Annotated in this window: 234 protein-coding genes and 2 pseudogenes (2 of these 236 only partly in view); 121 read left to right on the forward strand and 115 right to left on the reverse strand. The window is 64.1% G+C overall.

Annotated elements, in window-relative coordinates; genetic code table 11:
• Positions 1-458: the end of an amidase gene (locus XH85_RS26205; RefSeq protein WP_128934111.1), read on the forward strand. 1,039 nt of this gene lie to the left of the window's left edge; 458 of the gene's 1,497 nt are visible here — the last part of the coding sequence; its start codon lies off the left edge, out of view; the stop codon is at positions 456-458.
• A gap of 42 nt (positions 459-500) precedes the next feature.
• The gene (locus XH85_RS26210) at positions 501-1,733 is read left to right on the forward strand and encodes an NAD(P)/FAD-dependent oxidoreductase (RefSeq protein ID WP_128934112.1); all 1,233 of its coding nucleotides are present in this window, start codon (positions 501-503) and stop codon (positions 1,731-1,733) included.
• 122 nt (positions 1,734-1,855) lie between these two features.
• Here the strand turns inward: XH85_RS26210 and XH85_RS26215 are convergent, their stop codons facing one another.
• The 3 genes from XH85_RS26215 to XH85_RS26225 form a co-directional block, all read right to left on the reverse strand.
• Positions 1,856-3,190: a dicarboxylate/amino acid:cation symporter gene (locus tag XH85_RS26215; protein WP_128934113.1), complete on the reverse strand. Its 1,335-nt coding sequence runs from the start codon at positions 3,188-3,190 to the stop codon at positions 1,856-1,858.
• Positions 3,191-3,274: 84 nt separating this feature from the next.
• A complete protein-coding gene (locus XH85_RS26220; protein WP_128937427.1) occupies positions 3,275-3,832 on the reverse strand; it encodes a biotin transporter BioY in 558 nt (185 codons plus the stop codon).
• 90 nt (positions 3,833-3,922) lie between these two features.
• Positions 3,923-5,110: a pyridoxal phosphate-dependent aminotransferase gene (locus XH85_RS26225; protein WP_128934114.1), complete on the reverse strand. Its 1,188-nt coding sequence runs from the start codon at positions 5,108-5,110 to the stop codon at positions 3,923-3,925.
• A gap of 192 nt (positions 5,111-5,302) precedes the next feature.
• On the opposite strand from XH85_RS26225, the gene XH85_RS26230 reads away from it, so the two are divergent.
• From XH85_RS26230 to aat, 10 genes are all read left to right on the forward strand, one after another.
• The gene (locus tag XH85_RS26230) at positions 5,303-6,703 is read left to right on the forward strand and encodes a M48 family metalloprotease (protein ID WP_128937428.1); all 1,401 of its coding nucleotides are present in this window, start codon (positions 5,303-5,305) and stop codon (positions 6,701-6,703) included.
• Between the two features lie 95 nt (positions 6,704-6,798).
• Complete coding sequence (locus XH85_RS26235; protein ID WP_128934115.1) at positions 6,799-7,566, forward strand: DsbA family protein; 768 nt, start codon at positions 6,799-6,801, stop codon at positions 7,564-7,566.
• Positions 7,567-7,780: 214 nt separating this feature from the next.
• Positions 7,781-8,584 carry a DUF1236 domain-containing protein gene (locus XH85_RS26240; protein WP_128934116.1) on the forward strand — a complete coding sequence of 268 codons (804 nt, stop codon included), beginning with the start codon at positions 7,781-7,783 and terminating at the stop codon, positions 8,582-8,584.
• Between the two features lie 227 nt (positions 8,585-8,811).
• Positions 8,812-9,279, forward strand: coding sequence for a type II 3-dehydroquinate dehydratase (aroQ, locus tag XH85_RS26245; RefSeq protein WP_128934117.1), 468 nt, complete (start codon positions 8,812-8,814; stop codon positions 9,277-9,279).
• A 35-nt stretch (positions 9,280-9,314) separates the two neighbouring features.
• Entirely contained in the window at positions 9,315-9,809 is a 495-nt protein-coding gene (accB, locus tag XH85_RS26250; RefSeq protein ID WP_091888034.1) for an acetyl-CoA carboxylase biotin carboxyl carrier protein, read from the forward strand.
• 62 nt (positions 9,810-9,871) lie between these two features.
• The gene (gene accC, locus XH85_RS26255; protein WP_091888036.1) at positions 9,872-11,230 is read left to right on the forward strand and encodes an acetyl-CoA carboxylase biotin carboxylase subunit; all 1,359 of its coding nucleotides are present in this window, start codon (positions 9,872-9,874) and stop codon (positions 11,228-11,230) included.
• A 106-nt stretch (positions 11,231-11,336) separates the two neighbouring features.
• Entirely contained in the window at positions 11,337-12,863 is a 1,527-nt protein-coding gene (locus XH85_RS26260; protein ID WP_128934118.1) for a sensor histidine kinase, read from the forward strand.
• Positions 12,860-13,300 (forward strand): response regulator, encoded by a 441-nt coding sequence (locus tag XH85_RS26265; RefSeq protein ID WP_091888040.1) that lies wholly within the window; start codon positions 12,860-12,862, stop codon positions 13,298-13,300. The genes XH85_RS26260 and XH85_RS26265 overlap by 4 nt, the downstream gene beginning before the upstream one ends.
• On the forward strand, positions 13,297-14,400 hold the full coding sequence (locus XH85_RS26270; RefSeq protein ID WP_128934119.1) for a sensor histidine kinase: 1,104 nt from the start codon (positions 13,297-13,299) through the stop codon (positions 14,398-14,400). The genes XH85_RS26265 and XH85_RS26270 overlap by 4 nt, the downstream gene beginning before the upstream one ends.
• A 62-nt stretch (positions 14,401-14,462) precedes the next feature.
• Positions 14,463-15,143, forward strand: coding sequence for a leucyl/phenylalanyl-tRNA--protein transferase (gene aat, locus XH85_RS26275; protein WP_128934120.1), 681 nt, complete (start codon positions 14,463-14,465; stop codon positions 15,141-15,143).
• A gap of 13 nt (positions 15,144-15,156) precedes the next feature.
• Here the strand turns inward: aat and XH85_RS26280 are convergent, their stop codons facing one another.
• Entirely contained in the window at positions 15,157-16,185 is a 1,029-nt protein-coding gene (locus XH85_RS26280; protein WP_164940402.1) for a DUF2155 domain-containing protein, read from the reverse strand.
• Between the two features lie 208 nt (positions 16,186-16,393).
• Between XH85_RS26280 and XH85_RS26285 the strand changes: the two genes are divergently transcribed.
• A complete protein-coding gene (locus tag XH85_RS26285) occupies positions 16,394-17,341 on the forward strand; it encodes an alpha/beta hydrolase (protein ID WP_128934122.1) in 948 nt (315 codons plus the stop codon).
• A gap of 11 nt (positions 17,342-17,352) precedes the next feature.
• Positions 17,353-18,360, forward strand: a complete 1,008-nt coding sequence (locus tag XH85_RS26290; RefSeq protein WP_164940405.1) for a Na+-dependent transporter — start codon at positions 17,353-17,355, stop codon at positions 18,358-18,360.
• 605 nt (positions 18,361-18,965) lie between these two features.
• Here XH85_RS26290 and XH85_RS26295 read toward each other — a convergent pair.
• The gene (locus XH85_RS26295) at positions 18,966-19,904 is read right to left on the reverse strand and encodes a GlxA family transcriptional regulator (RefSeq protein ID WP_128934124.1); all 939 of its coding nucleotides are present in this window, start codon (positions 19,902-19,904) and stop codon (positions 18,966-18,968) included.
• 92 nt (positions 19,905-19,996) lie between these two features.
• On the opposite strand from XH85_RS26295, the gene XH85_RS26300 reads away from it, so the two are divergent.
• Complete coding sequence (locus XH85_RS26300) at positions 19,997-20,683, forward strand: DJ-1/PfpI family protein (protein ID WP_128934125.1); 687 nt, start codon at positions 19,997-19,999, stop codon at positions 20,681-20,683.
• A gap of 82 nt (positions 20,684-20,765) precedes the next feature.
• The gene (locus tag XH85_RS26305) at positions 20,766-21,485 is read left to right on the forward strand and encodes a DUF899 family protein (protein WP_091888168.1); all 720 of its coding nucleotides are present in this window, start codon (positions 20,766-20,768) and stop codon (positions 21,483-21,485) included.
• 348 nt (positions 21,486-21,833) lie between these two features.
• Here XH85_RS26305 and XH85_RS26310 read toward each other — a convergent pair whose 3' ends face one another.
• Positions 21,834-22,244: an NADH:ubiquinone oxidoreductase subunit NDUFA12 gene (locus tag XH85_RS26310; RefSeq protein WP_128934126.1), complete on the reverse strand. Its 411-nt coding sequence runs from the start codon at positions 22,242-22,244 to the stop codon at positions 21,834-21,836.
• Positions 22,245-22,489: 245 nt separating this feature from the next.
• Between XH85_RS26310 and XH85_RS26315 the strand changes: the two genes are divergently transcribed.
• The 3 genes from XH85_RS26315 to XH85_RS26325 all read left to right on the forward strand — a co-directional run bounded on the left by XH85_RS26315 (position 22,490) and on the right by XH85_RS26325 (position 26,075).
• Positions 22,490-23,158, forward strand: a complete 669-nt coding sequence (locus tag XH85_RS26315; RefSeq protein ID WP_128934127.1) for a BA14K family protein — start codon at positions 22,490-22,492, stop codon at positions 23,156-23,158.
• A 242-nt stretch (positions 23,159-23,400) separates the two neighbouring features.
• Complete coding sequence (locus XH85_RS26320) at positions 23,401-23,823, forward strand: response regulator (RefSeq protein ID WP_091888060.1); 423 nt, start codon at positions 23,401-23,403, stop codon at positions 23,821-23,823.
• Positions 23,820-26,075, forward strand: coding sequence for a CHASE3 domain-containing protein (locus XH85_RS26325; RefSeq protein ID WP_128934128.1), 2,256 nt, complete (start codon positions 23,820-23,822; stop codon positions 26,073-26,075). Before XH85_RS26320 ends, XH85_RS26325 begins: the two co-directional genes overlap by 4 nt.
• On the opposite strand, the gene XH85_RS26330 is transcribed toward XH85_RS26325, so the two are convergent.
• The gene (locus XH85_RS26330) at positions 26,072-26,968 is read right to left on the reverse strand and encodes a DMT family transporter (protein WP_128934129.1); all 897 of its coding nucleotides are present in this window, start codon (positions 26,966-26,968) and stop codon (positions 26,072-26,074) included. The genes XH85_RS26325 and XH85_RS26330 overlap by 4 nt on opposite strands.
• Positions 26,969-27,764: 796 nt before the next feature.
• Between XH85_RS26330 and XH85_RS26340 the strand changes: the two genes are divergently transcribed.
• From XH85_RS26340 to XH85_RS26355, 4 genes are all read left to right on the forward strand, one after another.
• Complete coding sequence (locus XH85_RS26340; protein ID WP_128934130.1) at positions 27,765-31,535, forward strand: vitamin B12-dependent ribonucleotide reductase; 3,771 nt, start codon at positions 27,765-27,767, stop codon at positions 31,533-31,535.
• Between the two features lie 115 nt (positions 31,536-31,650).
• Positions 31,651-32,220 (forward strand): hypothetical protein, encoded by a 570-nt coding sequence (locus XH85_RS26345; RefSeq protein WP_128934131.1) that lies wholly within the window; start codon positions 31,651-31,653, stop codon positions 32,218-32,220.
• A gap of 133 nt (positions 32,221-32,353) precedes the next feature.
• The gene (locus XH85_RS26350) at positions 32,354-33,130 is read left to right on the forward strand and encodes a phasin family protein (RefSeq protein ID WP_245473560.1); all 777 of its coding nucleotides are present in this window, start codon (positions 32,354-32,356) and stop codon (positions 33,128-33,130) included.
• 246 nt (positions 33,131-33,376) lie between these two features.
• A complete protein-coding gene (locus XH85_RS26355) occupies positions 33,377-34,390 on the forward strand; it encodes a hypothetical protein (protein WP_128934132.1) in 1,014 nt (337 codons plus the stop codon).
• Positions 34,391-34,524: 134 nt separating this feature from the next.
• On the opposite strand, the gene XH85_RS26360 is transcribed toward XH85_RS26355, so the two are convergent.
• Together XH85_RS26360 and XH85_RS26365 are read right to left on the reverse strand one after the other, a co-directional pair.
• Positions 34,525-35,199, reverse strand: a complete 675-nt coding sequence (locus tag XH85_RS26360) for a hypothetical protein (RefSeq protein WP_128934133.1) — start codon at positions 35,197-35,199, stop codon at positions 34,525-34,527.
• Between the two features lie 2 nt (positions 35,200-35,201).
• On the reverse strand, positions 35,202-36,242 hold the full coding sequence (locus tag XH85_RS26365) for an acyl-CoA desaturase (protein WP_128934134.1): 1,041 nt from the start codon (positions 36,240-36,242) through the stop codon (positions 35,202-35,204).
• Positions 36,243-36,449: 207 nt separating this feature from the next.
• Here XH85_RS26365 and XH85_RS26370 point away from each other — a divergent pair, with 207 nt between their 5' ends.
• Positions 36,450-37,247, forward strand: coding sequence for a transglycosylase SLT domain-containing protein (locus tag XH85_RS26370; RefSeq protein WP_128934135.1), 798 nt, complete (start codon positions 36,450-36,452; stop codon positions 37,245-37,247).
• A 270-nt stretch (positions 37,248-37,517) separates the two neighbouring features.
• Here the strand turns inward: XH85_RS26370 and XH85_RS26375 are convergent, their stop codons facing one another.
• The 5 genes from XH85_RS26375 to XH85_RS26395 form a co-directional block, all read right to left on the reverse strand.
• Positions 37,518-38,024 (reverse strand): hypothetical protein, encoded by a 507-nt coding sequence (locus XH85_RS26375; protein WP_128934136.1) that lies wholly within the window; start codon positions 38,022-38,024, stop codon positions 37,518-37,520.
• A 383-nt stretch (positions 38,025-38,407) separates the two neighbouring features.
• Complete coding sequence (locus XH85_RS26380) at positions 38,408-38,689, reverse strand: hypothetical protein (protein WP_128934137.1); 282 nt, start codon at positions 38,687-38,689, stop codon at positions 38,408-38,410.
• A 254-nt stretch (positions 38,690-38,943) separates the two neighbouring features.
• A complete protein-coding gene (locus XH85_RS26385; RefSeq protein ID WP_128934138.1) occupies positions 38,944-39,594 on the reverse strand; it encodes a cell envelope biogenesis protein TolA in 651 nt (216 codons plus the stop codon).
• Positions 39,595-39,971: 377 nt separating this feature from the next.
• On the reverse strand, positions 39,972-40,373 hold the full coding sequence (locus XH85_RS26390) for a VOC family protein (protein WP_128934139.1): 402 nt from the start codon (positions 40,371-40,373) through the stop codon (positions 39,972-39,974).
• 120 nt (positions 40,374-40,493) lie between these two features.
• The gene (locus tag XH85_RS26395; protein WP_128934140.1) at positions 40,494-41,900 is read right to left on the reverse strand and encodes an adenylate/guanylate cyclase domain-containing protein; all 1,407 of its coding nucleotides are present in this window, start codon (positions 41,898-41,900) and stop codon (positions 40,494-40,496) included.
• Positions 41,901-42,112: 212 nt separating this feature from the next.
• Here XH85_RS26395 and XH85_RS26400 point away from each other — a divergent pair, with 212 nt between their 5' ends.
• Positions 42,113-42,463: a zinc ribbon domain-containing protein YjdM gene (locus XH85_RS26400; RefSeq protein ID WP_091888087.1), complete on the forward strand. Its 351-nt coding sequence runs from the start codon at positions 42,113-42,115 to the stop codon at positions 42,461-42,463.
• 8 nt (positions 42,464-42,471) lie between these two features.
• Here the strand turns inward: XH85_RS26400 and XH85_RS26405 are convergent, their stop codons facing one another.
• The 5 genes and pseudogenes from XH85_RS26405 to XH85_RS26420 form a co-directional block, all read right to left on the reverse strand.
• The gene (locus XH85_RS26405) at positions 42,472-43,392 is read right to left on the reverse strand and encodes a DMT family transporter (RefSeq protein WP_128934141.1); all 921 of its coding nucleotides are present in this window, start codon (positions 43,390-43,392) and stop codon (positions 42,472-42,474) included.
• Positions 43,393-43,502: 110 nt separating this feature from the next.
• A complete protein-coding gene (locus XH85_RS45380) occupies positions 43,503-43,661 on the reverse strand; it encodes a hypothetical protein (protein WP_164940403.1) in 159 nt (52 codons plus the stop codon).
• A gap of 36 nt (positions 43,662-43,697) precedes the next feature.
• On the reverse strand, positions 43,698-43,952 hold the full coding sequence (locus XH85_RS26410) for a hypothetical protein (RefSeq protein WP_128934142.1): 255 nt from the start codon (positions 43,950-43,952) through the stop codon (positions 43,698-43,700).
• A gap of 170 nt (positions 43,953-44,122) precedes the next feature.
• A complete protein-coding gene (locus tag XH85_RS26415; protein ID WP_091888093.1) occupies positions 44,123-44,329 on the reverse strand; it encodes a hypothetical protein in 207 nt (68 codons plus the stop codon).
• Positions 44,330-44,436: 107 nt separating this feature from the next.
• A pseudogene (locus XH85_RS26420) lies at positions 44,437-44,586 on the reverse strand (Flp family type IVb pilin); the annotation flags it as partial.
• 358 nt (positions 44,587-44,944) lie between these two features.
• On the opposite strand from XH85_RS26420, the gene XH85_RS26425 reads away from it, so the two are divergent.
• Positions 44,945-46,255, forward strand: coding sequence for a hypothetical protein (locus tag XH85_RS26425; protein ID WP_128934143.1), 1,311 nt, complete (start codon positions 44,945-44,947; stop codon positions 46,253-46,255).
• A gap of 5 nt (positions 46,256-46,260) precedes the next feature.
• On the opposite strand, the gene pdxY is transcribed toward XH85_RS26425, so the two are convergent.
• The 3 genes from pdxY to XH85_RS26440 form a co-directional block, all read right to left on the reverse strand.
• Positions 46,261-47,079 carry a pyridoxal kinase gene (pdxY, locus tag XH85_RS26430; RefSeq protein WP_128934144.1) on the reverse strand — a complete coding sequence of 273 codons (819 nt, stop codon included), beginning with the start codon at positions 47,077-47,079 and terminating at the stop codon, positions 46,261-46,263.
• Positions 47,080-47,095: 16 nt separating this feature from the next.
• Complete coding sequence (locus XH85_RS26435) at positions 47,096-47,761, reverse strand: FMN-binding negative transcriptional regulator (protein ID WP_128934145.1); 666 nt, start codon at positions 47,759-47,761, stop codon at positions 47,096-47,098.
• Positions 47,762-47,864: 103 nt separating this feature from the next.
• Positions 47,865-48,497 (reverse strand): TetR/AcrR family transcriptional regulator, encoded by a 633-nt coding sequence (locus tag XH85_RS26440; RefSeq protein WP_128934146.1) that lies wholly within the window; start codon positions 48,495-48,497, stop codon positions 47,865-47,867.
• Between the two features lie 97 nt (positions 48,498-48,594).
• Here XH85_RS26440 and XH85_RS26445 point away from each other — a divergent pair, with 97 nt between their 5' ends.
• The 3 genes from XH85_RS26445 to XH85_RS26455 all read left to right on the forward strand — a co-directional run bounded on the left by XH85_RS26445 (position 48,595) and on the right by XH85_RS26455 (position 50,393).
• Positions 48,595-49,260, forward strand: a complete 666-nt coding sequence (locus XH85_RS26445; protein WP_128934147.1) for an O-methyltransferase — start codon at positions 48,595-48,597, stop codon at positions 49,258-49,260.
• A gap of 219 nt (positions 49,261-49,479) precedes the next feature.
• Positions 49,480-49,824, forward strand: coding sequence for a DMT family transporter (locus XH85_RS26450; protein ID WP_128934148.1), 345 nt, complete (start codon positions 49,480-49,482; stop codon positions 49,822-49,824).
• Positions 49,824-50,393: a TetR/AcrR family transcriptional regulator gene (locus XH85_RS26455; protein WP_128934149.1), complete on the forward strand. Its 570-nt coding sequence runs from the start codon at positions 49,824-49,826 to the stop codon at positions 50,391-50,393. Before XH85_RS26450 ends, XH85_RS26455 begins: the two co-directional genes overlap by 1 nt.
• 19 nt (positions 50,394-50,412) lie before the next feature.
• Here the strand turns inward: XH85_RS26455 and XH85_RS26460 are convergent, their stop codons facing one another.
• The 5 genes from XH85_RS26460 to XH85_RS26480 form a co-directional block, all read right to left on the reverse strand.
• The gene (locus tag XH85_RS26460; RefSeq protein ID WP_128934150.1) at positions 50,413-50,727 is read right to left on the reverse strand and encodes a hypothetical protein; all 315 of its coding nucleotides are present in this window, start codon (positions 50,725-50,727) and stop codon (positions 50,413-50,415) included.
• A gap of 67 nt (positions 50,728-50,794) precedes the next feature.
• The gene (locus tag XH85_RS45965; RefSeq protein ID WP_128944298.1) at positions 50,795-50,974 is read right to left on the reverse strand and encodes a hypothetical protein; all 180 of its coding nucleotides are present in this window, start codon (positions 50,972-50,974) and stop codon (positions 50,795-50,797) included.
• A gap of 291 nt (positions 50,975-51,265) precedes the next feature.
• Positions 51,266-51,544, reverse strand: coding sequence for a hypothetical protein (locus XH85_RS26470; RefSeq protein WP_164935072.1), 279 nt, complete (start codon positions 51,542-51,544; stop codon positions 51,266-51,268).
• 163 nt (positions 51,545-51,707) lie between these two features.
• Positions 51,708-52,679 carry an SH3 domain-containing protein gene (locus XH85_RS26475; protein ID WP_128934153.1) on the reverse strand — a complete coding sequence of 324 codons (972 nt, stop codon included), beginning with the start codon at positions 52,677-52,679 and terminating at the stop codon, positions 51,708-51,710.
• Between the two features lie 154 nt (positions 52,680-52,833).
• The gene (locus XH85_RS26480) at positions 52,834-54,756 is read right to left on the reverse strand and encodes an FAD-binding monooxygenase (RefSeq protein WP_164940465.1); all 1,923 of its coding nucleotides are present in this window, start codon (positions 54,754-54,756) and stop codon (positions 52,834-52,836) included.
• Between the two features lie 102 nt (positions 54,757-54,858).
• Here XH85_RS26480 and XH85_RS26485 point away from each other — a divergent pair, with 102 nt between their 5' ends.
• Together XH85_RS26485 and XH85_RS26490 are read left to right on the forward strand one after the other, a co-directional pair.
• Positions 54,859-55,323, forward strand: a complete 465-nt coding sequence (locus XH85_RS26485; protein ID WP_128934155.1) for a MarR family winged helix-turn-helix transcriptional regulator — start codon at positions 54,859-54,861, stop codon at positions 55,321-55,323.
• A gap of 123 nt (positions 55,324-55,446) precedes the next feature.
• Entirely contained in the window at positions 55,447-55,881 is a 435-nt protein-coding gene (locus XH85_RS26490; protein ID WP_128934156.1) for a COG4315 family predicted lipoprotein, read from the forward strand.
• A gap of 84 nt (positions 55,882-55,965) precedes the next feature.
• On the opposite strand, the gene XH85_RS26495 is transcribed toward XH85_RS26490, so the two are convergent.
• Positions 55,966-56,562: a L,D-transpeptidase gene (locus XH85_RS26495; protein WP_164939878.1), complete on the reverse strand. Its 597-nt coding sequence runs from the start codon at positions 56,560-56,562 to the stop codon at positions 55,966-55,968.
• 337 nt (positions 56,563-56,899) lie between these two features.
• On the opposite strand from XH85_RS26495, the gene XH85_RS26500 reads away from it, so the two are divergent.
• A complete protein-coding gene (locus tag XH85_RS26500) occupies positions 56,900-57,913 on the forward strand; it encodes a hypothetical protein (protein WP_128934158.1) in 1,014 nt (337 codons plus the stop codon).
• A gap of 389 nt (positions 57,914-58,302) precedes the next feature.
• Entirely contained in the window at positions 58,303-58,533 is a 231-nt protein-coding gene (locus XH85_RS26505; RefSeq protein ID WP_091888123.1) for a DUF6894 family protein, read from the forward strand.
• A 1-nt stretch (position 58,534) separates the two neighbouring features.
• Here XH85_RS26505 and XH85_RS26510 read toward each other — a convergent pair whose 3' ends face one another.
• Positions 58,535-59,317 (reverse strand): SDR family NAD(P)-dependent oxidoreductase, encoded by a 783-nt coding sequence (locus XH85_RS26510; protein ID WP_128934159.1) that lies wholly within the window; start codon positions 59,315-59,317, stop codon positions 58,535-58,537.
• Positions 59,318-59,444: 127 nt separating this feature from the next.
• Here XH85_RS26510 and XH85_RS26515 point away from each other — a divergent pair, with 127 nt between their 5' ends.
• Together XH85_RS26515 and XH85_RS26520 are read left to right on the forward strand one after the other, a co-directional pair.
• Complete coding sequence (locus XH85_RS26515) at positions 59,445-59,837, forward strand: hypothetical protein (protein ID WP_128934160.1); 393 nt, start codon at positions 59,445-59,447, stop codon at positions 59,835-59,837.
• A 110-nt stretch (positions 59,838-59,947) separates the two neighbouring features.
• Positions 59,948-60,196 carry a hypothetical protein gene (locus XH85_RS26520; protein ID WP_128934161.1) on the forward strand — a complete coding sequence of 83 codons (249 nt, stop codon included), beginning with the start codon at positions 59,948-59,950 and terminating at the stop codon, positions 60,194-60,196.
• 22 nt (positions 60,197-60,218) lie between these two features.
• On the opposite strand, the gene XH85_RS26525 is transcribed toward XH85_RS26520, so the two are convergent.
• From XH85_RS26525 to XH85_RS26545, 5 genes are all read right to left on the reverse strand, one after another.
• Positions 60,219-60,404 (reverse strand): hypothetical protein, encoded by a 186-nt coding sequence (locus XH85_RS26525; protein WP_027572193.1) that lies wholly within the window; start codon positions 60,402-60,404, stop codon positions 60,219-60,221.
• A gap of 174 nt (positions 60,405-60,578) precedes the next feature.
• Positions 60,579-60,860 (reverse strand): cell division topological specificity factor MinE, encoded by a 282-nt coding sequence (minE, locus tag XH85_RS26530; protein ID WP_091888131.1) that lies wholly within the window; start codon positions 60,858-60,860, stop codon positions 60,579-60,581.
• The gene (minD, locus tag XH85_RS26535; protein WP_018644673.1) at positions 60,857-61,672 is read right to left on the reverse strand and encodes a septum site-determining protein MinD; all 816 of its coding nucleotides are present in this window, start codon (positions 61,670-61,672) and stop codon (positions 60,857-60,859) included. Before minD ends, minE begins: the two co-directional genes overlap by 4 nt.
• A 21-nt stretch (positions 61,673-61,693) precedes the next feature.
• Entirely contained in the window at positions 61,694-62,389 is a 696-nt protein-coding gene (minC, locus tag XH85_RS26540) for a septum site-determining protein MinC (RefSeq protein WP_128934162.1), read from the reverse strand.
• Between the two features lie 324 nt (positions 62,390-62,713).
• The gene (locus tag XH85_RS26545; RefSeq protein WP_128934163.1) at positions 62,714-63,730 is read right to left on the reverse strand and encodes an ABC transporter substrate-binding protein; all 1,017 of its coding nucleotides are present in this window, start codon (positions 63,728-63,730) and stop codon (positions 62,714-62,716) included.
• Between the two features lie 101 nt (positions 63,731-63,831).
• On the opposite strand from XH85_RS26545, the gene XH85_RS26550 reads away from it, so the two are divergent.
• The 6 genes from XH85_RS26550 to XH85_RS26575 all read left to right on the forward strand — a co-directional run bounded on the left by XH85_RS26550 (position 63,832) and on the right by XH85_RS26575 (position 69,023).
• Positions 63,832-64,479 (forward strand): TetR/AcrR family transcriptional regulator, encoded by a 648-nt coding sequence (locus tag XH85_RS26550; RefSeq protein WP_128934164.1) that lies wholly within the window; start codon positions 63,832-63,834, stop codon positions 64,477-64,479.
• 81 nt (positions 64,480-64,560) lie between these two features.
• Positions 64,561-65,328, forward strand: a complete 768-nt coding sequence (locus XH85_RS26555; RefSeq protein WP_128934165.1) for an ABC transporter permease — start codon at positions 64,561-64,563, stop codon at positions 65,326-65,328.
• Between the two features lie 17 nt (positions 65,329-65,345).
• The gene (locus tag XH85_RS26560) at positions 65,346-66,383 is read left to right on the forward strand and encodes an NAD-dependent epimerase/dehydratase family protein (RefSeq protein WP_128934166.1); all 1,038 of its coding nucleotides are present in this window, start codon (positions 65,346-65,348) and stop codon (positions 66,381-66,383) included.
• On the forward strand, positions 66,370-67,191 hold the full coding sequence (locus tag XH85_RS26565; protein ID WP_128934167.1) for a GNAT family N-acetyltransferase: 822 nt from the start codon (positions 66,370-66,372) through the stop codon (positions 67,189-67,191). Before XH85_RS26560 ends, XH85_RS26565 begins: the two co-directional genes overlap by 14 nt.
• Positions 67,192-67,197: 6 nt before the next feature.
• Complete coding sequence (locus tag XH85_RS26570; RefSeq protein WP_128934168.1) at positions 67,198-68,253, forward strand: dihydrodipicolinate synthase family protein; 1,056 nt, start codon at positions 67,198-67,200, stop codon at positions 68,251-68,253.
• On the forward strand, positions 68,241-69,023 hold the full coding sequence (locus tag XH85_RS26575) for an ABC transporter ATP-binding protein (protein ID WP_128934169.1): 783 nt from the start codon (positions 68,241-68,243) through the stop codon (positions 69,021-69,023). Before XH85_RS26570 ends, XH85_RS26575 begins: the two co-directional genes overlap by 13 nt.
• A gap of 144 nt (positions 69,024-69,167) precedes the next feature.
• Here the strand turns inward: XH85_RS26575 and XH85_RS26585 are convergent, their stop codons facing one another.
• From XH85_RS26585 to XH85_RS26595, 3 genes are all read right to left on the reverse strand, one after another.
• Positions 69,168-70,256 carry a TRAP transporter substrate-binding protein gene (locus tag XH85_RS26585; RefSeq protein WP_128934170.1) on the reverse strand — a complete coding sequence of 363 codons (1,089 nt, stop codon included), beginning with the start codon at positions 70,254-70,256 and terminating at the stop codon, positions 69,168-69,170.
• A 200-nt stretch (positions 70,257-70,456) separates the two neighbouring features.
• Entirely contained in the window at positions 70,457-70,714 is a 258-nt protein-coding gene (locus tag XH85_RS26590; protein WP_018322933.1) for a hypothetical protein, read from the reverse strand.
• A 66-nt stretch (positions 70,715-70,780) separates the two neighbouring features.
• Positions 70,781-71,731 carry a DUF2778 domain-containing protein gene (locus XH85_RS26595; RefSeq protein WP_128937430.1) on the reverse strand — a complete coding sequence of 317 codons (951 nt, stop codon included), beginning with the start codon at positions 71,729-71,731 and terminating at the stop codon, positions 70,781-70,783.
• A gap of 202 nt (positions 71,732-71,933) precedes the next feature.
• On the opposite strand from XH85_RS26595, the gene XH85_RS26600 reads away from it, so the two are divergent.
• Both XH85_RS26600 and XH85_RS26605 read left to right on the forward strand, forming a co-directional pair.
• Positions 71,934-72,374 (forward strand): DUF1810 domain-containing protein, encoded by a 441-nt coding sequence (locus XH85_RS26600; RefSeq protein ID WP_128934171.1) that lies wholly within the window; start codon positions 71,934-71,936, stop codon positions 72,372-72,374.
• An 81-nt stretch (positions 72,375-72,455) separates the two neighbouring features.
• Positions 72,456-74,537 (forward strand): methyl-accepting chemotaxis protein, encoded by a 2,082-nt coding sequence (locus XH85_RS26605; protein ID WP_128934172.1) that lies wholly within the window; start codon positions 72,456-72,458, stop codon positions 74,535-74,537.
• 6 nt (positions 74,538-74,543) lie between these two features.
• On the opposite strand, the gene XH85_RS26610 is transcribed toward XH85_RS26605, so the two are convergent.
• Together XH85_RS26610 and XH85_RS26615 are read right to left on the reverse strand one after the other, a co-directional pair.
• Positions 74,544-75,134, reverse strand: a complete 591-nt coding sequence (locus tag XH85_RS26610) for an NADPH-dependent FMN reductase (protein ID WP_128934173.1) — start codon at positions 75,132-75,134, stop codon at positions 74,544-74,546.
• 50 nt (positions 75,135-75,184) lie between these two features.
• On the reverse strand, positions 75,185-76,132 hold the full coding sequence (locus XH85_RS26615; protein ID WP_128934174.1) for an AraC family transcriptional regulator: 948 nt from the start codon (positions 76,130-76,132) through the stop codon (positions 75,185-75,187).
• Positions 76,133-76,434: 302 nt separating this feature from the next.
• Here XH85_RS26615 and XH85_RS26620 point away from each other — a divergent pair, with 302 nt between their 5' ends.
• The 3 genes from XH85_RS26620 to XH85_RS26630 are packed head-to-tail and all read left to right on the forward strand — an operon-like array spanning position 76,435 to position 79,054.
• Positions 76,435-77,559, forward strand: a complete 1,125-nt coding sequence (locus XH85_RS26620; RefSeq protein ID WP_128934175.1) for a DUF2336 domain-containing protein — start codon at positions 76,435-76,437, stop codon at positions 77,557-77,559.
• Positions 77,556-77,888, forward strand: a complete 333-nt coding sequence (locus XH85_RS26625) for a PilZ domain-containing protein (RefSeq protein ID WP_128934176.1) — start codon at positions 77,556-77,558, stop codon at positions 77,886-77,888. Before XH85_RS26620 ends, XH85_RS26625 begins: the two co-directional genes overlap by 4 nt.
• A gap of 50 nt (positions 77,889-77,938) precedes the next feature.
• A complete protein-coding gene (locus tag XH85_RS26630) occupies positions 77,939-79,054 on the forward strand; it encodes an HD-GYP domain-containing protein (RefSeq protein WP_128934177.1) in 1,116 nt (371 codons plus the stop codon).
• A 25-nt stretch (positions 79,055-79,079) separates the two neighbouring features.
• Here XH85_RS26630 and XH85_RS26635 read toward each other — a convergent pair whose 3' ends face one another.
• Positions 79,080-79,283 (reverse strand): hypothetical protein, encoded by a 204-nt coding sequence (locus XH85_RS26635; protein WP_128934178.1) that lies wholly within the window; start codon positions 79,281-79,283, stop codon positions 79,080-79,082.
• A 133-nt stretch (positions 79,284-79,416) separates the two neighbouring features.
• Positions 79,417-80,094 carry a nitroreductase gene (locus XH85_RS26640; protein ID WP_128934179.1) on the reverse strand — a complete coding sequence of 226 codons (678 nt, stop codon included), beginning with the start codon at positions 80,092-80,094 and terminating at the stop codon, positions 79,417-79,419.
• A gap of 115 nt (positions 80,095-80,209) precedes the next feature.
• On the opposite strand from XH85_RS26640, the gene XH85_RS26645 reads away from it, so the two are divergent.
• On the forward strand, positions 80,210-81,172 hold the full coding sequence (locus XH85_RS26645; RefSeq protein WP_128934180.1) for an alpha/beta hydrolase: 963 nt from the start codon (positions 80,210-80,212) through the stop codon (positions 81,170-81,172).
• A 5-nt stretch (positions 81,173-81,177) separates the two neighbouring features.
• Here the strand turns inward: XH85_RS26645 and XH85_RS26650 are convergent, their stop codons facing one another.
• The gene (locus XH85_RS26650) at positions 81,178-81,642 is read right to left on the reverse strand and encodes a cupin domain-containing protein (protein ID WP_128934181.1); all 465 of its coding nucleotides are present in this window, start codon (positions 81,640-81,642) and stop codon (positions 81,178-81,180) included.
• 205 nt (positions 81,643-81,847) lie between these two features.
• Here XH85_RS26650 and XH85_RS26655 point away from each other — a divergent pair, with 205 nt between their 5' ends.
• The gene (locus XH85_RS26655; protein ID WP_128934182.1) at positions 81,848-82,096 is read left to right on the forward strand and encodes a hypothetical protein; all 249 of its coding nucleotides are present in this window, start codon (positions 81,848-81,850) and stop codon (positions 82,094-82,096) included.
• 176 nt (positions 82,097-82,272) lie between these two features.
• Here the strand turns inward: XH85_RS26655 and XH85_RS26660 are convergent, their stop codons facing one another.
• Positions 82,273-83,148 (reverse strand): MBL fold metallo-hydrolase, encoded by an 876-nt coding sequence (locus XH85_RS26660; RefSeq protein ID WP_128934183.1) that lies wholly within the window; start codon positions 83,146-83,148, stop codon positions 82,273-82,275.
• Positions 83,149-83,304: 156 nt separating this feature from the next.
• Here XH85_RS26660 and XH85_RS26665 point away from each other — a divergent pair, with 156 nt between their 5' ends.
• On the forward strand, positions 83,305-83,877 hold the full coding sequence (locus XH85_RS26665; protein WP_164940464.1) for an Imm21 family immunity protein: 573 nt from the start codon (positions 83,305-83,307) through the stop codon (positions 83,875-83,877).
• Between the two features lie 71 nt (positions 83,878-83,948).
• Here XH85_RS26665 and XH85_RS26670 read toward each other — a convergent pair whose 3' ends face one another.
• Positions 83,949-85,571, reverse strand: a complete 1,623-nt coding sequence (locus XH85_RS26670) for an ABC-F family ATP-binding cassette domain-containing protein (protein WP_128934185.1) — start codon at positions 85,569-85,571, stop codon at positions 83,949-83,951.
• Between the two features lie 931 nt (positions 85,572-86,502).
• On the opposite strand from XH85_RS26670, the gene XH85_RS26675 reads away from it, so the two are divergent.
• Positions 86,503-87,027 (forward strand): DUF992 domain-containing protein, encoded by a 525-nt coding sequence (locus tag XH85_RS26675; protein ID WP_128934186.1) that lies wholly within the window; start codon positions 86,503-86,505, stop codon positions 87,025-87,027.
• Positions 87,028-87,262: 235 nt separating this feature from the next.
• Positions 87,263-87,859 (forward strand): phasin family protein, encoded by a 597-nt coding sequence (locus XH85_RS26680; RefSeq protein ID WP_128934187.1) that lies wholly within the window; start codon positions 87,263-87,265, stop codon positions 87,857-87,859.
• A 158-nt stretch (positions 87,860-88,017) separates the two neighbouring features.
• On the opposite strand, the gene XH85_RS26685 is transcribed toward XH85_RS26680, so the two are convergent.
• Entirely contained in the window at positions 88,018-88,248 is a 231-nt protein-coding gene (locus XH85_RS26685) for a hypothetical protein (protein ID WP_128934188.1), read from the reverse strand.
• A 285-nt stretch (positions 88,249-88,533) separates the two neighbouring features.
• Entirely contained in the window at positions 88,534-88,938 is a 405-nt protein-coding gene (locus XH85_RS26690; protein ID WP_128934189.1) for a VOC family protein, read from the reverse strand.
• Between the two features lie 147 nt (positions 88,939-89,085).
• Here XH85_RS26690 and XH85_RS26695 point away from each other — a divergent pair, with 147 nt between their 5' ends.
• Positions 89,086-91,050 carry an adenylate/guanylate cyclase domain-containing protein gene (locus XH85_RS26695; RefSeq protein WP_245473798.1) on the forward strand — a complete coding sequence of 655 codons (1,965 nt, stop codon included), beginning with the start codon at positions 89,086-89,088 and terminating at the stop codon, positions 91,048-91,050.
• A 110-nt stretch (positions 91,051-91,160) separates the two neighbouring features.
• On the opposite strand, the gene XH85_RS26700 is transcribed toward XH85_RS26695, so the two are convergent.
• From XH85_RS26700 to XH85_RS26715, 4 genes are all read right to left on the reverse strand, one after another.
• Positions 91,161-91,946 (reverse strand): hypothetical protein, encoded by a 786-nt coding sequence (locus XH85_RS26700; RefSeq protein ID WP_206734874.1) that lies wholly within the window; start codon positions 91,944-91,946, stop codon positions 91,161-91,163.
• Positions 91,947-92,629: 683 nt separating this feature from the next.
• Positions 92,630-92,833: a GDCCVxC domain-containing (seleno)protein gene (locus XH85_RS46875; protein WP_128934191.1), complete on the reverse strand. Its 204-nt coding sequence runs from the start codon at positions 92,831-92,833 to the stop codon at positions 92,630-92,632.
• A 14-nt stretch (positions 92,834-92,847) separates the two neighbouring features.
• A complete protein-coding gene (locus tag XH85_RS26710; RefSeq protein ID WP_338025554.1) occupies positions 92,848-93,567 on the reverse strand; it encodes a nucleoside phosphorylase in 720 nt (239 codons plus the stop codon).
• Positions 93,568-93,708: 141 nt separating this feature from the next.
• Positions 93,709-94,377, reverse strand: coding sequence for an ArsR/SmtB family transcription factor (locus tag XH85_RS26715; protein WP_128934193.1), 669 nt, complete (start codon positions 94,375-94,377; stop codon positions 93,709-93,711).
• 73 nt (positions 94,378-94,450) lie between these two features.
• On the opposite strand from XH85_RS26715, the gene XH85_RS26720 reads away from it, so the two are divergent.
• From XH85_RS26720 to XH85_RS45385, 3 genes are read left to right on the forward strand one after another with little or no spacing between them, the layout of a single operon-like run.
• Complete coding sequence (locus XH85_RS26720) at positions 94,451-95,191, forward strand: MBL fold metallo-hydrolase (protein WP_128934194.1); 741 nt, start codon at positions 94,451-94,453, stop codon at positions 95,189-95,191.
• A 4-nt stretch (positions 95,192-95,195) separates the two neighbouring features.
• Positions 95,196-96,455 carry an MFS transporter gene (locus tag XH85_RS26725; RefSeq protein WP_128934195.1) on the forward strand — a complete coding sequence of 420 codons (1,260 nt, stop codon included), beginning with the start codon at positions 95,196-95,198 and terminating at the stop codon, positions 96,453-96,455.
• Positions 96,452-96,832, forward strand: coding sequence for a GFA family protein (locus tag XH85_RS45385; RefSeq protein WP_164940463.1), 381 nt, complete (start codon positions 96,452-96,454; stop codon positions 96,830-96,832). The genes XH85_RS26725 and XH85_RS45385 overlap by 4 nt, the downstream gene beginning before the upstream one ends.
• 391 nt (positions 96,833-97,223) lie before the next feature.
• On the opposite strand, the gene XH85_RS26735 is transcribed toward XH85_RS45385, so the two are convergent.
• Together XH85_RS26735 and XH85_RS26740 are read right to left on the reverse strand one after the other, a co-directional pair.
• Positions 97,224-99,011, reverse strand: a complete 1,788-nt coding sequence (locus tag XH85_RS26735; RefSeq protein ID WP_128934197.1) for a vanadium-dependent haloperoxidase — start codon at positions 99,009-99,011, stop codon at positions 97,224-97,226.
• 282 nt (positions 99,012-99,293) lie between these two features.
• Positions 99,294-99,830, reverse strand: coding sequence for a peroxiredoxin-like family protein (locus XH85_RS26740; protein ID WP_128934198.1), 537 nt, complete (start codon positions 99,828-99,830; stop codon positions 99,294-99,296).
• A 109-nt stretch (positions 99,831-99,939) separates the two neighbouring features.
• Between XH85_RS26740 and XH85_RS26745 the strand changes: the two genes are divergently transcribed.
• The gene (locus XH85_RS26745; RefSeq protein ID WP_245473593.1) at positions 99,940-100,719 is read left to right on the forward strand and encodes a helix-turn-helix transcriptional regulator; all 780 of its coding nucleotides are present in this window, start codon (positions 99,940-99,942) and stop codon (positions 100,717-100,719) included.
• A 27-nt stretch (positions 100,720-100,746) separates the two neighbouring features.
• On the opposite strand, the gene XH85_RS26750 is transcribed toward XH85_RS26745, so the two are convergent.
• From XH85_RS26750 to XH85_RS45390, 8 genes are all read right to left on the reverse strand, one after another.
• Positions 100,747-101,037 (reverse strand): YciI family protein, encoded by a 291-nt coding sequence (locus XH85_RS26750; RefSeq protein WP_128934199.1) that lies wholly within the window; start codon positions 101,035-101,037, stop codon positions 100,747-100,749.
• Positions 101,038-101,353: 316 nt separating this feature from the next.
• Positions 101,354-102,058, reverse strand: a complete 705-nt coding sequence (locus XH85_RS26755; protein WP_128934200.1) for a hypothetical protein — start codon at positions 102,056-102,058, stop codon at positions 101,354-101,356.
• Positions 102,059-102,315: 257 nt separating this feature from the next.
• Positions 102,316-102,465 carry a hypothetical protein gene (locus XH85_RS26760; RefSeq protein ID WP_007609497.1) on the reverse strand — a complete coding sequence of 50 codons (150 nt, stop codon included), beginning with the start codon at positions 102,463-102,465 and terminating at the stop codon, positions 102,316-102,318.
• Between the two features lie 65 nt (positions 102,466-102,530).
• Complete coding sequence (locus XH85_RS26765; protein WP_164940851.1) at positions 102,531-103,352, reverse strand: tetratricopeptide repeat protein; 822 nt, start codon at positions 103,350-103,352, stop codon at positions 102,531-102,533.
• A gap of 32 nt (positions 103,353-103,384) precedes the next feature.
• Complete coding sequence (locus XH85_RS26770; protein ID WP_164940461.1) at positions 103,385-104,068, reverse strand: substrate-binding domain-containing protein; 684 nt, start codon at positions 104,066-104,068, stop codon at positions 103,385-103,387.
• A gap of 18 nt (positions 104,069-104,086) precedes the next feature.
• A complete protein-coding gene (locus XH85_RS26775; protein WP_128937433.1) occupies positions 104,087-104,788 on the reverse strand; it encodes a GrlR family regulatory protein in 702 nt (233 codons plus the stop codon).
• Positions 104,789-104,985: 197 nt separating this feature from the next.
• On the reverse strand, positions 104,986-106,020 hold the full coding sequence (locus XH85_RS26780) for a glutamine synthetase beta-grasp domain-containing protein (protein ID WP_128934202.1): 1,035 nt from the start codon (positions 106,018-106,020) through the stop codon (positions 104,986-104,988).
• 180 nt (positions 106,021-106,200) lie between these two features.
• Positions 106,201-106,533 (reverse strand): hypothetical protein, encoded by a 333-nt coding sequence (locus XH85_RS45390; RefSeq protein WP_164940460.1) that lies wholly within the window; start codon positions 106,531-106,533, stop codon positions 106,201-106,203.
• 26 nt (positions 106,534-106,559) lie between these two features.
• Here XH85_RS45390 and XH85_RS26790 point away from each other — a divergent pair, with 26 nt between their 5' ends.
• A complete protein-coding gene (locus XH85_RS26790; protein ID WP_128934203.1) occupies positions 106,560-106,763 on the forward strand; it encodes a DUF2735 domain-containing protein in 204 nt (67 codons plus the stop codon).
• Positions 106,764-106,872: 109 nt separating this feature from the next.
• Here XH85_RS26790 and XH85_RS26795 read toward each other — a convergent pair whose 3' ends face one another.
• Complete coding sequence (locus tag XH85_RS26795; protein ID WP_128934204.1) at positions 106,873-107,184, reverse strand: MliC family protein; 312 nt, start codon at positions 107,182-107,184, stop codon at positions 106,873-106,875.
• A gap of 70 nt (positions 107,185-107,254) precedes the next feature.
• On the opposite strand from XH85_RS26795, the gene XH85_RS26800 reads away from it, so the two are divergent.
• Positions 107,255-107,998 (forward strand): tyrosine-protein phosphatase, encoded by a 744-nt coding sequence (locus XH85_RS26800; RefSeq protein WP_128934205.1) that lies wholly within the window; start codon positions 107,255-107,257, stop codon positions 107,996-107,998.
• Positions 107,999-108,013: 15 nt separating this feature from the next.
• Here the strand turns inward: XH85_RS26800 and XH85_RS26805 are convergent, their stop codons facing one another.
• Positions 108,014-108,733, reverse strand: a complete 720-nt coding sequence (locus tag XH85_RS26805; RefSeq protein ID WP_128934206.1) for an SGNH/GDSL hydrolase family protein — start codon at positions 108,731-108,733, stop codon at positions 108,014-108,016.
• 119 nt (positions 108,734-108,852) lie between these two features.
• Between XH85_RS26805 and XH85_RS26810 the strand changes: the two genes are divergently transcribed.
• The 3 genes from XH85_RS26810 to XH85_RS26820 all read left to right on the forward strand — a co-directional run bounded on the left by XH85_RS26810 (position 108,853) and on the right by XH85_RS26820 (position 110,733).
• On the forward strand, positions 108,853-109,533 hold the full coding sequence (locus XH85_RS26810; protein WP_128934207.1) for an SDR family oxidoreductase: 681 nt from the start codon (positions 108,853-108,855) through the stop codon (positions 109,531-109,533).
• Between the two features lie 112 nt (positions 109,534-109,645).
• Positions 109,646-110,332, forward strand: a complete 687-nt coding sequence (locus XH85_RS26815) for a DUF2161 domain-containing phosphodiesterase (RefSeq protein WP_128934208.1) — start codon at positions 109,646-109,648, stop codon at positions 110,330-110,332.
• A 95-nt stretch (positions 110,333-110,427) separates the two neighbouring features.
• Positions 110,428-110,733, forward strand: coding sequence for a hypothetical protein (locus XH85_RS26820; RefSeq protein WP_015686575.1), 306 nt, complete (start codon positions 110,428-110,430; stop codon positions 110,731-110,733).
• 61 nt (positions 110,734-110,794) lie between these two features.
• Here the strand turns inward: XH85_RS26820 and XH85_RS26825 are convergent, their stop codons facing one another.
• Both XH85_RS26825 and XH85_RS26830 read right to left on the reverse strand, forming a co-directional pair.
• Entirely contained in the window at positions 110,795-111,400 is a 606-nt protein-coding gene (locus tag XH85_RS26825; protein WP_128934209.1) for a GNAT family N-acetyltransferase, read from the reverse strand.
• Positions 111,401-111,551: 151 nt separating this feature from the next.
• The gene (locus XH85_RS26830; RefSeq protein ID WP_128934210.1) at positions 111,552-111,953 is read right to left on the reverse strand and encodes a PaaI family thioesterase; all 402 of its coding nucleotides are present in this window, start codon (positions 111,951-111,953) and stop codon (positions 111,552-111,554) included.
• Positions 111,954-112,071: 118 nt separating this feature from the next.
• Between XH85_RS26830 and XH85_RS26835 the strand changes: the two genes are divergently transcribed.
• On the forward strand, positions 112,072-112,860 hold the full coding sequence (locus XH85_RS26835) for a cobalamin-binding protein (RefSeq protein WP_128934211.1): 789 nt from the start codon (positions 112,072-112,074) through the stop codon (positions 112,858-112,860).
• 163 nt (positions 112,861-113,023) lie between these two features.
• Here the strand turns inward: XH85_RS26835 and kynU are convergent, their stop codons facing one another.
• From kynU to XH85_RS26850, 3 genes are read right to left on the reverse strand one after another with little or no spacing between them, the layout of a single operon-like run.
• Positions 113,024-114,226, reverse strand: a complete 1,203-nt coding sequence (gene kynU / locus XH85_RS26840; protein WP_128934212.1) for a kynureninase — start codon at positions 114,224-114,226, stop codon at positions 113,024-113,026.
• A gap of 8 nt (positions 114,227-114,234) precedes the next feature.
• Positions 114,235-115,074, reverse strand: coding sequence for a tryptophan 2,3-dioxygenase (gene kynA / locus XH85_RS26845; RefSeq protein ID WP_128934213.1), 840 nt, complete (start codon positions 115,072-115,074; stop codon positions 114,235-114,237).
• Between the two features lie 35 nt (positions 115,075-115,109).
• On the reverse strand, positions 115,110-115,919 hold the full coding sequence (locus XH85_RS26850; RefSeq protein ID WP_128934214.1) for an alpha/beta hydrolase: 810 nt from the start codon (positions 115,917-115,919) through the stop codon (positions 115,110-115,112).
• A gap of 435 nt (positions 115,920-116,354) precedes the next feature.
• On the opposite strand from XH85_RS26850, the gene XH85_RS26855 reads away from it, so the two are divergent.
• Complete coding sequence (locus tag XH85_RS26855) at positions 116,355-117,308, forward strand: IS110 family RNA-guided transposase (RefSeq protein WP_128930305.1); 954 nt, start codon at positions 116,355-116,357, stop codon at positions 117,306-117,308.
• A gap of 132 nt (positions 117,309-117,440) precedes the next feature.
• Here the strand turns inward: XH85_RS26855 and XH85_RS26860 are convergent, their stop codons facing one another.
• The gene (locus tag XH85_RS26860) at positions 117,441-118,718 is read right to left on the reverse strand and encodes an ArgE/DapE family deacylase (RefSeq protein WP_128934215.1); all 1,278 of its coding nucleotides are present in this window, start codon (positions 118,716-118,718) and stop codon (positions 117,441-117,443) included.
• 54 nt (positions 118,719-118,772) lie between these two features.
• Positions 118,773-119,498, reverse strand: a complete 726-nt coding sequence (locus XH85_RS26865; RefSeq protein WP_128934216.1) for a pyridoxamine 5'-phosphate oxidase family protein — start codon at positions 119,496-119,498, stop codon at positions 118,773-118,775.
• A 73-nt stretch (positions 119,499-119,571) separates the two neighbouring features.
• On the opposite strand from XH85_RS26865, the gene pdxR reads away from it, so the two are divergent.
• Positions 119,572-121,038, forward strand: coding sequence for a MocR-like pyridoxine biosynthesis transcription factor PdxR (gene pdxR, locus XH85_RS26870; RefSeq protein ID WP_128934217.1), 1,467 nt, complete (start codon positions 119,572-119,574; stop codon positions 121,036-121,038).
• A 67-nt stretch (positions 121,039-121,105) separates the two neighbouring features.
• A complete protein-coding gene (locus tag XH85_RS26875; protein ID WP_128934218.1) occupies positions 121,106-121,351 on the forward strand; it encodes a DUF6719 family protein in 246 nt (81 codons plus the stop codon).
• Between the two features lie 4 nt (positions 121,352-121,355).
• Here the strand turns inward: XH85_RS26875 and XH85_RS26880 are convergent, their stop codons facing one another.
• The 3 genes from XH85_RS26880 to XH85_RS26890 form a co-directional block, all read right to left on the reverse strand.
• Entirely contained in the window at positions 121,356-121,727 is a 372-nt protein-coding gene (locus XH85_RS26880; RefSeq protein WP_128934219.1) for a hypothetical protein, read from the reverse strand.
• Positions 121,724-122,182, reverse strand: a complete 459-nt coding sequence (locus tag XH85_RS45395; protein ID WP_164940435.1) for a hypothetical protein — start codon at positions 122,180-122,182, stop codon at positions 121,724-121,726. Before XH85_RS45395 ends, XH85_RS26880 begins: the two co-directional genes overlap by 4 nt.
• 309 nt (positions 122,183-122,491) lie before the next feature.
• Complete coding sequence (locus XH85_RS26890) at positions 122,492-123,040, reverse strand: CreA family protein (RefSeq protein WP_128934221.1); 549 nt, start codon at positions 123,038-123,040, stop codon at positions 122,492-122,494.
• Positions 123,041-123,248: 208 nt separating this feature from the next.
• Between XH85_RS26890 and XH85_RS26895 the strand changes: the two genes are divergently transcribed.
• The 4 genes from XH85_RS26895 (at position 123,249) to XH85_RS26910 (ending at position 127,232) form a co-directional block, all read left to right on the forward strand.
• Positions 123,249-124,838 (forward strand): L,D-transpeptidase, encoded by a 1,590-nt coding sequence (locus XH85_RS26895; protein ID WP_164940436.1) that lies wholly within the window; start codon positions 123,249-123,251, stop codon positions 124,836-124,838.
• Positions 124,839-124,929: 91 nt separating this feature from the next.
• A complete protein-coding gene (locus XH85_RS26900; RefSeq protein WP_128934223.1) occupies positions 124,930-125,499 on the forward strand; it encodes a glutathione peroxidase in 570 nt (189 codons plus the stop codon).
• Positions 125,500-125,662: 163 nt separating this feature from the next.
• The gene (locus XH85_RS26905) at positions 125,663-126,673 is read left to right on the forward strand and encodes a polysaccharide deacetylase family protein (protein ID WP_128934224.1); all 1,011 of its coding nucleotides are present in this window, start codon (positions 125,663-125,665) and stop codon (positions 126,671-126,673) included.
• Positions 126,674-126,680: 7 nt separating this feature from the next.
• Positions 126,681-127,232 carry a dihydrofolate reductase family protein gene (locus XH85_RS26910; RefSeq protein WP_164935067.1) on the forward strand — a complete coding sequence of 184 codons (552 nt, stop codon included), beginning with the start codon at positions 126,681-126,683 and terminating at the stop codon, positions 127,230-127,232.
• Between the two features lie 2 nt (positions 127,233-127,234).
• Here XH85_RS26910 and XH85_RS26915 read toward each other — a convergent pair whose 3' ends face one another.
• On the reverse strand, positions 127,235-127,687 hold the full coding sequence (locus tag XH85_RS26915; RefSeq protein WP_128934225.1) for a DoxX family protein: 453 nt from the start codon (positions 127,685-127,687) through the stop codon (positions 127,235-127,237).
• Between the two features lie 301 nt (positions 127,688-127,988).
• Positions 127,989-130,301: an NADP-dependent malic enzyme gene (locus tag XH85_RS26920; RefSeq protein WP_128934226.1), complete on the reverse strand. Its 2,313-nt coding sequence runs from the start codon at positions 130,299-130,301 to the stop codon at positions 127,989-127,991.
• A gap of 247 nt (positions 130,302-130,548) precedes the next feature.
• Here XH85_RS26920 and XH85_RS26925 point away from each other — a divergent pair, with 247 nt between their 5' ends.
• On the forward strand, positions 130,549-132,642 hold the full coding sequence (locus XH85_RS26925; RefSeq protein ID WP_245473575.1) for a hypothetical protein: 2,094 nt from the start codon (positions 130,549-130,551) through the stop codon (positions 132,640-132,642).
• A gap of 120 nt (positions 132,643-132,762) precedes the next feature.
• Here the strand turns inward: XH85_RS26925 and aspS are convergent, their stop codons facing one another.
• Positions 132,763-134,535, reverse strand: a complete 1,773-nt coding sequence (gene aspS / locus XH85_RS26930; RefSeq protein WP_128934227.1) for an aspartate--tRNA ligase — start codon at positions 134,533-134,535, stop codon at positions 132,763-132,765.
• 188 nt (positions 134,536-134,723) lie between these two features.
• On the opposite strand from aspS, the gene XH85_RS26935 reads away from it, so the two are divergent.
• The 6 genes from XH85_RS26935 (at position 134,724) to rnd (ending at position 142,065) form a co-directional block, all read left to right on the forward strand.
• Positions 134,724-136,202 (forward strand): protein adenylyltransferase SelO, encoded by a 1,479-nt coding sequence (locus XH85_RS26935; protein WP_128934228.1) that lies wholly within the window; start codon positions 134,724-134,726, stop codon positions 136,200-136,202.
• Positions 136,203-136,488: 286 nt separating this feature from the next.
• Positions 136,489-137,337 carry a phosphodiesterase gene (locus XH85_RS26940; RefSeq protein WP_128934229.1) on the forward strand — a complete coding sequence of 283 codons (849 nt, stop codon included), beginning with the start codon at positions 136,489-136,491 and terminating at the stop codon, positions 137,335-137,337.
• 1 nt (position 137,338) lies between these two features.
• Positions 137,339-138,289, forward strand: coding sequence for a carbohydrate ABC transporter permease (locus XH85_RS26945; protein WP_164940437.1), 951 nt, complete (start codon positions 137,339-137,341; stop codon positions 138,287-138,289).
• On the forward strand, positions 138,286-139,155 hold the full coding sequence (locus tag XH85_RS26950; RefSeq protein ID WP_128934231.1) for a carbohydrate ABC transporter permease: 870 nt from the start codon (positions 138,286-138,288) through the stop codon (positions 139,153-139,155). Before XH85_RS26945 ends, XH85_RS26950 begins: the two co-directional genes overlap by 4 nt.
• Positions 139,156-139,166: 11 nt before the next feature.
• Complete coding sequence (locus XH85_RS26955) at positions 139,167-140,501, forward strand: ABC transporter substrate-binding protein (protein WP_128934232.1); 1,335 nt, start codon at positions 139,167-139,169, stop codon at positions 140,499-140,501.
• A 415-nt stretch (positions 140,502-140,916) separates the two neighbouring features.
• Entirely contained in the window at positions 140,917-142,065 is a 1,149-nt protein-coding gene (gene rnd / locus XH85_RS26960; RefSeq protein ID WP_091892896.1) for a ribonuclease D, read from the forward strand.
• A 214-nt stretch (positions 142,066-142,279) separates the two neighbouring features.
• On the opposite strand, the gene XH85_RS26970 is transcribed toward rnd, so the two are convergent.
• From XH85_RS26970 to XH85_RS26985, 5 genes are all read right to left on the reverse strand, one after another.
• Positions 142,280-143,662, reverse strand: a complete 1,383-nt coding sequence (locus XH85_RS26970; RefSeq protein WP_128934233.1) for an aspartate aminotransferase family protein — start codon at positions 143,660-143,662, stop codon at positions 142,280-142,282.
• A 165-nt stretch (positions 143,663-143,827) separates the two neighbouring features.
• On the reverse strand, positions 143,828-143,995 hold the full coding sequence (locus tag XH85_RS45400) for a hypothetical protein (RefSeq protein ID WP_164940438.1): 168 nt from the start codon (positions 143,993-143,995) through the stop codon (positions 143,828-143,830).
• Between the two features lie 32 nt (positions 143,996-144,027).
• Positions 144,028-144,591, reverse strand: a complete 564-nt coding sequence (locus XH85_RS26975; RefSeq protein ID WP_128934234.1) for an isochorismatase family protein — start codon at positions 144,589-144,591, stop codon at positions 144,028-144,030.
• A gap of 25 nt (positions 144,592-144,616) precedes the next feature.
• On the reverse strand, positions 144,617-145,237 hold the full coding sequence (locus XH85_RS26980) for a GNAT family N-acetyltransferase (protein ID WP_128934235.1): 621 nt from the start codon (positions 145,235-145,237) through the stop codon (positions 144,617-144,619).
• Positions 145,224-145,835, reverse strand: coding sequence for a hypothetical protein (locus XH85_RS26985; protein ID WP_128934236.1), 612 nt, complete (start codon positions 145,833-145,835; stop codon positions 145,224-145,226). The genes XH85_RS26980 and XH85_RS26985 overlap by 14 nt, the downstream gene beginning before the upstream one ends.
• A 77-nt stretch (positions 145,836-145,912) precedes the next feature.
• On the opposite strand from XH85_RS26985, the gene XH85_RS26990 reads away from it, so the two are divergent.
• The gene (locus tag XH85_RS26990) at positions 145,913-146,953 is read left to right on the forward strand and encodes a LysR family transcriptional regulator (protein ID WP_128934237.1); all 1,041 of its coding nucleotides are present in this window, start codon (positions 145,913-145,915) and stop codon (positions 146,951-146,953) included.
• Positions 146,954-146,961: 8 nt separating this feature from the next.
• Here XH85_RS26990 and XH85_RS26995 read toward each other — a convergent pair whose 3' ends face one another.
• Positions 146,962-148,140, reverse strand: a complete 1,179-nt coding sequence (locus XH85_RS26995; RefSeq protein WP_164940439.1) for an autotransporter outer membrane beta-barrel domain-containing protein — start codon at positions 148,138-148,140, stop codon at positions 146,962-146,964.
• A gap of 380 nt (positions 148,141-148,520) precedes the next feature.
• On the opposite strand from XH85_RS26995, the gene XH85_RS27005 reads away from it, so the two are divergent.
• Positions 148,521-148,727, forward strand: a complete 207-nt coding sequence (locus XH85_RS27005; RefSeq protein WP_008551638.1) for a cold-shock protein — start codon at positions 148,521-148,523, stop codon at positions 148,725-148,727.
• Between the two features lie 88 nt (positions 148,728-148,815).
• On the opposite strand, the gene purN is transcribed toward XH85_RS27005, so the two are convergent.
• Together purN and purM are read right to left on the reverse strand one after the other, a co-directional pair.
• Positions 148,816-149,469 (reverse strand): phosphoribosylglycinamide formyltransferase, encoded by a 654-nt coding sequence (gene purN, locus XH85_RS27010; RefSeq protein WP_164939733.1) that lies wholly within the window; start codon positions 149,467-149,469, stop codon positions 148,816-148,818.
• Positions 149,469-150,542, reverse strand: coding sequence for a phosphoribosylformylglycinamidine cyclo-ligase (gene purM / locus XH85_RS27015; protein WP_128934240.1), 1,074 nt, complete (start codon positions 150,540-150,542; stop codon positions 149,469-149,471). Before purM ends, purN begins: the two co-directional genes overlap by 1 nt.
• Positions 150,543-150,696: 154 nt before the next feature.
• Between purM and XH85_RS27020 the strand changes: the two genes are divergently transcribed.
• The 4 genes from XH85_RS27020 to ppx all read left to right on the forward strand — a co-directional run bounded on the left by XH85_RS27020 (position 150,697) and on the right by ppx (position 155,866).
• Positions 150,697-151,239, forward strand: coding sequence for a CDP-alcohol phosphatidyltransferase family protein (locus XH85_RS27020; protein ID WP_128934241.1), 543 nt, complete (start codon positions 150,697-150,699; stop codon positions 151,237-151,239).
• A 93-nt stretch (positions 151,240-151,332) separates the two neighbouring features.
• Entirely contained in the window at positions 151,333-152,010 is a 678-nt protein-coding gene (locus XH85_RS27025; RefSeq protein ID WP_128934242.1) for a P-loop NTPase family protein, read from the forward strand.
• A 145-nt stretch (positions 152,011-152,155) separates the two neighbouring features.
• Positions 152,156-154,348 carry an RNA degradosome polyphosphate kinase gene (locus XH85_RS27030; protein WP_164939732.1) on the forward strand — a complete coding sequence of 731 codons (2,193 nt, stop codon included), beginning with the start codon at positions 152,156-152,158 and terminating at the stop codon, positions 154,346-154,348.
• Between the two features lie 15 nt (positions 154,349-154,363).
• A complete protein-coding gene (gene ppx / locus XH85_RS27035; protein WP_128934243.1) occupies positions 154,364-155,866 on the forward strand; it encodes an exopolyphosphatase in 1,503 nt (500 codons plus the stop codon).
• On the opposite strand, the gene XH85_RS27040 is transcribed toward ppx, so the two are convergent.
• The 4 genes from XH85_RS27040 to ndk form a co-directional block, all read right to left on the reverse strand.
• A complete protein-coding gene (locus XH85_RS27040) occupies positions 155,835-156,929 on the reverse strand; it encodes a PepSY-associated TM helix domain-containing protein (protein ID WP_245473799.1) in 1,095 nt (364 codons plus the stop codon). The genes ppx and XH85_RS27040 overlap by 32 nt on opposite strands.
• Before the next feature lie 210 nt (positions 156,930-157,139).
• Positions 157,140-159,413: a TonB-dependent receptor gene (locus tag XH85_RS27045; protein WP_420837853.1), complete on the reverse strand. Its 2,274-nt coding sequence runs from the start codon at positions 159,411-159,413 to the stop codon at positions 157,140-157,142.
• A 424-nt stretch (positions 159,414-159,837) separates the two neighbouring features.
• Positions 159,838-160,698: a TerC family protein gene (locus tag XH85_RS27050; protein WP_091892872.1), complete on the reverse strand. Its 861-nt coding sequence runs from the start codon at positions 160,696-160,698 to the stop codon at positions 159,838-159,840.
• A gap of 44 nt (positions 160,699-160,742) precedes the next feature.
• On the reverse strand, positions 160,743-161,165 hold the full coding sequence (ndk, locus tag XH85_RS27055) for a nucleoside-diphosphate kinase (RefSeq protein ID WP_128934245.1): 423 nt from the start codon (positions 161,163-161,165) through the stop codon (positions 160,743-160,745).
• Positions 161,166-161,476: 311 nt separating this feature from the next.
• On the opposite strand from ndk, the gene XH85_RS27060 reads away from it, so the two are divergent.
• The 3 genes from XH85_RS27060 to XH85_RS27065 all read left to right on the forward strand — a co-directional run bounded on the left by XH85_RS27060 (position 161,477) and on the right by XH85_RS27065 (position 164,099).
• Positions 161,477-161,734, forward strand: coding sequence for a sulfur globule protein precursor (locus XH85_RS27060; protein ID WP_091893003.1), 258 nt, complete (start codon positions 161,477-161,479; stop codon positions 161,732-161,734).
• Positions 161,735-161,955: 221 nt separating this feature from the next.
• Positions 161,956-162,129: a hypothetical protein gene (locus XH85_RS45405; RefSeq protein WP_164939730.1), complete on the forward strand. Its 174-nt coding sequence runs from the start codon at positions 161,956-161,958 to the stop codon at positions 162,127-162,129.
• Positions 162,130-162,239: 110 nt separating this feature from the next.
• Positions 162,240-164,099, forward strand: a complete 1,860-nt coding sequence (locus XH85_RS27065; protein ID WP_128934246.1) for an ABC-F family ATP-binding cassette domain-containing protein — start codon at positions 162,240-162,242, stop codon at positions 164,097-164,099.
• A 308-nt stretch (positions 164,100-164,407) separates the two neighbouring features.
• Here XH85_RS27065 and XH85_RS27070 read toward each other — a convergent pair whose 3' ends face one another.
• The 4 genes from XH85_RS27070 to leuC all read right to left on the reverse strand — a co-directional run bounded on the left by XH85_RS27070 (position 164,408) and on the right by leuC (position 168,912).
• Positions 164,408-165,298, reverse strand: coding sequence for an alpha/beta fold hydrolase (locus XH85_RS27070; protein WP_245473800.1), 891 nt, complete (start codon positions 165,296-165,298; stop codon positions 164,408-164,410).
• 195 nt (positions 165,299-165,493) lie between these two features.
• Positions 165,494-166,816, reverse strand: a complete 1,323-nt coding sequence (locus XH85_RS27075; RefSeq protein ID WP_245473577.1) for a 2-hydroxycarboxylate transporter family protein — start codon at positions 166,814-166,816, stop codon at positions 165,494-165,496.
• A 66-nt stretch (positions 166,817-166,882) separates the two neighbouring features.
• Positions 166,883-167,491, reverse strand: a complete 609-nt coding sequence (gene leuD / locus XH85_RS27080; RefSeq protein WP_128934247.1) for a 3-isopropylmalate dehydratase small subunit — start codon at positions 167,489-167,491, stop codon at positions 166,883-166,885.
• Positions 167,488-168,912: a 3-isopropylmalate dehydratase large subunit gene (gene leuC / locus XH85_RS27085; RefSeq protein ID WP_128934248.1), complete on the reverse strand. Its 1,425-nt coding sequence runs from the start codon at positions 168,910-168,912 to the stop codon at positions 167,488-167,490. Before leuC ends, leuD begins: the two co-directional genes overlap by 4 nt.
• A gap of 126 nt (positions 168,913-169,038) precedes the next feature.
• On the opposite strand from leuC, the gene XH85_RS27090 reads away from it, so the two are divergent.
• On the forward strand, positions 169,039-169,959 hold the full coding sequence (locus XH85_RS27090) for a LysR family transcriptional regulator (protein WP_128934249.1): 921 nt from the start codon (positions 169,039-169,041) through the stop codon (positions 169,957-169,959).
• A 211-nt stretch (positions 169,960-170,170) separates the two neighbouring features.
• Here XH85_RS27090 and XH85_RS27095 read toward each other — a convergent pair whose 3' ends face one another.
• From XH85_RS27095 to XH85_RS27105, 3 genes are all read right to left on the reverse strand, one after another.
• Positions 170,171-170,662, reverse strand: a complete 492-nt coding sequence (locus XH85_RS27095) for a hypothetical protein (RefSeq protein ID WP_164935075.1) — start codon at positions 170,660-170,662, stop codon at positions 170,171-170,173.
• 164 nt (positions 170,663-170,826) lie between these two features.
• On the reverse strand, positions 170,827-171,279 hold the full coding sequence (locus XH85_RS27100; protein ID WP_128934251.1) for a DNA polymerase III subunit chi: 453 nt from the start codon (positions 171,277-171,279) through the stop codon (positions 170,827-170,829).
• Positions 171,276-172,775 (reverse strand): leucyl aminopeptidase, encoded by a 1,500-nt coding sequence (locus XH85_RS27105; RefSeq protein ID WP_128934252.1) that lies wholly within the window; start codon positions 172,773-172,775, stop codon positions 171,276-171,278. The genes XH85_RS27100 and XH85_RS27105 overlap by 4 nt, the downstream gene beginning before the upstream one ends.
• A gap of 337 nt (positions 172,776-173,112) precedes the next feature.
• Between XH85_RS27105 and lptF the strand changes: the two genes are divergently transcribed.
• The 10 genes from lptF to XH85_RS27155 all read left to right on the forward strand — a co-directional run bounded on the left by lptF (position 173,113) and on the right by XH85_RS27155 (position 182,884).
• Positions 173,113-174,282 carry an LPS export ABC transporter permease LptF gene (gene lptF, locus XH85_RS27110; protein ID WP_128934253.1) on the forward strand — a complete coding sequence of 390 codons (1,170 nt, stop codon included), beginning with the start codon at positions 173,113-173,115 and terminating at the stop codon, positions 174,280-174,282.
• Positions 174,279-175,376, forward strand: a complete 1,098-nt coding sequence (gene lptG / locus XH85_RS27115) for an LPS export ABC transporter permease LptG (RefSeq protein ID WP_128934254.1) — start codon at positions 174,279-174,281, stop codon at positions 175,374-175,376. Before lptF ends, lptG begins: the two co-directional genes overlap by 4 nt.
• Positions 175,376-177,862, forward strand: coding sequence for an LPS-assembly protein LptD (locus XH85_RS27120; protein ID WP_164940440.1), 2,487 nt, complete (start codon positions 175,376-175,378; stop codon positions 177,860-177,862). Before lptG ends, XH85_RS27120 begins: the two co-directional genes overlap by 1 nt.
• Before the next feature lie 68 nt (positions 177,863-177,930).
• On the forward strand, positions 177,931-178,857 hold the full coding sequence (locus XH85_RS27125) for a SurA N-terminal domain-containing protein (RefSeq protein WP_164940441.1): 927 nt from the start codon (positions 177,931-177,933) through the stop codon (positions 178,855-178,857).
• Positions 178,857-179,885: a 4-hydroxythreonine-4-phosphate dehydrogenase PdxA gene (gene pdxA / locus XH85_RS27130; RefSeq protein WP_128934257.1), complete on the forward strand. Its 1,029-nt coding sequence runs from the start codon at positions 178,857-178,859 to the stop codon at positions 179,883-179,885. The genes XH85_RS27125 and pdxA overlap by 1 nt, the downstream gene beginning before the upstream one ends.
• A complete protein-coding gene (gene rsmA / locus XH85_RS27135; protein WP_128934258.1) occupies positions 179,885-180,742 on the forward strand; it encodes a 16S rRNA (adenine(1518)-N(6)/adenine(1519)-N(6))-dimethyltransferase RsmA in 858 nt (285 codons plus the stop codon). The genes pdxA and rsmA overlap by 1 nt, the downstream gene beginning before the upstream one ends.
• A gap of 72 nt (positions 180,743-180,814) precedes the next feature.
• On the forward strand, positions 180,815-181,873 hold the full coding sequence (locus tag XH85_RS27140) for an alcohol dehydrogenase (RefSeq protein ID WP_128934259.1): 1,059 nt from the start codon (positions 180,815-180,817) through the stop codon (positions 181,871-181,873).
• Positions 181,874-182,028: 155 nt separating this feature from the next.
• Complete coding sequence (locus tag XH85_RS27145) at positions 182,029-182,265, forward strand: hypothetical protein (RefSeq protein ID WP_128934260.1); 237 nt, start codon at positions 182,029-182,031, stop codon at positions 182,263-182,265.
• 235 nt (positions 182,266-182,500) lie between these two features.
• Positions 182,501-182,692: a hypothetical protein gene (locus XH85_RS27150; RefSeq protein WP_128934261.1), complete on the forward strand. Its 192-nt coding sequence runs from the start codon at positions 182,501-182,503 to the stop codon at positions 182,690-182,692.
• 3 nt (positions 182,693-182,695) lie between these two features.
• Positions 182,696-182,884, forward strand: coding sequence for a hypothetical protein (locus XH85_RS27155; RefSeq protein ID WP_091892838.1), 189 nt, complete (start codon positions 182,696-182,698; stop codon positions 182,882-182,884).
• Between the two features lie 55 nt (positions 182,885-182,939).
• Here XH85_RS27155 and XH85_RS27160 read toward each other — a convergent pair whose 3' ends face one another.
• The gene (locus XH85_RS27160) at positions 182,940-183,167 is read right to left on the reverse strand and encodes a hypothetical protein (protein ID WP_128934262.1); all 228 of its coding nucleotides are present in this window, start codon (positions 183,165-183,167) and stop codon (positions 182,940-182,942) included.
• A gap of 85 nt (positions 183,168-183,252) precedes the next feature.
• Positions 183,253-183,984, reverse strand: coding sequence for a Crp/Fnr family transcriptional regulator (locus XH85_RS27165; RefSeq protein ID WP_128934263.1), 732 nt, complete (start codon positions 183,982-183,984; stop codon positions 183,253-183,255).
• A 158-nt stretch (positions 183,985-184,142) separates the two neighbouring features.
• On the opposite strand from XH85_RS27165, the gene XH85_RS27170 reads away from it, so the two are divergent.
• Positions 184,143-184,376: a hypothetical protein gene (locus XH85_RS27170; RefSeq protein WP_128934264.1), complete on the forward strand. Its 234-nt coding sequence runs from the start codon at positions 184,143-184,145 to the stop codon at positions 184,374-184,376.
• Between the two features lie 67 nt (positions 184,377-184,443).
• Entirely contained in the window at positions 184,444-184,578 is a 135-nt protein-coding gene (locus XH85_RS47445) for a hypothetical protein (protein ID WP_276484491.1), read from the forward strand.
• Between the two features lie 150 nt (positions 184,579-184,728).
• On the opposite strand, the gene XH85_RS27175 is transcribed toward XH85_RS47445, so the two are convergent.
• Both XH85_RS27175 and XH85_RS27180 read right to left on the reverse strand, forming a co-directional pair.
• Positions 184,729-185,700, reverse strand: coding sequence for an ABC transporter substrate-binding protein (locus tag XH85_RS27175; RefSeq protein WP_164940442.1), 972 nt, complete (start codon positions 185,698-185,700; stop codon positions 184,729-184,731).
• A gap of 195 nt (positions 185,701-185,895) precedes the next feature.
• Positions 185,896-187,334 (reverse strand): annotated as a pseudogene (locus XH85_RS27180) (IS1182 family transposase).
• Positions 187,335-187,656: 322 nt separating this feature from the next.
• Between XH85_RS27180 and XH85_RS27185 the strand changes: the two are divergent.
• Positions 187,657-188,262, forward strand: a complete 606-nt coding sequence (locus XH85_RS27185; protein WP_128934266.1) for a YdeI/OmpD-associated family protein — start codon at positions 187,657-187,659, stop codon at positions 188,260-188,262.
• Between the two features lie 422 nt (positions 188,263-188,684).
• Here the strand turns inward: XH85_RS27185 and XH85_RS27190 are convergent, their stop codons facing one another.
• Both XH85_RS27190 and XH85_RS27195 read right to left on the reverse strand, forming a co-directional pair.
• On the reverse strand, positions 188,685-189,659 hold the full coding sequence (locus XH85_RS27190; protein ID WP_164940271.1) for an ABC transporter substrate-binding protein: 975 nt from the start codon (positions 189,657-189,659) through the stop codon (positions 188,685-188,687).
• A 157-nt stretch (positions 189,660-189,816) separates the two neighbouring features.
• Entirely contained in the window at positions 189,817-190,221 is a 405-nt protein-coding gene (locus XH85_RS27195; RefSeq protein ID WP_128934268.1) for an MAPEG family protein, read from the reverse strand.
• A 264-nt stretch (positions 190,222-190,485) separates the two neighbouring features.
• Between XH85_RS27195 and XH85_RS27200 the strand changes: the two genes are divergently transcribed.
• The 4 genes from XH85_RS27200 to XH85_RS27215 all read left to right on the forward strand — a co-directional run bounded on the left by XH85_RS27200 (position 190,486) and on the right by XH85_RS27215 (position 196,022).
• Complete coding sequence (locus XH85_RS27200) at positions 190,486-191,871, forward strand: FAD-binding oxidoreductase (protein WP_128934269.1); 1,386 nt, start codon at positions 190,486-190,488, stop codon at positions 191,869-191,871.
• 895 nt (positions 191,872-192,766) lie between these two features.
• Positions 192,767-194,116 carry a caspase family protein gene (locus tag XH85_RS27205; protein ID WP_128934270.1) on the forward strand — a complete coding sequence of 450 codons (1,350 nt, stop codon included), beginning with the start codon at positions 192,767-192,769 and terminating at the stop codon, positions 194,114-194,116.
• A 17-nt stretch (positions 194,117-194,133) separates the two neighbouring features.
• Positions 194,134-194,646: a hypothetical protein gene (locus tag XH85_RS27210; RefSeq protein WP_420837854.1), complete on the forward strand. Its 513-nt coding sequence runs from the start codon at positions 194,134-194,136 to the stop codon at positions 194,644-194,646.
• A gap of 152 nt (positions 194,647-194,798) precedes the next feature.
• Positions 194,799-196,022 carry a hypothetical protein gene (locus XH85_RS27215; protein WP_164940272.1) on the forward strand — a complete coding sequence of 408 codons (1,224 nt, stop codon included), beginning with the start codon at positions 194,799-194,801 and terminating at the stop codon, positions 196,020-196,022.
• Here the strand turns inward: XH85_RS27215 and gmk are convergent.
• The 9 genes from gmk to XH85_RS27260 all read right to left on the reverse strand — a co-directional run bounded on the left by gmk (position 195,955) and on the right by XH85_RS27260 (position 204,562).
• Entirely contained in the window at positions 195,955-196,614 is a 660-nt protein-coding gene (gmk, locus tag XH85_RS27220) for a guanylate kinase (RefSeq protein WP_091895057.1), read from the reverse strand. The genes XH85_RS27215 and gmk overlap by 68 nt on opposite strands.
• 3 nt (positions 196,615-196,617) lie before the next feature.
• Positions 196,618-197,505, reverse strand: a complete 888-nt coding sequence (locus XH85_RS27225) for a YicC/YloC family endoribonuclease (RefSeq protein WP_128934272.1) — start codon at positions 197,503-197,505, stop codon at positions 196,618-196,620.
• Positions 197,506-197,620: 115 nt separating this feature from the next.
• Positions 197,621-198,892: an endolytic transglycosylase MltG gene (gene mltG, locus XH85_RS27230; RefSeq protein WP_128934273.1), complete on the reverse strand. Its 1,272-nt coding sequence runs from the start codon at positions 198,890-198,892 to the stop codon at positions 197,621-197,623.
• A gap of 125 nt (positions 198,893-199,017) precedes the next feature.
• Positions 199,018-200,283: a beta-ketoacyl-ACP synthase II gene (gene fabF, locus XH85_RS27235; RefSeq protein ID WP_091895053.1), complete on the reverse strand. Its 1,266-nt coding sequence runs from the start codon at positions 200,281-200,283 to the stop codon at positions 199,018-199,020.
• Positions 200,284-200,391: 108 nt separating this feature from the next.
• A complete protein-coding gene (locus XH85_RS27240; protein ID WP_008551805.1) occupies positions 200,392-200,631 on the reverse strand; it encodes an acyl carrier protein in 240 nt (79 codons plus the stop codon).
• 313 nt (positions 200,632-200,944) lie between these two features.
• Entirely contained in the window at positions 200,945-201,682 is a 738-nt protein-coding gene (gene fabG / locus XH85_RS27245; RefSeq protein ID WP_091895051.1) for a 3-oxoacyl-[acyl-carrier-protein] reductase, read from the reverse strand.
• Between the two features lie 11 nt (positions 201,683-201,693).
• Entirely contained in the window at positions 201,694-202,653 is a 960-nt protein-coding gene (gene fabD / locus XH85_RS27250) for an ACP S-malonyltransferase (protein ID WP_128934274.1), read from the reverse strand.
• Positions 202,654-202,825: 172 nt separating this feature from the next.
• Complete coding sequence (locus XH85_RS27255) at positions 202,826-203,851, reverse strand: fatty acid desaturase family protein (RefSeq protein WP_128934275.1); 1,026 nt, start codon at positions 203,849-203,851, stop codon at positions 202,826-202,828.
• 3 nt (positions 203,852-203,854) lie between these two features.
• Positions 203,855-204,562, reverse strand: a complete 708-nt coding sequence (locus XH85_RS27260; protein WP_128934276.1) for a TetR/AcrR family transcriptional regulator C-terminal domain-containing protein — start codon at positions 204,560-204,562, stop codon at positions 203,855-203,857.
• A 336-nt stretch (positions 204,563-204,898) separates the two neighbouring features.
• Here XH85_RS27260 and rpsF point away from each other — a divergent pair, with 336 nt between their 5' ends.
• The 4 genes from rpsF (at position 204,899) to rplI (ending at position 207,378) form a co-directional block, all read left to right on the forward strand.
• Positions 204,899-205,369, forward strand: coding sequence for a 30S ribosomal protein S6 (rpsF, locus tag XH85_RS27265; RefSeq protein WP_128934277.1), 471 nt, complete (start codon positions 204,899-204,901; stop codon positions 205,367-205,369).
• A gap of 5 nt (positions 205,370-205,374) precedes the next feature.
• Entirely contained in the window at positions 205,375-205,614 is a 240-nt protein-coding gene (gene rpsR, locus XH85_RS27270) for a 30S ribosomal protein S18 (protein WP_007592020.1), read from the forward strand.
• Positions 205,615-205,749: 135 nt separating this feature from the next.
• Positions 205,750-206,730 (forward strand): YybS family protein, encoded by a 981-nt coding sequence (locus XH85_RS27275; protein WP_128934278.1) that lies wholly within the window; start codon positions 205,750-205,752, stop codon positions 206,728-206,730.
• Between the two features lie 48 nt (positions 206,731-206,778).
• Entirely contained in the window at positions 206,779-207,378 is a 600-nt protein-coding gene (gene rplI, locus XH85_RS27280; protein ID WP_128934279.1) for a 50S ribosomal protein L9, read from the forward strand.
• Between the two features lie 124 nt (positions 207,379-207,502).
• Here the strand turns inward: rplI and XH85_RS27285 are convergent, their stop codons facing one another.
• From XH85_RS27285 to XH85_RS27295, 3 genes are all read right to left on the reverse strand, one after another.
• A complete protein-coding gene (locus XH85_RS27285; protein ID WP_128934280.1) occupies positions 207,503-207,970 on the reverse strand; it encodes a PaaI family thioesterase in 468 nt (155 codons plus the stop codon).
• An 11-nt stretch (positions 207,971-207,981) separates the two neighbouring features.
• Positions 207,982-208,578 (reverse strand): TetR/AcrR family transcriptional regulator, encoded by a 597-nt coding sequence (locus XH85_RS27290; RefSeq protein WP_128934281.1) that lies wholly within the window; start codon positions 208,576-208,578, stop codon positions 207,982-207,984.
• Between the two features lie 109 nt (positions 208,579-208,687).
• Positions 208,688-209,677, reverse strand: coding sequence for a hypothetical protein (locus XH85_RS27295; protein ID WP_128934282.1), 990 nt, complete (start codon positions 209,675-209,677; stop codon positions 208,688-208,690).
• 280 nt (positions 209,678-209,957) lie between these two features.
• On the opposite strand from XH85_RS27295, the gene XH85_RS27300 reads away from it, so the two are divergent.
• Entirely contained in the window at positions 209,958-211,208 is a 1,251-nt protein-coding gene (locus XH85_RS27300; protein ID WP_164940273.1) for an SAM-dependent methyltransferase, read from the forward strand.
• A 105-nt stretch (positions 211,209-211,313) separates the two neighbouring features.
• Here the strand turns inward: XH85_RS27300 and XH85_RS27305 are convergent, their stop codons facing one another.
• Positions 211,314-211,520 (reverse strand): transcriptional regulator, encoded by a 207-nt coding sequence (locus XH85_RS27305; RefSeq protein ID WP_128934284.1) that lies wholly within the window; start codon positions 211,518-211,520, stop codon positions 211,314-211,316.
• Between the two features lie 550 nt (positions 211,521-212,070).
• On the opposite strand from XH85_RS27305, the gene XH85_RS27310 reads away from it, so the two are divergent.
• Both XH85_RS27310 and alr read left to right on the forward strand, forming a co-directional pair.
• Positions 212,071-213,576: a replicative DNA helicase gene (locus tag XH85_RS27310; RefSeq protein WP_091895028.1), complete on the forward strand. Its 1,506-nt coding sequence runs from the start codon at positions 212,071-212,073 to the stop codon at positions 213,574-213,576.
• Positions 213,577-213,648: 72 nt separating this feature from the next.
• Positions 213,649-214,911: an alanine racemase gene (alr, locus tag XH85_RS27315; protein WP_420837916.1), complete on the forward strand. Its 1,263-nt coding sequence runs from the start codon at positions 213,649-213,651 to the stop codon at positions 214,909-214,911.
• Between the two features lie 159 nt (positions 214,912-215,070).
• Here alr and XH85_RS27320 read toward each other — a convergent pair whose 3' ends face one another.
• Positions 215,071-215,289 (reverse strand): cysteine rich repeat-containing protein, encoded by a 219-nt coding sequence (locus XH85_RS27320; protein ID WP_128934286.1) that lies wholly within the window; start codon positions 215,287-215,289, stop codon positions 215,071-215,073.
• Between the two features lie 39 nt (positions 215,290-215,328).
• On the opposite strand from XH85_RS27320, the gene XH85_RS27325 reads away from it, so the two are divergent.
• A complete protein-coding gene (locus tag XH85_RS27325) occupies positions 215,329-216,099 on the forward strand; it encodes an exodeoxyribonuclease III (protein WP_128934287.1) in 771 nt (256 codons plus the stop codon).
• Positions 216,100-216,223: 124 nt separating this feature from the next.
• On the opposite strand, the gene XH85_RS27330 is transcribed toward XH85_RS27325, so the two are convergent.
• Positions 216,224-216,592: a GFA family protein gene (locus XH85_RS27330; protein ID WP_128934288.1), complete on the reverse strand. Its 369-nt coding sequence runs from the start codon at positions 216,590-216,592 to the stop codon at positions 216,224-216,226.
• 526 nt (positions 216,593-217,118) lie between these two features.
• On the opposite strand from XH85_RS27330, the gene XH85_RS27335 reads away from it, so the two are divergent.
• From XH85_RS27335 to radA, 10 genes are all read left to right on the forward strand, one after another.
• The gene (locus XH85_RS27335; protein WP_128934289.1) at positions 217,119-217,859 is read left to right on the forward strand and encodes a FadR/GntR family transcriptional regulator; all 741 of its coding nucleotides are present in this window, start codon (positions 217,119-217,121) and stop codon (positions 217,857-217,859) included.
• Between the two features lie 32 nt (positions 217,860-217,891).
• Positions 217,892-218,812, forward strand: a complete 921-nt coding sequence (locus XH85_RS27340) for an NAD(P)-dependent oxidoreductase (RefSeq protein WP_338025672.1) — start codon at positions 217,892-217,894, stop codon at positions 218,810-218,812.
• 10 nt (positions 218,813-218,822) lie between these two features.
• Entirely contained in the window at positions 218,823-219,506 is a 684-nt protein-coding gene (locus XH85_RS27345) for an amino acid ABC transporter permease (protein ID WP_128934291.1), read from the forward strand.
• A 7-nt stretch (positions 219,507-219,513) separates the two neighbouring features.
• Positions 219,514-220,182 carry an amino acid ABC transporter permease gene (locus XH85_RS27350; RefSeq protein ID WP_164940274.1) on the forward strand — a complete coding sequence of 223 codons (669 nt, stop codon included), beginning with the start codon at positions 219,514-219,516 and terminating at the stop codon, positions 220,180-220,182.
• Between the two features lies 1 nt (position 220,183).
• Positions 220,184-220,942, forward strand: coding sequence for an amino acid ABC transporter ATP-binding protein (locus XH85_RS27355; protein ID WP_128934293.1), 759 nt, complete (start codon positions 220,184-220,186; stop codon positions 220,940-220,942).
• 19 nt (positions 220,943-220,961) lie between these two features.
• Positions 220,962-221,756, forward strand: coding sequence for a transporter substrate-binding domain-containing protein (locus XH85_RS27360; RefSeq protein ID WP_128934294.1), 795 nt, complete (start codon positions 220,962-220,964; stop codon positions 221,754-221,756).
• Positions 221,757-221,822: 66 nt separating this feature from the next.
• Positions 221,823-222,269 carry a ribose 5-phosphate isomerase B gene (gene rpiB, locus XH85_RS27365; protein ID WP_128934295.1) on the forward strand — a complete coding sequence of 149 codons (447 nt, stop codon included), beginning with the start codon at positions 221,823-221,825 and terminating at the stop codon, positions 222,267-222,269.
• Positions 222,270-222,279: 10 nt separating this feature from the next.
• Positions 222,280-223,197 carry a ribokinase gene (locus XH85_RS27370; RefSeq protein ID WP_128934296.1) on the forward strand — a complete coding sequence of 306 codons (918 nt, stop codon included), beginning with the start codon at positions 222,280-222,282 and terminating at the stop codon, positions 223,195-223,197.
• A gap of 57 nt (positions 223,198-223,254) precedes the next feature.
• A complete protein-coding gene (locus XH85_RS27375; protein ID WP_128934297.1) occupies positions 223,255-223,983 on the forward strand; it encodes a sulfite exporter TauE/SafE family protein in 729 nt (242 codons plus the stop codon).
• 19 nt (positions 223,984-224,002) lie between these two features.
• Positions 224,003-224,758 carry the 5' portion of a DNA repair protein RadA gene (gene radA / locus XH85_RS27380; protein ID WP_128934298.1) on the forward strand. It continues 690 nt past the right edge of the window, so only the first 756 of its 1,446 coding nucleotides appear in the window; it begins with the start codon at positions 224,003-224,005; its stop codon lies beyond the right edge, outside the window.

Raw genomic sequence — 224,758 nt, forward strand, 5'->3', positions numbered from 1 at the left:
TCGAGGAAGGACTCGGCTACACGCTCGAAGACCATGCGCGCGCCGCAACGACACAGACGCGGATCTATCGCGCCTATCAGAGCTTCTTCGAAGCGACCGACGTGCTGATCAGCCCGACCATCACCCTGAGTCCGCGGCCGTGGTCGGAACTCTACCCCGCCGAGATCGACGGCACGCCGACAAAATCCTACTTCCACTGGCTCGCGCTCGCTTATGCCGTCACGCTTCCCGGCCATCCCGCCATCAGTATTCCGCTCGGCCTCGATGAAGCCGGCCTGCCCTTCGGCCTCCAGATCGTCGGCCCGCGCGGTGGCGATGCCGTCGTGCTCTCGGTCGCCGCGAGCATCGAAGCGGCGTTCGCGGATGATGCGCAATTGTGCCGGCCGGTCCCCGATCTGGCGCGGCTCGCCGCGGCGCCGCCGCTGTCGGCCGCACCAGGCTTCCTCGCCTGGGAATGACCCGACCTCGCCCACAACCAGCCTGACAGGAGAATTCTGCCAATGCAAAGCGCGATCGTTCTCGGCGGCGGCATGATCGGCGTCAGCGCGGCGCTGCACCTGCGGCAACGCGGCTGGTCCGTCACGCTGGTCGACCGCAGGGAGCCGGGCCGCGAGACCAGCTACGGCAATGCCGGGATGATCCAGGCGGAAGCGGTCCGCCCCTATCCGATGCCACGCGACCTCGCCACGCTGCTGAAGATCGCGACCGGCCGCACCAACGACGTGCGCTACAGCCTGTCGTCGCTGCATCTCCATATCGAGCCCCTGCTCCGCTATTGGTGGCATTCGGCGCCGAAGCGGCATCGCGAGGCGATCGAGGCCTGGGCACGGCTGATCGCCTATGCGACGGCGGAGCACGACATCCTCATTCGCGAAGCCCATGCCGACAATCTCATCCGCCGCGCCGGCTATCGCATGCTGCATCGCGATCCTGCGTCATTCGATCTCGCGATCAAGACCGCGGAGGAAGACCAGCGCGAATTCGGCGTGAATTTCCGCGTGCTCTCCGGCAGCGAGCTTGCCAAGGCCGAGCCGATCCTGCGCGACGATCTCCCCGGCGCGATCCATTGGCTCGACACCTGGACCGTGTCCGATCCAGGCGCCCTCGTCACGGCCTATGCCGAGCTGTTCGAGCGCCTCGGCGGCACCATTGTTCTCGGTGATGCCCAGAGCCTGCGGCAGACCGCGACCGGCTGGTCGGTCGATACGGACCAGGGACGTCTCGACGCTCCCCACGCGGTCGTGACGCTCGGGCCGTGGTCGCCCGATCTGTTGCACAAGTTCGGCTACCGCATTCCGCTGGTACGCAAGCGCGGCTACCACATGCACTACAGCGGCGGCGCTTCGCTCGACCTCCCCCTCGTCGACAAGGGCGGCGGATACGCCATGGGCCCGATGGCCAAGGGCATCCGCATCACCACCGGCGCGGAATTGACCGGCATGGACGCGCTCGCAACGCCGGTGCAGCTCGCCAGCGCCGAGGCCTCCGCACGCGAGCTGATCGATCTCGGCAAGCGGGTCGAGCCGGATCCGTGGTTCGGCACGAGGCCCTGCACGCCCGACATGCTTCCGGTGCTCGGGCAAGCTCCGCGACATCCGGGCCTTTGGATGAATTTCGGTCACGGCCACCAGGGTTTTACGCTGGGGCCTGCGACCGGCCGCCTGCTCGCCGAAATCATGAGCGATGAGACGCCGGCGATCGATCCGGCGCCCTACCGGCCGGAGCGATTTTAGCGGTCGACGTTCCGATCTGAGCACGACGCGCGCCTTGAGCGGATGGTCGCCGAAAGAAAAAGGGCTGGTCGAGTATCTCGACCAGCCCTATCAGTTCGAAGCCTGACGGTGCGTCGCGCCGATCAGTCCGTCGTGATCGCCGTCTCCATGTCGGTCGGATCGATCTGCTTGGAGAGGTTGGCGTTAAGCTTGTCGCGGTCGAGCTCGCGCTCCCACCAGGCGACGATCACGCAGGCGACGCCGTTGCCGCACAGGTTGGTCAGCGCGCGGCATTCGCTCATGAACTTGTCGATGCCGAGCACGATCGCCATGCCCGGCACGAGACGCGGATCGACCACGGCGAGCGTTGCCGCCAGCGTGATGAAGCCGGCACCGGTGATGCCGGAGGCGCCCTTCGAGGTCAGCATCGCCACGACCAGGATCGTGAGCTGCTGGCTGAAGGAGAGATCGTAACCGAGTGCCTGCGCAATGAAGAGTGTCGCCAGCGTCATGTAGATGTTGGTGCCGTCGAGGTTGAACGAGTAACCCGTGGGCACGACGAGACCGACCACCGACTTGGAACAGCCGAGCCGCTCCAGCTTTTCCATCAAGGATGGCAGCGCGCTTTCCGACGACGAAGTGCCGAGCACGATCAGCAGCTCATCCTTGATGTAGGCCAGGAACTTGAAGATCGAGAACCCCGCCACGCGCGCGATGATGCCGAGCACGACGAACACGAACAGCGCCGCGGTGACGTAGAACGTGGCGATCAGCCCGACCAGGTTGAGGATCGCGCCGGTGCCGAACTTGCCGATCGTATAGGCCATCGCGCCGAACGCGCCGATCGGTGCTGCACGCATAACGATGGAGATGACGCCGAACACGGCATGCGCGGCATCGTCGATGAAGCTGCGGATGGTGTGGCCGCGCTCGCCGAGGCTCATGATCGCAAAGCCGAACAGCACCGAGAATAGCAACACCTGGAGGATCTCGCCTTGCGCGAAGGCGCCGACCACGGTGTCCGGAATGATGTGCAGCACGAAGTCGACCGACTTCTGACCGGCAGCCTGCTTGGCGTAATTTGCGACGGCCGCCTCGCTTGCCGCGCCACTGCCGAAGCCCGCGCCGGGCTTGACCAAGTTGCCGATGATGAGTCCAATCACCAGCGCGAAGGTCGAGACGACCTCGAAATAGACCAGCGCCTTGACGCCGATGCGGCCGACCTTCTTGGCGTCCTGGATATGGGCGATGCCCGAGACGACGGTGCAGAAGATGATCGGCGCGATCACCATCTTGATCAGCTTGATGAAGCCGTCGCCGAGCGCCTTGATCCACTCATTGGTGGCGAGCTGTGGCCACAGCCAGCCGACGATGGCGCCGAGCACGATGGCAATCAGGACCTGGACGTAGAGAATTTTGTACCACGGCTTGGCGGCGGGCGGCGCGACCGGCGCTTCCGCCATCGTTGTCGTCGTCATCGTTTCACTCCCCCTCAAACTATCGGGCCAGCCAAGATCAACTTGGCCGGCCCTGTCAATTGGAACTGCTCGTTACTGCGCGTTTTACCCGCGGCGATCGACGATCCGGCGCGCTGCCGGCATCAACGCGGCGCCGAGCGCGTTCTTGACCAGCGAAGCCGCAATAAACGGCACAATGCCGACCTGCCAGGCCTTCGCTGCGCCGAGGCCAAGGCCAAAGGCCAACCAGCCAAACCCGGCAGCGAGAATGACGATATGGCCAACGGCCATGGCCGCAAATAGCAGCACCACGTTGCGATCCCAGCCGCGCTCGGCGAGCCAGCCGGTCGCGAAGGCGGCGGCAATGAAACCGAACAGATAGCCTGCAGTCGGACCAATTAGCGGTGCAATGCCGCCCAACGGACCGGCAAACACCGGCAGGCCGAGCGCGCCCTCGGCGAGGTAGGCGATCATGGTTGCGCTGCCAAGGCGCCAGCCATAGGCAGCGCCGATCATCAGCACCACAAGCGTTTGCAACGTCATGGGCACATAGGGCAGCGGCAGGCTGACCTTGGCTGATAGCGCCATCAACGCGGTGCCGAGCGCAATCAGCACGAAGGCGCGCACTGCGCCGACGGTTTCGCCCGGCCGGGTCGGCCACATCAATGTGGCGAGAGGAGAATGCGACGTGACGACGGGCGCGGCAGATCGGTCAGACAAGATGAACTCCGGAAGTGGATCGAAAACTGGCGGCTATTTAAGCCAGTCAGCGATCCGGTCAACTGCCTCGCGCATCTCCTCGGGCGAACGTGCATAGGAAAAACGAACGAACGAGCGTCCATGGATGGGATCGAAATCGAGGCCGGGCGTAGCCGCAACATGAGCCTGTTCCAGCATCTGCTTGGCGAACTCGAAACTGTCGGAGGTGAAGTCCGAGACGTCGGCATAAAGATAGAAGGCGCCGTCGGCGGGCAGGAACCTGGTCAGGCCGGCCTTGGGAAGTCCCTCGATCAGAATGCGCCGGTTTTCCTGGTAGCCGTGCTTGATCTCCTCCATCTCGGCCGCGCCGTCGAAGGCGGCCTCGGCCGCGATCTGCGACAGCGCCGGCACCGAGATCGAGAGGTTCTGCTGCAGCCGCTCGATCGGCCGCACCAGGATCTCAGGCACGACCATCCAGCCGACGCGCCAGCCCGTCATGCAAAAATACTTCGAGAACGAGTTGATCACGAGTGTCTGGTCCGACAGCGCCGCCGCCGTCACCGCCGGAAACGCATAATCCAGCCCGTGATAGATCTCGTCGGAAATGAAGCGGATACCTGCGTCCTGCGCGGCCGCGATCAGGCCAGTGAGCGCCTCGCGGGACATCATGGTCCCCGTCGGATTGGCGGGGCTGCCGACCAACACTCCCTTCAGCGGCGCCTTGCGATGGGCAGCAAGCAACGCCTCGCCGGTGAGCGCGTGGCGCGTCTCGTTCGTGGTCTCGATCAGCACCGGCTCGCAGCCGAGCGCGCTGAGGATATGACGGTATGGTGGATAGCCCGGCACGGTCACCGCGACGCGATCGCCGGGCTCGAACATCGACAGGAAGGCCAGGATAAATCCGCCGGAGGAGCCGGTCGTCACCACGATCCGCTCGGGGCTGACGTCACAGCCATAGACATCGCGATAATGCCGCGCGATGCGCTCGCGCAGCGAGGGGATGCCGAGCGCAGAGGTATAATCGATCCGCCCCGCCTCGAGCGCAGCATGGGCGGCTGCGATCGCGGTGCTGGGCGCGCCGGCCGCGGGCTGGCCGACCTCCATATGGATGACATGGCCGCCGGCGGCCTCGATTCGGGCCGCCGCGGCCATGACGTCCATCACCATGAACGGGGGAACATCGCTGCGGCGGGAGGGCTCGAGCCACTGTCCCAACCGGTTCCTCAATGTCGCATCGTGCATCGATTTCTGCTATTCGCTGGCAGACCGGTCCGTCCGGTCCGGAACACGGGGGCGCTTGCGCCCCAGACTAGCCGCATTGTACGGCTCATAAGGGGTAAGGCTTACAAGGGCATATCGCGTATCCGGTCCGCCGCCAATCGCCAAAACCAATCACGAAACTGCTTGACCAAGACGTTTGACCCAGACCGCTTGATGTTGCTCCAGATCGCATTGCGCAAGAAGGCTTCCGCCCTCACCGCCCTCGTTACGGCCACGGCGATCGCGCTGACGCCGTTCTCGGCTGCGCGCGCGCAGGCCAAGGGGCCGCCGGTCCTGCGCGACACCGAAACCGAGCAGCTTCTGCGCGAATATACCCGTCCGATCCTGCGCGTCGCCGGTCTGGAGAAGCAGAACATCCAGATGGTGATCATCAACGACGGCTCGTTCAACGCGTTCGTCGCGGACGGCCGCCGCATCTTCGTCAATTGGGGCGCGATCCTCCAATCGGAGACGCCGAACCAGATTATCGGCGTGCTCGCGCACGAAACCGGGCATCTGGCGGGCGGTCATCTGTCCAAGCTGCGCGAGCAGCTCGCCACGGCCCAGACCCAGATGATCATCGCGATGCTGCTCGGCGCCGGCGCAATCGCCGCGGGCAGCACCCAGCGCAGCAGCGCCGGCAATAACGGCCTTGCCAATGCAGGAGCGGCCGCCATCGCCGCTCCGCAGGAGATGATCCGCCGCACGCTGTTGTCCTACCAGCGCCAGCAGGAGGAGAACGCCGACCGTGCCGGCGTGAAATTCCTGACCGCGACGGGGCAGTCGCCGAAGGGGATGTACGAGACCTTCAAGCGCTTCACCAGCGAGAGCCTGTTCGCCGCGCGCGGCGCCGATCCCTATCTCCAGTCGCATCCGATGCCGGCCGAGCGCGTCGCCGCGCTGCAGGAATTCGCAAGCTCCAGCCCCTATTGGGACAAAAAGGACGATCCCGCGCTCCAGCTCCGCCATGACATGGTGCGCGCCAAGATCTCCGCGTTCATGGAGCGGCCGGAGACGGTGTACCGCCGCTATCCCCAGACCAACGACAGCTTGCCGGCGCGCTATGCCCGCGCCATCAGCACCTATCTGCATGGGGATTTGCGCAGCGCGCTCTCCCAGATCGACGCGCTGATCCAGGTCCAGCCGAACAACCCGTACTTCTACGAGGTGCGCGGCCAGGCCTTGCTGGAGAGCGGCAAACCTGCCGAGGCGATCGCGCCCCTGCGCAAGGCTGTCGCACTTTCGAACAATGCCCCCCTCATCGAGATGTTACTTGGGCAGGCTCTGGTTGGAACCGATAATAAGGCCTACACCGACGACGCCGTTCGGATTCTCCGCGCCGCGGTGGCACGGGAGCCCGAGGCCGCTCTCGGCTATACCCAGCTCGCGATGGCCTATGGCCGGAAGGGAGACTATGCCGAGGCGGATCTCGCGTCGGCGCAAGCCGCCTACTTGCGCGGCGACAACAAGACCGCCCGCGAGCTCGCCACGCGCGCGAAAACACGTTTCGCCGTTGGCACGCCCGGATGGGTCAAGGCCGACGACATCGTGGCGGCCAAGCCGCCGCGCAACTGACGCAACGCAAACGACGCCCGACACCACGACGTCACGACATCGAGCTTTCGCCGCGACGTTTTACCGAAACCTGCTTTGGATAAGAGGATTTGACCATGCCTTCGCTGCGCCTGCTTGCTCCCGCGCTGTTTGCGCTCGCCATGTTCAGCGCAGCCGCGCCCGTGTTGGCCGAGAGCTTCTCCGATAGTCAGCGCACCGACATCGAGGCGATCATCAAGAACTATCTCGTCAGCCATCCCGAGGTGCTCGAGGAGGCCATGACCGAGCTCAGCAAGCGTCAGGCCGCGGCCGAAACCCAGAAGCACGAGGCCAGCATCGCGCAAAATGCCGACGCGATCTTCAACTCGCCGCGCCAGGTCGTGCTCGGCAACAAGGACGGCGATGTCACCTTCGTCGAGTTCTTCGACTACAATTGCGGCTACTGCAAACGCGCCATGGGCGACATGCTCGATCTCATGAAGAGTGATCCGAAGCTGAAGGTCGTGCTGAAGGAATTTCCCGTGCTGAGCCAGGGCTCGGTCGAGGCGGCCCAGGTCGCCGTGGCCGTGCGCATGCAGGATCCCTCCGGCAAGAAATATCTCGACTTCCACCAGAGACTGCTCGGCGGTCGTGGCGCAGCGGACAAGGCGCGCGCGATTCAAGCCGCCAAGGAGGCTGGTCTCGACACCGCTAGAATCGAGAAGGACATCACCAGCCCCGAAGTGCGCGCCACCATCGAGGAGAACTTCAAGCTCGCCGAAGCGATGGGCATGAACGGCACGCCGAGTTACGTGATCGGCAAGCAGATCGTGATCGGCGCCGTCGGCGTCGAAGGCCTCAGGGAAAAGATCGGCATCGCCCGCTGCGGCAAAGCGACCTGCTGATCCCACATTTTGCGATACTGAAAACGCGAAAAAGGCCGGCAGGAAAGCCGGCCTTTTTCTTGTGCCAAATCTTGGCGCGGCCTCTGCAAAATCATTCATCCGGCGTTCAACAAACAAAGCTCGTCGGAACCTCCTGGATTTCGGAACGACCGCGCTCTCCTTTCGTTGTCGGCGCGGGCAATGACGCAAAGAAAGCACGTGAGGAGAGGTTCAAATGACTAATCGCTTTTTGGTCTCGGTTGCAGCCTTGGCGCTGATCGCCGGCACCGGTTTCGCCAATGCGCAAGGAACTGGAACCAAAGACTACGGGAGTGGCCAGCAGACCCAGCACAGCACGCAGCCTTCTGGCGAGCGCAGCGGCTCCATGGGCAAGCAAGAGTCCATGGACAAGCAAGATAAGCATGAGAAGGGAACGGTCGGTCAGGCCGGCGGCATGAAGGATCAGAAGGATCAGCCGAGCGCTCATGACAAGTCGACTCAGTCCGACAAGATGAACAAGGACCAGCCGGGTGCGACGCGTGAGAAGTCAACGCAGTCGGAGAAGTCGTCGACGGTCGGCCAGAGCCCGCGGAGCGACGAGAAGTCCAAGGGTGGCATGAGCAAGGAAACCGAGACCAAGGGCAGCAAGGACATGAAGACCCAAGGTCAGGAAGACCGCAGCGGTATGAATGCGCCTGGCCACCAGGGTTCCCAAACCCAGACCCAGACCCAGACCGGGACCGAGCGGTCGCAGACGACGACCGGCCAGGCTGGCGCGGCCGCCAAGCTCTCGACCGAGCAGCGCACGCAGATCACCTCAGTGATCCGCGAGGAGAAGGTGGCGCCCGTGACCAATGTGAACTTCAACATTTCGGTCGGCACCCGCATCCCGCGTGAGGGCATTACGCTCCACGCCCTGCCGTCGAAGGTCGTGACGATCTATCCGGAGTGGCGGACCTACAAGTTCGTCCTGATCCGCAACGAAATCGTGATCATCGATCCGGATACCTATGAGATCGTGGCGATCCTGAACGCCTAAGGCCGGATCACGGCAACCTCAGGGAGCGGGCAGCGATGCCCGCTCCTTTACGTTTGCCGGCAGCCATGCTTTGGACCGGTTAACAAGCAATTTCCGCAGCTTCCACACAGGTTTTTGCGCACTGGATGAGGTCCTTGAAGCCACCCGGGAGGCCCTTCAAGGCTTCCCCTCACGCGCTTTGTTACCTATAACCCCCGCCACGCCGAAGCACCTCTTCCGGGATTGGAATGGCTGAACCTGCAACCGACACGATCCTCGTCCTGAACGGGCCGAACCTCAACATGCTGGGGACGCGCGAGCCCGAAAAGTATGGCCAAGCGACGCTGGCCGACGTCGAGGCGCTGTGCCGGGAGACGGCGGCGGCCTTCGGCCTCAAGGCCGACTGCCGGCAGTCTAACCGCGAAGGCGAGCTGATCGACTTCGTCCACGAGGCACACGCCCGCAAGATGAGGGGTATCATCATCAATGCCGGCGGCTACTCCCACACCTCGATCGCGCTGCACGACGCGCTGCTCGCGGTGCAGATCCCGACGGTCGAAGTGCACGTGACCAACATCCACGCCCGCGAGAGCTTCCGTCATCACTCCTACACCGCGCGCGCAGCCTTCGCCTCGCTGTGCGGTTTCGGCATCGAGGGCTACCGCCTCGCCATCCAGGGCCTTGCCGCCAAGCTCGGCATCAAGCCTAAAGCCTGACGCCCCCTTCCAACAGAACATTCGGATCAAACAACATGGCGCGCCAGCCAGACGACAAAGCAGCCGCAAAGTTTTCCAGCGAGGATTCCGCGCTCGTCCGCGAGCTGGCCTTGCTGCTCGATGAGACCAGCCTCACCGAGATCGAGATCGAACGTGCGGGCCTGCGCCTACGCGTCGCCCGCAACGTCAGCGTTGCCGCGACCATGCCGATGCCGGTGGCAGCCGCTCCCGCCGCCCTGCCGGCGGCCGCAGCCGCGGTCGCGCCGGCAACTGCTGCGGCCGACCTGTCGAAACATCCCGGCGCCGTGACCTCGCCGATGGTCGGTACCGCCTATTGGGCGCCGGAGCCCGGCGCAAAGCCGTTCATCGACGTCGGCACCAAGGTCTCGGTCGGCCAGACGTTGCTGATCATCGAAGCCATGAAGACGATGAACCAGATTCCGTCGCCGCGCGCCGGCACGGTTACGCAGATCCTGGTCGAGGATGGCCAGCCGGTCGAGTACGGCGAGCCGCTCGTTATCATTGAGTAACGGCCCCCGGCGGCCAACCGCCCTCACCGCTTCCCGCGCGCTATTCGTCCCTTAAGGGCACCATGTTCGACAAGATCCTCATAGCCAATCGCGGCGAGATCGCTCTTCGCATCCTCAGGGCCTGCAAGGAGCTCGGGATTGCGACCGTGGCCGTGCACTCCACCGCCGACGCCGACGCCATGCATGTGCGCCTGTCGGACGAGAGCGTTTGCATCGGGCCGCCACCTTCGAAGGACAGTTATCTCAACGTCCCCGCGCTGCTCGCCGCCTGCGAGATCACCGGCGCGGATGCGGTGCATCCCGGCTATGGCTTCCTGTCCGAGAACGCACGCTTTGCGGAAATCCTCGCAGAGCACAATCTGCATTTCATCGGCCCGAAGGCCGAGCACATCCGCCTGATGGGCGACAAGATCGAGGCCAAGAAGACCGCCAAGCGCCTCGGCATCCCCGTGGTGCCCGGCTCCGACGGCGCCGTCGGTCCCGATGACGATGCGATGGCGATCGCCAAGAAGATCGGCTTCCCCGTGCTGGTGAAGGCTGCGGCCGGCGGTGGCGGCCGTGGAATGAAGGTCGCCCACAGCGAGGCCGACCTCCAGGTGGCGCTGTCGACCGCGGCCAACGAGGCCAAGTCCGCCTTTGGCGATGCGTCCGTCTACCTCGAAAAATACCTCCAGAAGCCGCGCCACATCGAGATCCAGATCCTTGGCGACGGCCGTGGCGGCGCCATCCATCTCGGCGAACGCGACTGCTCGCTGCAACGCCGCCACCAGAAGGTCTGGGAAGAAGGCCCCTCGCCCGTCCTCGCCGCGGCTGCGCGCGCCAAGATCGGTGAGACGTGCGCCAAGGCAATGCGCGAGATGAAATATCTCGGCGTCGGCACCATCGAATTCCTGTTCGAGGACGGCGAGTTCTACTTCATCGAGATGAACACCCGCATCCAGGTCGAGCATCCCGTCACCGAGAGCATCACCGACATCGATCTCGTGCTGGAGCAGATTCGCATCGCCGCCGGCGGCGATCTGCCGGCCAGGCAGGACGAAGTCCAGGTCATCGGCCACGCGATCGAGTGCCGCATCAATGCCGAGAATCCGCAAACCTTCCGCCCCTCGCCCGGCCGGATCCTGCAATACCACTCGCCCGGCGGCCTCGGCGTCCGCATCGATTCCGCCGTCTATCAGGGCTACACGATCCCGCCCTATTACGATTCCCTGGTCGGCAAGCTGATCGTGCATGGCAAGACCCGCGCCGAATGCCTGATGCGGCTGCGCCGGGCGCTGGACGAGATGGTGGTCGAGGGCATCGAGACCACGCTGCCGCTGTTCCGCGCGCTGGTGCGCGAAGCCGACATCATCAACGGCGACTATCACATCCACTGGCTGGAACAGTATTTGGCCGGCCAGGCGGAACCCGCCCCGCGATAATCTTCCTCCTCGTGGAACCCTTTGTCCCCAATTGCGTTCTGTAGCGTTGGGGCCAGTTCCGAGGGGGGCGCTTTTGAACTCCACTGAAATAGACAGGTGAACCGTCGTGAAGGCTGAAGGCCATCGACGGCTCGCATTCTGGCAAATCCTGCTGTTCTCGGCGGGCCTTTTGGTGCTGACCGTGATCAGCGCCGGCTCGGTCTACCTCGTCAACAAGGCGCGGGGAGACAGCAAATGGGTGGTCCACACCATCGAGGCGGAGAACCAGATCAACGCGTTGCTGCTCGAGGTCCGGCGCGCCGAAAGCGCCCTGCGCGGCTACCTCCTGACGCTGGGACCCGAATTCCAGACAGATTACGAAAGGTCCGTTGCGGCGATCATTCCCGCGCTCGACAGGGTCACGCGCCTGACCCGCGACAACCCCGCGCAGCGTGAGAACATCGAGAAGCTGAGCGCGGCGATTGAGACTCGTCTGGGCCAATTCGCGCGCGAAATCGCTGCCATCAGGCAAGGCCAGCCGGACATGGCGACGGCACTGTCACGGGAGGCGGCGGCCCAGGGCGCCACCACCACGATCGGCAATGTGGCGGAGGCAATGATCGGCGAAGAGGAGCGACTGTTCCGGCTCCGGTCGGCGAATGCCGACAGCAGCCAGACCCTCGCTGCATCGATGACCGGCATCGGCTCCGGCCTCGTCGTGCTACTGGCGCTGATCTCGATCTGGCTGGTGCGGCGCTCGGCGCGCGCCCGCGACGAGGCCGAAGCGCGCCTGCGCGATGCCAACGTCAATCTGGAGACCGTCGTCGATGAACGCACGGCTGACTTGCGCGAAGCCAACGACGAGATCCAGCGCTTTGCCTATATCGTGAGCCACGATCTGCGCTCGCCGCTCGTCAACATCATGGGCTTCACCAGCGAACTCGAGGAGCTCGGCGGCGACGTCTTCCGCCGCATCGGCAGCCTCACCCATGTCCCGGCCGACGGACCGCCACTGGCGCCCGGCGCCCCCGGCGAGATCGTGCTCGAAGGCGCTGACAAGCAGCTCTCGGATGACTTCTCCGAAGCGCTCGGCTTCATCAAGACGTCGATCGCCAAGATGGATCGGCTGATCTCCGCCATCCTCAACCTCACCCGCGAGGGCCGCCGTGAATTCCAGCCAGTGAAGATCGACACAAGCGAGCTGATCGGAGCCATCGTGTCGACGCTGGCGCACCAGGCCGCCGAAGCGCAGGCCGAGATTCACGTCGAGCCCCTGCCCAACCTTATCAGCGACCGCCTCGCGCTCGAGCAGATCTTCTCCAACCTGATCGACAACGCGATCAAATACCTGAAGAGCGGCGTGCCCGGCGAGATCAGAATCCGCGGGCGCACCAAGCTCGGCTATGCCATCTTCGAGATCAGCGACAACGGCCGCGGCATCGATCCGAAGGATCACCAGCGGATATTCGACCTGTTCCGCCGCGCGGGAACCCAGGACAAGCCCGGCCAGGGCATCGGTCTTGCGCATGTACGTGCACTTGTGCGTCGCCTCGGCGGCACCATGTCGGTATCATCGGAACTGAACGCGGGCAGCACCTTCACGATCACGCTGCCGATCGCCTGGAACGTGAGTAACCGGAAGGCAGATCGATGACCAAGCCTGTGACCATCATCATGATCGAGGACGACGAGGGCCACGCCCGCCTGATCGAGCGCAACATCCGAAGGTCCGGCGTCAACAACGAGATCGTCTCCTTTGCCAACGGCACGGACGCGATGAAGCACCTGTTCGGTGCCGACGGCAGCGGGCTCGTGCAGAAGGGCAATGCGCTGCTGATCCTGCTCGATCTCAACCTCCCCGACATGACCGGGATCGACATCCTGAAGCAGATCAAGGAGAACAAATATCTGAAGGCTTCGCCCGTGGTGGTGCTGACCACCACCGACGACTCCCAGGAAATCAAGCGCTGCTACGAGCTCGGCTGCAACGTCTACATCACCAAGCCCGTCAACTACGAGAATTTCGCCAATGCCATCCGGCAGCTCGGCCTGTTCTTCTCGGTCATCCAGGTCCCGCCCGCCGCCTCATGAACCAGCACACGCCAACACTGCTCTACATCGACGACGACGAGGCGCTGTCGCGCCTGGTCGATCGCGGCCTGACGCGACGCGGCTACAGGGTCATTCATGCCGCGAGCGGCGAGGAAGGCCTCGAGCGGATCCGCCGCGCGGGCGCCGAGGGTGGCATCGATGTCGTCGCACTCGATCAGTACATGCCGGGCCTCGACGGGCTGGAGACGCTCGAGCAGATCATGGCGATCCCGGACGCGCCGCCGGTCGTGTTCGTAACCGCGTCCCAGGACTCCAGCATCGCGGTCACCGCGCTGAAGGCCGGGGCGGCCGACTATCTGGTCAAGGACGTCCAGGGCGACTTCATCCCCCTCCTCCACGTCGCCGCCGACGGCGCGCTGCGCCAGGCCGAGTTGCAGAGGGCGCGCGAGGAAGCCGAAGCCGAGATCCACGCCTCGCGCGACCGCTACGCCGCGCTCGCCGCCGAACGCGAGCTGCTGCTGCGCGAGGTCAACCACCGCGTCGGCAATTCGCTCCAGATCATCGCTTCGCTGCTGCATCTTCAGGCGAGCTCCGCCGCGCAGGAGGAGGTGAAGGCGGCGCTGACCAATGCCATGGGCCGCGTCGCCGCGGTCGCGCAGGTGCACCGCCGTCTCTATACCTCGCAGGACCTGAAGAGCGTGGTCCTGAACCAGTATCTGGACTCGCTGCTGGAGGATCTCAGGCGCTCGGCCGAAGGCAACCGGATGTCGCGCCTGACGCTGGAGGCCGAGCCGATCGAGATCGATCCGGACCGTGCGGTCGCCGTCGGCATCATCGTCAACGAGCTGGTGATGAACGCGGTGAAATACGCCTATCCCGACGGCGCCGGTCCGATCCATGTCGAGCTGATCTCGCAGGGCGAGGATCTCCTGCTGTCGATCACCGACAACGGCGTCGGAGACAACGTCAAGGCCGATCCGCGCTCCACCGGCATGGGCCAGCGCATCGTCGCGGCCATGGCGTCCAAGCTCGACGCGTCCGTCGAGCGCGACCCCGCCCATAGTGGAACCCGCATCGTGCTCAGGTTCCGCCGCGCGCCTCCGGCCCCCGGCAAGACCAACGCCGCCGCCGCGAGCTGACAGGCGCGAGGCTTTGTGCCACCCATCGCAACCGCATTGCGATCCTGCTATTGTCGCGCGCCATGACGTCTCGCGACTCTGCCTCTTCTGAAATCACGCCGGCCGTGTTGCTGCGTGCCTATGCCTGCGGCATCTTTCCGATGGCGGAAAGCGCCGACGATCCGACCCTGTTCTGGGTCGAGCCGGAGCTGCGCGGCGTCATCCCGCTGGACGGATTCCGCGTGGCCTCGCGGCTCGCACGCACGGTGCGTTCGGATGCGTTTCGCGTCACCGTCAACACCGCGTTCAAGGCGACGATCGCCGGCTGCGCGGCGCCGCAAGCCGGGCGCGAGGATACCTGGATCAACAAGCGCATCCGCGACCTCTATGGCGGGCTGCACGAGCTCGGCCATTGCCACAGCGTCGAGGCCTGGCAGGGTGACGACCTCGTCGGCGGGCTGTACGGCGTCAGCTTGGGGCGCGCCTTCTTCGGCGAAAGCATGTTCCACACCGCACGCGATGCCTCGAAGGTCGCGCTGGTGCACCTGGTCGCGCGGCTCATCCAAGGCGGCTTCGAGCTGCTCGACACGCAATATGTCACCGAGCATTTGAAGAGCTTCGGCGCGGTCGAGATCTCGCGGCGGCGCTACACCGCGCTGCTCGACAAGGCGCTCGCGGGCGAGCCCGGCGATTTCCTGAGGCTCTCTGCCGGTGAGGCGATTCCGGGCGCGCGCGCGCTCGAGATCATCTCTTCGCGACAATGATCGATAGCCGGACTTAGCGGCCGAACCCGGGGATACCGAACAAACCAGGCCGCTGCTCTGGTGGCGGAGGCGGCGGCGGAGCCTGTTGCTGCTGCTGGATTGGTGGCAGAGGCTGCGGCGGACGCTGCTGCACCTGCTTGGGCGCGGCCTTCTTCTGCGCAGGCGGCGGTGGCGGGGCCGGCTTGGCCGCGGGGTCCGGCGCGGCGGTGGCAATGGTCTGCTGCGGCTCTTTGCAGTCGGTGAGCCAGATATCGTAGATCGGATGCTCGACGCCGTGCAGGCCGGGGCTTGCGGCATACATCCAGCCCGAAAAGATGCGCTTCACCTCGCCCTGCAAGGTGATCTCGTCGACCTCGACGAAGGCGTCGGTATTGGTGGCCTCCGTTGCCGGCCGCGTATAGCAGGCGTCGGTCTTGACCCGCAGCGCGCCGAACTGAACGGTCTCGCCGATCTCCTCGTCGAAATTGATGATGCGTCCGGTGATCTTGTCGAGGCCGGAGAAGGTCGCCTTCTTGTTCACGATCTTCTGGGCCGGCGGTTCGGTCACGACCTCGTCGCCCGGCTGGAGGCTCGCCGGCGTCTGCGGGACCGTGCTAGGTGCGCCCTTCTGCTGGGGCTGGCGCTGACCGGGCGCGCCTTGCGGACTGGGCGGAGCGATCGCCGCGGAGGGCGGCTGGTTTGGCGGCGCGACGCTGGAGCCCGGCGGTGGCGCCAGGGGCTGGGTCTCGACCGGCCCGGGCATCACATTGCCCTGCCGGCCCGGAGGCGGCGGCATCGGGCGCGAGGGCAGCACCCGGCCCTGCGGCGGCAGCTCCGGCACCTCTTCGTCGTCGTCGGGAATCTGCTGCGGCTGCGGCTGGCCGCGCGGAATGTTGCCGGGCGGCCGCAGCGGCGGCGGATCGGAGAAGATCGTGCCGATCTGCGCCTGGGCCGGCGTCACAGCCGTGAGCGCGGTGGCGGCCAGCAGCGCCGCAAGGCCTGTCAGGGAAAGGGTTTTGAACATCTCGCGCGGCTTCAACAGCGAATCGGGCTTGTTGGACATTTTACAGGGGATACCGCCGCTCGCAGGCCCTCCGGTTAACACGGCGAATACGGCGGGGGAAGGGCGGCATCCCTGCCCCGCCCGGCGCCGACTGGCCAGACCGGCTCCCGGATGGGATAGTCGCAAAGACCCTTTCCCGGGGCCGCGGCGGGCTTCGCCCCCCGAAACGACGGTCCAACCATAACTGGAAACCCTGAGGCCGCCCCCCATGCCCGTCGTGCTCGATCCCGATGCAGCTGCCGTCTACAAGGCGTTCCAGGAGGCCGGCCGGCCCGCCTACGAGACCCTGACTGCACCGGAGGCGCGCGCCTATTATTCGCAGGCGCGCTTTGCCACCAACCCCGAGCCGCCGAAGCTTGCCCGCGTCACACAGCTCGCGATCCCGGCGCCGCATGGCGTGATCCCTGCCCGCCTCTACGTTCCGAAGGAACCGCGCCGGCACGACGGCCTGTCGCCGGCGCTGGTGTTCTTCCACGGCGGCGGCTGGGTGATCGGCGATCTCGACTCCCATGACGTCGTCTGCCGCCAGCTCGCGGTCGAAGGCGCGCTGATCGTGATCTCGGTCGACTATCGCCTTGCGCCCGAGCACAAGTTTCCCGCCGCCGTCGAGGACGCCATCGCCGCGACCAAATGGGTCGCCGCGACTGCGCACGAGCTCTGCATCGACGCCTCGCGCCTCTCGATCGGCGGCGACAGCGCCGGCGGCAATCTCACCGCGGTCGTGGCGCTCGCCGCGCGCGATGGCGACGGTCCCGCGATCGCGGGCCAGGTCCTGATCTATCCGGCCACAGATTTCGCGATGACGCACAGCTCTCACAGCGAGCCCGAGACCAGCGTGCTGCTGACCCATTCGGTGATCCGCTGGTTCCGCGACCACTATCTCAATGGCGCGACTGACATCCACGACTGGCGCGCCTCGCCCGCGCGCGCTGCGAGCCTCATTGGCCTGCCGCCGGCCTATGTGCTGACCGCCGGCGCCGATCCTCTCCGCGACGAAGGCGACGAATATGCCGAGCGTCTGAAGCAGGCCGGTGTGCCCGTGACTACCAAGCACTATCCCGGTCAGTTCCACGGCTTCTTCACGATGGGAAAATTGTTGCGAGAGGCCAACGTCGCCGTGCGCGAGATCGGCGCGTGGCTGAAGGCGCTGGGCTGACGCCGTTCCGCATGCCTTCCGTTCCTCAAACCGTCTTCGCCCTTCCCCTGCGCGGGCTGACATGGCTCGGTGGTCAGGGCACGCGCGCGGTGGCGGCCATCGCGTTCATCGCGGTCGCGGTGCCGCCCCTTGGTGCGCTGCTGCGTCCCTATGTCACCGAGGCGATCTTCCTTCTGCTCTGCATCTCCTTCATGCGGGTCGAACTCGTCGCGCTGTACGGACATCTGCGCCGGCCGGCGCTGGTCGCGGCCGCCACGGCCTGGACCACGATCGGCGTGCCGCTGATCGTCGCCCTCGCCGCCTACGCGACCGGGCTCACCACGAGCTCACCCGGCTTGGCTCTCGCGCTGATGCTCCAGGGCATGGCCTCGCCGATGATGGCCGCGCCGGCCCTTGCCGCGCTGATGGGCCTCGATGCCACCTTGGTGCTGGTCACGCTGGTGACCTCGACCGCGCTCGTGCCTTTCACCGCCTCGCTGTTCGCGAGCCTCTTTCTCGGCGGCATGCTCAGCATCTCGCCGCTGACGCTCGGCCTGAAGCTGCTCGGCATCCTCGCCGCATCGCTGCTGGCCGCGACGATCATCCGCCGCCTGTTCGGCACCGCAGCGATTCAGCGTCACAAGCGGCCGATCGACGGCATCAACATCGTCATCCTCCTGGTGTTCGCCTCCGCGGTGATGGGCGACGTCGCCAGCGACCTCATCACCGATCCCCTGTTCACGATCGCCGTCGCGCTGCTGGCCTTTGCGGTCTATTTCACCCTGCTCGCCGTGACGACGCTGATCTTCCGCCGCGTCGGCATCGAGCGCGCCTTCGCGATCGGCCTGATGGTGTCACAGCGCAATCTGGGCCTGATGCTGGCGGCAACCGCCGGTGCGCTGCCGGCGACGACCTGGCTCTATTTTGCGCTGACGCAATTTCCGATTCACCTTGCGCCGTACCTGCTGATGCCGATCGCCCGACGCTTGACCGCGCGCGCAGAGACGTCGAGCGGGGCGGCGGCAAACAGCACGACCTAAGCAGTACTCATAATCCAGGATGTCTGCTTTCGAGCGTCATCGAACGGGCGGTTCCAACTCGGAATGTCGCCGATGGAACCCGAAGAGTCATGCGGCATTCAGACACAATGCCGGTTAACTTTGGTTATCTTTTTAATTTTAAATGGTAGATAAAATATTATATCTTTAATTCGCAGGCTGCTTGGCGGGGCGCAACCTAAGCGCAACCTTAGGAGAGGAGAGTATCCCATGAAGATCCCTTGGGGCGTTCTTTCCGCAGCAGCATTTGCGTTCACTCTGGCGATGACGATCGTGCCATCTGCCTCAGCTTGCAACGGCAATGGGAATTGTCCCAGTGCGCCCGGCCAGAATAAGCCGGCCCATGTCAGTGGAGCCGCCGGACCGATTGCAGGTGCCGGCCTGCCTATGCTCGCGATCGGATACGGCGTGTACTGGCTGGTAAGACGGCGGCGGACTCGCTAGTTGCGCAGTCATCGCGATCGCTCATATTCGAGCTGATCTGATCGTCAGCTTCCGGACCCAAGGCGGACATTCGCCTTTGCCTCGTTGACATCCGCTTTTGTGGCAAAGCGGACCTAGCCATCCCGCACAAACGAGCGCACGCCCTAGCCTGCCCGCGCCGCGCGACGCAGGGCCTGCGGCGGTTGGCCGAAGGCGCGGATGAAGGCGCGCCGCATTCGCTCGGGGTCGCCGAATCCGGTCGTTTCTGCAACGAGCTCGATCGCCTCGCGCGAGGACTGCACGCGCTCCCGCGCGACCTCGAGCCGCAACCGCTCGATCGCCTTCGACGGCGTCGTGCCGGTCTCGGCGGCAAAGGCGCGGGCGAAATGTCGTGCGCTCATGCCGGCGCGATCAGCGAGATCCTCCACCGTCAGCGGCGCGTCGAGATTTTCGCGCGCCCAGGACAACAGCGCGCCGAAGCGCCCGTTCGGCGTCTTCAGCTCCAGCAGCGAGGAGAATTGCGACTGGCCGCCGCTGCGGCGGTGATAGAGCACGAGGTGCCGCGCGGTCTGTTGCGCGATCTCCTCGCCATGGTCCTCGGTGACCATCGCGAGCGCGAGATCGATGCCCGCGGAGATTCCCGCCGAGGTCCAGACATTGCCGTCGCGGGTGAAAATCTGGTCCGGCTCGAACTTCACCTTGGGATAGCGCGCGACGAAATCGCGCGTCCGCCCCCAATGGGTGGTGGCGCGGCGGCCGTCGAGCAGTCCCGCTTCGGCGAGCACATAGGCGCCCGAGCAGACACTCGCGACCCGCACGCCACGCTTTGCCAGGCGCTGCACGAAGGCGCGCGTGATCTCGCAGCGCGCGGCATCCGCAACGCCCGCGCCGCCGGCCACGACCAGCGTCGTGATCGCGTTCGCCGACTTGAAATCCCGCGCCATCATCTCGACGCCCGACGAGCTGCGCACGAGTCCCGCCGTCGCCGCCAGCACGCGAATGCCAGGCGCCTTGCCGGTGCAGCGCGCGGCGACCTCGAATGCCGAGATCGGGCCCGCCGCATCGAGCAGCTGGAAATCCGGGAAGATCAGGATGCCGATCATGGTCATGTCCGAAAGTGAGGGAATTACGCCATTTTGGACAGAAGGGCATCATGCCATCCTGCCGGCGTCAAGCTCATTTTTCGGAGGCTCCCATGTCGTTACCGCTTCAGATCGGACTGCTGGTGTTTCCGCGTGTCACCCAGCTCGACTTCACCGGCCCGCTGCAGGTGTTCGCCGCCGTCCCCGGCGCCAAGCTGCATTTGATCTGGAAACGGATCGAGCCGGTGCCGAGCGATTCCGCACTCATCGTGACGCCGACCACGACATTCGCCGATTGCCCGCAACTCGACGTGATCTGCGTACCCGGCGGCCGCGGCACCGACGATCTGCTCAATGACGAGGAGGTGCTCGAATTCCTGCGCCGGCAGGCAGAAGGCGCCAAATACGTCACCTCGGTCTGCACGGGATCGCTGGCGCTCGGCGCCGCCGGCCTGTTGAAGGGCTACCGCGCCGCCACCCATTGGAGCGCGATGGAGCTGCTCGGCCGGTTCGGCGCCACGCCCATCAAGACGCGCGTCTGCGTCGATCGCAATCGCGTGACGGGCGGCGGTGTCACGGCAGGAATCGATTTCGCGCTGACGCTGGTGTCGATCCTGATCGACCGCACCACGGCGGAGGCGATCCAGCTCGGGCTCGAATACAACCCGGCGCCGCCGTTCAATGCGGGCTCGCCCGACACCGCGCCCGCCGAGGTCCTTGCTCGCGTCAACGAGCGCATCGCGCCGAACCAGGTCCGCCGTATCGAGGCCGTCGAACGCGCGGCGGCGCGGGTGATGTAGACGTTCCGCCTTCGGTGGTGGAACTGAGTTTTTAGGGGAGGAGTTAGACCCGCACGAAACTCACGGCATCCGGAGCGTAATCATGGAGCATCTCCACTACCCCAATGAAAGCACTGAGTATCGTGCCGCGCGAAATGCGCTGCTGGATGAGGAGATTGCCCTCCGAGCTCAGATTGAGGCCGTTGCCGCCAGGCGTCGAGCGCTACCGCTCGGCGGCGAGGTGCTCCAAGATTACGTCTTCGAACGCATCGGCAAAACGAGCATGCCAGAACAGGTCAGGATGTCGGAGCTGTTCGGCCCTCATGAAACGCTGGTTCTGTACAGCTTCATGTATGGGCCGGAGCGCGAGCTGCCCTGCCCCGGCTGCACCCATTTGCTTGACGGGCTCGACGGCGCCGCACGGCATGTCGGCGAGCGTGCGGCGCTTCACATCGTTGCGAAATCGCCGATCGCGCGTCTCGCAGCCTGGGCCCACGAACGAGGTTGGGAACATCTGTCGCTGCTGTCCACGGCCGGCAACACCTTTGATGCGGACTACTTCGGCGACACCTCGAAGTTCTCTAAGGGTATGCGCGCGCAGCACCACGTTCCCGACGGGCAGAATTGGGACGAGACGATCTTCAACGTCTTCAGGAAGGCGAATGGCAAGATCAGGCACTTCTGGGGCTCGGAGATGAGTTTCGCGCCGCCCGCGCCGAAGCAGCATCATCGCGCCGGTGATCTGGTCGATCCGCTCTGGGGCCTGCTCGACATGACGCCTGAAGGCCGCGGCGACTTCTTCCCGAAGGTGCGCTACGACTGAGGCGCACAAACCGGCTGACGAAGTGCCTCAAAGAAAAAGGCCGCTCGGTTTCCCAAGCGGCCTTTCCTGTCTTACGGCGGCTGCACATTCCATCGGGCGATTTCGGAACTTCCAGACCGGGGGCCTATCTCCCGATCGAGTCCTTACTCGGCGGCCGCTGCATCTCGGGACAGTCGCGAACTGTTGCCCGAACCGAACGCGATGGTCTCCCATCTCCGTAAGATGGGACCATTGAGCCGCATCGCTGGCGTGAGCACAACGCCGGCGCATGCGGCATCCCCGCTGTTCCCGTTGTCCACAGCGGTTGCGAGGCGGATGCGTGTGCATCCAGTGGCGAGTGGACAGACCTCAGTTAGCAGGGGTCCAGGGCTGATAGTCGCCGGTCGCCTTCGGCCGCCGGCCGCTGGCGAGCGTCGAGCCCGAGGGACGGTAGGCCTTCGCCGTGCCGGTGAGATTCGGCTGGTGCGGCTTTTCCCACTCGCGCGGCTGGTAGTTGGCCTCGGTCGGCGGCACATCGACGACGTGATGAATCCAGCCGTGCCAGGACGGCGGGATGCGACTCGCCTCGGCATAGCCGTTATAGACCACCCAGCGCCGCTCGAAGCCGAGCGTCGGATCGATGGCCCCGCCGCGGGTCCGATAATAGAGATTGCCCTGCTCGTCCTGGCCGACCAGCTCCCCGTATCGCTTGGTCCAAAGTTGCGTGCCAAACGTCTGGCCATTCCACCAGGTGAAGAACTTGAGGAAGAATTGTTTCATGCGGCAAGGGCCCTGCTTCGTCGGGTCCTGATGCCATCCGGGCGCAGAAATGTCCAGTTCGGCAGGGACAGCCGTGCTCTCCGCAAATGAGGGGGCCCCCGGCACGGGCCTGCCGCAAATCGGACGCGATCTGTTCATCCCGGGTACAGCGCTCAGGTGAGACGCTTCCTGCACGCATGCAAACCGGCGTGATCCAGGAACCACTGCCATTTCGCAGGGTTGGCTTCCGGGAAAGGAGCTCGATCATGAAAAGTCTGAAAGTTTTGAGTGCCGCCGCGGCCATGGCGCTGGTTCTTCCGCTGGCGAGCCCGAGCTTTGCTCAGAATCGTCCTACCGTGGGCGGTGGCGGCCATGTCGGCGGCGGTGGAGGCGGAGGCGGCGCACGCATGGGTGGCGGTGGCGGCGGCAGTTTTGCGGCTGGCCCCGCGGCGCGTCCAAGCGGTGGCAGTTTCGCAGCTGGCCCCGCGGCACGTCCAAGCAGTGGCAGTTTCGCGGCCGGCACCGCGGTACGTCCAAGCGGCGGGAGTTTCGCGGCCGGCACGGTGAGCCGACCCGCGATCTCGCCGACCTTCAGCGGCACCCGCAGCGTCGCAACCGCCCCGTCCGGCACCTGGAGCGGCGGTACTTGGAGCGGCGGCTGGCGCCATCATCATCGCGGTGGCTTCTGGCCCGGCTTCGCGGCAGGCGCCGCGATCGGCGGCCTCGGCTCGTACGCCTATTACGGCGGCGGCTATGGCTATTACGACGACCCCTACTACTACGGCGACAGCTACTATTATGATGAGCCGTCAGTGGCGGTTGTGCCGGACAGCGGCGGCGACTCCGCGGCCTATTGCGCGCAGCGCTACAGATCGTACGACCCGGCTTCGGGCACCTACCTCGGCTATGACGGCCTGCGTCATCCCTGCCCCTAAGCCGATCGATGACATTTGAAGCAAAGGCGTCGCAGCGATGCGGCGCCTTTCGCGTGTCGATCGACCCTCACGGCTTTGCGGAAACGTTACTCGCCGAGTGTGACGCCCCCTATGCGACGACGCAGGCGGACCTTTATGCACTGCGCCGTGCATATCTACGTTGACCCAATCCAAAATTGACCCGACCCACGATTCGCGGATATCACAAACCTCAGTGGGGACTTCGATTACTGGGAAGTGTCATGCCGCGTATTCTCGTGGTTGATGACGATCCGATGGTCGGCGCGACCATCGAGGTCCTCCTCCAACGTCAGGGCTTCGACGTCACGTTGACCGACGGCGGAGAAGCGGGATTGGCTGCGCTCGAAACACAGACTTTCGACGTGATGCTGGTCGACATCTTCATGCCGCACATGCGCGGCTTCGAGTCCATCCGCATCTTTCACGAGCGGGCGCCCGCCACGCCGCTGATCGCGATGTCCGGCTACGCCTTCGCCTCGTCCGCCTCGCCTTCCCCCGACTTTCTCCGCATGGCGCTGGAGCTCGGCGCGACCCGCTGCCTGCGCAAGCCGTTCACGCCGGACGCGCTGCTGACCACGATCCGGGAATGCCTCACCGGCGCGGGCGGGAGCGCACAGCCGAAGGACAAGAAAGAAGCCCCTTGATCCCAACGCAGCGCGTCATTCTCGGTGCTGGACTTGCCATCCTCCTGATCATTACGGCAGCCTCGATCGCCCTCGACGTCAAGTCGCGGTCCGATGCGGCATGGGTCAATCACACCGTCCAGGTGCAGAAGAAGATCTCCGATCTGCGCGTGCTGATGCGCCGCGCCGAGAGCGCAGCGCGCGGCTACGAGCTCTATCGCAGCCCGGGCTTCAACGACGAGTTTCAGGCGGTACGTGCCCAGATCGCGCCGGCCCTCGCCGACCTCAAGCGCGACGTGCGCGATAGTCAGGATCAGGTGGCGCTATTGGAGGGCACCGAGCCGCTGGCGCTGCGCCGGGTCGAGATCGCCGCCGCAGCGATGCGCCTGCGTGCCGAGAACGATCAGGCCGGCATTGCCGCGCTCAACAGCAAGGCCGAGGGTCGCGGCCTCATGGATACGGTGATGGGCAATCTCGACCATTTGAGCGCCCAGGAAGAGCGCCTGCTCGCAGCGCGCTCCCAGGACTCGCGCCGCACCGGGACCGTGCTGCTCGGCATCGACGTTGCAGGCGCCGTGCTGATCCTGCTCCTGGTCGCGCTGGTGATGCGCGAGAGCCAGCGCGCCACGGTACAGCTCCAGAGCACGCTGACAGAGACCACGGCCGCCAAGGAGGCACTCGAGGCGGCGGTGGCCGAGCGCACCGAGCATCTTGTCGCAGCCCATGACGAGCTGCGCCTGTCGGTCAACGTGCTCCAGAGCACCTTTCGCAGCATGGCGGAAGCGGTGCTGGTCATCGACACCGAGGGTGCCGTCCTGCTGTCCAATCCGGCCGCCGAGCGCATCTTGTTACATCGCGCTGGCATGAATTTGCGCAATCTGCGCGCGCTGTCCGACGTCTATCACGGCGACGGTGTCACGCCGCTGAAGGCCGACGAACTGCCGTCGACACGCGTGCTGCGCGGCGAGCACTTCGAAGAGCTGGAGATGATCGTCCGGCCGCACAGCGGCAATCCTCCCCGCCATCTCATGATCAGCGGCCGGCCGATGCTGGACGGGCAAGGCAATATCTCGGGTGCGGTGCTGGTCTATCATGATGCCACCACCTCGCGCGAAACCGAGCGGCAGCTGTACCAGTCGCAGAAGCTGGATGCGATCGGCAAGCTGACCGGCGGCGTCGCGCACGACTTCAACAACATGCTGACCGTGATCTCCGGCAACACCGAGACGCTGGTGGAGAGCCTGAACGGCCAGCCCGAGCTCCAGCGCACGGCACGACTGATCGACGATGCCGCCGAGCGCTGCGCCGAGCTGATCCAGCATTTGCTGGCGTTCGCGCGCAGGCAGCCGCTCCAGCCGCGCAACGTCGAGATCAGCACTGCGGTCGCGGACATCGCAAAACTGCTTCGCCCTACCCTCGGCGAGCAGATCCAGATCGAGACCGTGCTGGAACAGGGGCCGATGACGACGCACATCGATCCGTCCCGGCTCACCAATGCCGTGCTCAACATGGCGATCAACGCCCGCGACGCCATGCCGAACGGCGGCAAGCTACTGTTCGAGGCCCACCGGGTCGTGCTCGACGAGGCCTATGCGCAGAACAATCCGGACGTGCGGCCTGGTCCTTACGTGATGCTCGCCGTCAGCGATACCGGCACGGGCATGCCGGCCGAAGTCCAGCAGAAGGCGTTCGAGCCGTTCTTCACCACCAAGGAGGTCGGCAAGGGCTCGGGCCTCGGCCTGTCCATGGTCTATGGCTTCGTCAAGCAGTCCGGCGGCCACATCAAGATCTACAGCGAGGAAGGCCACGGCACCACGATCAAGCTCTATCTGCCGCCGGGCGAAGGCACGGCGGACATGGCCGCTCCCGTCGCGCCGCAGGCCGAAGGCGGCGCCGAGACCATTTTCGTGGTCGAGGACGACACGCTGGTGCGCAACTTCGTCACCGCGCAGCTCCAGAGCCTCGGCTACAAGACGGTGGCCGCGCCCGACAGCCGGGCCGCGCTGCAATTGATCGAGGCCGGCCAGCCGTTCGATCTGCTCTTCACCGACATCGTCATTCCCGGCGGCATGAGCGGCCGCGAGCTCGCCGAGGAGGTGGCCAAGCGCCGGCCGGGCCTGAAGGTGCTCTATACCTCCGGCTACACCGACAACGCCATCGTCCACCACGGCAAGCTCGACGACGGCGTGATGCTGCTGACCAAACCCTACCGCCGCAACCAGCTCGCCGAGATGATCAGAAAGGCGCTGAACGGCGGGGTGGCGGCGAGCTAGCGCGTCGCCAGGACAACGGCTCCAAGCGTGAAGATCAGCGCCGCGATCTGCCCTGCCCCGAGCGGCTCGCCGAGCGCGATCGCCGAGGTGACGACGCCGATGACAGGCACCGCCATGGTGCCGATCGCGGCGACCGAGGCCGGCAGGCGCGCCAGCGCGGCGAACCAGCTGACATAGGCGATACAGAACTGCCCGACGACCGAATAGACCAGCAGCCACCAGCCGACCGGCGTCACCTGCGAAAGATGCGTGGTCTCGACCAAGAGGCCGATGATCGAGATCGGCAGGCAGCCGATCCCGATCTGCCAGGCCGCGGCCGTGATCGGCGGCAGGTGGATCGGGTACTTCTTCGAGAAAACCGTGCCGACGGCAAAGCCGAGCGCGCCGCACAGCGCCATGATGATGCCCGGCAGCTTTTCTGCGCTGGCAGCAATGCCGTTACCGCCCATGATCGAGGCAAGGCCGGCAAAGGCCATCACCAGCCCCAGCGTGCGCAAGACCGTGGGCCGCTCACCCAGCAGCGGCCAGGCGATGATCGAGGCCCAGACCGGCATGGTGTAGGCGATCAGCGCCGCCTCGCTCGCCGGCAGCCAGAGCAGCGCCAGGCCCATCAGCACCATCCAGCCGGTGACGTTGAGCACGGCGGCGGTCAGCAGGCGCGGCCAGATCGCGCCCTCAACCTGCAAGCTCTGCCGGCGCATCACCGCCAGCAGCGCCAGCAGCACCGCGCCGAGCACGCCGGTCACCCCGCGTAGCGTCAGCGGCGGCAGCTCGGCGAGCAGGAATTTCGTCACCGGCCAGTTGAAGCCCCAGCCGATCGAGGTGATCGCGAGGAACATCAGGCCGGCCGGGGCGATGCGCGGTCGCTGCACCGGCCTCGTCGAATCATGCATGGGGGCATTCCGGCAAAATCGGGCTCAGCTTGGCGCGGATTCGCCGCGCAAACCACCACCTGGGCCGGCATGCCTGCCCTCACCTTCCGTAGGGCTACGTGAGTCCCGCTGACGCAATCCCATCGCCCAAAAATATAGCTGCCCTGTGAACAGCGGGATGAAGGGTTGCGAACAGCACAGCATGCAAATTTTTTCGGTTGGGAATCCCTGAGGACTCACTGATACTTGGCTCCACAACAGGCGCGGCCGAGACCCCTGTTATCCCCGACAATCCACCATATTTAGTATTTGATTCAGGAACTCGCACTAGTTCTTGACGGGCGCAACGGAGAGTCCTAGCTTTCGGACCGTTCGGCGCGAGTGAGTTTGCGTCCCGCCGGCACTCCCCCAAAGGGTCTCGCAAATCTCAGCTCCGCCGGCCAGCCAAAGGCAGCGGGATGAGGGCTTGTCTGCCCTCGGATAGCGGACTTTTCGGGCGCCAGAACGGGCCGGCAACAGGCTCGGAAGGCAGACTTCACGGTGGTGCGAAGTAGCACCTGCGTGAAGTGAGAGAAGTAGAGGCGGTGTGGGCGTTGAACGCATGTCGGGCGCATCCCCTTGGGGGCGGATGGGTCTGGGCATGCCGGCGGATGTGAGGTGCGTGCACCGAACAATCGCGCCGGGAGAACAAGGGCCGGGTCCACCGGCTGAACTGCGATGCCCAGAGGCCGAACGGCCAACAGGACTCGCGAAGCGAAATGTGACCGGGACGCCTGAACGGAGGCGGTTCGGTCAAAGATAAGGACGGGGCAAGACCATGCGGATTGAGCGGCGCCACACCACGGTAGGACAGTCACCTTATGCGGGAATCGATTTCCGGCTGACCACGTCGGAGATTCGCAATCCCGACGGCTCGGTCGTGTTCAAGCTCGACAATGTCGAGGTGCCGACCGAATGGTCGCAGGTCGCCTCCGACGTGCTGGCCCAGAAATACTTCCGCAAGGCCGGCGTCGCCGCGCGCCTGAAGAAGGTCGAGGAGGAATCCGTCCCCTCGTTCCTGTGGCGTTCCGTGCCCGACACCGAGGCGCTTTCCGCCCTGCCCGAGAAAGAGCGCTATGTCAGCGAGCTCAGCGCCAAGCAGGTGTTCGACCGCCTCGCCGGCTGCTGGACCTATTGGGGCTGGAAGGGCGGCTATTTCTCCACGGATGAAGACGCCCAGGCCTTCTACGACGAGCTCCGCTACATGCTCGCCATGCAGATGGTCGCGCCGAACTCGCCGCAATGGTTCAACACCGGCCTGCACTGGGCCTATGGCATCGACGGCCCCGGCCAGGGCCATTATTACGTCGACCCCTTCACCGGCAAGCTGACCAAGTCCAAGTCGGCCTATGAGCATCCGCAGCCGCATGCCTGCTTCATCCAGGGCGTCGGTGACGATCTCGTCAACGAGGGCGGCATCATGGACCTCTGGGTCCGCGAAGCCCGCCTGTTCAAATACGGCTCCGGCACCGGCTCCAACTTCTCACGTCTGCGCGGCGAAGGCGAAAAGCTCTCCGGCGGCGGTCGCTCGAGCGGCCTGATGAGCTTCCTCAAGATCGGCGACCGCGCGGCCGGCGCCATCAAGAGCGGCGGCACCACGCGCCGCGCGGCCAAGATGGTCGTCGTCGACGTCGATCACCCCGACATCGAGACCTATATCGACTGGAAGGTGAAGGAGGAGCAGAAGGTCGCCGCCCTCGTCACCGGATCCAAGATCAACCAGAAGCACCTCAAGGCGGTGCTGAAGGCCTGCGTCAACTGCGAAGGCTCGGGCGACGATTGCTTCGATCCCGAGAAGAACCCGGCGCTCCGCCGCGAGATCAAGCTCGCCCGGCGCAGCCTCGTGCCCGACAATTACATCAAGCGCGTCATCCAGTTCGCCAAGCAGGGCTACAAGGACATCCAGTTCGAGACCTACGACACCGACTGGGATAGCGAAGCCTATCTCACGGTTTCGGGCCAGAACTCCAACAACTCGGTCTCGCTGAAGGACGATTTCCTGCGCGCCGTGGAAACGGACGGTGACTGGAATCTCAACGCCCGCACCTCCAAGAAGGTGACGAAGACGCTGAAGGCGCGCGACCTCTGGGAGAAGATCGGCTACGCCGCCTGGGCCTCGGCCGACCCGGGCCTGCACTTCAATACCACGATGAACGACTGGCACACCTGCAAGGCGTCCGGCGACATCCGCGCGTCCAATCCGTGTTCGGAATACATGTTCCTGGACGACACGGCGTGCAACCTCGCTTCCGCCAATCTGCTGACGTTCTATAACACCACGACCAAGCTGTTCGACGTCGCGGGCTATGAGCATCTCTGCCGGCTCTGGACCCTCGTGCTCGAAATCTCGGTGATGATGGCGCAGTTTCCGTCGAAGGCGATCGCCGAGCTCTCCTACGAGTTCCGCACGCTCGGCCTCGGCTACGCCAATATCGGCGGCCTCTTGATGACCATGGGCCTACCCTATGACTCAAAGGAAGGCCGTGCGCTCTGCGGCGCGCTGACCGCCGTGATGACCGGCATCACCTACAAGACCTCGGCCGAGATCGCGGCCGAGCTCGGCACCTTCCCGGGCTACAAGAAGAACGCCGCGCACATGCTGCGCGTGATCCGCAACCACCGCCGCGCCGCGCATGGCGAGGCCTCCGGCTACGAGGCGCTCTCGGTCAACCCGGTGCCGCTCGATCACGCCTCCTGCCCGCAACAAGACCTGGTCGCGCATGCCAAGGCGGCCTGGGATGCGGCGCTCGCGCTCGGCGAGCAGCACGGCTATCGCAATGCTCAGACCACTGTCATCGCGCCCACCGGCACGATCGGCCTAGTCATGGATTGCGACACCACCGGCATCGAGCCCGACTTCGCCCTGGTGAAGTTCAAGAAGCTCGCCGGCGGCGGCTACTTCAAGATCATCAACCGCGCGGTCCCCGCAGCGCTGCGCGCGCTCGGCTATCGCGAGAGCGAGATCGCGGAGATCGAGGCCTATGCCGTCGGCCACGGCTCGCTCTCCAATGCGCCGGGCATCAACGCCTCGACCCTCAAGGCGAAGGGCTTCACCGATGAAGCCATCGCCAAGGTCGAAAAAGCGCTGCCGACCGCCTTCGACATCAAGTTCGCCTTCAACAAGTGGACCTTTGGCGAAGACTTCATCCGCGACCAGCTCGGCATTGGCGCTGAAGCCATTGCCGCGCCGGGCTTCGACCTGCTCCAGGCCGTCGGCTTCACCAAGCGCGAGATCGAGGCGGCCAACGTCCACATCTGCGGCGCGATGACGGTGGAAGGCGCCCCGCACCTCAAGGCCGAGCACTATCCGGTGTTCGACTGCGCCAACCCCTGCGGCAAGGTCGGCAAGCGCTACCTGTCGGTCGAGAGCCACATCCGCATGATGGCGGCAGCGCAGCCCTTCATCTCGGGCGCGATCTCCAAGACCATCAACATGCCGAACGACGCCACGGTGGAGGACTGCAAGTCCGCCTACATGCTGTCATGGAAGCTCGCGCTGAAGGCCAACGCGCTCTACCGCGACGGCTCCAAGCTCAGCCAGCCGCTCAACTCGCAGCTCATCAGCGACGATGAGGACGAGGACGAGGCGGTCGAGCAGCTCTACGAGAAGCCGATGGCCGCACGCGCGACCCAGGTCTCGGAGAAGATCGTCGAGAAGCTGGTCGAGCGCATCATCGTGATGCGCGAGCGCGAGAAGATGCCGGATCGCCGCAAGGGCTACACCCAGAAGGCGGTGGTCGGCGGCCACAAAGTCTATCTTCGCACCGGCGAGTATGACGACGGCCGTCTCGGTGAGATCTTCATCGACATGCACAAGGAAGGCGCGGCGCTCCGCTCCTTCATCAACAACTTCGCCATCGCGGTGTCGCTCGGCCTGCAATACGGCGTGCCGCTGGACGAATATGTCGACGCCTTCACCTTCACCCGCTTCGAGCCGGCGGGCCCCGTGCAGGGCAACGACAGCATCAAGTACGCGACCTCGATCCTCGACTACGTCTTCCGCGAGCTGGCGGTGAGCTACCTCTCCCGCTTCGACCTCGCCCACGTCGATCCCAACGAGACGGGTTTTGACGCGCTCGGCAAGGGCGTCGAGGAAGGCAAGGAGCCGGACGAGGACGGCGGCCACCACGCGACAAAACTGGTCTCGCGCGGCCTCACCCGCTCGCGCACCGACAACCTGTTCGTGATGCGCGGCGGCTCGACCGCGGTCTCGCAAGGCAACGACAGCGCTCCCGCCGGCGGCAGCAAGGTCACCGCCCTGGCCTCGCACGGCACGTCAGCCCGTGTCGGCGACGCCCTCGAAGGCGCCGTCGCCCTGAAGCAGGAAGCCAGCCACGACCTCTCCCCGACGGAGAAGCTCGAGCAGCTGCAGTGGAGCAAGGCCGGCACCGCCGCAACCGCCGCCCCCTCTAAGGCCGAGCGCCGCGCCGAAGCGAAAGCCAAGGGCTACGAGGGCGAGATGTGCTCAGAGTGCGGCAACTTCACGCTGGTGCGGAATGGGACCTGCATGAAGTGCGATACGTGCGGAAGCACCACGGGGTGTTCGTGAGCACCACGTTATAGTCACAACCTGACGAGACCCGCTGATCGACTCAGCGGGTCTTTTGCGATTGGTTCCTAGGGAACGTTCAGTTGCAAAGGTGCCTGTCGCGGGTGAGCAAACGATGAAGTTTCGACTTTTATACGAAGGTCCGATCGCACCAAGGCAACGGGCTAGCCTTGTCGACATCCATTCGATCCGGACCGCTCTCGCTCCTCAAATTCGCGAGCTGTGGCAGCACTCACCTCTGAGAAGTGACGCAGAAAAGATGCTAAAGGAACAATATGACATTCCAGCAAGTCAAATCGGTATCCTAGAAACGCGCGGCACGACCGTCTTTGCACCTCTGGTTTCGAAGCGCCTAGATTTGATGTGCGAACTCGACATTGTTTTTTTGCGCAGGCAAGCGCCGGGTCAATTGATCGGCGAAGGCGGGGATATTGATAATCGGATCAAGACCCTTCTCGATGCGTTGTCGATGCCGCCGCCAGCGCAACAAAAGCACTTCGAAAATGCAGTTTCGAGCGACCCGATCCACTGCTTGCTGCAGGACGATTCCCTGGTCACCAAGTTATCTGTAGAAACAGATCGCCTCCTGAGGCCCGCCGAGAACGAACACGATCTAGTAGCAATCATCGGAGCTAAGATTTCCGCAAGCCGCTTGACTTTCATAAATATCGGTATCGTGAACTAAGAGTGTCGGGCCCGCAGGATAGGTTGAAAATTCCTACAAGATTATTTCGGATGAGGCTGCGCTAAGGCTCGAAAACTTAGCTCGTAGGATGGATTGAACACTTGCGAAACCCAGCATTCGATGGTGGCAATCGATGGGTTTCGCCGCTCTTCTAAGGCGGCATCAAAGGCCGCAATCCCGCAGGTGTCTGGATCGGCGACTTTTTGCCGGATGCATCGAAGGCGCAACGGCAAAATCTCACCACATAGCCGCCACGCAAGCGACAGCCCACTATCGCGATTTGAGCGCAAACGCGGCGGAGGCTCGCGGCTTCAGCGATATTCAGGAGCCATTTGCAATGTTGAGTGCGGTAGAAAACAAGCCAACGGGAAAATCCGGCCGGCGTGGCGGGAAGAAGAAGGCCAGGCAACGGTCCGGGGCCGACGAGCAACAAGCAACTGCAGCGCATCAATTGCCGGATGCCTCGGCGGGGATCAGCCAAGAGAACAGGCAACAGAACAGGCAAGAGACCAAGCAAGAGGTAGAGGCGAGCCGACAGAGCAGTGCGGAGGTACCCCCGGCTGCCGCCTTGCCGTCCGGGATGGAGATCGTTGCCAGCGCGCCCGTCGCACCGGTGGAACCCTCCCAGGCCAGCCCGCAGGCGATTGCCGATGCCTATAGCGGCTACATCAGGACCTCCGTTGAGCACGCCTGGGCCTTCCTGGGAAAGCTCGCGACAGCGCGCTCACCCGTCGAGGCCTTCGAGCTTCAGATGGAGTACGCGAAACAGGCGTGTGAATCGTTCGTCGCCGAGTCCCAGAAGATCGCCGGGTTGCATGAACAAATGACCATACAAAGGGTCATGCATTTTGAGGGGTTCGTGGCCAGGCTCACCCAGACGACGCTCGAAATCCGCGCGACGCGTCACTAACGACAGCTGCGTATTTCGACGGTGCGGGGACAGGATGCCCGTACGATGGGTACGTTGATCGGCTTCGCTCCGCTCGATTCATACTGCGAACTGCGCTTTGCGCAGTCGCGGTACTAGCCCCTACGCGCTCACGCCCGCCCCACTCCCGCGCCCGCCATAATTTTTCCTTTGCACATGCGTTGTGTTGGACAGCGGCGAGACCTATCCTTCCAGTGATCGGACTGCCTCCCATTGACGCCCGACCGGATGGAGAGCGCATCGGTGCCTGAAACGAACGACCCCAACCCTGATAGCGACAAGCCTGATACCGCCAAGCCGGATGCGCCCAAGCCTGACACTGCCAAGCCGGATGAGGCGCGCGCCGATGGCGGGCTGACGCGGGCCTACGACCGGATCAAGAGCGCAGAGGAAGAACTGGCGCGACTGGACCGGCTGGTTTCCGGAATGGAACGCGACAGCGAAGGCCAGCGGACCTCGCACGCAAGCGCCAGTGCGACGGCAGCCGCAACTTCCGGAAACAAGGCGCCGACGCCGGATGCCAAAGTTCCGAATGCCGCGGTTCGCGATCCAGGCTTGAAGGGAGACCGGACCATGGTGCGCGCTTTGGTCGGCCTCGTGCTGGCGATCGGCCTGCTCGGTGCCGCCTTCGCTTCGCAATATCGCGATGAGGCCAAATCGATCAGCCAGTCGATCATGGCACGATGGGCTCCGGCGGCCGCTAGCCCGCCCCCGCAAGCGTCCGCGGTGGAAAGTCCGGCGCAGCCGCCGACCGTGCAACTGGCTGCTGCTGATGAGCCGAGCCCGGTGCCCGCGCCGCCGGTCGCCAAGGACACGGAAAGCGCCGCAAAGCCTGCCGCCGCAACGCCAGCGCCCGACCCGTCATCGTCTGATCTCGCGCAATCGCTCAAGGCCATCACGAGCGAGCTTGCGAGCATCAACGGCAAGCTCGAGCAACTGAAAAGCCGCAACGACCAGACCCTGCGTGAGCAGGCCGACACCATTCAACAGCTCAAGGCGGCGCAGGAGAAGGATGCGGCGGACAATGCGCGCCTTGCCGCACAGGTCCAGGCGCTGCAAACGCAACTCACCGCTTCATCCGCGTCTGCAGCCACCAAGCCCGTCGCGCGGAGCGTGATGAACAACGATGCGCATGCCCGGCCGCACGTACCAGCGGCCGAACCCCGACGGCCCAGACCGCCGCGAGGCCCCTGGATGCCTCCGCCCTATATGGCCGACCCTTACGGCTATCCGGATTGGTGAACCCGCAAGGCGCGGGCTTGTTTCCCGAAGGCGCGATTGGATTTGAAGCCCGTAAGCGGGTAGATGCCTTGCGAAACCCATCATTCGATGATCGACGTTGATGGGTTTCGCTAGAGCACACCCCATCTTACGAGCTACCGAAGCATTCGAAGCGGCTCGAACGACGTACTCAGGCTGACGAACACAGGCTCGGGAGTCAAACTGGTGACACCAATTCTGAGTTCGGGAAAGTAAATGTGAAACATGCGATCGGTCTGGCCACTCGTGACATCCGTGAACTTGACCTCGCCGCGGTACACGGCAAGCGCACACGATCCGATCGTCGTTTCCCCGGCCGAAACGAACGTGTAGTCGACGCCCTGCTCGACCTGCCGCGCCGTGCCGTTCCGATACTTGAAGGTCCAGGAGACCTTGTATGATACGCTGTGCCGGTGATCGTTGTCCTCGATCACGATGCCGGAGTACCTGTGCTGCGCTTCCTGATCCGGTACCTTGTCCACCGTGGATGTCAGGGAGGATGCGATTCCGAATCCGTTGATGGTTTCCGCCTTGCTGATGTTGATGCCATGCGGTGTGGTCTGCCGTGTCCAGAGCACCGCCGTTTTCCCGGCTTCCCTGTAGACCTGATAGGCCTGCTCAAATCTGTCGAACCTGACGACGAGCTCAACCGGGACTGTCGTAGACTTGATCTTGCTGCAGTCCATCGACTGCGCAAGGACCACCGTCGGGACCCCGAACAGCACCAGAGCGACAACGTTTACGGCAAGTCGCAAACGAGCTCCGCTTCGGTTTCCGGGAATAGCGCGCAAGTCTACCTTCCAGCCGAGCGAAGGTCTTCTGCGACGCCGTCGAATGCGTTCTGACTCGCGACGGCCCCACCCTGCTGCGCATCTGGCACTGCAGATCGCCGACGCGCGCCGACCCCGAAAATGTCGTGCACCAGCCCAAGCTTCCCCAGCCCCAGGATGATCAGGCCGTTGATGTCGATCTCGTACCAGGCGTGCGAGAGGTAGGCGTCACGCGGAAACCGATGATGGTTGTTGTGCAGCCCTTCACCAAAGGTGAGGATCGTGGTCACGAATTCGTTGGTCGTGCCATCATTGGTTTCGAAACGGCGGTAGCCGTAGCGGCCGTCGCTGTGGCAGACCGAGTTCACCAGCGAGGTGGCCATGGTCATGATGTAGCTGCGGAACAGGCCCGAGAACAACACGCAGCCGATCATGCTGTGCACGCCGCCGAACGCGTAGCCGATGGCGCCGGGAATGATCACCGCCGACAGCGCGTACCAGTACCAGCGAGTCCTCGTGAAGAACATGGCGATCGGGTCGGCCAGAATATCCCTGGCGTAGTATGCGCCATCGGTGGTGGCCTGGTCCCACACCCAGCCGCCTTGCGCATGCGACATCCCCTTGAGGAAGCTCGCATAGCGGTTGCCGAAGCCGTCATAGTAAGGGCTGTGGACGTCGCCGGGCTTGTCGGAGTGAAGATGGTGCCGGCGGTGGTTGCTCACCCACTTCAGGATCGAGCCCTGCACCGCCAGCGTGGCGATCGCGGCGAGGATCGTCCGCATCACCGGACCGCAGCGAAAGCTCCGGTGCACGAAGTAGCGATGCATGAAGCCGATCCCGACCGTGGTCAGCAAGAACATGCCGACGAACACCGAAACCTCGACCCAGCCGATGCCTTGCCAAAATGCCCAGACCAGCGCCGCGATCGAACCACCGATCATGAAGCCGAACGCGATGTAGGAATCGAGAAACTTGGCGTCGACCAACGGGCCTTCGACAACCACTCCCGGTGGCATTTTCGGGTCCGCACCTGCCTCCGGCACCACGCCCTCGATTACGGTCATTTTTTCAGCCGATCCATTTACGCAAAATTAACTGTTCTGCAGCGCAACGTACAACCGGGGGTTATTTCTCGCAAGGATTGGAACGGCCGTAGCAGCACGGAGCCGGGACCTGAAAAGGCGCGGTCGCGTGAAATGAAGCGAGATTTTAGGGCGGGCGGACAGCGTTAACTAAGTCCACAGGCTCCGCAATTTACGCCCACAGCGCACATGCCAAGGACAAGCAGCAGCCTCCTCCCTCGCCTTCGTCGCGTCCGGCGGGCCGCCCGGTGGGCGCGGAAGAATTTCGCGCGCGCACCGCGGATGGTTCGGATCGCAGGCGGCGTGGCGATGCTGCTTGCAGCCATCGCGCTTCTGAACATCGTCGCTCAAATGGTCCGCAAGCCGACCGAGCTGTTCTTCCTTGTTGGCCATTCCCTCGACAAGGAGCCAGCGGAGACTTGGGCGAGATACGGGCCGCTGTTCCGCAGGCATTCCACTGCTGCGATCACGCCGGAATTGCTGGCCGCGCTGGCACAGGTCGAGAGTTCAGGCAACCCGGTGGCACGCACCTATTGGCGCTGGCGATGGAGCTTCAATCCGCTTTCGATCTACCGGCCTTCTTCCAGCGCCGTCGGTCTTTTCCAGATGACCGACCCCGCTTACGCCGAGGCCGCGCGGTCCTGTGTTCGTGGCAACGCGGTCACGGAGACCGGTTGCGGGTTCACCAGTCTCTATATCCGCACGATCCCGAGCCATGCCGTCGAGCTGGCATCGGTCTATCTGGACCGCCAGGTGGCCGACGTTCTCGCCCGCACCGGCGATGTGAAGGCAAGCCCGCAGCAGAGGCAGGATCTGGCCGCCTTCATCCATCTCTGCGGCGCAGGCCCCGCCACAGCCTACGCACGCCGCAAGTTTCAAATGCTCGCCGGCGAGCGCTGCGGCGATCATCTGGTTGCGGCCTACGTTGCCAGGGTCAACGCGATCAAACGGCAGTTTCAGCGCCTTGCGGCGGATGACGGCGATTAGCGGCGCGCGTAGCCCGGATGGAGCGAAGCGAAATCCGGGGGGTCTTGCTCCAAGCTGCACTGGTCCCGGATTGCGCTCCGCTCCATCCGGGCTACGGGCGCTTGCCGTGAGCGACGGCGATTAGATGATGCGTTTCGCAAGACCGTAGGATGGGCGGAGCGACTTGTCCGCCGTAGCTCGACGAGCGGAAGCGATACCAACGACGCTGGCGCGCGACGACGGGTTTCGAAAGAGCTCAACCCATCCTACGAACTACGCTCTATGCCCGCCTCACCGTATCTCGCTCATCGTCACCTGGGCGGCGATCCCGCCCAGCTCGGGCTCTTGCGGCTCAAGCTCCTCATCGGAAGATGGACCGACCGAGACTTCGACCATTCTGCGCTTGACCTGTTCGCATGTCTTGCGGACGTCTTCGGTGAACAGCGCGCATTCTTCGATGCGCTTGAAGATCTTCCGACCCTCTTCACGATACCCCGCCGCCGTTTCTCGCATGAAGGCGATCGCATCATGGACCTGGGCTGTCAGCGCCTCGCATTTTTGCGCAGCGTCGATCAACTCGGTGCCCATGGCCTCGATTTCTTTCGCAGCGGACTCATAGTCGCGAATGACCGCCTCTGCGCTCAGCGCGCCGACGCGCGTCACGCCCGCGGTGTGCTCGACGTAATCAGGCAGAGCAATGGAAGTAATAGAGCTTCCCGAGCGTACCGACGATATGTCCGCCTCGAGTTGGACCAGGTTAACGCCGTCCCGTCTGCGCAATTGTTCAACACTTGCCATGATTGATCCTCTCAATACGCGCCCGTACCCCTTAACAGTATTGGGTGTATTACGGGGATAAATGCCATTCTACCCCGATGTGTCCTTGACAGTCTCAGGTTTGCCATTTTTTCCTAGCCGCTGACGTCGCACGCAGCGATGTTGGACTTGGATGCGTTCAACCTCTCCGGATGGCCAGAATGGGAGGTGCGCAAGGGCTTGAGCTGTCGAGCGAAAATGAGCGCTTACGATCGGTGCAGGCGCGTAGCGAGCGTAGCCCGGATGGAGCGAAGCGAAATCCGGGGTCTTGCCTCAAGCTGCGCCAGTCATCCGGGCTACAGGCGCCAGTCAATTCTGCGTCCGTCGCTGGCCGAACTCCACATGCCGCAGAACGTGATGGTTGTTCACCACCAGTATGGCCACCGCCACCCTTCATAGCGAACCCACGACGAGACCAGCGGCGGACCGTAGGGATCGACCCGGTCGTCTTCAGGACGATAACGATATCGTGGAACGATATAATAATCCCACGGCGTTGGCCTGAGCACGGGCGCCGTGACGATAAGTCTCTGCTGGGGTTCGCGAACGACTTGCACCTTGCGCGCCCGGGCTTCAGCCCCTGACATCCCAAGGCTGCTCAGCACCAGGGCCGTTCCGAGCGCACACGCGATGGTCATTTTCTTCATGCGTTGGCCTCCTTCCCATAAGAGTGCTCAAGGACGCAAAGCAAGGCAAGCCAATTCGCGCGCGACTTTGCTGGAATGACCGATGGCGGCTCGCAACTCTCCACCGTCATTGCGAGGAGCCCTTGCGACGAAGCAATCCAGACCGTCTCGGCGGAGGAACTCCGGATTGCTTCGCTGCTCTCGCAATGACGAAGAACGCAATGACGGAGAACGCAGCGAGCGTAGAGCATAGTCCGCTGCCCGCACCAAACCGCCTACTCCCGCGCCCGACGCAGCGCTTCCTCCAGCTTCCTCCTCTGCTTGTCCCCACGGCCCTGCTCCGCCTCGGCGCGTTCATCGATCGCAGTTCGTTCTGCCTCGATCTCCTCCGCCCGCGCCTCGTGCTCGCGCTTCGCCTTGTCGAGTGTCGCCTGCGCAATCGCGACCGCCTTCTCCCGCTGCGCGCGCTCCTTGGCGCGAGCAGCCTCTTCCTTGCGGCGCTCGGCTTCGCGCCGCCGCTCTTCTCTCTCGAAAGCCGCGGCGGCCTGGCGGGCTTGTCGATCGTCGATCTTGCGGGACGGCTTCTTTGCGGTCTTCTCCGCGCGCTTGCTCGGCTTGGGCTTACGTTTGGGCTTGGCCTTGCCTTCGTCGGCAAGGTCGGTCGGCAGCTCGGCGCTTTCAGTGAACGGGCCGTTCGAGCCGACCGGACGCCTGAGCACGACGCCGGGGCTTGCCATGGTCGCCGCAACGATATCGGGATCGTCAGTCTCCTTGGCGACGCCCTGATGGAACAGATTGGAGCTGGCGCCCCAGGCCTCCAGCGCCGCCTTCATCGAGGGCGCGGCGACCGCCTGGTCGTAGAATCCGAGCGAGGTCTGGTAGGTCTTCAGTTTTCTTTTCGCTTTGATTTTCGGTTCTCTTGGCATGTCGCCCCGCGGCCCGGCGACGCATCGGCTCCCCATCGCACCGGCGCCATCCTGGCATAGTGCCCCTGTTTTGCCCGACGAGTCAAACTCTATTTCGGGATCACCGAAATCGGCCCGCGTCTGCGTGTCCCCCGCCTTGCCCGACGGGTCACATCATTTCGGGCGCGCAGAAGTGTGAAATCTCAAGGTGTTCCCTACTGTGCATGGGGTTGTTTTCGCACTTTTTGTTTTTATGGGCACTCCCGTCCTTCCACCGTCAGTGCGAGCGTAGCGAAGCAATCCAGGGTCGTTCTGCGGAGGCAGTCTGGATTGCTTCGTCGCACCAGCGCAAAATTGCTACGCAATTTTGTCGCGGGCTCCTCGCAATGACGGTGTCGCTACGCACCGAGCAACGCGTTATAGCCCTGCGCGCTGAACGCCAGCAGACAGAACCCGTGCCCGAACGGATCGGCCAGCATGGCGATCCGCCCATACGGCGCATCGCTTGCGGGGACCTCCAGGACGGCGCCGGCCCGCAGCGCGCGTTCGACGGCGGCATCGACATCATCGACGACGACGTCGATATGCACCGGCGTCCAGTGCCGCGCGTAGCGGCGGCGATCGCCGCCGGCGCCCATCGTGCCGGCCTGCTTGGTGAGCAGATACACCGGCGCCGGCCAGCCCAAGAGCTCGACGAAATCGGCGCCGAAACGGCGGCCGACCGTCAGGTCGAACGCGGCGGTGTAGAAGGTCGTCGCTCGCGCGACGTCGGGAACGTCGATGTTGAGGAGGAAGGTCATGGCGCGAAATGTAGCCCGGATGGAGCGTCAGCGTAATCCGGGATGGCACCGCACCTCCCGCCTCGGATTTCGCTGACGCTCCATCCGGGCTACGCAAGCCTCACGGGATCTACGCAAGCCTCACGGGATCTCGTACACCGACACCTTGTCCGCGATCCCGCTCAGCGCGACGCTGCGGCGGGTCGGGTTGAGGCCGCCGGCGTTCAGCACCGAGCGCGTCTCGGCGTTGTCGACCACCGCCTCCGTCACCACGATCGCGCGCGAGGCCGCCAAGCCCTGGACGCGGGAGGCGATGTTCACGGTCTGGCCGAAATAGTCCTGCTGGCCGTTGAGGGTGACGGCGAGGCACGAGCCCTCGTGGATGCCCATCTTGAGCAAGAGGCCTTGGTGCTGGCGCTGGGCGCCGAGCTCGCTCATGGCCTCGCGCATGCGGATCGCGGCCGCAATGGCGCGGTCGGGCGTCTCGAAGGTCGCCATCACGGCATCGCCGATGGTCTTGACCACGGCGCCCTGCTCGGAGGCGATGATCTCCTGCAGCAGGCGGAAATGCTCGTTGACGAGATCGAAGGCGACGAGGTCGCCGACATGCTCGTAGAGCCCGGTGGAGTCTTTCAGGTCCGAGAACAGGAAGGTCAGGCTGAGGATCTTGAGGCGCTGGCCGATCGCGAGCGTATCGGTGCGGTAGAGATCGCGAAAGGTCTGGTTGGTGAGAAGGCGCTTTGCGGTGAGGCTCGGCTTGCGCCGGGTCAGGAGGTCATCGAGCCGCTGGTTCATCACCCACACCGCGGGCAGCACGCGGCCGTCGGTGCGGTTCTCGAGCGTCAGCCGCAGCGGTCCCGGGCGCAGGCTTACGGCGTCGACTGGAACCTCGGACTTGTTGAAGATCAGCGACAGCGTTTGGCGCTCGGCCGTCTCCTCGCCCTTCACCTCGATGTATTGTGCCGTATGCGTCACGGGATCGAACACGATCAGCATGCCCGGCTGCACCTGCAGGGAGAGAATGGCGCGCTCGCCCGGCGGCAGGTCGACGGATTCCAGCGTCAGTTCGCGAAGCAAGCCGTCGAGGTCGGGCGGAAGCTCGATCGCCGAGCTCCAGAACACCTGACGGTAATATTCTGCGAGCGGCAGCTCGTCGGCATTATGCGCGGCGATCCTGCGCACGCGCGGGCTGACCGCGAAGGTCACCTCGACCAGATTGTCGAGCGTCGTCTCGTAGCCGGCGGCGCAGAAGGCGCAATGATATTGCGGGCTGTTGACCGTCTTCAGGCTCTTGTTGGCCGAGAGCACGCCGGCGCAGCTCGGGCACATCACGTTCCAGGTCATCTCGAGGATGCCGAGCCCGACCGCATGCAGCAGCCCCGCGATCACCTGCTCCTCGCCGAGTTTGGCCGTCCTTGCCAGATGCAGCGCGTTGATCTTGCACAGGGCATGGTCCGGCCCCTCCCGCACCATGCGCTCGAGCATGTCGACGACGGGCGCATCGGCCGACTGGCGCAGGACACCGAACAGGGTTTCGATCTCGCTCATGCCGTGACGCTACATGGAAGGGGGTGACGCGGACATCCGCTTTCCGATCAGCTATGCCTGGTGAGGCAAAGCACAAGCCATAGCCGTCAATTGCTGCGTCACGATGATGGGAGCTTGCCGGGCCGCAGCAGAGGCCGGATTTTCCTTGATTTCCGCGTCCCCGCCCCTACGGTGCGCCCGCCCACGGGGGCCGAACAGGGGATGAATCGACGATGGACGATGCCGTGAAATGTCCGAGCTGCAACTCCGAGCACGCCTATCAGGACCGCGGTCTCTGGGTCTGCCCGGAATGCGGCCATGAATGGAGCGGCACGGCCGATGCGGCCGCGGAAGCCGCGCCCGAGGCAGGCGTGCGCGATGCCAACGGCAATGTGCTGGCTGACGGCGACAGCGTCATCGTGATCAAGGACCTCAAGATCAAGGGCTCCTCGTCGGTCGTCAAAGGCGGAACCAAGGTCCGCAACATCCGCCTCCAGGACGCCAGCGACGGCCACAACATCGCCTGCAAGATCGATGGCATCGGCGCGATGAATTTGAAATCGGAGTTCGTGCGGAAGGCGTAAGTTCGCGCCTAACTTTGCCGCTGCGCCAGGTAAAAGCCGCACAGCACCGTCACCAGGCCCGCGGCCTGGAGTGCCGTCGGCGGCTCCCCGAGCAAGAGCCAGCCGACCAGGAGCGTCAGCGCCGGCACGATCGCGGGGAATACCGCGGCCCGAGCGACGCCGAGACGCTGGACGGAGACCGCGTAGAGATAGAGCGCGGCGGGACCGGCGAGCACGCCCTGCGCCAGCGCCTGAATCGCGTTCTCGGTAATGCCGATTGCGGCGATGCGGGCAAGCCCGCCGGTCGCGAGATAGATCGGCAAGAGCAGCAGCGACAGCACGTTGATGACGAGCGCGGCCGACACGGCGGAGACGCGCCAGTGCCGCAGCAGCGCGCCGAAGCCCGCGAACATGAATCCGGTAAGCACGAAGATCAGATCGCCCTGCACGCCGTCGGCGCCGATATGCCCGATCGATTCCGCGCCGATCACGCCGAGGCCGCCGACGATGACGAGAGCGCCGGCAAGCCGCGAGGCGGAGATCTTCTCCTTCAGGAACAATGCGGCGAGCAGCAGGCCGCCAAGCGTCGCGCTGGAGGGCTGGATCACGCTGCCATGGCCGAGCGGCACGAACAGGAAACCGGTGTAGGAGATCAGCGCCATCACCGGGCCGCCCAGCACCATCAGCGCAAGGCCCCTGCCCCAGCCGATGCCGCAAAGATCGGAGATGCCGGCGCGGAAGACCAAAGGCAGGAACGCGATCCCTGACCAGACATAGCGATGCACGAGCAGATCGACCGGCGTGAAGCCAAGTTTGAGGCCGTGCCGCGTGCCGACGAAGCCAAGCGCCCAGAATAGCGCTGCGGCCAGCCCGCAGACGACGCCGAGCAGCGCCGGCGCCGCGTCGTTCTTCTGAATGAGAGCGTCAGCGCCGCTCGTCCGCTGATCCATGGGGGAAGCCTTATGTCAGCGGGCCAATCCGCTCAACCCATGTGGTTGCAGGGCAAGCAACTGTTAAAAGGATTGGGCTCGTTATGAACGAGCACACATAACCGGCGCCTTCACGCGAACTTGTTCGCGGCCGGATTCTCGATCAGCGCGTCGTGGCGCAATTTTCTCGTCCGCGCGATGATCGCGGCACGAGAAGAGATCGCAGCAGCCCCTGCGCGCAGCGCGTGCGGGCGATCGTTCATGATCGCATGTGGCGGCGGGTCGCGCACACGGCGAGACCCGCCTGCCCTTCATGCGATGTCAGCTCAGCGGGCTGCGCCCGTCGTGACGTCCGCGGTCTTGACCTTGCGCGAGCTGAGCACCTTCATCTGGTGCGCCGAAGCAACCGTCGTGGGCGCCGCGACCTGCTGCTCGACATGGCCGGCCCCGAGCACGCCAACCTGGACGGGGGAGACCGGAAATCCGTTGGCCTCATAGGTCGGCAGCTCAGCGGCGAAAGCCGAAGTAGCGCCCGCGATCGTCAGGACGGCGGCGGCGATCGTCAAAGTCTTCTTGTTCATTGGTGGTGCTCCTGATGGAAGATTCGGAGCACATTTAAGCGCGTTTTGCTGCATTGCGACATGCGCTGTTGCATTGCAACATCGCATGTAGCGCATGGCGATATGTTTAACGCGTACAAAGCCTTGGCCGAATCATGCCGGCCGCGACATAGCGCTTTTATGGGCGGTGGTCAGCCACCGAGCACGTTGCCCCAGCCGTCGAAGAGGTAGGCCTTCCAGGCCACGGTTCCATCCTCGCGCGGCCGGCTGGACTGCCGGTAGTCATCGGCCTGATCGGCGGTCCAGGTGATGATCGTGTCGGACAGACGATCATGCAGGATGGCGGGCTCGGTGGGATCGAAGGCGTCCATGGGACGAAGCGAGGAATGCGTGCTCATGGGCCGATCAACGCACGGCGCTGCGCAAAGTTGCCGCGAGGCGTCAGGCAAGACACCTTGTCACAAGACACCTTGTCAACAGCCCATCGCGAAAGCCTTGTTATCGCCTATTTCAGCGCGGTCGCGAGCGACTGCAGTTTTGCGACGAGATTGGTGCCGAGCGCGTAGATGATCTCGATGATCGCGAGTGCGATGCCGGCTGCGATCAGACCGTATTCGATCGCAGTGGCGCCGGATTCATCGGCGACGAATTCGGCTCATTTGCATTTCGACTTCACGGATGCGTCCTTTCCATTCTACCGGACGTTGCCGGCGGGCGAGTAGTATCATCGTAGCAATCCACGATTGAGTAAATTCGGATCGCTCAATTTGACGACAAAATGGGCTTGCCCGCGCAGTCGCACATGGAACGCCACGGAACCCGCGTTGCAACTTCGCAACACCCCTTCGAAAAGCCTGTTTTCGTTCAATTACGCCATTGCGCCGCCACACCGTCTTCCGAACAATCGACGCGCTGCGTGCCTTTCCGTGCAAGTCTGTTCGCATCAAGACTGTTTGCATCACCGACTGTTCGAACAAAACGGGTTCGAACAGAACCGTTTGGAGGCAGGGATCATGAATGATCGGCGGTCTCTTCTGGTGGCGGTCTCATGTCCCTCGGCCGTTCTCGCCAGCTGGCTCGTGCTCTCCCTGTCTGCCTACGCGCCGGCCCTCATCGAGCATAGCGGCGCCAATGCGGCTGCTGTCTCGCGTGCGAAGGATCTCGATCGCCTCGACCTCGCCGACGTCCCACGCGCTGCGACCATCGAGGACGGCGTCGCCTTGACCGCCGAGATCGCTGCTGCGGCGGCGAGCCTGCCAACCGTTGAAACGGCAGCCGCGCCGGAGGTGCCCGTCCCCGCCGTCCAGCTCGCGTTGGCAGATCCCGCGCTAATATTGCCGGCGGAGCAGCCCGCGCCTCAGATTTCACCTGAACCGACCCCCGGCGTCAGCGAGGCTGCTAGCGTCAGCGAGGATCCGCCTGCGCCAACGCCAGAGCCGGTCAAACTCGCATCCGCCGATCCCACCGAGATCGTGGCCACGGACGCATTGTCCCCAACGGCGATCGCGAGCGGACCCGCCCCGGCCGCAAGCAAGGCGCCGCCCGCGGACACCATCGCCGTGCTCGACGAATGCTTCGTCGTGGACGCCTGCATCGACCGCTATCTCTGGGCGCTCTACCAGCGCACGCCCAAGGAGGATTCGATCAAGGTCGAGGAACGCCGCCCCGTCACCGTCAAGCGCAAGGGCAAGACCGTGACTGTGATGCGCAGCTTCACCAAGCTGGTCGACGAGGATTTCGGCTGGAAGGATCCGAAAGCGGCCGACCACGCCGGCATGTCGATGATGGATTACGTCATCGGCGGCATGGACAAGAGCTTCAAGCGAAAACTGTTTCGCACGCTGCTCGCAGCCGAGGCCGCCGGCCTCTCGCCGGGCATCACCAGCGCGTTCCGCGACGACTATCGCCAGTCGATCGCAAGCGGCCTGAAGGCCGCCTCCGACCGCTCCTATCACGGCGGCAGCACCCGCGGCGGCTACGGCCACGGCATGGCGGCGGACATCGTAAGTACCCAGGGCAGCAACCGCGCGCAGCGCTGGGTCTCGACCGAAATCCTGTGGAAGTGGGTCGACGCCAACGGCAAAGCGTTCGGTATCGGCCGGCCCTATCTCGGCCGCGATCCGCCGCATGTCGGCCCGATCGACGGCCAGGAATACATCTCGCGCCGGGGCACGGCGGACCGCAAGGAAGCTGCCAACGCGAAGCCCAGGAAGGTACGCGCTGCGGCCCATGCAAAGCCGCCCAAAGCACAGGCCGCTCGCGAGCAGAGGGGCCCGGCAAAGTCGCAGAAGGCGGCGCAATCGGCAGGCAAGCGCGCGACCTGAAGCCGTTACGGCTCGCGGCCCGGCGGCGGTAGCGGCACGAGACGCATCTCGGCTGTGCCCGCCTTCTGCGTGCGCACCAGCACCGCGAAGGTGGTCTCCACCGCGCGCCGCACCGCCACCTCGGTCGCCTCGCCCTTAGCCAGATGCGCCGCGATCAGACCGGTGAGGAGGTCGCCGGTGCCAAAGGGACGGATCGGCAGAAGCGGCGTCGCAAAGCGCGACAACCGGCCGTCGGCGCAGAGGATCGTCTCCAACTGTCCTTCGGGCGTGTCCGCGAGCGTGCAGCCGGTGGCGACGACGTCGATGCGGCCCTGTCCCACGAGCGCCCCGCACGCCGCACGTAGGTCCTGCGCATCGGCAATCGTGAGGCCCGCAAGCAGCTCGAGCTCGAACCGGTTTGGCGTGGTCAGCTTCGCGGCCGGCAGCAGCCGATGCCGGAGCACGTCCAGGATTCCCTCGGCGACATAGACGCGGCCGTCGTCCCCGATCACGGGATCGCAGAGATAGACGAGCTTCGGATTGCTGACCAAGGCCCGCTCGACGAAGTCGGCAACGACGGCGGCATTGCCGGGCGAGCCGAGATAGCCGGTGACGAGCACGGCCGCCTCGTCGACGAGATCGCGCTCTTCAACACCCCTGAGGAGATCGGCGACCAGCTCAGTCTCCAGCACCCGCCCGCGCAGACTCGGATAGCGCGGATGGTTCGACAGCAGCGTCGTCGGCACCGCCGCGACATCCGCACCCTCCGCCTGCACGGCATAGGCAGCCGCGCTGTTGCCGACATGGCCGTGGACCACCTGGCTTTGAATGGAGATGACGAGCATGAAGGAAGTCCGTAAGTCAAAGATCAGACGAGGCAAGGTTTGACGGGATCTCGTACTTGAGCTCCGGTCGCAGCGATTGCATCCTGCGCGCCAGCCGCCGGTGCCCTGTCTCCTCCGACCGCGCCAATCGATCCGCGACCGCGACATGGTCCGCATCGCTCTTGTGCTGATTGAGCTTGGCCTGCCCCTCGACCTGATCCACCACGAGATCGATGACGCGGATCGCAGCCAGCATGCTCTCGCGCTTGCCTGGCTCCATCTGCGCGAGATCCCAAGGCTGCTTAGGCAACCGCGCCTCGGAGACGGCAAGCAGCGCATCGCCATGTCGGCGATTTTCGTCCAGCCCGCGCAGATGCGCCACGCCCGATAGGTGCACCGCCTCGTAGAGCCAGGTCGAGACGTTGTCGCGGGAGGCATACCAGTCGTTGGAGACGTAGGCATCGTCGCCAGCAACAATCAGCAGGAATCGCCTGATGCCGTCGGCGAGCGGCACGAGCGGATTTTTGGCGGTCAAATGGATCTGCACGATGGCGCGCCCGCCGCGCTCGCCCAACACGAACGGCACGTGCGAGGCCCGCGGCCCGCGCTCGTCCGCCGCCACGATCACGCCGAAGCCGCGTCGCCCGGCAAATTCCAGCGCGCGCTGCTCCTCGATGCGGAACTGGGGACGGAGGACATGCATGGCGCGGCGCTCGATGATTGGATGAAGGACAATACGAGGCTAACCCATGATGCGGCGAATTCCGAAGAACAATCGGCGCGCAAACGCCGATGTCAGCAATGCCTCAGCGCCGCGCCAGCCTTCTAAGATAAGAGCAGAACATGTCGGCCATGGCATCGGCATAGCCTGCGATCTCCGCCTCGCTCCGCGTCTCTTCCGAAAAACTCTTGCCGACCTCGCTGAGCGTCGTCGTAATCAGCTCGCCGGCGAGGCTGCGCGTCGTATCCGAGGCCTTGGGCAGCGCCTCCCGCATGAAGGAAGCGACGATGCCCTCGCCGGCTGCCCGTGCCTCATGCGCCTCGGGCGCGTCGCGATAGAGCGGTGCGGCATCACTGAGCGCGATGCGGATCGCAGCCTCCTCGCACTCGGAGCGAATGAAGGCATGGACCAATGCGCGTAGCCGCGCCGGCGGCGGCCTCGCCCGGTCCGCGAGGATGCCGGCGAGCATCTCGCTGGTGCGTCGCCACTCGTCGCTCTGGAGGCGGAACAGGATCGCCGCCTTGTTCGGAAAATATTGATAGAGCGATCCGACGCTCACTCCGGCCCGCTCCGCCACCCGCGCCGTCGTGAAACGCTGCGCCCCCTCCTTCGCCAGAACCTGAACAGCGGCATCCAGGATGGCCGCCACGAGCTCGGTGGAGCGGGCCTGTTGAGGCTGTTTTCGCGAGGAAATTGAACGGCTTCGACGGTCGGCCATGGCGCCTGCGAGCAATGCGAATAGGAAATGCGACGAATTAGTCGTATTTCGATCTCCGCGCAAGCACGCGCTTCGCCGCGAACTCTGGAGACACCAAATGACCACCCCAACCATCACATTGCTTGCGCCGCTGCTGGATCGACTGTTCAACGAGGCCGAAGCAGCAAGCGGCGCAACGCTGGACGCCGTCGCCGATTTGTCCGATGCCGACCGGGCGCGGATGTTGCGGAGCAAGACCGCCTACCGCGATCTCTATGGGCGCCTGAAGGACGCCCCGCTCGCAGTCTCCCGCGAGACTGGTTTGCTGCTCTACATGCTGGCGCGCAGCTCCCGCGCCAAGGCAATCGTCGAGTTCGGCACCTCGTTCGGCATCTCGACCCTGCACCTTGCCGCAGCTCTGCGCGACAATGGCGGCGGCCGCCTCATCACCAGCGAGTTCGAGCCGTCCAAGGCGGCACGGGCGCGGGACAACCTCTCGGCCGGCGGAGTGATCGATCTCGTCGAAATCCGCGAGGGCGATGCGCTGAAGACGCTCAGTACCGATCTGCCTGATACGATCGACCTCGTGCTGCTCGACGGTGCCAAGGCGCTCTACTCCGATATCCTGGATCTGCTCGAAGGCCATCTCAGGCCGGGCGCGATCATCGTCGCCGACAACGCCGACGACAGCCCCGACTATCTGGCGCGCGTACGTGCGCCCGGAAGCGGCTATATGTCGACGGCCTTTGCCGAAGACGTCGAGCTCTCGATGCGGATCGACTAAGGCCCCATCGAACCGCCAACCCCAGGCCGCCGCACGATGTATCGCGCGGCGGCTTCGTGTTGTCAGCGACCTGTCTTGGAAACTCCGGTCTTGGTGCGTTCCGCATCTGTCGCAGCCCCGTCACTCACACGTGATACCTGCTCCTGGCAAAAGCCATGTTCCCGCGGCTAAACATACCTACCGCGCGGTATCTTTTCGCGCGCTTACGTTCGAGCTCTCATGACATCCGCCTTCAATGCTTACGCCGCGCTTGCCCTCGCCATCGTCTTCGAGGTCACCGCCTCCGCCTTCCTGCAGCAATCGGCGCAGTTCACCCGGCCATGGCCAACGCTGGCGATGGTGCTGTTCTACGTCGCCTCGTTCTATGCGCTGTCGGTCGCGATCCGCGTCATTCCCCTCAGCATCGCCTATGCGATCTGGGGCGGGATCGGCATCATCCTGACCGCCACGGTCTCCTTCGTGCTGTTCCGTCAGATGCTGGACGCCGCCGGCTTCGTCGGCATTACGCTGATCGTGTCCGGGGTCATGATCATCAACCTGTTCTCGGAGACCACGGTGCATTGATGCCGGAAAGCCGCTACGCCCGCGCCAAGCAGCCCGAGCAGGTGCGGCGCGCCCTGCTCGACCACGCTGCTGCCATTGCCATGGACCATGGCGTCTCCGGCGTCACGGTGCAGGCGGTCGCTGCCGCGGCCGGCGTCACCAAGGGCGGGCTGTTTCATCATTTCGGCAGCAAGCAGGCGCTGATCGAGGGCCTGTTCGCCGATCTCCTCGCCCGCGTCGATGCCGAGATCGACAGCGCCATCGAGTCGGATCCCAAGCCGCGCGGCAGCTTCACGCGCGCCTATGTGAATGCGGTGTTCACCGGCAAGGCCTTCGGCTTCGCAACGCCCTGGGCGGCGCTGAGCATGGTCGTCGTCACAGATCCATCGCTGCGCCGGCTCTGGAATGACTGGATCAAGGCCCGGCTGAAGCGCCATCGCGCCACCGATAGCGCGCCCGATCTTCACGTCGTCCGCCTCGCCGCCGACGGCGCCTGGCTGTCCTATGTTACGACAGGACAGACACGCATGAGCGCCGACCTGCGCGCCGTGCACGACCGCCTGATCGCTCAGACCTATCGACGCGCTTAGCCGGGATTCGGGGCGACAGCTATTGGCCCTGCACCGCTTTGGGCGGACGTGGCGATGATCGCGGCGGTTTTGCGCCGGGCTTGGCCGCAGCACGCGGCGGCTCATCGACCGACTCCAGATAGGCGGCAAGCGCCTTGGCGGAATCGGAACTGGTCGCGTAGTGGTCCTTCAGGAACCAGGTCAGCGTCAGGCTGAAGCGTCCCTTGGCAAGGCCCCGAGGGGTGCGGTGACAGGTCGCGCAACCGTCGGCAAAGAGCTTTGCGGGCGACTTGCCGGCGTCGAGATTCTGCGCGGCGGCAACCGTCGCCGTCAGGACGGCAGCAAGAGTCGTCAAGGGCGCGATCAAGCCGCGCCCCGGTCGAAACAGCGAAATCAATGTTGTCCCCTAGCCCGTCTTGCGGTTACGCCGCCAATAGCTGATCGAATTCGGGCGGCGCGTAGGCCTTGCCATCCTGATCAGTGATGACGACCTGCCATCCCTCACTGGCCCACACCCTTGCCTTGGCCACGATGAGCAACCGGCTCTCGCGGGCGAAACTGTACTTCTCGTTGTCGCGTTCTGCGACCATTTTGTAGGCCAATGCAAATCCCCTGGCGTTGCCTGCACCCGCTCCTCTCGTGGCAGCGGGCTTTGGCGGCAATTCGCCAGGAGCGTGGCAATTTGGTGCCATCCGCAGGCAGCACTGTGCCGGGCACGCTTCCAGCCGGGTAACCGGATGAGCGCGCGCCGCGTCCGGGACGCGATCCTGCTTGTCGCGGGCTTGCTTGCCGCCAGGCGCGGAGCGCCGCAGGCGCGTCGACATATCGTGCTGAATCAGCCGCCGGCCCCGTCACGACTGTCACGGAAACCGATCGCGCCTGTCCGAGCCCCGCTAGTGGACGCGGATCACGTGCGGCCGGCCGAGATTGATCAGTCCCTGCACCGCCGAGAGGCGATCGTCGAGGGCTGCGATGGTGAGCTGCAGATTGTTGCGGCGCTCGTCGAGCATGCCTATCTCGGCGCCGGTAAGCTTTGCGTTCGCCCGTTCCTTGTGGATCGCTTCGAGCGATTTGCGCAATCCGGCAATCAGGCCGGACAGCTGCTTGGCCTCCTTGGTCATCGACCGCTTCGCGACATTTTGGCGGCGCGCCTCCGCCTGGCTCTGTCTCATCGTCATCCTCCCGTGCCCCGCTGCCCCGAGTGGATGCTTACAGCTTTCGGTAGAGATATTACGATCGATGAAATCTGCCGGTGAAGAACTGACTTAAATTGTAAGGGCCTTGCGATGGCCAAAGAAAAAGCCCGGCGCTGCGGCCGGGCTTTTTTTGGCAACCCTAGTGCTTTTGATGGCCGCCGCCGGGACCGCCGGCCGGCGCATTGCCGCCGCGCGGCGCCGCATTGATGTGCGGAGCGCCGCCGCCGCCAGGGTGCGACATTGCGGGCGCAGCCGCTCGCGGCGCCGGCGTCTGCGCACGGGCATTCATCGGCGAACCGTGGCTGACGTGCGGCTGGGCGACGTGCGGCGTCGCGGGCCGGGCTGCAGGCGCGGCCGCGCGCGGCGCTTCATGGGCGCGCGTCATCGGCTGCGCGCGAACGGCGGCACGGCTCGCAGCACGGTCGTGCATCATGCGCGCCTGCGCCTCGCGCGCACTGCGGCTCTGCACGGCGGCTCGCTCATTCGCGATGCGCTCACTCCGCGCGGCGCGGGTGCGGTCGATCGTAACCACGGCGTTGCGCTTGGCGATGGCGGCGTTGGGCCGCGCGACCGCGGTATCCGGTCCGGTGACCGCGACATTGCCCCTGGCACGCACGCCGCTGCGCTCAAGTGCGACCGCCGCGTCATGCGTCGCCGCACGACCGATGCGGGCCGCACGTGGATCAAGCGTCATCCGCGTCGCGAAGCGCTGATGCGAAGTCCAGTAACTATTCCAATAGGCATGGCGACGGTACCAGGGACGTCCCGCATAGTAGCTCGACCAGTACGAGGTCAGCACGAACGGGACGACGGGCACGTCGATCTCGTCGACATAGTCAGGGAGATAGACGTAGTGGTTGCGATAGAGATATTCGAGATATTGCGACGATACCCAGCCGCGATCGTCGGAGAAGCTCACATCGCACCAGGCATTGCCGCGCAGGCAACCATGGATGTTGACGCGGGCGCCGCCGGGGATGCGGTCAACCAGGGGAAAGCCCGTGCCCGGCCCGGCGCGCAGACCGGTCGAGACGGTGACGATGCCCGGCGCGGCCAGCGCGGCCGTCGGGACGAGCAGCAATGCGGCAAGTAAAACGCTTTTGAGTCTCATGGCGTGTTCCTCCTCTGCCAGTCGGAACGCGCAAGCAGAACGGGCGTTCCGCGTATGGCGGTCGCATCCGTCGAAAGATCGAGATGCACACCGCGCGCGGTTCAATATTCATTCGCCGTTCATCGGCACAGCGCCCGGTCGCGCTGCCAGGCCGTCAATTCGCTGGCAACATGACGGCGTCAAAGTACGACGCAAGCGCAGCAAAGCCGTCGAGCGGCAGCACGTTCGCGACATACTGGTCCGGCCGCACCACGACCATGCAACCCGCCTTCCGGTCGATGCCGCGCATAGCGAAGACGTCGTGCCCGCTCTTGAGGTCGGGACAAAACATCTTCTCGTAATCGATCAAGCCGTAGCGGCCTTTGCGCGGCAGCAGCAGCGACGGCATCGCCTCGACGGCAAGCTCGCGATGATCCTGCTGGAAGACCGCGCGCAGGTCGATCACGCTGTCGATGTCAGCGCCCGCGGGCGTGTATCGCCTGATCGGCGACTCCCTAGCTTCGGTGAGGAAATTGCACAGCGCGCGAATGGCCGAGCCGCCGGCGGCGGGATCTTCCGCAGGCGAAAACGCATAGATGCGGAAGCGGCCGTCGGCCTGCGCCGCATGGCCGAGATGCACCGGCTTGGCGTCCGCCAGCCGGATCACCGGCGCAGAGTGGAAGCGCTTGCCGATGACGAGACCTTGCGCAAGATGCTGATGCGCGGCCGTGCCGGTGAGAAGCGACGGACGGTAATGCGTCGCGGTCCCTGCCGTGTAACGGCCGTGCCGGACGAAATAGTCCTGCGTCTTCGCCGCATCGGCACCGCCGGCCTTCGCGGCGGAAGCGAGTATCCCCGCCCATTCACGATCGAAGTCGATCAGCTCCTTGGCAACCGCCTGGCGTTCGGCCGAATAGGAATGCAGCAGGCTTGGGGCGCACTGCCCGCGCAGGACGGCGGCAAGCTTCCAACCGAGATTGAAGGCATCCTGCATCGAGACGTTCATGCCCTGCCCCGCCTTCGGGCTGTGGGTATGGCAGGCATCGCCGGCGATGAAGATGCGTGGCAGGCGGGCGGCGACGTCGGCTTCCGGCACGTCGTCGAACTTGTCGGTGAGGCGCTGACCGATCTCGTAGACCGACCACCAGGCGATCTCCTTCACCTCGAGCGTATGCGGCTTCAAAATCCGCTGCGCCTTGGCGATCACGTCATCGGCGGTGATGTTGCGATTGGCGACGCGCTCGCCGATGTCGAGCTTTGCGAGCTCGACATAGAGGCGGACCATGTAACCGCCCTCGCGCGGGATGATCAGCAGGCTGCCGTCCTTCGCCGATTGGATCAGGGCCTTGAAGCGGATATCCGGGAAGTTTGTCACCGCCAGCACGTCCATCACGCCCCAGGCGTGATTGGCGGAATCACCGTGCAGCTCACGTCCGATCGCCTTGCGCACCGTGCTGCGCGCACCGTCGCAGCCAACGACATAGCGCGCCTTGATCGTTTCGACCTTACCCTCGTTTCCGGCATCGACGCGCTCGAGGCGCACCGTCACGGCATGATCGCCGGCACCAGCGGCCGGATCGACATCGAGATCGAGCACGCGCCGGCTGTAATACGGCTCGAGCTTGGCCGGCGATTTCCGCATCACGTCGAGAAAGCCGTCATGGATGCGGGCCTGGTTGAGGATGACATGCGGGAATTCCGAAAGCCCGTCCTCGACGTCCTGCACCCGGCCGCTGCGGACGATGGTCTCTGGCTGCCGCTCGTCCGGCTTCCAGAACGTCGTCTCGTTGACCCAATAGGCCTCCTTCAGCACACGCTCGCTGAAGCCAAAGGCATGAAACATCTCCATGGTGCGGCAGGCGATGCCGTCGGCCTGGCCGACCAGCAGGCGGCCCGGCTTCTGCTCGACGATGCAGGTCTTGATATCAGGGAATTGCGCGAGCTGGGCGGCCAGCGTCAGGCCGGCGGGCCCGCAGCCGACGATGAGGACATCGACCTCTTCGGGCACGGCGCCCGCTGCACCCGAGGCCTGAACGCGCTCGACGGGATCCGCAATCTCAGGATCGCCCGGCTGAAATCCATTCAGATGGAATTGCATGAGCACCCCTCCCGCCAAATTTCTGTTTGGATATTGCTCAGTATGCTGACTATCAGTATACTTGTCAATGATCCGCATCGTCCCTGCCGAACGGAGACCTCGGTGAAAGACAACAACGACATGCCGGGGCATCTGGCGCGCCGGTTCCAGCAGATCGCGGTCGCGGTATTCCTGGCTGAAGTCGGAGATGCCGGCTTCGATCTTACGCCGGTACAATATGCCGCGCTGGCGACCATCAAGGCCAATCCGGGGCTCGACCAGGTGACGCTCGCAGGATTGATCGCCTACGACCGCACCACCATCACCGGCGTGATCGATCGACTGGTGCAAAAGGGCCTCGTCGAGCGCCGCGCCTCCAGCCGCGACCGCCGCGCGCGCGAGCTCGAGATCACCGATGAAGGCAGGCGCACGCTGCGCAAGATCACGCCCGCCGTCGAATCTGCGCAGCGCGTCATGCTGCGCGGCCTCAGCACGAAGGAAGGCGAGGAGCTGATGCGGCTGTTGCGCAAGGCGATTGCCGCCGGCAACGAGCTCAGCCGCGCGCCGCTGCGCGATGTACAGACATAATTAGGCCCGTCGTTTTGTACGTAATTGTCGCAGCGCCGCGAAACCTGGAACTAACGTTCGGCTGTTACGGTCGGCCCGTTCGGCGCTTAACGCGCGATTAACTTTGCGGGTCGGGAGTTTCGGATGTTCAGGTGCATTGTTGCGGCCGCGGCGATCGCGCTCTCGACCGGTCATGCGCTCGCGAATGGCCATGGCGGCGGCGACTCCCCGCCCCCGCCGAAACCCGAGGCAACGACCGCACCGGCGAAGGTGGTCCTGACCAAGCAGGGTCCCAAGCTCGTCGACCTCAAGGGCATGACGCTCTACTATTACGAGCGCGACACCACCGGCAAGACGTCGAACTGCAACGGCAAGTGCACCGAGAGCTGGGTTCCGCTCGCCGCGACGACCGACGCCAAAGCCGTCGGCGATTTCACCGTGATCAACCGCAACGACGGCAGCAAGATGTGGGCATACCGCTATCGCCCGCTCTACACCTCGCCCGCCGACAAGGCGCCGGGTGATGCCAACGGCAATGCCACGACTCTGCAATGGCGGATCGCCAGGCCGGGCGATTAGGACGAGATCGGCCCGCGTGCGTGAGAACCAGATGTGCTTCCGGTGCCGCAGGTGTCGGACACATCACGCCCGAGTGAGCTTTCCTCACCCGCGCCAGAACGCGCCGGTCACGGCCTGCGCGTTTTGCCCAGGCGGCAGCACCACCACGGTCGAGCCCAGCTTCACACGGTCATAGAGATCGATGACGTCCTCGTTGCGCATCCGGATGCAGCCCGACGAGATCGCCTGCCCGATATATTCGGGCTGGTTGGTGCCGTGGATGCGATAAAGCGTGTCCTTGTTGCCGGCATAGAGATAAATCCCCCGCGCGCCCAGCGGATTGGCGGGGCCGCCGGGAACGCGTGCCGGATACGGCCCGAGCCGCGCCTGGATGTCCGCTGTCGGAATCCAGTCCGGCCATTCCGCCAAGCGGCCCACCCGCGCGACGCCTGAGAACGCCATGGCTTCCTCGCCGACCGCGACGCCGTAGCGGATCGCCTTGCCCTCGGGCAGCACGAAATACAGGTAGCGCGCGTCGGTATCGACCAGAATGGTACCGGGCTGCTCCTTGCGATGGTAATCGACGATGTGGCGTAGATACTGCTCAGGTACGTTGGCCTTTGCGTAAGGCGTGTGCGCGAGCAACTGTCGGTCGCGAGCCGTCATGCTCGCATCCGTCGATGGCGAAAGCGTCGTCTGCATGCAGCCGCCGAGCGGCAACAAGGCGACGACGAACAAACAGAGAAGAGATCTTGGCACCACCGGCCCCCCGATAGCGCCCCCAGCCCCGCCAGATGCTGCCCAAATCGTGCTGAAAACAAGGCAAACCGGAACACGTGCGCGTGTTCGACAAAACGGGTTCCATCACCACAAACGGCAGAGGAGCGTCGCATCATCTCCATCTCCTCGCCTTGCTTTGGTCAAACCCGGCTGGACTCGTGCGTCCCAGGGATTTGGGATGGGCCCCACCTCAACAGATCGGCTCCGCGCCAATGCGGAGGACCAAAACTTAAACATCTGGGCTTCAAAAGGAGCTGCGATGCTCGCGACGCTCAACAGCAAGCAAATCGTCGATGAGATCGTGAAGGACACGGTCAAGGACAACGACCCGCACGACGCGGTTCAGATTTCTCCCGAGATCGTGCTGGTCTCGCGCCCGGGGAGCGCGGCGCCAGCGCTGGCGCCAGAGGTCGCACCCCGTCCGGAGCCGAGGTTCGCTCCGAATCCCGCGCGTGCGCCGGAGCCCACGATCAACGTCGTCTACGGCAAGCCCGCTGCGGCACCTTCGGTCGACACGGCGGTCCGTGTGACGGCCAGCGATGGTCCGGGCCATCGCAAGCGATCCGCGGTCGGCAAGTGGCTGCGCGGTGCGTTCGTCACGTTCCTGTTCGCGGGCGGCAGCGCGGCTGCCGCGATTGCCTGGGAGAAGCACGGCGATACCGCGAAGCAAATGCTCGCCGAATGGACGCCGGTAGTGACGTCGTTGCTACCTTCGATCTCGCTGATGTCTTCGACGTCGCAGACGACGCCCGTCGCGGCAGCGGAAGCCGCCCCGCCCGCAGCACCAGCGGCAAACGAATCAACGGCCGATCAACCCGCGACGCCGCCTCCGACCCAGCTTGCCGCCGCGCCCGCAACGGCGCAGCCGGACACCGCGCAAACGTTGCAGTCGATGACGAACGATCTCGCCGCGATGGCGCAGCAGATCGAGCAGCTCAAGGCCAACATCGCCGAGCTGAAGGCCGGACAGGAGCAGATGGCGCGCGAGATGGCGAGGCCGCCTGCGCCGAGGCCAGTGGCTGTCGAGACCAAGCCGGTCGATCCGCGCCCACGCGCCTCTGCGCTTCCGCCGCGGCCTGCGCCGCCGGTTCGCAAGCCCAAGCCGGCTGTCACGCAGACCTACATGCCGGCCTATACCCCAGCGCCGCTTGCACCACCTCCGCCGCCATCGCAGGCTGTCGCAGTCCCGCCGTCAGCTGCTCCGGCTGCGACGACGCAAGCCGTTGCCGATGACGATGGACCAGTCGTGCGTCCGCCGATGCCGCTGCGCTAACGCAGCGCGAGGCGACACCACAGCGTCGCAACGTCGTACGCTGTCCGAGTCGATGTGATGCGTTGAGTCCGGGCGATTACGGGAAGCGACGCTTCGATCGTCTTCCGCTCAAGAGAAAAGGCCGTCGGGATTTATGCCGGCGACCTTCTCTTGCAACTGCCGGTTCCCGGAGCCCGGTTCTGTTGCGATTCCATGCTTCATGGTCGCGCCGCATATTTAATAAAATCTTAATGAGCTCGCATGCTGCACATCATTTCTGCGCCATAAGCACAGAGATTGCGCGGCCGGATCATTCGATAAATATCGACTCGTGATACCATCCCGGATGTGTCGAGATTTCCATTGAAGACTTGTTTTTCAAACTTGGGTCATCACACCGGGGAAGTCGGATGCCATACTACTCCTTCGATCTTGTGGTTGGTGAAGAGTTCAGGAACCAGGGCGGAATCATCCTCGAAGACATCGAGGTCGCCTCCGATCGCGCCGATCAATTGGCATGCGAGCTGTCGCAGGTGAAGCCGGAGCTCCAGCAGAAGGGTTGCTCGGTGCGCGTCACCGATCGCGATCACAACGAGGTCTATCGCACGCCGCTCGATCCCGTGCCGGCCTGGCAACGCTAAGCTAATCTAGCACCGGCGGTTCGAACCAGTTCGTCAGCGACAATCCGCCGTCGACGACGAAGGCTGCGCCAGTGACATAAGCGGAGAGCTTGTTCGACAAGACGGTGAGCGCCATCGGCGCGAGATCATCGGCCTCGCCGAGACGCCCGAGCGGAATGTGCCGCGCCAGCGAGGCATCCGCGACGAACCCGCCGGCTGCGATCGCGCCGGGCACCAGCGCGTTGACCCGGATGTCGTGCTGGCCGAACGTCTTGGCGAGCTCCTTCACCAGTATCGCCATTGCCGCCTTCGCCGTCGAATAGTGCGGCAGGTTGCGCGGCGTGCCGGCATGCAGCGAGGTGAGAAACAGGAACGAACCCGGCCGCTTCGCCGCAATCAGCCGCTTCGCGATCTCGCGCGCCAGGTGAAAGCCGGCATCGAGATTGACGGCATGCATATCCTGCCAGGTCTTGCGATCGACCGCGAGCGCATGATCCGCCTCTCGCCGCGGCGGAGACGCGCTGTGGACGAAATGCGTGACGTCCCCGAGCGCCCCCTGTGCGGCGGCCAGCAGCTCATCGCAGGCTTCGAGCCTGGCGAGATCGCCGATCCAGGGCACCGCCAGCTCGGGCCTCCTGCTCGCGCCGATCGCGACCTCCACCCGCTCGGCACTGATATCGGCGAAGACGGTCCGCACGCCCTCGCCAACCAGGGCCTGCGCGATCGCGCGGCCGATGCCGTTGCCTGCGCCGGTGACGAGTGCGGTGTCGCGTGCGGGATCAAATGGCGTGCTGAACAGGCTCATGTCGCGCTCCGAGGCCGGAAAGCGCCAGGTTAGCGCACCGCACGGAGGGACGACAATTGCACTCCGGTCCCATTGCAGAGCGGCGCGCCGGACGCTAGCCTCTCAAAAAACGGAGGAGATACCAAGGATGCGCACTGGTTTTCTGATGACGGGCCTGTTGCTGCTGGCTGCACCGGCCCACGCGGCCGACGCGCCGCCGCGGTCGACCTATGTGACGATGGTGTTGCAGGCCTTCGCCGCCAAGGTCGAATGTCCGGGCACGGACCTCGTCTATCAGGACCTCGTGCAGAAGGCGCAGCAGATGCACCTTCCCGACGGCACCACCGAGAAGGTGCGTAAGGCGATCGCCTGGATGCACACCGGGGGCAAGATGGGCGAGAAGCAGGACGACGATTTGATGGCCGAGGTCGCAGTTGCGACCCAGGCGACCGATATGGACCAGCGCCGGCTCGGAATGCAAGGCTGGTGCGAGGCCCAGAAGACCAACCTCGCCGGATTGATCCGCAGCAAGGGCGGCTAGCAGGCGGCCGTTGCAGCGTTAAGCACGCTGCGACGAACCGCTGCTTCGGCTAACAATCGTCACAATCCTCCACACCATGCCGCTCTTCGAATTCGAACCGGAGAGCCCTCATGCGGAGTATCCATTTCGTTTTCGCCGGCGCAATTGCGGCCGCCGCGGTGCTGACCGCGCCCGCCCTGGCGAAGAATTCCGACGCCCAGAAAGGCGAGGAAAAATCCACCTCGTCGTCATGCAGTGCCTATCAGCAGGCGCCGGACGGATCGTGGGAACCCCTTCCCTGCAAGGAGACGGGCGAGCGCGCGCAGCCCCAGACACAGCATCGCACTCCGCAGCGAGGCGCTGACCGCGAGGAGCGTTGAGCGCGCCCAGGCCCTACGACTGTCAGCTCTGGTGCGGACCGCGCATGATCTTCATGGCGTCGACAATGTGACGCCATTCCTTGGCCTCCTCGGCCTCGCCGCGGCCCTCGCAGGCTTGCGCCTGCTCGGCGGCCTTCGCAATCGCAGCGAATCCGTGCTGTTCCAGCATCTGCCGCGCGACGGTGTGGACCTGGACCTCGGACATCATGGGCGCTCTCCCGGTGGACGGAAACCGCGGTGCATCGCTCCCGCGAGTCTCTCACAACGATTGAGCCCGGGGCCTCGTTCCGTGCCGCCACCTGAGCGCACGACAAAGGCGGCCCGCCATGCCCGGCGGACCGCCTTCTCACCCACCCCAATTTGGACGCGTCGGCCGTGTCCCCTACGCGACCGCCACGCGCTTGCGCTCGATATCGTTGGGCACCTCGATATCGACTTCCAGGGTCGATACCTCGTCGCCGCGCTCGAGCCGGACGATGACCTTGGTCGGGTCCAGCGTGACATGCTTGGACACGACGGCGAGAATTTCCTCACGCAGCACACCGAGCAGATCAGGCTGGCCACGCATTCCGCGTTCATGGGCAAGCAGGATCTGCAACCGTTCGCGAGCGACGGGTGCAGTGGCTTTCTTGCCGCGGAGAAGTCGAAGCAGACCCATGCTCATGCAGCCCTCCGTCGCAGCAGGCGGTCCATCAGACCTCTGCGCTCGGCGGGAACGTGCATCGTCACGTTCTCGCCGCAGAGGCGCTTGGCCGCGTCCATATAGGCTCGCGCCGGCGCTCCATCCGCGTTCGACAGCGTCACCGGCGTGCCGACGTTGGAGGCCTTCAACACGTCCTGGCTCTCGGGGATGATGCCGAGCAAGGGTGTTGCGAGGATTTCGAGGATATCGTCGATGGTCAGCATCTCGCCGCGCGCGGCGCGGGAGGGATCGTAGCGCGTGATGAGAATGTGCTTCTCGACCCGCTCGCCCTTCTCGGCCCGCACCGTCTTGGAATCGAGCATGCCGATGATGCGATCGCTATCGCGCACCGACGAGACTTCCGGATTGGTCACGATCACGGCCTCGTCCGCGAAGCGCATCGCCATGGAGGCGCCGCGCTCGATGCCGGCCGGGCTGTCGCAGATCACCCAGTCGAAGCGGCTGCGCAGATCGGCGATGACCTTGCCCACGCCCTCCTCCGTCAGCGCGTCCTTGTCGCGGGTTTGGGAAGCCGGCAGCAGCCAGAGATTCTCCAGCCGCTTATCCTTGATCAGCGCCTGCGGCAGCTTGGCCACCCCCTGCACCACGTTGATGAGGTCGAACACGACGCGGCGCTCGGCGCCCATGACGAGGTCGAGATTGCGCAGGCCGACGTCGAAATCGACCACGACGACCTTGTCGCCGCGTTGCGCGAGCGCAGCCCCCAACGCGGCGGTCGTCGTGGTCTTGCCGACCCCGCCCTTGCCTGATGTCACGACCAGTACCTTACTCATCTGAAATGTCTCCTTTGCTGGTCAGTTCAGTGCTGTAATTCGCATGGTATTCCCCTGCAGCCAGGCCTGCGCCGGCTTGCCGCGCAAGGCGGCGTCGATGTCGTCGGCAGTCTGATAAAATCCATCGATTGCAAGCAGTTCGGCCTCGATCTTCTGACAATAGATGCGCGCGCTGGTGTGACCGTTCACGCCCGCCATGGCGCGGCCGCGCAGCGCGCCGTAGACGTGGATGGAGCCCCCGGCGACCACCTCGGCACCGGAGCCGACCGAGCCGAGAATGGTGACGTCGCCTTCGGGGAAGATCACGGTCTGGCCCGAGCGCACCGGGTTTTCGAGCAGCAGCGAGGTCGGCTTGGCTGTGACTTTGTCAGCCTTCTTGGGCGCGCTCGGCTCGACCACGCAGCTGCGCCCGCCCGAGAGCAGCGGCGGCATGGATGGCGTCAGCCGGCCCTCCTCCACGCCCTCAATGCCGAGCACGCGGATGTTGCGGTCCTGCAGGCTGGTCAGCAGATGGGTGATGCCGGCTTGGCTGAGGTCGACCGAGGACAGGTCGATCACCACGGGCCGGCCGGCAAAGAAGCCCGGCGAGCGCGCAATCGTGGCATCGATCTCCTGGAGCCAGTCCTGGATCGGGACCGTCGGCACGAACACGAAGGCCACATAGGAGCGCCCGCGCAGGCGCACCATCTGGCGTTGGACTTTTGCTGCAGCCTCCATAGCGGCCGACTCGTTCCCCGTTATTGAATGGTTAACGATGCGGCGGATATGGTTAACGGCGAGTTAATTTCTCTCGGGTCATGTGGAAGGGCGCGGCATCGGGCGGATGCGGATGCGCTCGCCCCAACAGCGCTGTCATGCCCCGGCTTGCCGCCTTCGCTAAAGCTTCGGCGGCCGAGCACCCCCGTGGCCCCGGCGTAGCCTTGGCGGAGCCGGGACCGGGGCATCCAGTACGCCGCAGCTTCTCGGCTCTAATTCAGACGTCTCTGGAATACTGGATCGCCCGCCTACGCGGGCGATGACAGAGAGTATGGGGCAAGCCCCCTACTTCTTCACCTTGCTCGCATCCATCTTGATGCTCGGATCCAGCATCTTGGTCGTGAACGCCGTCGTCACGTCGAACGGCTTCTCCATGCCGAGATAGGTCTGGACCAGCTCGTAGTCCTTCTTCATCCGCTCGCCGTCGATCCAGCCGAGCGCCTTCGTCGTCGTGAACTCGTCGGTCATCAGGAACTTGATGCGTTCCCACTGGCGCTCCTGGTTCTCCTTGTCGAGACCGGAGACCTGATCGAGCAGCGCTTTCAGGCACGGCGTGACGTCGGCGACGCAGGCCGCAAAGGCCTTCTGCGTGACGCGCACGAACGCTTCGACCACCTTCGGATTCTTCTGGAGATAGGCGCCGTTGACGATCAGCGAATTGCCGTAGGGGTTGAGCCCGATGTCCTTCCAGTTGACGTAGCCGAGATCGGGCCCGAACTCGATCACCTTCAGATCATGCTCGTTGTAGAAGTCGCTGATGATGTCGACGGTGTGGCTCTTCAGCGCCGCGATCTTCGCGGTCGGCCCGACATTGACGAAGCCGACGGAGTCGGGCGCAAGGCCTGCGGCCTTGGCGAAGGCCGGCCACATCACGCGCGAGGCATCGCCTGGCGGATTGCCGATCTTGTGCCCGGCGAAATCCTTCACCCCGTTCACGCCGTAGCTTTTCAGCCAGTAGAAGGTCTGGCCGGTATTGGCGTAGACGCTCATCACCGCAACGGCGTCGGCGCCCTTGCTCTTGGCCACCAGCATGGTGGCGAGATCGGCGACGCCGAACGGCGAGCCGCCGGAGCCGACCTTGGCGGCGGAGACACCGGAGCCCTTGCCGGTCTCGATCGTCAGGTCGATCCCGGCCTTCTCGTACCAGCCTTGCGCCTTGGCGTAATAATAGGGCGAGTGATCGGCCGTCGGCGTCCAGTTCAGGATCAGATTGACCGCCTCGCCCGCGCTCGCGGACACCGCCGACACACCGAGCATCAGGGCCAACACCAGGGCAGAGCCCGCCGCCTGCAAATGCTTCATCGCACCTCTCCTCATTGCCGCGACCCCGGCTTGTCGCTCTCCCCATGTGAGGATACCAATGCAACAAGCCCGCCCTCAACTTGTCAACTGTTTGGTTGGAAATGCCCGCAAAACGATCTGGCGACACCGTGCCGCAGCGCCGCGATCCCGTCGCCACCCGCAACAAGCTGCTGACGGCGGCGCGCCTGGAATTCGCCCGGCACGGCTTTGCGGGGGCCCGCGTCGACGAGATCGCCGAGCGTGCCGGCGTCAACAAGCAGCTCGTCTATCACTACTTCGGCGACAAGGACGCGCTCTACCTCGCCGTGCTCGAATGGGTCTATGAGGACATTCGCGAGCAGGAGCGCAGGCTCAATCTCGAAGGCCTGCCGCCGGAAAAGGCGATCCGCAGGCTGATCGAAGCCTCATTCGACCACCTCGCGGCAAACCCTGATTTCATCGTGCTCTTGAACGACGAGAACCGCGGCGGCGCCCGCCACGTCCGCGGCTCGAGGCGGTTGGAAGCGATGCATTCCCCGCTGGTGAGAAGCGTCTCCCACATCCTCAACGAGGGGGTGCGCGCGGGCGTGTTCCGCAAGGGGATCGATCCCGTCCAGCTCTACATCTCGATCGCGGGCCTCAGCTATTTCTTCTTCTCCAACACGCCGACGCTGTCGGCGATCTTCGGCAAGGACCTTTCGAGCCGCGCCCAGCGCCGCGCCCGCCGCAGGCACGTCGCCGATCTGGTGCTGCAGTCGCTCCGGCCATAATCAACCAACTGGTTGAAACTTCCCTGAAGGCCGGTTAGGCTCGTCGCAGCGGCAGGTGACCGCGGCAACAGGGAGCAACCGGTGAGAGACGCGGCCCGCACCTCGCGCAGCTTTGCGATCATCCTGATCGTGCATCTCGCCGTGCTCGTGCTCTGGCAGGTCATGGTCGATGCTTTCCACGTGCCGAAATTCATCCTGCCCTCGCCGCTTGCCACCGTGCAGACGCTGGGAACCGCAGGCTATGCCTGGGGCGCCAACACGCTGGTGACCGCCATCGAGATCCTCGGCGGCTTCGCACTCGGCGCCTTCGTCGGCGTCGCGCTTGCGGTGATCTTCAGCTGGGCGCCGTTGCTCAGTCTCGTGCTGCTGCCGCTGTTCGTGACGCTGAACATGATCCCGAAGGTCGCGCTCGGCCCGCTCGTCATCGTCTGGTTCTCCTACGGCATCGTGCCGAACATCCTGATCGCCTTCAGCATCTGCTTCTTTCCGATCCTGCTCACCACCGCGCGCGGCCTGCGCGAGGTCGAGCCTGACCTGCTCGATCTCGTCAAATCGCTGCGCGGCTCGCGCTGGACGCTGTTCCGCAAGATCCAGCTGCCGGGATCGCTGCCTTACATCTTTTCCGGCATGAAGGTCGGCGCCATACTTGCGGTCGCCGGCGCCATCGTCGGCGAGTTCATCGCCTCGGAGCGCGGGCTCGGCTACCTCATGATCCAGGTGCAGTCCTCGCTCGATACGCCGGCGATGGTGATGGCGGTCGTGCTGCTGACGCTGCTCGGGGTCGCTCTGTACGGCCTGGTGCTCGCCCTCGAACGCATGTTCGTGGTCGGCGACGCCAGGCAGAACTAAGACCAAGGACCAAATCCATGCTGCTCACCCGCCAGACGCTGCCGAAGACCATTCCGGATGTCGCTGCGCTCGACGAGCTCCTGTGCCGGCCGACGCAGGCGCTGATCGACGACCTCGCCAAGGTTGAGGGCGACATCATGATCCTCGGAGTCGCCGGCAAGATGGGGCCAACGCTGGCGGGGCTCGCGAAAGCCGCCGTGCCGGACCGCCGCGTCATTGGCGTCGCGCGCTTCAGCGATGCCAGCGTCAAAGACTGGCTGCATGCGCGCGGCGTCGAGACCGTCAATTGCGATCTGATGGACGAGAGCGCAATTCAAACGCTGCCGAAGGCGCCCAACATCGTCTTCATGGCCGGCCGCAAATTCGGTGCCGAGGGCGATCTGTCGCTGACCTGGGCGATGAACGCGCATGTGCCGGCCCTGGTCGCGCAGGCCTTCCCCTCGTCCCGCATCGTGGCGTTCTCGACCGGCTGCATCTATCCCTTCGTACCCATCGACGGCAAAGGCTCGACCGAGGACATGGCGCCGAACCCGCCCGGGGAATACGCGCAATCCTGCGTCGGCCGTGAGCGCATGTTCGAGTATTTTTCGCGCAAGTTCGGAACACCGGGCCGCCTGTTCCGGCTCAATTACGCGATCGACATGCGCTATGGTGTGCTGCACGATATCGCCACGAAGGTGCTCACGGGCACGCCGATCGACGTCAGCCTGGGCCATGTCAACTTCATCTGGCAGGGCGATGCGTCCTCCCAGGCGCTGCGCTGCCTTGCCCATTGCACGACGCCGACCTCTCCGATCAATGTCAGTGGCCACGAGATTCTGGCGGTGCGCGATCTCGCGCAAAAATTCGGCGCAAGGTTCGGCCGCGCGCCGGTGCTGACAGGCAAGGAAGAGCCGACGGCATGGCTGACCGACACGTCGAAGGCAGTCGAGCTGTTCGGCTTGCCCGTCGTCGACACCGAGCAGTTGATCGCCTGGACCGCGGATTGGGTCTCCCGCGCAATGCCGAGTCTCGGGAAGCCCACCAAATACGAGGTGCGCGATGGACGCTACTGATGGCCCGCCCATCATCAAGCTCGGCGTCGAGGACGCGATCGCCGGGCTGGCGCTGTCGACGGAAGCGCACTGGAACCAGACCGAAGAGGACTGGCGCGTTTTCCTGCGCGACGGCGTCGTGTTCGGCATCCGCGACGGCGCGCGACTGGTGGCGACCGCAGCACTGCTGCCCTATTCCGGCAACAACGCCTGGATCAGCATGGTGCTGGTGTCGGCAACGCATCGCCGCCGCGGCCTTGCAACACGCCTCGTCGATGCCTGCCTGGAAACAGCGCGCAGGAATGGCCTGACGAGCTGGCTCGATGCGACGCCCGACGGCGCCAATGTCTACGGGCCGCTCGGGTTCACACCGACCCTGCAGTTGCGCCGGCTGAAGCTGAAGAAATCTGCGCAGGCGTCCGCGCCGGTACCATCCGCCGCAACGCTCGAGGCGCTTTGTGCCCGGGACCGGCGCGCCACAGGGTTCGACCGGACCGCTCTGCTGACCGCCTTTGCACAGCGCTCGGGGTCACGCATCGTCACTGCAAACGGATGCATCGCGTTGGTCCGCGACGGCAGAACCGCGCGCCATATCGGCCCCTTGTTCGCAAATCATGCAGCCGAAGCGCTGGCTCTCATTCACGCGATCGCGGGGTCCGAGGACCGGCCGCTCCTGCTCGACGCCATCGCCTCGCAGGGCGCACTCCTGGAGGGATTGATCGCCTCGGGCTGGACCATCGAGCGGCCCTTCCAGCGCATGCGGTTCGGCCCCGCCACCATTGCCGCTGAGGAAATGCCATTCGCCGTCGCCGGCCCTGAATTCGGATAGGACATCATGCACCACAGCCAGATCAACAGCGACATCCGCAAGCTGATCGCCGAGGGCACAGTGCTGCCGGCACATCCCCTCGCCCTCACTGCCGAGCGCCAGCTTGACAAGACGCATCAGCGCGCGCTGACGCGCTATTACATCGATGCCGGCTCAGGCGGCCTTGCCGTCGGTGTGCACACGACGCAGTTCGCGATCCGCGACGTCGGCCTCTACCGTCCCGTGCTCGAGCTCGCTGCCGAGACCGCCGCGAGCTGGACCAAGCGTCCATTGGCGATGGTCGCAGGCCTTGCCGGCCCAACCAGCCAGGCCACCGCTGAGGCCCGCACTGCACGCGACATCGGCTATCACGCCGGCCTGCTCAGCCTCGCCGCGATGAGGAACGCCTCCGAGGACGAGATCATCGCGCATTGCACCGCGATCGCCGCCGAGATTCCACTGGTCGGCTTCTACCTCCAGCCGGCCGTGGGCGGCGTCATTCTGTCGAGCCGGTTCTGGCAGCGCTTCGCTTCGATCGACAACGTCATCGCGATCAAGATCGCGCCGTTCAACCGCTACAGGACTCTCGACGTGCTCCGCGGTGTCGCGGCCGCCGGCGCGCTCGACCGCGTCGCGCTCTACACCGGCAATGACGATCATATCCTGCTCGACTTGATGCTGCCGTTCGACCTGCGCGACAACGGCGTCACCACACGCACCTATTTCAAAGGCGGCCTGCTCGGCCATTGGTCGGTGTGGACGGCGAGCGCCATCAAACAGTTCGAGCGCTGCAAGGCCGCGCGGCACAAGGACAGCGTTCCGGCTGACCTGCTCGCACTCGATGCTCGCGTCACCGACTGCAACAGCGCCTTCTTCGACGTCGCCAATAATTTTCACGGCTGCATCGCGGGCTGCCACGAGGTGCTGCGACGCCAGGGCCTGATGAAAGGTTTGTGGTGCCTCGATCCGAACGAGGGCCTCAGCCCCGGCCAGAAGCAGGAGATCGATCGCGTCACTCGCGAGCACGCCGATCTCAGCGACGATGCCTTCGTCGCCGCCAACCTGAACAAATGGCTGGCATGACCGAAGAACCCTTCATCAGCCTGCAAGGCGTCCGGAAAGTCTACCGCAGCGGCGGTGCCGAATTCCTGGCGGTTTCCGACGTCACCATGGACGTGCAGGAAGGTGAGCTCGTCTCGCTGGTCGGCCCGTCCGGCTGCGGCAAGACCACGGTGATGAAGATTTTGGCCGGCCTGCACGGCGCCGACGGCGGCACCGTGAGAATAGGCAATGCCAAGAGCCCGTTCGATCCGACCCGCGACATCGGCATGGTGTTCCAGCAGGCGCTGCTCTTGAAGTGGCGCACTATCCTGGACAACGTGCTCTTGCCGGCCGAGATCGTCGGCCTGCCGATGAGAGCCGCGCGCGAGCGGGCGCGCGACCTGCTCAATCTGGTCGGGCTGGCCGGCTACGAGCAGAAATATCCGCAGCAGCTCTCCGGCGGCATGCAGCAGCGCACCGCGATCGCGCGCGCCTTCATCCACGATCCGAAGCTGATCCTGATGGACGAGCCGTTCGGCGCGCTGGATGCGCTGACACGCGAGCAGATGAATCTGGAGATGCTGCGGATCTGGCGCGAGAGCGGCAAGACCATCATCTTCGTCACCCATTCGATCCAGGAGGCCGTCTTCCTGTCCTCGCATTGCGCCGTGCTGACCGCGGGACCTGCGAAGATGGCCGATTATTTTGCGATCGACCTGCCCTTCCCGCGCGATCTTCCGCTGAAGACCACGGATGCGTTCGGTGCGTATGCGCGGCGGATCTATGCGAAGCTGGGTCTGGGGGCGGTGTAGACCGCTTGCTCAGGTCCCGTAGGGTGGGCAAAGCGAAGCGTGCCCACCAGGGCCAGCCGAGCAAGTCGTGGTGGGCACGGCGCAAGTGCGCCTTTGCCCACTCTACGGGAGCGCGGCGCAATCGCGGCACCGCGCCCCTCAAGCTCAGGTCTTGCGCGTCTTGCTGAGCAGATAATTGTCGTAGAAGTTCTCCGCGATCTGCGTGTAGAACAGCAGCTCCTTCATATAGGCGTCGTGGCTGTCCTTGGTCCGCTTGAACAGGTCGCTCTTGGCGGCGAGCTCGTTCAAATGGTCCTGGGTCGCGTTGTAGCAGGCTTCCAGCACCGGCTGCGGGAACGCCTTCAGCTCCGCGCCATTGGCGATCAGGCGCTTGAGCGCCGCCGGATTCACGCTGTCATATTTCTCGAGCATCCAGGCGCCGGCCGCCGATGCGGCCTGGTTGACGATCGCCTGGTATTGCTTGGGCAGCGAGGCCCATTTCTCGTCGTTGACGACCATGTGCAGCATGGCACCGCCTTCCCACCAGCCCGGGAAATAATAGTATTTGGCGACCTTCTGAAAACCGAGCTTCTCGTCGTCATAGGGACCGACGAATTCCGCGGCATCGATCGTGCCCTTCTCGAGGGCGGGATACACATCGCCACCGGCGATCTGCTGCGGCACGACGCCAAGCCGCGCCAGCACATGGCCGCCCATGCCGGCGATGCGGAATTTGAGGCCTTTGAGGTCGTCGACGGTCTTGATCTCCTTGCGGAACCAGCCGCCCATCTGGGTGCCGGAATTGCCGCAGAGGATGGCGTGCGCCTTGAAAGGCTTGAGCGCTTCGTTGGTGAGGCCGGCGCCGCCGCCGAAGTGCCACCACGACTCCTGATGGCGATGGTTCATGCCGAAGGGTGCGCCAGTGGCATAGGCCAGCGCGGGCTCCTTGCCGATGTAGAAATAGAGCGGCGTCTGCGCCATCTCCACGGAAGCAGTACTGACGGCATCGAGCGCCTGCAGGCCGGGCACGAGCTCGCCGGCGGCGAAGGTCTGGATCTGGAATTTGTTGTCGGTGGCTTCCGCAACGTATTTCGCAAACGTCTGCGCCGTACCGTAGATGGTGTCGAGCGATTTGGGGAAGCTCGAGGTCAGACGCCATTTGATCTCGGGCGCGCCTTGCGCGATCGCAGGGGCCGCAACCAGCGTCGTCGCGCCCGCGACCGCGCCGCCCTTGAGGAATGTACGGCGTTTCATGATGGGGTCTCTCCCTTGAAGTCAGTTTTCAAACATTGGCTGCGGTCTTCGCGGACCGTTTGCCCGTTCCGATGGCGGAGTTCAAGCTGGGACAGAAAAGGTCGGTAGCCCGGATGGAGCGCAGCGCAATCCGGGAGGGTGCCACTGACGCGCACGACCCCGGATTACGCTTTCGCTCCATCCGGGCTACGAAGCTGTCGCTAGAGCAGCTTCGCGCTGACGAACAGCGCACGCACGGCGTTGGTTGCCTGCACTGCCAGCATGGCGTTACCGGCAGCGCCCTCCAGCGCCTCAACGGCGTCCTCATGCAGGGAGCGGAATTCCATCCATTCCACCGACTTGAAGTTGGTCAGGAACTGATAGGCTTGGCCGACGGTCGCAATCGCCAGCGTGTCACCGTTCAGCTTGATCTTGAACGTCGTGCGCAGCGGGGTCTCGGAACTTGATGGATCACTCATGGGCTGCTTCTGGACGAGGACGATTTAACGAAGGGGAAACGGCAGCCCCGCCGCGGCAGGCAAATATCAGGAATCGGTGCTCGCGCGCTGCGAGGCGGTCGCAGACCCGCGCAGATTCGGCACCACGACCAGACGGTTGAACTCGCCATTGTCGTAGGCCTTGATGAAACGGTCATAGTCCTTGATCGAGACGCAGCCGTTGGAATCGCCGCGCGGTCCGAGCATGTAATTGTGGGTGAGCAGGCCGACGCGGCCGAGCGCGCTGGTGCCTTCGACCGGAGTCATGCGCAGCGCCCGGACGCCGTGGAACAGCTTTTCGCGCGGCTTCAGATCGTAGGTCGCCGGCGGCGTCGCACCGACCATCCGCCGGTCGACATGGTCGGGATTGTCCATCATCGGGCCGAAGCCGGAATGGGCCTCGAGCGCCACGCCGCCAGGCAGGTAAACCGCCTTGGCCGAGATGTCATAGACCGCCGTCCGCGAATCGTAGCCGAGGGCCGCAAGATCGGGCGCCTTGTTGAACAATCCGCTGTCGGGCGTCAGCGAGGCCAGCTTGATCTTGTCGGTGAATTTTTCGAAGAAATTGCGGTTATCGACCCGGGGGCTGGTATCGGCATACGCTTGGCTGGATGCGATCTGGGAGGCGAGATCGGCCTGGACCGGGCGCGAGCGCGGCATCGGGACGGCGTCGGCGCGCTGCGAGGGCCTCGCCTCCTCGGCCGGGGGCTGGTCGTCCTCGGTCAAGGTCGAGCGCCAGTCATCGCCCTGCAGCTTCTCGGCAAGCATGGCCTTGGCATCGCGAAGCTTGAGCTGGACCGCGTTCAGGGCGGAGCGCTCCAGCGTCCGCAGGCCGAGTTCGCGGGCCGGCGGATTGCCGGAGGCCGAAGCGAAACGATCCTCGAATGAAGGGGCATTGGCCGGCGGCAACGCGGCGGAGACCAGCGGAGTCGAATCGCCCATATCCGCAACCCACGCGGCAGCGCCCAGCGCCAGCGCGATCGCTGCCAGCGACAGCAAAGTCTTTTCGGCTCGCCCGACACGGCGGCGCGACAACAGCCTCTCGGCATGTGCTGCGTCGGAAACCATCAGATCCCCAAATCGACCCCCGGGGGCGCCCAACCCCCACCCGGAGACTCTATACCAGCTACCACATTGGGAGCCAAAAGTTAGGCATAATCGCGGCCGGCAAGGGGTCCGGTGAGGCTTCCTGAGGTATCCAATGACCGATCCGTTCGATCTCAACCGCTTTGTCCAGGCCCAGGACCCGGTCTATCGCGACGTCCAGGGCGAGCTGGCCCGGGGCCGGAAGCAGACTCACTGGATGTGGTTCATCTTCCCGCAGGTCGCAGGCCTCGGCTTCAGCGCCATGTCGCAGCGCTACGCCATCGGCTCCCGTGCGGAGGCCGAGGCCTACCTCGCCCATCCCGTCCTCAGGGCGCGCCTGATCGAATGCACGAGGCTCGTGCTCGCCGTTCAGGGACGGACCATCAACGCAATCCTCGGCGCGCCGGATGATGCGAAATTCCGCTCGTCGATGACGCTGTTCGGTGCGGTGTCCCGTGAGCCCGTCTTCGATCAGGCGATCGCCCGATATTTCGCAGGCGAACGCGACGGCGCCACGCTGGAGATCCTCGCCAAGCTCGACCGGGCGTCCGGCTGAGTTGCGCGTAAACCCGGGATTAACATCGCCTGCCTATCTTTCGTGCACAATAATTCTCCCGCGCCAATTGCCCGACAGATCATGAAAATCGGTACGCTCCTGACCACCGCCATCGTCTCGCTCTCGACCGTCGGCGGCGGCCTCGCCGTCTACGTTGCCGTGACGAAATATCAGACGATGGAGCGGATCAGCGAGGCGCAAGGCCGCCTGGCGATCGTCCGCGCTGCCAGCGACATCCCGCGCTATCTCAATCCCGAGCGCGGCTTTTCCACCAACATCCTGTACGGCCCCGCCACGATCGATCCTGCGCTGCTCGCCGAGCAGGAGAAGCTGCGCAAGCAGACCGACGGAGCCCGCGACAGGATGAACGCGCTGCGCAAGGAGCTGCCCGGCTCCTTCGACGACGGCAGCACCATCGGCAGCAACATCGACGGCATCAATGCGAAATTCACCGCGCTACGCGAGGCCATCGACAAGGCGCTCGCGGGGCCTGCGGAGGCGCGCAAGGACGCCGCTAAGAAGATCGTCGCCGACAATGCCGTGCTCAACAGCGGCGTGACCGCGCTGCTCAACGAGCAGGTCCGCCGCATGGCGATTCTCAACGGCGACGCCTACCGGCAGGCCAGCTACGCCAACATCGCGATGACGCTGCGCGACGTCGGCGGCTTCAATTCCAGCCTGCACAAGAATCTCGTTGGCGGCAAGCAGCCGGCGACCGACGCCGAGAAGGCCGAGATCAGCCGCTCGCAGGGCCGCAACGATCAGATCGTGATGGCGCTGCAGGAATTGCGCGGCAATCCGGCGACTCCGGCCAACGTCGCCGCTGCGCTGGAGAAGTTCAACGCGGTCTATGTCGAGGAGTTCGGCCGCGAGCTCAAGCTGGTGAAGGACGGCGCGGTCAGCGGCAAGTACGAGCACGACATGGACACCTATTACGCTGCCACGCAGCGCGGCCTCGGCACCATCATCGGCGTCCGCGACGCCTTCTACGACAACGCCGAAGAGATCCTCGCCGGCGCGTCTTCGGGCGCGCGCACCAGCTTCACCATCGCGCTTGCAGGCCTTGCCGCCGTGCTGATCGCGAGCGCCGGCCTCATCGTGACCGTGCGCCGCCGCGTCTGCGCGCCGATTGTCAGCCTGACCACGCGGATGTCGCGGCTCGCCGACGGCGAAGTTGCGGAAAGCATCCCCGGCGCCGAGCGCTCCGACGAGATCGGGGCGATGGCCGCAGCCGTCCAGGTGTTCAAGGACAACATGATCCGGGCCGACCGGCTTGCGGCCGAGAAGCAGGCCGAGAACGACGGCAAGATGCGCCGCGCCCAGGCGCTCGACGACCTCACCCGCGCCTTCGAGGCCAAGATTACCGAGCTCGTCGGCGGCCTCTCGCGGGCCTCCTCCACGATGGAGACCACCGCGCAGTCGATGACGTCGACGGCGGCCCAGACCAACAGCCAGGCCGCCATCGTCGCCGCCGCCTCCGAACAGACCTCGACCAATGTGCAGACGGTTGCCAGCGCCACCGAGGAGCTGACCTCCTCGATCTCGGAGATCGGCCGTCAGGTCGCGCAATCCACCGAGATTGCCGCCCGCGCCGTCGACAATGCTCGCCGCACCGGCGATACCGCGCGCGCGCTCGCAGAGGGCGCGCAGAAGATCGGCGACGTCGTCACGCTGATCCAGAGCATCGCCGAGCAGACCAACCTGCTCGCACTGAACGCGACCATCGAGGCCGCCCGTGCAGGCGATGCCGGCCGCGGCTTTGCGGTGGTTGCTTCCGAAGTGAAGTCACTGGCCGGCCAGACCGCCAAGGCCACGACTGAAATTTCCGAGCAGATCACGGCGATCCAGTCCGCGAGCGACCAGACCGTGGCCGCGATCCGCAACGTCGCCGACGTCATCGCCGAGATCGACCAGATCGGCACCGCGATCGCGGCTGCGATCGAGGAACAGGGCTCGGCGACCAAGGAGATTGCCCGCAGCGTCCAGGAGGCCGCGCGCGGCACCCAGGAGGTCAACAGCAACATCTCCGGCGTGCAGCGCGCCGCCGACGACACGGGAGCCGCCGCCAGGGAGGTGCTGGGCGCCGCCGAGCAGCTCTCGACCCAGTCGCGCGATCTCGCCGGCCAGTTCGACCGCTTCCTCGGCGAGGTCAGGGCGGCGTAAAGAGGCTCAATAAGGCGGCGCCTTGCGCGCGCGCTGTGCTTTCGCCGCCTCGATCCACCACGCCAGATCGTCGGCAAAGCGCGGGAACGAGCGCTCGATCGCCTTGCCGCCCTCGCCGATCGGCTCGCCGTCGGCTGACAGCGTCTGCGCGATCGGGCCGACACCGATGGTGCTCGACACCACGACCATGCCCATTTCCGACAGCGTGCCGTGCCAAGCCGTCGCGGCGCGCGCGCCGGACAGACGGCCAGCGGAATAACTCGCGATCGCGGCCGGACGCCAGAACCATTCTTCGAGGAAATGGTCGGTCAGGTTCTTCAGGCCGGGCTGGATGCCCCAATTGTACTCGCCAGTGACAAAGACAAATCCGTCGGCGCCGCGGATCTGTCCGGCCAGCTTCTCGAGCGCCTCGGGCGCCGAGCCCTTGGGATATTCCTTGTACATGCGGTCGAGCATCGGCAGGCCGATTGCCTTGGCGTCGATGAATTCGACGTCCTCGCCGCGGCTGCGCAGACGATTGATGACGAAATTCGCAAGGCGGATGCCCATGCGGTCGGAACGGTAGGAACCGTAAAGGACGAGAATGCGATTGCTCATGGTCGAACGGTAGCACGAAACCGGCGTTCGGCCCTACTCGATTTGTCAAACTATCGCCCGCGTCCGCGCTCCAGCGTTTGCGATGGCGTCTCGCCGAACTGGTCACGGTAGCTTCGGGAAAAATCGCTGAGATGCCAGAAGCCGAAGGCGAGCGCCACGGCCTTGACGCTGTCCGCCCCGGCGAGCAGCCGCCGTCGCACCAGCCACAGCCGGCGCAGCCGCAAATAGCGGTGCAGGCTCATGCCGCGATAGCGCCTGACCACGTCATGCATGGTGCGGACGGACAGGCCGAGCTTGCGCGCAATCTCCTCGCTGTAGATCGGCTGTGAGAGATCGTCGGACAGCAGCGCGCGGATATCCTGGAACATCTTGAAGTGCCGCTCGTCATTTGGCAGCGCGGTCCATCGCGCGCGGACCACACTCTCGAATGCGCCGTCAACGGCCGCAAGCAGGGATTCTTTCATTGCGGCTGCCTTGAGCGGCACGTCTGATGCCTCGATGGGCTCTGACGCCGCAACCAACACCTCGCGAACCACGCTGCGCAATCGGGCGAGGCTCGCGGCGCTCGTTTCGAAAATCTGGAAGCTCAGGGTTACTCGTGGCCAGCCGCGGCCCGTCACCTCCGGCCTGAACATCACCGAGGCAATTTGCCGCTGCACCTCCTCGATGCTCGTGTAGGCGGCTCCGCCGCTGCCAATGACGACGACTGGGCGCGCGCGCTGCGCGCCATTGAATCGAATAGGGACATCGAGGTCGTCCATCGTGAACCCGATCGCCGTGCAACTCTCGACGAGTTGTCCGTCAACCACGCGCGGAAATGCGCGCGTCAAATTTACGTCGCAACCGGGCAGCGACAAAATGGTCTGCTCAGCAGAAATCCTTCGTACGAAAGGCGTGAACTCGAAATCCAGGCCTCGTATGGCGTTCCGAAATTCGTCGACGTCTGAAAAGCGAAATATCTTTGGTGCCAACCTTGGCACGTCATCGATGCTGTTCATGGCAATATGGAATGCAACGTCGCAACCGACGCACATCCGGCAACTGTGCCGGTTCGCTTCTCCCTTTGATTCGCCGTTGGACCTGATGAGTAAAGCCTAACGGGTCCTGTTCAGTTGAGAAGAGTCCAAGTGAAAGGACAAGTCGAAGGCGTCAAGTCTTGCCAAATTTCGATAGCATTTTCCCGGAATTGCGGCGGTGCATTAATACCCCGACATTTAATTTCTAAAATCAAAAATTAAGAATTTTGAGGCGCAATAACGCTCGTTAAATCATCAAAGTTATTTCGATTCAGGCTCCTGCCATGATGGCAAATTCGCCTGCTGATATTTTGGTCGAGTTGGAAGATGCGGTCGCCTCCTGTCCGCTGGACCGCTGCGCTCGGATCCTTGCGGGCATTGTGCAATTGCTCACCGGCAGTCGCCACCGGCGTCAGGAGCTGCTTGCCAATGTGGTCGACGGCGTTTTGCTGCGCTTGACGGATCGCGTCGACACCAGTGCGCTAATTCAGCTCAGCACCGCGCTTGCCGAACTCAATGTGGCCCCGCCGAAGACCTTACTGCGTCTTGCCGCACACCACGATCCGGAGGTGGCGTGCCCCATCCTGCTCAAATCGCAAACGCTCTCCAGGGTCGATCTCGAGACGATCGCGGCCTCGGGCGGCGAACGGCAACAATGCGCCATCGCTAGCCGCGAGCGCATCGAGCCGCCGCTGACCGAGGCGCTGATCAAGGGCGGCGGCCGCGCCGTCCACCTTGCGTTGATCGGTAATCCCGGGGCCAAGCTCTCGGAGGCCGCCTATTCCACGCTGATCGCCCGAGCCGGGCAGGACGACGAGATCACGAAGGCGCTCGCGCTCAGGCCAGATACGCCCGAGCTCATCGTGCGGAAACTGCTGTCCGCCTCCAACGGCCAGGAAAGGCCGGCGAAGCTCAACGCCTCGTCAACGCCGCCGCACAACGCGACATCGAGCGCAACTAGCATCTTGGCACCGCCCAAGCTGCCCTGCCAGGCGGCCTATGCGAGCGCGAGGCCGGAGATCGTCGCCCTCAACCGCGTCGGCAAGCTCAACGATTCCACCGTCAACCGCTTCGCGATCCGCGGCGAGACCGCCAATCTGTTCACGGCACTGTCGGTGCTCTCGGGGGCGCCGCTCGACATCATCGAGCACGTCATGGCCGATGAGGATTGCGAAGGTCTGGTCATGGCCTGCCGTGCTTCGCGGCTGAATTGGCAGACCACGCTGGCCATCCTGAGCAACCGCAGTGGTCGACGGCTTTCCTTTGCCGAGCGCGAACGCGCGCAACGGATCTTCGACACGCTGCTTCTGTCGACCAGCCAATGGACGGTGCGCTGGGGGGAAATCACCGCAAACGCCAAGACAAACGATAGGGCACATCGCAGCGCAAGATTGGGGGACAAGCAATGAGATTCGATGGCCGCAAGGCGGGGCGCGTTCGGATGGATCACCGGCAGCCCGTCAACCTGATGGGCTCAGACGGCACTTGGCGGCGCAGCTGTGTTCTGCTCGACGTATCGCAGACAGGTGCGAAGGTCGAGGTCGAGGGTACGCTGGACGTGCTCCAGGCCAAGGAATTCTTCATGGTGCTGTCATCGATGGGGCTCGCCTTTCGGCGCTGCGAGTTGGTCTGGATCGATGGCACCACCGCCGGGCTCCACTTCGTCACCGCAGGCGGCAAGAAGAAGCCGGCGAGCGCGCCGGCAACCGCTACGCGGAATTCCGCCGAAAGCAAATAAGCCGAGAATTCATCCCGCACATTGGACCCCACGACATCGAAGGTCAAACCGTGCTGAACCCGCGAACCACGCTCAGGCCGCTCGATCGTGACATCCGGGATACCGAGGCAGCCCGTCCCTTCGTGCATGTGCTGGCCGACACGTCCGACAAGCTGGCGCGTGTCTGCTCGATTCTCGAGGAGCGTTTCGCCGTCGCGGGCGAACGGCTCGACGCCGAGGCCAAGCTGTCGCAGGTTCCATTCGCCATCGTCATCCGCGCAGAGCTTCGCGACCTCGACAACATCGCGGCCATCAAGAAACGGGCCGGCAAATTGGCCAAAGCGAAGAAGCGGATCTTCCTCATCGAGGACACGTCTCACGTCGGCGTTTCGCAAGCCTATGCGCTTGGAGCGACGCTCGTCCTGCCCGGCACGATCAGCCGGGCCAAATTGCTGTTGGCGCTGGCTGATCCGGCCGATCCGTCCTCTGCCTCGTCAGGCGAGACTGCACAGTTTGACGACGCAGTTGAGATCGGGGCAACCGCGTTCGCCTCGATGTTCACGGCGGTCACCCTCGACCAACCGCTCGACGTGGACGGCACCAAGGAAGCCGGCCGCCAGATTGCCGATCGCATCACTGAGCATGGTCTGTCGGAATGGCTCACGACAGTGCGGCGCCATCACGAAGGAACCTATCAGCACTGCCTGATCGTGACCGGAGTCGCCATCGACTTCGGCCTGAGCCTCGGCGTCGGAAGAGCCGATCTGGAGCGCCTCTACTCGGCGGCCATGTTCCACGACATCGGCAAGGCGCAGATCCCGCTCGCCATCCTCGACAAACCGGGTCGTCTCGATTCCGAGGAGCGCGCCCTGATGGAGACCCACCCTGCCGCTGGCTACGAGTTTCTGAAGGGGCACGCCGAGATTTCGCCGGAGATCCTCGATGCCGTGCGTCATCATCACGAATATCTCGACGGGAGCGGGTATCCGGATGCCCTCTGCGCCGAAACCATTGGCGACATCGTGCGAATTCTCACGATTTCCGACATCTTCGCAGCGCTCATCGAGCACCGGCATTACAAGCCAACCATGCCGCGCGTGGAAGCCTACGACATACTGCGCGGGATGGCCGGAAAGCTGGAAAAGGCGCTGGTAACCGCGTTCAAGCCGGTCGCGCTCACGAGGTGAGCGCGTCGACGGCGCCGCGAACCGGCTAGTGCGTCGCGCGATATTTGGCGCGGTGCGGAATAGAACGGCAGGCCAGCCCGTCAGCCAGCAGCTTCATGTCCTCGTGCTTGCCGCTGCGGATCAGCCGGCCGAACTCTTCGGGTGTGAAAGGAAGACTTGGATCATCATCGATCGGGCGCCGCACTCGCGGACCGAAGAACCATCGAACCAGGCTAGCCAGCCGCCGCATCTCAATTCCCTCGCGCCAGCAACAAACCTCTCAGCCTGCATATTGTTCCTCCCGCCCCTTCGAGATTGCAAGAGCTTGCCAGCGACTCCGCACCAAAAAAAATTTCGCCAGAGAACAATCTCCTCTTCTCGTGCTAATCGGCAAAACCCACGTACCGCACGAACTCCTCGTTTAGTTCGCGGTCCGAGCGAACGGCATTCGCGGCAAAGCCGTCGTCGGGATAGCCCATCGCGACGCAGGTCATGATCACCTCGTCCTGCGGAATCTTCGCGACCTCGCGCACGATGTCGGAGCGCATGATGCCTTGTCCGTTGATCACCGAACCGAGGCCGCGATCCCACGCCGCGAGCACGATGCCGTAGCAGAGCGCGCCGAGATCGAAATGGCAGACCGCGCCGGGATCGAGCACGCGGTCGTAGGTCAAGACCAGCGAGACCGGCGCGTCGAACTGGCGGAAGCCGCGCAGCACCCAGTCCTGGCGCATCGGCTTGTCGTCGCGTGCGATCCCCATCGCGCCGAACAGCTTCTTGGCGATGTCGACCTGCCGCGTGCGATGCACGCCCTGGTACTCGCCATGGCTGACGATGTCGCGCTTGACCTTGGCGCCGGCGATCATCTCCTCCATGTTGCGGCGGCGCACCTCTTCCAGCGGGCTGCCGGTGAGCACGTGGACATGCCAGGGCTGGGTGTTCATCGACGACGGCGCGCGCTTGGCGCTCTCGATGATCGCCTCGATCACCGCGCGCGGCATCGGCTCGTTCCTGAAGCCGCGCACGCTGCGGCGCGATTGGACCAGCGTTTCGAATTCCACCTCAAGACCTCCCTGCCCATTTCGTCCGGCTTCGCGGCAGGGCGCCGGTTGCCGATGCGGCGCGCAAAATCTATGCTAACCCGCAAGCAAGACCAAGAACCCTGGAGGACCTGTCATGGCCGCGCCGCTCGATCCCGTGATCGCCGAGATCATTCCGCTCATGCCGATGCGCGATCCCGCGGTCATGACGCCACAGAGCGCCCGTGATTCCTTGCGCGCACTGGCTGCCTCGCGCGCGGCCATCCCGCCACCGCCCGTCGACAGCGTACAGGATATCAAGGTGAAAGGTGGCGCCGGCCCGCTCGATGCACGCGTCTACCGGGTCGGCACCACGCCCGCGCCGACCGTGGTGTTCTTCCATGGCGGCGGCTGGGTCGCGGGCGATCTCGAGACTCACGACCGGCAGGCGCGCAACCTCGCGATCGAGACCGGCGCGGTCGTCGTCTCCGTCGACTATCGCCGCCCGCCCGAGACGCGCTTTCCCGGCGCCTTCGAGGACGCCTTTGCCGCGGTGAGTGACATCTTCAACCGCGTCGCGGAATTTGGCGGCGATGCAAAGCGCTTCGGCGTTGCCGGCGACAGCGCCGGCGGCAATCTCGCGGCGACCACCGCGATCGCGTGCCGTGACGCCGGCATCAAGCTCGCCGCGCAATTGCTGGTCTATCCCGTGACCGACGTCCTCGGCAGCTATGCGGATGCGCGCGAGAACGCGCGCTATCCCTCGCGCGCCGAGAATGCCGACGGCTACTTCCTCTCCCGCGCCGTGATGGAATGGTTTTGCGGCCACTATCTCGCCGATGCCGGCCATGCGTCGGACTGGCGAGTCTCACCACTGCGCGCGGCATCCCTCGCCGGCGTCGCGCCGGCGGTCGTGACCACCGCCTGGTTCGATCCGCTGCGCGACGAAGGCGCGGCCTACGCGCGGGCACTGGAGGCCGCCGGCGTGCGCGTCAAGCACCATGAAGGCCCCGGCCTGATCCACGGCTATTTCGGCATGGGCGACGCCTCGGACGTCGCGCGCGCCGAGGCGCAGCGCGCACGCGCCGACTTCAAGGCGCTGCTGGCGCGGGGCGTATGAGATCGCTAAATGCTCCGCGCCCGCTGCGCGTCGGTGTGCCCCCAAGTCTTGTCCCAATCCTGACCGGCGGCATCGACGACACGGCCGTCGGCTTCGAAGAACTTGTTCGGCACCTGGAAGATCGCCAGGATCAAGGCCCCGTCCGGGCACCAGGCGGCGTGCCGGCTGCCCGCCTCGCGCCAGATGAATTCCCCGGCCTTGCAGGCGATCCCCTTGGCCGGCCCTTCCTTGTCGACGAGCGCGCCCTCAATGACGTAGCTCTGCTCGATGCCGACATGCTCGTGATCGGGCAGCACCGATCCCGGCGCAAAGCGCATCAAGGCGGTCATCAGACCGCTGCTGCGATCGAACAGCAGTGTCTTGGCCTCGCAACCTGGAAACCGCGTCTTTTGCCAGTCCATCTCTTGCGGCTGAACCAGGTGAGAATGCCGGTCGGCGGCTTCCTGGTCTATCGGGATCACGGCGTCCATCACGATGCTCCCTCTCTATCTCAACCGTCCGAAGCTAGCAGGATCGCCCGGCCTGGTCAGCGAGCAGTGCAATAAGTGGGGGGCGTTTGCCGATCGCGCCCGAAAAATCGGCAGGCCGAACTGACTACGCCCGCTCAATCCTGCTTGATTGCGCCACGATTCCCGGCTCCAATCCTCCTGCCATTTCTGGTTTAGGGAGACACCCATGATGAAGCGGATTTTCCTGGCGGCGATCGTTGCCACCTTTGCAGCGGGCTCGGCCTTCGCGCAAGAAACGTGCGAGAGCAAAGCGATCGGCAAGGACGGCAAGCCCCTGGCCGGTGCCGCCAAGACCTCGTTCCTGAAGAAGTGCAAGGCCGACGCCTGCGCGCCCAAGGCCGTCGGCTCCGACGGCAAGCCGCTCGCCGGCGCCGCCAAGAACAGCTTTATGAAGAAGTGCGAGACCAGCGCGTAGTGGCGCGTACTGCAAGAAGCTCGTGCTCCGGACGCAGCGCAGCGCTCTCAGCGATGCGCTGCAGAGCCGGGGCCCATGTTTCCAAAAGCAGTCCGAGAGATGGGTCCCGGCTGAGCGGCGCGTCACTGCGTGCCGCACCGCGTCCGGGACATGAGCCTCGCGACTAGTTCGCTGCCTCACTCCCGCTTGAACTTGTAATCAAACGCCCCATCCAGCGGCTTGATCAGTCCGGCCGTCGGCGCCGGAAAATGCACCGGCAGGATCAACGTGTCGGTGTCCGCAACCGAAGCGAAGAACTTTCGCCGCGACACCGCCGATTGCTTCGGATCCCAATCCGGCTTCGCCGACCATTCCGGTTCGCGGCACTGGATCTGATGATGCACGAGATCGCCCGCGACCACCGCGCGCTGGCCCTTCGAGACAATGTTCACGCAGCAATGGCACGGCGAATGCCCCGGCGTCGGCGTCAGCGTCACGGTGTCGTCGAGCGCGTAGTCGTCATCGACCAATAGCGCCTGTCCCGCTTCGACGATCGGCAGGCAATTGTCGCGAAACACGGTGCCGGGCGGGTTGTTTCCCTTGGAGTGCTCGGCCTCCCAGGCCGCGTACTCGCGCTTGTGGAAGACGTACTTCGCGTTCGGGAACGTCAGCACCCAGCGCCCGTCGCGCAAGGTGGTATTCCAGCCGGTGTGGTCGATATGCAGATGCGTGCAGAACACGTAGTTGATCTGCTCGAAGCCGATGCCGAGCGCGAACAATTCGTTGCGCCAGCGCTCCTTGCCGGGAAAATCGAACGGCGGCGGATGGCCCTTGTCCTCGCCGGTACAGGTGTCGACCAAAATCGTGTAGCGCGGCGTGCGGACCACGAAGGTCTGGTAGGTGATCACCATCATGCCGCGCGCGGCGTCGAACACCTCCGGCTCCATCGTCGGCAGATGACGGGCGAACACGCCCTCGTCATAGGCTGGGAAAAAGTCCTGCGGCCGCCGCCACGGCCCTTCCCGCTCGATCACCGCATCGATGGTGATATCGCCGATCCGCAGTTGCTTCATGGTTCTTCGCTCGCTTTTTCGAGCAAGCCTAGCAACTGGCATCAACAGGTCAAGGCGCCGATCATGTCCGCTCAGGTCCAAATAGCAGCACTCTGATGGACCTCCGCGAACATCCGCGTCGGGCCAACAGAAGAAATTTCGGCTATGACTAGACGTATGATGCGAACGCGCACCTGGATAGCGACAAGCGGCGGTCCTCACCTGCTGATTGCCGATGAACAACTCCCGCATTGGCGGGGGATCGAGCGATGGCGCGATCATAACGACCCAGCAGATCAAAGTGACTATGCCCGCGCGTGCAGAGTAACGACTTGGCTGGGATCGCTCGCCTGTCAGCAGGGTAGCGCTGTTGTGTTATCGGGCGATGCCGGCGACATAGCATGGTATCCGAATCGTCAAGGTGGCGGCTTTCTCGTGCAATGGCTTGGCGTTGATGACGAACGACTGATCGAGCCCGCTTTGTACGCGCCGCAACTGCGGGACCGCCTGGAGAGTTCAAGCGCTGAAAGGCTTGAATTTGAGACCGGTGCGTCCGGTACAATGTGGCTCATAGATGCATCGGATCAAGGCTACGATCTACGCAACAGCCATCAGGCTCTGGCCCTGCTACCAGGCAACTACCTTGCGAAGGCTGCCTCCTACGGCTCTCCCGGGCTGGCGATGGTCGTTCGGGAAATCTGTTGGATCAGCCCACCGGTCAACGAAGCCGCGTTGGGTCAGGAGCGGTGATGCTCTCGTTGATCGGGAGACTTCCGCTTAAAGATGAGCAGCCGATCTGTGCGCCTTTATGAGGACCTGCCCTAGCTCCGCAACCCCGGCGCCTCCTGCCCCGTGCGCGCGACATACTCCGTGTAGCCGCCGCCATATTGGTGGATGCCCTCCGGCGTCAGCTCCAGCACGCGGTTCGACAGCGTCGCCAAGAAATGCCGGTCATGCGAGACGAACAGCATGGTGCCCTCGAAATCCGACAGCGCCGTGATCAGCATCTCCTTGGTGGCGAGGTCGAGATGGTTGGTCGGCTCGTCCAGCACCAAAAAGTTCGGCGGATCGAACAGCATCTTGGCCATCACCAGACGCGCCTTCTCGCCGCCCGACAGCACCCGGCAGCGCTTCTCGACGTCGTCGCCGGAGAAGCCGAAGCAGCCGGCGAGCGCACGCAAGGAGCCCTGCCCCGCGGTCGGAAACGCGTCTTCCAGCGACTGGAACACGGTGCGTTCGCCGTCGAGCAAATCCATCGCGTGCTGGGCGAAATAGCCCATCTTGACGCTGCCCCCGAGCGCCACCGTGCCCTCGTCCGGCTCGCTCGCACCGGCAATGAGCTTGAGCAAGGTCGATTTGCCGGCGCCGTTGATGCCCATCACGCACCAGCGCTCGCGGCGGCGGATCATGAAATCGAGGCCGTCATAGATGCGCTTATTGCCGTAGCCCTTGTGGACATTCTTCAGCGCGACGACATCCTCGCCCGAGCGCGGCGCCGGCGGGAAGTCGAACGCGACGCTCTGGCGGCGGCGCGGCGGCTCGACCCGCTCGATCTTGTCGAGCTTCTTGACCCGGCTCTGCACCTGGGCCGCATGCGAGGCGCGCGCCTTGAAGCGCTCGATGAACTTGATCTCCTTGGCGAGCATGGCCTGCTGGCGCTCGAACTGGGCCTGCTGCTGCTTCTCGTTCTGCGCCCGCTGCTGCTCGTAGAATTCGTAGTCGCCGGTGTAGGTGGTGAGCGAGCCGCTATCGATCTCGATCACTTTGGAGATCACGCGGTTGATGAACTCGCGGTCGTGCGAGGTCATCAGCAGCGTGCCTTCGTAATCGTGCAGGAATTTTTCCAGCCAGATCAGGCTTTCGAGATCGAGATGGTTGCTCGGCTCGTCGAGCAGCATCACGTCGGGGCGCATCAGGAGGATGCGGGCCAGCGCCACGCGCATCTTCCAGCCGCCGGACAGCTTGCCGACGTCGCCGTCCATCATCTCCTGGCTGAAGCCGAGGCCTGACAGCGCTTCGCGCGCACGGCCGTCGAGCGCGTAGCCGTCGAGTTCCTCGAATCGATGCTGCACCTCGCCGTAGCGGGCGATGATCTCGTCCATCGCGTCGGCCTTGTCGGGATCGGCCATCGCGGCCTCGAGCTCGCGCAGCTCGGCCGCGACCTCGCTGACAGGACCTGCGCCATTCATCACCTCGGCCACGGCGCTGCGGCCGCTCATCTCGCCGACGTCCTGGTTGAAATAGCCGATCGTGATGCCGCGATCGGTCGAGACCTGGCCCTCGTCGGGCAGTTCCTCGCCGGCAATCATCCGGAACAATGTGGTCTTGCCGGCGCCGTTCGGACCGACAAGGCCGATCTTCTCACCCTTGTTGAGGGCCGCGGAGGCTTCGATGAACAGGATCTGGTGGCCGGCTTGCTTGCTGACGTTGTCGAGGCGGATCATGGGGTCATTTGGGGGGATTTTTGCGTTGCAGCGTCATAGGCTATGCGAGCCGTCAGGGGAAGCCCGGCGGGGCCCGGATTCAGTCCTACCGGATGCCAATTCGGTCGTTTCACCCCGCAGCTTAGGGCTCGTGGACCTCGGCGGTCTGCATCATTGCGATCTCATGGTTGGGAGCGGAGGTGATCAGCTCGCCTAGCGCGTCGATTGTGCGGAGATGCGCAATCGGTGCGCAGCACGGCCGAGCACCGAAGCATTCGAAACTAATGCGAAGCCAAAAGCGAAATTCATTTCACTCAGGCGCGCCGCCGGAACCTAATTAACTGCCAACAAACGACAAATTTAGTTATTTCCGATAATCATGGTGACTCCATCATAAAATACAAAAATATGTTGGGGAAAACATGGGAGGTTTGGAATGGAAGCTGCCCGCCGCTTTCGCGCAATGGCGTCACTTTGCCGGCAGACCGCCGCGCTTCATCCTGACAGAAGCTGGAAACTGCTCGCAGAGGCAGAGTACTGGGAGCATCTGGCGACTGCAGCTTTAGCCCACTGACTTCGGCCTAGCGAATATTCACTTCCTTGGTCTTTTCGTCGACTTCTTGGTTCAAATCATATTCTGAGGCAGCGATGTCCAGTACTGGTCAGGTTTATACTTGCGCTGTCCTGCGCGAACGTGTGCAAGCGATTGTGGTGGGGCTTCGAGAAGTGGAGACGCTTCGAAGCAGGCTCCGAAACGCAGAAGCGAGAACAATCGGCCGAAGACGGCGTGCCAAAGTGGGCCGCAGAGCAAGAGCCGTTTGAGGGCGCCCGGTCACCTAAATATCGACCCGCATTGGGCTCACTCGCACGTCTTCGACGTGTGCCATCAAGGGAACATCGCGAGCTCAGCGCGCATTGAAGGACCATCAGAATACGTTCGATGGAGGCCCTCATGATTGGGACAACGCGGAACGAAACAAGGCTGACCAATTTGGCGACAGCGTGCGCGGCCCTGGCTCTCGTGCTCGCCACGGTTCCGGCAACGGCGCAGGAGACCGGACGACCGAGAGTCGGCACGCTCACGTGCAACATATCGCCCGGAGTCGGCATGATCGTTGCTGGACAACGGCAGTTGAGCTGCATCTATGCATCGGCGAGAGGCAGGGCGCGCGAGGCTTACGAAGGCACCGTCAGCACGCTTGGTCTCGATATAGGAGCCACGTCCGGCGGTCAGCTCGTTTGGGCCGTTTATGCTCCGACCGCGGTTCGCCACGCCGCGTTGGCCGGAACCTATGCCGGCGCGACCGCCGGCGGCACAGTTGGTGCCGGAGTTGGCGCCAACCTCCTGGTGGGCGGCTCGGATCGCACGATCGCCTTGCAGCCGGTATCCGTCCAGGCGCAAACAGGTATGAACATCGCAGCAGGCATATCGAGAATGGAATTGCGGCCGGCCGCTGCGCCTTTGCGCCGCAGGTGACCGCCGTCGCCGGCGGATTGAAGTAGAAATGGCGCTTGTCGGTGAGTCCGGGTCCGCAGTGGCCACCGGTGCCCTCAGGAAAGTTGAACCGCTCGCTCCTGCGCGCAATGGAGGATTGATTAAAATTCGCTCGCCCCGGAACGGTCCAGAAATGCCAACGTTTGCTCGCGTAGGATCGCACCTGTGACGGAGGGCATAGGATCCGACCTCACCAACAACAACGATGGAGCAACTAATGGCCAATCCACGCCAGGAGGAAAAGTCTACCCAAAGCCCTGAGGACACAATCCGCCGCGCCGCCGAGAGGACCGCGGAGCAGACCAGACGGATCGGCCTAGCTACCGCTGAGGCCGGCGAAGAGGTCGCCCAAGCCAGCAGCCATCTACTGCAACAAAATGCCGAGATGCTGCAAAACACTTGGCGCTTCGGCGTCGACATGGCCACCGCGATGATGGGCCGCTCGACTGATCAGCTTGGTCGCACGTTCGGTTTGACGGGCAATGAAGCGCAGCGGGCAACGGAACGCTCGGTCCGCAACGCCGAAGCCATCATGTACTCTACGACCGCAGTCGCCAAAGGAATGAATGGCGTGTCACGCGAGTACTTTGATTTCGTTCGACAGCAGATCGATCGGACCATGGATCGCATGAACGAACTCTGGCGCTGCCGAACTCCTCACGATTTGGCGGCCGTGCAGACTGATCTGATGCGCGACACGATCAGTAGCGCCTTGGACACCAGCCGCCGGATGGCGGACATGTCTCTGAAGGTGGCTGACGATGCCGGAAACCATATAACCCAGAGTATCGAACGCATGCGGCACGCAGCCTAGCGCGCTGGCATAATCATGGCGTACGTGCGCGGCTGAACCTCAGCCGCTCACCGCGCCGCTAAACCTGACGGCCTTGTTCTCTCGCAGAGCTGAGGGCCGAAACAATGAGGGCCCCGACGTATTGGACGCGTCGGGGCCCAAACCGTTACTCACTGCGGTCAGTCGCAGATGCGGCGGCGAACCACAATATCCTCACCGAACCGGTTGATCCGGTGTTCGACGATGGTGCGGCAACCGCCGTAGTATTCGTTACCGTAGTCACGGTAGTATCGGTCCGGGCCGACATAGACGCCGCCGGGACCGATGCCAAACTCAACAGCGTTTGCTGTTGTTACCGCTCCCGCAGCTAGAGCAGCCACTGCGGCGAGCGCGAGGATCGTTCGCTTCATTTGGCACTCCTCTCGCAAGTGACGGAGCATTGGGCCAACGATCGGGCCGGAGATTGGTTTCGTGACAATGAGCGGGGACCAATCGAGAAAATCGTCGTTCCACTATGAACAGCGCGTTCACGAAGGAACGCAGGATCAACGTAGAAGCAAATCTGGTCCGCCATGTCTCAACGAACGGACCTCCGTTAGACGACGGGTTGCTTCGCTGATGGACCAAACCCGCGTGGCCTTTGTGCCACGGCTGGGGGCGATGCACGCCGACAACATGTGCGATCGCCTCCCCCATCAGGACCGGACCGGCTGCCCGATTCCAAGAAGATTGCCTTCGCTGTCGCGGAACCACGCGCCTCGCTCACCGATACCCTTGCTGGCGTAATTCCCGGCTATCTCGGCGATCCCCTCAACGGTCTTCAGACCGGGCAGGTCATATTCCTCGAACTTGACTCCCCGCGCGCGAAGCTCGCACACCGTTGCCTCGATATCCTCAACTTCCCAGCCCATCTGCGTGTGCGTGCCGGATTGCACTCCGGCCGAGACGAATATCGCAAACTCGCCACTTGCGCAGATGTAGCGCAGTCCACCTTCGCGTTGTTCGACAGGGTCGAGCCCGAGTTTTTCGGAATAGAACGCCCGCGCCCGATCTAGGTCCTTGGCTGGAAGACGGGTGGCCACCTTCGCGTTCGCTAGCATTCTTCTCTCCCTCTGAGTTTAATAAGAGTTGGGCGCGTCGCATCCTCGGTCAAGCCAAAGTCCGCTCAGGGTCCAATCGGCGACATAGAGGCGTCCACTGAACAATCGGTCAGAGCAGCTAACGTTTTAACGATGGGACCGCTCAGGGTGGACATCGCACGGTTGGCACTGTCACGCATCCGTCGTAAAAATGAGCGGGTTGGAGAGCCGGCCATGGTGCAGGAGCGGCCAGCCCGGATCGCGCGCAGGCTGTCGGCGATATTGGCCGCTGACGTGGCCGGCTATTCGCGGCTCATGCACAATGACGAAGAGGCAACGCATGCCAAACTGACTGCGCTTTTGACGGACGCAGTCGCCCCGGCAGTTGCCGAACACGGTGGCCGCATCGTCAAGAACACCGGCGATGGCTTCTTGGCGGAATTTCCGAGCGCGGTCGAAGCGGTTCGAGCTGCGGTACAATTTCAGACCCGTGTCAAGGAACTGACAATCGATGATCCAGAAGCCAAGCGCATAGTCTTCCGCGTGGGAATTAATATCGGCGATGTGATTGTCGAGCCGAATGACATCTTTGGCGATGGCGTGAATGTTGCGGCGCGGCTTGAAGGCATCGCGAAGGCCGGGGGCATCTGCATATCTTCGGCCGCCTACGATCAAATCCGTGGCAAGGTCGGGGTCGAGTTCGCCGATCTGGGCGAGCAGAACCTCAAAAATATCGCTCTCCCAGTCCGAGTCTATGCTTCGCAGCTCTCCGATACGCTGCCGGTCATTTCGGGCTTTCCGTTTGTCCAGTGGCCTGCGCATAGCCGGCGAGCTCGGATGGGTCTTACAATGGCGCTTCTCCTGCTCATGGCTGGCGGCGGTCTTGGTTACTGGTACATGCGATGGAATGAGCCACAATTGGTGAAGCATCGTCTATCGATTGTCGTGCTGCCATTCACGAATTTGAGCAACGAACCCGAGCAGGAGTACTTTGCGGAAGGTGTTGCTGATGATCTAAGCTCCGATCTCTCGCGGATCGAGGACAGCTTCGTGATCGCGCCGAGTACAGCCCGTGCCTATAAGAACGTTGACCCAAAGCGCGTTCGCCGCGAACTCGGCGTCCGTTATATCCTCGACGGTAGCTTGCGCCGAACGGAGTCGATTGTCCGGATCAACGCCCGGCTGATCGATACGCGAACCGGCGCCCAGATCTGGTCGGAGAGCGTCGACGGTGAGTGGTCCAAATCGTTGCAGCTTCAGGATGTCATCACGGGTGGATTGGCGCGGCGGCTTGATCTCGAGTTGACTGACCACGAAAGCCGCGACGCGGAGGTTGCGCGGCCCAACAATCCCGACGCGGTCGATCTTACAATGCAGGGCCTGGCCGTGCTCAATCGTCCCTATTCGCGCGAACAGGTAGCCGAGTCGGGTGCCCTCTTCGAGCGCGCACTGCAGATCGATCCCGGCTACCCTAAGGCCCTCGTGGGGTTGGCAGATACTTTGGCAATACAAGTCAATTATCGTTGGACCGATGCACCCGCCGATAAGTTACGGCGCGCTGAGAAAACGGTGGATCAGGTTCTGTCCCAGTTTCCCAGCGACGCAATGGCACATTTTGTAAAGGGCGAGATCCAACGCGCCAAGGGCAGGAATCTCGACGCTGCTGTCAGCGAGTATATGGCGGCAATCGGGATAAATCCTAGTCTAGCCCCGGCTCATGGCGCGCTGGGCGCTGCCAAGATACGTGTTGGCCGATCTGCGGAGGCGTTCGCCCCTCTCCAAATGGCCATCCAGCTCAGCCCCCGCGATCCGCTCCTAAGCACGTGGTACTTCTATGCCTGTCATGCGCACAGCCATCTCGCCCAATATGATGAAGCGATAGACTGGTGCAGCCGCTCCATTACAGTGAATCCCTTTTGGATTGCCTATGCAGATCTCGCCGCCGCCAACGCATGGACGGGACATGAGCCCGAAGCTCTTGCCGCCATCGGCGAGCTTCGTCGGCTCAGGCCCGATTACACTGTTGCCCTTTGGTTGCAGGATGGGTCTGCGTGGTCCGATAACGTCGTTTTCCTTGCCGAATTTCAGCGCATCGCTGAGGGTCTGCGTAAGGCGGGCCTTCCTGAACGGTGAACGAGCAAATGACCGAGCCGATCCTCACCCTCGCGGCGTGCCGGATAAGAGCTCGCCGGATCTCGCTCAGGCATATTAGAAGCGGCCCGGAAGCCTGATCCGGGTCCGGACTACCAATTACCCTGAAGTCCAGAATGCCGTTCCGTCCACGGGGGCGGAAGTGCGGCTGCCTTCTCAAGTTCGTTGTTGGGTGCAGGTTCGTTGGATCGCGCGAAAACAAAACGGGACGTGGCGGCACTTTCCGCTTCGTCCCTCCCGTCTTGGCCGATCAGGATCAATCCAGCTCCGCCATTCGCGACGTTCAGAATAGTCGGTTCGCCGCCCCACGTCTTGATTGGCTTCATTGCGATGGTGAGAAATTCGCCCATAGGCTGGTCCAGATACTGAATCCGCAATTGCGGACCGACCTCTGCGTCGGCGAGCCTAAAGCCGATCTGCATGGCGCGCGCGTAAATAGCAGCCAAAGTCACGGTATCCGTCTTGAACCCAAGCTCGGCTACTCGCACAACGACAAGCTTCACTTCGGCTGTCTTAGAAGCAACGGTGAAGGTCGGTCGAGCGAGGATTTCGGCAGCCGTGCCACCGACACCGCACCGCATGGCGTCCAGCACGTTACGCAGCGCAACAGAATTGGCAAAGGTGCCGATCCTAATTGTCTTCCACGTCGGAACATCGCGCGCGGACTTGAGCTGTTGGAGCGCATAGGATGGACGCGGCTTGTGCGCCTTCATCTCGTTTTGCAGGACATCGCGAGCTGCACATTGAGCCCACGCATCCTCTGCCAATGAAACGATGCAAGTGGCGCACACTATCGAAGCGATCAGGTGACGACGGTTGCGCCCTGCAGAACGCTGATTGACCGCGCCGCGATCGGCTCGACTTTCCAGAATGGACATGTCGAAAATCGATTTGTTGGTTACGCCTGACCTAAAATGCCCGCCTCCGAGTCAAGGGGAATGTCGGAGGGTAACGTGTCTAGAAACATTGCCCGGCCGACTTTGAAATGGGTCCGGAGGCGGGGCACCAGCTGAAGTATTCCAATTACAAATGGCAGGCGGCAGTCCGTAAGCCTGATCGCGCCCGCACCATCATACCAACGAGGAATGATGTCGTTCAACGATAGCACCGTCATTCCCTTGGTTCAATTCTGATTCAAGGGCACGCTGGCCATCCAGACTTGTTCGACGGCTTTGGGGCAAAGCGTCACTCGGACGATTGGCCGGCCGCTTCCGCTCGATCCCGATGGGCCGACAATTTGACGCTACGCTTGGAGTTCGTATTCGGGCCACAACCTGACCCTGCGCTATTCGATCACTTCGTCGGCCCGTCGAGCATTATGACGGCTTAAGGCCAGGGGCAAACGTGGTGATTTTGACCGGCACTGGGCTATAATCCCCACAGTCAGCTTATGCCGTCCTTTTCGTCAGCCCGTGCGTAGAGGATTTGATCAATGACCAACGGATAGGCGGCACTTTCTGCTTCGTCCCTCCCGTCTTGGCCGATCAGGATCAATCCAGCTACGCCATTCGCGACCGCGCCGCAATCGGTGATCGTCTCGCGATCCGGACAGGCGAATAGTCTACGAACAGCACACCCCGCTCGTTTGAATCGGGGGGCATGGAACGGTCCCGTAGGAACAGAAGACGCAGCAGTCGCCCGACTTGGGCTTTAGCCGTAGGCCGCACCTCCTGCAGTCGTAAAAGAACTGGCAGGCATCCGTCGGCATGGTCTCGATCTGTTGATGGCCACACGCCGGACACGTGAGGGTCGACTCTAGCTGCATTTGTTGCCTGCGGTTCAAGCGTTGTCCGAGATCCTCGCGTCATTCTGCCAGCCGCGCGCCGCAGCGGCAACGACGGCAAGCGTGGCCTTGGCGCCGTCGGCCTCGCCCTTCTCGAAGTCGCCCTCGGTCTGCGCCATCGAGTTCGTGACGTGGGCGAAGCAGACGATCGAGTTGCCGCTCGTCGTGCCGAAGGCGTAGAGCGCCGCAGCTTCCATCTCCACGGCGAGCGTCCCCAGCTCGCGCGCTCGCGAGATCGCCGCTTCGGTCTCGCGATAGGGAGCATCCGTCGTCCAGGTCGAACCGCGATGCAGTTTCTCCGGCAGCGATCGGCCCGCCCGCTCGACGCGATCCAGAAGCGACATGTCGGGTGCTGCCGCGAAAGTCGAGCCAGCCAGGTAGTGATAACTCGTCCCCTCGTCGCGCAGCGCGCGGTCGATCAGGACGAAATAGGGAGTAGGTCCGATGGGATTGATCTGGCCTGCCGAGGTGACGCTGACGAGCAGTCGGCAGTTCGACGCGAAGAGCTGCTCGGCGACCAGGACGGCGAAGGGTGCCCCGACCGCGCAGCCGACGATCCCGACCTCGCCGATGTCGTCGAGATCGAAGGCAAGAAGCTCGGTGTGGTAGCAGGCCCAACCTTTATGGATGCGGCCGACGCCGGTCCGCTTGAGGTGACGGACGACGTCACCATCCGGATCGAGCACGCAGATTTCGGGCACAGCTACGAGCGGCAACTGTCTCTGCCGGCGCGCCTCCCTCAACAGGGATTCAGGCCGGAACACCGAGGGCGCCTTGTGATCCTTTACGCCAACGATCGGCCACGCGGGTTCCGTGCGATGAGGCTTATCATCCATGATGCACCTGATCGACCTGTTTCAAGCAACGGATTCGACCGGCAGGCCGGCGGCCTTCCACTCCGGGTAACCGTCCTCAAGGCGGCGAATGCGATAGCCGCGCGCCCGCAGTGCCGCCACGGCTTCGAACGAAAGAACGCAATAGGGCCCGCGACAATACGCAATCACTTCACGGCCTTGCGGCAACTCGCCCAAACGTCTTTCCAGTTCAGCCAGAGGAATGTTGAGCGCCCCCGGCAGATGGCCCAGCGCGAACTCATCCTCGGGCCGCACATCGAGCAACGTAACCAGATCGTCTCGCAATCGCGCGACCAGGTCGTCGCGCGAGACGGGCTCAAGCGCATCACGGGCTTGGAAGTAATCGGTCACAACACGACCGATCTCGGCGACATTCCGTTCACCGACCCGACCCAGCGCCTTGATCAGCGTCACTACTTCGGCATCGCCAGCAAGGCGATAGAGAATGTGCTTGCCACGACGCTCCGTTTCGACGAGGCGCGCGCGCCTCAGTATCTGCAGATGCCGCGACGTGTTGGCGAATGTCAGATGTGCCCGAGCCGACAGCTCCTCGACGGTGCGTATCCCCTGCGCAAGGTGCTCCAGCAGCTCAAGCCGGTGAGCATGGCCGAGCGCCTGCGCCACCTCGGCAAGGTTTTCATAGATCTCCTGTTTCGGTCCTGAGCTTGACACGGCGGTCCTTCAATATATCATTCAGCAGATTGATTGAATGTATCTAGCGTTTCTCTCGAGGGAGTGCAAGTCCATGATTCTCCGCCAGTTCTTGCATAGCGATCCAGTCGGTATCTCCTACCTTTTCGGCTGCGGCGGCAAAGCTGCCGGCGCGGTCGTTGATCCGGTCGGCGATATTCAGCCCTACCTGCAGGCGGCCGACAATACCGGCATGCGGATCCATTTCGTCATAGACACTCATGTCCATGCCGATCACCTGTCAGTGGGCCGGGCGCTCGCCGCCGCAGCGGGAGCTGAGTACGTGCTCTCGACGGAGGCTGGTGTATCGTTTCCCTACAAGGGTGTGCACGACGGCGACGTTCTTCCCCTCGGCAACGTGTCGGCGACGGTGATGCACACGCCGGGTCACACGCCCGAGCACATCTGCATCCTTGTTACAGACCAAACACGCGCCAACGAACCCTGGTTCGTCTTCACCGGTCACACGCTCATGGTCGGCGATCTCGGCCGCACCGAACTTGCCGTGAGCGCGGAGGAAGGCGCCAGGCAACTGTTCCGAAGCGTGAGTCGGCTGAAGGAGCTTCCTGACTACGTCGAGGTGCTGCCGGGCGCCTATGCGGGCTCGGTTTGCGGTCGGCGCCTGAGCGGCAAGCCATCCTCCGCGATCGGCTTCGAGAAGCGGCACAATCAGGCGTTTACGATCGAGGACGAAGCCGAGTTTGTTCGGTTCATGGTCGCCGAGATTCCGCCGGCGCCGCCAGAGGCCGCGCGGATCAGGGCTGCAAACTCAGGCATGGCGGCGGCCGCGGCCTGAACTAATGACCGAAGCTGTAACTGGCCCACAGATTGCCTCGTCTGTCCAACTGGGGCTGAAAGAGAACTGGCCGCAGTTCGCATTGCTCGTCCTGATCAACGCCTTCGTCGGCGGGATGGTCGGGATCGAGCGCACGGTCGTGCCGTTGATCGGCTCCGAGGAATTCAGGATCAGTTCGACGACGCTCGTCGTTTCCTTCATCGTCAGCTTCGGCGTCGTGAAGGCTTGCGCCAATCTGATCTCCGGCCAGCTCGCCGACGCCTCGGGACGCAAACGTGTTCTGATCCTCGGCTGGCTCGTCGGCCTGCCGGTGCCGCTCATGATCATGTGGGCGCCGAGCTGGGGATGGGTCATCGCAGCAAACGCCCTTCTCGGCATCAACCAGGGTCTTGCCTGGTCGATGACGGTAATCATGAAAATCGATCTCGTCGGACCGAAGTCGCGGGGACTTGCCGTGGGCCTGAACGAGTTCGCCGGTTATCTCGCGGTAGGCGTGACCGCTTTCCTCACTGGATATCTTGCCTCGAAATACGGACTGCGGCCGGCACCGATCTACCTCGGCGTTGCCTATGCGATCCTAGGCACAGTGCTCTCGATCCTGCTGGTGCGCGACACACGCGAGCACGTTCGGCTGGAGACCGCAGCGCATGCGCGTCAAGCGCCCCCGATCAGCTTCAGGGAGATATTCGTCCTCACGTCGTTCGGAGATCGCAATCTATTCGCCGCGTCGCAGGCTGGGCTCGTCAACAATCTGAATGATGGAATGAGCTGGGGCATCTTTCCGCTGTTCTTCGCCTCGTTCGGCCTCCCCGTCGACCGGATCGGCATACTGAAGGCCGTCTATCCGGCCACTTGGGGCATCCTGCAGATCGCCACGGGCCCTCTTTCTGATCGGTGGGGCCGCAAGGGCTTGATCGTGGCCGGCATGTGGGTCCAGGCCGCGGGTCTATTCCTGAGCGCTGCAACAAGCCATTTCGAATGGTGGCTGGTCGGCAGCCTGCTTCTCGGACTTGGTACGGCCATGGTGTACCCGAGCCTGATCGCTGCCGTGTCCGACGCTTCGCATCCCAGCTGGCGCGCACGCTCACTCAGCGTCTATCGCTTCTGGCGCGATCTCGGTTACGCGATCGGGGCGCTATCGGCCGGCATCATCGCCGACCTGTTCGGCATGGCCTGGGCGATCGGAGCGATCGGCGCGCTCACTTTCGTCTCGGGGGCGATAGTATTCGTCGCTATGGAGGTCAGGCCCGGAGCACGAACGTGAGCGAAACCTTTTCAGGACGTTGCGGGGCGGTGCGTTTCGAGGCGCGAGGCCGGCCGAAGGGAATCTTCTGGTGTCACTGCGATAGCTGCCGCCGCCATTCCGGCGCGCCCGTTAGCGTGTTCGTCGGGTTCGAGAACGACTCTGTCACGGTGACCGAAGGCGCCATCACCACGTTTAAATCATCGCCGGGAACGACGCGCGGTTTCTGTGCCCGCTGCGGCTCGACGCTGACCTGCGCTACCGTGCACTTTCCGACGGAGACGCACTATCACGTCGGTGCCTTCGACCGGGCGGCGGAGCTCCAGCCGAGCAAGCATTTTTTCGCCAACGAGCAATTGCCCTGGCTGAAGCTTAGCCACAACGAGCAAGGTAAATGACTGCGACGATGCGGCCGATCTATCCGGATTTCAACGCGAGCACACCGGTTGATCCAGCCGCGGCGCTGTGAGTAGACGCCCTACGCCCGCCGCATCAGCTTGAGCGAAGCTGCAAGGCGCAGTCTGCGCTTGCCGGCGAGCGCGGACGTCGTCGTCCAATTTACCTGCTTTGGGTCATCAGCGCCGATTGTGCCCTGCACTCGATTAAGCCCGGTCTGACCCTGCCATCACCGTCCAAGAACCGCGTAGAGTCAGAAGCGGTCCATCGATCGGCAGCGGCCAGGTGTTTCGGCAGCAACTTAGGGAGCAATGGATAGAGCCAGCCCGCTGCGGCAGATGGCGACTGCCGCAGCGATCGAGAGCAACATTCAATTAGGCCGGACTCTCGCGACTAAACTATTGCCGAAAGCTTTGCCGCCTCGAGAGCAGGATCAAGGTCGTCGTCACCATCGAGGACAAGGGCTCCGTCGTAGGTGACCCTGTCCTGCTCTATCTCAACGACCTTTTTGCCGAAGCTCAAGTAGCTGAACTTCCAGGGACGCTCATGGTAGTCCCGCCGGAGGTGATACAGGACGCTCGTCGCGATCCGCTGCCCTAGAAGCATGGACGCGCTGTAGTCGGTACGCCAGTGAACGCCCGCCATGTTGCGTCCGATTGCAATGTTGGACGCGACCTTGTCGAGTTCGCCTGCAATCGTTAGCTGGTCAGCATCTGGCACTCCGACAGTTGTCAGGTCTGTTCCTTGGGACGTCGGGATAACCGGCGTAATCCCAACATCCTTGAGCTTCTGTGTTCCTGCAAAATAAGCCTTCAGCGCGGTGACGCATGCGCCGGCGACAGTGGCATGGCCCGCACCGTAGGAGCCGTGCGCCGGTGAGCCGTCGGCGAAACACATCGGCAGCAAGTAGCTGTCGCTGTTGGCGCCGTGAGCGGCGTTCGCTTGCCTGATTCTTGCAACCGCGCCGCCCGAGGCGTTGGACGCCTGCAACACACCAAGCCCGCTTGATAGCGCCAATTGCGCCTCGGCGGCCTTCAAACCCGTGGGGTGCAGCGCACGATGGACCAAACCGCCATAGGCTTCCGGGCGCAGGCGCAGGTTTCCGATAAATTTCTGGTACCACACCGCCTTCAACGCACATGTCGCCACCTCGCAGACCAGCGAAAGTATGAACGGCGAGCCAAAGGTGCCGAAGCCCTCCTCATGCGGGAAGACCGGCGCATCCCGGTTGTAGGGATTTCCCGCATCCAGCTTAACGCCAGGGCTACCGAGCAAGATCAGGGCAGCGTTCAGGTAGGCTTCATACAGTGCGTCAAGATGGACGTATCGCGCGATGTCGCCCGCGTTCTGAATGTACCGCGGGGTGGCCGGGAGTTCGATCGATGACGGAAAGGCTTTTCCTCTCTGCACGTCGAGCCAATCGGCCCATGCGATCATGTGAGGGACGCCTCCAGACTGATAGTCGGTGTTTACAACCCGCCCTTCGGTTTGCTTGATCCGCAAAGACCCGTACGGCACGTCAAGCCAGAGAAATTGTGAAACGAGCGGCCCAAGATGCTCCTGGTTCGTTTGTCCCGCTGGCGTCCATTCGCCGCCTCGAAAAAGCGTTGCCGGCGTGACGGGCCGGGCAGTGTAGTTGGGATGATTACTCGAGTCGGGATGGGCATATAGCTTGAGAGCGCTCAGTTCGCTGGCTGCGGCTTGTGCCAGGGCGTTGCTCGGATAATCCAGAAAATTGACGTCACGGAGCAATGCCATCCAGTAAAGCTCGATCATCTCCGCGGCTGCAGTCTCATGCTTCCCGTCCTGCTCCGGTGGTTTCGGAATGCGGAAATGCCAACCAGCCGAGGTGAGTCGATCGGCGGCCAGACCTGCTTGCGGATTTACGAGCGGACGGAGGCCGGCTGACTCGATGTTCTGAAAATCCGTCGGGCGATGCTCATTCAGAGCTGCTAAAAATGATTTGAATGAGCTCGGGATCACTCGCCCGTCGTCGTCGTGCTTTAGCGACTTGTGAAAGTGCAACTCCGCCGCCTGGACAAGATCATTGGGTGGAGTGTGGACCAGCTTATGTACAGCAGTAATAGCTGGAGCAGGTGATGGTGGATGTGGCTTTGGATAAGAAATTGCCATTTGAATTTCTCCTGTAGCCATCCCGCCACAATTGACGAGACCGGGCATCGGTGCCCTTGCGGAGTCGTATCGTGAATACTACACAACCTTTGTGGGATACCTCACACGAGCACTTTTTCAATTGGATCGAATACGGCAGCCGGACTCACCAAGTTGTGCTGAGCACTCAGAAAAGAGTAACGGCTAGGCAAAATGGCCGCAGATTGTTTCTGCGGCCTTAGATTGTCGCGCGCCGCCTCAGTTCAGCGATCACCAGCAGCGAGCCTGGAATCTTTCGGAAAGCGGTAGCGCTAACGTTTGAGGCTGCGGGATCGAGACGGGCTCAACGTCTTAAATCGCGCCGTTATATTCTCCTCTGGCTGGATAGTCGTTCTTGATGACGAAATCCAACGCCTGGACCATTTCAGAGAAGTTGGGCCTGACGAACGGCATGGATTGGACGGAGAGATAGTAGATCGTTTGATCCGGCCTGATTAGAAACACGCCGGGTTCAGAGAACAAAGAAGGTTCTTCGATTCCGATCGAGGTCTTTCCCCGAGATGTCGATATATACAGACCCCAATTGCGAGCATCGCTCAGTCCTAGACCATATCCGACACGCAAATTCTTGGCTTGGATCTTGTCCGCCATCTGGCGAGCTCGCTCCTCCCCATCTGAACTAATAGCGACGGTGGTGACGCCGCGGATGGCAAATTCCGGCGTCAGGCGTTCTAATTCCTTCAGGTAGTTGGCACAGATCGGGCAATGCAAGCCGCGATAGAAGCAGACGAGCGACATGCGCTCTGGGCTCTCGGTTGCCAGGTCGAAGGGACCATGGTCGAGCGTGTTTACGACAAGGGGCGGCGCTTTCTGGCGAGGTATAAGCATTTGGATTCCTTTCACGGACCAAGGGGCAGCACAGGACCGGTTGCTCCCAGATCCAGCTCATGCCACACTGGAGAGCATGAATGGTCCCCGAAACATGATTGAGAGTCCTGTGACGGCCAAGCACGACAGGCTTTCCGCCTTCTTCGACGCCTTCCAAATGTCGGTTACGGTCGCTGCGAAAGATGCCCGAGACGCGGTCGCAAACCTTGTTGTTGTTGGAGAGGGTGGCTGCGCAAGGAGCGTCGTCTTCTGCCCCCACCGTGATGCGATGCCCGATCGCGGCGGCGATATCCTGGCTGCAGCGACCATCGAGTTCGGGGGCATCACAAACCCGCTCATGAATGCAATGCCCGAGCGGATCGTGATCCCCCTCGGCGAGTCCCCTACCCTACAAGCTCTGACTGCAGCCTTTGTAACCGAGGCCTCGGACATGCGATGCGGCAGGCAAGTCGCTCTCGACCGCTTGTGCGAGGTGATCATCTTGCTTGTGCTTCGGAGAGCAATCGATATCGGCTCAACGCGACCAGGACTTCTTGCCGGCCTATCCCATCCAGCGATCCATAAGGCTCTGGTCGCTATGCACGATCAACCCTCTCGCCCGTGGCACACCGAGGAGCTTGCGAGTATCAGCGGACTCTCGCGGAGCCGCTTCATGACTCTGTTTCCCAAAGTGACCGGCACTACACCGGCTGCCTATCTTAAGGCGTGGCGGCTGACACTTGGCCAGCGTGAGCTCCAGCGCGGCGAGCGCGTCAAGTCGGTCGCGAGGCGCGTGGGTTTTGGCAGCGCAGCGGCGTTCTCGCGCGCATACGCATTGGCATTCGGCCATTCACCGATCTCTTTGCGTAAGCCAGGTCCTGCGTCGCGGGATGTCGCTGCTGCCAATTAGCTGTTACCGCCGACAGATCGTCAAGCGTCAGGCGAAAAGGTCCGTCAAGCGGTCGTCTATGCGTGAAGGCGTAATCTCGAGGATCTCGGCAGTAACAACTTCCGCCGCGACAAATGGATCGAGAGCGACGCACTCCTCGACCTGCGAACGAGAGAGGCGACCGCTCAGGAGTATGGCTCCGCCAAGGTTCGGCTGAAGACTCCCTGCCATCAGGAATGCGCCGTCGTCGAAGCCGCGCTTGAGCCAATCGTTGTGGCCTTGCATGAACTGGCCGGCTTGTGCCTTGTTAGATCCAAATTTCAGAAGAGCAATAAACATCGCGGTCCCTTTTATGAGTGATGCATGGCACGCCGGCGCCCGAGCATACGCTGACGACCCGGCTGCGTTGCAGCGGTTTCTAGGTCGGTGAGCCACGCGGACATGGCCTGGATTTCATTTCGGACAAATCGTTCGTCGTGAAGGGCGTTGGCTAGGACGTTCTGAAAAAGACAAAAGCCGCAGTGTCACGGGAGCGCAGCGGAGCGTGCGTCGACTCGGGCGGTCGGAGATGGGGCGCTCGCTGACATTGCCCGGAGCGACGCGTAAAGCCTGCTTCACCCCAGCAGAGGACATCGGACATTTGTGAGTAGACGCCCTACGCCCGCCGCATCAGCTTGAGCGAGGCCGCAAGGCGCAGGCTGCGCTTGCCGGCGAGTGCGATGCCTTCGAGCTCACCGCTATCGGCCGTGCAGGTGCCGGAGAAGCCGATCCCGACCTCGAGGCCGCCAAACACGGGATTTTCGCCTTTCGCCGGCGTGTGCTCCTGGTTCAGCATCTCGCCCTTCCAGCGGCCGTCCGCGGAGGAATAGGAGCCGAGATAGTAGAAGAACGCATCGCCGCCGAGGATGCGGCCGTCGATCAGCAGCATCACGCCGGAGAGTCCGGCATCCACGCCATCGAGCGCGCGCAGGCTCATCCCATAGAGCCCGTTGGCGATCCCGCCCGGACCGACGGCTCCGCTCGGCGGCAGCGCCTCGTCGTCGAGCGGGGTGAGATTGGCCCAGAAATTGGCGCCCGGCATCGTGTCCGCGCTGCCCTGAAGGCGGATCTGGTTGCCGTACAGCCGGCCGCGTGCTCCGATCGAGGCGACGTCGGCGCCCATCAGCGGCTTGTAGTTGGGATCCTGGTTATGCCGCTCGGTGATGACCTCGGCGATGATCTCGCCGTCGCGCTCGACATAGGTGCCAAGATGCGCAAAGCCCGAATTGCCGCCCAGCATCTTGCCGTCGTGCAGGCACATGATGCTGCGGCCGAACGCATCGTTGACGCCGTATTCAACCTTGTACAGTCCGTCCAGCAACGTCTTGAACCTGCAAAATCGGAAAAAACTGGGGGCTACCTAGCACCGTCGCCGCATTGAAGCCACCCGGCTTTCGCGCAGGGCCGCTCACGGGGCGTTCGCTGTCATGATGCCATTATGCCCCTGTTTTGCCCGACGGGTCAATTTGAATTTCGATTAATCCGCAATGCGTGCGATTTCAAACCCTTGGCTACTGTGCATGGGGTTGTTTTCGCATGTTTTGTTTTGCCGGGCTCCTGGACGGCATTCGCCGTCCATCAGTGCCGCTTGAAGTACTGCACCTCGCGCTCGTGCTTCTCGGCCGCCGCGCGGCTCTTGAAGGTGCCGAGATTGCGGCGCTTGCCGGTCTTCGGATTCACCTTGCGTGAATAGAGGCGGTATTCGCCCGATGCCAGTTTGCGGATCATGATCGCGCTCCGTTGTGTCTTGATATCAACGGCGTAGGCGCGAGCCAGGTTCCGGCAGTGCGGGCTCAGAAGCACAGCGTGGTGACGAGCTTGCCCTGCTTGTCCTTGATGGCATAGGGGCAGCGAATGCGCTCCAGCGCCTTCTTGGCGTCATCGTCGCCGAGCGCTGCGGCGCGCTCGTAATAGGCTTTGGCGGCATCCTTGTCCTTCGGCCCGCCGCGGCCGCCTTCCGCGAAGGCGCCCATCCGCTCCAGCGCGCCGGGATGGTTTTGAGCCGCGGCCTTCTCGAACAGCGCGCGCGCCGCGGCGTCGTCCCTCTCCCCGCCATTGCCGCTCGCAAGCATCAGGCCGAGCTGGTACTGCGCCTCCGCATTGGTCTCGGCGGCCCTGCCGAGCAGCGCGCGCGCCTGCGCGGGATCGGCCGGCGCAGCGCCACCTGCGCCTCCGAGCGCGGCGAGATTGCTGACGCCGCGGGGATTGCCTGATTGCGCCGCCTTCTCGAACAGCTTGCGCGCTTGTGCTTCGTCCTTCGCAACGCCGGAGCCGGTGCCATAGGCGACGCCGAGCTCGACCATCGCAGAGCTCGATCCCTTGTCGGCAGCCTTGCGCCAGGCGGCGATCGCCTCGCTCGTCTGCCGGTTGGCGGCATAGGCGCGGCCGAGCGCGAACATCGCCCTGCGCGAGGAGGAGGCGGCCTGCCTGCAGAACTTGATGGCGGTCGCGACGTCGGAGGAAGCTATCTCCGTCACGCCCTTCACGTCGGCCGGCTTGTCGGGATCGCTGGGATCGGCCGCCACCCGGTCGCACAGGACGAGATCAGCCGATTGCGCCTGCGCCGCCAAGGGCGCGGCGAGCGCGAAGAGGATGGCAAGGAGGTAAGTCCGCATGGTCGTCACGTTGCGTCCCCGCCCCGGCAAATTCAAGGCTCGAGTCCCGATTGGCGCAGCACGGGCACGACCTCCGGCGAGGCCAGATAGCGCAGCAGCCTGTCGGCGGCCTCGGCGTGTGTCGCATTCGTCATGCGGCCGGCGGAGAACACGGCCGGCGTCTGCAAATCATGCGGGATCGGGCCGACGACCTCGATGCCGCCAACCTGCTTCAGCTCGCTGATCTGCTGTACGGCGAGATCAGCCTCGCCGTTGACGAGCCGCTCCGCCGTAAAGCCCTGCTGCACGATGGTGGCCTTGGCGTTGATCTCGACCGCGATGCCCAATCGCTGGATCAACTGGGCAAAGTAGATTCCGCTGGCGCCGAGCCGCGAATAGGCGACGGATCGCGCCGCAAGCAGCGTTGCGCGCAACGCGGCTTCGCTGGTGATGTCGGGATGCGCCTGCCCTGCCCGCACGGCAATGCCGACGTAGGAACGTGCGAGGTCAGCCGCGCTGTCGGCGACCACGCGGCCCTCACCGATCACCGCGTCGAGCCCCTCGCGGGTGAGGATGACGAGATCGGCCGCCTCGCCATCGCGGAGCCGTTTCAGCAGCGCCTGGGTCGGCGCGAAATCGGCGTCGATGCGCACGCCCGTCGCAGCTTCATACGCAGACGACAGGCTGCGCATCGCACCCATCAGGCCGAGCGTCGAGAGCATGCGAATGTTGTCCAAATGCAATTCCTGTCGCGATCAGGCGCGGTGCAGCAGCTTGAGCGCAGCGGTCAGGCGTAGGCTGCGCTTGCCGGCGAGCGCCGTTGCCTCCAGCACCGCCTCTTCCGCGTCATAGCGGCCGGAGAAACCGATGCCGACCTCGTGGCCGCCGAAGATCGGATCGTCTTTGGCCGGCGTGTGCTCCTGATTGAGGATCTGGCCTTTCCAGCGGCCCTTCGCGGCGGTGTAGCTGCCGAGATAGTAGAACGCCGCATCGCCGCCGAGGATGCGGCCCTGGTTGAGCAGCATCACGCCGGTGAGGCCGCCATCGAGGCCGTCGAGCATGCGCAGATGAATCGAATAGAGGCCATCGGCGATCCCGGCCTCACCAACGCCGCCGACGATCGGCACCTCGTCTTCGGTGATCGGCGTCATCAGCGACTGGAAGGGTACGCCCGGCAGCTCTTTCAGCTCGCCCTTGAAGCGATAGAGATCGCCATCGGCCCAGCCCTTCGCGATCAAGGTCGCATCGTCGGTGCCGGCCATGGCGCGGTAGTTGGGATCGGGGTTATGGCGGACGGTCTTGATCACGACGTCGACGCCGCTGTCGGTCTTGTCGTAGGTGCCGATATGGGCGAAGGCCGAATTGCCGCCGAGCATCTTGCCATTGCCGGCATGCATCACGCTCCGGCCGACCGCGTCGCCGAGCTGAAATCTCACCTTGTAGAAGCCTTCAAACACCCGCCGTGTCCCCGGCCCTGCGCGCATCCGGGGGCACTCTCCCGCATTCGAACGCAATCGACAAGCTTCGCGCGGGAAGAGGCCGGCGGGTCACAGGAACAGCTGCCATCAGAATGCAAAAATCCGCCGGAGCCTTGCAGCTCCGGCGGATTTGAGACCAACCCGGGCCAGCCCCCCAGGCCCGGGCCGGGAGGATCTTAGGCCGCGGCCTTCTTGTCGGTCGGCACGGACGCGATCGTCTTCAGGATCTGCGAAGCGATCTGGTAGGGGTCGCCTTGCGAGTTCGGACGGCGGTCTTCCAGATAGCCCTTGTAGCCGTTGTTGACGAAGGAGTGCGGAACGCGGATCGAAGCGCCGCGGTCGGCCACGCCGTAGCTGAACTTGTTCCAGGGCGCGGTCTCGTGCTTGCCGGTCAGACGCTTGTCGTTGTCCGGGCCGTAGACGGCGATGTGGTCCATCAGGTTCTTCTCGAAGGCCGCCATCAGCGCCTCGAAATACTCCTTGCCGCCGACTTCGCGCATATAGGCGGTCGAGAAGTTGGCATGCATGCCCGAGCCGTTCCAGTCGGTGTCGCCGAGCGGCTTGCAGTGGAACTCGATGTCGATGCCGTACTTCTCGGTGAGGCGCAGCATCAGGTAGCGAGCCATCCACATCTGGTCGGCAGCGGTCTTGGAGCCCTTGCCGAAGATCTGGAATTCCCACTGACCCTTGGCGACTTCCGCGTTGATGCCTTCATGGTTGATGCCGGCAGCGAGGCAGAGGTCGAGATGCTCTTCGACGATCTTGCGGGCGACGTCGCCGACATTCGAGTAGCCGACGCCGGTGTAGTACGGACCCTGCGGGGCCGGATAGCCGGCAGTCGGGAAGCCGAGCGGGCGGCCGTCCTTGTAGAAGAAGTATTCCTGCTCGAAGCCGAACCAGGCGCCGGCGTCGTCGAGGATGGTGGCGCGCTTGTTTGACGGATGCGGGGTCTTGCCATCGGGCATCATGACTTCGCACATCACAAGCACGCCATTGGTGCGCGCGGCGTCCGGGAAAACGGCGACCGGCTTCAGCACGCAATCGGAGCTATGACCTTCGGCCTGCTGGGTGGAGGAGCCATCGAAGCCCCAGAGCGGAAGCTGCTCGAGCGCCGGGAACGACGCGAATTCCTTGATCTGAGTTTTGCCGCGCAAATTCGGAGTCGGCGTATATCCGTCGAGCCAAATGTACTCGAGCTTATACTTGGTCATTGAGCCTCTCTGTAGATGATGCGAAAGGTTGGGGGCCCTGGGGTCCCCGCACGTTTGTACCCGGCCACCATCGGCCGGCCCTCTACAAGCATTTAACGTGCCAAAAGGCCGCACTGCGGGAGGTTTTCCACCGCGGCCGGCGTCGCCCTGGCGCTGGCTGACCGCCCCCAGCGTCGTGCGTCATAGCCGCGCACCTTCGCGTGAAGCTGCACCGCAAAAACTCCGCGGAAACCGCCCGATTCTGAAGCAGGCGGCGCAGTGCGGGATATTGCCGATGAAACGCGCATCAACGTCCAGCAACTTTCGTAAAGCCCCACAGCACTGACCAGCAACCTTTGGAATAGCCCAGGCGTTGATCACCGACACGCTGCCTTGGGAGATGCAGCAGGCGACCTGCCTATAAATTGGGCGGCAACTGATTTCCTTTTCAGCACTTTCCAATTCGGGGCGCGGGGCCGATATGGGGATTTCAGTAACCACAATCGAACGAGTCGGGCGCAGCATGGAGGCCAAGGCGCTTCGACCAAGGAGAAATCGTAATGATGAACAATGGTCTGAGTCACGGATCTGCGAAGATCTACCAATTCCCTGCCGGGGGCCGCGCAGCTCTTGGGGGACGCCGCTATGGCGAGACTAGCCTTCCCGCCGATCACGCTTCGCTTCCCACGAACGTCTCGATCTGCAGCGACAGCTGGTACCACCAGGACGCTGTGGACGAAGCCAAGCCGAAATGGGATCGCTGATGCCGGTGGCTGGTTTGATACCGCCGCGCGCTCGCGAATGCAGGCGGCAGTTTGAAAAAGGGTCGAAACCACGGTGTTTCGGCCCTTTTTGATTCAGTACAGAAAACGTTCAGATCACCGCGCAGGCCGTCACCGGCCGCTTCAGATGTCTGATCGTGGTGGTCCCGGTCCTGCCGATCGTCAGCGTGATCCCGGCCCTCGAATAGCGCGCGCCAGAGACCGTCAGCCGCTTGGCAAGCGTCACCGGCTCGCCGTCGATCTGGAGGAAGGCGCGCTTGTCGCCGTCATAAAACCCGATGATGAACTGCGTACCATCGGCACAGCGATAGGTCTGGAATGTCTGCGCATCGGCCGGTCGACTATGGAGAATTCCGGCCGACAGCATGGTGATAGCCAAAACAATGGCCTTGTGTCGGACCATGGTCGCCCCCTGTAATGGACTTTAAGGATGCCGCAGCGCATCCGGTGGAACCATAACCCAAGCTGATCTCATGTCCGACTCCCCTGCCCGCCACCTCGCCTTGCAAGGCGCCAGCAATTTTCGCGATCTCGGCGGCTATCCAACCACCGACGGCCGCATCACGCGCTGGCGGCACATCTTCCGCTCCAACCATCTCGGCCAACTCACCGCAGCCGACATCGAGATCGTCCGCGCGCTGGGGGTGCGAAGCGCATTCGATTTCCGTGGGCTGGAGGAGCGCGCGGCCGGCGTCTGCGTCATGAACGAGATCACCGTGCACTCGCTGCCGATCGAGCCGACGGTCGTCGCTGCGCTGCGCGCCGAGCTCGCGAGGGGCACGCTGACGGCACCGGTCGCGCTGGAGCTCATGCGCGAATCCTATCGCAACTACGTTCGCCACAACACGCACAGCTTTCGCGACCTGTTCGGCCATCTCCTGGAAGACCGCGCGCCGCTCGTGATCCACTGCACTGCAGGCAAGGACCGCACCGGCTTTGCCTGCGCGCTGATCCTGCATGCACTCGGCGTCCCCGATGACGTCATTGCCGAGGACTACCTGCTCACCAATCAGCATTACAAGCGCGATGCGACGGCTGCCACCGACCTGCCGGAGGACGTACGCAATGCCATCGGCAGCGTCGAAGCCTCTTACCTTGCTGCTGCGTTCGAAGCCGTCGGCAAGGAATACGGCGATATCGAAACCTATTTGCGCGACGGGCTCAAGCTCGGCGCAGCCGAACGGACTGCGCTGAAGGCGCGTTATCTGCAAGCGTGATCCGCGGCGGACGCCTCAGGCCGTCAGCCCTATGGCCTTGATCATCGCGCTCTTGAGGGCCAAGGAGATCTGCTGGGTGCTCCAATCGCTTTGGTGCAGCTTGTCAGGATCACCTGGGTCCAGCAATTGCTCGAACGAAACGTTGTTTTGCACGTGCCAATGCCGCATCAGTGCCCAACGCTGAAACAGATTCACCTCGGCCTCATTGGCAGCATCGCGGATCAGCCGGACCATCTTGTCCGAAAGCTCAGCACGGTCGTCCCAGAGCATCTTCGTCACATATTGCGGATCAATCAGCAGAACCTCGAAACCGCGAGCGCGCAATTGCGCCAGGCCCTTCCTGATATTCCCGGCAACAGCGTCCACGTCGTACTGGTCGTTGTGAAAGACCGCGTTCGTTCCAACCTGCCAGATGACCAGTGCCGGATCATCATGAAAGATATCGGCCTCAAAGCGTACGAGCTCTTCGTTTGCCTCTTCTCCGCCCTTGCCGCGGTTCAGCACATCAATCCGAATGTCCGGCCGGTGGACGACGTCCTTGAAGTATTGCCGTAGATACATCTCCAACCGATAGGGATACGGCACAACATCGGCTCGTCCGGCTGTTGATGACGACCCCATGGCTACGATGCGAACGGGACCCTTCCCGTCCAGAGCCTGCCGGAGCCGCATCAGCGGATATTTTAAGTCGACGATCGCAGCGGGAAATTCGATGGTTGGCAAATTGTCGGACATGAACAACCTCCTCACCGATCTAAAGTTGTAACTATAGCCCAGCCTTGAAGCTGCCGCCATTGCAAGTCCAATTCGCTGGACGCAATAGTCGCCGGCAAAGCGAAACCACGGAGAGCACCGTGCAAGGAAAAGTCATTGTCGTGACCGGCGCGCTTGGAGCGCTGGGCAAGGTGGTCGCCGAGACGGCGCGGGCACGCGGCGCGCGCGTGGCCGGCATCGATTACGCGCCATCGCAAGCCCCCGCAAAGCCTGAAAACATCGAGATTGGCGGCGTCGACCTGTCCGATGCGGCGCAGGCGAAGACGGCGATCGAGGCCGCGGCAAAGCACTTCGGCAAGCTCGATGCACTGATCAACATCGTGGGCGGCTTCGCCTTCGAGACCGTCGGCGACGGCGACACCGCGACGTGGCAGCGTCTGCATGCGCTGAATGTCCTGACCACACTCAACACCTCGCGGGCGGCGCTGCCGTATCTCGCCGCCTCCAAGGCCGGCCGCATCGTCAACATCGGCGCCATGGGTGCGCTCCAGGCCGGCTCCGGCATGGGCCCTTATGCGGCGTCGAAGGCAAGCGTGCATCGCCTCACCGAGGCGCTTGCCAACGAGTGGAAGGGCAAGGTGACCGTCAACGCCGTGCTGCCGTCGATCATCGACACCAGGGCCAACCGCGCCGACATGCCGAAAGCGGACTTCTCCAAATGGGTGACGCCGCAGGAGCTCGCCGAAGTCATCCTGTTTCTCGCCAGCGACGCCGCGAGCGGCGTCACCGGAGCGCTGATCCCGGTCGGCGGACGGGTGTAGGCGTATCGCGCTCCGAATCTCTGCCAGACAGCCCTGATTCAATCGGAGCCGAGAAGGCTCTAAACTGCCTGCAACTGATTCTCCGATCGGACATCACACTCGGAACTTGTCTTTGGAAACCGCGCTCTATCTGCCCGTCAAACGCTTCCTCGAAGAGCTCGGCTTCACCGTGAAGGGCGAGATCGGCGGCTGCGATCTCGTGGGCCTCAGCGCCGGCGATCCACCTGTCGTGGTGATCGGCGAGCTCAAGCTCGCCTTCAATCTCGAGCTGATCCTCCAGGCGGTCGACCGCGCGCCGGCCGGCGACGAGATCTGGATCGCCGCAAGAATGTCGGCCCGCGGCAAAGGGCGTGAGAGCGATGCGCGCTACCGCAATCTCTGCCGCCGGCTCGGCTTCGGCATGCTCGGGGTGACCGATCGCGGCCAGGTCGAGGTGCTGGTGAAGCCGCCGACGGCGGCGCCGCGCCGCGAGCCGAAGATTCGCTCGCGGCTCGTCGCCGAACATCAGCGCCGCCAAGGCGATCCCGTGCTCGGCGGCAGCACCCGTTCGCCGATCATGACGGCCTATCGGCAGCAGGCGCTGGCCTGCGCCTCGGCGCTCGCCGAAGGCCCGCGGCGAGTGAGCGAGTTGCGCGAACGCTGTCCCGATGCCGGTAAGATCTTGCTTAACAATGTGTACGGCTGGTTCGAGCGTGCTGAGCGGGGAATTTACGGGCTCACCGAAGCCGGGCACGCGGCACTGAAACGCTGGCCACAGCAAGGGATTGAAGTCGGTGCAGGTGTCGCGGCACCGCCCTGACACCCGACCGGTGCATAGCTGAGATGTCACACCGATTCCATATTGCAATGCAACATTGGCGGCACTAGGTATCCCGGCATCAAAACGAGGCCGTTATGAGCGCAGACTGGAATACCAAATATGGCACGCGGCGCGTGCGTCACGATCCGCCTACCCTGGACGAGGCGATCTTCGCCGCCGTCGGCATCACCGACGACCAGGAGCAGCAGGCCGAGATCGCGGCAGCGCTGATGGGCATGCCGCTCGATGTCGTGCAGGCCGAGGTCAAGAAGCAGGCCCGCACCAACAGCCGCATCACCGCAACCCGCGTGATTGCCGGCGAACAGGGCGCGCAGCGCTCCGTGGTGGTCGAGCGCCGCGTCGTCCGCCGCTTCGGCAACGACAAGCGCACCGGCACCTGAGCGCTCATTTCACTAACTAGAATACGAAAGCGGACCGGCCTTGCCGGTCCGCTTTTTTGTTTCAGGCGGCACGATTGCCGTACATGCTGGAGATGATCTTCCAGCAGGTCGAGTTGAAGCTGAGCAGGGCCCGGCCGGCCGTGAACGGCGAGGCCGCGAGATCGGCAAGCTCCGCCTCGGGCGTCTTGGCGAGATCGATCGTCCCGGTCGATTCGCCGTGGCGGAAAGCCAGATGCGCGCCGAACTTTCTGGCGAGCGCCCGCATGGCGTGGTTCTCGGCGCCGGTGGTGACGCGAAGGCGCTTATAGCCCTTCCAGCGCGCCTCCGCGATCAGACGGCGGAACAGCACGGTTCCGACGCCCTGACGGCGCGCGGAGGCCTCCACACTGAAGGCGACCTCGGGCAGCGAATCATCCTCCGGCGGATGCAACTCGGCCGCACCGCGGACCACGCCATCGACGATGTAGGCGACGATCACGGTGCCGTCTTCGGCGCAGCGGGCGGCGTAACGCTCGATGAAGCTGTCGTCGAGAAAACCGTTGAAACGGTCGTGCCGGCTTCCGGCATCAAGCCTCAGCAGGTGATCGCGCAGAAGCGGCAATTCTTCCTGCTGGATCAGGGTCCGCACGTAGCCCGGAGCGGTGCGGACGGTCTCTTCAAGTACCACGTCAAAACTCCTCTTGGTGTCCCTCGAGGAGGCGTTCGAATCCCTAGGCCGCCTATATTGTGCATCGCAGCAAGCTTTTCAAGACGGGAGCCTGCCCAAGTAAGCGGCACCAGACGCGATTATTTCGTTAACAAAATCAAGGCCCCCCGTTTCATACGAGGATGAGCTGCGTCTGGGTCACGATGGCCACCAGCTTGCCGTCCTCGGTTTCCAGCCGGGTGGTCCAGACCTGGGTCCGCCGGCCCCGGTGGACTGGGGTGGCGGTGGCGATGACCGTGGTTCCTTCCTTGGCCCCACCGATGAAGTTGGTCTTGCTCTCCAGCGTCGTGGTGCCTTTGGCATCGTCCGGCAGGTTGATCACGGTCGCCGCCGCTCCGACGGAATCGGCCAGCGCCATCAACGCGCCGCCATGGATGGTGTGATGAAGCGTGCAGAGGTCGGGCCGGACCGTCATCCGCGCCACCACGCGATCTTTCTCGGCCTCGACGAACTCGACGCCTTTGAGCTCGGCGAACGGCATCTTCATCACTTTAAGTTTCTCGAGCGGCGTCATCGGATCTGCTCCCAATTCATTGTTGTCTCAGCGTGAATTGCTTCGCGCGGCAAAGCAATGACGTCCGAGGTAATAGGCGGGCTGACATCGGCGCAGACATTGTGCATAGGCTCTTCGCATGCGCCACTTCCCACCCCACCGCATCGTCTGCCTGACCGAGGAGACGGTCGAAACGCTCTATCTGCTCGGCGAGCAAGACCGCATCGTCGGCGTCTCCGGCTACGCCGTGCGCCCGCCCCAGGTGCGACGCGAGAAGCCGCGGGTGTCGGCGTTCGTCTCGGCCGACATCCCGAAGATCCTGGCGCTGGAACCGGAGCTGGTACTGGCCTTTTCCGATCTGCAGGCCGGCATCGTCGCAGATCTCGTCCGCGCCGGTGTCGACGTCCATGTCTTCAACCAGCGCGACATCGCCGGAATCTTAGCGATGATCCGCACCCTCGGTGCGCTGGTCGGTGCGGCCGAGCGCGCGGAAGACCTCGCGCAAGGTTTCGAGCGGCGCCTCGCCGCGATCGCGGCAACGCCCCGCCCCTCGCCGCGACCAAGAATCTATTTCGAGGAGTGGGACGATCCGCTGATCTCGGGCATCGGCTGGGTCTCCGAGCTGATCGAAATCGCCGGTGGCGCGGATGTGTTCCCGGAGCTGCGGTCGCGGCAGGCCGCAAAGGACCGCATCGTCTCGGCGGAAATGGTGCGCGAGGCAGCGCCGGATGTGATCCTCGCGTCGTGGTGCGGCAAGAAGGTCGTCCCTGCCCGTATCCGCGCGCGCGACGGCTGGAGTGCGATTCCGGCGGTGCGCGATGATCGTATCGTCGAGATCAAGTCGACGATCATCTTGCAGCCAGGACCGGCGGCGCTGACGGATGGGCTCGATGCGATCCTGCAGGCGCTGTGGGGCGAGCGAAAATAGCCTGACTGCACACACTCTTGTGTCCCGGACGCGCTGCAACGCCTCAGCGTTGCTGCGCTGAGCCGGGACCCATCTTGCGATGGATTTCGGTGCGGCGTGGGCCCCGGCTCTGCAGCGCACCGCTGAAGAAGCGCTGCTCTGCGTCCGGGGCACGAGACCTTCCTCACGTCACGGCGTTCACGACCTGGTATTCCGGCCGGCGCCACACATCGCCCGCGATTACCTCCTCGATGATCTCGGCGGCGCGGACGATCTCATCCTCCCCGATATAGAGCGGCGTGATCCCGAACCGCATGATATCTGGTGCACGGAAATCACCGATGACGCCGCGGGCAATTAGCGCCTGCATGGCGGCGTAGCCGCCGCCGAAGGCGAAGGAGATTTGCGAGCCTCGATGCTCATGCGCGCGCGGGGTCACCAGCTTAAGGGATGGGCAGCGACGCTCGACTTCGGCGATCAGGAGATCACCGAGCGCCAGCGAACGTGCACGGACCTCGGCGATATCGATCCTGTCCCAGATGTCGAGCGAGGCCTCCAGCGCCGCCATCGCCAGCACCGGCGGTGTTCCGACACGCATGCGCTCGACGCCGCCCGCGGCTGCATAGGCAAGCTCGAACGCAAACGGCTTGGCATGGCCCATCCATCCCGACAGAGCGGCGCGAGCATTGTTTGCGTGGCGCGGCGCGACGTAGAGAAAGGCCGGCGCGCCAGGGCCGGCGTTGAGATATTTGTAGGTACAGCCCGCAGCAAAATCTGCTCCGCAACCGGAGAGATCGACCGGCAGCGCACCGGCGGAATGGGCAAGATCCCAGACGGTTACGATGCCGAGCGCATGCGCTTTCGCGGTCAGCTTCGCCATGTCGTGGCGACGGCCGGTACGGTAGTCGACCTCGGTGATGTAGAGCACCGCGATCTCCTCCGACAGCGCGGGCTCGATCTCCTCCGGCGCCACCAGACGCAATCGATGGCCGCGCCCGAGCGTTTCGATCAGGCCTTCGGCCATGTAGAGGTCGGTCGGGAAATTGCCGGTGTCCGACAGGATCACCTTGCGCGAGGCATTCATATCGATCGCGGCCGCGAGTGCCTGGTAAACCTTGAGCGATAACGTGTCTCCGACCATCACCGAGCCGGCTTCCGCGCCGATCAGTCGCGCAATGCGATCGCCGACATGACGCGGTTGGGCATACCAACCTGCGGTGTTCCAGGCACGGATCAGCTCGTTGCCCCACTCGGCCGTGATGACGCGATTGACGCGCTCGGCAACGCCAAGCGGCAGCGCGCCGAGCGAATTGCCGTCGAGATAAATCACGCCCTCGGGCAGATGGAACAAAGCCTTGGTGTCGTCATAGACGCGAAGCTTGGTCATCGACATCTCTACAGAATCGTACGCACGCGCCAGAGCTCGGGGAACAGCTCGATCTCCAGCATCCGTTTGAGATAGCTGACGCCGCCGGTACCACCGGTGCCGCGCTTGAAGCCGATGACGCGCTCGACCGTCGTCACATGGTTGAAGCGCCAGCGGCGGAAATAGTCTTCGAAATCGACCAGCTTCTCGGCGAGCTCGTAGAGCATCCAGTGCGTCTCCGGCGCCTCGTAGACGATACGCCAGGCCTGGAGCACGCCTTCGTTGAAGCTGTGGGTTTCGCGGACGTCGCGGGCCAGCACAGGCGCAGGCATCTTGAGCCCGTTGCGGTCGGCGAGCCGCAGCACCTCGTCATAGAGGCTTGGCGTCGCGAGCTCGGCTTCGAGCAGCTTCGTCGTCTCCGCATCGTGCGCGTGCGGCTTGAGCATGGCGTGGTTGCGGTTGCCGAGCAGGAATTCGATCAGCCTGTATTGACGCGACTGGAAGCCCGAGGACTGCCCGAGTTGCGAGCGGAAGCGCGTATACTCGCTCGGCGTCATCGTCCGCAGCACGTCCCAGGCGCCGTTGAGCTGCTCGAAGATGCGCGACACCCGCGCCAGCATCTTCATGGCCGGCTGCACCTCGTCCCTGGCGATCGCGCGGCGCGCGGCGCTGAGCTCGTGGATAGCAAGGCGCATCCACAGCTCCGTGGTCTGATGCTGGATGATGAACAGCATCTCGTCATGCGCTTCCGAGAGCGGATGCTGCGCCCCGAGGATCGCATCCAGCGCCAGGTAGTTGCCATAGGACATGCGCCGGGCGAAATCCGTCTCGGCGCCTTCGCTTGCAGGATCGTAATCGCTGGACGTCATTGACAGGCCCTCTCGATCGATCGTCCCTCGCCTCGTCAGTCGAGGCCGATCAGGCGCGCGGTGATCTGCGACGACGGATCCTTCAGCCCGTCGATCACGGTAAAATGGTTGAGGCCGGGATCGATCACGAGGTGCGTCGGCACGTCGAAACCGGTCCAGACATTGGCCATCAGGTCGGATTGGCGAATGAATTCAGGGCGCTCGTTGCCGCCGACCCAAGCCGTCACCGGCGAATGCCCCCGTGGCAGATGCAGCGCCGCGCTCTCGAGCGCCGCCTCCTCCATGGTCATGTGCAGCGTCTCGTTCATCTTTGTCTTCAAGAGCGGCCGCAGATCGTGCAGGCCGCTGATCGAGAGGGTACCGGCGACGCGATCGTAGACGGCGGGCTCGAGCCGGCTGTCGTCGCACAGCATGCGCGTGACGAGGTGGCCGCCGGCGGAATGACCGGCGAGCCGGATCGGCCCCGCCACCAGCGAGGCCGCCTTGGCGATCGCGGCGGTGATTTCCGCGGTGATGTCGGAGATGCGCGCAGCCGGCGTCAGCGTGTAACTCGGCAGCGCCACGGTCCAGCCATGATGCCGTGCGCCCTCGGCCAAATCGCTCCAGGCCGACTTGTCGAAGCGCATCCAGTAGCCGCCATGGACGAACACGACGAGGCCCTTGCTGTCGCCGTCGGGCAGGATCAGGTCGAGGCGCTGCCGCTCACCGGCGCCATAGGCGACGTCGGGACGAAAATCCTTCAACCCCGCACGGTAAGCCGCCGCCCGCTCGGCCCACAGCACCGGCATTTTGTCCGAGCCCGGGATATGGGCCGAATTGGCATAAGCATCATCCCAATCGCGCATCGTGATTTCCTCGGCGGACTCAGGCCCTGCGAGCCGGACGCCAGTCTGCCACCGGCAAGGCCGCCATCCTAGCTTTATTTTAAGCTTAAAGGATGTGTCTGCGCGTATTTCGGACAACAGATCCTGCCCCAACCGGAGCGCGTAGGGTGGGCAAAGCGATGCGTGCCCACCATTCGTTCGGAATTGAGGATGGATGGTGGCACGGCGCAAGGGCGCCTTTGCCCACCCTTGTAATAGCGCAATCAGATATTGTCGGCGTGTTCCGTGAGGAATGGCCTGCCGCGGCTGCAACCCGCGGCAGGCCGCTGGCGATCGGATCGCGCCCACCCTGAGCAGTTTGTGGCTGCCCCGTAGCAGGATCGCGCCAGCACCTTCATCGGACCCGGATGGTTGCCGGAACAATCAGGTTCGCTTCACAAGGCAGGGTCGACGAAGATGGCACAGACTAGCACGACGACAGCGGGAATCGATACGTCCAAGGCGAAGCTCGACATTGTAGTTCATGGTCGAGACGAGGGTTGGGAGGTCGCCAACGACCTTCCCGGTTGGCGGAAGCTGGTGCAACTGCTGACCAAAGCTGGCGTCAAGCGAGTCGGGATCGAAGCGACCGGCGGTTACGAGCGTGGGGTAGTGGAGCATTTGCGTGCGGCCGGCGTCATCGTGCTGGTGCTGCAGCCGATCCAGGTCAAGGCGTTCGGCCGCTCCCGATTGCGTCGCGCCAAGAACGATACGCTGGATGCCGCGCTGATTGCTGCCTGCGCGGCATCGCTCGAAGAGGTGAGGAGTGCGCCGGATCCGCGCTTGGCGGAGCTCGCCGAGCAGCTCACCTTCCTCGAGCAGATCGAGGACGACATCAAGCGCTTCAAGACCCGGCTCGAGCATCTCGAGAAGCCTCGGCTACGCCGCATCGTGCTGGATGACATTGCCCGGTTGAAGGCAAGGCGGCTCTCCCAAATCCGTCACCTCGCCAAGCAACTACGCGCTCACCACGATCTCGCTGTCCGCCTTGACCTCGTGATGAGCATTCCCGGGATCGGTGAGCGCACGGCACTGGCCCTCCTGGTCCGCATGCCTGAACTCGGCCGTGTCAGCCGGGAGGAAGTCGCAGCCCTTGCCGGGCTGGCTCCCTTCGACAACGATAGCGGGCAGTACAAGGGCCAACGCCGTATCGCCGGCGGCCGCGCTCGCCTGCGTCGCTCTCTGTTTGCGGCAGCCCTGCCTGCGGCCTTCCGCTGGAATAAGGCCGTCATGGCCCTCTATGCCCGCCTGACTGCGGCCGGAAAGGCTCACAATGCCGCTCTCATCGCATGCGCGCGCAAGCTGCTCATCTATGCCAACACCGTCGTGCAACGCGGAACGCCGTGGACTGAAAAACTCCTCGGCGTTTAATGGTTGCTACGGGCCCTCCTCCCGTCATTGCGAGCGCAGCGAAGCAATCCAGAGTCTTTACGCGGAGGGATTCTGGATTGCTTCGTCGCTTCGCTCCTCGCAATGACAGCGGAGAGAGCAAAGCCCGGTTGCTTACGCCTTCTCCACTCCGCACCACTCCGCGATGAACAGCGCCATCGCCTTGGTCGTCTTCTTCAGCGACTCCAGGTCGACGAACTCATTGAAGCCGTGCATCTCGCCGCCGCTCGCGCCGAAGCACAGGCTCGGGATGCCGTGATTGAGGCCGTAGAAGCGGGTATCGGTGAGCGCGGTGAACACGAGGTCCTCGACTGCGCCACCGTAGACCTTATTGAAGGCCTTGCCGAACGCGGCCTCGGGCGCGGCGGCGTCGGTCAGTTCATACCCCTCCGACAGGAAGCCCGACCATTCGACCTCCGGTGGATTGTTGGCGAGGAAGCGGTGGTTGCGCGCAGCGGCCGCGACGCAAGCCACAATCTCCTTCTGGTGATCGGCGATCGACCAGCCCGGCAACACGGCAATCCGGCAGTCGACGTCGCACCAGGCCGGCACGCTGGAAGCCCAGTCGCCGCCCATGATGATGCCAGGGTTGAAATTGATGGGATGGTTGAGCGTCTTGAAATGGCGATCGGCTTTCGCGCGCTCGTTCCACTCGTTCTCGAGCTTTTGCAGGGCCTGGATCAAATGATAGGCCGCCATGATCGCATTCGCCCCGGAGCCAGCAAAGGCGACATGGGTCGGGTGGCCTTTTACGCGCAGCCGAAACCAGATCACGCCGACCTGCGAACGCACCATCTTGCCGCCGGTCGGCTCCGGGATGAAGCAGGCATCGGCGCGGTAGCCGCGCTGAAGCGTCGACAGCGCGCCGACGCCGGTGCTCTCTTCCTCGATCACCGATTGGAAGTGGATCCGCGCCGTCGGCTTGAAACCCGCGGCGCTGATCGCATCCAGCGCATAGAGCGCACCGATCGTGCCCGACTTCATGTCGCAGGCGCCACGGCCGAACATCTTGCCGTCCTTGATGACGGGTGAGAAGGGCGGCGTGTCCCACAAATCCAGCGGCCCTGCGGGCACCACATCACAGTGGCCCTGGAGGATCAGCGATTTTCCAACGTTGGTTTGCGGACGGTAGGTGCCCACCACTGAACGCGCTTTCGAAAAATCATGCTCGATCGGGCCGAAGCCGCGCAGATCCTTGAGGTCGTCGACATTGATGTGCCAGTCGTCGACCTCATAGCCGCGTTCGCGCAGGAGGTCGCCGATCATGTCCTGGCATGGTCCCTCCGCTCCGCGGGTCGAGGGGATCGCGACGAAATCACGTGTGGTCGCAAGCTGGGCTTCGAAGCTGGCGTCGACGGCGTCAACAATCCTCTGTTGCGTTTCGGCATTCATCAGGCAACTCCAATCGGGCATTCAGATCATCGATGGAGCGCAAGCTAGCCGATTTCAGCCGTTCGGGTACTCTACAAAATAAGCATCCCGCAATGCATCGTCGAGCAGCCGGCCTTCGAAGTAGCCATTCAAACCCGCGGGCCGGCTGACGCCGTCGAGCAGGCGCGGACACGGCTCGGGCGCGCCGAGCACCGTGCGGACTGGGATGCGCTCGGCATAGATCGGCAGTTCGTAATCCTCATCGTCATCGGCCACGCCCTTGGCCCGGATCTTGGCCGAGGCCTCCTCGATCTCCATCGCGATGAAGGAGGTCGCCTTGGTCTCCTGCGCGGTGCTCTGACGCAGGCTCGCGGTGCGGCCCGGGAAGAAGCGGTCGACCATCGCGATCACCGCGCGCTCCTTCTCCTCGGCGTCGGTGACGAGATAGGCGGTGCCGAACGCCATCACCGCGCGGTAATCGGCGGAGTGGTTGAAGCCGCAGCGCGCCAGCACGAGACTGTCGAGATGGGCGACCGTCAGGCAGACGCGCTCGCCCCTGGTCTGGTTGCGCAGCATGCGGCTGGCGCTGCTCCCATGCCAGTACAGCTTCGTGCCTTCGCGCCAGAAGAAGGTTGGCGTGCAATAGGGCTGGCCGTCGATCACGTAGGACACGTGGCAAAGCATCGAGGAATCCAGGATGCGGTGAACGGTCGCGTGGTCGTAGAAGCCGCGATCGTGACGGCGCTTCACCTGGTTGCGCGCTGACGTCGGATAGGAATTTGAATTTTCAACCTGGCTCACGGCCGCACCTCGGGGATTGGAGCAATCCAGAATAGTTGTAGCTGCCGATTTGGTCTGCGATAGTGCCAATTCCATGCGAAAAATTCCGACCAATTCTCCCTCGCCGGCCAAGGCCGAGCTGCCGCTCGACCTCACCGGTCCGCACATCACGGTGAGCGCTTCTGCCGCGCACCGGCTCTACCAGGCACTGTGCGAGATGATCGTCTCCGGCCTCGTCAGGCCCGGCGAGCCGTTGCCGCCCTCACGGGCGCTGGCGCAGCAGACCGGCTTTGGCCGCAACGCCGTCGTCACTGCCTATGAACGGCTGATCGCCGACGGCTTTGCCGAGGCAACCGTCGGCTCCGGCACCTTCGTCGCAGCGCGCATCCCAGCGCGAGCGGCTGAGGCGAACAAACCCAAGGCGGTTGTCGAGGCGCCGCGGCAAGGCGCATTCGCGCTCGGCTGCACCCATATCGACGAGCGCGCCGTGCAGCGCTTCCGCGCCTTCGTCGGGCGTCGCATGCGCGCATTCGGACCCGAGCATCTGCATTATGGCGATCCCCGCGGCAGCCGCGAGCTGCGTGCGGCAATCGCTGATCACCTGTTGTCGGCGCGAGGCCTGCGCTGCGACCCCGACCAGATCATGCTCACATCAGGCACGCTGCATGCGCTGCGCATCGTGCTGAGCGCGATCCTGAAGGCGGGCGACCAGGTCTGGTGCGAGGACCCCGGCTATCCGATCGCGCGCCAGACGATCGGACAATGCGGATATCGCACCGTGCCCATTCCGGTCGACGCGCACGGCCTGCACGTGGCTAGGGGTCGTGCGGCGGCACCGTCTGCGCGCGCGGCCTATGTCACCCCGTCGCACCAGTTTCCGCTAGGCGTCCAGATGTCGATGCCGCGGCGGCTCGAATTGCTGGACTGGGCGAAGCAGGCCGGCGCCTTCGTGCTCGAGGACGATTACGACAGCGAGTTCCGCTACGACGGCGCGCCGCTGATGTCGCTCGCCGGCATCGATCACCTCCAGCGCGTGATCTACCTCGGCACCTTCGCCAAGACCTGGTTTCCGGGCCTGCGCATCGGGTATTGCGCCCTGCCCGAGCGCCTGATCGCGGACGTGACGGCTGCACGGGCTGCGCTCGATCGCTTTCCCGGCACGCTGATGGAAGGCGCGGTGGCCGACATGCTCAATTCCGGCGCCTTCGCCGCGAACCTGAAGCGGGTGCGCAAGCTCTATCGCGAGGCGCGTGATGCGCTGGCCGCGACGCTGGAAGCCAAATCAGACGGCGCGCTCTCCGTGCCGGTGCCGTCGCAAGGACTGCATCTTGTCGCCCGGTTCGATCCCTCGGTCGATCCGTCGCGGGCGGCCGAGGCCAAGCGGGCGGCTGGCGCGGAAGGCTGGCTCCTGGCCGACACCTATTCTCGCGCGCGTCCCCTGCCCGGTTTCGTGCTGGGATTTTCGGGGCATACGGTTCCGCAACTGGTGGCCTCGGCCGAACGGCTGGCACGGGAATCGCGCTCAGTCCTGCGCGCGAGGAGTTCAGCCCGACGGGCGTAACGAAGCTTCACTATCAGAATCGCCTGACGCTCCCTAGATTGCGGCATCGATGCCGGGACCTCACACTATGCTGCTGCGCCGCGCGACCTGCCTTTCGCTCCTGATTTCCCTCGCGCTTGCCTCGACGGCGCGTGCAGCAACAGTCGGTCGCGAACAGGACATCGTGGACCTCAAGCTAGGCCAACGTGTGCAAGTGGATGACGGAACCTGCCCTGCCGGACAGGTCAAGGAAGTGCGCGGCGCCAAGATGACCGACAAGGGCGTGGCGCGCACGAGCGCCTGCGTGCCGCGATACGGTCCGAAATCGAAGTAGCGGGCTAAGAGCCCTGCTTCGCAGGGTCGAACATGCACTGCAAGGTCGGCTTGGCGATCTTGGTGAAGGTCGAGCCGATCTCGCCCTGCTTGGACGTCGGCACCCAGTCGGTCTCGATCGTCGGCACGCCGGTCTCGCTGATGCCGCGCAGCAGCGCCTCGCGCAAATCGCGGTCCTCGACGACGGCTGCGGCATGGTCGTGCAGGCAGCCGCAGACCTCTTCTGGATGCTCCCAGCGCCCGAGCATGCGCGGCGCACACTGACGCACGAATTCGCTACGGGGATCGGGCAACCTGGAGGGAGCGCGCACCTGCGCCTGAGCGGCACTGAGCGTCAAAACGAATATGAACGCTGCGGCGCAGAAACGAACAATCATGATGGGCTTTGCCGGCTGCTTTTCTTGTTGGCGATCAGAAGCGCGTGGCGACCATGATCGGCTGAGGTGCCGTGATCGTCAGCGGTGAACCGCTGTACTGGAAGGTGCCAACACCGGGCAGACTGCCGTCCGGCGAGCCCGCGAACGAGGAGCCGGCGAGCAACGAAGCCGAAGGCAAGGATGAAGCTGAGCGCGCGCATGATCTTGTGTCCCGATTTCGTGGCCGGCGGTGTGCCGTCGTCGTTGTGAAGCTGATAACCATGGGCGGTTTCGCACGTGATGCGCCAAAAGCGGAAAATGGTTTCATCTTTCGTGAGAATTGTTTCGTCCTGCCCGAGACGACGAAACATTCGCCGGAAAATCCCAATCATTTCAGGTGAGCCGCGCCACGGCCCAAAGTGGCCTGACAGGTTCCCGCTCGAGCTTGGACCGGCCGCGGACGCGATCGCCGTCATGCTCTCGCCTTACGCGCTTCACACGCATTTTACGTTTTTCTGCTGAAGAGAAGCCGAAATCGAGACGCTGGGATCACCGGGCGCGTTCACGTGAGGGATGGCCATCATGATGGCGAGGGATCGCGCAGCGACGCGCGAGGCGGAGCAACGGACGGGCCGCGGAGATCAACGATCCGTCCGCGAGAGCGCCACATCACTTGGCAATACGTCACCTGGTGAAATGGCGCTGCAAGCGAACCGCGGCCTTGAAGCCACGCCGCAGACATTCGTGCGGCTGACCGGTTCGCATCTTGCAAAGCCGCGCTGTCGTCAGTGAGTGAAGAACTCGCCGCACTTCTGGACATTTGAGTCCGCCGGTCCCCATGGCATGATCGGTACCGTCGAGGTCGAGTTCTTCGGTGAGCCCTCGATCAGCTTGTCCGAATAGACCATGTAGACCAGCACGTTGCGCTTGGCGTCACAGCCGCGCACGATCTGCATCTTCTTGAAGAACAGTGAGCGACGCTGGCGGAACATGTCGTCGCCCTGCTCCATCTTGTTCTTGAACTTGATCGGGCCGACCTGGCGACAGGCCAGCGAGATGTCCGAAACCTCCTCGGCAAGGCCGAGCCAGCCCTTGAAGCCGCCCTTCTCCGGCACGGTGAAGTGACAGGCGACGCCCTCCACCTCGGGATCATCGAGACCGTAAGTCGCGAGCTTGTCGTTCGGGCTCATCCATTTGAATACGGTCGAGCGGCGGAAGATGAGATCCGGCTCGTCGGCGGCGGAGGCGGAAGCCACCGGCACGGCCAGAGCCAAGAGGAATAAAGCGAGGCCTTTCAAGCGGATGCCGAAAAGACCGGGGAAACGAGATGACATGAAGTTCTCCGGTAACAAGTCCCCGCAATGTAGGCATCAGGCGGCCGATCAGGAAGACGAGCGACCAGTCGCCACGGCCGCCGTTTACCGCTCTGTGAGGCTTTTTTGCTACGCGTTGAACAAAAGTAGCTGACGGCAGAACCGCCTTGGTGGTGAACGCGTATCCTCTTTGCGAGACTAACGTCTGATTTGGATTATGGATTCGAGGATGAACAGCGTGAATGAGTCCGGTTTTGCTGCCAAGCCAACGCGTTTTTGGCAGGTCGCCATTTTGACGGCTGCGGGTGCGATCGGGACGGCAAGCCAGGCTGACGCAGCGTTTTATTATTGGACGGATTATTCCGACGGCTCCTATTACGCCCGGCAGGATCGGTATCCCGAAATACCGCGCCAGAAGCCGCAGAAGCGCGGCGCGGCGGGCAAGAAGGAGATCGTCGCCGAGAAGGAAGCCGGCACCAAGCCGCAAGGCCCGCTCGTCATCGTCGTGTCGATCGACCGGCAGAAGGTGACGGTCTACGACAGCAAGGGCGTGTTCGCGGAATCCCCGGTGTCGACAGGCATGAAGGGCCATTCGACGCCGATGGGTGTGTTCAGCGTCATCCAGAAGCACAAATTCCACCATTCCAACATCTATAGCGGCGCCCCGATGCCGTACATGCAGCGGATCACCTGGTCCGGCGTTGCCATGCATGCCGGCGTGCTGCCGGGCTATCCGGCCTCGCATGGCTGCATCCGGATGCCGATGGCGTTCGCGGTGAAGATGTGGAACTGGACCAGGATGGGCGCGCGCGTCATCGTCGCGCCCGGCCAGATGTCGCCGCAAAGCTTCTCGCATCCCCTGCTTGCTGCGGTGCGCATGCCGCCGCAGCCCGCGGCCAGCCTCGCGCCGCAGATCAATGTCGGCGACAAAGCCGATAAGGGCGCGGCACAAACCAACGTCACTGAAGCCAAGCCGCCGGTCGAGACGAAGACCGCCAGTGCAGACAGCCTGTTCGAGCTGCGCGCCTCGGTCGGCCACACCGTGATGTCGGATGTGACCACCGGTAATGCGCCCGCCCGCGAGGAAGCGGCTGCGCCGACCGACAAGATCGAGACCAAGACCGCCGAGCCCGAAGAAACTGCCAAGCGCGCGAACACAGACGCGAAGCCCATTGAAGCCGCGGAAGCGCTCAAGGCCTCGACGGCGACCGACAACAAGCTCGACGCCGCCAAGACTGAAGCTGCCGAAACCGCGAAGAAGCCTGACGCCACGGCGTCGGCACTCGCCGCCTCGCCCGACGCGAAGAAAGACGACACCAGCGTTGCCGATCCCGCGCCGGCGGCGAAGCCGGACGCGCCGAAGCGGGCCGGCCAGATCGCCGTCTTCATCAGCCGCAAAGATTCCAAGCTTTACATGCGGCAGAACTTTGCGCCGCTGTTCGAGGTGCCCGTCACGATCGCCGCGAGCGACCGGCCGCTCGGTACGCATGTCTTCACAGCCGAAGTCGACAAGACCGACTCCAATGCGCTGCATTGGTCGGTGGTGTCGCTGCCGGTCTCCGTCCGCGCAGCTGCGCGCGAGGACGACAGTCGCGTAACACGTCGCCAGGGCGGCGCTGCCGTGATCCCCGTTGCTGCAAAGCCGGTGGTCACGCCGAACAGCCCGGCTGAGGCCCTCGACCGCATCGCGATCCCTGCCGACACCATGGCGAAGATCAACGAGATGCTGACATCGGGTGGCTCGATCATCGTCTCCGACCAGGGCATCAACCAGGGCGAGACCGGCGAAGGCACCGATTTCATCGTCCGCTTGTACTAGCGCTCCGCACCGTGTCCGATAACGCGGTGTTGAGCGGCCCGGTCGTTCCGGCGGAGTAACATGAGCCCCGGATCATTTCGGGGGACGCCGCATGATGAACCGCAGGACCATGCTCGCCGCGGCCCTTGCGGGCGCCATCGCGCCACCGACGCGCGCGTTTGCCGACGGCGGCATGAGCCGGATCTCGGCCTATGCCTTCTCCTTCCCCGCATTGTCCGGCGACGACATCCGCCTTGCCGCGTTCACGGGCAAACCGCTGCTGGTGGTGAACACCGCCTCGCTCTGTGGCTACACCCCGCAATATGCCGGCCTGCAAGAACTATGGGGCGAGTTTCGCGAGCGCGGGCTCACCGTGATCGGCGTGCCCTCCAACGATTTCGGCGGCCAGGAGCCCGGCGGTGCCAGCGAAATCTCCGATACGGCGCACCACCAATACGGCGTTACCTTCCCGGTGACGGCCAAGGCCGTGGTGGTCGGCGCGAAGGCTCATCCATTCTACAAATGGGCTGCCGACGCGCGGCCGAGGGAGGTTCCGAAGTGGAACTTCCACAAATATCTGATCGGCCGTGACGGCTACATCGCCGAGGTCTTTCCGTCCGCGGTGGCGCCGACCGATACGCGGGTCAAAACGGCCATTGCCAAGGCGCTGGCCGATAGTTGATGCGGCGCGGCCGATCCGGTTGGGCACAATTGTGGCGTGGCACCAAACAGCCGTTGCAATGGCGAGGGCCCACCATCTAGGCTAGGATCGTTTGGGGCAGGACGGTTTTGCCGCAGGCGAAAAGCCGCGGCGGAACAACGGGATCAATCTCGAGGACAACACCATGCGCGTGGCGGCAGGACTGATTTTAGCAAGCGCGATGTCTTTGGCCATGACGGGTGCGGCATGGTCGCAGACCGCGGCAAAACCCGCAGCAAGCACACAAGCCGCACCAGCGGCGACACCGGCCGCTTCAGCGCCGGCGGCCGCTCCCGCAGTGGCTGCCGCACCAGCGGGCTTCGTCAACCCGCCGCCACCGAAACAGGCGCCGCAGCCGGCGCGCGCAGCCTGCAACACGCCGGGCGCGCTCGGCGTCGCCCGCACCGTCGAGATCGACACCACCGGCGGCCCCGGCTTCGGCTTCGAGCATTTCAAGGAGCTCGACTTCCTGCGCGATCACGAGGTGGTGCTGACCTTCGACGATGGCCCCTGGCCCAAGAACACACCTGCGGTGCTGAAAGCGCTCGCCGACGAGTGCACCACCGGCATCTTCTTCTCCATCGGCAAGCACGCGACCTACGAGCCGGAGATCCTGAAGCAGGTCTATGCGGCCGGTCATACGATCGGCGCGCACACCTGGTCGCACGCCAACCTCAACAACAAGAAGCTCACGGAAGCGCAGCGCAAGGATGAGATCGAGAAGGGCTTCAGCGCCGTGAAATGGGCGCTCGGCGGCATCTCGCCGTCGCCGTTCTTCCGCTTCCCGGCGCTTCAGCATCCGCCGGAGATGGTCACCTATCTCGGCAACCGCAACGTCGGGATCTTCTCCTGCGACATCGACTCCTTCGACTTCAAGGCCTCCAAGCCGGAGAAGGTGATCGAGACCGTGATGAAGAAGCTCGAGACCAAGGGCAAGGGCATCATCCTGATGCACGACTTTCAGAAGCACACCGCCGAAGCCCTACCCGAATTGCTCAAGCGTCTGAAGGCCGGCGGCTACAAGGTGGTGGCGATGCGCGCAAAATTCCCGGCGTCGACGCTGCCCGAATACGACCAGGAGCTGCTCAAGAGCATCAAGCTGCCGACGGTAAGCCAGCGCCCGGTCAATTCCGTTGTGACGACCGTTTCCGAATAGAAGGCAATTGTCTTTCCGGTTCGAAGGCTACGTCATCGTCTCGGCGGACGGCATGCTCGCCGACGCGGCGCACGTCATGCCGGACAGTCTGAAGTTCGACGGCGACAAGCTGTTCTTTGAGCAGGCGCTCGATCGCGCCGCGCTGATCGTGCACGGCCGCAATTCGCACGAGCACCAGCCGAATTCGCCGAAGCGCAAGCGGCTGATCCTGACCCGCAAGATCAAGGCGTTGACCGTCGATCCTGAAATGCCGAACGCGACATTGTGGAATCCGGATCACGCGCGCTTCGAAGAGGCCTGCGCCTTTGCCGACGTCGCCTCCGGCATGGTCGCCGTCATCGGCGGCCCCGTGGTCTTCGACATGTTCATGGACCGCTACGACACGTTCTGGCTGTCGGAGGCGCCGCACGTTCGACTGCCCGGCGGCGAGGGCTGTTTTGTCGGCGTGCCCCAGCGGACCCCGCACGAGGTGCTCGCCTCGCACGGGATGAAGCCAGGGGCGCCGTACCTGCTCGACGCGGCGCATGAGGTGACTGTGACCCCGTGGCGCAGGACGTAGCGCTACACGTCGCCGTAGGCCGCCTCCGCCGGGCGCGTGGTGCGGCCGTAGCCGATGATCATGCACAGCGCGCCGATGATCGACAGATTCTTCAGCGCGTCGACCACCATCTTGGCGTTGTCGGGCGGCGCCTGGTTCCAGAAGTCATCGAACAGCACGGTCGCGACCGCGACGTAGATGATCAGCAGCATCGCGAACAATCGCGCGCCGAAATTCAGCGCGATCATCAGTCCGGCGATGATCTCGAGCCCGCCGACGGCGATCGCCAGGAGTTGCGGCGTGGTCATGGCAGTCGCCGTCTCGAGCTGCTTGGCGTAAGGCGCGACGACGTCGGGCACCACGAGCTTGGTGGCGATGAAGTCGGCGGTCGCCTGGATGGCAAAGAGCTTGGTCGCGCCCGTGTAGATGAACAGCACGGCGAACAGGATTCGCCCGAAAGTCACGAACGCTGGCATGATCGGCCTCTTGGCTCAGGCTTTTTGAAATCGGCGTCTTGACGCGAGTGCCGGGCGATTATGAAGAGTCGTGCGACGGTTTACAAACGGGGAAATCGCAAACCGTTTTGAAAAGATTGAAGCGCGGATGCGCCGGAGGTCTGCTCCCTCGCCCCGCTTGCGGGGAGAGGGTTGGGGTGAGGGGGAGCCTCTGCGGGGACGGTGAGAGTTGGACTCGCGGAAAGTCCCCCTCACCCGGATCGCATCTGTCGATGCGATCCGGCCTCTCCCCGCAAGCGGGGAGAGGCGAAGAGATCGCGCCTCAGGTAAACAACGTCGGCTGCTGCCGCGCTGCCCGTTCCTGCGCCTCCACGACTGCAACAGCCGTCATGTTGAGGATGCCGCGCGCGGTCACCGAGGGCGTCAGGATGTGCGCCGGGCGCGCCGGGCCGACCAGGATGGGGCCGACGGGGAGCGCGTCCGCCAGCGACTTGATCATCTGGTAGGCGACGTTGGCGGTGTCGAGGGTCGGCATGATCAGGATGTTGGCCTCGCCCTCCAGCTTGGAGTGCGGCAGCACCATTTTCCGCGCAGCAGCTGAAAGTGCGGTGTCGCCCTGCATCTCGCCGTCGGCCTCGATCTCCGGATGCCTTTCCTTCAGGAGCTGGGTCGCCCGGCGCATCTTGCGCGAGGAGTCCGTGTCGTAGCTGCCGAAATCCGAATGCGAGACGAAGGCGATCTTCGGCTTGATGTTGAAGCGCTGTACATGGACTGCCGCGAGCGACGCGATCTCGGCGAGCTCCTCCGCGCTCGGATTGGGCCGCACCTGCGTGTCCGCGATGAAGAAGGCGCCCTTGCTCGTGATCAGCAGGGCCAACGCAGCGTAATCGCTGATGCCGGCTGAGAAGCCGATGATCTCGCGGACATGGCGCAGATGGCTCATATACCGCCCCTCGACGCCGCACAGCATGGCATCGGCCTCCCCGCGCACCACGGCAAGCGCCGCGATGACCGTGTTGTTGGTGCGCACCACCGTGCGCGCCGCATCGGGCGTCGCGCCGCGGCGGCCGGCGACCTCAACATAGGTCTGCACATAGGAACGGTAGCGTGGATCGTCCTCGGGATTGACGAGGTCGAAGTCCTTGCCGGCCTTGATCGAGAGGCCGAAGCGCTTGATGCGCGCCTCCACCACCGAGGGACGGCCGACCAGGATCGGCGTCGCCAGCTTCTCCTCCAGCACCACCTGCGTCGCGCGCAGCACGCGCTCGTCCTCGCCTTCGGCGTAGATCACGCGCACCGGCTGGGTCTTGGCCTTGGCGAACATCGGCTTCATGACGAGGCCGGAGCGGAAGGCGAAGCGCTCGAGCAGCGCGCGATACTCGTCGAAATTGGTAATGGGGCGCGTCGCGACGCCGGATTCTATCGCCGCCTTGGCAACGGCCGGCGCGATGCGCAGGATCAGGCGAGGATCGAACGGACTCGGGATCAACGAGCCGGGCCCGAAGCCACCCGCCTCACCGGTGTCGAGGCTGCCTTGGGAGACCGCATCCGACGGCGCCTCGCGCGCGAGCTGCGCGATCGCCTCGACGGCGGCATGCTTCATCTCCTCGTTGATGGCGCTGGCGCCGACGTCGAGCGCGCCACGGAAGATGAAGGGGAAGCACAGGACGTTGTTGACCTGGTTCGGATAGTCGGAGCGGCCGGTGCAGATCATTGCGTCGGGGCGCACCTTGCGCGCATCCTCCGGCATGATCTCCGGTATGGGATTGGCGAGCGCCATGATCAGCGGCTTGTCGGCCATCGCCTTGGCCATCTCAGGCTTGAGCACGCCGGGCGCGGACAGGCCGATGAAGATGTCGGCGTCGCCGATGACGTCGGCGAGCGTCCGCTTGTCGGTCTTCTGCGCATAGATCGCCTTCCAGCGGTCCATGGAGGTGTTGCGGCCCTCGTGCACGAGGCCGTCGATGTCGCAAACCCAGATGTTCTTGCGCTGCGCGCCCATCGACACCAGCAGGTTCAGCGTCGCAAGTGCCGCGGCCCCTGCCCCCGACGCCACGATCTTGACGTCGGACAGTTTCTTGCCGTTGAGCCTGAGGCCGTTGGTGATGGCGGCGGCGACGATGATGGCGGTGCCGTGCTGGTCGTCGTGGAAGACCGGGATCTTCATGCGCTCCTTCAAGCGCGCCTCGATCTCGAAGCACTCCGGTCCACGGATGTCTTCCAGATTGATGCCGCCAAAGGTCGGCTCGAGCGCCGCCACGGTTTCGACCACGCGGTCGATGGTGTCGGCGGCGATCTCGATGTCGAACACGTCGATGCCGGCGAATTTCTTGAACAGGACCGCCTTACCCTCCATCACCGGCTTGGAGGCCAGCGGGCCGATATTGCCGAGGCCGAGCACGGCGGTGCCGTTCGAAACCACGGCGACCAGATTGGCGCGGGTGGTGAGCGAGGCGGCCTCGGCGGGATTCTTGGCGATCTCGGTGCAGGCGGCCGCGACGCCCGGCGAATAGGCCAGCGCGAGGTCGCGCTGGTTGGCAAGCGGCTTGCTTGCCTGGATCTCCAGCTTTCCGGGCCGCGGCAGACGGTGATAGGCGAGCGCCGCCTGGTGGAGATCATCAGAATAGGACGACATGCGGTGTCTCGCCTCGCGTTACCGGCCTCAAAATGTCTGAACCGGAGCGGCCGCCCGAGCGGACGGTATTTCCGGGCCGTGGAAACGGGATGAAGCACGGCAGCCGCCCCGGTGGCAACATCCGATTGCGACCCCATCAACAGGACGCGTGGTCAAATACTTGAAAACCATAGCTTTCCCTGGACCACCCGGCGTTTCGCGAATATGCCAGGTTGCACGGTGCAAAACGAGCAACTGGAGCAAGGGAATGAAGCGAATCCTGATCGGCCTGATCGTGGCAGCCGTGCTCGGAGCGGGCGGATGGTTCGGCCTCAATCTCTATGCCCAGCATCGCGCCACCGCGGAGGTCGAGGCGGCGTTCGAAAGGATCCGTTCGAGCGGCGGCAAGGCGAGCCATGGCAAGATTGATTTCGATCTGCCCACTCGCACGGTGACGATCGAGGACATCGCGATCGCTCCTGGCGAGCAGGCGCAGATCAAGATCGCCGGCATCAAAGGCACCGACGTCCGCCTGATCGACGATATCAGGTTCTCGGCCGACAGCATCGACGTCACGGGTTTCGAAGTCGCACTGAACCCGGTCGGCCCCACGAAGCTGAAGGCGTCCTACAAGATCCCGCAACTCGCCCTGCGCGACTATGCCGGCCCCCTGCACGCTGGGAATGTGCCGACAGGCGGCTCCCTGATCGACATCTATCGCTATGTGCTCGATCAGTACGCAAGCGTCACGGCATCGTCAGTCACGGCTCCGACGCTGACGATGAGCTTCGATGCGAGCGGCAGCGCCGCCGGCAGCGGCGAGGTCGCCTATTCCGGTCTGGCCATCCAGCATCTCAAGCACGGCAAGATCGATGCAATGAGGGCGGACCGGGCCGTCTTCACCATCGACGTGCCGCAGCCGGGCAAGCAGGACAAGCTGACCGGCGATCTCTCCAACATCATCGTCAACGATTTCGACGCGACCGCGATCGCCGCGGCGCTCGATCCGCAGAAGGCCGGCGATGCCAGCTACCACCGCGTCTACCGGCAGATGTCGGCCGGCCCCTATGTGCTCAAATCAACCCAGGGCATGCGGATCGACATCGACGGGATCACCTTCGAGGACATCGCGGTGCAGCCGTCAAAATTCCGGCCGGCCGAGATCGTTGCGCTCATGCCGACGGATCGGTCGGTCCTCCCGACACAAGCGCAATCGCGCGAGATGATGGGGAAGTTCGCCGGGTTCTATGAGGGCCTTCGCATCGGCAAGATCGAGGTCGGCAAGACCTCGATGGGCACGCCGCAAGGGACGGCCAGGATCAACGCCGTCAGATACCGCGAGGGCGAGTTCGCGGTCGAAGGCATCGATACGCCGTCCCCACAGGGGCAGTTCAAGATGGAGCGCTTCGCGTCGAAATCGTTCAGCGCGGCAAACCTGATGCGCTGGGCGGCAGGCCTCAGCGGTCACGGGCAGGCGCCCTCGCCCGATCAGTTGCTGGGCCTGTTCCGCGTGCTCGAAGGCGCCGAGATCAAGGGCGTGGTGGCGCCCTATAAGAACACGCGCCAGTTCGTCACCATCGACACGGTCAGCCTGAACTGGGGCCAGCTTGTCGGATCGATCCCGAGCAAGGCCAGCCTGGTCGTGAAAATGGTCACCCCGACCGATCCCGCCAATCCGGCGCAGCGGCCGCTGGTCATGGCGGGCGTCGACAAGCTCGCGATCGACCTCGATCTCGGCGCCGCCTGGACGGAGTCGTCAGGCGCATTCGCTCTGATGCCGGCCACGATCGATCTCGGCAACCTCGCCAAAGCGCAGGCCCGCTTCGCACTCGCCAATGTGCCGCGCGGCCTCTTCACGACTGATCCGGCGCAGGCGATGGGTCAGGCGGCGCAGGTGGAGGCCGGTGCGTTCGAACTCTCGCTGCGCGACAGCGGCGTCGTCGATCTCGTCGTCGCGCAGTTCTCACGCATGCAGAATGTCAGCCGCGACGCCGCGCGCCGCGCCATCGTCGAGATGATCAGGGCGCAAGGCGAGAAGATCGCGGCGTCCAATGCCGACGTTAGAATGGCGGTCGATGCGCTCGCCGGCTTCGTCGAGACATCCGGGCAGACGCTGACCGTCAAGCTGACGCCCCGCGCCAAGCTGCCGCTGATGCAATTGATGCAGCTCTCGCAAAGCGATCCGGAGAGCGCGCTGGCGCAGTTCAGGATCGAGGCGTCGACAGGGGTTGTAGGGCTTATCGCTGCGAATGAGATGACAGCTGACCTGGCGAAAATCCCTTCCCGTCATTGCGAGCGAAGCGAAGCAATCCAGGCTGCCTCCGCGGAAAGATTCTGGATTGCTTCGCTTCGCTCGCAATGACGGGTGGAGAGAGCGGACCCAAGATCAGCAGATCGAATCGCGGAGAGTACCCTCTCACCCGCCTCGCATCTTCGATGTGACGCGGCCTCTCCCCGCGTGCGGGGAGAGGCGAATAGCCACTCACTTCTGCGGCAGGTTCACCCGCACGTGCAGCTCGCGGAGCTGCTTGGTGGTGGCTTCCGACGGCGCGCCCATCAGGAGGTCCATGGCCTGCTGGTTCATCGGGAACAGCGAGATCTCGCGCAAATTCGTGGTGCCGCACAGCAGCATCACGATGCGGTCGACACCCGCGGCCATGCCGCCATGCGGCGGGGCGCCGTACTGGAAGGCGCGGTACATGCCGCCGAAGCGGTCGACCACTTCCTGCTCACCATAGCCGGCGATCTCGAACGCCTTCACCATCGCTTCCGGCACGTGGTTGCGGATGCCGCCCGAGGCGATCTCGTAGCCGTTGCAGGTGATGTCGTACTGGAACGCCTTGATGGTCAGCGGATCCTGTCCCTTTAGCGCCTCGAGGCCGCCCTGCGGCATCGAGAACGGGTTGTGCGAGAAGTCGACCTTCTTATCGTCCTCGTTGTACTCGTACATCGGGAAGTCGACGACCCAGGCGAGCTCGAACCGCTCCTTGTCGGTGAGGTTCAACTCCTCGCCGACCTTGTTGCGGGCCAAACCGGAGAACTTCCAGAACTTGTCGGGATCGCCGGCGACGAAGAAGGCGGCATCGCCCTCCTTCACGCCGAGCTGCGCGCGGATCGCGGCAGTGCGCTCAGGCCCGATGTTGTTCGCGAGCGGACCGGCACCCTCGCCGCCCTCACGCCACATGATGTAGCCGAGGCCGGGCTGGCCCTCTCCTTGCGCCCATGAGTTCATGCGGTCGCAGAACGCGCGGCTGCCGCCGCCCGGCGCCGGGATCGCCCAGACCTGCTTCTTGGGGTCTTCGAGCATGCGCGCAAAGACCTTGAAGCCGGAGCCGCGGAAATGCTCGGAGACGTCCTGCATCTCGATGGGATTGCGCAGGTCCGGCTTGTCGCTGCCGTATTTGCGCAGTGCCTCGGCGAAGGGAATCCGGCGCCAGCCCTTCGTCACCGGCTTTCCTCTCGCGAACTCCTCGAACACGCCGGTGATGACAGGCTCCATCGCCGCGAAGACGTCTTCCTGCGTGACAAAGCTCATCTCGACGTCGAGCTGATAGAACTCGCCGGGCAGACGGTCAGCGCGCGGATCCTCGTCGCGGAAGCACGGCGCGATCTGGAAATAGCGATCGAAGCCCGACATCATCAGCAGCTGCTTGTACTGCTGCGGTGCCTGCGGCAGCGCGTAGAATTTACCGGGATGGATGCGCGAGGGCACCAGGAAATCGCGCGCGCCTTCCGGCGAGGACGCGGTCAGGATCGGGGTGTTGAACTCGAAGAAGCCCTGCCCCTCCATGCGCCTGCGCATCGACTTGATAATTTCGATGCGGGTCATGATGTTCTGATGCAGCTTCTCGCGGCGCAGGTCGAGGAAGCGGTACTTCAGGCGGATGTCTTCGGGATATTCCTGGTCGCCGAACACCGGCAGCGGCAGGTCGCCGGCCGGACCCAGCACCTCGATCTCGCTGACATAGATCTCGACCTTGCCGGTCGGCAGATCGTCATTGTCGGTGCCTTCGGGGCGACGCCGGGCCTTGCCGTCCATCCGCACCACGAATTCCGAGCGCAGCTTCTCGGCCAGCGAGAAAGCCGGCGAGTCCGGGTCGACCACGCACTGGGTCAGGCCGTAATGGTCGCGCAGATCGATGAACAGCACGCCGCCATGGTCGCGAACGCGATGGACCCAGCCCGAGAGGCGAACCGTCTCGCCGATGTTGCTCTCGCGGAGCGCGCCGCATGTATGTGACCGGTAGCGATGCATGGTCGTCCCAAAATCAATGTCGGAGGAAGCGAATCGGACGGCCTGTAACGGCCGGTCCGAAGTTGCGGCAGGGTTTACCCGACGAGGCCCAAGGCGGCAACCAAGGGAACGCGCTGTTTTGGGCCAGATGCGTCCATTTTCAAGGGCCGAGCCTTTGCCATCACGCGTTCCAGCCCTATCTTGAGGCCATGACGGTCCATTTCCCCTTCCAGAACTCCTATTCGGCGCTGCCGGACAGCTTCTTCGCCCGCGTCGCGCCGACCCCTGTGGCGGCGCCCCGGCTGATCAAGCTGAACCGGCCGCTGGCGGTCCAGCTCGGGCTCGATCCGGATGCGCTGGAGACCCCGGAAGGCGCCGAAATTCTGGCCGGCAAGGCGGTTCCCGCCGGCGCCGATCCCATCGCCATGGCCTATGCCGGCCACCAGTTCGGGCATTTCGTGCCCCAGCTTGGCGACGGCCGCGCCATCCTGCTCGGCGAGGTCATCGACAAGGACGGCGTCCGCCGCGACATCCAGCTCAAGGGAAGCGGCCCCACCCCGTTCTCTCGCCGCGGCGATGGCCGCGCCGCGCTCGGGCCGGTCCTGCGGGAATACATCGTCAGTGAAGCCATGTTCGCGTTGGGCATCCCGACCACGCGCTCGCTCGCCGCCGTCGTCACCGGCGAGCACGTCATCCGCGAGACCGCGCTGCCCGGCGCGGTGCTGACGCGCATCGCCTCCAGCCATATCCGCGTCGGCACTTTCCAGTTCTTTGCCGTCCGCCGCGACACCGAGGCGATCCGCCGGCTCGCCGACCACGTGATCACCCGCCATTATCCCGAGCTGCTGCATGTCGAGCGGCCCTATCACGCCCTGCTCGCAAGCGTTGTCGCGCGCCAGGCCGATCTGGTCGCGCGCTGGCTTTTGGTCGGCTTCATCCACGGCGTGATGAACACCGACAACACGTCCATCTCCGGCGAGACCATCGATTATGGCCCCTGCGCCTTCATGGATGCCTATAACCCAGCGCAGGTGTTCTCCTCGATCGATGAGATGGGCCGCTACGCCTATGCCAACCAGCCGCGCATCGGCCTGTGGAATCTGACCCGGCTCGCCGAATGCCTGCTGCCGCTGTTCTCCGACGATCAGGAGAAAGCAGTCGCCGAAGCCCAGGACATTCTCGGCGCCTTCGCCGAGACCTTCAGTGCGGCCTATCAGGCCGGCCTGCGCAAGAAGGTCGGCCTGTTCACGGAGCGCGACAGCGACGACGCCCTGATCCAGGACCTGCTCGATGCCATGGCCAAGAACCAGGCCGACTTCACCCTCACCTTCCGCAAGCTCGGCGACGCCACAGGCGATGAGTCCGGCAACGCCGACGTCCGCGCGCAATTCATGGATCCCTCGGTTTTCGACGAGTGGGCCAAGCGCTGGCGCGAGCGCATTGCCCTGGAGCCGCAGACCGCGGCCGAACGGAAAGCCGCCATGCACGCCGTCAACCCGGTCTTCATCCCGCGCAACCATCGCGTCGAAGCCGTGATCCAGGCCGCAGTCAACGATGACAATTACGCGCCGTTCGAGGAGCTGGTGAAGGTACTGGCCAAGCCGTTCGACGACCAGCCGGACTACGCCGCCTACGCCGATCCCCCGCTGCCGGGTCAACGGGTGCTGCAGACGTTCTGCGGGACGTGAGAAATGCCGTTGGATGGGTAGAGCGCAGCGCACCCATCTTCCTCGGCGCCTCAACCATCCCTGCACTCGCGATGCTGATGGATTTACCTGCGTCGTCCCACTCTGCGCACTGCGACAGGCTCGATGCCGCAACGCGAGACGACCCCGTTGACCGCACTCGCCGTTCTGACCAACAATTTGCCGCGTCGGCAACCACTGTCATCAAACTGAAACACTCTCACTCTAACCGGCTGGCGGGCCGTCTTGCCGGAGGCGACCATCCTCCCAGAGACCTGACACGCGCGCCATGCCCTTCAAATTCATCCACCTCACCGACACGCATCTCGCGAATCCCGGGCTGAAGCTCTATGGCCTCGACCCGCGCGCCCGTCTCGATGCCGCGATCGCCGACATCAACAAGCATCAGTCCGACGCGGCCTTCGCGGTCGTGACCGGCGACCTCACCCATTGGGGCGAGCCTGAATCATACGCCAATTTCGCAGACGCGATGGCCGCGCTGAAGATGCCTTACATCGCCATGGTCGGCAATCACGACAAGCGAGTGGCCTGCCTCGACGGTCTTCGGTCCGCGCCGCGCGATCAGAATGGCTTCGTTCAGGGGACGCGCACCACCGAGCACGGCCTGTTCGTCTTCCTCGACACGCTGGACGAGACCAGCCACGCCGGCGAGATGTGCGACAAGCGCTTCGGCTGGCTCGAAAGCACGCTGGCCGCAGCGCCCGCTGACATGCCGTTCGTCGTCTTCATGCATCATCCGCCCTTCCCGGTCGGCGTGCTCGCGATGGACGAGATCGCGCTGAAGCAGCGCGGCGAATTCGCCGAGGTGATCGCGCCCTATCGCAGCCGCATCCGCCACCTCTTCTTCGGCCATGTGCACCGGCCGATCTTCGGCAGCTACGGCAAGATCCCGTTCTCGACGCTACGCGGCACCAACCATCAGGTCTGGTTCGAGCTCAATGCCAACGCGCCGCATCTGGCGAGCCACGAACCGCCGGCCTATGGCGTGGTGCTGATCGACGATGAGAACCTGGTCGTGCACAGCCACGACTTCCTCGACACCAGTCTGCGCTTCCCCTTCGACCCGCCTGCGGGAATGGACGGCCGCGACTATGCGCTCAAGTTTGCGGCGCGGTGAGATGAGCCTCGCCGAACCCGCGGCTCTCCCGGTCGCGACCTCGGCGGCACCGCGCCTGCACGTCCTGAAGCGCTTCGCCGCCGGCTTCAAGGCATCGCTACCGGCCTATCTGCTGCTGCTGCCCTCGCTGATCTTCCTCGCGCTGTTCACCTATGGCGCGATGGGGCGCGTGTTCATCGATGCGCTCTATCAGCGCACGACGCCGAAAGCGCCCGTCCGCTTCGTCGGCCTCGACAATGTCAGCGCGGTGCTTGCCGACCCCGCCTTCACCGGCGCGGTCGTCAACAATCTCATCTATGCCGTCGGCACGGCGATCCCGAGCATCGGCCTCGCGCTCTTGTTCGCGCTGGCGCTCGCGCGCACCAACGCGGTGACCAGCGCACTTCGCGCCGCGCTGTTCCTGCCGGTGCTGATCCCGATGGTGGCAGCATCCGCGTTGTTCCTGTTCATCTTCCTGCCCAATGTCGGGTTGCTCGACTACAACATCGGCCGGTTGCTTCCGGTGCTGCCGAACTGGCTGGGTGACCCCGACATCGCGCTGTCAGCGATCATGGTGATCACGATCTGGAAGAACGCCGGCTATTACATGCTGTTCTTCCTCGCCGGCCTGCAGGCGGTGCCGGAGGACGTCATGGAGGCCGCCCATCTCGATGGCGCCGGTCCGTTCCAACGCCTGCGCTACATCATCCTGCCGGAGCTTAAGCCCACCTTCCTGTTCGTCACCGTGATCGCGACGCTCAATGCGGTGACGCAAGTCGACCACGTCTTCGTCCTGACCCAGGGTGGCCCGTCCAACTCGACCAATCTCGTGCTGTTCTACATCTACCAGCAGGCGGTCGAGCATTACGACGTCGGCAAGGCCTCGGCGGCGACGCTGCTGACGCTGGCCGCGTTGATGGGCCTCACCGCGCTTTCGTTCCGCACGCTAGCGAACCGCGAGGGCGGGCCATGAATCTGATCGACCGTCTGTTTAGGGATGCTCCGCTCGCCACGCGCCGCGAGATCACGCCAAAGCTCGGCTTCGTGCTGACCGTGCTGCTCGCGCTGGTCTGGCTGATCCCGTTCCTCTGGATGGGCGTGGCGACCCTGCGCCCGGCTTCCGACGGCATCAACCTGATGGCCGAGCTGATGCCGAGCCTGAAGCCGACGCTCGACAACATCAGGGATGCCTGGGAGATCGGCGACTTCCCGCGCTACACCCTCAACACCACCATCATCTGCACCGGCATCCTGCTGGTGCAGTTCGTCACGATCACGCTGGCGGGCTTTGCCTTCGCGCGGCTCGCCTTCGCCGGCAAGACGCTGATCTTCTACCTGTTTCTGATGCAGCTGATGCTGGTGCCGGTGCTGCTGATCGTGCCCAATTTGAGCCTGATCGCGCAGCTCGGCCTCTACGACACGCTCACCGGCGTGATGATGCCGTTCTTTGCCTCGGCCTTCGGCACCTTCCTGATGCGGCAAGCGTTCGAGGCCATTCCGACCGAGCTGGAGGACGCCGCGCTGATCGACGGCGCGGGTCTGTTTCAGCGCATCCGCCACATCTACGTGCCGCTGTCGCTGCCGAGCTTTTCGGCCTTCGCCATCATCTCCGTGACCAGCCATTGGAATGACTTCCTGTGGCCGCTGATGGTGATCAACTCGCCGGACAAGCGGCCGCTCACGGTCGGGCTCTCCGTCTTCACCAAGACGGCCGAGGGCACCCAGGCCTGGGGCACCATCGCCGCGGGCACGCTGATGGTGATCGCACCGCTGCTCGTCACCTTCCTGATCTTCCAGAAGCGCTTCATCAGCTCCTTCGTCACCTCAGGCATCAAATAGGAGATTTTCCGATGCTGTTATCCCGCAGGCTCATGCTTGGCCTTGCCATTGCCGGCACGATGGCCGGCGCCCTCGCCTTTCCGGCTCTCGCCGGCGAAGGCCCGACCGAGATCGATTTGTTCTTCCCCGTCCCCGTTGACGGCAAGCTCGCCCGCGACATGGGGACCTTGATCAAGGAGTTCAACGAGACCCACCCCGAGGTCAAGGCGACCGCGGTCTATACCGGCTCCTATGACGACACGCTGATCAAGACGCGCGCCGCGATCAAGGCCGGCAAGCCGCCGTCAGCCGTGATCATGTCGGCCAACTTCCTGCTCGACATGCAGATCGAGAACGAGCTCACCAATCTGGATTCTCTGATCGCCGCCGACGGCACCACCAAGGAAAAGTTCTTGGGCCAGTTCTTCCCGGCGCTGCAGGGCAACGCGGTGATCAACCGCTCGGTCTATGGCGTGCCCTTCCACAATTCGACGCCGCTGCTCTACATCAACGCCGACAAGGCCAAGGAAGCGGGCCTTGATCCGACCAAGCCGCCGCAGACCTGGGCCGAGCTCACCGACTGGGCCAAGAAGCTCACCAGGCGCGAGGGCGACAAGGTCACCCAATGGGGCATTGCGATCCCCTGCGCCTACGACTATTGCGGCTGGATGATGGAAACGCTCACCATGTCCAATGGCGGGCGCTACTACAACGAGGAGTTCGGCGGCGAGGTCTATTACGACACGCCCTCGATGCTCGGCGCGCTCTCCTGGTGGAACGACCTCATCGCCAAGCACAAGGTGCATCCGCCCGGCGCTACGCCTGGCCCCGCCGTCAGCACCTCCTTCATCTCCGGCAACGCCGCGATGATGATGCTGTCCACGGGCTCGCTCACCTATGTGCGCGACAACGCCAAATTCAACTACAAGGTCGCCTTCATCCCGCGCAACGTCCGCAACGCCGTGCCGATCGGCGGCGCCTCGCTGATCATTCCGGCCGGCCTCGAAGCCGACAAGCAGAAGGCCGCCTGGACCCTGATCAAGTGGATGACCTCGCCCGAGAAGAGCGCCTGGTGGAGCCGCGCCACCGGCTATTTCGCGCCCAACATGGCCGCCTACAAGACGCCCGACATGGTCGACTTCCTGAACAAGAACCCGGACGCCAAGACCGCCGTCGAGCAGCTCGACGTCGCAAAGCCCTGGTTCGCGACCTACAAGACCGTGCCGGTGCGCAAGAACCTCGAGGACGAGGTGATGCTGGTCCTCAACGGCAAGAAGCAGCCGAAGGATGCCCTCGCCGCCGCCCAGAAGGCCGCCGACGAGACGCTCAAGCCCTACAACGCGGAGACGTCGCTGAAACTGCCGTAACGCCGGCAACTCATCGCGCAAACAAACTTCGGCGCTCCGTCATGCGGGGCGCCGAATTCGTTTGGACGGCCGCTGCCCGTTAACCTGCCGTCCACCATTAGCCCGGCCCCGCCGCCGGTAACCATTGGAATTAACAGACCCTCAACGCACCCCAGACAAATTTAGCAATGTTTCTGAGGGGTTTCGCCGTGGATCTGTTGGTTTTCGAGTTCCTGGGACTGGCTCTGGTCGCCATGTGCGTGCTCGTGGTGGCGCTGCCGTGCGCCCGGAAATCCTCGCAGCGGGTCCGCTACGAATAGGATTCTTGTCGGAAAAATGCGATTTCGGCCCAAATGCAAGACTTGAATTCGCATCGAGCCCCTTGACATCACTGCACTTTCGGCAGAACGGCTGATGATCTCGTCATGGGCCGTTCATGGATTTGATTACCACCACTGCTGACCTCGCGGCTGCCTGCAGCCGGCTGGCCAAGCACCCCGTCATAACCGTCGATACCGAGTTTCTGCGCGAAACCACCTATTACCCGCTGTTGTGCGTGGTGCAGATGGCCAGCGCCGAGGAAGCCGTCGTCATCGACGCCCTGGCCGAGGGCATCGACCTCAAACCGTTCTTCGAGCTGATGGGCAACGAAGGCGTGCTGAAGGTCTTCCACGCCGCCCGCCAGGACATCGAGATCATCTGGCACCAGGCCGGCATCATCCCGCATCCGGTGTTCGACACCCAGGTCGCGGCCATGGTGCTCGGCTATGGCGACAGCATCGCCTATGACCAGTTGGTCGAGAAGGTCACCGGTCACCGCCCGGACAAGACTCACCGCTTCACCGACTGGTCGCGCCGGCCGCTCACCAAGGAGCAGATGCACTACGCGGTATCAGACGTCACCCACCTGCGCGACGTGTTCGCAGCGCTTGACGCCGACCTGAAGAAGCGCCGCCGCAGCGAATGGGTCTCCATCGAGATGGAGGTTTTGACCTCGCCCAGGACCTACGACTTCCACCCCGAGCGCGCCTGGGAGCGGCTGAAGACCCGGGTGCGCAAGCCGAAGGACCTCGCGGTACTGATGGAGGTCGCGGCCTGGCGCGAGCAGGAGGCGCAGAGCCGCGACGTGCCGCGCGGTCGCGTGCTGCGCGATGAAGCGATCAGCGACATCGCAACGCATGCGCCGACCACGCTGGAGAAGCTCGCCCATCTGCGCTCGGTGCCGAAGGGGTTTGAGAAATCCAAATGGGGCGCGGACATCGTCGCCGCGGTCGAGCGCGGGCTGGCGCGGGATTTCTCGACGCTGCCGAAGCTGGAGAAGCCGCGCAACAACTCTAATGGCGCCGCCATCGTCGAGCTGTTGAAGGTGCTGCTGCGCATGACCGCGGAGCGCCATGCAGTCGCCAGCAAGGTGATCGCCACCGTCGACCATCTCGAGGAGATTGCAGCCAGTGACGAGGCCGACGTGCCGGCCCTGCGCGGCTGGCGCCGCGAGCTGTTCGGCGATGCCGCGCTGAAGCTCAAGCGCGGCGAGCTGGCGCTCGCGATCGAAAAGGGCCGCGTGGTCGGGGTGCAGCGGGCGTAGGCCCGCGCCCTCCCCTCAGTGTCGTCCCGGCCTAGTGCGCAATTGCGCACGGGGGGCCGGGACCCATTACCCCTGGGAGGAGTTTGGCGAAGATTCGCCATTCGGTACTTCTACGAACCCCGATCGATAGATCACGCGGTATGGGTCCGGGCTTTCGCCAGGACGATACCGGTGGATGTGGCTGGCTGCTTCGGCCACACTGACAGACTCGATCCTACCCCGGCGTCAGCTTCGCCACCTCCCCCTTCATGTCCTCCAGCACACCCGAGATCGCCGCGACCAGCTCGTCGATCTGGGCCTTGGTGGCGATCAGCGGCGGGCAGATGGCGATGGCATCGAGCATGTTGCGGGAGATCACGCCGCGCTCCTGAAGCATGCGGCTTGCGATGCCGCCGACAGCGCCGGGCGTAGCGGCTGCCGTCTTGCGCCCCTTGTCGAGCACGAGCTCGAGGGCGGCGATCATGCCGACGCCGCGGACCTCGCCGACCAACGGATGGCTGGCGAGCTCGCGCAGCTTGCCCTGCATGTAGCTCCCCAGTTCGGCGGCATGCGCGACCAGACCGCGCTCCTCGATGATCTTCAAATTCTCCAGCGCAATCGCCGAGCCGACGGGATGGCCGCCCGCGGTGAAGCCGTGGCCGAGCACACCGATCTTGTTGCTCTCGTCAGCGATCGGCTCGAACATGCGGTCGTTCAGCATGATCGCCGACAGCGGGAAATAGCTCGAGGTGATCTGCTTGGAGACCACCATCGCGTCCGGCTTAATGCCATAGGTCTCGCAGCCGAACATCTTGCCGGTACGGCCGAAGCCGCAGATCACCTCGTCGGCGACCAGCAGAATGTCGTACTTCTTCAAGACCTTCTGGATCTTGTCCCAATAGGTCGCCGGCGGAACGATAACGCCGCCCGCCCCCATCACCGGCTCGCCGAAGAAGGCCGCGATCGTATCCGGGCCCTCCTTCTGGATCAGCGCGTCGAGCTCCTCGGCCCGGCGCGTCGCGAACGCCTCCTCGCTCTCGCCCGGCGCGCCGTCCTTGTAGAAATGCGGCGAGCCCGTGTGCAGGATGTTCGGCAGCGGCAGGTCGAACGAGCGGTGATTGTTCGGCAGGCCCGTGAGGCTGGCCGAGGCGATGGTGACGCCGTGATAGGCGCGCAGGCGGCTGATCACCTTCTTGCGCTGAGGCTGGCCAAGCGCGTTGGAGCGATAGGCGATCAGCTTCAGGACGGTATCGTTCGCTTCCGAGCCGGAATTGGTGAAGAACACCTTGCTCATCGGCACCGGCGCGAGTGCGACCAGCTTCTCGGCGAGGTCGATCGAGGGCCCGTGCGATTTGGCCGAGAACGTATGATAGAACGGCAGCGCCTGCATCTGCTTGTGTGCGGCATCGACGAGACGCTTCTCATTGAAGCCGAGCCCGACGCTCCACAAGCCTGCCATCGCCTCGAAATAGCGCTTGCCCGCGGCATCGAACACGTAGGGACCCTCGCCGCGCTCAATCACGAGGGGACCGGCCTGCTGATGGGTGCGCGCGTTGGTGTAGGGATGGAGCTGGTAGGCCACATCCCGGGCCTCTGGCGAATTCGGCAGCATGGACATTTGCAGGGATCCCTAAAGTCGTGACGTCGCCGGCACAGCCAGCGTCATCACTTGATGATCAAGCCACTTGGCTATTGCGATGAGACAAAGCTTGCAACGCCAATTCGTCGGCAGCAAGCGCTCAGCAGCGTTGCACAAAGCCGCATATCGGGGATCGGGCAGCTCTCAAGCCGCGTCGTCGTCATCCCCATCGTCAGCGGCGGCGGCCTCCCTCACCTCAACGAGCGCCATCGAGAGCAGATAGACCGTCGTGGGCAAGCCGACGCGGCGCGCCGTCTCGACGGCACGCGACAAATCGCTTGCCAGCTCCTTGAGCTGTTCTCCCCGTGACAATGTTTCGACCCCCACCCGCCGATCGCGGCCGCCTACACCGCAACGGCGCCGCTGGTTCTGATCAGTTCGGCGCTGGAATGGATCGTAGCAAAATTCCCGATGACATTCACTACTGCACGCTTGTAGGCGGCGGCATCGCCGGTGCCCGGCTGCCGGCAGGCCACGGCGTCGGCGACCACCTCGTAGCGATGGCTGCGGTGAAACCCGTCCACGGCGGTGGCCAGGATGGTCTCGTCCAGGGAAAACCCGGCCAGCACGCAGCGCACATTGTGGATATTGGACATGTAGTCCACAAACCGCGACGAGCTGTAGGCCGACGGCAGCGGATGCTCGAACGTCATTTCTCCCGGACGCGGCTTCGCCTCCCCGATCCAATCGGTCAGCCTGGATGCCGGATTGAACCAGGCCGCCTGCGCGATGCGCTTCAAATGCATCACCGGCCAGAGATTGCTGCGCCACAGCGTCAGCAGTTCCAGGCAGCGCTCGGTGGCGGCATCGCCGTCGAGGATGACGTGGCGGCGCCCAGGGGTCAGATATTCGACCTGGAGGTCCGCGCAGATCAGGATCGGCGGATCATCGTGGATGGAAACCGGCATTGTCTTGCGCGCAGCTGCACCTGTTTCAACGGTCGGCGAGCGCGAGATCCCGCAGCGGCGAAGTCACCGCCCGCCCCGCCGAGGCATCCAGCACGCCCGGCCGGTCCCAATCGCCTTCGGGCCGGATGATCACATAGGGATCGCTGTCCAGCGTGATGGCGTCCGGCCCCGGCTCGATCTCCAGCAGCATCTCCGTGTAGGAGAAATCCGAGAAGGTGATCTTGCGGTTGTAGCCGAGCGGCTTGGCGCCGAAATGCGCCCAGAAATCGACCAGCCGGTCCTGCGCCTGGCCGTAGATCTTGCGGAAGCCCTTGCGCTTCACATAGTCGACGCTTGCCTGCACCAGCTTGAACGAGACGCGCGAGCGCCGGTACTGGTGACGCACCGCAAGCCGCTCCACCTTGGCGAAATCGCCGAAGAAGCGCACCCGCAGGCAGCCCGCGGGCTCGTTGCCGACGAAGCCGATGAAATGCGCGGCGACCATGTCGTTGCCGTCAAACTCCTCCTCGAACGGACAATCCTGCTCGGCGAGATAGACCGCAGAGCGGATCGCGGTGACCAACATCAGATCGCTGGGATCGCGCGCAAGACGGATGGTGATGGCGCGGGAGTCGGGCTTGGCGAGAGGAATTCTAGTACCGTGCATCTGCAAAACTCCTTGCTTGGATGATCGCACCCGGCATGCGCATCGGCTGGCGATGCCAGGGGCGCTCGTAGCACCAGAGGTCGGGTTGGAAGCTTGGGACAGGCACAAAGCCGGTCGCCTTCATGATGTCGCGTCCGGCCACAGTTGACGGCTGCGCATAGCAATCGGCACCGCGAAACCTTAGCTGTCGCAGATGAGCCGCGGCCTTGCCGAGACCGGCGATACCGCGCCCTGTCGTCGCGATCGCCCAGATGTAGATGGCCGCGACGTCGTCTTTTGCGGACGCGAGATAGCGCGTCTCGGGCGCGGTGAGGCAGATCTCGTCGAGCAGCAGCGCATCGTGTCCGCGATCATTGAGGAACAGGAAGGCCATGCCGCCGAGCAGACGGCCCTTCCGGCTGAAAGTCAGGATGCTCTGAGGATCGAAGGTGAAATATCTTGCAAGCTCTGCTGAACCGATCTGCACGCCCGGCACCAGGCGATGCGCCATTTCCGAAAGCGCGGCGATTTCGGAAAATTGCGCGCAACGGACGTCCACGTCCGGGCTCAGCGGCAGCGCGTCCAAATCATGCCTTGCGGCAAACGAGCCTCTTTCCATACCGAGATCGCCCCTCTATCGTTTGCGACTTTCGTACCCCGCTATGAGGACGAGCTTAGCGGTTGGGGACCAAGAGTATGCAGCAGTTATTGCACCGGGGTGCTGCGATGATGCAGCACCGTGAAGAAGTCCTGGGTGCGTCCTGGGACGATTTGAAGCTGTTTTTAGCGTGCGCAAAATATAAAAGTTTTCGCAACGCGGCCGAAGAGCTCGGCCTCACGTCCACCACCTTGATGCGCCGGATCGACCGGCTCGAAGAGAGCATCGGCTGCAAGCTGTTCCTGCGCGACCAGAGCGGACTCACGCTCAGCGACGAAGGCGCCGCGATGATCGCCGACGTCGCGCATATGGAGCGTCACGCCTTCAACGTCTTCCGTCGCGCCGCGCGTTCGTCGAACGACACCGCTGGCACCGTGCGCGTCGCGGTGACGGAAGGACCCGGCAATTTCTGGGTCCTGCCGCGGTTGATCGATTTCCAGAAGACCTATCGCAGGATCACGGTCGATCTGCGCTGCGCGATGGAGCAGGCCGACGTCGCGCGGCTTGAATCCGACATCGCGATCCAGCTCGAGCCACCGACCAATCCGGATCTGATCGTCGCCAAGCTGGGCCGGCTGCACATCTATCCGTTCGTCTCCAAGGAGTACGAGGACCTCTACGGCGTGCCGGCAACGCTCGCCGACCTCAAGAACCACCGCATCATCAAGCAGAGCGCGCCGCAGGTCGATGATGGCGCCTACGCCCGCGTGCTCGGGCTGAAGTCGCTGGAAGGCGTCGTCGGGATCAAGACCAACTCCTCGGTCGGCGTGCTCTATGCCGTCGAGCGCGGCGCCGGCATCGGCTTCCTGCCGACGGTGTCGATCGCGCTCGGTGCGCCGCTCGTTGCCGTCGATCTTGGCGTCAGCCACCACGCCGATCTCTGGCTCACCTATCACAAGGAGTTCCGCACCTCCGAGCGGCACAAGATCGTGGTCGACTGGCTGAGGAAGATCTTCGATCCCAAGACCTATCCCTGCTTCCGCGACGAGTTCATCCATCCGAACGCGCTGGTGCCGATGATGACGGCCGCGCGCGAGGGTTTTGGGCTGACGGGCTATGCCGCGGCAACGCCGGCGTAAGTTTCAGCTCACCATTTGTATTCGAAGCCGACTGTGCCCTGGTGCGAGGTGAGCTCGTTGCGGAACTTGCCGTCGTAATTGACGTAGAGCCGCGCGACGCTGGTCAGGCTGAGCGAGGCCGAGGCGCCGGCATCCATGCCGTAGCGGCTCTCGCCGATGCCGGGGACGACGATGCTCTGGGTCCCCAGGCTGACCTGGACCGATCCGAGGTCCTGGTGGAAATTGTCGACGAACTTGCCGTAGGCGGACAGGTCGAGGATTTTCTGGTCGATGATGAAGTAGCGACCGATCTCGGCCCCGATCATGACGCGCGCGCGCGACAGCGCCGTCGCGCCGACGTTGAGCGGATCAAGGCCGCCGGCCTCCTGGAACGCCGCGCTGGTGGCGCGCACATATTCCAGCGCGCCCTTGGGCACGATGCGCATCTGGTCCTTGGTCCAGTAATAGCTGATCTCGGTCAGCGCACCGTCGACCGCGGCGCGATAGCCCGCGTTCGCAACGCCGAAGCCGGTGTCGCGGCTGGAACGGACCTTGCCGAATCCGTGCACCACCGCAAAGGCCCAAGTCCAGGGCCCCTTGTCGATGGAGCCGTTGAGGCCGACCTGGGTCAGGTCGAGTGTCGCCGACTGGAGCGCCAGCGGCACGTCGATGTCGGTGTGGCTCTGGTCGACCGAAAAGCCGATATTGACGCCGGGTGCGAGCCGCGCGCCGATGCCGGCGACACCGCCAAAGGTCTTGCGCTTGTCGCCGAGGAAGTCTCCTTGCGCATCGGTGCGGACCGAGATGCCATAGCCCTCGAACCAGGTGCGGTAGCGCGGATCTTCGGTGCTCGCCGATGCGCCGCCGCCGCCGGGATTGGTCCGGGATGCCCGGTTGATGCCGCTCGATGCTTGGTTGCCGAGGCGCTCCAGGAAACCTGAGCCGAGATTGAGCGTGCTGTTGCCGGCCGACTGGTCGTAGTTGGTCGAGGTCGGCATCGGGACCGGGGTCGGAGACGGCGTGGGTGTCGGGGTCGGCGTGGGCGTCGGCGTCGGACTTTGCGCGAGGACGGGCGTCGCCGCCGACAGCGTCACGATGAGCGCAAACGTCATAAGGGCAAAGGTCGTCGCGACCGCTGCCGCGACGCGGCGGACGCGGTTCAGCCCGATCGTCTGCCGTGTCCCTGGTGGCTGCGCGGTGCAGCGCATGACGACAAATCCCAAAGCAAATGGCGGCGCGCAAAAATGCAACAGGAGCGGCGCACGCATGAGGTGATTTGCGCCGAACTGTTACGGAGGGTCAACCAGCTGACGCCTCCCGACGGGGGGGATTGCTCCTGATTGTGGTTCCCCGGCCACAGGTCGAAAATTGCACTTGGGCGCGTCCGGTGCGATCTTGAAATTCGCGCCCTGCTTGCTAACGCGCGCTTTTCATGTTGCAATATTAGCCACAATCGGAATTGGCCGCTCGGCTGTGCGTTTCGCGACATTAAGACTCAAGACTCGAACAGACTTCCGGAAGCCCGTTTGTGGCGTGGCACGCGAAAAAGCGGCCGCGTCTTTTTTCTATCTAGTGGAGGAGACTAGCGATGCCGCAAAAGGGCACCGTCAAATGGTTCAACCCGACCAAGGGCTATGGGTTCATCAAGCCGAACGGCGGCGACAAGGACGTGTTCGTCCACATCTCCGCCGTCGAGCGCGCCGGACTCTCGACCCTCAACGAGAACCAGGTGGTTGAATACGACCTCGTGGAGAACCGCGGCAAATCATCCGCGGAGAACCTCAAGGTCTCCTGATTTCTCTCAAAGCTACGCGCGAGAGATCATGACGTTGCCCCCGGCTCTGCCGGGGGATTTTGTTTGGGAAGTCAAAAGCAACGTCGCTTCAGCTCACCACCGGCGAAACCAAAAAATTCTCCGACGGCCCGCTGCCCGCCGTCCTGCACACCTCGCCCTCGATCCGGACCTTGCCGGCCGCGAGCAGCCGCAGCGCCTCGGGATAGATGCGGTGCTCGACTTCGAGGATGCGCTCCGAGAGCGTGTCCGACGTATCGTTGTCGCTGACGGGCACGGCGCCTTGCATCACGATCGGGCCGGCATCGGTCTCAGGGATCACGAAGTGCACCGTCGCACCGGACAGCTTGACGCCGGCACGCAAGGCCTGGCCGTGCGGGTCGAGGCCCGGAAAGGACGGCAGCAGCGAGGGATGGATGTTGAGCATCCGTCCGTACCAGGCCTTGGTGAACTCCGCCGTGAACAGGCGCATGAAGCCGCCCAGACAAATCAGCTCGATGCCGTGCCGGTCCAGCGCGGCCTGCAGCACCTTCTCGAAACCTGCGCGGTCCTTGCCGAACGGCTTGCTCTCGATCACCTCAGTTGTCACGCCGCTCGCCCTGGCCCGTTCGAGCCCGAGTGCATCGGCCTTGTTCGAGATGACCAGCGAAATCTCTGCCGGAAAATCCGCGGCAGCCGCTGCCTTGATCAGCGCAGCCATGTTGGAGCCGCGGCCAGAGATCAGGATGGCGACGCGGCGCTTCATCACAGCGCCAGGTCGAGGTGGCCGTTATAGACGACGCGATGCTCGCCTTCGGCCGGGATCACGGTGCCGAGCTGCGCCACGGTCTCGCCGGCATCGGTCAAGACCTTGACCACCTTGTCGACTTGGTCAGGCTCGATGATCGCGATCATGCCGATGCCGCAATTGAAGGTGCGCAGCATTTCCAGCTCGGCGATGCCGGCCTGCGCGGCCAGCCATTTGAACACCGGCAGCACCGGCAGCTGTGCAAGGTCGATGCCGACGCCGAGGTGCTTCGGCAGCACCCGCGGAATGTTGTCGGTGAAACCGCCGCCGGTGATGTGGGCGAGCCCCTTCACCGCGCCAGTCTCGCGGATCGCGCGCAGGCAGGATTTGACGTAGAGCCGCGTCGGCGTCAGCAGCGCGCCGCCCAGCGTCATCACCGGCGCGAAAGGCGCTTGCGCCTCGAAGCCGAGACCGGATTGTTCCACGATCTTGCGCACCAGCGAGAAGCCGTTGGAGTGCACGCCCGACGAGGCGAGCCCGATCACGGCGTCGCCCGCCGCGATGTCCTTGCGCGGCAGCAGCGTGCCGCGCTCGGCGGCGCCGACGGCAAAGCCGCCGAGATCGTAGTCGCCGTCCTTGTAGAGGCCGGGCATCTCGGCCGTTTCGCCGCCGATCAGGGCGCAGCCGGATTCGCGGCAGCCCTCCGCAACGCCGGCGACGATCGCGGCGGTAGCCTCGGGATCGAGCTTGCCGCAGGCAAAATAGTCCAGGAAGAACAGTGGCTCGGCGCCCTGGACCACGAGGTCGTTAACGCTCATGGCGACGAGGTCGATGCCGATGCCGCCATGCAGGCCGGTCTCGATCGCGATCTTGACCTTGGTGCCGACGCCGTCGGTCGCGGCAACCAGCACGGGGTCCTTGAAACCGGCCGCCTTGAGGTCGAACAGGCCGCCGAAACCGCCGATCTCGGCGTCGGCGCCCGGCCGTGCGGTGGCGCGCACCATCGGCTTGATCAGGTCGACGAGGCGGTTGCCGGCGTCGATATTGACGCCTGAATCGGCGTAAGTGAGGCCGTTTTTGCGGTCGGTCATGCCCGATTTCCAGTGGGTTTGCGGCTGGTTACGTCGAATTCCGGGGACGCGCAATGGCTCGCATGGCGCCCCGCCCTATACTATGTAGATATCAACCGGTTCAGCCTCCGAGGGGGCCGGATCTGAGGTCAATCCGGGTGCCGGGAAGCGCCGCGTGAGTATTCCGAACATCATTACTCTGGGCCGCATCATGCTGGTCCCGATCATCGTCTGGGCCATCGTGTCGAGCCAAATGGAGGTGGCGTTCGCGGTCTTCCTGATCGCCGGTATCAGCGACGCCGTCGACGGCTTCCTGGCCAAGCGCTTCAACATGACGAGCGAGCTCGGCGCCCTGCTCGATCCGCTCGCCGACAAGGCGCTGCTGGTCTCGATCTACATGGCGCTCGGCATCTGGGGGGCGATTCCGCGCTGGATCGTCATCCTCGTGGTCTCGCGCGACATCATGATCGTCGCCGCCGTGATCGTATCCTGGCTGTTCGACCGGCCGGTCGAGATGAAGCCCTCGAAGGTGTCCAAGCTCAACACTGTGGCCCAAGTGGCGTTCGCGGCATTGGTGCTGGCCGCGCTTGCCTTCGGCTTCAAGCCGGCCCCCTATGATATGATCCTGATGGGCCTCGTCACGGTCTTCACGCTCTCGTCCGTGTCGCTCTATCTCGTCGAGTGGCTGCGGCACATGAGCACGATCGAGGCCAAATGAGTTGGGATGCGGCCCCGCAAAAGGCCAACTCCCGCTCGATCAAGTCGAATCTTTTCCAACGAGGCCGGCGCGCCGGCATGGAGCAAGGCAAGCGTGGCAGGCCGCGTTCATCCCCGACAATTGGCGTTTTCGCTTCCGCATGCGGAAAGCCTCAGTCGGGACAATTTCCTCGAGGGCCCCGCCAACGTGGCCGGCCTCGGCCTGATCGACGCCTGGCCGGAATGGCCGAACCGGATCATGTGGCTGGCCGGCCCCGAAGGCAGCGGCAAGAGCCACCTCGCCGCGATCTGGGCCGAGGAGGCTGGCGCCCGCTCGACCACGGCCAATGCCCTGACCGCCGCAGCGGTCCCGGGCGCGCTCGCCACCGGGGTGCTAGTGGTCGAGGATGTCAAGGCGAAAGAATTTGACGAGCGTGCCCTCTTCCACCTGATGAACCTCGCCCGTGAGGATGGCGCCTACGTCCTCTTCACCGGACGCGAGGTCCCGGCATCGCTCGAGATCGAGCTTCGCGACCTGCGCTCGCGCCTGCGCGCCGTGCCGGTGGTCGCGCTGCTGCCGCCCGACGACCAGCTTTTCCGTGGCCTGATCGTCAAATTCTGCGCCGACCGCCAGCTCACGGTGGATGAGAGCGTGGTCAGCTACCTCGCCACCCGCCTGGAGCGGTCCTCGGCCGCCGCCCGGCGGGCTGTGGAATTGCTCGACAGCGAGGCCCTGCGGCTTGGGCGTCCCGTCACCCGGGCGCTGGCCGCCGAGCTGCTTCGGGATGTCTGACCGGACCCCGCTCGCCTCCGAGGCCGCTTGACGCGGCGGAGCGGCGGAACATCAATGTCATCGAAACGTCATCGCTCTAACACATGCTCCCGCCGGTTTTGCGCGTAAGTCGCAAATTGGGGTGAACTGGATGGATCGACTTCTCATGGACTCTGCGCAAGCCCTTGAAATCAAAGAAAAAGCTCCGGAAACCGAGGGCCTGCCGGCGATCGCTTCCAGCCCCGAGCGATTCATCAACCGCGAGCTGTCCTGGCTGCATTTCAATCGCCGCGTCTTGGAGGAATCGGTCAATCCCAGCCACCCCATGCTGGAGCGGGTGCGATTCCTGTCGATTTCAGCGAATAACCTCGACGAGTTCTTCATGGTCCGCGTGGCCGGCATCAAGGCCCAGGTGCGCGAGGGCATTGCCGAGCGCGCCCCCGATGGCCTGACGCCGTCGGAGCAGCTCGCGCTGATCAACCGCACCGTCTCCGAGCTTGCCTCCGACCAGCAGGCGATCTGGCGCGACCTGCGCGGCACGCTCGCCGATGTCGGCATCGTGCTGGTTGAGGGCAAGGACGTCACCAAGGCGGAGCGGACCTGGATCGAGGACTACTTCCTCAACAACGTGTTCCCGCTGCTGACGCCGCTCGCAATCGATCCGGCCCACCCCTTCCCGTTCATTCCAAGCCTCGGCTTCACCATCGCGCTCCAGCTCACGCGCGCCGCCGACGGCAAGCAGATGAACGCGCTGATCCGCATGCCCGGCAAGATCGATCGCTTCATCCGCCTACCAGCCGAGGGCAAGGCCGTCCGGCTGATTTCGCTGGAACAGGCGACCGCCCTGTTCATCAACCGCCTCTTCCCCGGATACAATTTGCACGGCCAGGGCGCCTTCCGAATCATCCGCGACTCCGAGCTCGAAATCGAGGAAGAGGCGGAAGACTTGGTCCGCCTGTTCGAGACCGCGCTGAAGCGTCGCCGCCGCGGCTCGGTGATCCGGCTCGAGATCGACGCCAAAATGCCCGAGGAATTGCGGAGCTTCGTGCAGCACGCATTGTCGGCCGCCGATGACGAGGTGTTCCTGGTCGACGGCGTGCTCGCCATGAACGAGCTTTCGCAGCTCACCCGCATCGACCGTCCCGACCTCGAATTCACCCCTTACGTGCCGCGCCATCCCGAGCGGGTGCGCGAGCATGCCGGCGACATCTTCGCTGCGATCCGGCAGAAGGACCTCATCGTCCATCACCCCTACGAATCCTTCGACGTGGTGGTGCAGTTCCTGCAGCAGGCCGCGCGCGACCCAGATGTTGTCGCGATCAAGCAGACGCTCTACCGCACCTCGCAGAACTCACCGATCGTGCGTGCACTGGCCGAGGCCGCCGAGGCCGGCAAGTCGGTCACCGCGCTGATCGAGCTGAAGGCGCGATTCGACGAAGAGGCCAACATCCGCTGGGCACGCGACCTCGAACGCGCCGGCGTGCAAGTCGTCTACGGCTTCCTCGAACTGAAGACGCATGCAAAGCTCTCGATGGTGGTGCGCCGCGAGGGCGGCAGCCTCACGACCTACGTCCATACCGGCACCGGCAACTATCACTCGGTGACCGCGCGCATCTACACCGACCTCTCCTACTTCACCTCGGATCCGACCATCGGCCGAGACGCGGCGCGCGTGTTCAATTTCATCACTGGCTATGCCGCGCCGAGCGATCTGGAGAAGATGGCGGTGTCGCCATTGACCTTGCGCAAGCGCATCATCGAGCACATCCAGGGCGAGACCGCGCATGCACGGCACGGCCGGCACGGCGCGGTCTGGATGAAGATGAATGCGCTTGTCGACCCCGACATCATCGACGCGCTCTACGAGGCCTCGCAGGCCGGCGTCCAGGTCGAGTTGGTGGTGCGCGGCATCTGCTGCCTCAGGCCCGGAATTCCCGGCCTGTCGGAGAACATCCGCGTCAAGTCGATCATCGGACGCTTCCTGGAACACGGCCGAATCTACTGCTTCGGCATGGGCCAAGGCCTGCCGAGTGCGAAAGCGGCTGTGTATATCTCCTCGGCCGATATGATGCCGCGCAACCTCGACCGCCGCGTCGAGGTGCTGTGTCCGCTGCAAAATCCCACGGTGCATCAGCAGGTTCTCGAACAGATCATGGTCGCGAATCTGAAGGACAATGAGCAGAGTTGGCAATTGTTGCCGGACGGGTCCTCAACGCGTATGAAGGCCGCGAAGGGCGAGGAGCCTTTCAACGTCCACAACTACTTCATGACAAATCCGAGTCTGTCTGGCCGTGGAAAGTCGCTCAAAGAATCCTCGCCGCGCCGTCTCACGCGCCGGAACGAACGTCACCAATCCTGATCCCGGATTCTCGACGTGAAGCAGCCGCGCAAGCGCGGCGCGAGCGTCGCGGTCATCGACATCGGTTCCAACTCGGTCCGCCTCGTCGTCTACGAGGCGCTGGCGCGCAGCCTCATTCCAATCTTCAACGAGAAGACGCTGTGCGGCCTCGGACGCGAGGTGCAGAGCACGGGCCTGCTCGCGCCCGACGCCGTCGACAAGGCGCTGACCTCCCTCAAGCGTTTTCGCGCGCTGTGCCGCGTGATGCAGGTCGGGCGCGTGTTCGCGATTGCGACCGCCGCCTGCCGCGACGCCTCCAACGGCCCCGACTTCATCGCGAAGGCCGAGCGCATCTGCGCCGTGAAGATCGAGATCCTGTCGGGCCAGCGCGAAGCGCGGCTGTCGGCGCTCGGCGTGATCTCCGGCATCCATCATCCCGACGGCATCGTCGGCGATCTCGGCGGCGGCTCGCTCGAGCTGATCGACGTGCGCGGAAACAGCGTGCGCAGCGGCGTGACGCTGCCGCTCGGTGGCCTCGCGCTCCAGGACCTCGCGCACAAATCGCTCAAGCGCGCCGACCGCATCGTGCGCGATGCGCTCGACGAGGTGCCGCAGCTTTCCGCGGGCAGCGGCCGCACCTTCTACGCGGTCGGCGGCACCTGGCGCGCGCTCGCGCGCATCCACATCATCCAGAGCGGCTATCCGCTCCAGGTGATGCACGGCTATTCGATTCCGGCGGCCGAGGCGCTCGACTTCTCGCGGCGCCTGCGCCGGCTTGCGGCCGCCGACATGCTTGCCGACATCGAGATCGTCGCTGATGCACGCCGCCCGCTCCTCACCTATGCGGCACTGGTGCTCGAGCACATCATTCGGGTGGCGAAGCCGAAAACCATCGTGTTCTCGACCTTCGGCGTGCGCGAGGGCCTGCTACACGAGAAGCTGCCGGATTCCGAACGCAACGAGGACGGGCTGATCTGCGCCGCGGAGGAGCTAAACCAGCTGCTGTCGCGTTCGGCGAAGCACGCCCGCGAGCTGATCGCCTGGACCGACCGCCTCGCCCGTGTCGTGAAGCTGCGCGAGACCGAAGCGGACCGCCGCCTGCGCCACACCGCGTGCTTGCTCTCCGACATCGGCTGGCGCGTGCATCCTGATCATCGTGGCGAGCAGACGCTGAGCCTCGTCGTCAACGGCAATTTCGGCGCAATCACTCATACCGAGCGCGCCTTCGTCGGCCTGTCGGTGTTCTATCGCTACGCGGGCCTGAGCGAGGAAAACCAGCCGCCGGCCACCATGCAGAGCCTGCTGACGCCGGCGCAGCTCGAACGTGCACGCCTCTTGGGAGCAGCGTTCCGCGTCGCGCACCTGATCTCGGCGGCGCGGCCGGGTGTGCTGCCCGCCACGCATTTCCGCAATCAAGGCCGCAAGCTGATGCTGGTGTTCGAGCACCGCCTCGTCGATCTCGTCGCCGACCGCGTCGGCAGCCGCTTCCGCCAACTCGCCCGCCTGATCAACCGCGCCGGCTCGATCGTGCGGCGGTGACCCTCACCCCTCCGGGACGTCTTTTGAGCCACATGATCAGGCCGCTGACGAACAGGGCGAGAGGCGCGAATCCGGCGGCGAAGACCAACAGGCGTCCTGCGAGTCCGAACGCCGCGCCGTTGTGAAGCCAGAGCTGTTCGGCCAGATAGCGGTCCCCCATCGACATGGCGACCGGACTGCGGTCGTGCACGACTGCGCCGCTCCATGGATCGAGCCAGATCGCCCCCCATGCCCGCACGGCGGGATCAGCACCGTCTGGACGGAACTGCACGCGCCAGGTGTTGCGCGTTGCGGTCGGCGGATTGAACATAGCGATTGCAACGCCGGGCTTGGCCGCCTGCGCTAGTCGCGCGATCGCATCGGCTGGGAGCAACTGCGTCTCTGCCGAAGGCGGCATTTCGACCCGTGGCGAGCGATCAGGCGTCGTTTGCGACAGAAGACCAACGATGGGGCGCATCATGTCGGGGAAAACGATGCCAACGCCGGTGATTGAGATCACCAAGAGCACAAGCAGCGCCCAAAAGCCGGCCGCACTATGAATGTCCAGAACAAATCGAAGCAGCGAGACATTCTTGCGCACCGAGACCGATCGCCAGAAAAGACCCGGCCTCGGCCACCACAGGACGAGGCCCGATATGGCCAAACCGAGCAGCATGAACCCGGCCGTGCCAACGAGCTCCTTGCCCCACCACTCATAGAGCAGCAGCGTGTAGTGGAGACGATAGACCTTGAGGGCGAACGCGTTGACGTAGTCACGCCGCCCGAGCACCTTCCCATTCGAAGGATCGACCATGGTCGTCCAACGGTTCGGGTAGCGGCCAGGCGCGGTTTCGTGCGTATGTATCACGATCCAGACCGGCCAGGTCCGATCCGGCGCCAGGATCGTGGCAATCGGCGCTGGATCCGCCGCCGCGGCGGCGCGCATCACTTCCGATAAAGTGACCTTTTGCTCCGGACTAGCGGGAGCATAGAACGCTGGATTCAGCGCAACATCGATCTCCCGGTAGAAGGCAATAAAGCTTCCGGTGAGGCCTATCAGCACCACGACGAGGCCGCCGATCAATCCGAGCCATCGGTGAGTCCACAGCAGCGCGTACCGCATGCGTCCGGGCAGCATTCGGAAACGGGCGGGCGCGGAGCCGTCTTGTCTTGGCGCCCTGATTCTTTCGTCCATTCAGAGCACCCGTCGTCTGCGCCTGATCATGGCTCCGCGTCTGACCTCGGTGATGTTCGGAACGCGCATCGTCGTTGCGCGCATCAAAACAGACCCGGTTCAAAAATCCGTCGACATCGACAATAGCAGGGTTCGCGGCGTGCCTTGCGCCAACGCGGAGAAGCTCGCCACGCCAGCCCAGTAATTGGTCTCGAACACGTTCTGGACCAGGGCCCGGAGCGTGACGGGTCGGTTGTTGATGCGCGTGGTATAGCGCGCACCTAGATCGAGCCTGGTCCAGGCCGGAATAACTTGCGTGTTTGCCCCATCCAGATATTGGTGCCCGGTATAGATGGTGTTTGCGACCAGCGTCAGTCCGGGTGCGAACGGCGTGTCCCATTCGGCGGACAGATTGGCTTGCACCTGAGGCACACCGATCGGCGTCTTGCCGAGATTGGCTAACGTGCTCGTCTTTGTCAGCTCCGCGTCGATCAACGTCACGCCGCCAAGCACGCGAATGCCCGGCTGCACTTCTCCGAACACGGTGAATTCCACGCCGCGATTGCGCTGTTCGGCGTCGGCCCGAAAGACGTTGTCGGCCCCCAGCTGTGCCGACGGCTTGGTGATCTCGAACAGGCTGATCGTGGTCGCGAGCATGCCGAAATCGATCTTGACGCCTGCTTCCTTCTGCTTGCTGAAATACGGCGCAAGGACTTCTCCTTCATTGCTCGTCTTCGCCGGTGCGATGTCGCCTTTGCTGAGCCCTTCGATGTAGTTGGCGTACAGCGAAACGTTGCTCCAGGGCCTGACGACCACGCCGACCATCGGCGTGAGCGCCGTCTGGTCGTAGGCGGACGTAACGGCGCCCGTGCTGGTGTTGTAGTTGTTCGACTTGACGCCCTGTTGCCTGACGCCCACGGTCAGCTGAAGGCGCTCCTGGAAAATCGACATGGTGTCGGCCAGCGCAAGGCCGGTCAGCTCGGTATCCGACAGCTTCGGTACAGTCGCGGGAGCCGGAACGAGCTGCTCGGGACGAGCGATCGGCGCATAGATGTTGGACAACACCGGCGTCCCGGACACAGAGCCGCGCGAGATCTGATCCGTGTAGTAGCTGCCCTGGAAGGTCACGGCGTGACTGATCGCGGCTGTTTCGAGCCGGGCACGCACACCGGCATCGGCCACGTTCCTGTCGATATCAAATTTGAAATGCCCCGGCGCCGAAGTGGTGTTGCCTGCCGCGTTCAGGATCGTCGGCGTCCCAAACAGACGATCGACCTGGGTCCTGCCGCCACCGCCGTCGGCGAACACCGTCACGGAGTCCGTCACATCGTATTCGGCGCGCCCCAGCAGCGAGTTGTCGTGAACTTTGGCCCATTCCCAAGACTGCGTGACATTGCGCCGCCCGACCGGCGCTGTCGGAACCGCGACGCCTGTTGCGACCAGAAACGGCCTCGTGGGCGCGTCGAACTTTTCCTCCTGATCGATGAAGTCGAGCGAAGCTCTGAACTTCTCGCCGCGATAGTCGAACGCCGCGGCGCCGACATGCGCCTCCCGGGTCTGGTTGTCCAGCGGTGTATCGCCATTGTGATAGCTGCCGTTGACGCGAATGCCGAATTCGCGGTTCTCGCCGAACCGGCGGCTTACGTCGAGATGCGTGCCGAGCTGGGTATTTGTCGCGTAGTCGGTCGTGACCCGCGTGAGATCGATATCCCCAGCACGCTTTGGAACGATGTTGATGGTGCCCCCGACGCTGCTGTTTGGCGCCATGCCGTAAAGCAGCGCCGTCGGGCCTTTGATGATTTCGATGCGCTCGACGTAATCGGTGAACACGCGATAGTTCGGTGCAACGCCATAGACGCCGTTGAAGGCAATTTCTCCGACATTCCCCTCCCCGATCGGAAAGCCGCGGATGAAGAAGGAGTCGAGAATGCCACCGGTCTGACCGGTAAAACGGACCGAAGGGTCGTTGCTGACGACGTCGGCGACCGTGGTGGCCTGTTGATCTTCAATCTTCTTCGCCGTGTAGCTCGTGATGTTGAACGGCGTATCCATGAAATCCTTGTTGCCCAGCAAGCCGACCTGGCCGCCGCGGGCGACTTGCCCGCCCGCGTAGGACGGCGGAAGTGCGCCCGGCCTCGCAGCCGTGGGGGTTGCTTCCGCTTGCAACTTGGCCCGCTCGTTCGCAGGCGCGCTACGGCCAGCCCTTCGGCCTGGATTGGAGCGTGGACGTGCGCGCGGCTTCGGCGCATCTGCGGTGACGGTCACCGCCGGCAACGTGCTGCCCCGCTCCGTCTCCGGCACAGCGCTTTGCGCGTCGGTGCCGTGCAGAATGCCGTCGCTGAACAAGGCGATGGAGACCACGGAGACCGCGAAGGCTCTCGGGCTGGAGCACATCAGAAATGTTTTGATGCTAGCCGCAAGAACAGCAACAGGACGGCAAATCACTCTCGACGGCATCGCACCAGCTTCCGATTTCATGAACATGAACGTCGGAGGGACGTGCCGTGGGAACCTTCGTTAAGTCAACGAAAGCCCCCTTTATTTTCAATAGTTTATAATAAGATAAGCTCTAGATCGCGCGTCGGCTGCGAAGGATGAGTCACCGCACGCAACGCCCAAGCGCGCTGCGTACTACCGCGCAGCGTAAGCGAACACAATGCGCGCGGTTGTAGGAATGCGATGATGGGAGATTTCGGCTCTTGCGCTAAGCCCATGGCCGGTGATCGCTCGCGTACCGCGGCCAACGCTGCGAGCACATCAGTGACGTGCTCGCCTCTCATCGCTGGAGGGAAAAGCAAGACCGATCAGAGCGTCGAAGTTACTTTGCCGAGGCCTTGGCGTGCCCCTCGGAGGATTCGAGCGCGGCCGCGCTCAGGCTGCGCCGGCGCCAGATGGTGCCGACGACCAGCACGACAACGACGCCGAGCGCGGCGCAGAAATATTCGCCGCCTCCGCCGCCATGGGCGAACTGCGGCGGGATGCGAAGTGCGCCGAGCACGCTGTCCAGCGAGGCGCCGAGCGGGCCGTCGAACAGCATGTGCAGCTTCGGTGCGACGCCGGGATCGGTCGCAATCACCTCGCCCGCGATCCAGCCGAGCAGCGCCGCGCCGGCCCAGACCAGGACCGGCAGCTTTGCGAGCAGCGCCATGATCAGCGCGGCACCAGCGACGATCAGCGGCACGCTGATGGCGAGGCCAAGGATCAACAGCGGTACGCTGCCATTGGCGGCAGCAGCCACCGCAATGACGTTGTCCAGGCTCATGACGATGTCGGCGACCACGACGATCTGGACAGCCTGCAACAGATGCGAGGCGGACTCGACGTCGTCCTCGTCCTCGTTTTCGGGCACCAGCAGTTTTGCCGCGATCACGATCAGCGCGAGACCGCCGACGAGCTTGAGGTAGGGCAGCCCCATCAGGCTCGCGACGATGCCGGTGAAGATGATCCGCAGTATCACTGCGGCGCCCGCGCCGAAGATCATGCCCCACAGCCGGTGCCGCGGCTTGAGGCCGCGGCAGGCGAGCGCAATCACCAGCGCGTTGTCGCCGGAGAGCAGGATGTTGATCCAGATGATCTTGCCAACCGCGATCCAGAAGGTCGGTTCAGCCATCTCGTTGCGAAACTGGGTGAAGAACGCCCCGATCGTCGCGGGATCGAAGATCTGCCAGAGCCAGTTCACAATACGTCCTTTCGCCCCGTCGTCCTAACTTATCGGCTGATGGATCAGCCGACGATCTCGTTGCCCGAGAAGAACTGCGCGATCTCGATTACAGCCGTCTCCGGCGCATCCGAGCCGTGCACCGAATTCTCGCCGATCGATTTGGCGTAGAGCTTGCGGACGGTGCCCTCGGCAGCCTTGGCCGGATCGGTCGCACCCATCACCTCGCGGTACTTGGCGATCGCGCCCTCGCCTTCCAGCACCTGCACCACGACCGGACCCGAGGTCATGAAGTCGACGAGCTCGCCGAAGAACGGCCGCGCCTTGTGGACGGCATAGAAGGTCTCGGCTTGGTCCTTGGTCATGCGGATGCGCTTCTGCGCGACGATGCGCAGGCCCGCCTTCTCGATCACGGCGTTGACCGCGCCGGTCAGGTTACGCTCGGTCGCGTCGGGCTTGATGATCGAGAAAGTGCGTTCGATGGCCATAAGTCTTGTCCTTGGAAGGAATGCGGTGGTTCGGAGTTGCGGGGCTTATATCGGCGCCTTTGCCGGACGGCAAGCGACCGCCGAGGCGGCCGCATGGGCGCTTCGCCGCAGGCGTCGTAACCCGCGATTTCAGCTGATTACAACGATTTCACCCAGATGAACCGATCCTGAAACCCCCGTCAGGGTTCGGTTCAGCTTCGCGGGCGTAAGGTCAGGCCCATCGAAACCCAAGCCTGATTGTGAGGCAGACCGTTTCGGCGGCCTTTCCATCGACGCGACAGGCCCGCGCCGGCAGTTTTGAGGAGATCACCATGTTGAGGAAACTTTCGCTTGCCGCCGTTGCCGCGGTTGCGCTCGGTGCCGCGCTGGCGCCGACCTCCGCCTCCGCTCACTGGCATGGCGGCTGGCACGGCGGAGGCTGGCACGGCGGCGGCTGGCACCACGGCTGGGGCGGACCGCGCTTCTATGTCGGCGGCCCCGTCTCCTATGGTTATGGCGGCTGCTACGTGCGCCGGCTGGTCCCGACCCCCTGGGGACCCCGCTGGCGGCTGATCAACCGCTGCTACTGAGCCCGACAAAGCACCTTCCTGACAAAAGGGGTCCTATGCCCCCCAAGGCCCCCTTCAGGAGAGGCCCCGGCGTTCCCCCCGCCGGGGCCTCTGTTTGGGCGGACATGGGGCGATTCATACAACTTTGACGAGAATTTCAGACATTCCCCGCGAGTTGCGAAACCATTTTGTGGGCAATGACTTGGTACCGTGTCTTTACTTTAAGAGCATGGAACCTCGCGATGGCTGGGCCTTTTGCCAATGACAGCGTACAGATCGACCGGCGCACCAGCCGCTCGATTTGCGATGCCGTGGGCGAACGGCTTCAGCAGAATCTGCGCCCCGATCCTCACCTCCCGACGCACCTCGAGCAGCTGCTCAACGAATTGAAGCAGCGCGAGCGCGAATCGCACTGACCGGCGCATGAGCCCGAAAAGTGTGCAGCGGTTTTCCGACAGGATCATGCTCAAGCGATAACCACGGAAAAACGGGTTGCGTTCGTCGCGCCTTGCGGTGACAAGGCCGCATGCTGTCCATCACCGATCTCTCCATCCGCCTCGCCGGACGCCTTCTGATTGACCAGAGTTCCGTGCAGATCACGCCCGGCTCGCGCGTTGGTCTGGTCGGACGCAACGGCACCGGCAAGTCGACCCTGTTCAAGGTGATCCGCGGCGAGCTCGCGGCCGAGCACGGTTCGGTGACGCTGCCGCCGCGCTGGCGCGTCGGCAGTCTCGCGCAAGAGGCCCCGAACGGCCCCGAAAGCCTGATCTCCGTCGTGCTCAAGGCCGACCTCGAACGCGAGGCGCTGCTCGCCGAGGCCGAGCACGCGACCGATCCGCACCGGATCGCCGAGATCCAGACCCGCCTCGTCGACATCGACGCGCATTCGGCGCCGAGCCGTGCGGCCGCGATCCTCTCCGGCCTCGGCTTCTCCGCCGCCGATCAGCTCCGCCCCTGTGCCGAATTCTCCGGCGGCTGGCGCATGCGCGTCGCGCTCGCCGCGACGCTGTTCGCAGCTCCCGACCTGTTGCTGCTCGACGAGCCCACCAACTATCTCGATCTCGAAGGCACGCTGTGGCTGGAGGATCACCTCGCGCATTATCCGCGCACGGTGATCGTGATCAGCCACGACCGCGACCTCCTGGAAAGCTCGGTCGACCAGATCCTGCATCTGGAGCGCGGCAAGCTCACGCTCTACAAGGGCACCTATTCCTCCTTCGAGGAGCAGCGCGCCGCGCGCGAATTGCTCGATGCCAAGCAGGTCAAGCGCCAGGAGGCCGAACGCGCGCGGCTGCAGGCCTTCGTCGATCGCTTCAAGGCCAAGGCCTCCAAGGCGCGCCAGGCGCAATCCCGCGTCAAGATGCTGGAGCGGCTGAAGCCGATCACCGCGCTGGTCACCGAGGACGTGCGCGAGATCAGCTTTCCGGCACCGGAAAAAATCCTGTCGCCGCCGATCATCGCCGTCGACAACGCTTCGGTCGGCTACGATCCGGCAACGCCTGTGCTGAACCGCGTCACCCTGCGCATCGACAATGACGACCGCATCGCGCTACTCGGCGCCAACGGCAACGGCAAGTCGACGCTGGTCAAGCTGCTGGCCGGACGCCTCGCGTCGTTCTCCGGCAAGGTGACCCGCGCGGACAAGCTGTCGATCGCCTATTTCGCCCAGCACCAGCTCGACGAGCTGAACGAGGACGCGTCCGCCTACGATCACGTGCGCAAGCTGATGGGCGATGCGCCCGAAGCCAAGGTGCGGGCCCGCGCCGGAGCGATCGGTTTCTCCGGCAAGGCCGCCGATACCAAAGCCGGAAAACTGTCGGGCGGCGAGAAGGCTAGGCTGCTGTTGGGCCTTGCGACCTTCTTCGGCCCCAACATGATCATTTTGGACGAGCCGACCAACCATCTCGACATCGACAGCCGCGCCGCGCTTGCCGAGGCGATCAACGAATTTCCCGGCGCGGTGATCATGGTCTCGCATGACCGCTACCTGATCGAGGCCTGCGCCGAACGGCTCTGGATCGTCGCCGACCGCACCGTGACCAATTACGACGGCGACCTCGACGAGTACCGCCGCCTGGTGCTGTCCGCGCGCAACGCCGAAGCCCCACGCGAGCGCAGTCCCGCAAACGAAAAGCCGCAGCGCCCGAAGTCGGACAATCGCGGCTCGCTGAAGAAGCGCATCGCGGAAGCCGAAGCCGAGATCGCCCGCGTCAGCGAGATCATCACCAAGATCGACACGGCCCTCGCCCTGCCCGACATCTTCACCCGCGATCCCAAGCAGGCCGCGCAACTGTCAAAGGCGCGCGCCAATGCCGCCGATGCGCTGGCGCGTGCGGAAGAGCAATGGCTGGAGGCGAGCACGCAGTTCGACGAGGCGGCGGGTTGACCCTCCCGACGCGATTGGCTGCATCAAAACCTGCAAAACAACCCCATGCACAGGACCGGTATTAAAGCACCTTGCCCTTAGCGATTGAATTAAATTTCCTTTTGTGAGGTCGATTGGCAGGCCCGTCGCGGCATTGCCGGCGCAAATGCCGGCAGGGCTTCGACCCGCAAGCACCTTCCTGAAGAGGACCAGCGCCTCCGGGAAAGCGGCACTCAGAGGACTCGCCGGGCAGCGAGCCCCCAGCATCATGAGCGTGAGATAGACCGGCGAGCGATCCTGGAGACCGCTGCCGAGACGCCTCGCCGTCGTTACGCCAAGAAGGCATTGAGCTGCTCGAGGAGCAACTCAGGTGCTTCTTCCGGCAGATAATGGCCGCAAGGCAGGCTTCCGCCTCGCACGTCCTTGGCCTTGGCGCGCCATGTGTCGAGTACATCGTAGCTCGACCCGACAACTCCCTTGCCGCCCCACAGCACGAGCAGCGGGCAACCGATTCTCTTGTCGGAATCCGCCTCATCGTGGATCAGGTCGATGCCGGCAGCGGCGCGATAATCCTCGCAGACGGCATGCAGCGTCTCGCGGGTGTAGCACCGGCGATACTCTTCGAGTGCAACCGGGTCGATGGCGCCCGGCGTCTTGTTCTGCTTGTTGATATGGGTCTGCAGATAGAATTCGAGATTGTTGCCGATCAAGGTTTCCGGAAGCGGCGCCGGCTGAATCAGAAAGAACCACCACATATATCGCGTAGCGAACTCCTTGTTCACCTTGGCGTACATCGTCGCGGTTGGCGCGATGTCGAGCAGGACCGCCCTGGAGACGGTGTCCGGATGATCAAGCATCAAACGATGCAGAACGCGCCCGCCGCGATCGTGGCCGACAGCCTGGAAGCGGTCAAAACCGAGCGCGCGCATCACTTCGACCTGATCCCGCGCCATCTCCCGCTTGGAATAGGCGATACTGTCCTTGCCGCCGTCGGGCTTGCTCGAGTCGCCGTAGCCGCGCAGATCGGTCAGCACCACGGTAAAGCGCTCCGCGAGCTTGGGGGCGATCTTGTGCCAGCACGCCAATGTCTGCGGGTGTCCGTGCAGCAACAGCAGCGGCGGCCCCTCGCCCTTCACGAGCGCGTTGATCTCGGCCCCGCTGGTCTTGAGGCGCTTCTGTCGAAACCCCGGTAGCAACTTTTGCAGCGCGCTGGTCGTCACGGCATTATTCTCCTGAGCGAAAGTACCCGGCGCCAATATGGCCGAACCGAGGGCACCGGTTGTCAACGCGATCGACATCAGATGGCGGCGCGTCAACCCGGTCTCTGATCGATCGGAGCATGATTCAATCTGTTCGAATTCGAGCATTGAGATCTCCCCTGGAACATTCGTCCTGCGCGAAGGCCGCGGCCCGTATCAGGACAGCGACTTCATCAAGAGTGTCGCGATCACGATCATGATCGCGCCGCCGACGCGGGTGGCGATCTGGGCGAACGCCATCAGGCCCATGCGATCCGCGGCGCCAAGAATGGCGACGTCGCCGGTGCCCCCGAGGCCCGAGTGGCAGGCGGTCACGATCGCTGCCTCCACCGGATACATGTTCAGCCACTTGCCGACGAAGAAACCTGACACGATCATCGCCAGCACCGTGGTCGTGCAGATCATGATGTAGCCTGGATTGAAGGAGGCAACGAGCTGCTGCCATGAAACCAGCAATGTCCCCATCGCCACCAGGATCGCGAAAGTAAGGTTGGTCGACATGAACTTGTTGATCTGATAGGCGCCGAGCTCCATCTCGGCCGGTAGCAACCTGGTCAGCTTCAATGCCACTGCGGCGATGATCATCATGATCGGCCCGGGGATGCCGGTGAGCGGCGCCAAAATCATGCCGAGCACGAATAAGCCGCACGACAGCACTATGCCGGCACCGAGCAGTCCGAGATCGATCGGCTGGTCCGGCCGCGCTTCGCCGAGAATGTCGTCGTCTCCGGTTTTGACCAGCATCCCTCTGCCATTGAGGTCCGCCCGCGTCTCGCCAAGGCGCGCCAGCAGGCCTGCGCTGACGATCGCGACGACGTTGCCGAGCAGCGCCGCTGGGACCATCTGCGCCACAAGCTCGGCTTGCGACCGATGCAACATCTCGGAATAGGCGATAGACAGTGGCAGGACACCTTCCGCAAGACCGCCGCCGACGATGGGGATGATGACAAAGAAGAACGTGTCCTTCGGGCTGTGGCCGAACAGAAGCCCGACGGCGATGCCGGCGGTGACGGCCGCGATCGTGCCGATCAGGAGCGGAACGAACATGCGAATGAAGCCCTGAACCAGGACCCGATAGGGCATGCCGAGGATCGAGCCTGCGACAAGGCAGGCGATGAAGAAATACTGAAAGTTGGCGGTTCGGAACGTGGTCGTGATCGCCTTCAAGGCGGCTTCTGGCATCAGGCCGTAGCTCACCAGGGCCGACGGCACGAATAGACACAGGATCGCGGTGCCGCCGATCTGCTTCAGCACCGGAATGGTCTGGCCGAGCTTGCCCAGCAGGAAGCCGAGCAGCATCAGGACCGAAAGGCCGCCGATCACGTCGTTCGGCAGCTTGCCGGAATAGACGGCGGCGGCGCAGACGAGCGCGGCCGCGACGTAGATGCCGATCGGCAACGGGCCGACCTTGAGACGGGCCAGATGTGCTGCAGCAACGGCGCCAGGCGCTTCGGCCGGGCGATATGTTGTGTCTACCAAAGCTTCCTCCGCTGTTTGTCGTTTTGTCGTTGGCGCGCGGATTCGAGCCGCGCAAGGTCGTGCAGGTCAGACGATCCAGGGGTTCTCCGCCCGATGCCGCGCCTCGAAGGCGCGTATGTCGTCGGCGAAGACAAGCGTGGAGGCGATGAAATCGCGGCCGGTCAGGAAGGCCTCTTTCCTGTCCGGCTCGATGTCGAACCCGATCGAGCGGCGACCGCGATCGAACCGGACCGATTGCGCAGCAAGGTCGATCGTGACGTCATTGCGCGAGCTGTCGGCCACGACGCGGGCGAGCTCCGCCACCACATCGGCATCGAGCGAGATCGTCAGCAGACCGTTGTTGGCGCAATTGTCGTTGAAGATGCCGGCGAAGCTGGTGCCGATCAGCGCGCGAATGCCGAGCTGCTGGAGTCCCCAGACCGCGTGCTCGCGGCTCGACCCGCAGCCGAAATTCGGGCCGACGACGAGAAAGTTGGCGTCGCGATAGCCTTCCCGATTGAGGATGAAGTCGGCGTTGGGCTTACCGCCGCTGAAGCGCAGCAGGTTGAAGGCGCCCTCGCCCAAGCCGCTGCGGTCCACGCCCTTGAGGAACATTTTTGGCATGATGACGTCGGTGTCGACATTGGGCGCCATCATGGGCGCAGCCACGCCCGTGACCTGACCGAACGGAATCATTGGCGTGCTCCTGCCAGGAGAGAACGCACATCCGTGATGCGTCCGGTGACGGCTGCCGCGGCCACCATGGCCGGGCTCATCAGGTGCGTGCGCGCGCCAGGACCCTGGCGGCCTTCGAAGTTGCGGTTGGTCGAGGACGCGCAACGCTGTCCGGGCTTGAGCACATCGTCGTTCATCGCAAGGCACATCGAGCAGCCGGACTGCCGCCATTCGACGCCGGCCTCGGTGAACATCTTTGCGAGGCCCTCCGCCTCGGCCTGGGCCCTGACCTGGGTCGAGCCCGGCACCACGATCGCACGCACGCCATCGGCGACCCGGCGGCCGCGAAAGATCTCGGCCGCATCGCGCAGATCCTCGATCCGCGCGTTCGTGCAGGACCCGATGAAAGCGAAGTCGATCGGAACGGATTGAATGGGCAGGCCGGGCGTGAGGCCCATATAGTCCAGGGCGCGCCTCGCGGCCGCCTCGCGCTCGGGCGCAGCCTGCTGTCCAGGATCGGGAATGGTCTCAGTGACGGCGATCGCCTGGTCGGGACTGGTGCCCCAGGTCACGAGCGGCGCGACTTCGGAAACCTCGAGCGCGATCTCGCGATCGAACCGAGCGTCGGGATCCGAAGCCAGGATCAGCCAGCTCCTGGCCGCCTGCTCCCACATCTCGCCCTTCGGCGCGCGCGGACGTCCCTTCAGATAATCCAGCACCTTTTGATCCGGCGCGATCACGACGCCGCGCGCACCCGCCTCGACGATCATGATCGAGATCACGATCCTGCCCTCGACGCTCATGTTGGAGACGACGGGACCGCTGAACTCCACGGCATATCCGGTCGCACCATCGGCACCGATCCGCCGGATCACCTCCATTACAATGTCCTTGGGCGTCACGCCGAGCGGCGCCTCCCCCGTCAGGTGGATGCGCATCGTCTTGAGCCGGCGATAGCGTACCGTCGACGTCGCGAGATAGTGCTCGATGTCGGATGTCCCGATACCGTAGCCGAGGGCACCGAACGCGCCATAGGCGGTGCTGTGACTGTCGCCGGCCGCGATCACCATGCCTGGCATGACGAGCCCCTGCTCCGGAGCAACAACATGCTCGATGCCCTGCCGGGGGTCGAGGATATCAAAATATTCGATGCCGAAATCCCTGGCGTTCTCGGCGAAGTAATCGACCTGCCGCGCCGCGCCTCGGTCCGGCATCGCTCGGGTGCGCTGAGCCGCGGTCGGGTTGACGTGGTCGACGACCATCAGCGCGGCCTTCGGATTCCAGACCTTGCGCCCAGCCGCGCGCAGCCCGGCGAAGGCTTGAGGACTGGTGTATTCGTTGAGCACGGTGCGGTCGACATAGAGCAACACGAGACCGCTATCATCGAGATTGCGGACGACATGGGTGTCGACCAGCTTGTCGTACAGCGTGCGCGCGGCCATCGCGCTTTCCTCCCAGAGAAGTCTTGCTGCACCGTGCCGCCCATGACACTGGAAATCCAATGTCGTGTTCTGATATCGTTATGCAAAGTATGCATAAGCACACCTAATACATTCAGGAGACCTGCGATGGAGATCAACTGGCTGCACGATTTCATCGCGGTGGCGACCACGCGCAGCTTCTCGCGCGCCGCGGAGCAGCGGAATTGCTCGCAGCCTGCGCTGAGCCGCAGGATCCAGGCGCTGGAAGTGTGGACCGGGGCGCCGCTGCTGGATCGCACGACCCACAGCGTCAATCTCACACCGGCCGGCGAAGGCTTTCGCGAGACGGCCGAGGACGTTCTGCGCCGGCTTGCGGCCGGCCGGCTCGACGCCCAGGAACGGGCTCGCGGCGCCTCCGACGTGCTGAAGTTCGCCTCGACCAACGCGCTGTCGCTGACCTTCTTTCCCGATTGGCTGCGCGGGATCGAGACCAAGCTGGCGTTCGTTCCGAACGTGCAGCTGGTCGCCAACCACATGGAGGCCTGTGAGCGGATATTGCTCGCGGGCGATGCGCACTTCCTGCTCTGTCATTACCACCCGGCAGCGACCACGGCGCTGGCGCCGTCGCATTTCCGCTCGCTGCATGTCGGGGACGACAGGCTGATTCCGGCATCGGTGCCGGTTTCAAGTCGAAGCCGCAAGCCCCGCTTCAAGCTCCCGGGAACGCAAGCCGCGCCGGTCCCGTTCCTGAGCTTCCGTCCTGAATCTGGCATGGGACGAATTCTCGAAGCCGTGCGCGCGACGTCGCCGTTGGACGCGCATCTGCGCACAACCTTTACCTCTCATCTCGCAAAGCTGCTGGTGACGATGGTCCAGGCCGGCCGCGGCATGGCCTGGCTGCCGGAGAGCCTGATCAGCGATCAGCTCGCCTCGGGCGAGATCGTCGCAGCAGGCGGGGCGGAATGGTTCGTGCCGATCGAGATCCACGTGTTCCGGCCGAAGCTTCGTCTGGCGCAGGCCGCGGAGGCGTTTTGGCAGCATATCGCGAGGAGCGGCCGTCAGATCTAAAGGAGCTGCGTCAAGAGACGGAAAACCGCTTCAAACTTTTCCGGATCATGCTCCAATGCACTCTCGTGTCTCGGACGCGCTGCTGCACTCTTTGCACTGCTGCGCAGAGCCGGGACCCAGCGTGCCACGAGTCTGGGCCCCGGCTCAGCGGCGCATCACTGTGGTGCTGCGCGGCGTCCGGGGCACGCGACCTCAACGGCAAGCGTTACGCTTACGCCGACTTCTTCTTCGGCTTCGGCTTGGTGGCCTTCGGCACCGGCTGCGGCTCGGGGTTGCCCTCGATCGAGGACAAGCGTCCGGCCGTGAATGTGTAGATGCCCGCGCGCGGACCGGTCGTCCAGGTCACGACGGCGACGCGGCGGCCGATGGCGTCGTTGGAGAGGTTGACGGACGAAGGCGCGCCGATGCCACGCACCACGTCGCATTCGGTGTGGCCGAGCGCGACCGTGCCGCCCATCGGCGCCGGTGCCGTGGTCGATGCATTGGCATCGGCCGGCCCGGGCGGCGGCGCCATGCCGGGACAGGCGCCGTCGGCGCTGACGAGATCCTCGGCTCCCACCGGTTTGTCAGGCGTGAGTGGCGGCGACTCGATCGAGATATTCTTGATGAAGAGACGGCCGGGCTTCTGGAACCATTCTGCGTCCTTCGACAGCAGATCGCTCGCGCCCGAGCAGCCCGCGACCAGCGGCGCTACGGCAGCCAACGCAATCATGAGCGAGCCGGGAAGCTTTTGATGTCGCACGATAAACTCATTCCCCGCGTGAAGGACCAGCCCTAAACGATTGTCCCAACATCCCTTTGCGGCACGAAGGTGGCCGAAGCCAGCATCGTTCGAAAAGTGCAAATTATCATTAATTGCGAACGGCGCTAATTCCGCTTCTGCCACCGGCCCCGCTCGTCGGCCTGCCAATAGGTGACATCAAATCCCCGCGCCTTGCAATCCGTCCAGGCGCTCCGCGCGAGCGCAAGCGCGTCCGGGTCGTCGCCGTTGAACAATAGCACCATGCGCTCGTAGCCCTCCGCGTCCTGCGGCAGCGCGGCGCTGTCGACCAGGAATCGCACATTGGCGCCGTTCGGGTTGTCCGCCTCGATCGCCAGCACGATCGGCTGGTCCGCGGCATCGTTCACGCGCCATGTCGCGTGCGGCAGGAAGGAATCGTCGCGATAGGTCCACAAATGCGCGTCCAGCGCATCGGCGCGCTCTTCCGACGTCGACTGCACCACGACGCGCCAGCCGCGCTCGAGCGATTTCTCGAGAAGCGGCGGCAACACGTTCTCCACCGTCATGTTTTGCAGATGGTAGAACAGCACTTCGGTCATTTGCGCTCGTAATGATCTGCCACCAGGCGATCCAGGAGACGGACGCCATAGCCGCTTCCCCAGCTCTGGTTGATGTCGGACTTTGGCGCACCCATGGCGGTGCCGGCGATATCGAGATGCGCCCAGGGCGTGCCGTCGACGAAGCGCTGGAGGAACTGCGCCGCGGTAATCGAGCCGCCGTGACGGCCGCCGGTGTTCTTCATGTCGGCGAACTGGGAATCGATCAGCTTGTCGTATTCGGGGCCGAGCGGCATGCGCCAGACCTTTTCCCCGCTCTCGATGCCGGCCGCGATCAGCCGGTCGGCGAGTTCGTCATTGTTGGAGAACATGCCGGCATGCTCGGTGCCGAGCGCGACCATGATGGCGCCGGTCAGCGTCGCCAGGTCCACCATGAATTTCGGCTTCACCTTCTTCGCCACGTACCAGAGCACGTCGGCGAGCACGAGGCGGCCCTCGGCGTCGGTGTTGATGATCTCGATGGTCTGGCCCGACATCGAGGTGACGATGTCGCCCGGCCGCTGCGCATTGCCGTCGGGCATGTTCTCGACGAGGCCGATGGCGCCGACCACGTTGACTTTGGCTTTACGCGCCGCCAGCGCGTGCATCAGGCCGACGACGCAGGCGGCTCCCCCCATATCGCCCTTCATGTCCTCCATGCTGCCGGCCGGCTTGATCGAAATGCCGCCGGTGTCGAAGCAGACGCCCTTGCCGACGAAGGCGACGGGCGCCTCGCCTTTCTTGGCCCCGTCCCAGCGCATGATCACGGTGCGGCTCGGCCGCATCGAGCCCTGGCCGACGCCGAGCAGCGCGCCCATGCCGAGTTTCTGCATCGCCTTGACGTCGAGCACCTCGACCTTGACGCCGAGCTTGCGGAGTTGGCCGGCGCGGCGCGCGAATTCCTCGGGGAAAAGCACGTTCGGCGGCTCGTTGACGAGGTCGCGCGCGATGACAACGCCGTCGACGACGTGGCCGGCCGCGGCGAACGCCTTTTTCGCAGCGGTGACATCGCCGACCGCAAGCGAGACATCGGCACGCGAGCCGCCCTCCTCGCCGTCCTTCTTCTTGGTCTTGTAGCGGTCGAACTTGTAGGCGCGCAGCCGCAGGCCCGCGGCGACCGCGACCGCCTGCTCGCTCGTCATGGCGCCATCGGGCAGCTCCGCCATCATGGTCATGGCGGCGGTCCCGGCCGGAAGCTTGCTCGCTGCCACGCCGCCGAATTTGAGGAAATCATTCGCCTTCAGGCTGGCCGCCTTGCCAGCGCCAATCACGATCAGGCGAGTGGCCTTCACCCCCTCCGGCGCCAGGATGTCCAGTGCGGCCCCGCTCTTGCCCTTGAAGGCGGCGGCGGAGGCCGCCCGCTTCACCAGGTCAGCGGCGCCGCCGAGCGCCTTGGCCGTCGCCGGGCCGAGCTTCAGACCGTCGTCGCAGAACACGACCAGGATGCCACGGGGCGCGGCAGACAACGGGACAAAGCCGACCTTGACGGCATCGGACATGGGTAACTTCTCCAAAAAATGGGACTTTTCGCCGTCCGGCGATCCCGGCCGCGGGCCGGAGCTGAACTGCGATTCACTGAGGTTTTCGTACTATGGGCCAGCGGCCCGCCAGATGCCAAGCACCGCCGTGGCCGCCGGGCCACAACGCGCGAAATATTAACCATATATTGAGGGTGCCATGGGGCAGCCATTTTGTTGACGGATCAAAGGGATGGTAGAGAGAGTCAGCTGGCGGAACCGATGGCTGGCCGTCCCTTGGGGATCCCGTTGCGGGATTGGGGCGGGCAGCCGGATTCCCGCTGGCATTGGGGTCTTGGTGGGATTCGTGCAGTAGCGCATGGGGTCGATCGATAGGTATATCTTCCGCACGACGCTGGCGTCGTTTGCGCTGGTCCTGGTCAGCCTCACCGGCGTGATCTGGATTACGCAGGCGTTGCGCGGCATCGACCTGATGACGAGCCAAGGTCAGACCATCCTCACCTTCCTCGGCATCACCAGCCTCGTCATCCCGGCCCTGGTCCTGATCATCTCGCCGATCGCGTTGATGATCGCGATCTCGCACACGCTGAACAAGCTGGCGACCGATTCCGAGATCATCGTGATGAATGCGGCGGGCTTCTCGCCATTCCGTCTGTTCTATCCGTTCTTCTATGCCACCTGCGTGGTGGCGCTGCTGGTCGCCTTCATCGCGGCCTATCTTGCCCCCGACGGCATGCGGCGGATCAAGCAGTGGGACGCCGAGATCACTGCCGACGTGCTCACCAACATCCTGCAGCCCGGCCGCTTCGCCCAGCTCGACAAGAACCTGACGATCCGGATCCGCGAGCGCCAGCCCGGCGGCATCCTCGCCGGCATCTTCATCGACGACCGCCGCGATCCGAACGAGCGCGTCTCGATCGTCGCCGAGCACGGCGAGGTCGTCAAGAACGACACCGGATCGTTCCTGGTACTGGAGACGGGCAATCTCCAGCGCTTCGAGGCCGGTAAGCGCGATCCGGCGCTGGTGGCGTTCGGCCGTTACGGCTTCGACATGTCGAAATTCTCCGGCCAGGGCCGCGACGTCACCCTCGGCATCCGCGAACGCTATCTCTGGGAGCTGTTCTCGCCGTCCGAGGACGATCCCGTCTACAAGCAGATTCCCGGCCAGTTCCGCTCGGCCCTGCACGACAGCATCTTGGCGCCGATCTATCCGTTCGCTTTTGCCGTGCTGACCTTCGCGTTCCTGGGTGCGCCCCGCACCACCCGCCAGAGCCGCAATTTCTCGATCGGCTCCTCGATCCTCGCGGTGTTCGGCCTGCGCATGGCCGGCTTCGCCTGCTCCGTGATGGCGGTGAAATCGCCGGGCGCGGTACTGGTGCAATACGCGATGGTCATGGGCGCGATCGGCGTCGGGCTCTGGATGATCATCGGCGGCGTCGTGGTCGAGCCGCCCCCCGGCCTGATGGAGGCCATCAACAGATCGAACGCGCGGATCGCGCGGCTGTTCGGACGGCCGGCCACCGCATGAGCATGCTCACCAACACACTCGGGCGCTATTTCGCCGGCCGCTTCGTGGTCGCCGCGCTCGGCGTGTTCGCCAGCATCTTCCTGCTGCTGGTGCTGGTCGACTATATCGAGATGGTGCGCAAGACCTCCGGCCTCGCATCCGCCTCGGCGATCATGGTGGCCGAGACCTCGCTATTCCGGGTGCCGCAGTTGCTGGAGAAGCTGACGCCGTTCTGCATGCTGATCGGCGCCATGACCTGCTATCTCGCGCTCTCCCGCCGGCTCGAGCTCGTGGTCGCGCGCGCCGCCGGCATCTCGGCCTGGCAGTTCATCTCGCCGGCGCTCGGCAGCGCCCTGCTGATCGGAGTGATCGCCACCGTCGCCTACAATCCGATGTCGGCCAATTTGCGCGAACTCTCCAAGCGCATGGAGGCGGAGCTGTTCGGCTCGGCGCCCGGCGGCGGCATCCAGGATGCGTCCGGCTTCTGGCTCAATCAGGTGACCAACGACGGCCAGACCATCATCAATGCCGCGCGCAGCGAGCAGCAGGGCATCCGGCTCACTGGCCTCACGCTGTTCCGGTTTGACACAGAGCAGCACTTCAAGGAACGCATCGAGGCGCGCGAGGCGACGCTGGAGGCCGGCCATTGGCTGTTCAAGGACGTCCGACGCTTCTCGCTGGACTCCCCGCCGGTCGATCAGGCCCGCCTCGAGATTCCGACGACGCTGACCGAGGCGCAGGTCCGCAACAGCTTTTCCACACCCGAGACTGTGTCCTTTTGGCAACTACCGAGCTACATCCGCTCATCCGAAAGCTCGGGCTTCGCGACAGCAGGATACCGACTCCAGTATCAGAAGCTTCTGGCACAGCCGTTTTTGCTGGCGGCCATGGTGATGCTGGCGGCCTCCGTGTCGTTGCGCTTCTTCCGGATGGGCGGCGTGCAGAAGATGGTTTTGAGTGGCGTGGGCGCGGGCTTTCTGCTCTACGTCCTGTCGAAAGTAACTGAGGACTTGAGCAAGGCTGAGTTGATGCATCCGATCGCTGCGGCGTGGTTGCCCGTTGTGGTGGGCGGCCTCACCGGCTTTTTGGCCTTGCTCTATCAGGAGGACGGATAGTGACTGCCGTCCACCGAGGGCTCGTGTCTCGTTCGACGCGGCGCATATTGGTGCGCGCGAACGGGTGCGGCTGGTCCGTCCGCAGGCTTCTGCTCGCTGTCGCCGCTGCCGCCTCGCTCGGCGCGCTGATCGACGTTGCCGCAGTGGTGCCCGCCTCCGCCCAGTACACCTATAATCCGCTGCCGCCGCGTCCGAAGCCGCAGAGGGCTCCCAACGACAACCAGATGCTGGTGCAGGCGACCGAGGTCGACTACGACTACAACAACTCGCGCGTCTCCGCGGTCGGTAACGTCCAGCTGTTCTACAACGGCACCAGCGTCGAGGCCGACAGGGTCATCTACGACCAGAAGACCAAGCGGCTTCATGCCGAAGGCAACATCCGCATGACGGATGCCGACGGCAAGATCACCTATGCCGAGATCATGGATCTCTCCGACGATTACCGCGACGGTTTCGTCGATTCGCTGCGCGTGGATACCGCCGACCAGACCCGCATGGCCGCGAGCCGCGCCGACCGCTCCAGCGGCAATTACACGGTGTTCGAGAACGGCGTCTACACCGCCTGCGCGCCGTGTAAGGACGATCCGAAGAAGCCGCCGCTGTGGCAGGTCAAGGGTGCGCGCATCATCCACGACCAGCAGGAGAAGATGCTGTATTTCGAGACGGCACAGCTCGAATTCTTCGGCGTGCCGCTCGCCTACATGCCCTATTTCTCGACGCCCGACCCGACCGTGAAGCGCAAGTCCGGCTTCCTGATGCCGGGCTATTTCCCGGGCACGACGAACACCGGATTTGGCGCCGAAATTCCCTACTATTGGGCGATCGCGCCCGACATGGACGCAACCATCACGCCCCGCTTCATGTCGCGGCAAGGCGTGATGCTGCAGGGCGAATTCCGGCAGCGCCTGATCGACGGCGCCTACCAGATCCGCGCTTATGGCATCGACCAGCTCGATCCGGGAGCGTTCGCCGGGCAGCCCGGTGACCGCCAATTCCGCGGCGCCGTCGACACCAAGGGTCAGTTCGCGCTGAACGACAAATGGGTCTGGGGTTGGGACGGCGTCCTGATGTCCGACTACTATTTCTTCTCGGACTATCGGCTCTATCAGTACCGCGATCCGCTCGGCTCGTTCCTGCTGCTGCCGACGGAAGCGCTGTCGCAGCTCTATCTGACCGGCGTCGGCAATCGCAGCTTCTTCGATGCGCGCACGATGTACTGGCTGAGCTATTCGGGCAATCAGAGCCAGGTGCCGATCGTCTATCCGGTGATCGACTACTCGAACGTGCTCAACTATCCCGTCTTCGGCGGCGAGTTCAGCTACAAGACCAATTTCGTGAACTTGTCGCGTGACGGGTCGGTGTTCGATCCGATCACGACGACCGCCAACACCAACAGCCTGTGCACGACGGCGTCGGCCGATCCGCTGGCTCGTCTGCCTTCGCAGTGCCTGCTGCGCGGCTTCCCCGGCACCTACACCCGCCTCACCGCGGAAGCGCAGTGGCGCAAGTCCTTCACCGATCCGTTCGGCCAGATCTGGACGCCGTTCGCCAGTCTGCGCGCCGACGCGATCAATTCCTCGGTCTCCAACCAGCCGGGCGTGTCGAACTTCCTGCCCGTCGGCGATACCCAGGCGTTCCGCCTGATGCCGACCGTGGGCCTGGAATACCGCTACCCCTTCATCAACATTCAGCCCTGGGGCTCGACCACCGTCGAGCCGATCGCGCAGATCATCATCCGGCCGAACGAGACCTATGCCGGCAAGCTCCCGAACGAGGACGCCCAGAGCATGGTGTTCGACGCTTCGAACCTGTTCAGCGTCGACAAGTTCTCCGGCTACGACCGCGTCGAGGGCGGCGGCCGCGCCAATGTCGGCGTGCAGTCCACCACGCAATTCGACAAGGGCGGCGCCGTCAAGGTGCTGTTCGGCCAGTCCTACCACCTGTTCGGCCTGAACTCCTTCGCGGTCCAGGACACCATCAATACCGGCCTCAATTCCGGTCTCGACAAGCCGCGTTCCGATTACGTCACGAGCGCCAGCTACTCACCCAACAGCACTTATACATTCAGCGTCCGCTCCCGCATGGACGAGCAGACCTGGAACGTCCAGCGTTTCGAGGCGGAAGGCCGCGCCAATTTCAATCGCTGGTCGGTCGCCGTGCTCTACGGCAATTACGCAGCGCAGCCGGAACTCGGCTATCTGACCCGCCGCGAGGGCATCCTGACGACAGGCTCGCTCAAGGTCGCCTCCAACTGGGTGGTGTCGGGCTCGGCCCGCTGGGATCTGGAGGCCAACAAGATCAACCAGTATGTGCTCGGCGCCGGCTATGTCGACGATTGCTTCGTGCTGGCGGCGAACTATGTAACTTCCTATAGCTATTCCGCGGGCAGTGCACCGCCCGTGCTGAGCCACGCGTTCATGTTCCAGATCGGCCTGCGCACGCTGGCGACCTCGTCGACGACCAGCGGTTCCTCGGGCCTCCAGTGAGCGGTTTGAAGTGCTGGCCGCGCTTGCCTCACCACAGGCTCGACGCAGCTGACATGCGAGCGATAACCATGACGATTCCGTTGCCTATCTTCCGCCCCCTTCTCGTCCTCGCCGTCCTGTTCCTGGTCGGTGCGCCGGCGCGGGCGCAGAACATCGTCGTCATGGTCAACGGCGATCCGATCACCGATTTCGACATCGAGCAGCGCTCGAAGCTCGACCAGCTCACGACGCAGAAGGCGCCGAGCCGCGAGCAGGTCATCAACGAGCTGATCGACGACAAGGTGAAGATGAAGGAAGGCAAGAAGTACGGGGTCGATCCTGGCGTCTCCGACATCAACCAATCCTATGAGGGCATGGCGCAGCGCATGCGCATCACGCCGGAGCAGCTCACCAAGTCGCTCGAATCCAAGGGCGTGCGCCCCGAGACGCTGAAGAGCCGCATGAAGTCCGAGATGGTCTGGACCAGCCTCGTACGCGGCCGCTACAAGGAGAAGCTGCTCGTCGGCGAGCGTGACGTCGCGCAGGCCGTGCAGGCGCAGAGCGGCGAGAAGCTCCAGATCGAGGGCACCGAATACAAGATGCAGCCGATCGTGCTGATCGTGCCGCGCGGCTCGTCCGCGGCGTTCCTTGAAACACGCAAGAAGGAAGCCGACAGCTATCGCGCGCGCGTCGGAAGCTGCGAGGAAGCCAACTCGCTGTTCCGCTCGACGCCGAACGCCACCATCCGCGACAGCATCACCAAGACCACCGCGGAACTACCCGAGGCGCTGCGCAAGGTGCTCGACGACACGCCGATCGGCCATCTGACCGCGCCCGAAGTAACCAAGGCCGGCATCGAGATGGTGGTGCTGTGCTCGCGCAAGCCGACCATGATCGACACGCCGAAGAAACGCGAGGTCCGCGAGAAGATGTATCAGGAGAAGTACGAGAAGACCCAGAAGGCCTATCTCGAAGAGCTCCGCAAGGCGGCGATGATCGAATATCGCAACCGCTGATGGCCGAGCCTTCCGCAGCGCGCCCGGCAAAACCCCTCGCCCTGACCCTGGGAGAGCCCGCCGGCATCGGCCCCGACATCACCATCGCTGCCTGGCTCAGGCGCCGTGAGCTGAACCTGCGCGCCTTCTACCTGCTCGGCGACGAGGCGCTGATCGCCCGACGCGCCAAGGCGCTCGGCGCCGACATCAGGATCGCCGCGGTGAGCCCAGGCGAGGCCGAGGCCGCCTTCACCGAGGCTCTGCCCGTGGTTGCCACCGGCGAGCATGCCACGGCCGAGCCTGGCAAGCCCGACGCATCGAGCGCGCCGGCCGCGCTCGCCTCGATCCGCCAGGCGGTCGCTGACGTGCGCGAGGGCCGCGCCGGCGCCGTCGTCACCAATCCGATCGCCAAGAGCGTGCTCTACCGCGCAGGCTTCCGTCATCCCGGCCACACCGAATACCTCGCCGAGCTCGCCGCGATGGACGGCCACGTCCCGCAGCCGGTGATGATGCTGTGGTCGCCGCAGCTCGCCGTGGTGCCGGTGACCATTCACGTCTCGCTGCGCGAGGCGCTGGCCCAGCTCACGAGCGAGCTGATCGTCTCGACTGTTCGCATCGTCGCAACCGAGCTCAAATCCCGCTTCGGCATCACGGCGCCGCGCATCGCGGTCTCCGGCCTCAATCCGCACGCCGGCGAGGACGGCTCGCTCGGCCACGAGGAGCAGACCATCATCGCGCCGGCGCTGAAAGCGCTGCGCAACGACGGCATCGAGGCCAGGGGCCCGCTGCCTGCCGACACCATGTTCCACGAGGCTGCGCGACAGACCTATGACTGCGCGGTCTGCATGTATCACGACCAAGCGCTGATCCCGATCAAGACGGTCGCTTTCGACGACGCGGTCAACGTCACGCTCGGCCTGCCCTTCATCCGCACCTCGCCCGATCATGGCACCGCCTTCGACATCGCCGGCACCGGCAAGGCCAATCCGGCGAGCCTGATCGCGGCGCTTCGGCTCGCCAGCCGCATGGCGGCTGAAGAAGACCTCTGATGAGCGCGATCGACGACCTCCCGCCGCTGCGCGAGGTCATCCGCCAGCATGCGCTGTCGGCCCGCAAATCACTTGGCCAAAACTTTCTGCTCGACCTCAATCTCACCGCGCGCATCGCGCGCGCCGCCGCGCCGCTCGAGGATGCCACCATCGTCGAGATCGGCCCCGGCCCGGGCGGGCTGACGCGCGCTTTGCTCGCGCTCGGCGCGAGGCGCGTCATCGCCATCGAGCATGACGATCGCGCGATCCCGGCGCTACGGGATATCGCCGCGCGTTATCCCGGCCGGCTGGAGATCGTACATGGCGATGCCATGACCCTCGACCCGCGTCCGTTGCTCGATGGCGAAAGAGCAAAGATCGTCGCCAACCTTCCCTACAACATCGCGACCCAGCTGCTGATCAATTGGCTCACGATCGAGCCCTGGCCGCCCTGGTACGAGATGATGGTGCTGATGTTCCAGCGCGAGGTCGGCGAGCGCATCGTCGCGCATGAGGACGAGGAGGCCTATGGCCGGCTCGGCGTGCTCGCCAACTGGCGCTGCGAGACCAAGATCCTGTTCGACATTTCGCCCTCCGCCTTCGTGCCGCCGCCGAAGGTCACCTCCTCCGTGGTGCGGCTGAAGCCGCGCGCAGAACCTCTGGCCTGCGATCGCAGGCTGCTCGAGCAGGTCGCAGCCGCAGCTTTCGGCCAGCGCCGCAAGATGCTGCGGCAAAGCCTGAAGTCGCTGGGCGTCGATCCCGCGCAGCTCGCGCAAGCTGCCGGCGTCGATGCGACCCGTCGCGCGGAGACCATTCCGATTGCGGGCTTTGTTGCCATGGCCTGTGAATTGGCCAATATACGAAGCGAAGAAGCATGATCCGGAAAAGTGTGAAGCGGTTTTCCGAAACAGATCATGCTCAAACAATGAGATAATTTCGGAGGAAAGAATATGGCGCTGATGCGCAGGCAGTCCCTGGTCAAGTTCGACGCGCCCTTGTGCGAGACCATCGTCGACACGCCCAAGCCGCAAGGTCGCGAGGTGCTGGTGCGCATCGAGCGCTGCGGCCTCTGCCACTCCGACCTGCATATCCAGGACGGCTACGCCGATCTCGGCGGCGGCAAGAAGCTCGACACCACGCGCGGCATGACGCTGCCCTTCACGCTCGGCCATGAGATCGCCGGCGTCGTCGATGAAGTCGGCCCCGACGTTCCCGCCGGACTCGTCGGCGCGAAGAAGGCGGTGTTTCCGTGGATCGGCTGCGGCCAGTGCCGCGACTGCCAGAACGGCGACGAGAATCTCTGCGTCAAGCAGCGCTTCCTCGGCGTCTCCATCGACGGCGGCTTTGCCACCCATGTGCTGGTGCCCGACGCCAAATATCTGCTCGATTACGATCCCCTGCCCGTCAATCAGGCCGCGACCTTGATGTGCTCCGGCGTGACCGCCTACGGCGCGCTCAAGCGTCTGGTCGACCGTCCGCGCCAGCGCAACCTCCTGCTGATCGGGCTCGGCGGCGTCGGCATGATGGGCCTGTCGTTCGCCCAGGCGATGTTCAAGCAGCCGATTACGGTCGCCGACCTCTCACCGGCCGCGCGCGAGACCGCGCTGAAGAACGGCGCCGCGACCGCCTACGATCCGGCCGAGCCTGACGTGATCAAGCGCATCCTCAAGGAGACCGAGGGCGGCTTCGACGAGATCGTCGATTTCGCCGGCAACGAGAAGTCGATGGCGTTTGCCGTCGCGGTCGCCGCACGCGGCGGCAAGATCGTGGTCTCCGGCCTGATGGGCGGCCAGTTCACGCTGCCGATGGTGCAATGGGTCTACAAGCGCATGACCATCGAGGGCTTCATGGTCGGCACGCTCGCGGAAGCCCAGGAGCTGATGGCGCTGGCACGCGCCGGCAAGATCAAGCCAACGCCGATGCGCGAGGAGCCGATGGGCGACGTCCAGAAATGGATCGATGAGTTGCGCGCCGGCAAGGTGGTCGGTCGCATCGTGCTCAAGAACTGAGATGCGCTGAAACCCGCGAATCAAGCGCCGGCGTAACCAACGCCGTCGCCGCCGCGTCCGTGGCGCGATCAACGGCCGGGGTTCCGCTGACACGTATTGGTCCGGGATACGACCCCGCGTGCGGAACGGGCGCGGCTGCACGGCGTTGGCAGCGCATGACCATTCGCTGCACCGTCGAGAACGCATTCTTCATTGCCTGGAGCTTCCTGGAGAAGAGCGGCGAGCTCGGTCCGCCGGATGAGTCCGCAAACGTCATCCTCGATGCCATCGAGGCGCAGCTCAAGACCGGCGAGCGCCGGCCGTTGATGCTCGCCAACAGGGCGATCGCCCGCTACCGCGAGCACGCCGCGCGTAGCTGCTCGCCGGACGAACGCGAAGCACGGCTTGGATAGACGCACGGCTTGGACAATGGTCTTCGCTCGGCATCTGCGGCGCCGATCGCCGTCGCAGATGTGTTCGCTCCTGAACAGGCCGCCACGTGCAGCCGGCGCCCGATGCCCGTAGTTCTCCGGCCAAGAACAGAGTTCAATCGTGTTTAGAACGCTTTAGAACGTAACAGCACCATTTGGAACGTCGCGAACGTTCATTGCGTTGATCTCACATCAGGCAACGATGGAGTCGATGCGCATGACGAAGCCGTTGACGAAAACGGTGCGCCCCGTTCCCGAGCAGAACCGGAGTCCCAAGGGCGCCGGCAGCGCGCCGTCAGTTCCCGTCGACACCACCAAGGGTCGCCGCGACGACGAGAAGCAGAACATTCGTGAGCAGGCTGCGCATGGCAACCTCACCCAGAACACCAGCAACAGGCGCATGGGGTAGACGATGAAGGTGTTGGACGTGACGACTCCCGGCCGATGGTACGATCCCATTTCGGAGCGCTGGATTGAGCCGCGCGACACGCGGACCGCAACGCCGCCTCGCGCGGAGGACGATGCCGTCTTCGAACGTCAAAGGACCTTGCAGATCGAACGCATCTGGCGCGCGCTGGTCGATTGCTGCGCGCGCGAATGAGACAGGTGATACAATTGCAAGACCGGCTTGGATGGCGTTGGCCACGCCTGCACCCTTATTTCTTCTTGCCGTCGGTCCTGTTCTCTCCCTTGGACATATCCTTCATGCCGGGCCGCTTTGCGTGATTTGCATTCATGCCGGTGGTATCCATCGCCCCTTTCTCGGTGGCGCCGTTGGTGTTCTCCGGCCTTTCCATGCCGCTCTGCGGAGCGGGCCCGGTATTCTGAGCGATCACGGCCCCGGTCATGGCGGCAAACGCGATCGCTGCGATGAGCGCTTTCATGGGCATCTCCCTCGTTTCATGAATGACGTGCCCGGGAGAGAGTTGTTCCCAGCCCGAGCTGGACCGCGCACTGGCGCACACGCCGTCACAGTGCCGATTGACGCTTCAGATGCAGATACGCCGGGATGAAATCGCCGAGCCGCTGCAATTCGCGCCATTTCAGCACGATCAGCTCACCGTCGCGCAGGTCCATGGCTTCGCTTCGCCTGAGATCGGCAAGCGTCCGGTTCACGGTCGCAATCGCCATGCCCAGCGTCTCGCCGAGCTGGGCCAAGCTGATCGGCATCCGGCAGCGATTGCCGCGGACCAGCTGCGCGGCGCGGGCGCGATAGAACAGCTCGCAGAACAGGTGCGCCATGCGCGCCTGCATGGGACGGGCGCTGTTGTTGGTGATGGCCTCGCGAAAGATCGCGGCATCGAGCAGCGTCTCGCGCCAGACGGCAAACCCGAGAGTGGGCCGCCGTCGGAAGGCGGCGAACAATTCGCGATGCGGGATGAAGGCGATCGAAGCCGGCCCCAGCGCACTCAGCCCATGATCCATCTCATCGATGAACAGGCCCTGCGCGTCCGGAAGATCGCCGGTGAGATGGAACGCGAGATATTGCCGCCGCCCGCTGCCGAGCAGATGGTAGCGCGCGACCATGCCGGAGACGACCAGCGCCGAATGTTCAGGTTCATCGCCCTGACGGATGAAATCCTCGTTCGGCGCAAAGTCGCGAACCGTGAAGGTGAGCGCCCGGATTTCGGCGACATCCTCCTCCGCCAGCGCGGTGTGCTCCCACAGGTTCCGGATCAGCACGTCGTGGGCTTTATCCATGCGGCCGCCAAAAATCGCACCGGTTCGATCAAATGATACATCTGGCCGGTATTCAGCGAACTAGAACGCAAGTCGGAAGCACAGGTTGCTAACCGGTTTGCAACGGCACCGGATCGCTTCCTCCCCTCCATCACCCAGCGAACCGAGCCGCCCATCTCATGAGCCCTACTGCGATCCTTAAGCGCATCCGCCGCCTGTTCGCGTCGGAGCGAAGCGAGCATCTGGACAGCATCAACGACGCCTTCCTGAAGGGAACGTTGAACGAGCCGGTGCGGCCGATGTCGGATCAGGAGCTCGCCCGCGCCATCCGCGAGTTCCGCGCCGCGCCCGTCTCCGACCGAACCCTCGCAAAGCTCTCCCGGCGCTTTGTCGAAGCGCCTCGCGACGGCTGAGGCGCGCACCGAGTCTCATGCCGCATCGAAAAGGCCCCGGCTTGGTGGCCGGAGCCTCGAACGTGATATGTTCTGGACGCGATCGAACCTGGTCAGCGACAATGCCGCCGGCGATGCCGTGATTCATCTGTCGGCGAGCGACGCCATCACGCTCGACGGCGTCCACACGGCGAGCCTGAACCCGACCGACTTCCTCATCTGAGTTGCTCTGGGAGCAACGATCTCGCCCCGCCTCCAGCGGGGCGAGACGCGGATAGGGCTCAGTCGTCAGGTCCGGCTCTCCTCCGAGACCGGCCTTTGCGACGGCTTATAGACAGTTCGGCCGAGAGGCCAATAAGCGACGTCATGGTGCCTATTCGATCACGACATCGGCCCACGTCAGCACGGTCGGTGGCATGTTGATGCCGAGTGCTTTGGCGGTCTGGAGGTTTATAACAAGTTCGTACTTGGTCGGCCGTTCGACTGGCAATTCGCCAGGTTTCGCACCCCTAAAAATCTTGTCGACAAAGGTCGCAGACCGGCGAAACTGATCTGGTAAGTCAATCCCGTAGCTCAAGAGGAAGCCCGCTTCGGCGTATTCTCTCACGGCAGAGATTGCGGGCAGCCGATTTCTGACGGCCATGACGCCGATCAGGCCGCGATGGTTGAACAGCACCCCATCGCTCAGCACGAGAAGCACCTGCGCGCGTTCTCCCACCATTGTCGCGAACGCTTGTTCAAGTATGTCCGGCCCGCGCGCCTCGGCCGGGACAAGAGTCAATGCCAGCGCTTGGGCAACTTCCCGCAGCGACGTCAGCCGGTCCTGATTGGGCGCAAAGTCCGGATTCCAGAGAATGCCCACACGCGAGAGGTTCGGCAGAATGTCCTTCAGAAATTCGAGCCGCTTGCCGTTGATCTCATCGCCGGGCTCCGAGCTGAACCCGGTGACGTTGCCACCCGGGCGCGCCAGACTGGCAACAAGTCCGGCACTGACCGGCTCGGCACTGTTGGCCATCACGATCGGGATCGTCCTGGTTGCCTTCATGGCGGCAACCGTGGTGGCATTGGTTCCGGAAACGATGACATCCACGCCGAGCCCGGCCACCTCTGTGGCAAGCGCCGCCAGCCGCCCCATGTCTCCGTCGGCAAAACGGTACTCGATGACGACATTCTCGCCGACGCGGTAGCCAAGGCTCCGCAGGCCCGCTTCGAAGGCTCCAACATTACGAAGTGTTTGCTCCCGCGACGCGCTCGCGAGATACCCTACCCGGTAGACCGACCTTGCCGGTTGCTGCGCACGCGCGCCGAGCGGCCACGTCGCTGCCGCGCCGCCGATCAGCCCCATGAACTCGCGCCGTCTCATTGAGCACCACGGAGGAAACGCCCGTCGTGTCCAAAGCCTAGCACTTTGCGGCGAGACAGCGAGTGAGAATGAGCAAATAATCGGATCTCCGAAGCTGCGTCCCAATGTCCGAGATGGGTCTTGGCCGTGTAAAAACGGCCTTACAGGACCATCAGTCTTGCCAAAACTGGTCCGGTCTCAGGCCGCGATCGCGGCGATCAGCGGCCTGATCCCGAGGATATTCATTGCTCGGGTCAGATTGTAGGCCAGAACCGAGAGGGCCATCTCGGCGGCTACCTTTGGGAGGGTTTTGGTCAGGAAGTGCGTTGCTCCCATGCGTGCCTTCATCGTGCCGAACGGGTGCTCGACAGTCTCGCGACGAAGGCGCATAGCGAGCGGGTTCGCATCGAGCCGCTGCTGCACGGCGTCGAGCAGATCCTCGTGCTCCCATCGCGTGATCCGTCGCTCTGACCCGGGCGTACACTGGGGTTTGATCGAGCAATTCTTACAGGCGCTGGTCCAGTATCGCCGCAGCATCTTGTCGGCTTCTTCGTTTGTATAGCGATACGGCAATCGCTCCCCGGCCGGACAACGATAGGCGTCTTCCTCCGGCAAATAGACAAAGTCCTGCTTACCGAAGCGTCCGTCCGACTTGGCGCCCGAAGTCATCGGCTTAGGCAGAGTTACCGTGATGCCGGCCTCGTGGCAGGCGAGGATCTCCGGGCTGCTGAAGTAGCCGCGATCGGCAACGGCCTCGAGCGTCTCAGCCTTCAGAACAGCCTTCGCCTGCCTGGCCATATTGGCAAGTTGTGCCCGATCTGAGCCGCTGTTCGTCACCTCATGCGTGATGATCAGGTGATTGTCGGTATCGACGGCGACTTGGACATTGTAGCCGACAACGCCGGATCCGCGGCCACTGGTTGCCATCGAACGGCTATCCGGATCGGTCAGGGAGATTTGCTGATCCGGCGAAGCAAGCATCTGCTTCTCATAGGCAGCAAGCTTGCCCATCTCCCCCTTCAGCTTCGTCAGCTTCTCGGTAAGCCTCGTCACCTTCGCCGCCAGCGCCTCGCTCGGCTGCTGTCGGTCGGCCGTGTCAAGTTGGCTCAAATAGCGCGCGACGCTCTCCTCCAACTGAGCACGCCGCCGCTCCACCTTCGCGCGCGTGAAGTTCCTGTCCCGGTTGTTCACGGCCTTGAACTTGCTCCCATCGATGGCGACGCTCGCCGTCGTGAGAAGACCCATCCGCGGCAGAGCTCGACAAAACGCGCACAGACCTTACGCAGCCCGACGCTGTTGTCCTTGCGGAAGTCCGCGATCGTCTTGTGATCAGGAGCAAGCCGACCCAGCAGCCACATCACCTCGATGTTCCGTCCAGCCTCTCGTTCCAGCCGCCGGCTTGACTGTACCCGGTTCAGATAGCCGTAGATGTAAAGCTTCAGGAGAACCGAGGGGTGATACGACGGCCGGCCAGTCGCCGCCGGCGCAACTCCGCCGAAGCACATCTCGGCCAGATCAAGCGCATCGACAAACTCGTCGATCGCGCGAACAGGGTTGTTCTCGTCAATGAAATCATCGAGGCATTCAGGCAACAGCGTCCGCTGCCCACGATCCGCCTCTTCAACGAAGCGCCTCATCGATTCCCCCATAGAATCACAGGAGAATCATAACAGCAGCCCAGCGTTTTCACACAGCCAGGGTCAAGGTCGGCGGTCTACCTTTCTGAAAGCCGCATCCGGTCTACGTTCGTCAGCCGAGGTTTGCACGGGCTTCGAGCGAGGCAGCATCGGCCAGAATCGAACGTCAACCGTCAGCACTTATTGCAAAATCAAAGGCCATCCAGAGGCGGCTTCGCAACTTCAATCTGGTGTTAGTGACTAGTCCGCATGCTGGCTATACAAGCGCGGAACGGCCCGTATCTCATAGGGAATCGTTTAACCGCCTGTGCGAGGAGGATGCATGACCAATGTAAAGGGTCCGATCATATCATTTGCGGACCTGCCATCCATCGAAGCCTATCTGTCTGCACACGAGGGAAGCGAGAGCGGCTTTTGGCTTAAGCTCGCTAAAGCCGGCGCACCAGAAGCAACCATCACCAAGGCGCAGGCCATCGAAGCCGCTTTATGTCACGGATGGATCGATGGTCAGCTTGGGAAGTTTGATGAGCATTACTATTTAGTGAGAATGACGCCGCGGCGAAGTGCGAGCCGATGGTCCTCAATCAATCGGGACACGGCGGAGCGTCTTGTTCGCGAAGGGCGCATGCAACCTGCCGGGTTGAGCGAGATCCAGAAAGCCAAGGCCGATGGTCGCTGGAGCGCGGCGTATCAATCCCAGGGCAAAGCCGAACCTCCGTCCGATTTCCTGGCTGCGCTGGCTGCAAATTCGGAAGCAGAACGGGCGTTTGCGACGCTCGACCGTGCCAACAGGTTCGCCTTCGTCTATCGCGTGAACGATGCCAAGCGCCCCGAAACGCGGAATAAGCGAATTCGCGAGTTTGTAGAAATGCTCGCTCGGGGCGAAACCATTCACCCAACCAAAAGCAAGCGGGCTCCAGGGGCCTGACCGAGCAGCGGAGCAGAGAATGAACGCATTGGAGGTTGGCGCAGGTCCGCTCGGGGTCAATCGCGTCGGTTGCCCCGCGCCGCTGGGGTTTCCGGTCGGCGCTGTTTAGCGGACGTTATCAGCGCAAATCCGAAAGTCTCAAACGGGCCAATTGAGGAAGTCGAAGTCTGGCTTCGGACATCCTTGGAAGGCTACCTTGATCGCGCACTCAGAATGAAGCTCGAGTTCGGGCTGACCGTCTGACAAAATTGAACTGAGAATTTTACCACAAGATCTCTCTGGCCCGCCAAGGGTCAGGAGCGCCCATCAGCGCAACCATCGTGCAACGTCCGGTCTCCCGCAGGCAGCCGACATTGCGGCGGCCCTTTCGTTGTTCAGCTGAGGGGCCAATTCCCGACTAATGCACACAGCAAGCAGGTCCTCTATTCGATCACCTTGTCGGCCGCGGCGAGCAGCGTCGGCGGGACTTCGAGACCGAGCGTGCTTGCGGTCCTAAGATTGATCGCCAACTCGAACTTGGTAGGCTGTTGCACCGGCAAATCGCCTGGCTTTGCGCCGTTGAAGATCTTGTCGATGAAGGCTGCGAGCTGGAAGTAGAGGTCAGGATAGTTTACAGCGTAGGCGATCAGTCCCCCGGCTTCAACGAACTCGCGGGCTGGGAAGACGGTGGGCACACGGTTGCGGGCTACCCATTCAACGATCATTTGTTGATGCATTTGGGTGAGACCGTCTGCCCCAACGACGAGGCCGTCGATATGCCGTCGCACCACCAGTTCGAATGCGTGGCTCAGGTCACCCTCGCTCCGCACGTCAAGAAGCTCAGCCTCGAGACCCAGCAAGCGTGCCGCTATCTTTGTCTCTTCCCATTCGGCTGGGACAGCTGGATTGCCCATGTTGTGAAGCAACGCAACTCGCGTGAGGCCAGGAACCAGTTCTTTGAGAACCTGAACCCGTTTCGCTGTCAGTTCGGTGCTGAAAGTAATCACCCCCGTGATGTTGCCGGTCGGCCGCGCGAAGCTCGGTACGATCGCACCGGGGCCGCCCATTGTCATCATGACTACTGGAATCGTTCCGGTCGCGTTCTGAACCGCCGTGGTGGCAGGAGTGCCTCTCGCCAGGATCAGGTCGACTTTGAGGCCAACCAATTCGGATGCGAGATCCGGAAACCGCTCGGCCCGACCGTCGGCCGACCGATACTCGATGATCAAGTTGCTTCCTTCGAAGTAACCGAAATCGCGCAGACCTTTGCGCAGAGCCTCGAGGTTGGCGGCGTTCCGTGCCGCCGGTATTGGTTCCAGAATCCCGACGCGATAGACCTTCCCGCCTCGCTGCGCACGCGCTGCGAGCGGCCAAGCCGCCGCGCCGCCGAGCAGCATGATGCATGAGCGCCGGTTCACTCCCGGTCCCTCCGTGCTTCCGACTGGAAGCATAACACACCTCGGCTACAGCAGGGGACTGCTGTGCTGCGGGATTTCGATGCTGCCTCGATTGGGGCGCGTTCTCGGCACGTCCGGTCTGGCCTCAACGGCTGACATGCCGAGCGCGATCCAGTCCCTAGACCATCAGCTTCCATGACCAGTAGATACCTATCGCCATCTGGACGGCGAACGCGGTGAAGCGGAGACTTACTGCTATCGGACTGTTCGACGCGAGATGGATAATCGACTGTACAATTCTTGCGCCGAGAAACCAAAACGCTAGAGGGTCTGTAACATCCGTTCTTGATACCATGATCGCAATCGCCAACAAGCCGCCGAAAATCGGTAGACCTTCGATGCAATTCGCGTGAGCCCGTGCGAGGCGCTGCATGAAGGGCGATAGTCCGGAGTTATCCGGCGTGAAGGCGTTGGCCGCAACTTTTCCAGTCACGACGAGATACGTTCGGATGGTTTCCATCACGACCAGCAGAAGGAGCGCCCACGAGACGAAGCCTGCCAGTGCGTAGCCCGTGTTGGACATGTCCCCTCCCAAGTCATTCCTGCCCTTTGTTCATTTGTAGCCGATCCTCTCCGAACAGGACAAACAGGGCTCCTCCCCTCCTGTCCGCTTCGGGTCCACCTGCCGACAAAGTGTCGTGCGGCCGCCCCGAGGTCTATTGTTATAGATTTGTGATGCTATGGCGCCGCGCTTGATTTACCATCGTTCAACGGGCGGAGAACGCTCGGGGACCTCATGAGTAATCTCCGATCCAAGGACCGATCATGGGTGGAATAGGAGGACATCATGCAGGACATGGCCACCGAAACCTTCATCGGCAACATGCGCGGCCCGGTTATCAGGCGAATGGATGCCGATTATGACGCTGTGCGGAGCCTCTACAACGGGATGATCGATAAGTGTCCCGTGATGATTGCGCGCTGCGCCGACGTCGCCGACGTCGTGGCAGCAGTCAATTTCGCAATGGAGAACGAACTCCAGGTAGCGATCCGCGGAGGCGGGCACAATGGGCCAGGCCTCAGCAGTATCGAGGACGGGCTGATGATCGACATGTCAATGATGAAAGGCGTGCGGGTCGATCCCGCCGCGCGCACTGTCCGCGTCGGTCCCGGCTGCACGCAAGGCGATGTTGACCACGCCACGCATATCTACGGGCTCGCCGTGCCGGCCGGAATTGTGTCGACCACCGGGATCGCCGGGCTGACCCTCGGCGGCGGCACCGGATATCTCACCCGCAAGCATGGCCTCACCATCGACAATCTCCTCGAGGCGGATGTCGTACTCGCCGACGGTCGCATCGTCACGGCCAACGGGTCGGAGAACGCTGACCTTTACTGGGGCCTGCGGGGCGGCGGCGGAAATTTCGGCATTGTGACGAGCTTCCTGTTCCAGGCTCATCCGGTGCACAGGGTCTTTGCCGGTCCGATCTTCTGGGATCTCGAAAATGCCCGGAGCGTTCTGCGGAAATACAGGGATTTCCTGCCTAGCGCTCCCGAGGAACTTGGGGCCTTCGTCGGCTTGAAGACCGTTCCACCGGTGGATCCATTCCCGGCGGAGCATCAGGGCAAGCGCGCCTGTGCCATCATTGGCTGCTACAACGGTCCGACAGAAGATGGCCAGGCAGTCTTGGCCAGGTTGCTCGGTGAGCTGCCCCCGCCGCTCTTCAACTGGATGGGCGAAATGCCCTATCCGGCGCTCCAATCCATGTTCGACCCGTTCTTCCCGAAAGGCCTGCAATGGTACTGGCGCGGCGATTTCGTGAAAGAGCTGACCGACGAAGCAATTGACGCGCATATCGAGCAGGCCCGGAATGCACCGAGCGCGCTTTCGCTCATGCATCTTTATCCGATCGATGGCGCTGTCCATCGCGTTGGCAAGAACGACACCGCCTGGAATACGCGCGAAGCGAACTGGTCAATGGTCATCGCCGGCATCGATCCCAACCCGCAAAAAGCGGGCGAGATCACGCGCTGGACCAAGGGCTATTGGGAGGCCGTGCATCCTTACTCGGCCGAGGGCGGCTATGTGAATTTCATGATGGAGGATGGGGACGAGAGCAGACTCAGAGCCACTTACGGCGACAACTACGATCGGCTCGCGGCCCTGAAAGCGAAGTACGACCCGACGAACTTCTTCCACATGAACCAGAACATCAGACCGCTGCACTCGTAAGCTAACACATCTGCCGCACGGTTCGGTCGCGCCCAGAACCTCATGTCGGAGCGCTCTTCCGTCCAGGGAACGACGGGAACGCCTCGGTGTCGGTCTTCGGCGGACAAGGTCGCGGAATTTGGAACGACGAACGGAGTTGACGGTGGCCGTGGGAGGCGTCGGGCAACACACCCGGGTCAAGCCCGCGTCACGAAAATATTTCACTTTTCCGAATTTCGGATTTGTGGCATACACCACGCATCCCGGCCCTGCCAAAGGGGCGTTCGCGACCGTCACGAGACGCGGGCTGGGTGGCGGTGGACGCGGCAGCGCCGGCGCGCAACGTGTGAGACAGGGCAGGCAGCTGTGAGTCTCACGCGACGCGGTACGACACGGCGCCGTAACAGCGGTCTCGTTGATGCCGGGGGCGAGCACACGCAAGCTTCCAGGCATTCAGGCGGGACCGTCCGCGGACGGAGAAGTCGTGTGGTCCTGACGCCCGGGGTCTGTGCGTCAAGTCCTGCGGTGATGTGGCGGCCCGACCGGGCGCGCGCATCAGTCATCTGCAAGACGACGGGGGCAATAGTGCATCGCTCCCCGGGGAGAGCACGAAGGACACCGTTAAAACCATCCGCGCAGGGAAGGCCGGGCGTTCGGCCAACCCGTGGTCCACCCCGTGTGCACTCTTCGTGGCGCACGGACATGCGGGTGCCGCCGGCGCCCGGCCTTCCCTGCGCCCTTTGGCTTCCAAAGGGCGATGAGATCAAAGCAAGACTCGGGCGAAACGCGCCGCGGGAGCGCAGAGCTATGCCCCTTCCGTCTCGGTGCGCAGGCCCGTGATCTTACCGACTGTCGCGCTGCTTTTCGCGCGCACCCCGGAATGTTAGATTGGTGCCATTGCCTTGAGGAATTTTTGATGCGCGCGAGGATTTTCAATCGCGTTTTGGGGCTGGCAGCGCTGGTTGCGGCTACGCTCGCCGCCGCAACGCATCCGGCATCTGCCGAGAAGCGCATCGCGCTCGTCATCGGCAACTCCGCCTACAAGAACATCACGCCGCTCGACAATCCGTCCAAGGACGCGAGCCTGATGGCCGAGACGCTCGGCGCGCTTGGCTTCACGCTGGTCGGCGGTCGCGCCCAGCTCGATCTCGACAAGGGCGCGATGGACATCGCGGTGCAGAGTTTTGGCCGCCAGGTGCAGGGCGCCGATGTCGCGCTGTTCTATTATGCCGGCCATGGCGTGCAGGTCTCGGGCTCCAACTATCTCGTGCCTGTCGGCGCCAATCCGACGCGCGAGGCCGACGTCGATTTCCAGATGACCGACGTCAATCTCGTGCTGCGGCAGATGCAGGGGTCGGGCACGCGCCTCAACCTCGTGATCTTGGACGCCTGCCGCAACAACCCGTTTGGCTCACGCGGCCTGCGATCATCCGATGGCGGCCTGGCGCAGATGCGCGCCCCCGAGGGCACGCTGATCTCCTACGCGACGCAGCCCGGCAACGTCGCCCAGGACGGCAGCGACGGACACAGCCCCTATACGAAGGCCCTCGCCACGACGATCCGGGTCGCGGGCCTCGACGTGTTCCAGACCTTCAACCAGGTCGGCCTCGCGGTGAAGCGTGCCACATCGGGCGCGCAGCAGCCCTGGGTGTCGTCCTCGCCGATCGACGGCACCTTCTATTTCGTGCCGCCGACGCAAGCCGCCCCGCCGGCCCAGGTCGCCGCGATGCAGCCCGATCCGCTGCCGGCGGAGCCGCTGCGCGCCGATCCCGACCGCGTTCCCTTACGCGATGCCGCGCTGCTCAGCGAATTGAGCGAGCGGCTCTACGAGCTCAACTTCGATCCTGATACGCCCGACGGCCTGACGCGCGCGATCACAAAGCTCCAGCAGCGGATCTCCATGGCGCCGACGGGTGAAGCGACCGAAGGCCTGCTGCTGCGGATGCGCAAGATGGAGGATCTGAAGCCCTGGGGCTCGATCGTCTACGGACCCGATGGCAACAAATGGGGGATGTCCTGGAATCACGCCTCGCGGCGCGCGGCGGTGGCGGATGCGCGCGGCAATTGCGCCGGCACCAAATGCCCGATCGAGCTCTCGTTCTATGGCAGAAGCTGCGGCGCGTTCGCCATTTCCGACAAATCCTGGTCGCTGGTCCAGCGCGACAGCGTGCAGCGTGCGAAAGACGCCGCGCTTGACGAATGCGGCAAGGCTGGCAAAGCTTGCCGCATTATCGGGTCCGTCTGCGCCGACGGCTCCGGCCGCTGAATGCATTTTCGTTTGGATTGTTTGGTCATGCCCAATACCGTCACCGCTACGATTGCCCTCGCCTTTCTCCTCACCTCGCCTCATCGTCCGCCTTCGCGCAGTCCGGCAGCGCCGGCGGCTCGATCGGCAATGACGAGAAGTCGCTGTCTGGTTCGCGCCAGGATCGTTCTTCAGAGCGCTCGGCCGAGCCCGCTCCATCCGCGCGCCGGAGCAAGCCGACGGCCGAGGAGCCGCGCGCGTCGCGGCGAAGCAGTGGCGGCGGTGGAGGTGGCGGCGGCTTTGACGGCGCCTGGATGGTCACCAGCATTGGCTGCGGCGGCACCACGTCCGGCGCGGTCGTCGTCTCCTCGGGCAAGGTCATCGGCCAAGGCGTCACCGGTACCGTCAGCCCGAACGGCGCAGTCAGAACGGTCGGTCAAGGCGAGGGCGTGACCTTCACAGGCGCCGGCCATCTCGGGGGCCGCAGCGGTTCCGGAACCTGGCGCCGCTCCGATGGCTGCGGCGGAACCTGGAGTTCGGCGAAACAGTAACGACGTGAAAAGGCCCGATTTCGCCGCGGAACCAACGCGCCGCGGGCCCGATTCAAGCCACATCCTCTCCGGATTTGCGGCTCATTGCCACCCAAGTCTTTGATGACAAAGGGGTGGTTAAGAGTTGCGTCATGCGTAACCGGGAGACCAGGATGGGCAACCGCACCGCAAAGTTCATATCCGCGCTCGTCGGCAGCATCATTGCCGGCGCGCCATTGGCCGCCGTATCGCAGAACGCGCAGACCGCACCGAGCACGGCCAACGCGGCCACCGACTGCCTCGCCTCGCCGAAGGGCGCCGCGCCGCAGGGGCAGCACTGGTACTATCGCGTCGAACGCGGGACCAAGCGGCAATGCTGGTATCTGCGCGCCGCCGGCGACAAGGACAGCGCGAAGTCCGTGCAGAGCGCGCAGGCCACGAGCGATACGCCGACGGCACAGGCGCCGGCGCAGCAGCCGCAGCAACAGCACCCGGTGCAGGATGCGCGCGCCGAATATCTGACAGCGCGGAGCGGTGTCGCCCCCCAAACACCAAACGCAGTTGCGCAGGCCGCAGCCGCGACACCGGCGCAACCATCTGCGGACCAGACCGCTGACAGCAACGCGCAACAACCCGCCGCACCCTGGCCCGATGTCTCCACGGCGTCCGCGCCGCCTGCGCCGCAGCCGGCGCCTGTCGCGGCAGCAGCGCAGCCGAGCGCGAAGCCGTCAAAATCCCCTGCCCCGGCGGCGCTCGCCGTGGCAGACAGCAGCGCCGACAAACCGGCCGGCTCGGTCCAGATGTTGATGCTCGTGATCGGCGGTGCGCTGGCGCTCGCCGGTATCCTCGCCAGCCTCATCTACCGCTTCGCCGGCGCGCGCGCGCGCGTCCGCGTCCAGTCCGCCGAGCGTCACGGCTATTGGAACGATTGGGAGACGCAGAACCAGCACGCAAGCCGCGCGCCCTGGCGCGATGCAACACCGGCCGTTGCGCCGCGCGCGCAGCCTGCGCATCCGATCGACTTCGATGCGGCACGTCCGCAAGCGGCAAAACAAGTGACAAAACTTGCCGCGATTAGCCGCGAGATCGATCTGATCGACGCGCGCAAGCGGCGCGCTGCGGTCCCTGCCGCAGAACCCGACGAGATCAAGCCGGCCGAGGTCGAGATCAAGTTGTTCGATCGAGCTGCTGCGCCCAAGCTAGCCATCAACGAAATTGGCGAGGATCGCGATGAGGCGCCGGCAGGCCGCGACCAGGATGCGGTCGACGTCGACGTCATCACGACCATGCTGGAACAGCTGGCGAAGGAAGGGCCGCGCCTGTCGCGGCCTAACCTTGAAGCTGACCTTGCAAAGTTCGCACGAAGCCTACGAGGCCAATCCGCCGCTCGCGCTTGAGGCGTTCGGCCTTCAGGATCGACTGTACCTCGGCGAAGGCCTGGTCGACGTCGTGGTTGATGACGATGTAGTCGTACTCGGCCCAGTGGCTCATCTCGTGGCTGGCGCGGCTCATCCGCTTGCGGATCACCGCGTCGGAATCCTGCGCGCGCGAGTGCAGGCGCTTCTCGAGATCGGCCGCCGAGGGCGGCAGGATGAAGACGCTGACGACGTCGGCGCGCGCCTTTTCGCGTAGCTGCTGCGTGCCCTGCCAATCGATGTCGAACAGCACGTCTTGCCCCGCCGAGAGCGCCGCCTCGACCGGGCCGCGCGGCGTGCCGTAACTATTGTCGAACACCGTCGCCCATTCCAGGAGCTCGCCGGCCTTCACCATCGCTTCGAACGTCGGCTTGTCGACGAACGAATAATCCTTGCCGTTGACCTCGCCGGGCCGCATCTCGCGCGTGGTCGCCGAGACCGACATTTTCAAGCCGGGCATCCGCTCGATCAGGAGACGCGACAGCGTCGTCTTGCCCGCGCCCGAGGGCGAAGACAAAACAAACATCAATCCGCGGCGCTCGACACCGTCAGTTCCGTGACCGCCCGTCGTCATCGATCACTCCAGATTTTGGACCTGCTCGCGGAACTGCTCGACCACATTCTTCATGGCGAGTCCCGTATTGGTGAGCTCGATGTCGTTCGACTTCGAGCAGCAGGTGTTGACCTCGCGGTGAAACTCCTGCGCCAGGAAATCGAGCTTGCGGCCGATCGGACCGCCCTTGCCGATCAGCTCGCGCGCCTGCGTGATATGCGAGGCGATGCGGTCGAGCTCCTCGCGGATGTCGGCCTTGGTTGCGATCAGGATTGCCTCCTGCATCAGGCGATCGGCATCGAAACGATCGGAGGTGTCGAGCAGGCTAGCGATCTGCTCAGTGAGCTTCGCCTTGATCGCCTCCGGTTTGCGGCCAGGCGCAGCCTCGGCTTTCTTTGCCAGTTGCTCGATCTCGTCGACCCGTTGGGTCAGGATCTGCCCCAGCGAGGTGCCCTCGCGCTTGCGCATCTCGACGAGATCGGCGAGCGCCTTGTCGAACGCCTCCACTGCGGCGGCGCGTGCGGCCTTGTCCTCTTCCTCGTCGCCCTCGGGCTCGGCGACCTCGACGACGCCCTTGATGGCGAGCAGGCCATCGATGCTCGGTGCGACCGCGTCGACCTTGCCGGAGATCAGTGCGGCCGCCTTCAGCACGGCGTTGAGCACGTCCTCGTTGACGCGGACGGTGGCGGCGGCGTTGGCGCGCTTGACGTTGAGATTGGCGTAGACGGTGCCGCGCGCGAGCAGCTCGCCGGCGCGCTTCTTGGCGTGGGCCTCGAGCTCGTCGAACCCCTGCGGTAGCCGCACCCTGAGGTCAAAGCCCTTGGCATTGACCGACTTCAATTCCCATTCGAACGTGTACGGCCCGCTCGCGCCGTGGCTTCGAGCAAAGCCGGTCATGGACGACAGCGCCATCGGTTGAAATTCTCCAGAAACACGGGATTCGCGAGGCCATCAAGCCACGCGAATCTTAAGACTATTTTGCCGGAAAGTGGAATCCGCAATGTCCGCGGGCAGCTCTGCCGCCAGCCTAGCGCTGGACCACCGGCGGCGAGGACTGCACCGCGCCCTGCCGGGCCGGTGCGGGACCAGCCGGCCGTGATGGTTGCTTTTTCTGCTGGTTGGGCCGCGCCGGCGTGGTCGCGGTCGGCGGATCGGTGGCGGCCGGCGCAGCAGCAGCCGGCGGCTGCGCGTCATCGGCCGGCTCGACCGTGTCGTTCTGGATCTGCTTCTCCATCGCGCGGAGTTTCGCGACGTTCTTCTGATGCGCGTCGTAAGTCTCGGTGAAGGCGTGCCCGCCAGTGCCGTCCGCGACGAAATAGAGGTCGCGGGTGCGGGCCGGGTTGGCGGCGGCCTCGAGCGAGGCGCGACCCGGATTGGAGATCGGCCCCGGCGGCAGGCCCTCGATCACATAGGTGTTGTAGGGCGATGGCTGCGTGATCTCACTGCGCTTGATCGGACGGCCCAGCGTGCCCTTGCCGCCGACGAGGCCATAGATGATCGTGGGATCGGACTGCAGCTTGATCCTCTGCTTCAGGCGGTTGACGAACACGGCAGCGACGCGGCTGCGCTCGTCCGGCTTGCCGGTCTCCTTTTCGACGATGGACGCCAGCGTCACCAGCTGCTCCGGCGTCTTCACCGGAATGTCCTGGCTGCGGCGCTCCCAAATCTCGGCCAGCACGCGCCTGTGCGCCTGCTGCATGCGCTGGATCACCTGCTCGCGTGTGGTGCCGCGCGGGAACTTGTAGGTCTCCGGCAACAACGTACCCTCGCGCGGCAGCTCGCGCACGCTGCCGGTGAAGATGTCGTTGTCGGACAGCCGCGCCACGATCTGCTCGGAGGTCAGGCCTTCCGGGATCGTCACGGCATGCTGCACCACCTTGCCCTCGACGATGGTGGCGATGACGTCGCGCAAGGAGGCGTTCTTCTGGAACGAATACTCACCGGGCTTGAGGTCCGAACTCGCCTTCAGCGCCGCGACGCTGGCGATGAACACCCACGGATTGATGTCGGTGACGCCTTCCCGGTTCAACGTCTCGGCGATGTCGCGCTTGCCCGCGCGCTGCGGGATATTGACGATCTTGTCTTCCCTAAGCGGCCCGGGTGCTTCCAACACCTGCCGGCCGTAATAATAGACCCCGCCGGCGCCGAGCATAGCAATCAACACCAGGGTGATGATGGCGTTGCCGACCACCACGAAGGGATTGCGCGCGCGTTCCGATCGCTTCGGCGGCGGCGGGACCTGCTCGGGCTCGAGCGCTGCCCGCGGACTCCGCGGCGAAATGGGCGGCCTTTCACTCATCGAAGCAACCTGAATCCTGCCGGTTCAATCGCGGCCTGACAATCACTTGCCGAGCCAAATGCACGCGCCCACTTCTATGACTATCGCCGAATACGGCAAAACGGTGGATTCGTCTCAAACGCAAACTAACTGGCCAAGCGCCGGACGATCACCGACGCATTGGTGCCGCCAAAACCAAAAGAGTTCGACAATGCGACGTTGACCTCACGCTTCTTCGCCTTGTGCGGCACGAGATCGATCGCGGTCTCGACCGACGGATTGTCGAGGTTAATGGTGGGCGGCACGACATTATCGCGAATCGCGAGAATGGCGAAGATCGCCTCGATCGCACCGGCCGCGCCGAGGAGATGACCGGTCGACGACTTGGTCGAGGACATCGCGACCTTGGAGGCGGCATTGCCCAGTAGGCGCTCCACCGCACCAAGCTCGATCTCGTCGCCGAGCGGTGTCGAGGTGCCGTGCGCATTGATGTAGTCGAGATCGGACGCCGTGAGACCGGCGCGCTTGAGGGCTGCCGACATGCTGCGGAAGCCGCCATCGCCGTCGGGCGACGGTGAGGTGATGTGATAAGCATCGCCGGACAGGCCGTAGCCGATCACCTCAGCGTAGATCTTCGCGCCACGGCGCCTGGCGTGCTCGAGCTCCTCGAGCACCAAGACGCCGGCGCCCTCGCCCATCACGAAACCGTCGCGGTCCTTGTCATAGGGACGCGAAGCCTTCTCGGGCGTTTCGTTGAAACCAGTCGATAGCGCGCGCGCGGCATTGAAGCCGGCAATGCCGATGCGGCAGATCGGCGATTCCGCGCCGCCGGCCACCATGACGTCGGCGTCGCCGAGCGCGATCAGGCGGGCGGCATCGCCGACCGCATGCGCGCCGGTCGAGCAGGCCGTGACCACCGAATGGTTCGGTCCCTTCAGCCCGTGCGCGATCGAGACATAGCCGGAGGCGAGATTGATCAGGCGTCCCGGAATGAAGAACGGCGACACTCGGCGTGGTCCGCGCTCCTTGAGCAGGATCGCCGTATCGGCAATGCCGTTGAGGCCGCCGATACCGGACCCGATCATGGTGCCGGTCGCACACTTGTCCTCTTCAGTCTCGGGATGCCAGTTGGCGTCGTCGAGCGCCTGGCCGGCTGCGGCCATGCCGAAGATGATGAAGTCGTCGACCTTGCGCTGGTCTTTCGGCTCCATCCACTTGTCGGGATTGAACGTGTCGTTCGAACCGTCGCCGCGCACGACCGTGCAGGCGATCTTGGTCTGGAGATCGGAGACGTCGAAGCTCGCGATCCTGCGCGCACCGCTCTCGCCGTTGAGGATGCGTTTCCAGGTCGGTTCGACGCCACAGCCGAGTGGCGAGACCATGCCAAGACCCGTGACGACAACCCGCCTCATATCCGAAAACTCCGCATCGAAAGATTCACGGCCAATAACAAGAAACCGGCTGGCCGCTGCGAAGCGGCCCGTCCGGTTTCAATGTTGTCCCCGCGAAAATGAAGAGCCTTAGCTCTTCGCGTTCTTCTCGAGAAACTTCGTGGCATCGCCGACGGTGAGAATCGTTTCCGCAGCGTCGTCCGGAATCTCGCAACCGAATTCCTCTTCGAACGCCATCACCAGCTCGACGGTGTCCAGACTGTCGGCGCCGAGGTCATCGATGAAGCTCGCGTTGTCGACAACCTTCTCGGGTTCAACACCAAGGTGTTCGACCACGATCTTCTTAACCCGCTCGCCAATGTCACTCATTGCTTAACCTCGTGTTGTTCCCTGTAGACCCGACCCCCCGGGACGATACGAGCCGTCGTGGTCGTGTTACTTGCCTTCGCTTACGAACTTTGATTTGGCCCCATCCTAACCGATACAGGGCCCGGCGAACGACGGCCAAGGCTCCGCATCGCCAATATACAGGGTTTCAAAAACCTGCAATGGCGTTCTTTGCCCATCCGTTGAAGGTCCGGTTATCATACTTCAATTGCCTTGACTACAAGCCTCATTTCGCTCCGGAAACGGCCGTTTGCCGCATCCCACGCCGCCCATGTGGGCAGTGCGGAATGAGGGCTTAGATCATAGCCATGCCGCCGTTGACGTGGATGGTCTGGCCGGTGACGTAGGCTGCTTCGTTCGAACTCAGGTACACGGCGGCCGCCGCGATGTCCTCGGGCGTGCCCAGACGGGCCGCCGGAACCTTGGTCAGAATCGTTTCGCGCTGCTTGTCGTTGAGCGCATCCGTCATCGGCGTCTTGATAAAGCCTGGCGCGATGCAATTGGCGGTCACGCCGCGCTTGGCGTATTCGGCACCGAGCGTCTTGATCATGCCGATCAGGCCCGCCTTCGAGGCGGTGTAATTGCCCTGTCCGGGATTGCCGGTGACGCCGACCACCGAGGTGATGGCGATGATGCGGCCGAAGCGCTTGCGCATCATCAGCTTGGTGGCGGCGCGTGCCAGGCGGAAGGTCGCGGTCAGATTGACGTTGATGACCTCCTCCCAATCCTCGTCACGGAGTTGCACGAAGAGATTGTCGCGGGTGATGCCGGCATTGGCGATGAGGATGTCGACCTGTCCCATCGCGGCTTCCGCAGCGGGCACCAGCGCTTCGACCTCATCGGCCTTGGAGAGATTGCAGGGCAACACAAAGGCGCGCTCGCCGAGCTTGCCGGCAAGCTCATCCAGCACTTCCTTGCGCGTTCCGGAAATCGCAACGGTAGCGCCCTGCGCGTGCAGCGCCAGCGCGATCGCGCCGCCGATGCCGCCAGTCGCGCCGGTGACGAGCGCCTTCCTGCCAGTCAGATCAAACATCGATAACTCCCTCAACCCTGCTTCGCGGCGGCCAAGGCGTCCTTGGCGGCGGCAATGTCGTTGGGGCCGCCGACAGCAACGCCGACGGCACCGTCCGCAATGCGCTTGACGAGACCGGTCAGCACCTTGCCGGCGCCGATCTCGAAGAAGCGGGTGACGCCCTGCCCTGCCATATAGGCAACCGACTCGCGCCAACGCACCGTGCCGGTGACCTGCTCAACCAGGCGGCGGCGGATCTCATCGGGGTCGCTAATGGCGCTCGCCAGCACGTTCGACACCAGAGGCGCGGCCGGCGCCTTGATCGTGACCTTCGAGAGCGCCTCCGCCATGGCGTCGGCGGCCGGCTGCATCAGCTTGCAATGGAACGGCGCGGATACAGGCAGCAGCATCGCGCGCTTGGCGCCCTTGGATTTGGCGATCTCGACGGCGCGATCGACCGCTGCCTTGTCGCCGGAGACCACCACCTGCCCGCCGCCATTGTCGTTAGCGGCCTGGCAGACCTGCCCCTGCGCCGCCTCTTGGGCGACCTCCATGGCGGCCTCGTAGTCGAGGCCCAGCAGCGCGGCCATCGCACCGGCGCCGACCGGGACGGCTTTTTGCATTGCGAGACCGCGGGTGCGAAGCAGTCGTGCGGTATCGGAGATCGTCAGGCTGCCCGCCGCAGCCAGCGCCGAATATTCACCAAGCGAGTGGCCGGCGACGAAGGCCGCGTCCCGTCCGACGGAAAAACCGGCTTCGCTCTCCAGCACGCGCAGGGTGGCAACCGAGACCGCCATCAGCGCCGGCTGGGCGTTTTCGGTGAGCTGGAGGGTCTCGGCCGGACCATCCCATATGGTCGCCGTCAATTTCTCCCCGAGCGCGGCATCGACCTCGTCGAACACGGCGCGCGCCACCGGAAAGGCGTCGGCCAGGGCCTTGCCCATGCCAACCGCCTGGGACCCCTGCCCCGGAAATGTGAATGCTGCCGTCATCGGCGCTCCCTGCTTGTCGGGCTTGATCCTCACGAGAACCGGCAGCCGATTACGCGCGGCCTTAGGCCAAGGTTCCGGATCATGCTCCAAAGGGGGCCGTAGACACTGTCCGGGGTCGGACTGTCAAGCCAAGATGGGAACCCGGCCGGCATTCAACCGGGGATGTGGCTTCCTAGAATCCGCCGGCCGTCTGGTTGGCGTCGACCTCTGCCCCCGCCCGCGCGCGGCGCGCGCTGTTGACCAATTGCCCCGGCCGATCGTCCCGGTTCGGCTTCGCGGTGGCGAGCCGCAGCACCGCGGCGTAGCCCGGCTGCACCTCCATGCGGCCGGCATGCCGGCTGGCGCTCAGCAGGCGATGCACCTTCGGCAAATTGTAGCAGGGCACGTAGAACAAGAGGTGATGCTCGAGGTGATAGTTCACGTAGTACGGCGCGATGAACAGGCGCTCGAGAAAATTGGCCTGCGTGGTGCGGGTGTTGCGCAAGGGGTCATTGCTGTCAGGGACAACCGCGTGCTCGGCGATGTTGCGGATGCGGGTGATGACCATCATCCAGGTCAGGAGCGGCACCAGCCATAGCAGCGGATAGGCCCACCACACGCCGGCCGCCGCGAGCGCAACGAACATTGCGGCATTGACGGCGCATTGCGGGCCGAGCTTGTCCCAGAAATGCGCCGCACGCTGCCGCCACGGCCATTCCGTCGGCCCGAGCGCGTTGAGCAATTGTGCCTTGCGTTGCTGATAACCAGTCTGTCCGGTGATGTCGCGAATGAACTTGCGGCGATAGCTCAGCTTGGTGATCGGAAACGGCGCCGATAGCACCAGATCGGGATCGTCCTCCTGCTGGGTGCGCGCGTGATGCTGCAAGTGATAGCGCCGGTAGCTGCGCGTCTCTGCAAACAGCGGATAGGCACAGAACCATTGGCTCAGCGCCAGATTGGTTTTCTCGTCGGCGGATAGGCAGCCATGCGCGCCGTCATGCATGAGAATGGCGAGCCCAAGCTGGCGTGAGCCGATGATGGCGACGGCGAGAATGTATGTCAGCGGATTGGGCCACCATGCGACCAGAGCGATCGCGCCTACGATCAGCGCCCAGGCATGCGCGATCAGTGCGACGCCTTTCCACGTCACGCGCTGGCGCACGTCGGCCAGTTGTTCGTCAGTCAGGAAATCGCGGGCACGCATGCGAAGCGCGGTCATGGCCTAACTCTCCCCATCCGAAGCGGTCGACGTGTCGTGCTGCTCGACGAGACGCAGGCGCGCCGCCTCGCCCGTGGATTTCGCCTGCTCACCGAGCACGCGCAGCATCTCGGCGCAGAGCTGGTCGGACGAACGGCCCATGGCGTAGCCTTCGAGGATGACGCCGATGGCGACGGCCCAGAACCGCCGCGAGCTTTCGTCGGGCGCGCGCAGGGAGCGCCAGCCATGCCGCGCGACCTGGCTCGCATAGGCCCGCGCGCCTTCACTGTGCAGCCGTTCGATGGTGCGCTCGACCAGTGGCGCGAGATCCTGGCGCCGCCGCGTCAGTGTCAGGGCTTCGGCGAAGAAGGCGACCGAATCGCTCGCCGTGACCGTCTCGGCCAGCGCGTGCGTATATTCCCGCGGCGTGCGCGTCTTCAGCGCTGCCTGCTCCGTCTCGCGCGCCAGGTACAGCAGCTCGCGGCAGGCGCATTCGACGAACAGCGCCTCCTTGGTGCGGAAGTAATAGGTGATCTGGCTCGGGAACGCATCCGCCGCGGCCGCGATGTCGGTGATCGCCGTGCCTGAAAGTCCCCGCTCCCGGAACAGCGGGCTCGCTGCATCCAGCAGCAGCGACCGCATCTTGCGGCCGGCCGAGCGCGTGGCGCGCGCGGCATGCTTGGGGTCGCCGGCGCCCGGTTCGAACGGAGCATGGGCAGAATTGTCTGCCATTGGATCCTCCCGCTGCTTTCTTTGTATGCTATACAAACAAATAAATCAAGCCGGTAAGATTTGAGGGTGGGTAACGACCGCCTACGGACGGTCCAGGCCGAGACTCGGCCCCCAACCTTGCAAAGCCGGCCAAAATCCGTATAAGGCGCGCATCCGCAGACCCCGGCCGGGAGCTGAACGGACGGTCTCAGCAAATCATTCGTGATTTTGGTGTGGCAGGGCCAGTCGGCCCGTCGTCCCGTGTTTCCGCCTTCTGAGCTTGATCCCAGAGTCCTTTCCGAAGGTCTCTTAAGGGCTTGACGCCGGGCGATGCGCCAACATGAGGAAAGGACTTCCATGCCTCTTTACGAGCATGTTTTTCTCGCGCGTCAGGACGCGAGCCCGCAGCAGGTCGAAGAGCTGACTGCGCAGATGACCGGTATCGTCGAGGGTCTCGGCGGCAAGGTCACCAAGACCGAGAATTGGGGCGTTCGCTCCCTCACCTACCGCATGAACAAGAACCGCAAGGCGCACTTCGTGCTGCTCAACATCGACGCGCCGTCCGCGGCGATCGCCGAGATCGAGCGCCAGGAGCGCATCAGCGAAGACGTGATCCGCTATCTCAGCGTCCGCGTCGAGGAACTCGAGGAAGGCCCGTCCGCGATGATGCGCAAGGCCGATCGTGATCGCGAACGTGACGACCGCGGCGGCGGCTTCCGCGGCGAGCGTGAAGGCGGCTTCCGTGGTGACCGCGAGGGCGGCTTCCGTGGTGACCGCGGCCCGCGCCGCCCGCGCGAAGAAGCTGAAACCACGACGGATGGGGAGTGAGATCAATGGCTGAAGCTGGTGCACGCCGTCCGTTTTTCCGTCGTCGCAAGAGCTGCCCGTTCACGGGCGCCAATGCTCCCAAGATCGACTACAAGGACTCCAAGCTCCTGATGCGTTACGTCTCCGAGCGCGGCAAGATCGTGCCGAGCCGCATCACCGCGGTGTCCGCGAAGAAGCAGCGTGAGCTCGCCCGCGCCATCAAGCGCGCGCGGTTCCTGGGTCTGTTGCCCTACGTCATTCGCTGATACGACCAATTCGACTGGCGGCCGTTGAGCCGCCGGTCGTAAACTGATCTGAACGCATAAGGCTTCCGGGTCGTCCGGTCGCCGATGGTTGGGGCAAACGATGCCTCTAACCGCTCGAAGGGAGCGGGACAGCTGATGATGGCCTTTGGACTGATAGCCCTGATCGCCGGCGCCGCGTCGGCCCTGATGTTCGCCTCGATCATTTCGGGCGCGCTGATCTCGCTTGTCCTGTTCTATCTCGCACCGCTGCCGCTGATGGTCGCCGCGATCGGCTGGGGGCCGCTGTGCGCGAGCCTCGGCGGCATTGCCGCCGCAATCGGCCTCGGCGCCCTGTTCGGCCTGCCCTATTGCATCGCCTTCGCCGTGACCGTCGCATTGCCGGCCTGGTGGCTCGGCCACCTCGTCCTGCTCGGCCGGCAGGTCGGAAGCGTCGGGCCAGACGCCTCCGCCGCCGAGCCGCCCGCCGAACCCGAGATCGAGTGGTATCCGGTCGGCCGCATCCTGCTCTGGATCGCAGGTTTTGCCGCGCTGACCACGATCGCCGCCCTGCTCACGCTCGGCACCGACGCCGAGACCATCACCGGCACGCTGCGGCGCGGCCTGATGCGCCTTCTGCGAACCACCGACCCGCAAACCTCGGGCGAAGCTAGCCAGTTCGTCGATGCGCTGGTGCGCATCGCACCGGCCGCCGCCACCATCGTCGCGATGATGACGCTGACCCTCAACCTCTGGCTCAGCGCCAAGGTGACGGCGACGTCGGGCCGGCTGCGTCGTCCCTGGCCGGACATGAAGATGGCCGAGCTGCCGCCGATGACGCTCGTGGCGCTCTGCATCGCGCTCGCCTTCTGCTTCACCGGCGGGCTGCTTGCGATCGTCGCGCAGATCACCACGGCCGCGCTGATGATGGGCTATGCGCTGACCGGTTTCGCCGTGCTGCATACGCTGACGCTGACGCTGAAGAGCCGCACCTTCTGGCTCGGCTCGACCTACGCCGTCGTCGTCGTGTTCGGATGGCCCGTGATCGCGATGGTGATCCTCGGCCTTGCGGATGCCGTGTTCGGCTTCCGCGAGCGCTTCCTGCGCAGCCGGCAGCCCCCGCCGCTGCCAACACCTTAAGTCCACCCCCGAAAACTGAAACTCAGACCACTTCAAAGGAGAACGAATATGGAAGTCATTTTGCTAGAACGCGTCAACAAGCTCGGCCAGATGGGCGAAGTCGTGAAGGTTCGCGACGGCTATGCCCGCAATTTCCTGCTCAAGCGCGGCAAGGCGCTGCGCGCCACCACCGACAACCGTGCCAAGTATGACGGCATGAAGGCCGAGCTCGAGGCCCGCAACCTCCAGGCCAAGGGCGAGGCGTCCAAGGTCGCCGAGAAGATCGAGGGCAAGAACATCATCGTGATCCGCCAGGCCTCCGAAGCCGGCCAGCTGTTCGGTTCGGTCACGGTGCGCGACCTCGTCGCTGCGTTCGAGACCGACGGCGTCCACCTCGACCGTCCGCAGGTGCAGCTCGACGCGCCGATCAAGACCATCGGCAAGCACACGGTCACCGTCGCCGTTCATCCCGAGGTCGAGGTCGAGATCACCGTGACGGTCGCGCGCAGCCAGGACGAAGCCGAGCGCATCAACCGCGGCGAGGACATCTCGACCCGCAACGAGGACCGCGACGCCGCCGCCGAGGCGATCGCCGCGGCCGGCGAGTTCTTCGATCCGGAAGCCCAGCACGAGGAGGTCGAGCCGGCGCCGGCTGCGGAAGAGAAGTAAGCAGCACGTACAGCTCGTCATGCGCGGGCTTGTCCCGCGCATCCATCAAGAGAGTTTGCTCAAGAAGATGGATTGCCGGGCCAGGCCCGGCAATGACAACAGAGAATGGATCAGCCCGGTCGCTTCAGGCGGCCGGGCTTTTCGTTTTGGCGGCGACGTCCTCGTTCAACATCGCGATCGAGGCGAGCGCGGTCGCCGTATGCTTCTCGATGCCATCGCTGACGCAGAACACGTCGGCCGCGACCACGGCAACCTGACGGCCCGGCTTGATCACTCTTGCCCGGCAGATCAGCTTCTCGCCGACCGCGGGCGATAACAAATTGAGCTTGTATTCCGCCGTTAGCGCCGGCTGGCCGCGCGAGGTGGCGGCTGCGATCGTCGTGGCGTTGTCGACCAGGAAGGCAGTCACGCCGCCATGGAAAAAGCCATGCTGCTGAAGCAGTTCCGGCCGCCGCTCTACGGCGATGGTGCAGGTGCCACGCGACAATTCGGACAGCTCGGCGCCGACCAGATTCATAAAGCCCTGCCGGCCGACATTGGCGTGGATGCGCTCGGCAACGGCTGCGAATTCGGGGTCCGCTTCGGCTCGCATGCTGTCTCTCCCTATTGTTTGTCGATGCGATCGAGTGGCCGTAGCGCACGGATGGCGCAGGCGATCAGCGTGTCGGCCTCGATGCGCGGATCGGCGCGCTCGCGTCCCGACAGAAAGGCGCGGCAGAAGATCTGGGCCGGGCCGATCAGCTGGCTGACGAACATCACCGGCGTCATCGGCCGCAGCTCGCCGCGCGCGACCAGCGGCGCACGCCAGCGCTCGATGCCTTCGACAAGGCGCGCGTTCTGCGCGCGCTGGCCGTCGCGCACGTCCTCGCCCCATTCGCTGCGCGAGATCTCAAAGAGATAGCGCGCCTCGCGCCGGCTGGTGACGACCCAGTCGAGATGCGCCCGGATCAGGCGATCGATACCCTCCTCCGCATCGGGCACGGGATCGAGCGCAGCCAGCACCGCGGCGTGATAGTGCCGCAGCACCTCCAGGAACAGCGCGCCGGCGAGCTCCTTCTTCGATCCGAAGGCATGAAAGAAGCTGCCATTGGAGGCGCGCGCCCGGGTGCGGATCGCGGCCACCGTCGCAGCCTCGAAGCCGACGCGGTCGAATACGATTAGTCCGGCCTCCAACAGGTCATCACGCATGCTCGCCGTCATCGAGACCCCCTAGAGTATTACTCTAGAGCCACGCTCTAGCATCGGTCAAGACAGTGCGGAGGCCGCGATGCGCGGCCTCTGCAGTGTCGATTGGAAAATGTGGATTGGCTTAGCGCGAGATCGGCGGCGCCGGCGAGCCGGAGGACTCGGCTGGCGCTGCGGGCGGGGCTGCAGCGGTCGCGGGCGGCGCCGATTCCTGCGGTTTGGCCGCGGGTGCCGGTTCGGAATTGGCGGCAGGCGCGGCTGGCTTGGGAGCGGCCTCTTCCGCCGGCTTCGGCTCGGCCGGCTTCACGGCCGTTGGTGCAGACGGCGTCACCTGCGGGACCGGATCGGGGCGCAGCGCCGGAGCTTCGCTGCCGCTCGGCTCGACCTTCGCGCTATCGGGCGTGGCCTCGGCGGGTTTCTCGGATGCCTTGCCGCTGTCGGGCTTTGCCTCGTCACGACCCGGCTCGACCTTGGCGCTGTCGGGCTTGGCCGTCTCAGGCTTTGACTCGGCCTTCGGCTCGCTCTTCTTGTCTTCAGTGGCCGGCGCGGCGGCGTCGACCTTCGGTGCCTCCTCAGTCCCGGGCTTGCCGCGGCGCTTGGCCTTGCGTCCCTCCGGTGCTGCCTGGCCCTCGGACTTCGTGCCCTCCTCGGCCGGACGCGCGGCACGCTTCTGGCGCGCGCCCTCGGCCGCCGGAGCGGCCCCCTCGCCCTCCGGCTTGGCGGCCTCCTGCGACCGCTGACGGCGGCCCTGATGTTCGGACTGGCCCGGAGCCGTATTGGCTTCCCTATCCTTGGCGCTGTCCTTCTTGTCCTTGCCGTCCTTGGCCTGGTAGCGGGTGTCGGAGGCACCGTTGGAGACGAGGTAGGAGGCGAGGATGCCCGCCATGTCCGAGCTCGTGGTGTAGTGCTGGCGCAGGAAGCCCGGCAGCGAACCCGGCGCCACGGACTTGAGAAGCCCGCGGGGGCTCTTGTGGCAGGCATTGCAGGTCTGCGCGAAGAGCTGGGACGGAGTCTTGCCGGCCTCGAGGTTCGTTGCCTGCGCAAGAACGGTATCGGTCACGCCGAAGCCGATCAGAAGCAGTACCGTCGCGAGACTGAGCGCTCGGCTCGACATTTCCCATCATCTCCATTGAAATCCGAGAGGTGCAGCCGGCATCCCGCGCGGCGGCGGTCACCTTTTAGCCGATTGAGCCGCGAATGGAAGCAGGTCCGCGCGCAAGGATGTGATTAAGCGCTTTTCGAATATCGGCTTTGAACACAGCGCAATAGCGGAGCCGGACCTGCTCACCTAGATTTAGATGCAAACGCATAGGAACCTGAGCGGGACCCTGAGCGTCAAATGTAAAGGCCGGGTTAGTCGCATCTCTTCGGGTCCGCTCGAGAGGAAGGTGTCGATGGACCGTTTGTTGCGTAGATTCCTGTCTCAATTCATCCGCCGCGGGTCGATGATGCTGACCAGCGCAAGCGGGGCGACGTTTACTGTCGGCGACGGCTCTGGCGAACCGGTCGCGGTACGCTTCATTACGGCGGATGCGGAGCGGAAAATCCTCATCAATCCCGAGCTCGGGCTTGGCGAGGCCTATATGGACGGCGAATTCGTGGTCGAACGCGGCACCATAGCTGATGCCCTCGCGATCTTGCTCGATCAACCCGACCTATTGCCGCAGTGGGCAAAACCGTGGTGGCACCTGCGCTATCTGACGCGCCACCTGAAGCAGTTCAATCCGCGCTCGCGCGCCCGCAGCAACGTGGCGCACCACTACGATCTCGACGCCCGGCTCTATTCGCTCTTCCTCGATGCCGACAAGCAATATAGCTGCGCCTATTTCGAGACGCCGGAGACGACGCTCGACGATGCGCAGCTCGCCAAAAAGCGGCACATCGCCGCAAAGCTGCTCGTCAGGAGTGGCCAGCGCGTGCTCGACATCGGCTCGGGCTGGGGCGGGCTCGGGCTCTATCTCGCCGAGATCGCGGGCGCCGACGTCACCGGCATCACCCTGTCGACCGAGCAATTGCAGGTCGCCAATGCGCGCGCCGCCGAAAAGGGCCTGACGGGCTCGGCCAAATTCCTGCTGCAGGACTACCGCGACATCGACGGACCATTCGACCGCATCGTCTCGGTCGGCATGTTCGAGCATGTCGGCGCCCGCTTCTACGACACCTACTTCCAGCGCTGCGCCGAGCTCTTGAGCGAGGACGGCGTCATGCTGCTGCACTCGATCGGCCGCTCGCAGGGGCCGGACTCGACCAATCCCTGGATCGCCAAATACATCTTCCCCGGCGGCTACATCCCCGCTCTGTCCGAGGTGCTGCCGGCGATCGAGCGGGCGGGCCTGCTGGTCTGCGACATCGAGATCCTGCGCCTGCATTACGCCGAGACGCTGAAAGCCTGGCGGGAGCGCTTCATGGCGCGGCGAGAGGAGGCCGTGCAGCTCTACGACGAGCGCTTCGCGTTGATGTGGGAGTTCTATCTGGCGGCCTGCGAAATGACCTTCCGCAAGCAGGCCATGATGAACTTCCAGATCCAGCTCACCCGTCGCCAGGGCGTGGTGCCGATCACGCGCGACTACGTCACGCGCGAAGAAGCCCGGCTGCGGGCCATCGAGGGCGGCGCCAAGCCCAGGCTGAAGCTGGCAGGTGAATAAGCTCTAAAAGCGCGATGAGATTAGGATGAATCGTCATCGCGCTTTAGGTTATTGTTTGAGCATGATCTTTTCGGAAAACCGCTGCACACTTTTCCGCATCATGCTCTAGTGACGCAGGGTCGAAATCTGGGAGAGCCGGAAAGAGGCGTTTAACGCCAGTTGCGCCCGCAATTCGACGAGAAGCTCGGGTGCGACCGGCTGACGCCGCACTTCAGGCCGCTCGGCGTGCTCCATGGCCGCGATCAGTCCCGCGAGCCAGAGCCGGCTGCCTGCTTCGCTCCGCCATATCTGCTGCTGCCGTTCTGGCCGCATTGCTTGCCTCGTCTTCCCGCTGGCGCGTCGGGGACAACCCCCTGCCCGCCGGCCTGTTCCGGCTCTACCCCGAAAGAATCCGGGAAGATGTGATCTGTTTCACATAAGTCTGGTCGGACCTGACTTAGATCGTCGCCATGAGCAAAGAGACCCAAACCTCATTCGACGTGCAGGACGACGTCCGCACCGATTACGCCCTGATCGTCACCGGCGTCGGGGCGGCCTTGGTTGCGCTGGTCTACCTCCTGCTGGTCTGAAGCCGAGCCGAAAGCTCCCAGCGTGCGTCAATTCGCGCGTTCTTCGATAGGTCTGCGCGCCAATCCATAAGGTTCACGGCTGCAGGATTTTTCCGTGGCGCGGGGTGCGGCCGCTTCCAAGCGGCATCTGGTTCCGCGAAAATCCGTCAAGCGCGGGGCGTGCTGCGGCTACCAATCATCCACCATTTTCACTGAGCGGTTGATAGCGGTCAGCTTTTGCTTCCGCTTTGGGCCGAGGCGGCGCTTTATCGCGCCCCGCATCCGCCCAAGAAAATTGCTAAGCACGTCCGACCATGGCCCTGACTGATTCGAACGTTCTCAAACTCGCGCCCGACGCCGGGACTCCCGCCTATCGGAGCGCGCCGCATAATATCGAGGCGGAACAGAGCCTCCTGGGCGCGATCCTGGTCAACAACGACGCCTTCTACCGCGTCTCCGACTTCCTGGAGGCGAAGCATTTCTTCGAGCCGCTGCACCAGACCATTTTCGAGACCGCCGGCAGCCTGATCCGGATGGGCAAGATCGCGACGCCCGTCACGCTGAAGACGTTCCTTCCCGCCGACACCGACGTCGGCGGCATGACCATCGGGCAATATCTGGCGCGGCTCGCGGCCGAAGCGACCACCATCATCAATGCCCAGGACTATGGCCGCACCATCTATGACCTGTCGTTGCGGCGCGACCTGATCGGCATCGGCGAGGACATGGTCAATGTCGCCTATGACGCGCCGGTCGATTTCCAGCCGCGGGCGCAGATCGAGGACGCCGAGCGCCGCCTCTACGAACTCGCCGAGTCCGGCCGCTATGACGGCGGCTTCCAGAAATTCTCGCAGGCGCTGACGGTCGCCGTCGATCTTGCGGCGAAAGCATTCCAGCGCGACGGAAAGCTGTCGGGCATCTCGACGGGCCTGCGCGACCTCGACACCAAGATGGGCGGCTTGCAGCACTCCGACCTCATCATCGTGGCGGGACGTCCCGGCATGGGCAAGACCTCGCTTGCGACCAACATCGCCTACAACGTCGCACAAGCCTATGTTCCGGAACTCCAGGCCGACGGCACCATGAAGGCCGCCAATGGCGGCGTGATCGGCTTCTTCTCCTGCGAAATGTCGGCCGACCAGCTCGCCACGCGTATCGTGGCCGAGCGCACCGGCATCCCCTCCTCCCACATCCGCCGCGGCGGCATCTCGGAAGCCGATTTCGAGAAGATCCGCCAGGTCTCGATCGAGCTGCAATCGCTGCCGTTCTATGTCGACGCCACCGGCGGCCTGTCGATCGCGCAGCTGATGGCGCGCGCCCGCCGGCTCAAGCGCCAGAAGGGCCTAGACCTCCTGGTGATCGACTACATCCAGCTCTTGTCCGGCTCGGGCAAGCGCGCCAGCGACAGCCGCGTGCAGGAAATCACGGAGATCACGACCAGCCTGAAGGCGCTGGCCAAGGAGCTCAACGTTCCCGTGATCGCGCTATCGCAGCTGTCGCGTCAGGTGGAATCGCGTGACGACAAACGGCCGCAGCTCTCGGACCTGCGCGAATCCGGCTCGATCGAGCAGGACGCCGACGTCGTGCTGTTCGTGTTCCGCGAGGAATATTACCTCGCGATGAAAGAGCCGCGCCCCGGCACCGAGGAGCATGCCAAATGGCAGGCCGACATGGAACGCACGGTCGGCCGGGCCGAAGTCATCATCGGCAAGCAGCGCCATGGCCCGACCGGCACGGTCGAGCTACACTTCGATGCCTCGGTCACCCGCTTCGGCGACCTCGCCCATGACGGCCAGTTGCCGGATCGCAGCGACTACTAGAGTGTTCCCCGGGTTGAACCACTCGGGCCTCTTGCGTAAAACGGCGTCATGACAATGGCGTCCGACCCGAAAATGATCTCGCAATCCGGTCCTCTCTCCGCGGAGGCCAATCAGGCTGCCGCGCTCGCTGCCTATGGCGGCGTGCTCACCGTCGATCTCGATGCCATCATCGCCAATTGGCGCAAGCTCGAGAAGACGGCGGTGCCGGCCGAATGCGCGGCGGTGATCAAGGCCGACGCCTATGGCTGCGGCGCCCCCGAAGTCGCGCGTGCGCTGAGCAGGGCCGGCTGCAAGACCTTCTTCGTTGCCACCATCGAGGAAGCGCGCAAGGTGCGTGAGGCTGTGCCGGAGCCCACGATCTACGTGCTCGGCGGCTATTTCCAGAACACCGGCGAGCACTATGCGAAGATCAACTGCCGGCCCGTGATCGGCGATCTCAACGAGCTTGCGGAATGGGACGTGTTCTGCCGCCGCAGCGGCTGGAACGGAGGCGCCGCTGTTCACATCGACACCGGCATGAACCGGCTGGGCCTGACGCTTGCGGAAGCGCAGGCCATCATCCCCCGCATCAATGCCGGCGATCACGGCATTACGCTGGTGATGAGCCATCTGGTCTCGGGCGAGCAGCTCAACAGCCCGGTCAATGCAAGACAACTCGCCGCCTTCCGCGGCATCGCCAGCGAGTTCTCAGGCGTGCCGGCCGCGCTCGCCAACTCCTCCGGCATCTTCCTCGGCGCCCCCTTCCAGTTCGACATGGTGCGGCCGGGGGCTGCGCTCTACGGCGTCAACCCGACGCCGGAGGCCGACAATCCGATGCAACAGGTGGTCGACCTCAAGGCGCGCATCGTGCAGATCCGCACCATCGATCGCGGCGAGAGCGTCGGCTATGGCGGCACGTGGACCGCACGGCGGCCGACCAAGCTCGCGATCATCGCGGTCGGCTATGCCGACGGCTATTTCCGCGCCGCCAGCTCCAATGACGGCACCCGCGGCGCCGAAGTCATCGTGGCCGGAAAACGCTGCCCGGTCGCGGGCCGCATCTCGATGGACCTGATCGCAATCGATATCACCGACCTGCCGCCGAACGCGGCGCGGCGTGGCCACATGGTGACGCTGCTCGGAGAGGGCATCACCGTCGACGAGCTCGCGCATCATTTCGGCACGATCGGCTATGAGGTGCTGACCAGCCTCGGCCACCGCTACGCCCGCATCTACAAGGGCGGCAACGTCGTGGAGCCGCTGGCAAAGCCGGCGCCCCCAGCACAGGCTTCCGAGCAGCTGTCCTCGCCGCCGCCGGTCGAGCAGCCGGCGAGCCCGCCGCCGTTGCCGAGCTGAGCGATACGCGCGTGCCCCGGACGCAGCGCAGCGCTACTTCAGCGGTGCGTTGCAGAGCCGGGGCCCATCTCTCCACATCGTACGGTGTCGCTCTCTGGGCCCCGGCTCAGCGTCGCATCACTGCGTGCTGCGCCGCGTCCGGGACACGAGAGCGGCGGCTCACTTCTTCTTCCTGCTGTCCAGCGCCGCCTTGCAGGTCGCAGTGAGCTGGTCGCGCTTGCCGTTGAGGCATGCGACGATGCCGCCGCCCGGCGCGATGCCGGCGCAGAATTTGTCATAGTCCGCCTTGCACGCGCCGCGCGGATCGGACGATTGTGCCGATGCGGCTCCGGAGAACGCGATGACGAGTGCGACGGCAACAAAGCTCAACTTGGACATTGTGTCTCCGGTATCGGAAGGCAGAAGCGTTAGCCCTACATGAAGATTGCGACATTCAACATCAACAACATCAATCGCCGCCTGCCCAATCTCTTGGCATGGCTGCGCGTGGCGAAGCCCGATGTCGTCGCGCTTCAGGAGTTGAAGGCAAGTGATGGCGAATTTCCGGCGGCGGCCATCGAAAAAGCCGGTTATGGCGCAGTCTGGCGTGGACAAAAGACCTGGAGCGGCGTCGCCCTCCTCGCTCGCAACGCCGAGCCGGTGCTCACCCGCGATCGCTTGCCGGGGAAGGCCGATGATCACGAGGCGCGCTACATCGAGGCCGCCGTGCGCGGCATCATCGTCACCAGCATTTACCTGCCGAACGGCAATCCGCAGCCCGGGCCGAAATTCGATTACAAGCTCGACTGGTTCGCGCGGCTCAAGCGCCACGCCAAGAGCTTCATCAAGCAGGATCTGCCGGTGGTGCTCGCCGGCGACTACAACGTCGCCCCCACGGAGATCGACATCTATCCGACCCGCTCATGGGACAAGGATGCGCTGATTCAGCCGAAGAGCCGCGCGGCATTCGCCTCGCTGGTCGAACAAGGCTGGTGCGACGCGATCCGCGAATTGCATCCCGAACAGCGCATCTACACGTTCTGGGACTACAAGCGAAACCGCTGGCCGCGCGATGCGGGCCTGCGGCTCGATCATCTCCTGCTCAGCCCTGCCCTCGCCCCGCGGCTGGTCAAAGCTGGCGTCGACAAGATGATCCGCGGCGAGGATGGCGCCAGCGATCACGCGCCGGCGTGGGTGGAGTTGAAATAGGTCGACGATGCCGTGGCCCGTAGGGTAGGCAAAGGCGCATAGCGCCGTGCCCACCATCTCTATCCTCACCGAGGTCGAAATGGTGGGCACGCTAACGCTTTGCCCACCCTACGAAACTGTGGGCTCACCACAAATTCCTGCCGTCGATCACGTTCACCGGCACGGCCTCCAGATCGAAATCGTCGAACAGGCGCGCATTCACGGCGACCTTGGGATTGTCGAAATCGGGTTTGCCGGTCGACCAGTCCGGCGACTCCGAATAGGTGCCGCAGCCGCAGCTCGCGCAGAAATGATGTTTGACGGTGCGGCTGCCCCAGAGATAGGTCGCGACGTTTTCCGCCGGCGACAGCAGGCGGAACTGCACCGGCGTGTAATAGGCCCATAGCGCGCCGCGCTTGGCACATAGCGTGCAGGTGCAGCGCGTCACGCTCGAAGGCGCCTCCGTCACCTCGAACACCGTCTCACCGCAATGACAGCTTGCCTCGATCGGCATGACCCGTTCTCCGTTTTGTCAGGAGATGGTCGTAGCCGGCTCCTGCTGCCAACATGCTGTCAGCAGCGGGACGCCTAAAACAAAAACCTGAAAAACAACCCCATGCAAAGTAGCCGACCCCTGTCCGCTCAACAATTTACGTAAAATCCGAAATCTTATTTGACTCGTCGGGCAAAACACCGGCAGAATGTCATCATCGAAGAATTCTCCCGACGCTGCCAACATGCGCTCGCGCGGTCGCTATCGCGCTTCAGCCGCCATGTTTCGCCAGCGAACCTCCTCGTCACCGCCAGATCAACGGATCGGTTCAACACGGCATCGGCGCGGTACACCAAATCGGATTGTGTAATTGCGGGCTCGCGGAACAGAGCCCTCGCGGCCCACCAGCGGGGGCATGAATGTTGGCTCCGAAGCCCGCCGCCTCAACGCCGGTCGCCCATTTCCACCCTCGTTTAGCTAAGGCCTCTTGACCTCCGCGCCTTGGTTATCATACTGGTATGACCAAGATCAGACCAAAAGGACTGGGATGGAACTCAAGCGGGCCACCGAGGGCGAAAAGGGGTTCGAGAAGGTGTTCGCCTTCTTGCGCGAACGCCTGCTTGCGGGCTCGCTCAAGCCTGGCGACCGCCTGATCTCCGAGCGCGAGCTGGCGACCTTGCTCGGTGTCAGCCGGCCGATCGTCCGCGAGGCGCTGCGCGCCCTCACCGTGCTCGGCATCGTCGAGATCCGCGACCGCATCGGCACCGTGGTGACGCGGCCAGACGTCTCCGTGCTGAATGACTTCTTCACCTTCGCGCTCGCCCAACAGGCGGACATGCTCGACGATGTCATGCAGGCCCGCGTCGCGATCGAATGCCAGGCGATCAGGCTCGCCTGCGAACGTGCCAACATCGCCGATTTCGAACGCCTGCAGCGCGCGCTGGCAAAGATCGGAGAAACGATCGACGAAGCTGATGCCGGCGGCATGGCCGACTTCGATTTCCACCGCGCCATCGTCGTCGCCTCGCATTCGGAGACGCTGACGGTCTTGCACAGTTCGATGGCGGGCCTGTTGACGCATTCGCATCGCAGCCGCCGCGAGCTGGTGCAGGCCTTCCCGTCGATGAAGACCTATCTGATCGATGATCACCGCCGCATCTTCGAAGCGGTCATTGCACGTGATCCGGAGCGCGCGGACGCGACGCTGCGCAAGCATTTTGCCATCGGCGACGAATACCGGCGGCGCGCCGTCGTCGGCGACATCGACAAGACCAGCGCCTCGGGCTGATCACGGACGGCCAGCCAACCAAGAAGCAATCAATCAAGAAACGGACTGACAACATGGGACGGAACGACAAGGGCAATGTCGGCTTCATCGGCATCGGCACGATGGGACGGGAGATGGTGCGCAACCTCCTGGTGGCCGGCCACGCGGTCCGCGTCTTCGATTTGAACGAAACCGCGCTGGCGGACAGCGTCAAGGAAGGCGCAACCCGCGCCAAGAGCCCCGCCGATGCCGCGCAAGGCGCCGACATCGTCATCAGCATGCTGCCCGACACCCCGCACGTCGAGGCGACCATTTACGGCGAGCACGGCCTCCTGAAATCCCCTCCTCCCGGCAAGCTGATCGTCGACATGAGCACGATCTCGCCGGTTGCCGTCCGTCGCATCCATGCCGACCTGCAAAAGGCCGGGGTCAGCTTCATCGACGCGCCGGTCTCGGGTGGGCCCGTGGGTGCCAAGAACGCTGCGCTCTCGATCATGGCCGGCGGCGATGCGGCCGCCTTCGCTCAGGCCGAGCCGTTCTTCCGCGCGATGGGCACGACCATCACGCATGTCGGCGCGTCCGGCGCGGGCCAGACCGTCAAGCTCTGCAATCAGCTGATCTGCGGCATCAACATCCAGGCGATCTGCGAGGCGCTCGCGCTCGGGCGGGCCTCAGGGGTCGACCTCAACCTGCTACGCCGGGTGCTGCTCGGAGGCTCTGCGGCGTCCTGGATGCTCGACAAGCTCGGCCCCTCCATGATCGCAGGCGACGACGGCGCCGGCTTTCGCATCGATCTGATGCTGAAGGACCTCCGCCTGGTGCAGGAGCACGCGCAGGCGCTGAACGTGCCGCTGCCCGGCACCGCGCTCGTCACCAGCCAGTACGTCGATGCGCGCGCCCATGGCGAAGGCAGCAACGGCAACCAGGCGCTGTTCCGCGTCTATGACCGCATGACCAACCAGGTCACCGGCTGAACCGACGACGATGAGCCTCCAACTCGACTTTCCCGCAGTGCTGGAGCGTTGGCCAAGTTTCCTGGCCGGCGCCGCCCTCACATTGGAGTTGGCGTTCTTCGCGACCGTGCTCGGCGCCCTGCTCGGCACCCTCGCGGCGGTCGGACGCGGCACGCACAACGCGCTGATCGCGGGCACCTGCAAGGTCTATGTCGAGACCATCCGCAACACACCGCTGCTGGTGCAGATCTTCCTGGTCTATTTCGGCCTCGCCAGCCTTGGCTTGAAGTACTCCGCCTTCAGCGTGGCCGTGGCCGCGCTGACGATCAATGTCGGCGCCTATACCGCCGAGATCATGCGCGCCGGCTTCGAGGCGATTCCGCGCGGACAGATCGAGGCCGCCGAGGGGCTGGCGCTGTCGCGCCTGCAGATCTACTGGCACATTATCCTCCTGCCGGCGATCGAGAAGGTCTATCCGGCGCTGACCAGCCAGTTCGTGCTGCTGATGCTGGCCTCCTCGGTCTGCTCGCAGATTTCGGCCGAAGAGCTCACCGCGGTCGCGAATTACATCCAGTCGGACACTTATCGGGCCTTCGAGACCTACATCATCGTCGCCGTGCTCTATGTCATCCTGTCGCTGGTGATGCGTGCCGGCTTCTGGGGCCTTGGCCTCGTGCTGTTTCCGCGCCGGCGCCGGCTCGGCACGCCGTTGTGAGATGACCATGGGCGGACATCTCAACATCAATCATCTGATGTTCCTCGGCCAGGGCGCGCTGTGGACAATCGGGCTGTCCATGATCGCGCTGATCGGCGGCGGCATCGTCGGCTTCGTGATCGCGCTGGCGCGCATATCGCCGCTCAAATCGGTGCGGATCGCCAGCGCCATCTACGTTCAGCTCGTCCAGGGCACGCCGTTGCTCGTCATCCTGTTCCTCGGCTATTTCGGCCTCGCCGCCATCGGCCTCAAGGTCTCGCCGCTCGCTGCCGCCGGCGCTTCGCTGACACTCTACGTCGCCGCCTATCTCGGCGAGATCTGGCGCGGCTGCATCCAGTCTGTGCCGAAGCCGCAATGGGAAGCCGCCGAAGGCCTGGCGCTGAGCCGGACCCAGCGCATGATGAAAGTGATCCTGCCGCAGGCGATCCGTATCGCGACGCCGCCGACCGTCGGCTTCATGGTGCAGATCATCAAGAATACCTCGCTCGCCTCCGTCGTCGGCTTCGTCGAGCTGATGCGCTCGGGCCAGATCGTCAACAACTCGCTGTTCGAGCCGTTCGCCATCTACGCCATCATCGCCGTCACCTACTTCGCCATGTGCTATCCCCTGTCGCTGTTCAGCCAGAGGCTGGAACGGCGCATGGGGCGTGGCAGGTCCAACCTCGCGACAGCCTGACATGCAGCAGAACGCCCTCTCCTCCGAACCGATCGTGTCGCTCCGCGACGTGCAGAAGAGCTTTGGTCCACTCCGGGTGCTCGACGGCGTCTCCTTTGCCGTCGCGCGCGGCGAGGTGCTGGCGCTGATCGGCCGCTCCGGCTCCGGCAAGAGCACGGCGCTGCGCTGCATCGACCGCTTCGAGAAGGTCGACGGCGGCGAGATCGTCGTCTGCGGGCACCGCGTCGACCGCCCCGATGTTGATCTGCGCGCACTGCGCCAGGACGTCGGCATCGTGTTCCAGAGCTACAATCTATTTCCGCACCTCACGATCGAGCAGAACATCACGCTCGCGCCGTGCACGGTGAAGGGCATGGCAAGTTCGCACGCCAAGGACCTCGCGCGAAAAGTGCTCGCGCAGGTCGGGCTCGAGGAGAAGCTGCACGCCTATCCCGAGCAGCTCTCAGGCGGACAGCAGCAGCGCGCCGCGATTGCCCGCTCGCTGGCGATGCAGCCGAAGGTGATGCTGTTCGACGAGGTCACCTCCGCGCTCGATCCCGAACTCACCGCCGAGGTGTTGAAGGTGATCGAGCAACTGGCGGCTGATGGCATGACCATGGTGATGGTCACCCACGAGATGGGCTTTGCCAAAGGCATCGCTGACCGGATCGTGTTCATGCATCGCGGCAAGGTCCACGAGACCGGCCCCGCCTCGATCCTGACGTCGCCGACGACGCCCGAACTCACGCAATTCGTGGGCACTGGAAACCTGAAATCATAACAGGAGAGGAGAACTAGGGATGACCAACAAGACCTTGCTGGGCACGGCCACCGCGCTGTGCTGCCTCGTCATGATATCCGCGACGCCGGCATCGGCCGATTTGCTGGACGACATCACGAAAGCGAAGAAGATCCGCATCTCGACGGACCTCGCCATCCCGCCCTCGGGCATGATGGATTCCAGCATGAAGCCGACCGGCTCCGACGTCGAAGTGGCGCAGCTGCTCGCCAAGGATTGGGGGCTCGAGCTGGAGTTCATCCAGACCACCGGCGCGACCCGTATCCCCAACGTCCTGACCGGCAAGGCCGACATCATCATCTCGACCCTGTCGGTGACGCCCGACCGCGCCAAGGTGATCGACTTCACCAAGCGCTATGCGACGCTGCAATCCGATGTCGGCTGCCTGAAATCGTCGACCGTCAAGGACTGGCCCGACGTGAAGGACAAGTCGATCGGCGTCTCGCGTGGCACCACCCAGGACACCACCCTGTCCAACATGAAGGACAAGGAGCTCAAGATCGCCCGTTACGACGACGATGCCACCATGGTGACGGCGGCCGTTTCCGGTCAGGTCGACTGCGTCGCCTCGTCGGCGACGATCATCAACCAGATCGGGGTGAAGAACCCCTCGCGCGTGTTCGAATCCAGGATTCCGCTGGCGACCTTCGATCTCGCCATCGGCCTGAAGAAGGGCGAGCAGCGCCTGATGGACAAGCTCAACGCCTGGATCACCGAGAACGTCAAGAACGGCAAGCTGAATGCGATCTACAAGAAATTCCATGGTGTCGAGCTGCCGCCCGAAATGCGCAGCTGAACCAGAGGAAGCCGTGACGGCCGCACGCGGCTGTCACGGTCAATGCAACATCAAGAAGGACCTTACATGCGTCTCGTCATCGGATCCGACCACGCCGGCTGGCCGCTCAAGCAGACGGTCATCGATCACATCCGCAAGCTCGGCCACGAAATCATCGACGTCGGCTCTCATGACGACAAGCCGGTGGACTTCCCCGACATCGCGCGCGCGGTGGCGCAGAAGGTGACGTCGGGCGAAGCCGCGCGCGGCATCATGGTGTGCGGTACCGGCGTCGGCGCCGCGATCGCGGCTAACAAGATGAAGGGCATCCGCGCCGCGGTCTGCCACGACGTCCATTCCGCCCATCAGAGCGTCGAGCATGACGACGTCAACGTCATGTGCATCGGCGCGCAAATCGTCGGCGCCTGGCTCGCCGTCGATCTGGTCTCGTCCTATCTCTCCGCCGAATTCTCCACCGACGAGGATTTCCGCCGCCGCGTCGAGAAGCTGCGCGTCATGGACGAGCAAGGCTGACGGCCCCTCCATGATCCTGGTGTTTGGATCGCTCAACATCGATCTCGTCGCGGAGGTCCCGGTCATTCCGGGTCCCGGCCGGACTGTGCTGGCGCCATCCTACCGGACCCATTTCGGCGGCAAGGGCGCCAATCAGGCGGTCGCCGCCGCGCGGATCGCCGGACCGGGACGCGTGCGCATGGCGGGCCGCGTCGGCCGGGATGGGTTTGGCGACAGCGCGATCGAGAATCTCAGGGCCAATGGTGTCGACGCCGATCTCATCGTCAGGGCCCATGAACCGACCGGCTGTGCGTTCATCACGGTCGATCAGGCCGGCGAGAACGCGATTACGGTGGCCAGCGGCGCCAACATCACCGCGAGTGCCAATGACCTCCCGACCGACCTCTTCAGTTCCGACACTGTGCTCGTGCTTCAAATGGAGGTGCCCTTTGCACAAGCGCTGGAGGCTGCGCGCAAAACCAAATCGGTTTCCGGCACCGTGATCTGGAATCTCGCACCGGTCCCGGAGAAGATGACCGGTGAGATGGTGACAGAGCTTCTCGCTGTGACCGACTATCTGCTTGTCAACGAACACGAGGCAATGGATGCCGCAGCGGCCATCGGCCTTGCGGCGGCCAGCTACGAAACGGCTGCTATGCACCTCGCCAAGGCCGGCAACCTCACCTGCATCGTGACCGCAGGTGCGCAGGGCGCGCTGGCAATGACCACCGACGGCGCCCCGCTGCACGCCTCCACGCCGCGCATCACCCCGGTCGACACGACCGGCGCCGGCGACACCTTCGTCGGCACGTTCGCAGCGATGGTCAGCGAGGGCGTGCCGCTGCAACGCGCGCTCGAGGTGAGCTGCGAAGCGGCCGCATTGAAGTGCCTCAAGGCCGGCGCACAGACCGGCATGCCGATGCGCAGCGCATTGGGTTCCCTCGCCTAGAACGGATCGCCCGCATCGCTGACCACGGCTAAACTCTCCCGATTCGCGGAGATCGTCTTGGCCTTTCTCTTCGTCCTCAGCGTCGGCCTCATCGCCGGCACCATTTCCGGCATCGTCGGCACGGGCTCGTCGATCATGCTGATGCCGGTGCTGGTCTATGCCTATGGGCCGAAGGAAGCCGTGCCGATCATGGCGGTGGCCTCCGTGATGGCGAATTTTTCACGGATCCTGGCGTGGTGGCGCGAGGTCGACTGGCGGGCTTGCGCAGCCTATTCGGTGACGGGCATTCCGGCCGCAGCGCTCGGCGCGCGAACGCTGCTGGCACTGCCCTCGCATGCCGTCGATCTCACCATCGGCATCTTCCTGATCGCGATGGTGCCGGTGCGGCATTGGCTGGCGCGGCACGACCTCAAGGCCAGTCTCTGGCACCTCGCCATCGGCGGCGCAATCATCGGCTATCTCACCGGCATCGTGGTTTCGACCGGCCCGCTCAGCGTGCCGCTGTTCCTGTTCTACGGGCTCAGCAAGGGCGCCTTCCTCGCCACTGAAGCTGCCTCCTCGCTCGGGCTCTATTTCGCGAAATCCGTGACGTTCGAGCGCTTCGGCGCGCTGACCGGCGAGGTCTTCGTCAAGGGCCTGATCGCGGGCGGCTCGCTGATGTCGGGCGCCTTCATCGCAAAGCGCTTCGTGCTGCACCTGAAGCCGGAGATGTTTCGCCTGCTGATGGACGCGATCATGGTCGCGGCCGGGCTCTCCATGCTATGGAACGCGGCGCAATCTCCTTGAGCACGACTCGCTATTCCCCATGGCCAAATCCAGTCTTTCCTTCGTCTGCCAGAACTGCGGCGCGGCCTATAACCGCTGGCAGGGCAAGTGCGAATCGTGCGGCGAGTGGAACACGCTCGCTGAGGAGGACACCAGTGGCAGTGTGCCGGTGTCGATCCGCTCCAAGCGCAAGGGCCGGACCTTTGCGCTGGAGAGCCTCGCCGGGAAAAGCCCGGATGCGCCGCGCCTCTCGTCAGGGATGACCGAGCTCGACCGCGTCACCGGCGGCGGTTTCGTCCGCGGCTCGGTGCTCCTGGTCGGCGGCGATCCCGGCATCGGCAAATCGACGCTGCTGACGCAGGCCACCAGCCTGCTGGCGCGCGCCGGTCACCGCGTTGTCTACATCTCCGGCGAAGAGGCGGTCGCGCAGGTGCGCCTGCGCGCCGAGCGGCTCGGCCTGTCGGATGCGCCGGTGCAGCTCGCCGCCGAGACCTCGGTCGAGGACATCGTCTCGACGCTGTCGGAGGGCGCGGTGCCCCGGCTGATCGTGATCGACTCGATCCAGACCATGTGGACCGACACGGTGGAATCCGCGCCCGGCACCGTGACCCAGGTCCGCGCCTCGGCGCAGGCGCTGATCCGCTTTGCCAAGAAGACCGGCGCGGCCATCATCCTGGTCGGCCATGTCACCAAGGACGGCCAGATCGCCGGCCCCCGAGTGGTCGAGCACATGGTCGACGCCGTGATGTCGTTCGAGGGCGAAGGCTCGCAGCAATTCCGCATCCTGCGCGCCGTG

The sequence above is a fragment of the Bradyrhizobium zhanjiangense genome, from assembly GCF_004114935.1.
Lineage (GTDB): Bacteria > Pseudomonadota > Alphaproteobacteria > Rhizobiales > Xanthobacteraceae > Bradyrhizobium > Bradyrhizobium zhanjiangense.

Coding starts and splice junctions, on each gene's coding strand:
- XH85_RS27150 (WP_128934261.1), top strand. CDS start 182,501: ATGACGAAGCCGTTGACGAAAACGGTGCGCCCCGTTCCCGAGCAGAAC.
- XH85_RS26620 (WP_128934175.1), top strand. CDS start 76,435: ATGATGGCAAATTCGCCTGCTGATATTTTGGTCGAGTTGGAAGATGCG.
- XH85_RS26955 (WP_128934232.1), top strand. CDS start 139,167: ATGCTGTTATCCCGCAGGCTCATGCTTGGCCTTGCCATTGCCGGCACG.
- lptG (WP_128934254.1), top strand. CDS start 174,279: ATGAGCATGCTCACCAACACACTCGGGCGCTATTTCGCCGGCCGCTTC.
- XH85_RS26235 (WP_128934115.1), top strand. CDS start 6,799: ATGCCTTCGCTGCGCCTGCTTGCTCCCGCGCTGTTTGCGCTCGCCATG.
- XH85_RS27260 (WP_128934276.1), bottom strand. CDS start 204,562: ATGGCAGACAATTCTGCCCATGCTCCGTTCGAACCGGGCGCCGGCGAC.
- XH85_RS26285 (WP_128934122.1), top strand. CDS start 16,394: ATGCCCGTCGTGCTCGATCCCGATGCAGCTGCCGTCTACAAGGCGTTC.
- XH85_RS26875 (WP_128934218.1), top strand. CDS start 121,106: ATGCTGCTGCGCCGCGCGACCTGCCTTTCGCTCCTGATTTCCCTCGCG.
- XH85_RS26295 (WP_128934124.1), bottom strand. CDS start 19,904: ATGATCGGCATCCTGATCTTCCCGGATTTCCAGCTGCTCGATGCGGCG.
- XH85_RS27310 (WP_091895028.1), top strand. CDS start 212,071: ATGGCCCTGACTGATTCGAACGTTCTCAAACTCGCGCCCGACGCCGGG.
- XH85_RS26740 (WP_128934198.1), bottom strand. CDS start 99,830: ATGCTTATACCTCGCCAGAAAGCGCCGCCCCTTGTCGTAAACACGCTC.
- XH85_RS26690 (WP_128934189.1), bottom strand. CDS start 88,938: ATGCTAGCGAACGCGAAGGTGGCCACCCGTCTTCCAGCCAAGGACCTA.
- XH85_RS26350 (WP_245473560.1), top strand. CDS start 32,354: ATGGGTTTCGCCGCTCTTCTAAGGCGGCATCAAAGGCCGCAATCCCGC.
- accC (WP_091888036.1), top strand. CDS start 9,872: ATGTTCGACAAGATCCTCATAGCCAATCGCGGCGAGATCGCTCTTCGC.
- XH85_RS26565 (WP_128934167.1), top strand. CDS start 66,370: ATGGACGCTACTGATGGCCCGCCCATCATCAAGCTCGGCGTCGAGGAC.
- XH85_RS27285 (WP_128934280.1), bottom strand. CDS start 207,970: ATGCGAGCCGAAGCGGACCCCGAATTCGCAGCCGTTGCCGAGCGCATC.
- XH85_RS26585 (WP_128934170.1), bottom strand. CDS start 70,256: ATGAAACGCCGTACATTCCTCAAGGGCGGCGCGGTCGCGGGCGCGACG.
- rnd (WP_091892896.1), top strand. CDS start 140,917: ATGGATTTGATTACCACCACTGCTGACCTCGCGGCTGCCTGCAGCCGG.
- XH85_RS26700 (WP_206734874.1), bottom strand. CDS start 91,946: ATGTCCATTCTGGAAAGTCGAGCCGATCGCGGCGCGGTCAATCAGCGT.
- gmk (WP_091895057.1), bottom strand. CDS start 196,614: ATGACGACGGGCGGTCACGGAACTGACGGTGTCGAGCGCCGCGGATTG.
- XH85_RS26510 (WP_128934159.1), bottom strand. CDS start 59,317: ATGAGCCTGTTCAGCACGCCATTTGATCCCGCACGCGACACCGCACTC.
- XH85_RS26880 (WP_128934219.1), bottom strand. CDS start 121,727: ATGATTGTTCGTTTCTGCGCCGCAGCGTTCATATTCGTTTTGACGCTC.
- XH85_RS26455 (WP_128934149.1), top strand. CDS start 49,824: ATGCCGGAAAGCCGCTACGCCCGCGCCAAGCAGCCCGAGCAGGTGCGG.
- XH85_RS26610 (WP_128934173.1), bottom strand. CDS start 75,134: ATGAGCAATCGCATTCTCGTCCTTTACGGTTCCTACCGTTCCGACCGC.
- fabF (WP_091895053.1), bottom strand. CDS start 200,283: ATGAGGCGGGTTGTCGTCACGGGTCTTGGCATGGTCTCGCCACTCGGC.
- XH85_RS26425 (WP_128934143.1), top strand. CDS start 44,945: ATGAATGATCGGCGGTCTCTTCTGGTGGCGGTCTCATGTCCCTCGGCC.
- XH85_RS26605 (WP_128934172.1), top strand. CDS start 72,456: ATGAAAATCGGTACGCTCCTGACCACCGCCATCGTCTCGCTCTCGACC.
- XH85_RS26385 (WP_128934138.1), bottom strand. CDS start 39,594: ATGCCAAGAGAACCGAAAATCAAAGCGAAAAGAAAACTGAAGACCTAC.
- XH85_RS45405 (WP_164939730.1), top strand. CDS start 161,956: ATGGCTGGGCCTTTTGCCAATGACAGCGTACAGATCGACCGGCGCACC.
- XH85_RS26680 (WP_128934187.1), top strand. CDS start 87,263: ATGGCCAATCCACGCCAGGAGGAAAAGTCTACCCAAAGCCCTGAGGAC.
- XH85_RS26375 (WP_128934136.1), bottom strand. CDS start 38,024: ATGGCAAGTGTTGAACAATTGCGCAGACGGGACGGCGTTAACCTGGTC.
- XH85_RS27345 (WP_128934291.1), top strand. CDS start 218,823: ATGAGCCTCCAACTCGACTTTCCCGCAGTGCTGGAGCGTTGGCCAAGT.
- XH85_RS26760 (WP_007609497.1), bottom strand. CDS start 102,465: ATGATCCGCAAACTGGCATCGGGCGAATACCGCCTCTATTCACGCAAG.
- XH85_RS26675 (WP_128934186.1), top strand. CDS start 86,503: ATGATTGGGACAACGCGGAACGAAACAAGGCTGACCAATTTGGCGACA.
- rpiB (WP_128934295.1), top strand. CDS start 221,823: ATGCGTCTCGTCATCGGATCCGACCACGCCGGCTGGCCGCTCAAGCAG.
- XH85_RS26990 (WP_128934237.1), top strand. CDS start 145,913: ATGCAGCAGTTATTGCACCGGGGTGCTGCGATGATGCAGCACCGTGAA.
- XH85_RS26780 (WP_128934202.1), bottom strand. CDS start 106,020: ATGACCAAGTATAAGCTCGAGTACATTTGGCTCGACGGATATACGCCG.
- XH85_RS26355 (WP_128934132.1), top strand. CDS start 33,377: ATGGAGAGCGCATCGGTGCCTGAAACGAACGACCCCAACCCTGATAGC.
- XH85_RS26380 (WP_128934137.1), bottom strand. CDS start 38,689: ATGAAGAAAATGACCATCGCGTGTGCGCTCGGAACGGCCCTGGTGCTG.
- XH85_RS26280 (WP_164940402.1), bottom strand. CDS start 16,185: ATGTCCAACAAGCCCGATTCGCTGTTGAAGCCGCGCGAGATGTTCAAA.
- XH85_RS26590 (WP_018322933.1), bottom strand. CDS start 70,714: ATGAGTGATCCATCAAGTTCCGAGACCCCGCTGCGCACGACGTTCAAG.
- XH85_RS26920 (WP_128934226.1), bottom strand. CDS start 130,301: ATGTCGTCCTATTCTGATGATCTCCACCAGGCGGCGCTCGCCTATCAC.
- minE (WP_091888131.1), bottom strand. CDS start 60,860: ATGAGCATGGGTCTGCTTCGACTTCTCCGCGGCAAGAAAGCCACTGCA.
- XH85_RS27185 (WP_128934266.1), top strand. CDS start 187,657: ATGACCAATGTAAAGGGTCCGATCATATCATTTGCGGACCTGCCATCC.
- XH85_RS26830 (WP_128934210.1), bottom strand. CDS start 111,953: ATGACGCCGCTCGAGAAACTTAAAGTGATGAAGATGCCGTTCGCCGAG.
- XH85_RS26210 (WP_128934112.1), top strand. CDS start 501: ATGCAAAGCGCGATCGTTCTCGGCGGCGGCATGATCGGCGTCAGCGCG.
- XH85_RS26655 (WP_128934182.1), top strand. CDS start 81,848: ATGATGAAGCGGATTTTCCTGGCGGCGATCGTTGCCACCTTTGCAGCG.
- XH85_RS27370 (WP_128934296.1), top strand. CDS start 222,280: ATGATCCTGGTGTTTGGATCGCTCAACATCGATCTCGTCGCGGAGGTC.
- XH85_RS26315 (WP_128934127.1), top strand. CDS start 22,490: ATGAAAAGTCTGAAAGTTTTGAGTGCCGCCGCGGCCATGGCGCTGGTT.
- aat (WP_128934120.1), top strand. CDS start 14,463: ATGACGTCTCGCGACTCTGCCTCTTCTGAAATCACGCCGGCCGTGTTG.
- XH85_RS27145 (WP_128934260.1), top strand. CDS start 182,029: ATGACCATTCGCTGCACCGTCGAGAACGCATTCTTCATTGCCTGGAGC.
- XH85_RS26635 (WP_128934178.1), bottom strand. CDS start 79,283: ATGCGGCGGCTGGCTAGCCTGGTTCGATGGTTCTTCGGTCCGCGAGTG.
- XH85_RS27195 (WP_128934268.1), bottom strand. CDS start 190,221: ATGTCCAACACGGGCTACGCACTGGCAGGCTTCGTCTCGTGGGCGCTC.
- aspS (WP_128934227.1), bottom strand. CDS start 134,535: ATGCATCGCTACCGGTCACATACATGCGGCGCGCTCCGCGAGAGCAAC.
- XH85_RS26725 (WP_128934195.1), top strand. CDS start 95,196: ATGACCGAAGCTGTAACTGGCCCACAGATTGCCTCGTCTGTCCAACTG.
- XH85_RS26995 (WP_164940439.1), bottom strand. CDS start 148,140: ATGCGCTGCACCGCGCAGCCACCAGGGACACGGCAGACGATCGGGCTG.
- XH85_RS26900 (WP_128934223.1), top strand. CDS start 124,930: ATGATGAACCGCAGGACCATGCTCGCCGCGGCCCTTGCGGGCGCCATC.
- XH85_RS27360 (WP_128934294.1), top strand. CDS start 220,962: ATGACCAACAAGACCTTGCTGGGCACGGCCACCGCGCTGTGCTGCCTC.
- fabD (WP_128934274.1), bottom strand. CDS start 202,653: ATGACGGCAGCATTCACATTTCCGGGGCAGGGGTCCCAGGCGGTTGGC.
- XH85_RS26615 (WP_128934174.1), bottom strand. CDS start 76,132: ATGAACAGCATCGATGACGTGCCAAGGTTGGCACCAAAGATATTTCGC.
- XH85_RS45395 (WP_164940435.1), bottom strand. CDS start 122,182: ATGACGGCGATCGCGTCCGCGGCCGGTCCAAGCTCGAGCGGGAACCTG.
- XH85_RS26440 (WP_128934146.1), bottom strand. CDS start 48,497: ATGGCCGACCGTCGAAGCCGTTCAATTTCCTCGCGAAAACAGCCTCAA.
- XH85_RS26915 (WP_128934225.1), bottom strand. CDS start 127,687: ATGCCAGCGTTCGTGACTTTCGGGCGAATCCTGTTCGCCGTGCTGTTC.
- XH85_RS27090 (WP_128934249.1), top strand. CDS start 169,039: ATGGAGATCAACTGGCTGCACGATTTCATCGCGGTGGCGACCACGCGC.
- XH85_RS26835 (WP_128934211.1), top strand. CDS start 112,072: ATGCGCCACTTCCCACCCCACCGCATCGTCTGCCTGACCGAGGAGACG.
- rsmA (WP_128934258.1), top strand. CDS start 179,885: ATGAGCGCGATCGACGACCTCCCGCCGCTGCGCGAGGTCATCCGCCAG.
- XH85_RS26985 (WP_128934236.1), bottom strand. CDS start 145,835: ATGGAAAGAGGCTCGTTTGCCGCAAGGCATGATTTGGACGCGCTGCCG.
- XH85_RS26765 (WP_164940851.1), bottom strand. CDS start 103,352: ATGCGGACTTACCTCCTTGCCATCCTCTTCGCGCTCGCCGCGCCCTTG.
- pdxR (WP_128934217.1), top strand. CDS start 119,572: ATGCGAAAAATTCCGACCAATTCTCCCTCGCCGGCCAAGGCCGAGCTG.
- XH85_RS27350 (WP_164940274.1), top strand. CDS start 219,514: ATGGGCGGACATCTCAACATCAATCATCTGATGTTCCTCGGCCAGGGC.
- XH85_RS27305 (WP_128934284.1), bottom strand. CDS start 211,520: ATGCGGCCAGAACGGCAGCAGCAGATATGGCGGAGCGAAGCAGGCAGC.
- XH85_RS26850 (WP_128934214.1), bottom strand. CDS start 115,919: ATGCGCGATTGGGATGATGCTTATGCCAATTCGGCCCATATCCCGGGC.
- XH85_RS26980 (WP_128934235.1), bottom strand. CDS start 145,237: ATGCACGGTACTAGAATTCCTCTCGCCAAGCCCGACTCCCGCGCCATC.
- rplI (WP_128934279.1), top strand. CDS start 206,779: ATGGAAGTCATTTTGCTAGAACGCGTCAACAAGCTCGGCCAGATGGGC.
- XH85_RS27225 (WP_128934272.1), bottom strand. CDS start 197,505: ATGGCGCTGTCGTCCATGACCGGCTTTGCTCGAAGCCACGGCGCGAGC.
- XH85_RS26950 (WP_128934231.1), top strand. CDS start 138,286: ATGAATCTGATCGACCGTCTGTTTAGGGATGCTCCGCTCGCCACGCGC.
- accB (WP_091888034.1), top strand. CDS start 9,315: ATGGCGCGCCAGCCAGACGACAAAGCAGCCGCAAAGTTTTCCAGCGAG.
- XH85_RS26660 (WP_128934183.1), bottom strand. CDS start 83,148: ATGAAGCAACTGCGGATCGGCGATATCACCATCGATGCGGTGATCGAG.
- XH85_RS26650 (WP_128934181.1), bottom strand. CDS start 81,642: ATGGACGCCGTGATCCCGATAGACCAGGAAGCCGCCGACCGGCATTCT.
- XH85_RS27290 (WP_128934281.1), bottom strand. CDS start 208,578: ATGACGGCGAGCATGCGTGATGACCTGTTGGAGGCCGGACTAATCGTA.
- minC (WP_128934162.1), bottom strand. CDS start 62,389: ATGGAGGCTGCAGCAAAAGTCCAACGCCAGATGGTGCGCCTGCGCGGG.
- XH85_RS27165 (WP_128934263.1), bottom strand. CDS start 183,984: ATGGATAAAGCCCACGACGTGCTGATCCGGAACCTGTGGGAGCACACC.
- XH85_RS27160 (WP_128934262.1), bottom strand. CDS start 183,167: ATGAAAGCGCTCATCGCAGCGATCGCGTTTGCCGCCATGACCGGGGCC.
- XH85_RS27100 (WP_128934251.1), bottom strand. CDS start 171,279: ATGACCGAAGTGCTGTTCTACCATCTGCAAAACATGACGGTGGAGAAC.
- XH85_RS27200 (WP_128934269.1), top strand. CDS start 190,486: ATGCAGGACATGGCCACCGAAACCTTCATCGGCAACATGCGCGGCCCG.
- XH85_RS26500 (WP_128934158.1), top strand. CDS start 56,900: ATGCTCGCGACGCTCAACAGCAAGCAAATCGTCGATGAGATCGTGAAG.
- kynU (WP_128934212.1), bottom strand. CDS start 114,226: ATGACCAAGCTTCGCGTCTATGACGACACCAAGGCTTTGTTCCATCTG.
- XH85_RS26225 (WP_128934114.1), bottom strand. CDS start 5,110: ATGCACGATGCGACATTGAGGAACCGGTTGGGACAGTGGCTCGAGCCC.
- XH85_RS26805 (WP_128934206.1), bottom strand. CDS start 108,733: ATGTCCGACAATTTGCCAACCATCGAATTTCCCGCTGCGATCGTCGAC.
- XH85_RS26435 (WP_128934145.1), bottom strand. CDS start 47,761: ATGCATGTCCTCCGTCCCCAGTTCCGCATCGAGGAGCAGCGCGCGCTG.
- XH85_RS26410 (WP_128934142.1), bottom strand. CDS start 43,952: ATGAACAAGAAGACTTTGACGATCGCCGCCGCCGTCCTGACGATCGCG.
- XH85_RS26320 (WP_091888060.1), top strand. CDS start 23,401: ATGCCGCGTATTCTCGTGGTTGATGACGATCCGATGGTCGGCGCGACC.
- XH85_RS27205 (WP_128934270.1), top strand. CDS start 192,767: ATGCGCGCGAGGATTTTCAATCGCGTTTTGGGGCTGGCAGCGCTGGTT.
- XH85_RS26795 (WP_128934204.1), bottom strand. CDS start 107,184: ATGGTCCGACACAAGGCCATTGTTTTGGCTATCACCATGCTGTCGGCC.
- XH85_RS27275 (WP_128934278.1), top strand. CDS start 205,750: ATGATGGCCTTTGGACTGATAGCCCTGATCGCCGGCGCCGCGTCGGCC.
- XH85_RS26370 (WP_128934135.1), top strand. CDS start 36,450: ATGCCAAGGACAAGCAGCAGCCTCCTCCCTCGCCTTCGTCGCGTCCGG.
- XH85_RS26305 (WP_091888168.1), top strand. CDS start 20,766: ATGGAGCATCTCCACTACCCCAATGAAAGCACTGAGTATCGTGCCGCG.
- XH85_RS26570 (WP_128934168.1), top strand. CDS start 67,198: ATGCACCACAGCCAGATCAACAGCGACATCCGCAAGCTGATCGCCGAG.
- XH85_RS27005 (WP_008551638.1), top strand. CDS start 148,521: ATGCCGCAAAAGGGCACCGTCAAATGGTTCAACCCGACCAAGGGCTAT.
- XH85_RS27125 (WP_164940441.1), top strand. CDS start 177,931: ATGACGATTCCGTTGCCTATCTTCCGCCCCCTTCTCGTCCTCGCCGTC.
- XH85_RS26970 (WP_128934233.1), bottom strand. CDS start 143,662: ATGTCCATGCTGCCGAATTCGCCAGAGGCCCGGGATGTGGCCTACCAG.
- XH85_RS26945 (WP_164940437.1), top strand. CDS start 137,339: ATGAGCCTCGCCGAACCCGCGGCTCTCCCGGTCGCGACCTCGGCGGCA.
- XH85_RS26490 (WP_128934156.1), top strand. CDS start 55,447: ATGTTCAGGTGCATTGTTGCGGCCGCGGCGATCGCGCTCTCGACCGGT.
- XH85_RS26820 (WP_015686575.1), top strand. CDS start 110,428: ATGAGCGCAGACTGGAATACCAAATATGGCACGCGGCGCGTGCGTCAC.
- XH85_RS27060 (WP_091893003.1), top strand. CDS start 161,477: ATGTTGAGGAAACTTTCGCTTGCCGCCGTTGCCGCGGTTGCGCTCGGT.
- XH85_RS26400 (WP_091888087.1), top strand. CDS start 42,113: ATGGACGATGCCGTGAAATGTCCGAGCTGCAACTCCGAGCACGCCTAT.
- XH85_RS26240 (WP_128934116.1), top strand. CDS start 7,781: ATGACTAATCGCTTTTTGGTCTCGGTTGCAGCCTTGGCGCTGATCGCC.
- ndk (WP_128934245.1), bottom strand. CDS start 161,165: ATGGCCATCGAACGCACTTTCTCGATCATCAAGCCCGACGCGACCGAG.
- lptF (WP_128934253.1), top strand. CDS start 173,113: ATGGGGTCGATCGATAGGTATATCTTCCGCACGACGCTGGCGTCGTTT.
- XH85_RS26560 (WP_128934166.1), top strand. CDS start 65,346: ATGCTGCTCACCCGCCAGACGCTGCCGAAGACCATTCCGGATGTCGCT.
- XH85_RS26310 (WP_128934126.1), bottom strand. CDS start 22,244: ATGAAACAATTCTTCCTCAAGTTCTTCACCTGGTGGAATGGCCAGACG.
- XH85_RS26750 (WP_128934199.1), bottom strand. CDS start 101,037: ATGTTTATTGCTCTTCTGAAATTTGGATCTAACAAGGCACAAGCCGGC.
- XH85_RS26300 (WP_128934125.1), top strand. CDS start 19,997: ATGTCGTTACCGCTTCAGATCGGACTGCTGGTGTTTCCGCGTGTCACC.
- XH85_RS26270 (WP_128934119.1), top strand. CDS start 13,297: ATGAACCAGCACACGCCAACACTGCTCTACATCGACGACGACGAGGCG.
- rpsF (WP_128934277.1), top strand. CDS start 204,899: ATGCCTCTTTACGAGCATGTTTTTCTCGCGCGTCAGGACGCGAGCCCG.
- XH85_RS26735 (WP_128934197.1), bottom strand. CDS start 99,011: ATGCCCGGTCTCGTCAATTGTGGCGGGATGGCTACAGGAGAAATTCAA.
- XH85_RS26545 (WP_128934163.1), bottom strand. CDS start 63,730: ATGAAGCATTTGCAGGCGGCGGGCTCTGCCCTGGTGTTGGCCCTGATG.
- XH85_RS26600 (WP_128934171.1), top strand. CDS start 71,934: ATGACCGATCCGTTCGATCTCAACCGCTTTGTCCAGGCCCAGGACCCG.
- XH85_RS27175 (WP_164940442.1), bottom strand. CDS start 185,700: ATGGGGCTGATCGGCGGCGCGGCAGCGACGTGGCCGCTCGGCGCGCGT.
- XH85_RS26665 (WP_164940464.1), top strand. CDS start 83,305: ATGATGCGAACGCGCACCTGGATAGCGACAAGCGGCGGTCCTCACCTG.
- XH85_RS26525 (WP_027572193.1), bottom strand. CDS start 60,404: ATGATGTCCGAGGTCCAGGTCCACACCGTCGCGCGGCAGATGCTGGAA.
- XH85_RS26290 (WP_164940405.1), top strand. CDS start 17,353: ATGCCTTCCGTTCCTCAAACCGTCTTCGCCCTTCCCCTGCGCGGGCTG.
- XH85_RS26790 (WP_128934203.1), top strand. CDS start 106,560: ATGATGAACAATGGTCTGAGTCACGGATCTGCGAAGATCTACCAATTC.
- XH85_RS26720 (WP_128934194.1), top strand. CDS start 94,451: ATGATTCTCCGCCAGTTCTTGCATAGCGATCCAGTCGGTATCTCCTAC.
- mltG (WP_128934273.1), bottom strand. CDS start 198,892: ATGAGTGAAAGGCCGCCCATTTCGCCGCGGAGTCCGCGGGCAGCGCTC.
- XH85_RS26550 (WP_128934164.1), top strand. CDS start 63,832: ATGCCCGCAAAACGATCTGGCGACACCGTGCCGCAGCGCCGCGATCCC.
- pdxY (WP_128934144.1), bottom strand. CDS start 47,079: ATGCTCGTCATCTCCATTCAAAGCCAGGTGGTCCACGGCCATGTCGGC.
- XH85_RS27155 (WP_091892838.1), top strand. CDS start 182,696: ATGAAGGTGTTGGACGTGACGACTCCCGGCCGATGGTACGATCCCATT.
- XH85_RS27140 (WP_128934259.1), top strand. CDS start 180,815: ATGGCGCTGATGCGCAGGCAGTCCCTGGTCAAGTTCGACGCGCCCTTG.
- XH85_RS47445 (WP_276484491.1), top strand. CDS start 184,444: ATGTTCTGGACGCGATCGAACCTGGTCAGCGACAATGCCGCCGGCGAT.
- XH85_RS26515 (WP_128934160.1), top strand. CDS start 59,445: ATGCGCACTGGTTTTCTGATGACGGGCCTGTTGCTGCTGGCTGCACCG.
- XH85_RS27030 (WP_164939732.1), top strand. CDS start 152,156: ATGGACTCTGCGCAAGCCCTTGAAATCAAAGAAAAAGCTCCGGAAACC.
- XH85_RS26405 (WP_128934141.1), bottom strand. CDS start 43,392: ATGGATCAGCGGACGAGCGGCGCTGACGCTCTCATTCAGAAGAACGAC.
- XH85_RS27325 (WP_128934287.1), top strand. CDS start 215,329: ATGAAGATTGCGACATTCAACATCAACAACATCAATCGCCGCCTGCCC.
- aroQ (WP_128934117.1), top strand. CDS start 8,812: ATGGCTGAACCTGCAACCGACACGATCCTCGTCCTGAACGGGCCGAAC.
- XH85_RS26890 (WP_128934221.1), bottom strand. CDS start 123,040: ATGTCATCTCGTTTCCCCGGTCTTTTCGGCATCCGCTTGAAAGGCCTC.
- XH85_RS26265 (WP_091888040.1), top strand. CDS start 12,860: ATGACCAAGCCTGTGACCATCATCATGATCGAGGACGACGAGGGCCAC.
- rpsR (WP_007592020.1), top strand. CDS start 205,375: ATGGCTGAAGCTGGTGCACGCCGTCCGTTTTTCCGTCGTCGCAAGAGC.
- XH85_RS27045 (WP_420837853.1), bottom strand. CDS start 159,413: ATGTGCTCCAGCCCGAGAGCCTTCGCGGTCTCCGTGGTCTCCATCGCC.
- XH85_RS26220 (WP_128937427.1), bottom strand. CDS start 3,832: ATGTGGCCGACCCGGCCGGGCGAAACCGTCGGCGCAGTGCGCGCCTTC.
- XH85_RS27295 (WP_128934282.1), bottom strand. CDS start 209,677: ATGTCGAGCCGAGCGCTCAGTCTCGCGACGGTACTGCTTCTGATCGGC.
- XH85_RS26505 (WP_091888123.1), top strand. CDS start 58,303: ATGCCATACTACTCCTTCGATCTTGTGGTTGGTGAAGAGTTCAGGAAC.
- XH85_RS27335 (WP_128934289.1), top strand. CDS start 217,119: ATGGAACTCAAGCGGGCCACCGAGGGCGAAAAGGGGTTCGAGAAGGTG.
- XH85_RS27065 (WP_128934246.1), top strand. CDS start 162,240: ATGCTGTCCATCACCGATCTCTCCATCCGCCTCGCCGGACGCCTTCTG.
- kynA (WP_128934213.1), bottom strand. CDS start 115,074: ATGACGTCCAGCGATTACGATCCTGCAAGCGAAGGCGCCGAGACGGAT.
- XH85_RS27255 (WP_128934275.1), bottom strand. CDS start 203,851: ATGACCGCGCTTCGCATGCGTGCCCGCGATTTCCTGACTGACGAACAA.
- XH85_RS27215 (WP_164940272.1), top strand. CDS start 194,799: ATGGGCAACCGCACCGCAAAGTTCATATCCGCGCTCGTCGGCAGCATC.
- XH85_RS26215 (WP_128934113.1), bottom strand. CDS start 3,190: ATGACGACGACAACGATGGCGGAAGCGCCGGTCGCGCCGCCCGCCGCC.
- XH85_RS26450 (WP_128934148.1), top strand. CDS start 49,480: ATGACATCCGCCTTCAATGCTTACGCCGCGCTTGCCCTCGCCATCGTC.
- XH85_RS27300 (WP_164940273.1), top strand. CDS start 209,958: ATGGACCGTTTGTTGCGTAGATTCCTGTCTCAATTCATCCGCCGCGGG.
- XH85_RS26520 (WP_128934161.1), top strand. CDS start 59,948: ATGCGGAGTATCCATTTCGTTTTCGCCGGCGCAATTGCGGCCGCCGCG.
- XH85_RS46875 (WP_128934191.1), bottom strand. CDS start 92,833: ATGCAGCTAGAGTCGACCCTCACGTGTCCGGCGTGTGGCCATCAACAG.
- XH85_RS26480 (WP_164940465.1), bottom strand. CDS start 54,756: ATGCAATTCCATCTGAATGGATTTCAGCCGGGCGATCCTGAGATTGCG.
- minD (WP_018644673.1), bottom strand. CDS start 61,672: ATGAGTAAGGTACTGGTCGTGACATCAGGCAAGGGCGGGGTCGGCAAG.
- XH85_RS26230 (WP_128937428.1), top strand. CDS start 5,303: ATGTTGCTCCAGATCGCATTGCGCAAGAAGGCTTCCGCCCTCACCGCC.
- leuD (WP_128934247.1), bottom strand. CDS start 167,491: ATGATTCCGTTCGGTCAGGTCACGGGCGTGGCTGCGCCCATGATGGCG.
- XH85_RS26345 (WP_128934131.1), top strand. CDS start 31,651: ATGAAGTTTCGACTTTTATACGAAGGTCCGATCGCACCAAGGCAACGG.
- XH85_RS27240 (WP_008551805.1), bottom strand. CDS start 200,631: ATGAGTGACATTGGCGAGCGGGTTAAGAAGATCGTGGTCGAACACCTT.
- pdxA (WP_128934257.1), top strand. CDS start 178,857: ATGGCCGAGCCTTCCGCAGCGCGCCCGGCAAAACCCCTCGCCCTGACC.
- XH85_RS26475 (WP_128934153.1), bottom strand. CDS start 52,679: ATGAGACTCAAAAGCGTTTTACTTGCCGCATTGCTGCTCGTCCCGACG.
- XH85_RS26330 (WP_128934129.1), bottom strand. CDS start 26,968: ATGCATGATTCGACGAGGCCGGTGCAGCGACCGCGCATCGCCCCGGCC.
- XH85_RS26495 (WP_164939878.1), bottom strand. CDS start 56,562: ATGCAGACGACGCTTTCGCCATCGACGGATGCGAGCATGACGGCTCGC.
- XH85_RS26800 (WP_128934205.1), top strand. CDS start 107,255: ATGTCCGACTCCCCTGCCCGCCACCTCGCCTTGCAAGGCGCCAGCAAT.
- XH85_RS26365 (WP_128934134.1), bottom strand. CDS start 36,242: ATGACCGTAATCGAGGGCGTGGTGCCGGAGGCAGGTGCGGACCCGAAA.
- XH85_RS26905 (WP_128934224.1), top strand. CDS start 125,663: ATGCGCGTGGCGGCAGGACTGATTTTAGCAAGCGCGATGTCTTTGGCC.
- XH85_RS27320 (WP_128934286.1), bottom strand. CDS start 215,289: ATGTCCAAGTTGAGCTTTGTTGCCGTCGCACTCGTCATCGCGTTCTCC.
- XH85_RS26855 (WP_128930305.1), top strand. CDS start 116,355: ATGGCACAGACTAGCACGACGACAGCGGGAATCGATACGTCCAAGGCG.
- XH85_RS26940 (WP_128934229.1), top strand. CDS start 136,489: ATGCCCTTCAAATTCATCCACCTCACCGACACGCATCTCGCGAATCCC.
- XH85_RS26575 (WP_128934169.1), top strand. CDS start 68,241: ATGGCTGGCATGACCGAAGAACCCTTCATCAGCCTGCAAGGCGTCCGG.
- alr (WP_420837916.1), top strand. CDS start 213,649: ATGATCTCGCAATCCGGTCCTCTCTCCGCGGAGGCCAATCAGGCTGCC.
- fabG (WP_091895051.1), bottom strand. CDS start 201,682: ATGTTTGATCTGACTGGCAGGAAGGCGCTCGTCACCGGCGCGACTGGC.
- XH85_RS26860 (WP_128934215.1), bottom strand. CDS start 118,718: ATGAATGCCGAAACGCAACAGAGGATTGTTGACGCCGTCGACGCCAGC.
- XH85_RS26625 (WP_128934176.1), top strand. CDS start 77,556: ATGAGATTCGATGGCCGCAAGGCGGGGCGCGTTCGGATGGATCACCGG.
- XH85_RS26415 (WP_091888093.1), bottom strand. CDS start 44,329: ATGAGCACGCATTCCTCGCTTCGTCCCATGGACGCCTTCGATCCCACC.
- XH85_RS27330 (WP_128934288.1), bottom strand. CDS start 216,592: ATGCCGATCGAGGCAAGCTGTCATTGCGGTGAGACGGTGTTCGAGGTG.
- XH85_RS26645 (WP_128934180.1), top strand. CDS start 80,210: ATGGCCGCGCCGCTCGATCCCGTGATCGCCGAGATCATTCCGCTCATG.
- XH85_RS26445 (WP_128934147.1), top strand. CDS start 48,595: ATGACCACCCCAACCATCACATTGCTTGCGCCGCTGCTGGATCGACTG.
- XH85_RS27105 (WP_128934252.1), bottom strand. CDS start 172,775: ATGTCCGATGCCGTCAAGGTCGGCTTTGTCCCGTTGTCTGCCGCGCCC.
- XH85_RS26935 (WP_128934228.1), top strand. CDS start 134,724: ATGACGGTCCATTTCCCCTTCCAGAACTCCTATTCGGCGCTGCCGGAC.
- XH85_RS27355 (WP_128934293.1), top strand. CDS start 220,184: ATGCAGCAGAACGCCCTCTCCTCCGAACCGATCGTGTCGCTCCGCGAC.
- XH85_RS26685 (WP_128934188.1), bottom strand. CDS start 88,248: ATGAAGCGAACGATCCTCGCGCTCGCCGCAGTGGCTGCTCTAGCTGCG.
- XH85_RS27170 (WP_128934264.1), top strand. CDS start 184,143: ATGAGCCCTACTGCGATCCTTAAGCGCATCCGCCGCCTGTTCGCGTCG.
- purM (WP_128934240.1), bottom strand. CDS start 150,542: ATGACCGACCGCAAAAACGGCCTCACTTACGCCGATTCAGGCGTCAAT.
- XH85_RS26670 (WP_128934185.1), bottom strand. CDS start 85,571: ATGATCCGCCTCGACAACGTCAGCAAGCAAGCCGGCCACCAGATCCTG.
- XH85_RS26390 (WP_128934139.1), bottom strand. CDS start 40,373: ATGACCTTCCTCCTCAACATCGACGTTCCCGACGTCGCGCGAGCGACG.
- XH85_RS26925 (WP_245473575.1), top strand. CDS start 130,549: ATGAAGCGAATCCTGATCGGCCTGATCGTGGCAGCCGTGCTCGGAGCG.
- leuC (WP_128934248.1), bottom strand. CDS start 168,912: ATGGCCGCGCGCACGCTGTACGACAAGCTGGTCGACACCCATGTCGTC.
- XH85_RS26340 (WP_128934130.1), top strand. CDS start 27,765: ATGCGGATTGAGCGGCGCCACACCACGGTAGGACAGTCACCTTATGCG.
- XH85_RS26395 (WP_128934140.1), bottom strand. CDS start 41,900: ATGAGCGAGATCGAAACCCTGTTCGGTGTCCTGCGCCAGTCGGCCGAT.
- XH85_RS26975 (WP_128934234.1), bottom strand. CDS start 144,591: ATGCCGGTTTCCATCCACGATGATCCGCCGATCCTGATCTGCGCGGAC.
- XH85_RS26470 (WP_164935072.1), bottom strand. CDS start 51,544: ATGAGACAGAGCCAGGCGGAGGCGCGCCGCCAAAATGTCGCGAAGCGG.
- purN (WP_164939733.1), bottom strand. CDS start 149,469: ATGAAGCGCCGCGTCGCCATCCTGATCTCTGGCCGCGGCTCCAACATG.
- XH85_RS26895 (WP_164940436.1), top strand. CDS start 123,249: ATGAACAGCGTGAATGAGTCCGGTTTTGCTGCCAAGCCAACGCGTTTT.